Here is a 230,686-nt window from a genome sequence, read left to right as displayed (position 1 = left end):
GAAGGTCTGGTCGCGGCAAAACGCATTACCGAAAGCTTGTTCAACGGCAATCTCAGCGATTTGAGTGAAGCAGATTTCGAACAGCTGGCGCAGGATGGTGTGCCGATGATCGAGATGGACAAAGGTGCCGATTTGATGCAGGCGCTGGTGGACTCCGAGCTGCAACCTTCTCGCGGTCAGGCACGTAAGACTATTGCGTCAAACGCGGTAACCATCAACGGTGAGAAGCAGTCCGATCCGGAATATTTCTTCCAGGATAGTGATATCCTGTTCGGGCGCTATACCTTACTGCGTCGTGGCAAGAAGAACTATTGTCTGATTTGCTGGAAGTAAGATTGAGTTAGCAGGGGCGTGGGAAACTACGCCCCTTTATTTTTTCAGGGTTGTGGTAAGTAAAATGAAGAATATCCTCGCCATCCAGTCCCACGTTGTTTTTGGTCATGCGGGCAACAGTGCAGCAGAATTTCCGATGCGTCGTCTTGGCGCAAATGTCTGGCCGCTGAATACCGTTCAGTTTTCAAACCACACGCAGTATGGCAAATGGACCGGTTGCGTTATGCCGCCGAGCCACCTGACTGAAATTGTTCAGGGCATTGCTGATATTGATAAACTCCAGACCTGTGACGCAGTACTGAGCGGCTATCTTGGTTCAGCAGAACAGGGCGAGCATATTCTGGGTATTGTTCGCAAGGTAAAAGCGGCAAACCCGCAGGCAAAATACTTTTGCGATCCGGTGATGGGACACCCTGAAAAGGGGTGTATTGTCGCACCCGGAGTGGCGGAATTTCATGTACGCCATGCGCTCCCGGCTAGTGACATTATTGCCCCGAATCTGGTTGAACTCGAAATTCTGTGCGAGCATGCGGTGAACAATGTCGACGAGGCCGTTGCAGCAGCGCGTGAACTGATCGCTCAGGGACCTGAAATTGTACTGGTGAAGCATCTGGCACGCGCAGGTATCAGCACCGACCGTTTCGAAATGCTGCTGGTCACCGCTGAACAGGCGTGGCATATCAGTCGTCCGTTAGTCGATTTTGGCGCACGTCAACCGGTTGGTGTGGGTGATGTGACGAGTGGCTTGTTGCTGGTGAAACTGCTGCAGGGCGCATCTTTACAACAGGCGCTTGAGCATGTGACTGCGGCGGTGTACGAAGTGATGATCACTACCAAAGAGATGCACGAGTATGAGCTGCAGGTCGTGGCCGCGCAGGACCGTATCGCCAAGCCTGAACACTACTTTAGCGCAACGCAGCTGTAATCGATGCCCGATGGCGCTCACGCTTATCGGGCATATTTTTAGCTGTAGGCCGGGTATGTGCAAGTGCCACCCGGCAACAACAATTAATTTAACCCTTCTGCTTTCAGCGCAGCGGCAACCGCCGGGCGTTCAGCCATTCGCGCCATATAGGCATCAATATTACTTAATCCTGCCATATTCATCTTAACCGCATAGGCCCAACGCAGTACGGTAAACAGATAGGCATCGGCGATGCTGAAGCGCGGGCCGCAGATCCATTGGTTATCTTTCAGCGAGTCGTTCACATACTGCATTTTTTTCTCCAGCAGCGCACGAACGGTTGGCTTAAAGTCTTCCGGCGTATCGGGACGGAACAGTGGCGTAAAGCCTTTATGCAGTTCAGTCGCAATGTAGTTAAGCCATTCGATGGTTTTGTAACGGGAGAGGCTGCTGGTAGGGGCAAGGAGCTGGCGGTCTGGCACGCTGTCCGCCAGGTATTGCATGATGGCGACACCTTCGGTAAGTAGCGTACCGTCATCCAGCAGCAGTGCAGGAACTTGCCCTTTTGGGTTTACCGCGAAAAAATCATCGCCATTTTCCAGACGTTTCTTCATCAGATCAACACCATCCAGCGTGAAATCTTTACCGCTCTCACGAAGTGTGATGTGGGAAGCGAGAGAACAAGCGCCCGGTTTGTAGAACAGTTTCATCGGTAACTCCTTTTGGCTGAGGTATATCGTATGGTAGTGCTACCTCAGGCAAAAAAAAAGCCGCTAACAACAGTTAGCGGCCTGAAAATGAGTTTCCCTGAGAATTACGCTGTCGCGGCCTTAGAGGCTTTCTCATTGACGTCATCGTCCTGAGTCATACGGTTCAGTTTCGGAGCCGTCAGCAGCATCAGAACAGCGATAACAGCCGTTGCGACACCAATCTGCAGGAACACACGACCGTAGACTTCAAGGGACATCAGCGGGTCAGTCACGTTCTCTGGTACAGCCATCATGTTAGCGACGTAGCCACCGATGATGTTTGCACCGGCAGTGGTCAGGAACCAGCTACCCATGATGAAGCCCATCAGGCGTTGCGGAACCAACTGTGCCACCATTGCCAGACCCAGACCGGAGATCATCAGCTCACCGATACTTTGCAGACCGTAGCAGATAATCAGCCAGTTAACGGAAACGATGCCTGCATCGGTAGCGAATTTCGCGCCCAGCGGCAGGATCAGGAATGCACCGGAACACAGCACCATACCAATCGCAAACTTGGTCGGCATCGGCAGGGTATCGCCCATCTTGTTATAGATAGCAGCGAGGATTGGGCTACCAATGATGATCCAGAACGGGTTCAGTGCCTGGTACTGTTCAGGTTCGAAAGCAATGCCAAGAATAGAGTGCTCAACGTTACGAATCGCAAAGAAGTTCAGTGAGGTCGGCATCTGGCTGTACAGCACGAAGAAGATAATCGCTTCCAGCATCAGGATGAAGGCGACGATCATTTTACGACGCGCAGCACCGTGCATGGTGAAGGCTTCTTTACCGAAGATGAACACGATACCCAGCGCAATGACACCCAGAACCATACGTGCGATCTGCTGGTTGTGCAGCAACCAAGTTGCAATCGCGATCAGTACCACAACGCCAGCAATGGTCAGCAGCAGGTTACGGAAGTTGATCGGTTCAAAGTCAGGTTTAGAACCATACTGTTTAACCCAGCGCTGACAGAATGCGAAGTTAACAACGGTAATCAGCATACCCACGACGCTCAGAGCGAACGCGGTGCTCCAGCCGTAGCGCGCAGCCAACCACGGTGTTGCCAGCATAGAGAAGAATGAACCGATGTTGACGGACATGTAGTACATGGTAAATGCACCATCAAGACGCGGGTCATCTTTGGCATAGCAGGTAGAGAGCAGGGAGGATGGGTTTGCTTTAAACAGGCCGTTACCGACCGCGATGGCCGCCATGCCCATATAAACGATACCCGCATCGTGACCGGACCATGCTACCAACGCATAACCGATGGCCAGCACAACGGCACCCAGCATAATGACACGTTTTGTTCCCAGAACTTTGTCACCTAACCAGCCGCCAATGGCAACCAGACCGTACACCAGGGCGCTAAAGGACGAGAAAAGGGTGATGGAATCCGCTTCTGACATACCCAGCTGTTTAACCAGGTAGACGGCCATAATCCCTTGCAGGCCGTAATAACCAAAACGTTCCCACAGCTCAATAGAGAAAATGAGATAGAACGCTTTTGGTTGTTTGAAGGCGTTTAAACTTACGCTTTCTGTTGGTTTATTGTTTGCAGTAGACACTTTTACCTCTTTTTTTACATCCCATATCAACGGGGGTGTTCAGGTACGTGATGAGTCAAGTTCATCCGTCCGATTGTTATAGTGGGAGGGGAAACGGCAAGTAATGTTCACTATCTTGACCATTCAGACAAGTGGTTTGTAATAATCTGTTACATATATCATGACTGGTGAAATCGTCGGGGCTGTGAAATGTTATCTAGCGTTAAATTTCTTCATTTCTAAAATGGCAGATTTTTACACTGTTTAATCACCGCCATAACCGCAATGTGGCGATATGTTCTGCTATTTAAGGTTGAATCCAGTGATATAGGCCATTATCTGAAAAATAGGCAGTGTAATGTTTTGTTTAGAAACTGTGCAGTTGGGTCATCTAATTGTCACCTTAACTAAAAAATAAAAATTTATTAACATTGTGTTAGCTGGATGATCTGGATCACGTATAGATAGAAATTTCTTTTGCTAAAAAAACGATTAACCTGCTCAGGTGTTAATTAACAAGAATATTGCATTAGATATGAGCAATTGAATGGCATCATTGTCGGGAAAATAAACGCAGGGGAGTGCATAACTAATCGTTATGTATGTAAGGGGCGAGGAGGATGCCCCGGCAGCATTAGATATCGACTTTCTCTTTGAATTCGCAGAGATCTTCAATAATACAGGAACCACAGCGCGGCTTTCTGGCGATGCAGGTGTAGCGACCATGAAGAATTAACCAGTGATGGCAATCGACTTTAAATTCACTGGGTACGACTTTCAGCAGCTTCTCTTCAACCTGCTCGACGTTTTTACCCGGGGCGAATTGCGTGCGATTACAGACGCGAAAAATGTGGGTATCTACAGCGATAGTGGGCCAGCCAAAGGCGGTATTTAACACCACATTAGCCGTCTTTCGCCCAACGCCGGGGAGAGCTTCTAACGCCGCACGGTCTTCTGGCACTTCACCATTATGTTGTTCCAGCAGAATGCGGCAGGTTTTAATTACGTTTTCCGCTTTGCTGTTAAACAAACCGATTGTCTTGATGTAGGACTTAACACCTTCAACACCGAGCTCCAGCATCGCAGCCGGCGTATTGGCGACGGGGTATAGCTTAGCTGTCGCTTTATTGACGCTGACATCGGTCGCTTGTGCGGAGAGCAAGACCGAAATCAACAGTTCAAACGGCGATGTAAAATTGAGCTCGGTTGTCGGATGCGGGTTGTTATCCCGCAGACGCGTCAGTATTTCCAGACGTTTTGCTTTGTTCATTACGCATTCCCTGTTTCACCCGCGGGACTGTCCACGACAGCCGCCTCGGCACGACGTTTCTTCATTTTCTCATCAATCAGATACTTCACTGCCAGCATCAGACCCAGGCCAATAAACGCGCCCGGTGGCAGCATGGCCAGCAGAAACGGCGTATCAGTATGGAAGATCTCAACGCGCAAGACTTTGGCCCAGCTACCCAACAAACCGTCTGCACCATCAAACAGTGTACCGTTACCAATTATTTCACGCAGCGAGCCCAGAACAAACATGGCACCTGTTGCGCCCATGCCGATGGAGAAACCATCAAGTGCGGATAACGCAGGGCCCTTTTTGGCGGCGAAGGCTTCTGCACGGCCAACAACAATGCAGTTGGTTACAATCAGCGGGATGAAGATGCCCAGAGACTGATACAGGCCGAAGGCGTAGGCATTGATCAACATCTGTACCGCACTCACCACGGAGGCGATAATCATGACATAAATCGGAATACGAATTTCTGGCGGTGTCCAGCGGCGAAGGGCTGAAATCGTCAGGTTGGTCAGCGTCAGGACGAGCGTAGTCGCAAGTCCAAGACCCAGCGCGTTAGTTGCGGTAGAAGTGACGGCCAACAGCGGACACATCCCAAGTAGTTGCACAAGCGCGGAGTTATTTTTCCATAACCCCTGGACAATCACGTCTTTAATTTCGCTCATGGTTATTCTCCACAGGCGCTAAGTTGAGGGAGTTGCGCAGGCAGCGTCTGCGCATACAGGCCGGCACGTTTAACCGCGTTAACCACCGCACGTGGTGTAATGGTTGCGCCAGTAAACTGGTCAAAGTCGCCGCCATCTTTTTTCACTGCCCAGTGAGAGGTGTTATCCGCAGAAATTGTTTTACCGCTAAAATGGGTGATCCAGTCGGACAGTCGCAGTTCGATTTTATCGCCCAGCCCAGGTGTTTCATGGTGTTCGGTAACCCGCGTACCCAACACGGTACCCGTGAAATCGACACCCACCAGCAGTTGAATCGCCCCGGAATAACCATCTGGCGCCGTAGCTTCAAGAATCGCAGCAACAGGACGATCGTCCTGGCGGGCAATATATACACGGTGCGTACCTTTGCCTAACGCTGGCGCATTGACCAGATAACAACTTTCAGACAAGTTATTATTGTAGCGATCGCCAGGCAGAACCTGATCGAACAGCGTTTTTTGCTGTATCGCGGCCTGTTCATCAATGGTTGACTTGGTTAATTGATTGATTGCTGCGGTTAACCCCGTTGAGCCCGCAGCAAACAGCGCCAGTGTAATACCGTGTTTACGAATCGTTTTCAGCATATCTAGTCCTTAGCGATGTCCGTACACGCGAGGGCGGGTGTAATAATCAATCAGGGGAACCGTGATATTGGCCAGCAACACGGCAAAAGCCACGCCATCAGGATAACCACCAAAACTGCGTATCAACCACACTAACAGGCCCGCAAGCGCGCCAAAAATCAGACGACCACGGTTGGTTGTTGATGCTGTAACGGGATCGGTAAGAATAAAGAACGCACCTAACATCGTCGCGCCGGAAAGCAAATGCAACTGAGGCGATGCCAGTGAGTCTGGCGAAAAAATCCAACCTAAAGTGGCGCAAACGGCGAGCGACAGCAGGAAGCTAACCGGGATATGCCAGCGAATCGCTTTTTGCCATAACAGCACGATGCCACCAACCAGCCAGGCAAGGTTCACCCACTGCCAGCCAGCGCCTGCCAGCATGCCGCTGTAGATCGGGTATTGCATCACCTGCTCAACGGTACGTCCGGCATGCAGGGATGTCTTAAAGGTATCAAGAGGTGTTGCCTGACTGATACCATCGATACCCATACGCAGCGAATTCATATCCCCTCCGCTGGCGGTATGCCCGTTAAAGATAACGTTCAGGGCGTCAAAGAAACCAGGCACCGTGGCTGCAATTTCATGCGGCGGCAGCCAACTGGTCATCTGTACCGGAAATGAGATGAGCAGCACGACATAACCAATCATGGCAGGGTTAAACGGGTTCTGCCCGAGCCCGCCATACAGTTGTTTCGCAATGATAACCGCAAATACCGTGCCTAATACCACCATCCACCATGGCGCGAGGGGCGGAATACTGACGGCCAAAAGCAACCCAGTGAGTAGCGCAGAGTTGTCTTTTAAAATTGCCACAATGGGTTGTTTACGCAGTTTAAGCACACCCGCTTCGGCAGCAATAGCGCTGATGGCAGCGAGAACGATCTGGAACAACGTGCCCCAGCCGAAGAACCACAGCTGAGCGGCGATCCCCGGCAATGCAGCAAGTAACACCAGCATCATGATACGCGATGTCTGGCGCTGGTTATGGGTATAAGGGGAGCTTGCTATTCTGAATACCATTTATTCCTCGTTTACAACCTGCTGCTGTGCGGCTTTCTTTGCCTGAGCGCGTGCGATGGCGGCCGCGACGGCGGCTTTACGTGGATCAACCGGCTCGGCTGTTTCTGTTACCGCTTCTTGTTCAAGCTTGCGGGCTTTGGCGCGGGCGATTGCCGCTTCCACGGCAGCTTTACGCGGATCAACCGGTTCGGTTGTTTCTGTTACCGCCTGCTGCTCGAGCTTGCGAGCTTTGGCGCGGGCGATTGCCGCTTCCACGGCAGCTTTACGCGGATCAACCGGTTCGACTGTTTCTGTTACCGCTGCTTGTTCAAGTTTGCGGGCTTTGGCGCGAGCGATTGCTGCTTCGACGGCGGCTTTACGTGGGTCAACCGGCTCGGCCGTTTCTGTTACCGCTTCTTGCTCAAGCTTGCGGGCTTTGGCGCGGGCAATTGCCGCTTCCACGGCAGCTTTACGCGGGTCTGTACCCGTGCTGCTGCCTTCACTTTGCGGCGGATTTTCCTTACGGGAAGCACGAGCTTGCGCCTTACGCGCCTCGCGTGCGGCAATCACGGCGCTATTGTCAGGTTTTTCACCTGCCTGAATGACCACCGGTTGCAGTGCCTGAGCCTGCTTTTCTTTTACGCGAGCCAGCGCGGCGGCAATGGCATCATGATCTTTGGCCGCCGGCTGAGCAGCGGCGCTCTTATGGCGTTCAAGACGTGCCGCTTTTTCACGTTCAAGGCGCGCCTGTCGGGCTTCAAACCGAGCTTTTGCTTCTGCGGCGCGCTTTTCTTCCTGACTAATGGCGTAAATCTCGGCTTTTTCCTGACGGAAATACTGTACCAGTGGAATATTGCTTGGGCATACCCAGGCGCAGGCACCGCATTCAATACAGTCGGCGATATTGTGGGCCGTCGCTTTGTCGTGCTGTTGCCCTTTACTGAACCAGTAAAGCTGTTGTGGCAGGAGATCGGCCGGACAGGCATCGGCGCATGCGCTACAGCGAATGCAGCCTTTCTCTTCTGGCGTTTCACCCATTTCACTGGCAGAGGGGGCCAGAAGACAGTTGGTTATCTTCACCACCGGGACATCCAGCCACGGCAGCGTAAAGCCCATCAGCGGCCCGCCCATAATCACCATCTGGTCGGCGGAAGGGCAGAAGCCCGCGTCGTTGAGCAGATGACGAACCGGCGTACCTAAACGCGCCCAGACGTTGCCCGGACGACTGACTGCTTCACCGGTTAGCGTCACGACTCGTTCGGTGATCGGCTCTCCGTCGATTACTGCACGTTTAATTGCATAGGCGGTTCCGACGTTTTGCATCAATACGCCGATATCAGAGGAGCGTCCGCCGTGGGGAACCTGCTTGCCGGTCAGGATTTGTGTTAACTGCTTGGCCCCGCCGGATGGGTACTTGGTGGGGATCACGCGTAGGCTAATGTCGTGTGAATCAGCCAGCACCGCGCGCAGCATAGATATTGCCTGCGGTTTGTTATCTTCGATACCCAGGAGGATCTCGCGTGGCTGAAGAATGTGCGCCAGGATGCGGATACCTTCGACGACCTGAGCGGCACAGTCCTGCATCAGGCGGTCATCTGCCGTAATGTACGGCTCGCATTCGGCGGCGTTAATGATCAGCGTTTCAATTTTATCTCCGCCGCCCTGCAGTTTAACGCCGGTGGGAAAACCTGCGCCACCCAGCCCGGCGACGCCGTACTGATGAATACGCGCAATCAGCTCTTCCCGGCTGTGGGAGCGATAATCGGTCCAGCCGTCTCGCTCAATCCAGCGATCTTCGCCATCGGCGTCTATGATGACGCTCAACTCAGCCAGTGCCGAAGGATGCGCGGTGGAGTGCGGGGCAATCGCAACAACGGTGCCTGATGTTGGCGCATGGACTGGAAGCATTCTGCCACGTCCGCGGGTTAAGGGCTGACCACGCAGCACGGTGTCACCCACGTTTACGCACAGTTCACCCTCCGCACCAATATGTTGTTTCAGCGGAATAACGAAACGCGGCGCCAGCGGAACCTGTCGCAACGGCGTTCCGTTTGACTGGGTTTTCATTTCTGGTGGATGAATGCCGCCATCAAAGTCCCAGATTTTATTTTTTCTGAATGCAGAGAATAACTTAAACATGTTGTTCCACGGGAATGATGCGCACAGGGATGGTGTTTAAATCCCATTTCCAGCTATCGGGTGTCTCGGCTACCGGGCGTAATTCAATACATTGCGTCGGGCATGGGTCAACGCACAGGTTGCACCCGGTGCAGAGATCGCTCATTACCGTGTGCATGGCGCGGGTCGCGCCCACGATGGCATCGACCGGGCAGGCCTGAATACACTTAGTGCACCCAATACAGTTATTTTCATCAATGACCGCCAGCATTCGCACCGGCGTAACGTCTTGTTCATCGCCATCAATAGGCTGCGGATCGACATTCAGTAGGGCGGCAATTTTTAACATCACCGCTTCGCCGCCGGGGGCGCAACGGTTAATTTTTTCACCCTGAGACCCGATCGCCTCAGCGTAAGGATGACAGCCCGGATAGCCGCACTGGCCACACTGGCTTTGCGGGAGAATTTCATCAATTTTCTCCACGACCGGATCATCTTCAACGGCAAAACGTCGTGAGGCGTACCCCAAAATAGCGCCGAACGCCAGACCCAGTAGACTCACTGCGGCAACGGCAATCCAGATAGCATTCATTACAACTTCACCAAACCACTAAAGCCCATAAAGGCCAATGACATTAAACCAGCGGTAATCAGCGCAATCGCATTGCCGCGAAACGGCGCTGGGACGTCCGCCACGGCGAGGCGTTCGCGGATCGCGGCGAACAGTACCATCACCAGCGAGAAGCCGACGGCGGCGGAAAAACCGTATAGCGCCGACTGTAAAAAGTTATGGCCGAGGTTGATGTTCAGTAGCGCCACACCTAACACTGCGCAGTTAGTGGTGATCAGCGGTAGAAAGATCCCCAGCAGGCGGTACAGCGCAGGGCTGGTTTTGCGCACAACCATTTCGGTAAACTGCACGACGACGGCGATAACCAGAATAAAAGCCAGCGTGCGCAGATAGATGAGATTGAGCGGAATTAGGATCCAGGTATCAATCAGCCAAGCGCAGATGGATGCCAGTGTCATGACAAACGTCGTGGCAAGGCCCATACCCATTGCGGTTTCCAGTTTTTTGGAAACGCCCATAAACGGGCAAAGGCCCAGAAACTTCACCAGTACAAAGTTATTGACCAGTACAGTTCCGACAAACAGCAGCAGGTAATCAGTCATTTTTCGGCCTGAAATAAAAAGCCGCCTATTATCTGACAATCTTCAACAGGCGACAACAGGTTAACTGTAGGGTTATTACGGGTTCACAAACGTCGATTTAACGCGCTGCGATCGTTTGAAGTAGGGCACCAACAGTGCTGCAGCCAGTAATGGGAACAGCAGTTGGCGCACGGCAAAAGCGTCTGGGACGGGTGAAAACGCAAACGCTTTAATCGCCAGCAACACGGAGATCAGCAGCCACAGAATGTAATGCTTAGGTACACAGGCTCTGCGTTTGAAAAACGCAATCGTCAGCCACAGTGTGTAATACCACATGGCGATCGCGGTAATAAAGGAAACACCCCATAACAGCAAATTGGCCGTACTTTGCTCACCCAGCGTTTTGAAGGTTTGCGGTGTAGCCAGCGCAGTGACATAAAGTAATAACGCCAGCGAAGCGCTCAACAAAGCGACTAACAGCCAGGCCAGTGGCCCAAGTAGCCAGCCTCCGATACGTTGTGCCGGTGTCGTAGTCATCTCTTCTCCAGGTTTACGCGCGCAATCAATCATGCCATTCATTTTGGGGCAATTATTATAAAGCTTTTAACGTTGAGCGCTACTTTCTTCTTTATTGCACGTAATGCCAGACTGATTTAGGTACCTGACCAACATCAAACAGACGACCTCCGGAGATAAGCTCCGCACGGCGATGGTCTGCGGCACGGTACATATTGATAATGTCGTTATCATCGGTGAGCGTGTAGTTAAGATGGTCGAACAGTTTTTCCAGACTTTCGAGCGAACTGATTTTGCGGAATTTTAATAAGTAATCCTGAACGGTCATAAATGCAGATCCATATTAATAAAATAATACCAACGGAGTAGAAAATATAATAATAAACAACGAGCACAGGTCAAAGCGCATTTACGTGCAAATGTAAGAAGAGTGTTCATACCTGTGAAAAATCAGGCGCTATGCGCGTCTTGAGCAAGGGTAACGCGCTTAGCGATCGCTGGCAATATGCAGCGGAGCGGGACGCGGCATAATTCGCTTTTTTTGACAGAAAGCGATCTTTTACCGGCAGACCCTGCAACTACCAATGTTAATTGCCGGGCAATAAAAGGCTGCGGATGCTTATTTCTTCTGCACTGCCGCAACGGGCTCTGGTGGCTGGTAATTGTCAATATGATTGGCAACACCCAGCAGGATCACGGAGACGGCGAGAACAATCCAACCTGTTAATTCAATAAGACGATTCATTACTGATGACATTTGCTTTGATTTATCCATAAACACAGGCTGCAAATGTTACTAATCTCTCATTAATACAGCAAGATGATTGGGAACGATTTCTACCTCTTTTTCGCTGCAAGTTAAGCATAAGTGGCATATGTTTGACTTAAGTTAAAAAACAACCTTTGTAGCGCAAAGGTTATTAAACTATTGAGACGTTGCAAGGTATGGTGTGAAATAGGTCAGTCCTGAATTGAGAGGCAATAACATGAGTGACAACATCCGCGTTGGGCTAATTGGCTACGGTTATGCCAGCAAAACCTTCCATGCCCCACTGATTGTGGGCACGCCGGGTCTGGAACTGGCTGCAGTGTCCAGTAGTGATGAAGCAAAAGTGAAAGCAGTCTGGCCGACGGTGGCGGTTGTTGCTGAGCCTAAACATCTTTTTAACGATCCAAATATCGACCTGATTGTGATCCCCACGCCAAACGACACGCACTTTCCGTTAGCGAAAGCAGCGTTGGAAGCGGGCAAACATGTGGTTGTTGATAAGCCCTTTACCGTGACACTGTCACAAGCGCGTGAGTTGGATGCGCTGGCACGTAGCCTGGGGCGTGTGTTGTCTGTATTCCATAACCGTCGCTGGGACAGTGATTTTCTGACGCTGAAAGCTCTGCTGGCGGATGGTGTTTTAGGTGAGGTAGCGTATTTCGAATCCCATTTCGATCGTTTCCGCCCACAGGTTCGTGACCGTTGGCGTGAACAGGGCGGTCCGGGAAGCGGTATCTGGTACGATTTAGCACCGCATCTTTTGGATCAGGCGATTAATCTGTTTGGTTTGCCCGTCAGCCTGACGGTAGACCTGGCCCAGCTGCGTCCGGGCGCGCAGGCGACGGATTACTTCCATGCCATCCTGACGTATCCGCAGCGTCGTGTGATCCTGCATAGCACCATGCTTGCTGCCGCAGAATCGGCCCGTTATATTGTGCATGGATCGCGTGGCAGCTATGTGAAGTATGGTCTTGACCCGCAGGAAGAGCGCCTGAAAAATGGCGAGCGCCTGCCTCAGGAAGACTGGGGTTATGATATGCGCGATGGCGTATTGACGCGAGTCGAAGGCGAAGAGCAGGTTGAAGAAACCTGGCTGACCGTACCGGGCAACTATCCGGCGTACTATGCTGGCATTCGGGATGCGCTAAACGGCAACGGTGAAAACCCGGTACCGGCGAGACAGGCTATCCAAATTATGGAGCTGATTGAGCTGGGTATAGAATCTGCGAAACATCGTTCGACGCTGTGCCTTGCCTGATTAGGTAAATGGCGCAAGGCGATACCTTCCTGGCATTGTATCCGGCCTACAATGAAAACCAACGTAGGCCGGATAAGCGTTAGCGCTATGCGGCACTTTACCTGTTACGCTGCGGCGACTTTCTCGCGCAAGGCTCGTTTTTCCTCGTTACTCAGGAATGCCATTTCCAGACCGTTGATTTGGGCCTGACGGATTTGTTCGCGCGTTAGGCCTGCAGCTGGTGCGGCAATGGTGTACTCGTGAATAATATCCACACCCTGAACAGCCGGGTCGTCCGTATTCAAACTGGCGATAACGCCATGTTCAAGGAACGTTTTCAGCGGATGGTTCGCTAGTGAGGCAACGGTGCTGGTCTGAATGTTTGATGTCAGGCAGGATTCGATGCCGATACGGTGCTCGGCGAGGTAATCCATCAACGCACGATCTTCAACGGCTTTAACGCCGTGACCAATACGCTCAGCGCCTAGCTCTTTAATGGCCTGCCAGATGCTTTCTGGTCCCGCGGCTTCGCCCGCATGTACGGTGATATGCCAGCCGGCGTCGCGTGCCTGGTTGAAGTGAGACAGGAACAGGCTGCCCGGGAACCCCAGTTCGTCACCGGCCAGATCCAGTGCCGTAATATGGTCTCGGTGGGCTAACAGCGCATCCAGTTCCTGCAGACAGGCGGCTTCGCCGAAAGTACGGCTCATAATGCCAATTAAGCGAGCTTCGACGCCAAAGGTCTTGCAGCCCTCGCGTACGCCTGCGATGACGGCTTCAACTACACCTGCAACCGGGAGCTGATGCGCCATCGCCATGTAGCCTGGGGAAAAACGCAGTTCAACATAGTGCAGGCCGTTACGTGCTGCGTCCTCAATATTTTCAAATGCCACGCGACGACACGCATCCAGCGAGGCCAGTACCTTCACGCCCCAGTCGAGCTTGGATAAAAAACTCACTAAATCTGGCTCAGTTGATGTGACTTGCACATGAGGGATCAGCGTTTCCAACGTTTGTGCCGGAAGCGTTAAGTTGAACTGACGGCCCAGATCCAGGATCGTTTGTGCACGGATGTTACCATCAAGGTGGCGATGGACGTCGGTCAGGGGGAGGGAAGTATCAATCATGGTCGCACTCGTGTATTTAGGTAAAGTGCAGGCCATTATACAACAGAAAAATGTTCCTCTAAAAACTTTAAAAAAAGCAGTGCAGAGTTCGGGGTTATGGGGAAGCAAGCATCGCCAAATTGTTGACCATGCTGTTAGCGTACCAACAGAGTGGTGTTCCGACTCCCTGATCCTTGAGACCGTATCACGATGCTTTTGCCTTGCGGTGGTAAGACGGGCGTAAAGTAAGCAATAACGCATTTCCTGCAGCATGTGTGTAATAAAATGATTTTATTTTAAGATTATTTACCTCGTTTTTATTTAATTACTGTCTGTCAGTGTTATTTCACTCGGATATTTATTGAATAACATTGCTAATAGCGAAAAATGGACACTTTCCAGTTTATGAATGTGCTGCGAGGTATGTTATAAAAACACAATAACGACTGAGGGTATTAATAAAGTGAAAAGTGTAAAGCTAATTGTCAGTACAATGTTCTGTGGAAGTTTGCTGCTGGCAACTGTGCCTGCGCATGCGGCGTATAAAGCGGATGAAACGCATGTAATCCAGTTTAAGAAAGGCACCAGTGGCGCAGATATCAAGGGGACAATTACGGGTGATAAAACAAAAGATTATACGTTTGTCGCCAAAAAAGGGCAGACCATGCAAGCAGTTCTGAAAAGCGCCTGGCCTCATCCTTTCATGAGTATTATTGCACCGGGCGAACAATTCATTTTTGATGGCATGATGAGTGGTGACACTTATAAAAATACGCTGCCTGCCAGCGGTAAGTATACCATCAGAATATATCAAAAAGGCGCGGCGAAGGATGAGGGGAAAACCAACGCATTCCAGCTGCACATGAAAATTACCAACTGATCATGAGGAAAAGATCGCCCTGGTGGTGATCTTTTCCTTTGCTATTAAACTTCTTCGCCAGAATAGGCCACAACGCAATTACGGCCTCGGTTTTTTGCCATATACAGGGCGCGGTCTGCGCAATCAGCAAGTTGTTCGGGGGCTGAACGGTTATCAACCGAGGTTACGATACCCAGGCTGATGGTGATGATGCGTGGAAAATCACCTTTAGTCGTGGCCTGAGTTTGTTGTTCTACGTGTTTTCTGATTCGCTCTGCGATGTTAAATGCTGCATCTGCGTTAGTTTCAGGTAGCAGAATAGCAAACTCTTCTCCGCCAATGCGTGCCACGATGTCGTTACGCCGACTCAGTCGCTGCATAATTTCTGACAGTTTGATTATCACTCTGTCACCCTGCAAATGTCCCCAGGTGTCATTGACCGACTTAAAGAAATCAATGTCGCAAAAGACAATGCTCAGGGGTTTATGGGGCGCTGTCATTTTAATCTCATTGCTGAGTGCGTTATAAAAATAGCCACGGTTGAAAAGTCGGGTCATCGGGTCGCGGACTGAATTTTCATAGGATAATTCATAGGCCTGACGTGAGGCTTTGTAGCGCTTGAAAATATCAGACATGAGCACGATCATCACGGCCATTGCGCTAAGGCACTCCAGGCCTCTGGCGAGATACCATCCAGCGGAGTCTATATGCGTGTACTTCAGCATAATGATGACACTTAACAGATTGCTCAGGGCAACCAGTGACATACTTACCCAAAACTGTGTTTTTAGCCGGGTTAATTTTGCCCCTAATAAAACGATACAGGTCCACAAGATAATGAGGACATAAATAAAGCTACCACGCCAGGGTCTAAGCCATTCAAACGTTTCTGTGTCAACCAACTGAAACGATATTGGCGTAATACGGATGGAGTAGAGGATAGCCATTACCAGATGCAACATGCACCATAAATAAGTGGCGTAAGCAACTGTTTTACCATGCTTTTCTTTTTTATTTTTAAACGTATATAAATAGTATGTTGCAAAAAACAACCCCGTAATTAACATGTTCCTCATAAAGTATAAAACAGCAATGTCATTGTAGATGACACCAGGAAGACCGTTTTTATAAAAATAAATATAGAGCGCAAGAAATAAGAAAACCCCTGAGAAATAAAACGCGCAGGCCAGGGGTAAAAGATATTTTTTGCGCCGATAACTCATGTAATTCATCGTCATAAAGCACCCAGTCTGAATGTGCAATACACCAGCAAAGGTTGCAATAACCGGGTAAAAAGAGAGGCTATAACGCTGATTACTAAAAGGGATATACCAAAGAAAAATGGATGTTGTTAGGGATAGGAGTAAAAAAAAAGTTAAATTCTTTTTGTGAATGTTTATTTGTGTTGTATTCATGATTTTTATGTATATAAAACAGCGCTATATTTTGGCTATCTTCTCAGCTTTGTATTTTGTCTTTTTGATTTTTATTGCTGTTGATTTTGACTGGCAGGAAAAGTCAGGGAGGAATTAGTATTAAAAAAAACGATAAAAAACAGATTTGTTTTTTTTATATAAGGAGTTGCGCAATGAGTTCTTCATTGCGCAAGACTATTTAACTTATTGTGCGGATGGCGTTAATCAACCCCTGAACGCCTTTTTCAAGCTTGGAACGTGGACATCCGGCATTGAGGCGCACAAAACCGCGTCCTTCTTCTCCGTATGTGTATCCGGGCATGATGGCGACTTTCTGCTGATGGATGAGTGCATCCTGCAGTGCGTGGTCATCAAGGTTGAGTGGACGCAAGTCAATCCATGCCAGATAGGTGGATTGCGGAACCTGCCAGTTCAGTTCGGGGAATGCGTTATTCAGCTCGTGCGCGATGTAATCCAGGTTACTGGCAAGATAATCCCGCAGCGCATCAAGCCAGCTAGCGCCCTGTTGGTAGGCTGCGATATGTGCGCTAAGCGCGAGCACTGCAGGTGAGGAAAGACCATCCCGACCCTTTAACGCACTGAGGTAATCGTTGCGACTCTGCTCATCCTCAATAATCCCGTAAGCCCCGGTTAATGCCGGAATATTGAAGCTCTTTGAACCGGAGGTGAACAGCGCCCAACTGTCGCGCGCGACGTTACTCCACGGGATGTGTGGCTGGTCTGCCCATACCATATCCATATGGATCTCATCAGAGATGACTTTTACACCGTGGCGCTGACACAGCTCCGCCATGGTTTCCAGTTCATCGCGCGTCCACACCTTACCGGTTGGGTTGTGCGGGCTGCAAAGCAGGAGAATTTTGCTTTCAGGCCGGGACAGGGCTTTCTCTAGTGCAACCATGTCGCAAAACCAGCCGTCAGCGCGTTTTTCAAGTCCGACAGCGCATACCTGGCGCTGATTACCTTCAATCGCTTTGTAAAACGCGTCGTAAGCCGGCGTATGAATAACCACCGCATCACCCGCAGAAGACCACTGGCGGATCAGCTCCGATACCATATAGATGACCGAGGGGCCATAAACCAGCGACTGAGGATCGATTTGGGTATTATGACGCGATAGAAACCAGTGGCTAATCGCCGCCAGAAATTCATCATTTTTCCAGCGACTGTAACCCAACACGCCATGTGACAGGCGCTGAGTCAGCGCCTCCAGAATGCAGGGGGCGGTGGCAAAATCCATATCGGAGATGGTGAACGGCAGAAGGTCGGCTGAACCAAAACGGTCGGCAACGTAATCCCACTGAGTACACCAGGTACCATGCCTGTCCACAACCTTTGAAAAATCAAACATATTATTGTCCTTAAGCCTGTACGGTGTTCATCAGAACTGCGATCTCGTCTTTCACTGACTGGACCTGCGGACCAATAACAACCTGAAGATTATGCTGATTGAGTTGCACTACGCCAATGGCGCGATTGTCCTTCAGTGCCTGTACGTTCACAAGCGACATATCCTTCACTGACAAGCGCAGACGGGTAATGCAGTTATCAAGGCTGACAATGTTTTCCGCACCGCCCAGCGCCGCCAGAATGGCAGGGACGTTGTAACCGGATTTACCCGGTGCTCCCGCCATGACTTTATCGATATTGCTGGCAATTTCGACGTCCCGACCCGGGGTCTTGAGATTGAAGCGTGTGATGGCGAAACGGAAGATCACGTAGTACACCGCGAACCAGATCGCAGCCACGACAGGGACCAAATACCACTTGGTAGAGAGTCCGTGCAGAATGCCGAATACCACAAAGTCAATCAGGTTACCGTCCGTGTTACCGATGGTGACGCCTAACACCGCCATCACGGTGAAACCAAGACCGGTCAGCAGGGCGTGGATTACATACAAAACAGGGGCAACGAACAGGAATAAGAACTCGAGTGGTTCGGTTGTACCGCCGATCACGCAGGCAATGAGACCAGAAATTAACAACCCTTTAATTTTATGACGATTTTCAGGGCGAGCACAGTGGTACATAGCGAGCGCTGCCCCCGGCAAACCACCGAGGAACGCCGGCATTTTGCCCTGCGACAGGAAGCGGGTTGCGCTTTCAGAGAAACCTTGTGTTGTCGGGCAGCTCAGTTGAGCCTGGAAAATAGTCAGTGCGCCGCTCACGCTGTGACCGCAGACTTCCTGCGTGCCGCCAGCTTCAGTGAAGCGAATGAGCGCCACCAGAATATGATGCAGACCAAACGGCAGCAGCAGACGTTCACCGGTACCAAACAGCATTGGACCAAATTCGCCCGCGCTGTTGATGATGTGGCCGAGCCCGTTAATGCCCATGGCGAAAACCGGCCAAACCAGGGGAATGACCAGGCCGACCAGTCCCATCACCACCGAAGAGATAATTGGTACAAAGCGGGTACCGCCGAAGAAGGCCAGTGCATCCGGCAGGCGAATGTTGTGGAAACGTTCATGCAGCATCCAGACGATGATCCCGGCAATAACAGCGCCGAGGATCCCGGTGTCGATCGACTGGATCCCCAGGATATTCTGTACGTTGTTAGCCTTCAGGATCGTGGCATCCGTGGTAGGCAAGATACCTTTCGCGGTTAACCAGAAGTTGACGGCAAGGTTCATCACCGCATAACCAACAAAACCGGCAAATGCCGCTACGCCTTTGTTCTCGCGGGCCAGGCCGAGAGGTATGGCAATACAGAACATCACCGGTAAGAAGCTAAACGCAAATGAGCCTACTTTGCTCATCCAGGTAAAAATAGCCTGCAGTACCGGATTACCCAATGCCGGAATCAGCGTTAAGACATCATGACTACTTAACGAGCTGCCGATCCCTAACATGATCCCGCAGAATGAGAGCAGAGCCACGGGCAGCATAAAGGTTTTGCCCAACTGCTGGAAAAATTCCCATAACGTAATTTTTGGTGTGGTTCTCGTCGTCATCAAACGACTCCTCGTAAAAGCTAGCTGACTAATGATGGCGAGAAGATAAAACGTTTTACCTAATTTTAGTGCGGTATAAATCACATTATCGAACGATAATAGGGCGTATAAATATAAGTGATTGATAAAACGTTTTATCCGTCACGTTATCAGGGAGTTTTCCGTTTTTATGGCTATAGCCAAAAAAATAACCATCCATGATGTTGCGCTGGCCGCGGGCGTTTCGGTTAGTACCGTCTCATTGGTGCTCAGTGGAAAAGGCCGTATTTCATCCGCGACCGGCGAACGGGTGAATGCCGCTATTGAGCAACTGGGGTTTGTGCGTAATCGCCAGGCATCAGCACTTCGTGGCGGCCAGAGCGGGGTAATTGGTTTGATCGTGCGCGACCTTTCCACCCCGTTTTACGCCGAGTTGACAGCGGGTCTGACGGAAGCATTAGAAGCGCAGGGGCGCATGGTTTTTTTATTACATGGTGGCAGAGATGGCGAACAGCTGGCGCAGCGTTTCGCTATGCTGCTTAATCAAGGGGTTGATGGTGTGGTGATCGCCGGGGCAGCCGGCAGTAGCGACGACCTTCAACAACTGGCCGCCGATAAGGGGATTCCGGTAGTGTTTGCGTCTCGGGCCAGCTACCTGGATGACGTTGACACCGTCAGGCCTGACAACATGCAGGCAGCGCAATTGCTGGTTGAACATCTGATACGCCATGGGCATCAGCGCATCGCGTGGTTGGGGGGGCAGAGTTCTTCATTGACCCGCGCAGAGCGTGTCGGCGGCTATTGTACGACGTTGCTAAAGTATGGTTTACCGTTTCATAGCGACTGGGTGCTGGAGTGCTCATCCAGCCAAAAGCAGGCCGCAGAGGAGGTGACCGCGCTGTTACGTCGTAACCCAACGATCAGCGCAGTGGTGTGCTACAACGAAACCATAGCCGTTGGCGCCTGGTTTGGCCTGATGAGAGCAGGGCGTCAGAGTGGTGAAATTGGCGTGGATCGCTACTTCGAACAGCAGATCTCGTTAGCTGGATTTGCCGATGTAGCGGAAAATGCACTGGACGATATCCCCATTATTTGGGCCTGTACGCCCGCGCGTGAAATGGGATATACCCTTGCTGAGCGCATGCTACAGCGCATTGGGCACGATGATGGTCATTCGCGTAACTTAACGCTTTCCGCCCGTCTGGTGGTGGCAAAATAAAAAAGGCCCGATAAACACACGGTTATCGGGCCTGTTGTCACGCGTATTTACTGTTGCGGAATAGCCGGGGCATCCGGTTCGCCGAGAGAAGGCATACCGAACATGCCAACAAACTCATCCAGCGGCATTTTTTGTCCGTTTAACGTAACCTGGCCGTTTGCGTATTGCAGGCTGGAGCCGATGACGTTGTCCTGCATCGTTGTAATCCGGAACATCTGACCCATTGCCGCCAGGCCATTCACCTGTTGCTTCGCCAGATCGGCCGCTTGTTCCTGTTGATAGCCTTCAATTTTGGCAATCTGCGTCATGAACTCAGTCGCCATATCAACCGGAATCGTCAGCTTAGCATCCAGTGATTTGACCGAACGATCCACTTCCTGAGCCAGCGTTTGTGGTTCCTCAGTATTTGCTGTCGGATCTTTTAGCAGCAGTGACAGATTAAATGCAGTTTCACCTTTTGCATTTTTCCAGCTCAGCGGGGCAATGGTGATAACCGGCTCGCCTTTCATCAGAATCGGCAGCGCATTGAAGAAGGCTTCAGTGACTTTTTGCTGATAAAGCTCAGGATTTTGTACCACATCAATCTGCGCCATCAGCGCCTTGGTTTGGGCGCTATACTGCTGACTGAACTGGTGTAATGCTTCACCGTCAATCTGGCCAACTTTCAGCGTCAATTTACCGCTACCCATATCCTGACCCTGCAATTTCAGGCTGTTCAGCGTGTAATCCAGCTGGCTGTTGACAGTTTTACCCTCGTTGATCAGATCGGATTTGCCATCAATACCCATGCCTTCCAGTACCGCCAACTCTTTACCTTCGACGGAAATCGACAGTTTATCGAGTGACAATTTTTGGTCGCCGATACGCTCACCAAAGCTGGCAATACTGCTGGAACCCTCAGTTTTCAGGTTATTGAAAGTCATTTGTACTTTCTGGTCATACTCGTTGACCGCATTGACCACACCGCTTTGCGCATTGCCTGTCAGCGAGACAGCATTACCTTCTTTGTCTGCTGTAAACTGGAATTCCCCGCCGCTGAAGGCTACTTTTTCGTCGCCTTTCTCATAGTTCAGTGGTTTGAGGGAGAGATCGGAACGGGTATCGCCGCTGTAGCTGATACGGGAGTTAATGACAAATGGCGACTCACCTTTGGCAATATCAAACAGCGGTTTGGTAACGTCGTTATTGACCAGCGTCGTTTTCACGGAGGCCATAGCCGGGACCAGATTCAATGACTTCAGTTGCGCCAGCGGGAAAGGACCGTGATCGACGGTTTCATTCAGGACGATACTTTGCCCCGGTTTTAGCCAGGAATCTGCCTCCCCGGCGATTGGTTTCACCACCAATTGCAGTTGGCTATTGAACACCCCGCGCTGGTAGTTTTGATAACTCAGTTCAATGCCCGCCTCAGGGGAGAAACGTTTTAACTGATCGTTTGCCTGTGTCACCATCTCGGCGAGATGCGTTTCAAGTTTCTTACCTGTGTACCAGGCGCCGCCCGTCCAGACGATACCCAGCGCAACCACCACACCCGCAGCTACCAGCGATTTTTTCATTTCGATATCCATAAAATAAAACCAGGCGTTTGAAGACGCCTGGAGGAGTGACATGTCTTTAACTCACTACAGCTTAGCAAGAGTTGTCAAAAATATCAGTATCTTGCTATAGCTTGTTATAAACCCGGGCTAAACGACCTGCGCCACTGATGTTAACCGGCGATTCATTCGCGCCAATAAAGGCCGATTCACCCGGTCGCAGAACCAGACGTTGCTCGCCTTTGCTCAGCACGGCTTCACCCTCAATGCAGAACATAATGGCCGCACTTTGCTGGCTGATATCTGCGCCATTGGTAGTAAGGTCATGCAGGGAGAACGCAAAATCGTCAACAGGGATCGGGAAGTCCAGTTCGCCATCAGATTCAACCGGCGTGGTCAGTAACTGGTTTGCTGGCTTGGCGACAAACTTCACGTTGGCGACCAGTTCCGGGATATCAATATATTTTGGCGTCAGTCCGGCACGCAGCACGTTGTCCGAGTTAGCCATCACCTCAAGCGCCACACCTTGCAGGTAAGCGTGCGGGGTTTCGGCAAATAAGAACATAGCCTCGCCTGGATTGAGTTTCACCACATTGAGCAGCAGTGGGGAGAAAAGCCCACTGTCGTTCGGGTAGACGTCAGCGATCAGACGGATGGTTTGCCAGGGTTCACCCTGCTGGCTGTTCAGCGCTGATTTCAGGATCGCCAACGCATGGGATTTCTCCTCATCCTGCATATTCAGCAAGCTGGCGAAAAGATAGCTCAGACGTTCCGCACTCGGTTCTTCCAGGAAATGTGCAATAGCTGGATGTGCGGCGGAAACGGGTTGTAACAATGCAACAATGTCAGAGAACTCGCGGAATGCGTTCATCGCCAGGAAAGGCGTCAAAGCAAATACCAGTTCTGGTTTGTGGTTAGGATCTTTGTAGTTGCGCTCGGCGGCATCCATCGGGATCCCCGCGGCGTTTTCTTTGGCAAATCCAATTTCAGAATTGTGCTTGTTAGGATGAACCTGAACCGAAAGTGGTTGAGCAGCGCAGAGTACTTTAAACAGGAAGGGCAGTTCACCAAAACGTTGCGCTACGGCTTCGCCTAGCAGTGCGGATTTATCGTGCTCGATAACGTCGCGCAGAGCAACCGTCTGACCGTCAGCGCCCAGAACCTGCGAACTGCTTTTCGGATGCGCGCCCATCCACAACTCAGCCATCGGTTGCTGAGTGGGGTTGGCAATGCCATAGAGTTCCGTTAACGCCGTTTTACTTCCCCAGGCGTAGTTCTGCACTGAGTTGATGAGTTTTTGCATTATCAAGCCCTGTTTCAATGTTGAATTTTCTACGGCTATTAAACCAAGAAACCCTGAGGGAAGTAACCTGCACATGTAAAAAGTCGTACTTGTCTCAGTTTTTGTTAAAAAAATGTGTAGGATATGGTGACTCGCTTTTAATACCCTGAGTAATTCCGGTTGCAGAAAGCTCTTCCTTCTACAACCGGATCTGCGGCAGGGAAGCAGGGCAATGGAACATCTGCCCAGAGAATAACCAGACCGAGCAGTAAGTGAGAGCACAATGTCAAACAAACCCTTTCATTATCAGCATCCTTTCCCCCTCAAAAAGGATGATACCGAATACTATCTGCTGACCAGCGACTATGTCTCTGTTGCCGAATTTGAAGGGCAGGAGATTGTTAAAGTTGCACCGCAAGCCTTAACCCTGCTGGCTCGTCAGGCCTTTCATGATGCGTCGTTTATGCTGCGTCCCGCACATCAACAGCAGGTAGCTGATATTCTGCGCGACCCGGAGGCCAGCGAAAACGACAAATATGTGGCCCTGCAATTCCTGCGTAACTCTGACATCGCGGCAAAAGGCATTTTGCCGACCTGTCAGGACACCGGAACTGCGATTATCGTGGGTAAAAAAGGTCAGCGTGTCTGGACCGGTGGGGGTGATGAGGAGGCGCTGGCACGAGGCGTCTATAACACCTACATCGAAGACAACCTGCGCTATTCACAAAACGCAGCGCTGGATATGTATAAAGAGGTGAACACCGGTACCAACCTGCCAGCACAAATCGATTTGTATACCGTCGACGGAGATGAATACAAATTCCTGTGTATTGCCAAAGGTGGTGGTTCGGCGAATAAAACCTATCTGTACCAGGAAACCAAAGCGCTGCTAACACCGGGCAAATTAAAAGATTACCTGGTTGAGAAAATGCGTACGTTGGGCACTGCGGCTTGTCCGCCGTATCACATCGCGTTCGTAATCGGTGGAACATCGGCAGAAGCCACACTGAAAACGGTCAAACTGGCTTCTGCAAAATACTACGACGAACTGCCGACAGAAGGTAACGAACATGGTCAGGCATTCCGCGATGTAGAGCTGGAAAAAGAGCTGCTGATTGAGGCGCAGAATTTGGGGCTTGGCGCGCAGTTTGGTGGGAAGTACTTCGCGCATGATATTCGCGTGATCCGCCTGCCGCGTCACGGCGCGTCGTGTCCGGTTGGTATGGGTGTTTCTTGCTCAGCCGATCGAAATATCAAAGCCAAGATCAACCGCGAAGGTATCTGGATCGAAAAACTGGAGCATAATCCTGGGAAATTTATACCGGAAGAACTGCGCCAGGCGGGAGAGGGGGAAGCGGTGCGCGTTGACCTCAATCGTCCGATGAAAGAGATTCTGGCTCAGCTTTCCCAGTATCCGGTTTCCACGCGTCTGTCGCTCAACGGTACAATTATCGTTGGCCGTGATATTGCGCATGCGAAACTGAAAGAACGTCTGGATAACGGCGAAAGTTTGCCGCAGTATGTTAAAGATCACCCGATCTATTACGCAGGTCCGGCAAAAACGCCGGAAGGCTATGCCTCTGGTTCGCTGGGGCCAACCACTGCCGGACGTATGGACTCGTATGTTGACCAGCTTCAGGCCGCTGGTGGGAGCATGATTATGCTGGCGAAAGGCAATCGCAGCCAGCAGGTGACCGATGCTTGCCATAAACATGGCGGCTTCTATTTGGGCAGTATTGGCGGCCCCGCCGCGGTGCTGGCTCAGGGCAGTATCAAGAGCCTGGAGTGCGTGGAATACCCGGAACTCGGGATGGAAGCCATCTGGAAAATTGAAGTAGAAGATTTCCCGGCATTTATCCTGGTAGATGACAAAGGCAACGATTTCTTCAAGCAAATTCAGACGTCGCAGTGCGCACGCTGCGTTAAGTAACGTCAGCCGCCCTTCGGGGCGGTTTTTTTTACCGCACGAACCACCAAACGACAGCTTTATCCTCGTTAATACTCATAAGACCAATGCAAATGGGCAATGTCGAAACATAACCTAATCAACTGTTAATGTAAGGAGCAGGTAATGGTAACGGTACGCCGCGAGAATGATTCAATGGGGGCGATTGATGTTCCTGCCGATAAGCTTTGGGGCGCGCAAACCCAACGTTCGCTGGAGCATTTTCGTATCTCTACGGAGAAAATGCCGGTCTCGCTGATCCATGCGCTGGCGCTGACGAAACGCGCCGCGGCAAAGGTTAACCAGGATCTGGGGCTGCTGGCGGAGGATAAAGCCAGGGCTATTATGCAGGCTGCAGATGAGGTGTTGGCAGATAAACACCGCGATGAGTTTCCGCTGGCCATCTGGCAAACCGGCTCAGGCACGCAAAGCAATATGAACATGAACGAGGTGCTGGCAAACCGGGCCAGCGAATTGCTGGGCGGCGTGCGGGGGATGGAGCGAAAAGTACACCCCAACGATGATGTCAATAAAAGCCAAAGCTCGAACGATGTCTTCCCGACCGCAATGCACGTTGCCGCACTGCTGGCGCTGCGTAAATCTTTGATCCCACAATTAAATGTGTTGACCAAAACGCTCAGTGATAAGTCCCACGCTTTCGCCGATATCGTTAAAATTGGTCGTACACATCTGCAAGATGCAACTCCACTTACGCTTGGTCAGGAGATTTCCGGCTGGGTAGCAATGCTTGAACATAACCTCAGACACATTGAAAACAGTTTACCGCATGTGGCAGAACTGGCGTTGGGGGGAACCGCGGTAGGTACCGGACTGAACACTCATCCCGAATACGCCCGCCGGGTCGCGGATGAACTGCGGGTCATTACCTGCGCGCCGTTCGTTACCGCTCCGAATAAATTTGAAGCGCTGGCCACCTGCGATGCCCTGGTTCATGCCCACGGAGCGCTAAAAGGGCTGGCAGCGGCGCTGATGAAAATCGCCAACGATGTACGCTGGCTGGCATCTGGCCCGCGCTGTGGTATTGGCGAAATTTCAATTCCGGAAAATGAACCGGGCAGCTCAATCATGCCGGGTAAAGTCAATCCTACCCAGTGTGAAGCGCTGACCATGTTGTGCTGCCAGGTGATGGGTAACGATGTCGCCATCAATATGGGCGGGGCGTCAGGTAACTTTGAGCTCAACGTCTATCGACCGATGGTCATCCACAACTTCCTGCAGTCGGTACGCCTGCTGGCGGACGGTATGGAAAGCTTCAATGAACATTGCGCGACGGGAATCGAGCCCAACCGTGAACGAATAGATCAACTGCTCAATGAGTCGCTGATGCTGGTGACCGCGCTCAACACCCATATCGGTTACGATAAAGCGGCTGAAATTGCCAAAAAAGCGCATAAAGAAGGGCTGACGCTAAAAGCCTCCGCTCTGGCTCTGGGATATCTAACCGAAGCGGAGTTCGACAGCTGGGTACGTCCGGAGCTGATGGTTGGCAGCATGCGGCCAGGCAGTTAATCCGCAACGTACAGGTGCAGCCGGGGAATAATCAATCTCAACGGCTGCGCCTGAGGTTTAAAGCGATGCTGAACGTTATCGGCATCGTAATTCAGTAACTCGCCAATATCCGGTACGGTCATACCGTTGTCGTTATTAAGCAAAGCAATCAGTGGCGTCGGGCAGGCATATTGCACCTGTTTTTGCTCTCCTTTGTACCAGACGCGGGCAATAGGCTGCACTTTTACCGGCCTTTTAATTTTCAGGCGGGCCTGCTGCGGTAAGTCGGCGATATCCTGATATTCGCGTTCAAGCTTCGCCTGCCATTCTTCACGTGTCCAGGGATGTACGCTGCGCGGTGAGGTCAGGCTTTTTTCCAGTTGCTGCAGTACTTCATCGCGTTTCAGGTTTTTAATAATGTGCTTGTTAGCCCAGCCGAATCGCAGGGTGGCAGGATCTCTGACAACGGTGAGTGTGCGATAGGCATTCAGTGTAATCAGCCCCGGCAGGTGGCGATGCACCCATTCGAAACGTGCTGCCGGTGCCAGCCCTGACTCTACTGTAACAATGCGCTCGAAGGTGGTTTTCAGCTGGTTTATACGCTGGATTTGTTCTTCCAGAGCACATTGCCCCGCATTATCAACCTGGTAGCACAATACACCCGGTAGGCGGACGGCCGCTTTGCTGCTGCGGTTTTCGGACTGCTGCTGAATAAACAGGTGACGGTAATGGCGCAGTGCCAGAGCTTCAGCCTCTTTGCCTAAATGCTGCTTAACATCAATGCTCTGCAGAGGGGCATGCTCTGCCTCTTTGACCACTTCCGGTAACGAGAATACGCGGGCAATCAGCAGCGTCTGCTGCAACAGGTTTTCGTTCAGAAGCGCCAGTTCTTGTTCCATCTGGCGAAAGGTGCCGTTCAGGCGGTCAACGAGATCGTAACGGGCCATAGATTTACCGTTTTAGTTACAACATACTTTTTTATAGCACAACATTCACCGCCTGGCCACCGAGCAGAATAGGTCAGGCAGCCGAAATTTCAGGAATGTTATGCCAGACGTGCCAACGGAAAGTAAACCGGGCGCCGCCAAGTTCACTTTCATCACAGACGACCGTCCCTCCCATAGCCAACGCTATTGAGTGGACGATGGCTAACCCAAGCCCACAACCCCCGGTCGCCCGGTCACGGCTGGGGTCAAGGCGTACAAACGGTTCAAAAACCTGTTCGCGAGCGTCTGGTGCAATACCGGGGCCGTCGTCTTCCACTACCAGCGTGGCTTGATTGCCGTTCAGCAGCAGACTGGCTTGCACCGTTGACTGGCAATAGCGCAGGGCATTATTCAGCAAATTATCCAGGACCCGCTCCATCAGGCGCATATCCAACGCGCCGTAGTCGCCAGTTTCGAGATGACGTAATTGCACCGCACGGTCAGGATTTACGCTTTGCACATCCTCCAGATGGGTTGTCAACCAAGCAGGCAGGTCCGGTACGCTGAGTTTCAGTTCATTTTGCGGGCGATCCAGGCGGGCGTAGGTCAGTAACTCTTCTATCAACGCTTCCAGTTGGCCGATATCACGATTCAGCGCCTGAGATTCCTGCTCGGTGAGGTTATCACTCATTTCAAGCCGGTAACGTAAACGTACCAACGGGGTACGAAGCTCATGGGCAATACCATCGATGAGCTGTTTTTTACTGGCGATCAGCGCATTGATATTGTCGGCCATTTGGTTAAACGCTACGCCCAGGCGCTCAAAGCTGGAACCGCTGTCAAAATGAAGGCGTTCACTCAGATGTCCTTCACCAAAACGTTGTGCGGCGGATTCGAGTCTGAGCATTTCCTGCCAGTGCGGGCGCATCCAGATCAGTACCGGGAAGGCCAGTGAGATAGCAATAAACGCCATCAGCGCGATGTCCAGCAAGCGCATTTGATGGAGAAAATAGAGGTAGGGAACCGGACCGACGGCCAGCACATAATGGCTGCGAGGAATGCGTTGAATGAAGGTGTATTGATCGTCAAGTGCCACAATATCGCCTTCGCGCAAACGCTGCATGGTTGGGGCATCCAGTGTGTACTTATTCAGCGGTTCAACGCGCAGGTCAAATGAGAGGTTTAAATCCATCTCCTTTAGCGTCTTACCCCAGTCGCGTGGCGGGATTTCGCGTAGTTCACTGCGCATCAGGTACAACGAGCTTTTCATCAAATCGTCGAGCGACTGTCTGCCTGCGCGTTCTGCGGTGAATTTGTATACCAGACCGACCAACAGGGTCATCACCAAAAAGCAGACAAACAGCAGGAGGTAAAACTGCACAAACAGTTTCTTCATAAAAAATCACCGAACGCTCAATAAGTTAGCGAGTGCACGTGTCCCACAGGGGAAAAGTGAGCACAGCGGTATCCGCCGATGCGTGGGTTCAGAAAGGTTCTCCGATCACCATCCGGCGTGCTTGTCCACGCAGAGTACACTGTATATCTCTTTTCTGCATTCTTATGGCTCCTACGGGCGCGGAATGACCTTTCGCTGGATCACGCATTGCTTTCTACGCTGTAAGTTAATCAAAATCGGGATGGGGTTGTTCTGGCGTATGTCACGACCGCACCTAAAAGGTTACTTCGTTTCTCAACGTAGATGGTGTTGTTATATTCGTAGTTACCTTCGGGATAGCAAATTCTTATGTTAGTCCCGAGATCCGGATCGTCAACATCAGCCCCCGAACAGCTTTTAGAACTTCCTGTAGCATAGACGTATGTTGCGGTATAGGACGAGGGGACACCTGGAATGAACCAGGTTATCGCCATAACCATGATCAATGAAAACAGCACCATGGCAATGCTGATGCCACCAAATAATTTCAGATAGGTTTGGAAGGGACTTTTTTTCATTATCCCATTACCTACCAGAAATAAGGTAATTAACAATGACACTGCCAGAGAAATAAGCATGAGGTATTTGGATGTGAGCGGGTAGAGAAATGTCGCTCTGTAAATCGTTACCTTCCACCAGTAAAAGAGAAATATTGCGCCGAGAGATGAGACGGTAACAAAAAACAAATATGGATATGAGTATTTTCTCATCCTTGTGACTCCAGAACAATTTCTCCATTTGGGTTTAATAAATTACCATTTGTTTTGAATAATGAAAACGGCTCTCTTGTTTGAATTGTTAGGTACGCCGCAGACCAGAGAATTTGCGCTATCTTTGGGGATATAGGCATAATAATAAAAGGGATATTCTCACCCGTGGCAGGGATGACTGACCTTGCGTATAATGCGTGCCGATACTTCCTGAAAAGTGCTGTGACTGAAAATATGAATCTCAATCGCTGTTGTTATTCGCTACTCATTTTCGCAGCGGTCGGCTGCATTTTCACCGCTTATCCTCTTGTTATATGGTTTCTACTCGCCAACGTTCTGACGCTGCTGTTATACGGCGTGGACAAAATGGCGGCACGCAAGGACTGGCGCAGAGTGCCGGAATCCACATTGCTGGTGTTTGGCGTTGTGGGCGGATGGGGCGGCGCGATAGCGGGTCAACAAATCTTTCGCCATAAAACACAAAAGCAGCCTTTCAAAACCTACTTCATTATCAGTGTGATAGTGAGTGTTTCTGTGATGGGCGTGATTTATAAGTTCTATCCATTTTTACCTTCCTGAGCATGGTTGGTGAATAAACTGCGGTTTATTTGAGGCAGGAAATATATTTTTCACCTGAACGGCGCACAATTTCATCGGCATTTTGCGTAATATCTTTTCCTTCAAATGCGCCGTAAAGTTGCTTAAATTTCACTGTTCTCAGGCGTTGGATGATGTCGCTGACGGTGGCGGCTGGCAACGGTAGCATATTGGGGTAGCTCCACATAAAAGAGACTGCATGGGCACCTGCTGTAACTTGAATGATGTCGCCAGAAAGCACCACGCCTTCGTCACGTGCCCAGTGCAGGACGCAGCCGCCAGCAAAGTGCCCGCCGAGACGTATCATCGTGACGTCACGGGTTAACTCAATGGTGTCGCCATCCCAGAATCTAATCCACGGGCTGTCACGCATTACCCACCTTCTGTCGCTGGCATGAAGGTAAATCGGCGCGTTAAATTCCGCAGCCCAGTCCTGCATGGTGGTGTAGTAATGAGGATGCGAAATCGCGATAGCCTTAAGGCCGCCAAGGGACGTTATTAGCGTTTTTGTGGCATCGTCGAGCGTGGCAATGCAGTCCCACAGAATATTTCCTTCTGGGGTACGCACAAGAAACGCGCGCTGATCAATTGCAAAATCAGGAACGGTGCGGATGCTGAGGAGAGTACTGTCGTGTTGCTTCCACTTATTTGTATGCGATGCACACAGGGTGTCAAAATCGATCCATTTCTGCCCGCTTGTGGGGACATATTGACGTTCATCCAGGCAGATATCGCAATGTTCCGGATGGGCGCCAGTTACCTCATAGGATGTTCCACAGGTTTTGCATAACGTGATCATCGTGTCCTCCTCATATACCGAACACAGTCAGCATGGCACACAGATACACAAGGATGTGCCTGTTAGTGCTCTACCCGATAAGTCAGTGATGATGGAAGTGGGGGTTGTGGCTCAACCAAAAGAAAACAGGAATAATGCCGACACGGATCCTTTTGATTACCATCTTCCAGAGAAAAATGAGGATATTGTTTGGAAAATCGTCTGTTCAACACCTGGCTCAACCGTTGGGGGCTCACTCCAGATGGTGAACCGTTTGAAACGCATACATCGCAGCTTTTGCCTGTGGTGGTGGTCAAGGACGGGCAGAAAGCCATACTAAAGATCACCGATGATGACAGTGAACGGATCGGCTGTGAACTCATGGTCTGGTGGAACGGAAATGGCGCAGCGAAAGTACTTGCTCATGCAGCAGGGGCGATTCTGCTGGAACGTGCGACAGAGACATGGTCTTTAGCGGACATGTCCTGGACTGGCAACGATGCGCAGGCCTGTCGCATTATTTGCCATGCTGCCAGTAGACTCCATCTCTCCCGAAATGCGTCTACGCCTGCGTTAACACCTCTGCACCATTGGTTTCGCGATCTGGCTCCTGCCGCGAAAAAGCATGGCGGTATCCTGACGCGTTGTGCTGCGGTGGCAAACGTACTGCTATCTTCACCCCATGATGCAGTCGTATTACATGGCGATCTACACCACGGCAATATTCTTGATTTCGGAACGAGAGGATGGCTGGCTATCGATCCCAAAGGGCTGGTGGGCGAGCGTGGCTTTGATTACGCCAATATCTTTACTAATCCCGATCTTGCCGAACCTACCAGACCTGTCGCCATTGAGCCGGAAAGATTCACGCAACGAGTCAACATTGTGTCTGAAATCGCCAGAATTGAACGGCAGCGTTTACTGATGTGGATTGTTGCCTGGTGTGGGTTGTCGTCCGTCTGGTTTCTGCAAGAGGGTGACAGCGCAACGGTACCTCTGCGTATTGCGGAGCTAGCGATGGCAGAACTTGCTTCAGGTGGTAATCAATTTTGATCTACGACACTGGGTTAGTAATTCTTAAGAGTTATCATTAGCCTGGTAAACGTTGTATTAATCAATTAATGAACGGCGGTGTGGTGTGTTGTTGAGCGAAAATTTGACAGGCCGGAAACAATGAACGCATTGTTTTCATTATTAAAAAAACGCCCGAATATTCTTTTGTTGATGGTCTTACTCATCGGGGCAAACATCGTAGCGTGGCTGTGGGCTTTCACCGCGTTTAGCAACAATACTTCCTTACTGGCACTGAGTCTGATTGCGTGGTGCTATGGTTTGCGCCATGCCGTTGATGCCGATCATATCGCCGCGATAGACAGCGCGACGCGTAAACTCATGCAGCAGAAAAAACGTGCCCTGACAACGGGGGCCTGGTTTTCTCTGGGACACTCTACCATTGTGGTGCTGGCCAGCATTGGCATTGCGTTAACTACCAGCGTGTTTAAGCAACATATGGCATGGTTTCAGAATGTCGGTGGTCTGATAGGAACTACGGTTTCTGCCGTATTTTTGCTGATTCTGGCTACCATCAATCTCATTATTTTCTGCCAGGTCTGGAAGGCATTCCGCCATCTTAAACGCACCGGTACTTACGATGGCACCACGGAAGACATTACAGTTTCAGGCCCTCTGAACTGGCTTTTCCGCTCAGCGTTTCGGCTGGTAGGTAAAGACTGGCATATGTATTTTGTCGGCTTTCTGTTTGGTCTGGGTTTTGATACCGCCACTGAAATTTCTCTGCTGGGAATTTCTGCTTCAAGCGCGTCCAGCGGCATGTCGATTTGGTCAATTCTCGTGTTCCCGGCGCTGTTTACCTGCGGTATGGCGTTAATTGATTGTCTCGACAGTATTCTGATGGTTGAGGCCTATGGATGGGCGTTCAATAAGCCGCAACGTAAGCTCTATTACAATATGACCATTACCGGGACTTCCGTGATTGTTGCGCTATTTATTGGCGGGCTGGAGGCGCTGGGACTTCTCTCTGACGCGTTTTCGCTTCAGGGTGGTTTGTGGGATACCGTCAGCAATTTGAGTGACCATATGGGGAATGTCGGTTTTGCGATTATTGGCGTCTTTATCGGCTGCTGGATTATCTCCGCCGTAAACTACCGTTGGAAAAAATACGACGGACTGACGTCTAGTTAGTTGGCTATCAATAATAGGGTTAAATAATATTAAGTGACAGTGTAACGCCAGATAATTAATAGGGCCGATCAAAGTGACCGGCCCGGTTGGATTACTTCTGCGGCTCGTCGTCCCAGGCGTGCGGTGCGAACAGATAACCTTTGTTGCGTACCGTTTTGATTCGATAGGGTTCAGTCGCGTTATCGAGCAGTTTTTTGCGTAAGCGGGAAATCGCGACATCGACGCTGCGATCCATGCCGTCATAACTTACGCCACGCAGGTTTTTTAGCAACGCATCACGGTCCATAATCTGCCCGGCATGGGTTGCCAACTCCCACAGTAATTCAAAATCAGCGGTGGAAAGAGAGATTTGCTCGCCGCCGAGCAGCACGGAGCGGTTGGTGGGATCGATAGTGAGTGTGCCAAAGCGCAGCGTTGTGTGCGGTGTGATGGTTGCCGCTTGAATGCCTTTAGACTGTGCGGAGTGTTCATTCTGGCGCAGGTGCAGGCGCAGGCGAGCCAGCAGCACAGCTGGTGGCGTTGTCTTCAGGATATAGTCACAGGCGCCCATTTCCAGCGCCAGGATATGGTTCATGTCGCTGTCCAGCGAGGTGAGCAGAACAATCGGGCCTTGCCAGCGTCCGCGTAAATCGCGGCAGATAGTCATCCCGTCTTTGCCCGGCAGCATGATATCTAATAACACCAGATCGGGTTGAACGTGCAGGATTTTCTCCTCGGCCAAATCACCACGAGGTTCAAGGATAACCTCAATATCATGCCGGGCCAGATAGGCTGCAATCAGTGAGCCAACTTCGGGATCATCTTCAACAAATACGATGGTGTTCATATCATTCATTTTGAATATAAAACGCCAACATACACCGCCCCGGTTTTTCCTTCCATTAATCTTTTCTAAACAAGAACGCTTCCGTTATGCTAGAGGCTGATGTTATTGATGTGTTAAGGCAGAGTGATGGGACTCGTTATAAAAGCGGCGCTCGGTGCGCTGGTGGTGGTGTTGATAGGTTTGCAGGCGAAAACAAAGAATTACTATATTGCTGGATTAATTCCACTGTTCCCGACGTTTGCGTTGATTGCCCACTACATCGTGGCCAGTGAGCGTGGGATCGAGGCGTTACGTACAACCATTGTATTCAGTATGTGGTCGATTATTCCCTATTTTGTCTACCTTGTTTCACTGTGGTATTTCACTGGGTTTATGCGCTTACCCATCGCGCTCGGCGGTGCAGTAGTGTGCTGGAGCCTGAGCGCGTGGTTGCTGATCTTTTGTTGGATCAAACTGCACTAACGCAGATGACGCCCGCCATCAAGGGCAAAACTACGCCCGGTGACAAAACAACTAGTTAGTAGGTAGTCAATTAAATCACTGACCTCTTTTTCACCAGGCGCGGTTTTCATCAGTGATTTGTTTAGTGCCTGCTGGCGATACTCTGCATCGTCGCCCTCGTTAAACAGGATAAGTGAGGGGGCAATCGCGTTCACTTTCACTTCCGGTGCCAGTTTGCGCGCGAACGAGCGGGTCATATTATCCAGCGCCGCTTTGCTGGCAGCATAAGCAATGTGTTTGTCGCTGCCACGCTCCACAACATAATCCGTAAAATGAATGATGTCGCTGGCTGCGTGCCCATGACCGCGTAGCAATCCTTCCAGCGCGTGGTTGAGCAGGTAGGGCGTATTGACGTGGATCTGCATCATACGTGACAGTACTTCGCTAAGCGGTGTGCCGGGTTTTTCGGCGACCCAGGCGCTGGCATTATGCACAATGGCGCGCAAGCCATCCGTCTGCGCTTTGACCTCATCAGCAAAGGCCAGTACGCCTTCATCCGTGGAAAAGTCAGCCGGGATACAAATCGCGCCCGCTTCTCGCAGGCCGTCAATGGCAGGATAGTGAGTTCGGTAGCTGACGATAACTGGCTGTTTTTGGTTCAGAAAGTGCCATGCGACGGCGAGGCCGATACGACGACCACCTCCGGTGATAAGAATTGGCAAAGGAGGTTTTTTACCCATTGTTATACTCAGGCTCCGTTAAAAACAGCATCTTACAAGAGAAAGGGTGTAAGTGGTGTAGTGATCAGTACAAACTCATGTGTACACAGTAGCACACAGGAATAAAGTTGTTGGGGTTTGTTACAGCATCCTGATTTAGCGGCGAGCACATTTTAGTCGGGCTATAGTCGAAGGAGTAATAGAGAGAGGGGGATTAACGTAATAGAATGATTAGTCATTAAAAAAGGGAACCAGAAAACAGGCTCCCCATTGTAGCTACGTTTTCCTAAGCTCTCTCAGTTTATCCATTATTTTATTGAATTCTTCTGTGAACTTTCTGTGATCTCTTTCTTCAGCTTCTTGCATAATACGAGCGGCTTCAAGCCTTCTTGCTTCAATCAATCTTTGTTCTCGTTCTTTAATCTGAATCTTCAATCTCTGTTCAAATTCTGATATGTCGATAGAAGCAACAATCACCGGATTCTCTAAGAGTTGGTAGAGTGGGGAAAATAAATCTGAATACTGATCTACGGCGTCTTCTGGCGGTGGTGAACGATAGAAGGTTAAACCTTTTCTCCATCGTGATAGTTGTGCGTAGTTCAGCTTAGGTTTCTTGCCTGTGCCTTCATACGCCTCTTTCACAGCATCTAACACAGCGGCAGGTTTTACGTCCTTGCTTATCTTTAACGCTTCTTTCATTCGGCGTTCTTGTGGCTGTGTGCTGTCTCCGAGTAAGATCAGATTTACGTTCTTCATTGTCTACCCTTAAATGATTAAGGGAGCATGATAATACACACAGCCTCTTGTGTTCAATCTGATGGCTTCCAATTAGGAAAGATAGTTATCATCATCTCTATTGCTTTCTGTTTTGCCCGTGTTGCTGCCTTCTCTGCAAAAGCTTTTAGTTCAGCTTGTGATTCTTCTTCGATACGTTCGACGATACCCGCAAAAATGGCTTTCTGATTGTCCTCAGAAGCGATAGAAGCAATAACCTGATTTTGTTGTTGTGACGCTCTCAGTTCCGCTGTGAGACGGGCAACTTCTTCCTTTAGCTTTTCTTCTGTGCTCTTACTGGGGGACTGCTGAAATCGTGCGGGAATTTCTCCGAGATCATCGGCGAAAAACTTGTTTAACCATCGTTCCTGTAAACGGCAACCCGCAGATGCATTTAACCATTTGAGGAAAAAGCGGAGATTTACATGACCTTCTTTTACAGCAAGGCGTAGCTTTTCTAATTCAATACTACGCTGAACAGAGACACCTGCTTCATTGTTTAGCTTCTTGAATGGTTCAAGATCAATAAGTTTTAGAAAATCTGCTGCTGTTAAAACTGACATAATTATTTCCTCTAAAAAGGCTGGATTGCTCCAGCCTCATTTAGTTTAGATATTCCAATACAAGATGACACTATCACCGAGTTTATCGTTATACACGGTAGTCGCTGGTGTGGCTGGGGTAATCGTTGATGCTGGAACAACGTGAACCACGACAGGAGGATTCACAGGCGTCGCAGGAGTCAGAGGAGTTACGGGTACAACGTGTACGACAACTGGAGTTGGTTGTGGTTGTGGCGGAGTGATATCGGTGATTGTTTTCACTTCACCCGTTTTCAGATTTTCTGCCTTCTCTGCATAGTGACTAGGGCCATATGCCCCAACAGTTGCTATGCCAAGTGAATTGACTGAAGTTTCGATTGCATAACCATCTTCTTTAGCTACGCCCTTAGAGAAACCATACCCAACAGTCTCATTTCCAACATAACCACGAAGGTGAGTGATTGTGAGATCACCTTCTTTCACCATAACATTATGAGTACGCATGGTTGGTGCAATCACTGTTGATGCTACACGAGTCAGGTCAGCGTTTTTGAGCGCGTGGGTAGTTTTCACTGCGTTGGATACATCGTTGTATGCAGTGACTGTACCAATAGCTTCATCACCTTCTTTAGTGCCGTGAATCGACAGGCCGCCAACGCCTTCAACATAGCTATGGTCGGAGAAATGCGTTACATCACCGTTCGTCACGTCAACGGTGTGGGAACGCATTTCAGGCGACACAACAGTTGATGCTGTTTTGGTCACACCATCACGAGTAACTGTTGAGGTACGAACCACACCTGTTTTTTGACTGATTGTGGTTGTCGCAGAATATTGTTCATTAACACCGTTGTAGGCAATGTTTTTAGTAACGACACCATCTTTCACACTGATGGAACGTGTCGTGTTATCTGCAATGGGGTGATCGCTCATATTGATGGAGCCTTTAGAGAATCCTGTGAAGCCACCACCTGCATTCATGCGCTCCGCAAAGTGACCACCAAACGAATGACTACTAAAAGCATGACCAATGTTACCACCATGGCCATGGCCACCAAAATTGTGACCGCCCATACCTCCATGGCCACCGTGACCATGAGCAAAAGCAGACATTGGAAGAACTATTAATACTGCAACCACTGATTTCTTAAACATTTTAATACTCCATTTAGGATTAATAGGGGGTGTCATCATTAATTCTTTATTTCTCATTTTGTTTGTCCCTCAATGACTAAATACTGCCGATTACATAATTAATCGATGCAGTAGCAGCTATTAATAAACCTTTTTTATTTCCGACATAATTGACGAGGGGAGTGTAGCTGGTGGGACCAGCGCACGGGTTGCATTATCATCAAACACAAATACCAACACAACCGCATGATAAACTCAACACAAGATAAAGCACAAATAGTTAATTGTGTGATGATTAATTGTTCTTTTATTTATCCATATATTATGATGTATGTGTGTTCGTTAATTGTTTCTTTTTTTATCTTTTATCAATATGAAAAGTGAACAAAGAATTGAGAAGGTTATGATGTGTTTCTGTATGTTATGTTGTGATTCATAAGAAGATAAAGCAGGTGATCGTGACTGACTGTTACGCCGTAAAGCAGTTTGCAATTGTGAAGTGTAGAAAGAATAACTCGAACTCAATAGGGGGGGCACGCCTTGTGATGAGTCATCATCTGGAGAGCCGTGATAAACGGTTCACACGCAGCAACAAATAGTGTGGGGGGCAAGCATGAAGGGAGAGCGAGAGCGATTATTTTCGATTAATCAGCGTTAACCATGATATCCCGATAATCCTTTATCAGGATATTCATAGTCTGATATTTTCCGAAGCCAGCGATGGGTATAACGTTAGCCTATCAGCATCCAGGTAGCTGGCACAGCAGCAACAAGCAACAGGCCGATCAGCGCCATCTCCTGGCGTTTTAATACGTTTTCATGCGTATGCGTTTTACGGGCATAAAGGAAAACCAACAGCCCTGGCGCATATAACACCACAGACAGCAACAGATGCATCGGACCTGACGCATACAATAACCAGATGCCATAAATACTCGCGCCGATACCGACAGCCTTATGAATCGGACGGGTGGCAATTTTTAACAGAAATGCGCCGACCAGCAAATAGGGCACCAGAATCATCTCTGAAGCGATAGTCAGTAACGTATTGTAGTCGGAGCCTGTGAGCCAGATTAGCACAAGGCAGATTTGTACACAGATGTTGGTTAGCCACAGCGATGCCGATGGCGCACCCTGTGCATTCTGTCGTGCAAAAATACGCGGAAACGCTTTGTGCGTGGAGGCGAGGAACGGCACTTCCGCCGCCATAATCGTCCAGCTTAAATAGGCACCGCACACGGAAACAATCAGACCCGCGGCAATAATAATTTCGCCCCATGGCCCCATCATTTTAACCATCAGACCGGCCATTGATGGATTGCGGATCTCTGCCAGTTCTGGTCGCGCGACAACGCCGAGGGATAGCAGGGTGACTAACAGGTAAACGCCCAGTGCGGCGAGTACAGCTAACAGCGTGGCGCGACCAACATCGCGTTTATTTCTGGCGCGGGCAGATACCACCACCGCGCCTTCCACACCAATGAAAACCCACAGGGTGATGAGCATGGTGTTTTTGACCTGCTCCCAGACAGGCACGCCCAACGCGACGCCGGTAAAATCGAGAGTAAAGGTGTCGAGCTTAAACAGCATGAATGCCAGCACGATAAAGAGGCCTAGCGGCAATAGTTTTGCCAGAGTAGCGACCAGGTTAATGCTGGCCGCGGTTTGTACTCCCCGCAACACCAGAAAATGGACTATCCATAACAGTACCGATGCGCCGACAATCGACTGCCAGGTATTACCGTCGCCGAACAGACGTAATTCCGGTGTGTCGGTAAAGAAACTGAGCGCAGAGAAGACGATGACCAGATACGAAACGTTAGCGATAACAGCGCACAGCCAGTATCCCCACGCAGAGCAGAAGCCAATCAACTCGCCGAAACCTTCACGTGCATAGGTGAAGATACCGCCGTCCAGTTCAGGACGGATACGCGTCAGGATCAGCATGGCAAAGGCGAGCAAAAGAATACCCGCACCGGTAATCGCCCAACCAATTAGTAATGCAGCCGGGCTGGCTACTGCCGCCATATTTTGTGGCAGGCTGAAAACGCCAGCGCCGAGCATTGAGCTTAAAACCAGCGCGGTCAGTGTGCTCAGACCCAATTTCTTTTCCATTTGTATCCAGTTACAAAAACGAGAGTGAGAGAATAATTATTTTGGCAAACCGCATAAAAATGGTGAAAGCCACTAAGGCGCGGGATTTTACGGAGAGAAGAGAACGCATGCAATGGGGATAGAGAGATTTGTGACTAATAGTGTGAAAAGTTGTCTTAATACTGCTGTTTTTGTTTTATCTGGAAACAGAACTGCGCGAAATTATCAGGTCTACAAGGACTGTAGACCTGATAAGGCATTGGGTATTACTTATACAGATCGGCGCTGATCGTCACGTTGTTACCACGTTCTGACCACTGGCGGGTAATGTGATAGTACTTCGCGCCTTTCTTCGCTGCGCGTTTTGCTACCTGATAAGAGACTTCCGTCATGTTGCCGTAGTTACCGGTGAACTTGATGCTGTCGAACGGTACCATCATGGCGGCGGTCGCTTTGTTCAGCTCTTCAACTTTGGTTCCATCCGGCAGCGTGACAGTGTAACGTCCGCCTTTAGTGGATTGCGTTTCGAAGAAGCGGCCAACTTCAGCACTCGGAGAAGCGGTAGTTGCTACGCCCGGGATCTCAACTTTCTTCGCGGCTTCGCCACCTGCTGCTAATGCGGCACGACCAGCATCTGAATCTGCTGGGATCGCATCAGGGCTTTGTACAATGCGTTTTTTCGCATCAGCTTTATAGATGAATGCAGTAATACGCTGGTTGCCGCCCTGGTTAGCATCGACCTGACGCACGATATAGAAGGAGTAAGCACCTTTCTCTTTCGCTGCTTTGGTGATGGCATCGTTTACTTCAGGCTGGCTACGGTAGAAACCTTGCACTGTAACGGTGTCGTAAGGTTCTATCAGAACGGCCTGATCTTTTGGCAATTCCATAACGCCGTTAATGACACGGTTTTTTGACGCTTCCGCTTTTTCAGCGTCGGCTTTATAGACGTCGGCAACAACGCGCCAGTTACCGCCGCTGCCAAAATCTGAGGTATCAACAACATAAAAGGAGGCTGCACCGTCTTTATCTGCACGGCGTGAAACGGCAGCAACCGCATCACCGATAGCATTAAAACGACCGGTGACCACAATGCGGTCATAGGGTTTCAGGGCAGCCGCTTGCTCCGGCGTCAATTCTGTCGCTGCATTTACAGAAAAAGCAGTCGCAGAAATTAGTGCGGACGCCAGGAGAGTGTTCTTAAGCTTCATAAAAATAATCCTTCGCCTTGCGCAAACCAGGTACTGGTATTGTTATTGACTAGAAACGTCGCTGATTATTGCATTTAAATTGTGTCAGTGTCTGCGTCATTTTTCACTCATCATGTCACGTTAGGTAACAACAGCGATAACATTTTGTGATATGCCGAAAATTTCGGCGTTTGGTGACCAAAACTGATAAAGCAGTTGAATTTCATAAGTTAATTTAATGTTAATTAATTGTTTTTGGCAGGTAGGTAATCATGTTTTGCCGCTTCGCTTGAGCGAATTATCAGCCTTTGTGGGCTATTTTTAGGGCATTTTATCTGTCTGAGGTTCGATTCATCTCTATTTCGCGAATTTCATAATAAATACTGTTTTTTGGCGCTAGATCACAGGCGTCATTTTCAGTAGGTTATACAGAGTTTGTTACTGTTTTATTTTATTGAGGTAACACTGACCTCTTTCGAGAGTGCGCGCATGCCTCGTGCGAACATTGATAAACCATCATCATAATTACAGATGGAAGGGAACATTATGCGAATTGGCATACCAAGAGAACGGTTAACCAATGAAACCCGCGTTGCAGCCACGCCGAAGACGGTTGAGCAGCTGCTTAAACTGGGTTTCAGCGTCGCGGTTGAAAGCGGTGCAGGTCAACTGGCGAGTTTTGACGATAAGGCGTTTGTACAAGCAGGCGCAGAAATTGTTGATGGAAATGCAGTCTGGCAGTCAGAGATCATCCTGAAGGTCAATGCGCCGGAGGAGGCGGAAATTCCGTTACTCAATCCGGGCACGACGCTGGTGAGTTTTCTTTGGCCCGCGCAAAACCCTGAGCTGCTGCAAAAACTTGCAGAGCGCAACGTGACGGTCATGGCGATGGACTCCGTGCCGCGTATTTCGCGCGCACAGTCGCTGGATGCCTTAAGCTCGATGGCGAACATCGCCGGGTATCGCGCTATTGTTGAAGCTGCACATGAATTCGGTCGCTTCTTCACCGGCCAGATCACCGCCGCAGGCAAGGTTCCACCTGCCAAGGTCATGGTGATTGGTGCGGGTGTGGCAGGTCTTGCGGCGATCGGTGCGGCAAACAGCCTGGGTGCTATTGTGCGTGCTTTTGATACCCGTCCGGAAGTGAAGGAACAAGTGCAGAGTATGGGCGCAGAGTTCCTTGAACTGGACTTTAAAGAAGAAGCGGGCAGCGGCGATGGCTATGCCAAAGTGATGTCCGAAGCGTTCATCAAAGCTGAAATGGAACTCTTCGCTGCGCAGGCGAAAGACGTCGACATTATCGTTACCACAGCGCTGATTCCGGGCAAACCTGCCCCGAAACTGATCACCCGTGAAATGGTCGATTCGATGAAAGCGGGCAGCGTAATTGTCGATCTTGCCGCGCAAAACGGCGGTAACTGCGAATATACCGTGCCTAATCAGGTGACCACCACCGAGAACGGGGTGAAGGTTATCGGCTATACCGATCTGCCAGGCCGTTTGCCAACGCAATCTTCCCAGCTGTACGGCACGAACCTCGTCAACCTACTCAAACTGTTGTGCAAAGAGAAAGACGGCAATATCACTGTCGATTTTGACGACGTGGTTGTACGTGGTGTCACGGTGGTTCGCGAGGGTGAAATCACCTGGCCTGCGCCGCCGATCCAGGTTTCTGCTCAGCCGCAGGCTGCGCCAAAAGCCGCACCAGCGCCGAAAGAAGAGAAAAAGCCTGTCTCTCCGTGGCGCAAATATGCGCTGATGGCGCTGGTAGTGATTTTGTTTGGCTGGCTCGCCGACGTCGCGCCGAAAGAGTTCCTTGGTCACTTTACGGTGTTCGCGCTTTCCTGCGTGGTGGGTTACTACGTGGTCTGGAATGTGTCACATGCGTTGCATACTCCGCTGATGTCTGTGACTAACGCCATCTCGGGGATTATCGTGGTTGGGGCGTTATTGCAAATTGGCCAGGGTGGCTGGGTGAGTTTCCTGAGCTTTATCGCGGTGCTTATTGCCAGCATTAATATTTTCGGTGGCTTCACCGTGACTCAGCGCATGCTGAAAATGTTCCGGAAAAACTAAGGGGTAACATATGTCTGGAGGATTAGTTACAGCTGCATACATTGTTGCCGCGATCCTGTTTATTTTTAGTCTGGCGGGGCTTTCGAAACACGAAACCTCTCAGCAGGGTAACAACTACGGCATCGCCGGGATGGCGATTGCGCTGATTGCTACGATTTTTGGCCCGGATACCGGCAACGTTGCGTGGATCCTGGTAGCGATGATCATCGGCGGCGCGATTGGTATTCGTCTGGCGAAGAAAGTCGAAATGACCGAGATGCCGGAGCTGGTGGCGATTCTGCACAGCTTCGTTGGTCTGGCTGCGGTACTGGTGGGTTTCAACAGCTACCTGTATCACGATACGGGCCTGGAGCCGATTCTGGTGAACATTCACCTGACGGAAGTGTTCCTGGGTATCTTCATCGGTGCGGTGACCTTTACCGGTTCTGTGGTGGCCTTTGGCAAACTGCGCGGCAAGATCTCCTCTAAACCGCTGATGCTGCCGAATCGTCACAAAATGAACCTGGCGGCGCTGGTTGTTTCTTTCCTGCTGCTGGTGGTGTTTGTTCGTACCGAAAGTGTGGGCCTGCAGGTTCTGGCGCTGCTGGTGATGACCATTATTGCACTGGCTTTTGGCTGGCATCTGGTGGCGTCCATTGGCGGTGCGGATATGCCGGTTGTTGTTTCAATGCTTAACTCCTATTCAGGATGGGCGGCGGCGGCGGCGGGCTTCATGCTGAGCAACGATCTGCTGATCGTTACCGGTGCGCTGGTCGGTTCTTCTGGTGCGATCCTGTCTTACATTATGTGTAAGGCGATGAACCGTTCATTTTTCAGCGTTATTGCGGGTGGCTTTGGTTCTGACGGTTCTTCTACCGGGTCTGATGAAGAAGTAGGTGAACATCGTGAGATTACTGCGGAAGACACAGCAGAAATGCTGAAGAACTCGCACTCCGTGATCATCACCCCGGGCTACGGCATGGCAGTGGCTCAGGCACAGTATCCGGTCGCGGAAATCACTGAGAAACTTCGCGCGCGCGGCATCAAAGTGCGTTTTGGTATTCACCCGGTAGCAGGGCGCTTGCCTGGTCATATGAACGTGCTGCTGGCGGAAGCCAAAGTCCCTTATGACATCGTGCTGGAAATGGATGAGATCAACGATGATTTCGCTGATACCGATACCGTGCTGGTCATTGGTGCCAACGACACGGTAAACCCGGCGGCGCAGGATGACCCGCGCAGCCCGATCGCCGGCATGCCGGTGCTGGAAGTGTGGAAAGCGCAGAACGTAATTGTGTTCAAACGTTCAATGAACACCGGCTATGCAGGTGTGCAGAACCCGCTGTTCTTTAAAGATAACACCCATATGCTGTTTGGCGATGCCAAAGCCAGCGTGGATGCGATCCTGAAAGCGCTGTAATTGCCAGTAAAAGTAAGACGGCCTCTGCGGAGGCCGTTTTTTTATACATCCAGTTTACGCTGGGTGATCCATTCCACACGAGCCGGATCGCGATGCGAGAAGAACGCGCTGGTTCCGCTGTCCATCGCGGCAATTTGCGTCATCTCTTCCGCCGTTAGGGCAAAGTCCAGCACCTGAATATTCTCGGCCATCCGCGTTTTACGCACGGTTTTCGCCAGCGAAATTATCCCACGTTGATAAATCCAACGCAGCACGACTTGACCAACGCTTTTGCCATATTTTTCACCAATAGCCGCTAAGACCGGGTTCTGAAACAGGTCATTGCGTCCTTCAGCGAACGGCGCCCAGGCTTGCGGTTGAATATTCCGGCTCTGCATCCAGGCTACGGCATGCGGTTGCTGATGAAAAGGATTCACCTCAATCTGGTTAACGGCTGGAATAATGCGATTGAAAGCGATTAAATCCGCCAGACGATCCGGATGAAAGTTACTCACGCCAATCGCGCGGATTTTCCCTTCTTCATATAATTCTTCCATCGCGCGCCAGGCACCGTGCACATCGCCATAGGGCTGATGAATCAAATAAAGGTCAATATAACCCAGTTGAAGCCGTTGCAGAGAACGTGCGAATTGCGCCTTTGCGCCTGCATAGTTGGTATCCTGTAACCACAGTTTGGTAGTCACAAAAAGCGCCTCGCGGGGGACTCCGCTTTGCTTAAGTGCATTGCCGACCTGAGTTTCATTCTGGTAGGAGGCTGCGGTATCAATCAGGCGATATCCTGTATCAATGGCATCCCGTACGGCTTGCTCACATTCGCTGGCATCGGTCATTTGATAAACGCCAAATCCGAGCAGGGGCATCTCAACACCGTTATTCAGAACTGTTGTATTCATTGGGTTCTCCTGAGCATCATCGTTGCATTGGCTGCAGATTAGCAAATATGTGTTGATACGATTAGTCTGTGAAATTCGCATGGACCTATGAGTAGAATTCATTTCTGAAAGGTAATTATTGGAAGTAAGTCACAAAATATGACGCCTATGATTTCATCATTCATGATTTCAGTTCATAAACTCATGCGGTTTTAACCGTCTAATCACGGCAATACGTTGTCTATATACTGCGACCTGACTTTTAGAACATGACAGGGCACTATGCGTACACGTGAACATGCCTCACCGGTAACTACCGCAAGCCAGACCGGTCTTACTTTTATTCTGATCCTCAGTGGCCTGATGGCCTTTACATCGCTTTCTACCGATATTTATCTTCCAGCAATGCCGACGATGGCCGAGGATTTACATGGCAATGTTGAGCTGACGATTACTGGTTTCTTAATTGGTTTTACTATCGCACAGTTGATTTGGGGGCCGATTAGCGATCATATGGGGAGGCGCAAGCCGCTGTTTATCGGCATGGTGCTATTTATCATTGGTTCCGCAGGGTGTGCGCTGTCTACAAGTATCACGCAAATTGTTTTCTGGCGGGTATTTCAGGCGCTTGGAGCCTGTACCGGACCTATGCTGGCGCGAGCGATGATCCGCGATCTCTTTGCACGTACTCGTGCGGCGCAAATGCTCTCGACCCTGGTGTTGGTGATGGCGATTGCGCCAATCGCCGGACCGTTGATTGGCGGACAAATTATTCGCCTGAGCACCTGGCACTCAATTTTTTGGCTGCTGGTGGTGATTGGTGCGCTGATGTTTATCTCCCTAAACTGGCTGCCCGAAACATTGCCGGAAGATAAACGGGTGAAAGCCTCTTTGGCTGGCGCATTTCGTAATTACCGCTCGTTGTTAACGAATGGGCGTTTTATGCGCTATACCCTGAGCCTGACGTTTTATTACGTCGGTGCGTACGCGTTTATTACCGGGTCACCGTTTGTTTATATTAGCTATTACCATGTTGATCCACAGCATTACGGCTGGTTGTTTGCGCTAAACATTATCGGTGTTATGGCGATGAGCGTGGTTAACCGTCGTCTGGTTCAACGACACGCTCTGGAACAACTGCTGAAATATGCGACGATGCTGGCGGCGCTGGCCGCAGTGGCGCTTGCACTGCTGGTTAAGCTGGAGTCAGGCGGAATTGTTGCCATTATCGTTTCCATTTTTCTGCTGTTCTCGATGAATGGCATTATTGCCGCGACGTCGACTGCTGCTGCGTTGGACGCGGTACCGAACATTGCGGGTTCAGCTTCGGCGCTGATTGGCGCGTTGCAATATGGCAGCGGTATTATCTCATCGTTGCTGCTGGCCGCCTTCAGTGATGGCACGCCCTGGACCATGGCGTGGATAATAGCGCTATTTACGCTGTTAAGCGCCGTTTTGGCTTTCCGCGTGAAACGATAAAGGAAATGCCCCGTAATGGCGGGGCGAAAACTCATTCTTTGTTCAGATCGCTAAGCAGCACGGCAATGCTTTGACCGCCGTTGGTTTGCTCAAGCGCGATTTTCACGATGATGGTCAGCGGCACAGAAAGCAGCATCCCCACGGGACCGAGCAACCAGCCCCAGAAGATTAACGACAGAAATACCACCAGCGTAGACAGCCCCAGCCCGCGGCCCATGATCCGCGGCTCGAGGATATTCCCGAATACCAGGTTGATGACCAGATAGCCTGCCAGAACCACCAGCGCATCGTAAAGACCACTGAATGCCAGCACCTGAGCAATAGGGGGAATGGCCGCCAATACAGAACCGATATTAGGGATGTAGTTCAGGGCGAAGGCCAGTAATCCCCAGACAAAGGCAAAGCGCACATCCAATGCAGCAAGCATGCCCCAGGCGACCAACCCGGTCACAATGCTGATTGCCGTTTTAAGCACCAGATAGTGGGAGACGCTGTCGATGGCGCGTTGAATCGCCGCCATACCTTCAATGGGGCGACTCATCATTTGTTTGAGTTTGTTGGGCAGTTGCGGTACTTCCAGCAGCATAAAAACTACCGTCAGTAGCAGTAAAAATATCGATGACATAGCATTTGAAAGCTGCGCCAGCAAATTGGTCACCAGCGTCATTGCCGCGTTCGGATCGATATATTTGACGAGCTCGTCCACGGAAACGCCGATCCCTGCGCGTTGTAACCATGGTTCAAGATTTTTCAGTGGGATAACCAGTGAAGAGCGATATTGCGGTAGCGTTCGCGCAAGTTCATTTAAGGATGTACCTAAATACGCCAACAGCAGCACCATTAACATTACAATAATAACGATAAGCAATGACACCGCAATTACGCGCGGTATGCGAAGCTTGACCATCCGCTGCACCACGGGATTGAGCACAACGGCTATAAATAACGCCAGAATAAAGGGGACGATGATATCTGCGGCAAAGCGAATACCGCTCAGGATGATAACCAGCATGCCCAGCATAATGACTATTTTTAGACCGTTAAGCGTGATGATCGGTTTCGCCATGTGTATTCCCGCATTTTTCATTTTTGAATCTGCATAATAATGTGATTTGCGTCGAGCCGTTATAACAAAAATCAAACGGGACAGGTAAAGAAGTGAAAAGACTTTGAGTTCGTCTTGAAGCTATGATACAAATCATCTGTGTTTAACTACCGAGGACAATTATCATCCGCGATGATGAGAAGCAACACTGCGGATAATTGTAATATTATGGACAATATGTTCAGGATGTTTTTGCGTTTACCTACACTTCTTCGTACCTCCTCCACTTTCTTGCTTGCGGGTGAGCAACACTGGCGCAACGCGCTTTAGTCCCTTCTTCTGCCTGAGCTGGCGCTGTGCGCTGAGCTAACTAATTTTATTTTTTGGTTTACTGCATGCAGTAGGCCTAAAGGACTATATTCTCAAGCAGGAGAAGCATCATGTTTTACTGGATATTATTAGGTCTGGCCATCGCGGCTGAAATTACTGGTACGCTGTCAATGAAATGGGCAAGCGTTGGCCATGGTAATTCAGGCTTTATTTTAATGCTGGTAATGATCGCCTTATCATATATTTTTCTTAGTTTCGCTGTTAAAAAAATTGCCCTTGGTGTGGCCTATGCCTTGTGGGAAGGTATCGGTATTTTATTTATTACGCTGTTTAGTGTGTTGTTATTTGACGAAACCTTGTCCACGATGAAAGTGGCTGGACTGGTCTCGCTGGTATTAGGCATTGTGCTGATTAAGTCTGGTACTCGAAAACCTGCCAAAACGAGCAAAGAGGTGACCCATGCAGCAGTTTGAGTGGGTTCATGGTGCCTGGCTTGGCATGGCCATCGTGCTGGAAATAGTCGCTAACGTCTTTTTGAAATTTTCTGATGGATTTCGCCGCAAGGTTTATGGCGTGCTGTCGCTGGCTGCCGTGTTAGCGGCCTTTAGCGCGCTGTCGCAGGCGGTAAAAGGTATTGACCTTTCTGTTGCCTACGCTTTGTGGGGCGGGTTTGGGATTGCCGCGACGTTAGCGGCTGGTTGGGTGTTGTTTGGTCAGCGCCTGAATAATAAAGGCTGGATCGGTGTGGCGCTGCTGCTGGCCGGAATGGTGATGATTAAACTTGCCTGATATCCGTGCTGCCCATTAATGCGGGCAGCATATGTTACTCCTGCGCCAACTCTTCCAGCTTATCGCGAAAACCGGTCACGGATATGGCGCGATTATCGGCTCGCCAGCGATCTTTCGCCGCCGGAGCGGAGCTTTGTACGCCAATCAACTGCCAGCCTGAATCTGTCTTCAGCATCAACGGTGAACCGCTGTCGCCCGGGAGCGTGTCGCACTGGTGCGACAAGACGGTATTCTGCGCCCAGCCGGTCACCACGCAATCCTGATGGGTGTACAAATCGTCCAGATGATCTTCCGGATAGCCCGACTGTGTGACTTTGCGATCGGCGGTTTTCAACGCCGCGGTTAACGCCGCTTTATCACCTTCAAATAATGGTAGGGGCGTGATTCCGGAAGGCGGGTAACGCAGCACCACCAGACCAAAATCCCACGGGGCTGCGGATGGCGGCACAATCCAGCCATCGCCATCTGCTTTCAAACGCTTACCGAGTGAGGGATCAACCCGTCCTTCGATTCCATGGATTTCATAGCGCCAGACACCCTTTTTCGACACAAAGCGTAACGCGACGGCTTTATCCGGTTTGCCTTTCGGTGGAGCGAGCAAGCAGTGTCCGGCAGTCAGGGCCAGATGCGGTGAAATGAGCGTGGCGGTACACAGATTACCACTGGCGGTTTCCAGTTGTCCGATAGCGTCCCACGGTGATTGCGTTGGGTCCGTTACTTTCGTGCGATCGTCATGACCAAAAAACAGCGTTTTTATGCTTTCTGCTTCAGCGGTGGTCGTTGCTGGCTGATCCGCATGCGCAACAACAGGAAAAAAACAAATTGAGCCCAGTAATACAGCAATGGTTTTATGCATATCACACTCTGGTGGGGAATTATGATTATAAACAGCAAACCCTCAGTTAATACTATAGACGGGACGGCGAGAAAGTGGGAGTAAAATCAGATAACTACACTCAGGAAAGATAAAAATGCATGGCAATAAGGGCGCAAATTATCAGAGTAATAAGAATGAACTCAAAGCGGTAATGTGACACCATTTTACCCTCCGAAAGGCGGCGCTACATCAGGTTGATCTAGCGCCGTATGCTATGGCGTGGGGGACGCCATAGTGACTACAAATGCGTTATGCTGCAGGTTGAGCTGCTGGTTTAGCGGTGTCGTGTTTTACGGCTTTTTTGGTGTGTTTTTTAGCGGCCTGAGCTTTCTGCTCTGGTGCTTTTTGTTCTGCTGCTGGCTTGGTTGCTGCTTTTTTGGTGTGTTTTTTAGCAGCCTGAGCTTTCTGCTCTGGCGCTTTTTGTTCTACAGCCGGTTTAGTGGTGGATTTTTTAGCGTGTTTCTTGGCAGCCTGCGCTTTCTGCGGCGCTGCTTTGTGCTGTTTTTTATGATGCGTGGTTTTTGCCGGCGCTGCTTTGGTGGTTGCAGCAGCAGTCGGAGCGGTAGTAGCATTTGTTTCAGCAGCAAAAGCAGCAGAAGACAGACCCATAGCAGCGGCAACAACCAGAGCTAATACTTTTTTCATTCTCATACCCTCGATTTGGTTTTTCATTCAACCCCACTGCGGGGCCGTTGAAATAACTATATCGCTGTAAACACAGGGCTTCCGTGAGTCATTGGTTTCGGCGTGTAACGATATGTACAATGACTCACGGTATGAGATTACAAATAGCGGGCTTCCAGATGAGAACGGAAATAACGGCTGCTGAGCGGCTCTCCGGTCGCCTGGGTAATAAGCTGTTCAGTAGTAAAGCGGCTGCCATGCTGCCAGATATTCTGACGTAACCAGTCAAACAGGGCACCAAACTCACCTTGGGCAATAGACTGATTCAAATCAGGCAATGCGCGGTTAGCGGCACTGAACAACTGCGCTGCATACATGGCACCTAAGGTATAGGAAGGGAAGTAGCCAAAGCCGCCGTCAGTCCAGTGAATATCCTGCATACAACCGTTACGATAGTTTCCGATCGTTGACAGCCCCAGCCAGGCCTGCATTTTCTCGTTCCACAATGCCGGGATATCATCCACTTCAATATCGCCATTAATAAGCGCACGTTCGATTTCATAACGCAGGATCACGTGAGCGGGATAGCTTACCTCGTCGGCATCAACACGGATAAACCCGGGTTTGACCTGCTGGTTCCAGGCGATGAAATTGCTTTCTTCAAACGCTGCCTGATCGCCAAAGTGGCGCGTTACAGCCGGAATCAACCGCATCAGAAAGGCTTTACTGCGTCCCAGTTGCATCTCAAAGAACAGACTCTGGGACTCATGAATGGCGGTTGAGCGTGCCAGAGCAATAGGTTGCCCAGACCAGCTGCGTGGCAGGTTTTGCTCATAGCGCGCATGACCGGTTTCATGGATCACGCCAAACAGCGCGCTGAGTAATTCGTTTTCATCATAGCGGGTGGTAATGCGAACATCTTCTGGTACGCCGCCACAGAAAGGATGTGCACTGATATCCAGCCGACCAGCGGTAAAGTCGAAACCTAGCTGTGCCATTGTTTCAAGACCCAGCTCTCGCTGTACAGCTGTTGGGAAGGGACCTACCGGGGCGATGAGCGATTGCTGAGACTGCTTTGCCACCACCTTGTTTAGCAGATCGGGCAGCCAGCTTTTAACGTCTGCGAAAAGGACATCCAACTGAGCGCTGGTCATTCCTGGTTCAAAGATGTCCAGTAGCGCGTCATACGGCGAACAACCTTTAGCTTCTGCGCGCAGTCGGGCTTCTTCTCGGCTGTACTTCACAACTTCTTTCAGGTTATCGGAAAATCCTTCCCAGTCATTAGCTGGTCGCTGGCTACGCCAGGCATGCTCACAGCGGCTTCCCGCAAGTGATTTTGCTTCTACCAACGATTCGGGCAACAAGGATGCCTGGTGATGCAATCGCGACATTTCGCGCAGGTTCGCCTGTTCTACATCGTTGAGATCTTCCTGTTGCGCTGCGGCGATCCACATTGCCACTTTCGGATCGGTTAACAGTTGGTGCTCAAGCACGCTCAGCTCGGCCAGCGCTTCGCCTCGGGCTTTACTGCCTCCTGGCGGCATCATGGTAAACATGTCCCAACTGGCGATTGCCGAGAGGTGGGAGAAGCGAGAGAGCCGCTGGAACGTGCGGGTGAGCTGATGGTAATTATCATTGTTACTCATTTTTTGTTCTCGTTCTGTTTAGGTGTGGTTAAGAAGTTTACCGTGATTCACTCACTTTTCATAAACACACCTTTGTACCCGGTTTTCCGTAACAGTTTTTTATAGCGAAAAGCCAGCAGAACCACAAAACTGATGGCGTAGATAATAGGGAGCGGTGATAACACTTTTACCGACCACAGATAATGCAGCGGTAGCAAAATGGCGGCCAGGTAGACGTAGTTGTGCAATGTTTGCCAGCGTTTGCCCATTTTACGCTGAGCGGCTTGTGTCGAGGTCAACGTCAACAGGAATAAGATAATCCAACCGGCCATACCCAGCATTAGCCATGGGCGTGAAACCAGTTCACGACCCAACAATTCCAGGTTTTGTATACCCAGTTCCAGCAGAGCATAGCTGGTTATATGCAGTGTGGCCCATGCAAAGCACCATAAACCTAACAACCGCCGGGTACGAAACAACAAAGGCTGCTTTGCATAGCGCGCAAGCGGCGATACCAGCAGGGTAGCCAGCAAAAACTTCAGCGCGGTAATGCCCGTAAAGTGCTGGATATCTTTTCCCGGGTCGGCACCCAACCCGCCATGCTGCGCGGCCCAGAAGAGCCATAGCAGGGGTATAAAACCGGCGAGATGCAGCAGCACTTTCAGACCGGTTATCTGTTTTGCAGTCAACCTCACTTAAAAATACTCCCGAAGATCCATGCCCTGATATAACGATGCCACCTCATCGGCATAACCATTAAAAGGTAACGTGGGCTGTCGCTGTACATCGAGAATGCCACCCGAACCGATAAAACGCTCAGTAGCCTGAGACCAGCGAGGGTGATCCACCTGCGGATTTACGTTGGCGTAAAATCCGTATTCATTCGGTGCTGACAAATTCCAGGTCGTCGGTGGCTGTTCACGCGTCAGCTTGATACTGACTATCGATTTAATGCCCTTGAAGCCGTATTTCCAGGGTACGGTCAGGCGTATCGGCGCCCCGTTTTGCGGCGGCAATGCTTTGCCATATACGCCTACGGTGAGAAGTGTGAGCGGGTGCATAGCCTCATCCAAACGAAGACCTTCGACATAGGGATATTTCAACCCACCGCCAATAAAGCGGTCTTTCTGGCCCGGCATTTCATCAGGGGCGTAGCGTGTTTCAAAAGCGACGTATTTGGCGTGACTAGTTGGCTCAACCAGCGCCAGTAATTTATGCAACGGAAAACCCACCCACGGCACAACCATTGACCAGGCCTCAACGCAACGCATCCGATAAATACGCTCTTCTAATGGAAAGCGTGTGGTCAGCGCATCATGATCTAAGGTTAAAGGTTTGTTGACCTCACCGCTGATGGTTAACGTCCAGGGATCGGTTTTCAGGCTACCGGCATTGGCCGCAGGATCGGCTTTATCCAGACCAAATTCGTAGAAATTGTTGTAGCCCGTCACCTTGTCTTCTGGCGTCAGTGATAGGCTGTTTTGCCAGCGTTCGGGCTTTGTGAACTCAAGCGCTTTGCCTGCGGGTGCGGGTGGACGATCGTTGCCTTTAAACCAATCCAGCAAATTAGCCTGTGTAGGGGAGGACAGCGTGGCCGCAGCAGCACCTATCCCAAGTGCTTTGAGGATCTGTCGTCGTTGCATAAAAAATACTGACTCGGCTGTAACATCTGCTTCCCGAAGTGGACGTTTTTTTAGCATGACTTTTCCTTCTTATTTTCATGTTAAGGAAAACAAGCGACGTTTCCCTGTTGATGTCTGACGTGTCTATAACGACATACTGCTCGCATGCGTATCCCTGGATCCTCACGAAAAGTTAAAAATTTTGTGATAACTTCCGCCCCTTGCCTGAGGTAAGCTTTCAGCACGACGAGAGGGGGATGACACTGATGGCAGGCGCGAAAAAGATATTTTTGGTGGAAGATGACAGCGATATTGCCTCACTTTTGCAGCTTAGCCTGAAGGATGAGGGTTACGAGATTGTTCATGAGGCAGACGGAGCTCGTGCGCTTGAACAACTGGAGAAACACGTCTGGGATGCCGTTATCCTCGATCTGATGCTGCCGGGTGTCGACGGGCTGGAGATTTGTCGTCGCATTCGCCAAATGAGTTTTTATTTGCCCGTCATTATCATCAGCGCCCGCACCAGTGAAACGCACCGTGTATTGGGGCTGGAAATGGGTGCCGATGATTATCTGGCCAAACCTTTCTCGGTGCTGGAGTTGATGGCCCGGGTAAAGGCATTGTTTCGTCGTCAGGAAGCGATGAGTCAGAACCTACGTATGGAGGCGGGGATTATCACCGTTCATGGCGTAGAGATTGACCCATTAGCCCGGGAAGTCCGGCTGCATGGTAAATCCCTCGATTTAACGCCGCGCGAATTCGATCTGCTCTATTTTTTCGCCCGTCATCCAGGCGAGGTCTTTTCCCGTCAGGCGCTGTTAGATCAGGTGTGGGGCTACCAGCATGAAGGGTATGAGCATACGGTGAACAGTCATATTAATCGCCTGCGGACCAAAATTGAAAAGGATGCTGCCGAGCCGGAAATTATTCTCACGGTTTGGGGACGAGGCTATAAGCTTGCTGCGGTTAACGCGGAGCATCAGCCATGATTTATCGCCTGTCGCTGAGCCAGCGTCTGACCCTCGTCTTTACCGCCATTATGCTGATTTGTGCGGTTACCGTCAGTGTTGTCCAGATCCGCAGCAGTAAACAGTATGGCGACGCCATGGTGCAAAGGCTCTCGCTGGAGCTGGCGAGCAAGATTGTCAAAAGTGAGTCGCTTATTGATACCAGCGGGCAGATTAATCGCCAGACCTTAAAAGGATTGTTTAATCACCTGATGACGCTCAACCCCAGCGTGGAGCTGTATCTGGTTTCACCATCAGGTGAAATACTTGCTGATGCCGCACCGCCGGGGCATATCCAGCGGCAGAAAATTAGCGTACAGCCGATACAGGATTTCCTTAAATCAGATGCGTTGCCCGTCTATGGCAACGATCCGCGTAGCAGCCAGCAAAAGGTATTCAGCGCCGCGCCAGTTTTATATAACGGTGAGCTACATGGCTATTTGTACATTATTCTGCAGGGCGAAGATCTGAATATGCTGGCGAATACCGCCTGGCAAAAAACGCTCTGGAATACCGTGGCCTGGACGTTAATACTGGTTTTATTCGCCGGTGGAATTGCAGGTTTTCTGGTGTGGCGATGGGTGACGAATCCAGTAAAAAGGCTAACCGGACAGGTGGTAAAACTGGAGAAGGACAGCATTACCGTCATCAAACAATTGGCACAAAAAAATCCCGAACCGGTCCCGGAGAATGAAATAGCGCTGCTGAACAATGCGTTTATTGAGTTAGCGCAGAAAATTGCCCAGCAGTGGGATTTATTAGCAGACAGCGATCGTCAGCGCAGAGAGTTTATTGCCAATATTTCGCACGACCTACGCACGCCGTTGACTTCGCTGTTGGGGTATCTGGAAATGCTGTCGCTGAAAGCCGATACGATGACGCCGGAGGAAAATCGGCATTATCTTAGCATCGCGCTGCGCCAGGGGCATAAAGTTCGTCATCTGTCACAACAGCTGTTTGAGCTGGCAAGGCTGGAGCATGGCGGTATAAAACCGCAGCGTGAACGTTTTGCTATTGGTGAATTGATCCAGGACGTGGCACAGAAATTTGATCTCCCTGTTGCCACGCGTCATTTGCAGTTGCACCTTGATGTAACGGGGCCGTTACCGCTGGTGAATGCCGATTTATCGATGATAGAAAGAGTCGTGACGAATTTGCTGGATAACGCTATCCGTCATACGCCTGACGGAGGCGAAGTGCGGCTAAAAGTCTGGCGTGATGAAGACCGTTTGTTAGCCGAAGTGCAGGACAGCGGGCCAGGGGTAGAAGACGCTGTGCGAGAAGTATTGTTTCAGCGCCCGACCGCGTTAATTCCCCGTGAGCAGCGGGCCGAGCGCGGCGGCCTGGGCTTACTGATCGTGCGTAGAATGCTCGAACTGCATGGAGGAGATATACATCTGGTTAACTCAACGGCAGGGGCCTGCTTCCGTTTTTCGTTGCCGCTGGCGGATTCTCCCCTGAGTAGTTGACGGTGATGTTTCAGAGTAAATAGGGTTTTGGCATTGTCCCCATGGGCATTGCGTAAAAGTTGGTAGGTTGTCAGTGATAATGAGAATTTTTATCATATATCGATAATTCATCAGCTTATCTTCGATGAGCGCAAGGAGATTGTATGTCACAGGATGCCGACAACCTGTATATCGCCAGGACCAAAGCAGTTGCTGGCTGCTTTTCAATGTTTTTACTGATGTTTGGCCTTACGTTTACCCCGTTGTTTTTCCCCGCGAGTCAGGACCTGCTTGCCAAAGGGTTACTTTTTCCGCTGCTGTTTGCGCTGGAATTTGTTGTGCTGGTTCCGCTGTATTATTTCTTCTTTAGAAAAAGAGAGGGACTGGGCAAAGGCATTTTCAACGCCAGGTGGTTTGCCATTTTGTTCGCGGCGCTGCTGTTTATTCAGCTTATCCTGCCATTGATTTTGGGGCTCAGACAAACCGAAGCGTGGGTGACCAGCCAAATATCCTTAAGTAGTTATGCGTTGTGGTTATCTACGTTGACCCTGATATTTATCGCGCCAGTTTATGAAGAAATTGTTTTCAGAGGCTGTTTATTCAACGCGTTCCAGTACTGGTTCAATAATAAAACCTGGCTGTCGTCAGTTGTGGTATCGGTCATTTTTGCCATCATGCATACGCAGTATGTGGATCTACGCACGTTGCTGATGTTGTTTCTTGTGTCGCAGGTGTTGATCCTGGCCAGACTGAAAAGCAACGGTCTGTTGATGCCAATTTTGCTGCATATAGTGATGAACGGGACAGTTGTTGCTCTGCAGATGGCGGCTCAGACGTTACAGCCAGGGTGATGAAGGTGATGCCCGGAACCCGGGCATCGCGGATTATACGTGCAGACGATGGTGCAAACGCGCACCGACCAGCAACGCCAACACCAGCATCAGGGCGATAAATCCGCCCACGCCGTTCCAGCCATAGCTGTGCCAGAACACACCGCCCAGCGTACCGGCAATACTGGATCCCAGATAATAGCTGAACAGATACAGGGAAGAAGCCTGGCCTTTAGCGCGTTTTGCTCGTGGTCCAATCCAACTGCTTGCTACGGAGTGCGCGGCAAAGAACCCGGCTGAAAAGAGCAGCATCCCGGCGAAGATCAGCCATAGCGATGTGAACAGGGTCATCAAAAGTCCAACCAGCATCACGCCTGTTGAAAAGAGCATTACCGGGCCACGGCCATAACGAGTGGTCATAGAACCCGCCTTTGGCGAACTCCATGTCCCGGTCAGATACGCCACAGATAACAAACCTACAACCGCCTGGCTGAGCTCCCACGGGGAGAGCATCAGGCGGTAGCCGATATAATTAAACAGCGTGACAAACGATCCCATCAGTAAAAAACCTTCCGCAAACAGCAGCGGCAAACCTTTGTCGCGCCAGTGCAAACGGAAGTTGATAAACAACGTTTTCGGGCGCAGCGATGTGGGTCTGAAATGACGGGATTCCGGTAAGATTTTCCAGAACATCAGCGCAGAGGCAAGGGCAAAACAGCCGATCGCCGCCAGCGCGATACGCCAGTTAAAAAAGTCGGTAAACACGCCGCTGATCAAGCGACCACTCATTCCGCCAATTGAGTTACCGCTGATATACAGGCCCATTGAGAAGGCGACGAAACTGGGATGAATTTCTTCACTCAGATAGGTCATCCCTACCGCTGCGACGCCGCTCAGTGAAAGTCCTATCAGAGCACGCATGATTAAAATACCGTGCCAGCTGGTCATCATCGTTGAAAGCAGCGTACAACAAGAGGCGAGCAGCAGCGCGGTAACCATCACCGGCTTGCGGCCAATAGCATCTGAAAGTGGGCCGGTAAACAGTAACCCTATCGCCAGCATCGCCGTCGAGATGGAAAGCGAGATACTGCTGCTTGCGGGAGAAACCCCAAACTCGTGCGAGAGCACTGGCAGTATGGGTTGAACGCAATAGAGGAGGGCAAAAGTCGCCAGTCCGGCAGAAAACAGCGCCAGCGTGACGCGCATAAATGGGGATGTTCCGCGTTTGATAAAACCATCCGGCGGGGTAACTATCTGTTCATCAACATCGCTTGTTGGCGCGGTATCGACAGTTGTTGTACGGCTCACTTGAAATCCTTGCTCATTCAATTACGTCTACAGGACCAGCCTTAAGAGTATGAAAATCACAATATTCTGTCTAATATATTAATAATCTCAAATAATACTTTTAAAATATGAATATCGAACTGCGTCATTTACGTTACTTTGTGGCCGTTGCCGAAGAGTTGCATTTTGGTCGGGCTGCGGCGCGGTTAAACATTTCGCAACCGCCGCTAAGCCAGCAGATCCAGATCCTTGAGCAGCAGGTTGGTGCCCGGTTACTTGCCCGAACTAACCGTAGCGTGGCGCTGACCTCTGCCGGAAAGCAGTTTCTGGCGGACAGTCGGCAGATCCTCGGGCTGGTTAATGAAGCCGCCGCCAGGGCTGAGCGTTTGCATCTGGGAGAAGCAGGGGAATTGCGTATCGGCTTTACGTCGTCCGCGCCGTTTATCAAAGCGGTTTCAGATACGTTATCGCTGTTTCGCCAAAGCTACCCGGCAGTGCATATGCAAACCCGTGAAATGAACACGCGTGAGCAAATTGCCCCGCTCAATGAAGGAACGCTGGATTTGGGACTTCTGCGTAATACGCAGCTTCCGGAAACGCTGGAGCGTGAAATCATTCTGCATGAACCACTGATGGCGATGATCCCACGCGCGCATCCGTTGGCGCAAAAACCCGTGGTCACGTTGGCCGAGCTGGCGAATGAGCCATTTGTCTTTTTTGACCCCCATGTGGGGACAGGGTTGTATGACGATATTCTGGGCCTGATGCGTCGCTATGGACTGAAGCCGACGATTGCGCAGGAGGTTGGCGAGGCGATGACTATCATTGGGCTGGTGGCCGCAGGATTAGGGGTTTCTATACTTCCTGCTTCTTTTAAACGGGTGCAACTGTATGAAATGTGTTGGATCCCGATAGCGGAAGAAGATGCTGTCTCGGAAATGTGGTTAGTGTGGCCAAAGCATCATGAGCAAAGTCACGCCGCGCAACGTTTTCGCGAGCAGCTTCTGGCGGCCGTTCAGAGCGGTTAATTTAGTTTAAAAATGGGCGAAAATGTGCAGTAAATCACAAGGCTAAGTAAAAAGTTGACGGAAGCCATTGAAGTGCTTCACCATAGCCCGCAGATTATTTCGGAGCGCGAAAATAAAGGGAGTAAGTGGTGGTTGCTGATAGTCAGCCTGGGCATATCGATCAAATTAAGCAGACCAATGCGGGTGCGGTTTATCGCCTGATTGATCAGCTGGGTCCGGTATCGCGTATTGATCTCTCCCGCCTGGCACAATTGGCGCCTGCCAGCATTACCAAAATTGTCCGCGAAATGCTCGAAGCGCATCTGGTGCAAGAGCTGGAGATTAAGGAAGCGGGTAGCCGTGGTCGTCCGGCCGTTGGGCTGGTTGTCGAAACGGAGGCCTGGCACTACTTATCCATTCGTATCAGTCGTGGCGAGATTTTTCTGGCGCTACGCGATCTGAGCAGCAAGCTGGTGGTTGAAGATTGCCTGGACATGCCACTGGTCAGTGAAACGCCGTTGCTGGATCGCGTGATAACCCAGGTCGATCAGTTTTTCATCCGCCACCAGCAAAAGCTGGAGCGCTTAACCTCCATCGCCATCACCTTACCCGGCATTATTGATACTGAAAACGGTATCGTTCATCGCATGCCATTTTACGAAGATGTCAAAGAGATGCCGTTGGGCGAAGCGCTTGAGAACCATACCGGCGTGCCGGTGTATATTCAGCACGATATCAGCGCCTGGACGATGGCCGAGGCGCTTTTTGGCGCATCGCGCGGTGCGCGCGACGTCATTCAGGTGGTGATCGATCATAACGTGGGTGCAGGGGTGATCACTGACGGCCATTTGCTGCATGCAGGCAGCAGTAGCCTGGTGGAGATTGGCCATACGCAGGTCGATCCCTACGGTAAACGCTGCTACTGCGGCAACCATGGTTGTCTGGAAACAATCGCCAGCGTCGATAGCGTGCTCGAATTGGCGCAGGTGCGCCTGAAGCAGTCAATGAGTTCTTCTCTACATGGACAACCGTTAACGGTAGACGCGCTGTGTCTGGCGGCCATGCAGGGTGATTTATTGGCGAAAGATATCATTAGCGGCGTTGGGACCCACGTCGGTCGAATTCTTGCCATCATGGTGAATTTGTTCAACCCGCAAAAGATATTGATTGGCTCTCCGCTCAGTAAAGCGGCAGATATATTGTTCCCAACCATCGCTGACAGCATTCGTCAGCAGGCGCTTCCGGCTTACAGTCAGCATATAGTCGTTGAAAGTACCCAGTTTACCAATCAGGGGACGATGGCGGGGGCGGCACTCGTGAAGGACGCGATGTATAACGGTTCTTTGTTGATTCGTCTATTACAGGGTTAACATTTTTTAACTGTTGTACGAAAAATTGCGCTATCTCAAGCTGATCCTGGTCGTCATACCTTAGACTTTCTCCACTGTTTTATTTTCCTGACTTATATTTTCAAAGCATAACGGTGGAGTTAGTGATGCTGAAGCGTTTCTTTATTACAGGTACAGACACTTCTGTTGGGAAGACCGTGGTTTCCCGCGCATTACTACAAGCGTTAGCGTCAGGGGGTAAAAGCGTTGCGGGTTACAAACCTGTAGCCAAAGGCAGCAAAGAGACGCCCGAAGGTCTGCGCAACAAAGATGCACTGGTACTGCAAAGTGTGTCATCTATCGAGCTGCCCTATGAGGCGATTAACCCAATTGCGTTGAGCGAAGATGAAAGTAGCGTGGCGCATAGTGGTCCGGTCAATTACACCCTGTTATCCAACGGTCTCGCAAGCCTCAGCGAAAAAGTCGATCACGTTGTCGTGGAAGGCACCGGAGGCTGGCGGAGCTTGATGAACGATCTGCGTCCGTTATCGGAGTGGGTGGTGCAGGAACAACTGCCGGTGCTGATGGTAGTGGGTATCCAGGAAGGCTGTATTAATCACGCGATCCTCACCGCGCAGGCGATAGCCAGCGACGGGCTGCCGCTGATTGGCTGGGTTGCGAATCGCATTAACCCGGGGCTGGCACATTATGCGGAAATCATTGATGTGCTGGGTAAAAAATTACCTGCACCGCTGATCGGTGAACTGCCTTATCTGCCTCGTGCAGAGCAGCGTGAACTGTCTCAGTACATCCGCCTGTCAATGCTCGGCAGCGTGCTGTCGGTAGATAGAGTCGTGGCGTAACGTACGCGACAGCACCGACGCCAGGACACAGGCGATCAGTAATCCGGGGAGCAGGCGATACTCCCCGGTCATTTCACAAACCATCAGCGTCGACATTATTGGTGCATGCGTGGTAGCCGCCAGCAGCGTGGCCATCCCCGTTAATCCCAGTAAAATAGCAATCTCATCCGAGCCTGGAAGCCATAATCCCCATACCTGACCCAGCAACATGCCCACCGACAAGCCGACAAACAGCGTTGGCGTAAACACGCCACCCGGGGCACCGGATCCACTGCTGGCAAGCACCGCCAGTAATTTGCAGATAAAAATCCCGCTAACCACGGCCAGCAGCGGTGGTGAAAGTAAATATGACTGCACCACGCTGTAGCCATTACCCCAGACCGTAGGCGTGAGCAATGAAAGCAGGCCAACGATCAACCCGCCAAGCGCCAGTTGCCACGGTGGCGAGAGTTTTAAGCGCAAAAATACATTATGGCTGGCGGTCATCAACCACATGAAGAGCGGTCCGCAGATGCCAGCAGCCAGACCGGTGCTGACAATCATAACGTATTCCAGAGCATGTAATTCCCGCGACAGGTGCACGGTATACAGCAGTGCATTGCTGTCGCTAAGCAGATTGGTGGTGAGTAATGCGACTACGGCGGACACCACTACCGGCCCCAGTGAGGCGAGGATCAGCGTGCCAAACAATACTTCGGCAATAAATAAACTGCCCGCCAGCGGGGCATGATAGGCTCCAGCCATACCTGCAGCGGCGCCGCAGGCAATCCATAACTTCCATTCTGTACGCGGGGTAAAGCGTTGAGCAAAGCAGGAGGCCGCCAGCGCCGCCAGTAAAATCATGGCACCTTCACGTCCGATGGCGCTCCCGCTGGCGACGACCAGTAAAGAGGCCAGCGATTTCACCAGGCTTGCACTGACGTCAAATTGTCCGTCGGTTTGCAGGGCTTCCATATAATCAGTGGGAGCCTGCGGACGTAAACGGTTAAATTTTTGCCAACCCCACAGTAGTAATCCAGCCGCCAGGCCGCCGAGTGCAGGTGTCAGCATACGCCTTAAAGGCGAAAGGTTTGTCGCTGCGTTGACCAGACTTCCCGTGTTGTTGCTCAGAAACAACCATTCGAGAAGCAGCATGGCATGACGAAATCCTGCGACGGCCAGCGCAGCAAGGACGCCAATCAACGCGGCGAACAGCAGGCGGCGGAACATGGCACGCAGGTCAGGGTAAGCATGTAAATGATGCATGAGTGGCCAGACTGGAAAATTCAGACGCTCTATTTTGCGGCTATTAGGCAACAGAAGCAAAAGCTCAGCGTGCGCAACAGGATGCACCACAGGCAGGACAATTCCTGCCTGTGACGAAATTAACGGAACAAAGGCTTATCGGCTACCGGGATCAGTAACTGTGATTGCCACTGTGCCAGCGTCAGGCGCGCCAGCTCACCAAGCGCCTGGTAGAACGGGTGATCGGCTTTTTCGATAAACACATTAAGAAAGCGTGATGACCATGGGTACAGATGCCAGGCCAGCAGTTGCTCGCACTCGGTGTGGCGTTCGTTCTCGGCAAGCCAGGCCGTCAGCAACAGCAGGGAACCAAAATGATCTTCTGGCTCATTTTGCTGCATGGCAAACTGGATGCCGTTGTCCCGCATCCACTGACGTAATGCCAGCGTGGAGTCGCCAAACAACACGTTTTCACGATCCAGCCAGACGGATCCCCATGGCGGAGAAGGGAGCGCATAAGGTCCAACAAACAGACGTTGCCAGGCCTGCGGGAGAGACTCATCGGCCTCAGCCTGAAACTGAGCGACTAACGGCGAAAGCGTTGTCTTTTCAAGCGGCCACTGCGCCTGCCAGCCATCGGTTCTTAACGCACTGACCAGTGCCGAAGCTTCCGCACTGTCTGGGGCATAGTAAAATAGCGCGCCGAGCACGCGCGCTGCGGTAGAAAAGTTGTCACGTTGTGAAAAATGGGTCATGCAAACAATCCTGAACAGTGCGGGTTGCCCCGCACCCGAAAGTTAACCTGCGACAGCCATTCCGACTGTCATATGTAAACCGTAAAACAAACCGCGGCCAATGATTTCACCGACAAGCACCAGAATTAACCCGAGCGCCAACCCGCCAACTGACGGTCCTTTGCGACGGATCAACGGACATATCCAGCAACCCAGACCCGCGGCCAGCAGCAGCACACGCCAGACCTGTAAACTGCCGTAGTCGGGAACCAGCGCGCTGGCGGATTGTACCGAACTGTGGATCTCGCCGAGTGACAGTCCCTGCAGCACAATAACGGCCACCGTAACCAGCAGAGCCAATACGCTGATACCGGCGAATCTGGCGGCGTTAAAAGAAACACCTGCAGCACGCAGCAGCAGAGCGGCAAATAGCGGTCCACTGAGCAGCATCGTCATGAAAAACGCCAGTGTAGTATAGCCGTTATACCAGGTTGGGACGGTGTCTATCTGGTAGACGTTGGTCATCGCAAAGACAAATACCAGGCCCAGCAACATGCTCAACAGCATCCAGATTTTACCTAACGCTGCGGGCATTTTACCGAGAAACGCCACCAGCCACCACAGGCCACCGACGGCGAAAAACAGCGAACCGCTGGCGATTTCGTTACTTAGCGCCGATGCGCCAATTCTGTTCAGCGAGTTAAACGCGCGCAGCGGCGAACCTAAATGCATGATCGAGGCGAGAAAGGCGATGCCCATTACCAGCCAGAGAAAAAACATACTGCGAACGATACGTTGTTTTGCCAACTCGTCTTTAGCGGTCAGCCAGCCGTAACCACTGACGATCAGCGCCCCGGCTACGCACTGGCCCAGCACCGTGAACAGTACCAGCGGCCATTCATGCCATCCATTTCCCATTTTACACCTCCTTTGGATTAGCCAGAAAACCCGTGGTATCCCCGGTCGGGCGGCAATTGGCGTTTGGTTTGATCACAATATTTGGTTTGGTGAAGTGCGCACCCGGCAGCGGGGCGACGGCAGCCAGTTCACCATGTTTTTTGCGCAGTTCGTCGATGGGGCCAAAATCCAGCGCACGCAGCGGACAGGACTCGACGCAGATGGGCTTTTTGCCGTCTGCAACACGATCATGGCAGCCATCACACTTGGTCATATGTCCTTTTGCAGCATTGTACTGTGGCGCACCGTACGGGCAGGCCATATGACAATAGCGACAGCCAATGCACACGTCTTCATCGACCACCACAAAACCATCCTCACGCTTATGCATCGCACCACTTGGACAAACCTTGGTGCAGGCCGGATCCTCGCAGTGGTTACAGGAGATGGAGAGATAGTAGGCAAAAACGTTCTGGTGCCAGACACCGTTGTCTTCCTGCCAGTCACCACCTGCGTATTCGTAAATCCGCCGGAAACTGACGTCAGGGGTGAGGTCTTTGTAGTCTTTGCAGGCCAGCTCGCAGGTTTTGCACCCGGTGCAACGACTGGAATCAATAAAAAATCCATACTGAGTTGTCATGGGTTAGTCCTTAAACCTTCTCGATCTCGACCAGATTAGTGTGCTGTGGGTTGCCTTTTGCCAGCGGTGAAGGGCGCTGTGTTGTCAGCGTATTGACGCAGGCGCCATGGTCAATTTTGTCGCCGGCCATATCCGCATCGTGCCATGCACCCTGGCCCATTGCGCTGACGCCAGGCAGGATCCGTGGCGTCACTTTGGCCGGAATACGTACTTCCCCGCGGTCGTTAAAGACCCGCACCATATCGCCATTTGCAATACCACGTTTTTGGGCATCGACGGGATTGATCCACACTTCCTGACGACAGGACGCCTGCAGAACATCGATATTGCCGTAGCTGGAGTGCGTACGGGATTTGTAATGGAAGCCAAACAACTGCAGCGGAAATGCGCTGCGTTTGGGATCGTCCCACCCTTCAAACGTGGAGGCGTAGACGGGAAGTGGGCTAATTACTTCATCCTTCTGCAACTCCCATGTGTTGGCAATTTTCGCCAGCCGGCTGGAGTAAATTTCAATCTTTCCAGACGGTGTTTTGAGCGGATTGGCCTTCGGATCGTCGCGGAATTTTTTATAAGCGACAAAATGCCCGTTAGGATCTTTGCGTTTATAGATCCCCATTTTTTTCAGCTCGTCATAAGAAGGGAGCGCGGGGTCCTTGGCCAGCATTTTTGCATACAGATACTGGAGCCACTGTTCCTGAGTACGGCCTTCGGTAAACCGTTGATAGATATCATTGCCAAGGCGTTTGGCGACTTCGCTCATTATCCAGTAGATCGGTTTGCGTTCGAACTTCGGTGACGTCGCGGGTTGAATAAAAATGAGGTATCCCATGTTGCCCGCATAGTCGTTAGGAATGATGTCTTCCTGTTCGACGGTCATTAGGTCCGGCAGCAGGATATCGGCGTATTTCGCCGAGGATGTCATGAAATTTTCGATGACCACTATCATTTCGCATTTCGTATCATCCTGAAGGATCTCATGCGTTTTATTGATATCTGAGTGCTGATTAGTAATGGTGTTGCCCGCGTAGTTCCAGATAGACTCCACTGTCAGACGGATGGATGGACTTGAAGTAGTTGACTCAACGCTACTTAAGGTCCTGATATGACTGACATTAACCATGATAATACTGTATATGCATCCAGTTCTTTCTCTGGGTCTCCCTATCTGTATCAGCAAGTCTACACCTCAAGTCCTGACACAAGGCTGACACAAATCAAGGACCTTGCAGTCCCGCACTTGCTCGCAAGGCTCGCTACGCCACAGATAGTCCGTAGAGCTAACGGTCGATATACTATCCGCTTCAGACTCAAGGGACAGACCACACCGTTTCTTTCAGTATCGACCCGCAGCACAGACAGGAGAGTAGCCACAATGCGTCAGAGAGAGCTTGCAGCCACCGCTAAGGCCTTCATGTTGGATAGGCCTGAAGTCTCACTACAGGAGCTTACAGAGCATCTCCGGTCTATGGCTGAGCAGTTCCTGACAGACGCTAGTGACGATTACTGGAATGGAATTGAGGTCGCTACTCTGGTCGACGAGAAGTCCAACCTGAAGGAGCTAGCCGCTACGCAAGCATTGAGTCTGGACCAGCAGAAGGGCATAAGGTTAGCGCTTGAAGTCCTGACCGCAGCACAGCAGAGGGTAGACACTGGTGATACCTCTGGTCTGATTAAGCTGATTGATGATAATAACCTTACTGATGACTCAACTATAGGCGACTCTACGTCAATTCTGAGGATCGAGCAGGGGGTCAGCCCACAAGTATTCACGAGAGAGCGCCAACCATCTGTAGTTTTTTCAAGCCTAGTGTCCTCGCTGCTGGCTGAGAAGGTCCAGACCCTGAAGACATCCAGCTACAAGGACCTGTCGTCCTCACTCAATACTGTCTCCCGGTTCCTGCCTGAAGACATGGACCTGATGTCCCGCTCTGGGTGGCTGGCTGTCAGGGACTCTATGCTGGCTGCTGAGGTGAGACCGTCGACGATTAACAAGCTGCTGACCAAGGCGAAGATGTGTCTTGATTATGGTCTTATGAATGGGCATCTGGAGGGCCGTAACCCTATCGAACGGATGAAGCTGACCAAGGATGTTGACTCCAAGCGCAGAGCGTTCACTGACGAGGAGTTGGAGAGACTTCTGGTCCGTGTTGAGTCTGAGTATCAGTTCACACGACATACGGCTCACACGACCTCAGAGGCCCGTAGATGGGCGTCTCTGGTGTCTGTGGTCACTGGCGCTCGGTCTGCTGAGGTCTGCCACCTGACTAAACGTGACATCGTAACCTTGGACAATGGACTGGTCTGTATCGACATCAATGAAGATGGGGACGGCAAGTCAGTGAAGAACAAGCATTCAGTCCGACTTGTGCCGTTGACCGATGGTGTGCATGGATTCGACTTAGCGTCCTTCCTCTCATGGGTAGACACGCAGCCTGACGAGGGTCCTCTCTTCGGGATGACTCCGAGCGCCTACTCAAACTGGTTTAACTCAAGGGTCCTGACTGAAGCTCTGGGAGACGCTACGGATGTCTCTCTCCACAGTCTGAGGCACTGGCTAGCGACCAGAATGAAAGAGCGTGGAGTCAATCTGGTGGATGCTCAAGGCATCTTAGGTCACAGCTCGCAGTCCATCACATACGATTTGTATGGTCGGGGACACGCAGTGAAGAGACTGGCTGATGCGCTTAAAGTGGCGCTTCTTTAAGTAGGAAGACACAAGGTGGAGACCATGATTGTTCCTGATGGTTGAACCTTGTGTTACTGAAGTCAGGACTGAAGTTATGGAGGGTGATAATAATCATAATCCCTCCTGACTATAGGCCCACTGGTCCGCCTTCGGCTGTCCCACTTTAAGTCTGTCTATGTGTCTTTATTTAAACTGGTTCCCTAACTCAGGTCCTCCAAATTTTCATTGCCTTTCAGCGACTTAAATATCCCCTCACCTTAGGGTGTTTAGGGTTCAGACCCTTAACTATCACCTTAGGAGAGACGGCCCGTCCTCCACCCCAATCAAAACCTTAAGAGGAGGACCATACATGGCCATTACAATTCAGTGCTACACCGAGTCTGACAATGCGGCCTTCTTCGGTGACGATTCCGACCACCAGCAACAGCTACCAGCACCGACATATGACGAACCCAAGGCCCGCACAGGTAAGCCTCCTGTGGTCATCGACAATCGGGCTGTCCGTGCGTGGCTGATTGAGACTGGATGTCTCTCTTATTCTCAGCTTGTTGAGGCGTACCCATGGGCTGACGATGTGTTCACAGGACTCTCGCGGGCTACCAGTGGCGCTGTTGGTGCTGGACTCCCGGTATCTAAGGCGTACCTGTTCTCTGCCTTATATAGCACCAACGACATCTTCTCCCGCAACACTGCCAAGTCATACACCGCCATCACGGGTCGTTCACCGTCTCCTCGCTACCTGCGCCACGTTAATAGCGTGCTTCAGGCTACGGCTGTGAGTCTGGCTAAGGTTCTGAAGGACCGAGAGGATTACACGTGGCTGGACTACAACGATCAGTGCCTGTCCTGAGAGCCGCGCCAGCTCTGGGCTGGAATACACCCTCACTATAGGGACACCCCCCTAAACTATCACTATAGGGAGACCAACCTTGCCTCTGAGTCTGATGCGTCAGAACATGCGAGCATCTGGTCAACCGACATTAAGTATCTCTCCTAAGTAGTCAAGGTCTGTGACCGCCTCTGTCAGACCTCCTGTATGACCTCCAGCTCGTTAGCGTTCTTCAGTCATCTCATTGGCTTAAGTTTATCACCGCTCACCATCTGGAGTCCTTACAGCTCGTCTTGACATGCGGTCGCACCTTTATATGGCTGGAAGAGACCTCCTCTGTCAGACGCTATCTAACCAACCCAGAAAACGGGTTTGTTAAAAAGAGTAACATGGGTCTCCACCTTCATGAGGACCACTCCGGTAAAATTGCGGAGTGAACGGGTGGCTCTATCACAGGTCGCGAAAATGGAAACCTGCTTAACGTCCCCAAAACTGAGCAGTGCTCAAAGCTGAGGAATAGGCAGAAAATCCGCCTTATCCGAACGGAAAACTTTTCCGACCGAACCAATCACCGCAATGGTCATCGCAGACCACATCACAATTACCTCAAGTCATTCTGTTTGCGTCCTGTTGCCTGCTGGTCTCCCTTTACGTGGGGGCTTGAGTAGGTCAGTAGGGTGCGACTTCAGGGTGCAAACAAAAGGAGTACACGTAAATGTCTCAACAAGAAATCAGCATCATTAACCTCGACCAGCTTGTGTCCATGACCTCAGTTGAAATTGCGGAGCTGACAGGAAAAGAACATAAACACGTTTTACGAGATATTCGTAATATGGTCGAAGAGCTTAACGGGTCCAAAACTGAGCAGCGAGATTCTGGCAGCTCAACTTTGAGCAGCGAGCTTAACGGGTCCAAATTTGGGCGCGTTGGCGAGGAAGTATACAAGGACGCGAAAGGTGAGAGCCGAACAATGTATCGTCTCGACCGTAAGCATACTTTTATTCTGGTCGCTGGCTATTCCGTTCACCTCCGCGCCAAGTGTTACGACCATATTCAGACGTTAGAGCGTCGAGTCCTTCAACTGGAAGAGCAGAAGACCCGAGCCGCCGCTCAGTCCGCTAACCGTCGAGGCGTGACTTGGGGTGACTACTGCAAAACCTATGGTCTACCCGCTCAGAAGCTAATGACCGCACTTCTTCAGCATCGTGGTCTCTTTCGTAAGAACCCAATCAGCAACGAGTGGTCTGTAAATCCGAAGTATTCCGACTGCTTTCGTATCATTAAGCCGTCAGACCAGAAGTTCTCAGCAGGTGGTTATAACTTCCGGTTCAATGCTAAGGGGCTGGAGGTCTTCGGTAAGCCTGCGACAGTCGATAGGCTGAGAGGCATCCTTATTGCCTTCACTGGCACCGACCAGCAGAAGCAAGAGCACCTCCTGAAGCAGGCCCAATCCGGCAAGCTGGAGGGACTCTAAGATGATTGACCCTCGCACACCTATCGGCAAAGCGACCCTCCGTTACCGTGGTCTTCCTACACGTCATCTGCTGTCTCTGCTGAGACTTGGTGTCGAAGACCCCGAGCGCCCTTACTACAGTCGAGACGAGCTGATATCCATGCTGGTGGACCGTGATTTGAATAATCAGTTACGCCGAGCCTTTGCGAAACTGGAGTCTTGACCGCTCCGGAAATCTCCGGACCGTAAACCTTAATTTAAACCTTTTGAGATGACCGATGCGGGGAGACCCGTAGGCGCTACTGCGTCTGCGATACCGATAGTCTCAACTCTCAAGAGGAGAATTACCTATGATGTTCAACAACAACAACTGGAAGCTGTCAGTCACCGACATCAACCTTTATGAAAACACTGTGAGTCTGGACGGTCAGCCCTATCCGCTGTCATTCGCTATTAAGACCCTGATTCCGGGCTATCTGTCAGGACTGCCGTCCACCAGCCGCGAGGCAATGGAAATGCTGGAAGCGCTGGCTGAAGCTGGCGTGACCATCGGCAACTTCTTCAGTAATGAACTGATGACAGCCTACCAGCGTCGCCAGCTTAACAAACGAGCTGAGGCCGAGCGTATCGCCAAAGAGCAGAGACTTCAGGCAGACCGTATGCGTGAAGAGAACATGACAGACGCAGAGTGGCAGAAAGAGCTACAGCGCCGCGAACAGGTCAAAGCTGAGCGTCGTGCTTATGGAGAGAACCTCCGCAACGCTACCCATTCTGCTGGTCGTTCCCGTGCTGCTGTCATCGCTGATATTGATTCCGGTAGCAACTGGATGGACTCCATCTAAGAACACACACACACCTTCTGTCCCTGACCTGTGGCTGGGGACATCAAGATTTCATTAAGGAGAGAGATTATGAACATGATTAAAGACGCGTATCAGTTTGGTATTGAGCCAGTACGCATCACCGACACTGACAACATTCAGATTAATGAAGGTCTGCCGACTAACGCTGACCCGCAGGTCTATGCCTTTGAGCTGGCTAAGCTGGTTAAGACCATGCTGAATGGTGTTCTTAAGTCCGCTCAGGAGAACATCCCGTTCCCTGTAGAAGTCCTGCCTACCCGCAATAGCCTGCCTACCCCAATCATTGCTCACACTCTGGCTGACCGCTCTGTGGTCGTTCCTGTCCGTGGTGGTAAGCGACCTGAAGTCGTGACCGTTCCGTCTGGTCAGGAGATTGTCGTCGAGCCTATCGAACAAGCTATCCTCATCTCGGAGCAGACTAAACTGTGGGACGCGAAGGCATCCACCGGTTTCACTCAGGGCACACTCCAGCAGGACGCTATGAACATCTGTGAGAATGTGGTCCGTACCATCAACGCTCGCATGGTTGACGTTCTGGAGTCCTCCAAGCTGCTGAAGACCGTAGAGCTGCCAGTCCTGACTGGTAGCCTGACCGCTAAGGCAGACACTATCATGGACGCTCTGTACGAGAGCACCGAGTCATCCTTTGGCGCTGAAGTGTCTGATTACGGCATCATCGCCCATGAGTCCCAACTGAAAGCACTGTCACGTCTGGCTGCTAAACAGGGCTTCTCTGGTGAAGACGCTATCGTTGATATGCTGGGTACCGACATCGCGTATTACAACGGTGAAGACAAAGGCGTGTTCATGCTGGCTAAGCGCTTCACGGCCCTGAGCTTCGGCTGCTTCCGTCACGACGGTGAAAATATTACGGTCGTCCTATCTCGTGATGGTGACACCCAGTCTCACTCTCTGGAAATCCTCGGTAAGGTCTTCGTTGTCGCTGAAGCTGCTACGACAGTTAAGCTGGACACTGGCGCTGCAACCGCAGTCCTGCCTGTAGTCAAACGCCTGAAGTTCACCAAGACCGAAGCGTAACAGCAATGGGTAAGAGCATTAGTAAAGGCCTCCGGTCCATCGCTAAGGGCTTCTCCGCTGGTGGTGGTACATCCGTATCACCTCCGGTCCCTGCGCCTGCTGTGGAGCTTCCTGTAGAGCCTGATGCGGCACCAGTGGTGGAGACACAGAACGACACCCCGGTTAAGACTCCTAGCATGGGTAAGGCTGGACTGAATGTTGGCAGGACTTCAGGTGGTGGATTATCAATGTGATTAATTAACTATGGTCTGGGCCTTCGGTCTGGACTTTATTTTGTACTAGTTATCTAGTGCAGTGGTGCAATAGACACAGGAGGACGCATGGACCTGCATAAAGTCTATCTTGTCGTCTTCCTGCTGAAGCTGGTGCTGGTGGTCGTGCTTACAGTTCGGGTTCGGCTGTGAGCTGGCGAGCAGCTAACGATGAGTTTTGGACCAAAAGTTAGAGACCTCATTCAATACAATTAAGACACCAATGTTCCCCGGTGCCACCCTGAGTCCTGACAAAGAGGCCACCGGGGGTCCTGACCAGCCGTCTAGACATCCCGTCTAATGACACAAGTCTGGCACAAAGAATGACACAAGGTCTTGACTCAATGCAGGACCTCAGGCCTACTAAGGTCTCTCGTGACTCTAACGAGTAACCGCTTCAAGTCCTTGTAGTTCCAGATAAATTTAATCGGTACATCGAGCTTATCTTTCCCGCGCACGCCATCGCGGGTTGCGGTCATTTCCGGACCCCGGGCGATGGCGTCGGTCCAGCTAAAGCAGGATATTTGGGTTTTGATGGGATTATCCGGCAGCGGCATGCGTTCAATCGTGATGGTGTAGGTTGATTCTCGTGCACCGCTATTGCCGCCGTTGATGCCAACGTTGCCGGTCAGGATTGGCAGCATTGCGATCGCGCGCGAAGTCAGTTCGCCGTTAGCCTGACGTTGTGGACCCCAACCCTGACAAATATACGCCGGTTTTGTACTACCGATTTCTCGTGCCAGTTTAATGATGCGCTCGGCCGGGATCCCTGTGACATGCGAGGCCCATTGGGGCGTTTTAGCGACACCGTCATCGCCATTGCCAAGTATATAGGCCTTGTAATGTCCGTTAGCGGGGGCGTCAGCGGGTAGGGTTTTCTCGTCATAACCGACGCAATATGTGTCAAGGAATGCCTGGTCGACGAGATCTTCGTTAATCAGGACCCAGGCGATTCCCGCCACCAGTGCGGCATCGGTTCCCGGACGGATAGGGATCCACTCATCTTCACGACCCGCAGCGGTATCGGTATAACGCGGGTCGATGACGATCATGCGGGCGTTAGAACGCTCCCGGGCCTGCTCAAGGAAGTATGTTATGCCACCGCCGCTCATGCGCGTTTCGGCAGGGTTATTGCCGAACATCACCACCAGCTTCGTGTTTTCAATGTCGGAGGTACTGTTGCCGTCATTTGAGCCGTAGGTGTAAGGCATTGCCGCCGCGATTTGTGCGGTACTGTATGTGCCGTAATGGCTCAGGAATCCGCCATAGCAGTTCATCAATCGAGCGACCAGCGAGGCATAAGGGGAGGAGCGAGTAATATTGCCGCCGACAATGCCAGAGGTGTAGTTGATGTACACGGCCTCATTACCGTATTTCTGTACGGTATTTTTTAAACTGGTGCTGATGGTATCCAGCGCTTCCTGCCAGGTTATGCGTTCGAATTTACCCTCACCGCGTTTGCCCACGCGCTTCATAGGATAATTGAGGCGATCCGGATGATTGATCCGTCGACGGATTGAGCGTCCACGTAAACAGGCACGCACCTGGTGCTGACCATAAATATCGTCTCCGGTCGTATCAGACTCTACCCATACGACCTCGTCATCTTTGACGTGGAGTTGCAGGGCACAACGACTGCCGCAGTTCACGGAACAAGCGCCCCAAACCACTTTCTCTTCAGCCGGTTGTATCGCCTGTTGTACCGCAGCAGCTGCGGTGCGCATCCCAAAAGGTAACGATAACCCGCCAGCGGCAAGCGCCAACGAACCTATAGCCGAGGATTTCACTAACATCCTGCGGCTAATGCCTCCATATTGCTCAGTATCAGACATAACTCACTCCATTATAGTTATCGCTATATATTAGTCTCTACAGCGAAATTAATAGCATGCTAATAATAGAGTGAGTTTACCCATTTATGAGTATGGCATCTTAATGCATATCAAACTGGAGTAACCCTCCGCGTACGGAGGGTATGATTTATTGCGGTTCGGCGACGTGCCCGTCCTGTGCAGGCGAGCTGTTGGCAGGGGCGTTTCCACTGTTAGTCCGGGTGTAGAGAATTTTGTGCGTATCGTTTGCACAATGTCCTACCACCAGTGAATCAGGTTGATCGGCCTGATCGTTGGGGACAATGTTCAGCGTAAAACTGGACTCTGCGACGCCATTATTGATGATGCGCTGCTCGATATCGCTTTTCACGCGTTCACATGACGCAGGTGCGGCCAGAACCTGTGGGGATGCAACTGCCAGTAAGATCGCGGCAATTCCTGTTACGTATTTCATCATCAGCTCCTTTATGATCGACATAGACTAAGATTAGCATTTCTGGTGTAAATAACTGTATTTGCTAATATGATTGAGAATTATCTTCTTATCCCGGTGAAAAATGTGAAGAAACAGACCCTGTTAGGTTTCCTGTGTGTCGTGCTGGTCGGGTGTGATAACGCCAAAGGGCTGGTTTCCTTTACGCCGGAAATGGCCAGTTTTTCCAATGAGTTTGATTTCGATCCGCTGCGCGGGCCGGTGAAAGATTTCAGTCAAACGCTGCTCAACGACAAAGGTGAGGTCACCAAGCGCGTCGCTGGTACCCTGTCACAGGAAGGGTGTTTCGATACACTTGAACTGCACGATATCGAAAACAATACCGGTATGGCGCTGGTCCTGGATGCTAACTACTATCGGGATGCCGAAACGCTGGAAAAACGGATCCGTTTACAGGGCAAATGCCAACTGGCGGAACTGCCTGCTGCAGGTGTGGTGTGGGATACCGACGATAACGGTTTTGTCGTTTCCGCCACGGGGAAAGAGATGAAGGTGCAGTATCGATATGATGCCGAAGGCTACCCGCTGGGCAAAACAACCGTCAGTAAGGACAGCACTTTGCAGGTTGATGCTAAACCGTCGGTTGACCCATTGAAGAAGTTAGATTACACCGCGGTGAGCATGCTCAACAATCATCCGTTAGGCAATGTCAAACAAACGTGCAAATACGATGAATACGCAAATCCGATCAACTGCCGGCTTGTTATCGTTGATGAGAGCGTGAAGCCGGCAGTTGAACATCATTACTCGATTGAAAACACGATCGACTACTACTAGTCGTGTTTACTGAGCGGTAGGCGGCAGCAGATTAGGGCCTGCCGTTTTGTGCTCTGCCAGATACTGCTGCTGGAAGATACACATACGAATCGTGTTGCGGTATTGACCGTTGATAAAGAACTCATGGATCAGCTCGCCTTCCACCATAAAACCGAGTTTACGGTAGATGTGGATAGCCTTTTCGTTCTCTTTATCGACGATCAGATACAGCTTATAGAGGTTGAGCACGGTAAAGCCATAGTCCATTGCCAGCTTTGCTGCCCGTGAGGCCAGACCCTTCCCCTGATATTCCGGCGAAATAATAATCTGGAACTCGGCCCGGCGGTGTACATGGTTAATTTCAACCAATTCCACCAGTCCGGCTTTTTCACCGTCGCACTCCACCACGAAGCGGCGTTCGCTTTGGTCGTGGATGTGTTTGTCATACAGGTCTGACAGCTCAACGAACGCTTCGTAAGGCTCTTCGAACCAGTAGCGCATTACGCTGGCATTATTATCAAGCTGATGGACGAATCGTAAATCTTCACGCTCCAGCGGGCGCAACTTAACACTGAGGGCGCTAGTCATATCGTATCCTTTCAATATCCTTCAAAGTGCAATGATTATGGGGCAACGGTGCGGCCAGTACGGCGGTCGAGGCAGCGCAGGGTGTTAGGTTCCCAGTACGCATTAATATTAGCGCTCTGCTCGCACTTATCACGGCTATCAAAGGCCGTATCGGCTTTGTCCCACTCTTTCTCTGCACGTTTATTGACTTTTTGGCGAAGCTGACGCGTATCGTTCCATTGTTCCTTTTCCATTGCGGCTTGTTGACGACTTTGCGCACTGTCTCCGGATTCAATGACCAGTTTACTGGTTTCAGCAAATGCGGAAGAGGTGTACACAGCCGCAGCCAGCGTCAGCATAGCCGTCAGGCACAGGCGTTTGGTCAGTGTAATTTTCATGGTGAATTCCTTTTATGGGAAAGGGTAAAAACGATAAAACAGGGTTAAATTCTACACTATTCCAGTTTGCGGGCATACCCACCCGGTGGATATGGATACGCTAACGAGATTCTGTCGTATCATGGTTAAACCGAAGGTAACTGAATAACATCAATGCTTAAGACCACATTTCTTTTTTTCATCACCGCGTTATGCGAAATCATTGGCTGCTTTTTACCCTGGCTTTGGCTTAAGCGAGGAGCTACAGCCTGGTTGCTGATACCCGCCGGGGTGTCACTGGCTTTATTCGTCTGGTTGCTGACACTGCATCCGGCAGCCAGCGGGCGTGTATACGCAGCCTATGGCGGTGTTTACGTGGTGACCGCGCTGCTATGGCTACGTATTGTCGATGGTGTAAAACTCAGTTTATATGACTGGTCTGGCGCGCTGGTGGCGTTGTGCGGCATGCTGATCATTGTGGCTGGATGGGGGCGCGCATAGCGCCTTTTTTGTGATCAAACAGCGCTTTTTTGATCTTCATACTTGTATGGTAGTAGCTCAGTTGAGTAAATTTCCTGCATCACAAGAACAGATGTAGGGAATAAGAAATGAAGATTGTTGGGGCTGAAGTGTTTGTCACCTGTCCTGGGCGTAATTTTGTAACGTTGAAAATTACGACAGAAGATGGGATCACCGGGCTGGGAGATGCCACGTTAAATGGACGCGAGCTGTCCGTGGCGTCCTATCTGAAAGATCACGTGTGTCCGCAGCTTATTGGTCGCGATGCGCATCGTATTGAGGACATCTGGCAGTTTTTCTACAAAGGCGCTTACTGGCGTCGTGGTCCGGTCACCATGTCGGCGATTTCTGCGGTGGATATGGCTCTCTGGGATATCAAAGCGAAAGCGGCGAATATGCCGTTGTACCAGTTGCTCGGCGGTGCTTCTCGTGAAGGGGTTATGGTCTACTGCCACACCACAGGCCATACCGTTGATGACGTACTCGAAGATTATGCGCGTCATAAAGAAATGGGCTTTAAAGCGATTCGCGTACAGTGCGGCGTACCGGGTATGAAAACCACTTACGGTATGTCTAAGGGCAAAGGACTGGCCTATGAACCCGCCACCAAAGGGCAATGGCCGGAAGAACAGTTGTGGTCAACGGAGAAATACCTGGATTTCACGCCAAAACTGTTTGCCGCCGTGCGTGACAAGTTTGGTTTCAACGAACATCTTTTACACGATATGCACCACCGTCTGACGCCAATTGAAGCGGCCCGTTTCGGCAAAAGCATTGAACAGTACCGTTTGTTCTGGATGGAAGACCCAACGCCAGCTGAAAACCAGGAGTGCTTCCGCCTGATCCGCCAGCATACCGTCACGCCGATTGCGGTAGGGGAAGTGTTCAACAGCATCTGGGACTGTAAACAGCTTATTGAAGAACAACTGATCGACTATATCCGCACCACCATCACCCATGCGGGTGGTATCACCGGTATGCGCCGGATTGCTGATTTCGCGTCGCTGTATCAGGTTCGTACCGGTTCACATGGACCTTCCGATCTGTCGCCTGTGTGCATGGCCGCCGCGCTGCATTTTGATCTGTGGGTGCCGAACTTCGGCGTACAGGAATATATGGGCTATTCCGAGCAAATGCTGGAAGTGTTCCCACATAACTGGACCTTTGATAACGGCTATATGCACCCAGGAGACAAACCTGGTCTTGGGATCGAGTTTGACGAAAAACTGGCGGCGAAATATCCGTATGACCCTGCATATCTGCCCGTTGCTCGCCTGGAAGATGGCACGCTGTGGAACTGGTAAGGAGTGATTTGCTATGAAAAGTATCGTGATTGAAAAACCGAATACGCTGGTTATCGCCGAACGACCGGTGCCAGAACCCTTAGCAGGTGAGGTGAGGGTAAAAGTGAAACTGGCGGGGATTTGTGGTTCCGACAGTCATATTTATCGCGGTCATAATCCATTTGCACAATACCCGCGCGTGATTGGCCATGAGTTTTATGGCGTGATCGAGGCGGTAGGTGACGGTGTTGACCATTCGAGAATAGGTGAACGGGTGTCCGTTGATCCGGTCATCAGCTGCGGACATTGTTATCCCTGTTCAATTGGTAAACCTAACGTTTGTACATCGCTGGTGGTGCTGGGCGTGCATCGCGATGGTGGTTTCAGTGAGTACGCTGTTGTGCCAGCGAAAAATGCCTGGACGATCCCCGATACAGTGCCTGATGAGCATGCCGTTATGGTGGAACCTTTCACCATCGCCGCAAACGTGACCGGGCAAATTAAACCAACAGAAAACGATATTGCGCTTATTTATGGCGCAGGGCCTATGGGACTGACCACTGTACAGGCGCTTAAGCGTGTCTATAAGGTCAAAACCGTAGTGATTGCTGACAGAATCGATGAGCGCCTGGCCATGGCGAAGCAGTGCGGTGCAGACTGGGCAATCAATAATAGTCAGCACTCGTTGCAAGAATTCCTTGCGGAAAACGGACTAAAACCGACCATTATCGTGGATGCAGCTTGCCATCCATCCATTTTACAGGAGGCAATCACGCTGGCATCGCCGGCCGCGCGAATTGTTCTGATGGGCTTCTCCAGCGATCCTTGTCAGATTATTCAACAAGGCATTACCGGGAAAGAACTGTCCATTTATTCCTCAAGATTAAATGCGAACAAATTCCCGATTGTGATTGATTGGTTGGTCAACGGACTTATCGATCCTAATCAACTTATTACTCACACTTTTGACTATCACCACGTTACAGACGCAATTGAATTGTTTGAGAAAGATCAGCAGCACTGCTGCAAAGTCTTACTTACATTCAGTGAATAATATAAATAACTGCGAGTAAGTGGTACGCATCTTACCTCTTAGAGATAGCCAATATGAATCAAGAAAAACACGAAAGATCCACGAAAGATCTGGTTAGAGCTGCCGTATCCGGATGGTTGGGTACTGCGCTCGAATTTATGGATTTTCAGTTATATTCTTTGGGTGCCGCACTGGTATTCCATGAAATATTTTTCCCGGAACAGTCTGCCGCCATGGCGCTTATTTTAGCGATGGGTACATACGGTGCAGGATATATTGCTCGTATCGTTGGAGCATTTATATTTGGCAAAATGGGAGACAGCATCGGCCGTAAAAAAGTACTGTTTATTACCATTACGATGATGGGAATTTGTACGACCTTAATTGGCGTGCTGCCAACATATGCACAAATTGGTATCTTTGCGCCTGTGCTGCTGGTGACGCTGCGTATCGTGCAAGGGCTTGGTGCGGGGGCTGAAATTTCGGGCGCAGGCACGATGCTTGCCGAGTACGCGCCAAAAGGTAAACGTGGCATTATTTCCTCACTTGTTGCCATGGGGACCAACTGTGGAACCCTTAGCGCAACGGCCATCTGGGCGGTGATGTTCTTTGCGCTCGACCGTGAGGAGTTATTAGCCTGGGGTTGGCGCATTCCGTTCCTGGCGAGTGTCGTGGTGATGATTTTTGCCATCTGGTTGCGTATGAATCTCAAAGAAAGCCCGGTATTTGAGAAAGTGAATGATGAAGAAAACGCTCCGGCATTAAATAATTCGCCAGAAAATACGCTGGGGGCGATGTTTACCAGTAAATCTTTCTGGCTGGCAACCGGCCTACGTTTTGGACAGGCGGGTAATTCAGGATTAATCCAAACCTTCCTTGCCGGTTATTTAGTGCAGACGCTGTTATTTGATAAATCTATACCCACTGATGCCTTAATGATCAGTTCGGTGTTGGGCTTTATTACAATACCGTTGCTTGGCTGGTTGTCTGATAAGTTTGGTCGTCGTTTGCCTTATATTATCCTGAATATCTCGGCAATTATTTTGGCTTACCCGATGCTGTCAATTGTAGTGGATAAAACGTATAGCCCGGGTGTCATCATGACGGCACTGATTGTTATTCATAATTTTGCTGTATTGGGGTTATTTGCTCTCGAAAATATTACCATGGCGGAAATGTTCGGTGCGCGTAACCGGTTTACGCGAATGGCGATTTCAAAAGAAGCGGGCGGGTTGGTTGCTGTTGGTTTTGGTCCGGTTCTGGCGGGTATTTTCTGCAACATGACTAATTCCTGGTGGCCAATTCTGGTGATGGTCATCGCTTACTCACTGATTGGTCTGATTTCCGCGTTGCTGATGCCAGAAGTGAAAGATCGCGACCTGAGCGTACTTGAGGATGCTGCCGAGGTGAATAAAGCCGAGAAGGTTCGTTGCTCGGTGACTCAGACAAGCTGATACCAGACAGTAGCATGGGCGGATGTACTCGTACGCTGCCCATGCTATTACACAGCTTTACATGATGTCATACCAATCCAAAAAAGCTTAATGCAAATCAAAACATACAACCATACAGGCGTTACTCTGGAACAGTCCTGATTTCATTTATAAGTAGGCCATACCATGCAAAACAAGCTCTTAGCGGCTAAGGCTGCACTTCCTGACTACGATCGTACAAAACTGGTTACGCGTATTGTTCATCTGGGATTTGGCGCGTTTCACCGCGCACATCAGGGTGTTTACGCTGACATTCTGGCCGCCGATCACGGCAGTGACTGGGGCTACTGCGAAGTGAACCTGATTGGCGGCGAGCAGCAGATTTTCGATCTGAAACAGCAAGATAATCTGTATACCGTTGCAGAGATGTCTGCTGATGCCTGGACTGCGAGAGTCGTGGGCGTGGTGAAAAATGCATTGCATGCGCAGGTTGATGGTCTGGAAAGCGTACTGGCAGCGATGTGTGAACCGCAGGTCGCGATCGTTTCCCTGACCATTACCGAGAAAGGATACTGCCATTCTCCGGCGACCGGCCAACTGATGTTAGACAACCCGATGATTGCAGCCGATCTGCAAAACCCTAAACAACCAAAAACTGCGCCGGGCGTGGTGGTTGAAGCCCTGGCGCGTCGCAAAGCTGCGGGTTTAGCCGCCTTTACCGTGATGTCCTGCGATAACATGCCAGAAAACGGTCATGTGATGCGCAATGTTGTCACTGCATATGCCCGAGCGGTGGATATGGAACTGGCCGCGTGGATTGAACAACATGTTACATTCCCATCAACAATGGTTGACCGCATTGTCCCGGCGGTTACGCAGGAGACACTAGACAAAATTGAACATATCACAGGTGTACGCGACCCGGCAGGCGTGGCATGCGAACCGTTCCGCCAGTGGGTAATTGAAGATAACTTTGTTGCCGGCCGTCCTGAATGGGAAAAGGCCGGGGCGGAACTGGTGGCTGATGTCATTCCGTTTGAAGAGATGAAACTGCGTATGCTCAACGGCAGCCACTCTTTCCTTGCGTATCTTGGGTATCTGGCGGGATATCAACATATTAACGATTGCATGGGCGATGAAAACTATCGTCTTGCTGCACGTGCGCTGATGTTGCAGGAACAAGCACCTACGCTGAAAGTAAAAGGTGTTGACCTACAGCGTTACGCCGATCTGTTAATTGAACGCTACAGCAATCCGGCGCTGCGTCATCGTACCTGGCAGATCGCCATGGACGGTAGCCAAAAACTGCCGCAGCGTATGCTTGATTCCATTCGTTGGCACATTGTGCACGGTAGTGACTTTGCGCTGCTGGCACTGGGTGTCGCTGGTTGGATGCGTTACGTTGGTGGTGTGGATGAACAGGGCCAGGCGATTGAAATTAGCGATCCACTGTTGCCGGTCATCCAGAATGCGGTGCGTAGCAGCAACGAGGGCGAAGAGCGCGTTCAGGCGCTGCTGGCAATCGATGCTATTTTTGGCCGTGAACTGCCACAGGTTGAACTGTTCAACCGTCAGGTCACACAAGCGTATCTTACTTTACTGGCTGAAGGGGCGAAGGCGACGGTTGCGAAGTATGCAGCAAAACTGAAGTAACGAAGATTATGCTTTATGCCGCCATCTGGCTTGCAACGGCCAGATGGCGCTGTGTTTTCTGGCATTCACACCAATTAGTTCATGCCTAAACGAATCAGCTCGAGGGGGGCGTATTTGCCTTCACATCCTTCGATTTCCACTGTTTTCCCGCGGCGAATCTGCTCAGCGGTCAGGCCATCGGTATCTATTGCTGTAATGCGGCCTGTGAGTCCGGTGTCGCTGATCATGACGCGGCTGCCAGTGGTGATTGCGTTACGGTTACGATCGTATGTTTTCATGGTGTTTTCTCCTTTCCAACTTACCGTCAAAGCCCGTGGGCTTTTAGTCCCACGTAACGGGCGCAATATAAATACGCTTCTCGTTAATGATTTTTTTTGTTTTCGATCAAAATCACAGCTTTTTTTATGCAGTTATGCGGGCGCGGGGAAAACGCAGGAGAAACTCACCCCGGAGTGAGGTGAGCGTAGTATTAATCTTCGCTGAACCAGTCGCTATTTTCCTGGCGAATAAGCTGAACGGACTCACCAATTTCCTGAAGATGGAGCATCATTGCGCGCTCGACCGCATCGCCATCATGCTTCTCAAGGGCGGCAAAGATATCGTGATGCTGGCGTAGCAGCATTTCAGGCGGGGAAATATGATCCAGGCTCATATAACGAACGCGGTCAATTGTAGCCTTTATATTCTCAACGGTATCCCAGGCGAGTTGGCACTCGGCGATTAAAGCCAGTTTCTGATGAAACTCATCATCAAGCTGGAAGAAATCATTAATCTGTTTTCGGTCAATTGCGATGCGCTGCTGATGCAAATTCTGTTCAAGCTGATAGCACTGTTGATCGTTGATCAGCGATGCGGCGCGGCGTACCACGGCACATTCAATTGCCTGGCGAACAAAACAGCCGTTTTGCACTTGCGACAGCGAAATTTTATTCACGTAGCTGCCACGCTGCGGGCGGATCTGAATCAGACCGTTCTCGGCCAGTTTGATGAATGCTTCTCGTACCGGCTGGCGTGACACATTAAAGCGTACAGAAACCTCTTTCTCCGACAGCGGTGTACCGGGTGCAATCAGACAATGCACGATATCACGGCGAAGAATACGGTAAATCTGTTGATTTACTGGTTGTGTAGGGTTGAGCTGCGTTTCTACGGTCATTCATTCTTACTTTTTAGAGAGTTAACCCGGATATTTTATCACTTCTTTCAGGCTATCTATACCCGGCACAAGGCCGGGCAGAGAAATTAGCTCCGGTGGATACTCAGCCCGGCAAAAGACTGTGTGACAGGCATCATTTCAAGGGTGTTGATATTGACATGAGCCGGTAAAGAAGCCACCCACCATACCGCTTCTGTAACATCTTGCGGAGTCAACGCCGTGGTATTTTCGTAGGCTTTTTCAGCTTTGGCGTCATCACCTTTAAAACGGACATTAGAGAACTCCGTACCGCCAACCAGACCCGGCTCGATGTCGGTAACGCGAATTGCAGTGCCGTGTAAATCAGTACGTAAATTCAGGCTAAACTGGCGAACAAACGCTTTAGTCGCACCGTAGACGTTACCGCCAGCGTATGGCCAACTGCCCGCGGTAGAACCGATATTGATAATATGACCGCGGTTGCGTTCAACCATGCCAGGCAGAACGGCACGGGTCATATAAACCAGCCCCTTGTTGTTGGTGTCGATCATATTTTCCCAGTCTTCAATGCTGGCCTTGTGAGCAGGCTCAAGGCCCAGCGCCAGACCCGCGTTGTTGACCAGAACATCAATATTGCGCCATTCAGCAGGCAGGGCATCCATCATCTCTTCAATCGATGCACGATTACGTACGTCCAGTTGCGCGGTATAGAGGCGGTCACCCAATTCCTCTTTCAGTTCCTGCAGGCGCTCCTGGCGGCGTCCGGTGGCAATAACTTTATGCCCATTCTCAATAAAACGACGCGTAATGCACTCACCAAAACCTGCGGTTGCTCCGGTTACTAAAACGATCATCTCACTGTTCCTCAACGCTTTTTATGTCGTACTACCATAGCACGTCATTTCCGTTCAGAGCTATTCCTGCGTAACGCGATTGCGGTTGATTCCTGGGAAGTCTACTCTGGTAAACAAATCGTTTTCAGGAGTGAAATATGTCGTTAACGAATCCTTTTTTACGTCACAGCACGTTGCCGTACCAGGCACCGCAGTTTGATCAGATAGAGGTGCAGCACTATCGCCCAGCGTTCGATGAAGGCGTGCGGCAAAAACGTGCAGAGATCGAGGCGATTGTGCAAAACCCGCAGGCCCCAGATTTTGCCAATACGTTGCTGGCGCTTGAACAAAGCGGCGCTTTGCTGACACGCGTAACCAGCGTTTTCTTCGCGATGACGGCGGCGCACACAAACGATGAACTACAGCGCCTTGACGAAGAGTTTTCCGCAGAACTGGCGAGCCTTGCCAATGATATTTATCTCAATGGCGCGCTTTTTTCGCGCGTTGAAGCGGTCTGGCAACAGCGAGGTTCGCTGGGGCTGGATAGCGAATCATTACGCTTGCTGGAAGTCATCCACCAGCGTTTTGTATTAGCCGGCGCGCGTTTAAATGAGGTCGATAAAGCGAACCTTAAAGCGCTCAATACAGAGTCCGCCACGTTGACCAGCCAGTTTAATCAACGTCTGCTGGCGGCGAACAAGTCCGGTGCTCTGGTGGTGGATGATGCACGTTACCTGGACGGACTCAGCGCAGAGGAAATTGCTGTTGCCGCCGAAGCTGCAAAGGAGAAAGGGCTTGCAGCGCGTTGGGTTATCCCGCTATTGAACACGACTCAGCAACCGGCGCTTGTGGCGTTACGCGATCGCCAGACCCGTGAGAATCTGTTCAACCGCGCATGGACGAGAGCAGAAAACAATGACGCTAACGATACTCGGGCGATTATTCAGCGACTGGTCGAGATCCGGATGCAGCAGGCGAAACTACTCGGTTTTGCCAATTACGCCGCCTGGAAAATTGCCGATCAGATGGCAAAAACACCGGAAGCGGCACTCAATTTCATGCGGGCGATTGTTCCCGCTGCGCGAGCCAGGGCATTGGATGAACAGGCCGAAATCCAGAATGTTATCAATCACGAACAGGGGCAATTTAACGTCGAGGCCTGGGACTGGACATTTTATGCCGAGCAGGTTCGTCGTGAAAAATATGCACTTGATGAGGCGCAGCTCAAACCTTACTTTGCCCTTGATACGGTGCTGAACGAGGGCGTTTTCTGGACAGCTAATCAACTCTTTGGCATAAAATTTATAGAACGGTTCGACATTCCTGTTTATCACCCGGATGTTAGGGTATGGGAAATATTCGATCACGATGGCGTAGGGCTGGCGTTATTTTACGGCGATTTCTTTGCCCGGGAATCGAAAAGCGGTGGTGCCTGGATGGGCAATTTTGTTGAGCAATCGCAACTCAATGAAACCCGGCCGGTTATTTACAACGTGTGTAATTATCAAAAACCGGCAAAAGGTCAGCCTGCATTGTTATTGTGGGATGATGTTATTACGTTATTTCATGAGTTTGGGCACACGTTGCATGGCCTGTTCGCCACTCAGCGTTATGCCACGCTTTCAGGGACCAACACTCCGCGTGACTTTGTTGAGTTTCCTTCGCAGATCAACGAACACTGGGCGAGTCATCCGCAGGTCTTTGCTCGTTTTGCTCGTCATGTTGATACCGGGGAGCAAATGCCGCAGGCGTTGCGGAATAAGATGCAGCGGGCCAGCCTGTTTAACAAAGGTTACGACATGACCGAACTGCTCAGTGCCGCATTGTTGGATATGCGTTGGCACAGTCTGGAAAAGAGCGCGTTATCTCTTTCTGTCGAACAATTTGAACAGCAGGCGCTGGCGGCTGAAGGTTTGGATCTCAAGGCTGTGCCGCCTCGTTATCGCAGCAGCTATTTTGCCCATATCTTCGGCGGCGGTTATGCCGCAGGTTATTACGCCTATTTGTGGACGCAAATGCTGGCCGATGACGGCTATCAGTGGTTTGTAGAGCAGGGCGGATTAACTCGTGAAAACGGGCAAAAGTTCCGCGAAGCGATTTTGTCCCGCGGTAACGGTACTGATTTAACTGAACTTTATCGCCAATGGAGCGGGCGTGATCCAAAAATGGAGCCAATGCTGGAACATCGTGGTTTGAGCGTCTAAGAGATTATTAGCCAGAATATTGAGCCGGGCGTGATGCCCGGTTTTTTATTATTTTTAAAGATGGCAATTTTTAGGGTTTTATATGAAAGTTGACAATAATGGTTATCAACAAATGATGATGAAATATATTCAGGAATGCTAGTTTAATAATGATGATGCCTTTGGATGTTTGATAAGATTAGCGTTCATGTACGGGCAGGTTTCTCAGGTAATTGTTAATGAAAATAGGGGTTCTAATAGCTGTGCTTGTTATGTCCGGATGTGCAGATAGTACAATTGTGCAATCCAGCGTCACTCCGTTTACGCCACATGTTTCACGCTCAAATGCTGAAATCATCGCACGGTATAAGGAAGCGCGTGAATCCGGGTTTTCCCATGGTTCTGCGTATCAATATGCCAGAGGCGACAAAACCTACACATCCGATCAATTAGAGGTGATTGGGCTTAATGAAATGCTGAATGAACCGTTATTGGTTTGACCACTTTATTGACAACGCTATGCCACGATAGATGGTATAGCGTAATATCCTGTTAATTACGATTTATTAATTACTATTAAAAAATTTACATAAATTTTCTTTTTTATCGTTAAGATAATTCCATCAGAAACGCTCGAACAGGGAGGGAGAACGTGATGATGAGAAATACGAAGGAAATAGATGCAATTTTGATTGAGTTGAACAAGTCCATTGATGCCCACTACAAATGGTTAGTGACAATGTTCCGCTGCGTGGTGTCTTCAGATGTTACGCAGCCAGATATTATGGGTGAAAACTCGCATTTTGCTTGTCGATTTGGACAGTGGCTTAATAATCAATCACGGTACAATGAGGATGATTGTAGTTACGTAAGCAAGATAAGCGCCACCCACGAAAAGATGCATTTATCAGGCAAGAAATTGCTAATGGCTATCGTGGAGAATCGTAGCCATTCATGGCATTTCGACAGCTTCCAGGATGCGCTGCTGGCATTTACCTCATCTGTAATGGACTACAAAATATATTTATTGAGTATCCGCAGTAATATCGACGCATTAACAGGTTTACCTGGCAGAAGAATGCTCGATGAGTCTTTTGATCGGCAGTTGCTCGATGCCGAACCGCTTAATCTTTATATATTGTTGTTAGATATCGATCGTTTTAAATACGTTAACGATACCTACGGCCATTTGGTTGGTGACGTGGTATTGCGGGCTCTGGCATCAAATTTATTGTCATGGACGCGATATGATGAGGCGGCGTACCGCTACGGTGGAGAAGAGTTCATTATCATCATCAGAACAAAAACGGACGAGCAGGCATGCCAGGCGGGTTTGCGACTTTGTCGTCTGATTGGTCAGAAAAAAATTCCCTACACTGAGGGAGAGATCGGTATCACGGTGACGGCAGGCATAACCCGGGTTCAACAGGGTGAAACGCTGGATACCGCGCTTGGTCGGGCCGACAGGGCGATGTATCAGGGGAAACAGACCGGCAGGAATCGCTGCATGTTTATAGATGAAAATGAGCAAATTGCGTTGGTGGACACCAATGACGGAACCTCGTATCCCCTCAGTGCGTGAGTTTTCGAAAAACGCTTTGAGGTAGTTGCGTTTCGTTTAACTTTCATTGGGGTTGTCGGTGATAGGTTAGCTGACTATCCGTTATCTTCGCAGGGAATTGCCAGATAGCGTATAAAAGCAAAACACAAATCTATCCATGCAAGCATTTACCGCTGGTTTATCCGGCGGTTTTTTTTATCTGTAAATCAAGAAAAAGGCACAGCGAGTGCGATTCAGGTAAAAAAATGGCCCCTTGTGCAGTTACGCTACAAGGGGCCGGGTCGGTGCAGGACTATCTCCGTTCATCAATCATCCCATCTGTGGCTAAAATACGCGGCCAGGAAACCGGAAAATAAAATAATTCCCAGAACAGCCATAAAAATATTCATATTACCCAGCATAGTAAATGCTCCTTTATCTGTGAGTTTCCTCTCTTACCTTAAGTTCACCTCGCTTATGACTATAGTAGCAATTCAATCTTAAACAAAGGCTGAACTGTGTGATTATTTCGACTGAAAAGTAAATTTTTTACATGATCACGTCGAATAAAATAAATAATAGTGACGAGACACATTTATCTGCGCACAAACAACCCTGTTTTTAAACCCTGAGACGCTGTTATGACGGTGTGCTGCTGATACAGATTGTTGCACGTTTATAATGCAGAGTTGTCTCATGGTGGTTCAATTTTTCGTTTGATTAATCCTTTGGGCGGGGAAATGTAATACTGATTTATGTGTGCGAGATGCTAATTTATTGATTTTATATGAGATTTTAATATCTGGCATCGTTTTTGCCTTATCACTTCTGAACACCCTTAATTTGCACCGTTTTGTCTGCCCGGCTGCACCGGAGCTTTCAGCAAGTCTAATTTCAGGAGTGAAACTATGCAGCGTCGTACATTTTTAAAAGCTTTTGCACTTTCTGCCTCTGTTGTCGCAATGGGCGTGAGTTTTAGCGTTCAGGCAGCCGACACCATTAAGGTTGGCATCATGCATTCGTTATCCGGCACGATGGCCATATCCGAAACGCCGCTAAAAGATGTGGCGTTGATGACCATCGATGAAATAAATGCTCAGGGCGGTGTGTTGGGTAAAAAGCTGGAACCGGTGGTGGTTGACCCGGCCTCGAACTGGCCGTTATTTGCTGAAAAAGCAAGACAACTGCTGAGTCAGGACAAGGTGGCGGCAGTTTTCGGCTGCTGGACATCGGTTTCGCGTAAATCGGTTCTACCGGTATTTGAAGAGTTGAACGGTCTGCTGTTTTACCCGGTGCAATATGAAGGTGAGGAGATGTCGCCTAACGTCTTCTATACCGGCGCAGCCCCCAATCAGCAGGCGATCCCTGCGGTTGAGTATCTGATGAGTGAGGACGGCGGTAGCGCGAAACGCTTCTTCCTGCTGGGCACAGATTATGTTTATCCGCGCACGACCAACAAAATTTTACGCGCCTTTTTGCACTCAAAAGGGGTCGCCGATAAAGACATCGAAGAGGTGTACACCCCATTCGGACACAGCGATTACCAGACCATTGTCGCCAGCATTAAAAAATTCGCCGCAGGGGGAAAAACGGCGGTGGTATCAACCATCAATGGGGATTCTAACGTACCGTTCTATAAAGAGTTAGCGAATCAGGGGCTGAAAGCCACCGATGTACCGGTGGTGGCTTTTTCCGTGGGTGAGGAGGAGCTACGCGGTATTGATACCAAACCGCTGGTGGGCAACCTTGCCGCCTGGAACTACTTTGAGTCCGTCGATAATGTGGCCAACAAGAAGTTTGTCGCGGATTACCGGGCGTATGCCAAAGCGCACAAATTACCGAATGCTGATTCGGTGGTGACGAACGACCCAATGGAAGCCACATATGTTGGCCTGCATATGTGGGCGCAGGCGGTAGAAAAAGCCGGAACTACCGATGTGGATAAAGTTCGTGCAGCTATGGCGGGGCAATCCTTCGCTGCGCCATCAGGTTTTACCCTGACCATGGATGCGACCAACCATCACCTGCATAAACCCGTCATGATTGGCGAGATTGAAGGCAACGGCCAGTTTAACGTGGTGTGGCAAACCGATGAGCCGGTCCGCGCCCAGCCGTGGAGTCCGTACATCGCCGGTAATGATAAAAAATCTGCACAGCCTGTGAAAACCGCCAGCAACTGATCTAACGCCCTCCTGCGGGAGGGTAATGCTTTGGAGAACGCTCATGAAAGCTATGCGCTTTATTCGTGGTGTGTTGTTGCTGATGTGGTTTTTGCCGTGGATAGCCCAGGCCGCAGATGCTGATATCTTTACCGCCTCCAACCGTGCTCAGCAGGCCGCCTTACTTGAACAATGGGCGGTGAATCCCGACGTTCAGCGCATCCCGCTGCTCAGCGCGCTGCGAGATGAGAACCTGCTGACCGATAACACGAAAAATGCCTTCATCATGAACGGCTCGCACGTACAGCCGTTAGGAACAGCGACAGCCCCAAACAGCGAGCTAAAAAAAATTCGCCTGACTAACCGCCTGCGTAATCTGGTAGCCGGAGCGTTGGCTGTCCATCAACTTTTAAGTGACAGTGTCACGGTAAGGGAGGAGGCAGCCCGTACATTACAGCGTGAGGCGCAGCCGGGCATGCTGCCGTTTTTACAACAACGACTGGCTCAGGAGTCAGATGGTGATGTGAAATCCGCACTCGCTATTGTACTGGCAAATCTGCAATTGGGTAGCACCTCGCCGGAAGTCAGGCTTCAGGCAATCGAACTATTAGGGGCGTCAAATGATCCTGAAACTCAGGCGCGCCTGCAGCCATTCACCAGGGCTGAACATGAACCCGATGCCCGAGTGCGTGCTGCCGCTGACGAAAGTCTGAATTCCATCTCGCATCGCATGAAGGTTGGGGATCTTCTTGGGCAGGCTTTCATGGGACTGTCACTGGGTTCTATTTTGCTGCTTGCGGCATTGGGTCTGGCGATAACCTATGGATTACTCGGCGTCATCAATATGGCGCATGGCGAGATGTTGATGCTCGGGGCGTACTGTACCTGGATGGTGCAACAGCTGATGGGGCAGTTTTTCCCGCACGGGTTAGCCTGGTATCCGGTTATTGCACTTCCGGTCGCCTTTTTGCTGACTGCGGCAGTAGGAATGCTGCTCGAGCGTGGGGTGATACGCCATTTATATGGCCGTCCGCTTGAAACGCTACTGGCGACCTGGGGTATCAGCCTGATGCTCATCCAGTTGGTGCGTATGACTTTTGGCGCGCAAAACCTGGAAGTCGCCAATCCGGCATGGCTTTCCGGCGGCATTCAGGTTTATGCCAATCTGATATTGCCGTGGAACCGAATAGTGGTGCTTGGCTTTGCCATGCTGGTGCTGTTCTTCACCTGGCTGCTGTTGAATAAAACACGCCTCGGGCTGCGCGTGCGTGCCGTGACGCAAAATCGCAATATGGCGGCCTGCTGCGGCGTACCTACCGGACGAGTCGATATGCTGGCCTTTGGCCTTGGTTCAGGAATTGCCGGACTGGGAGGTGTGGCGCTCTCGCAACTAGGTAACGTAGGGCCGGAGCTGGGGCAAAGCTACATTATCGATTCGTTTTTGGTGGTGGTACTGGGCGGCGTTGGACAGCTTGCCGGGAGCGTGACTGCGGCATTTGGGCTGGGGATCTTCAATAAAATTCTGGAGCCTCAGGTGGGAGCGGTTCTCGGCAAAATCATGATCCTGGTGTTGATCATTCTGTTTATTCAGAAACGACCTCAGGGACTGTTCGCGCTGAAAGGGAGGGTTATTGACTGATGACGATGCCAATGACAATAACGCTGGAGCGTAAAGCGCCGCGTACAACACGCGTGCTGGGTCTGGGCTTACTGCTGGCGTTGATTATTCTGCCGTTTCTTGCGCTGTTACCTGCGGAGCATCCGCTGGCCATATCGGTGTGGACGTTGACGCTGGCCGGGAAAATTCTCTGCTATGCCATTGTGGCCGTTGCGCTGGATCTGGTGTGGGGTTATGCCGGAATGCTCTCGCTGGGACACGGTATTTTCTTCGCGCTGGGGGGCTATGCGATGGGAATGTACCTGATGCGCCAGGCTTCCGGCGAAGGATTACCGGCCTTTATGTCGTTCCTGTCGTGGAGCGAGCTGCCCTGGTTTTGGTGGGGGACGCAACATTTTCTCTGGGCGATGCTGCTGGTTGTTCTGGTGCCGGGCCTGCTGGCCCTGGTATTTGGTTGGTTTGCCTTCCGTTCAAAAATCAAAGGTGTCTATTTCTCCATCATGACCCAGGCCCTGACTTTCGCCGGAATGCTGCTGTTTTTCCGCAATGAAACCGGCTTTGGTGGAAATAACGGTTTTACCGGTTTTACCACCATTCTGGGGTTTCCGGTGACCGCGACGTCCACCAGGATCGCGCTGTTTCTGGCGACGGTAATGCTACTGGTGCTGGCAATATGGCTGGGACTTGCGCTGGCCCGCAGTAAGTTTGGTCGTATTCTGACCGCCGTGCGCGATGCCGAGAACCGTCTGATGTTCTGTGGTTACGATCCGAAAGGTTTCAAGTTACTGGTGTGGACGCTTTCCGCTGTACTGTGCGGCCTGGCCGGGGCGCTTTATGTCCCGCAGGTAGGGATTATCAACCCCAGCGAAATGTCGCCGACCAACTCGATTGAAGCGGCGATTTGGGTTGCTCTCGGCGGACGTGGAACCCTGATCGGCCCGGTATTTGGCGCTGTACTGGTGAACGGTGCTAAAAGCCTGTTTACCGTCATTATGCCGGAATACTGGCAGTTGTTTCTTGGCCTGATCTTTATTGGCGTTACGCTTTTTTTACCCCGTGGTGTGATTGGCCTGTTTCGCAAAGGAGACAAATAATGCAGCCGGATGAAGGACTTTTTACTCGCCAGATGCCTGGCGATCGGTTTCGCGAACAAACGGACCCAGTGCTCCAACTGGAAAAAATTAACGTTAATTTCGACGGATTCCAGGCGTTAACGGATCTCTCGCTCAATATTGGCGTCGGGGAGCTGCGCTGTATTATTGGCCCTAACGGCGCCGGGAAGACGACGTTAATGGATGTCATAACCGGTAAAACCAGACCGCAAAGTGGTCGTGCGATATACGATCAGTCGACCGATTTAACAACGCTGGATCCCATTGCCATCGCGCGTCAGGGGATTGGACGGAAATTTCAAAAGCCCACGGTATTTGAAGCATTAACGGTGGAAGAGAACCTGGAGCTGGCGCTGAAAAATGATAAATCTGTCTGGGGGTCACTACGGGCACGACTCTCAGGCGAACAACGGGATCGTATTGATGAAGTACTGGCGCTGTTGCGGCTGGGTAATGAGCGGGCCCGCCGCGCCGGCCTGCTTTCGCATGGGCAAAAACAGTTTCTCGAAATTGGCATGCTGCTGGTACAGGAGCCGCATTTACTGCTACTGGATGAGCCCGCAGCGGGGATGACGGATGCGGAAACGGAATACACGGCGGAGCTGTTTCGCCAGCTTGCCGGTAAGCACTCTCTGATGGTTGTTGAGCACGATATGGGATTTGTCGAAACCATTGCCGATCGCGTCACAGTATTACATCAGGGACGTGTCCTCGCTCAGGGGAGTCTTCGCGATGTGCAGGCCAACGAGCAGGTTATTGAAGTTTATCTCGGGCGTTAAGGAGTTTACATGCTGCAGGTGAAAGAACTGAATCAATATTATGGTGGCAGCCATATTCTTCGCGGGGTGAGCTTTGAAGCGCGTATCGGTGAGGTGACATGCCTGCTGGGGCGTAACGGCGTGGGGAAAACAACACTACTAAAGTGTCTGATGGGGCTTATTCCGGCCCGTAGCGGAAGCGTACTCTGGCAGGATAAAAATGTCACTCACTGGAAGCCACACCAGCGGGTCAGAGCCGGTGTGGCGTATGTCCCACAGGGGCGTGATATTTTTCCGCGTTTGACGGTCGAAGAGAATCTGCTGCTCGGTCTTTCCCGTTTTTCAGCACCGGAGGCCCGACATGTGCCTGATGATATTTACGCGCTCTTTCCGGTTTTACAGGAGATGAAGCATCGGCGTGGCGGAGATTTGTCCGGCGGGCAACAGCAGCAACTGGCCATTGGACGAGCGCTGGCAAGTCGCCCACAGTTGTTGATTCTTGATGAGCCAACGGAAGGGATCCAGCCGTCGGTGATTAAAGAGATTGGTCAGGTGATTTCTCAACTGGCGCACCGGGGGGATATGGCTATTTTGCTGGTGGAGCAATTCTACGATTTTGCGCAGCAGCTGGCCGACAAATACCTGCTCATGTCGCGGGGCAGTATTATTCAAAGCGGCGATGGTAAAAATATGGAGGCCGAGGGCGTTCGGGGACTGGTTGCAATCTGAGGTATGCGACAGAGCGGCTTCGGCTCTGTCGCTATACTCATCAGCAGACCACCGTCTGCCCCCAGGGCTTGGCGCGCATGCCTTTTATCATGAGCGCCCAGGCAAGAACGATCGCCACTATCAGCGCGACAAACAGCGACCATGGCGGCAATGTGGTTAAAATGACGCCGCTGACTAATGGGTTAACCGCTGCGCCAAGCCAGCCCAACGACTGGGCGGAAAAATAGCTGGCTTTCATGCCTGCTGGCGCGATGTTGTCGATAAGCATGTATTCACCCGGCGCGTAAATGACTTCGCCGATAGTGAAAAACGCAGCAGAAATTCCCCATAACAACAGACTGTTGCCGGAGAAAGCGAAACCGACCAGGCCAACGACAAAGAAGACTGTACCCACTGTCATCAACGGGCGGATATTCGTGGCGGTGAGCCTGCGGCCAAGCGCGTATTGCAGTGATACTACGATGGCGGCGTTAACGGGCAGGACGACTGCTACCACTTTCTCGGCAAAATCGCCATCCGCTACCACCATAACGTATTGCGAAATACAGGACGCAAAAGCACCGCCAACAAACGATGCCAGAAAGGCCGATAACGTAAACCAAAATAATGCCCGGTCGCGCAGGAGTACCGAAGGGGACCACACCGCGGCGTTTAAACCTTCTGATGGTGCTGTCGAACGTTTTACCCAGGTCTGGATAAACACCAGTGGCAATGCTGAACAGGCGGCAGCCAGCCAGAATGGCAGGTTAATGCTTTGCATCACCAGTAGAGTGCCCAGCGGTGGACCAACGGTCCAGCCAATATTCAGCACGGTATAGTTAAGCGAGAAAATTTTAGTCTTGTTGGTGGCTGACAGATTATCGGCAAACCAGGCCTTCAGCACCGTGGCGAAGACGGAGTAGGCACAGTTGATCAGGGCAAAGAGTAAAACCACTACCACCACGTTATGCACCAGCGGGATTGCAATAAAGCCAGAGGCAAAGCCACAAATTGCCAGCAGCATATAGCGTTTTTTATCGAACTTGTCGGCCAGAATACCAAAGCCAAGGCTGAACACCACGCCAATGGTCAGCGCGACCGTCATCGCATAGCCGATCAGGTCAACGCTCAGATGATACTGCCGACTGAGGTAAATCGTCATAAATGGCAGAGTGGCGCCACGGCCAATTGTTAATAATAATGATGACGCGAGTAACGCGAGAGTGGACCTTCTCAAGGAGATATTCATTTGCCTGCCCGACAATGCTGTTGTTATTTTTTTTTTAGATATAAGAAACAAATAGCATGCCAAAACTGTGATGTACACTCAATAAGTTGTCCGAAAATGCCTTGCGTGGCCTACCTGAAATAATGATCTGTTACGGCACAACGATTTCCGTTACTTTAACTTGTTTACAAAAATTTAATATTTGCAGGGGCGGTGGTATGTCGCGTAAAGACGGGTTGTTAGCGTTACTGGTTGTCGTGGTTTGGGGACTGAACTTTGTCGTTATTAAAGTGGGTCTGCACAATATGCCACCGCTAATGTTGGCGGGATTACGTTTTTTACTGGTGGCGTTTCCGGCAATACTCTTTGTTGCCAGGCCGAAAATCCCACTTTCGTTATTGCTCGGCTATGGCCTGACCATCAGTTTTGGGCAGTTCGCATTTCTCTTTAGCGCTATCAAATTCGGCATGCCTGCAGGGTTAGCTTCTCTGGTATTGCAGGCTCAGGCGTTTTTTACCATTGTTCTGGGCGCATTTGCTTTCGGTGAGCGTCTGCAGGGTAAACAATTGGTTGGGATTGCGCTGGCGGTATTTGGCGTGCTGGTGCTGATTGAGGCCAGTCTGAATGGTCAGCATGTTGGCATGCTCGGTTTTATGCTGACGCTGGCGGCGGCGCTAAGCTGGGCCTGCGGTAATATCTTTAACAAAAAAATCATGCAGCATACATCGCGTCCGGCCGTTATGTCGTTGGTGGTATGGAGCGCGTTAATTCCCATTGTTCCGTTCTTCCTGGCATCATTGCTTCTGGATGGTCCAACGCAAATGACCCACAGTCTGGTGGAGATAGATATGACCACCATTCTTTCACTGGTTTATCTGGCGTTTGTGGCGACCATTGTGGGTTACGGTATCTGGGGTTCGTTACTCGGACGCTATGAAACCTGGCGTGTCGCGCCGTTGTCGCTGCTGGTGCCGGTCGTTGGACTGGCGAGTGCGGTCGTGCTGCTGGATGAAACGCTGACCGGATTGCAAATGCTCGGTGCGCTACTGATCATGGCAGGGTTGTATATCAATGTGTTTGGCTTTCGGTTGCATAAGGTTGCATCGGTGAGGGGCTAAAAAAGCCCCGCAGTGGCGGGGCAATATAATTACAGGTTGCGCATATTGTAATAAGGCACACCTAATTCGTCGGACTTGTCGCTGCCTGCACCCATATGATTAAAATCGAACGGGGACTGATCGTGCGCAGGGGGCATAATCATCGCGTCGCGACTGTTCTGGGTGGCAGGTTGCGCGGTCTGTTCCGCCATGCTCTGGCCCGAAACAACAAACAGCAGGGCCAGCATTGCATAAGACAGAAGTTTCATGATTTCCTCGGTTACGTCGTTAACTGGCGATTAGCAATTACATTGATTGAGTGGAAGCAAATAGCGTGATTCGCCGTGCATATTCGTCATACGGTACTTATGCGGCGGAACATCAAAATAGTTTTTGAATGTCCGGGTCAGCGTCTGCTGAGACTCAAAACCGTAACGCTCTGCCAGATAAAGAATGGGCTCGTTACTCTCTTTTAATTTTTGCGCTATTTCAGTCATTTTACGGCTGCGAATGTATTGACCCAGTGAATGGCCGGTTTCTTTTTTAAACATCCGTTGCAGGTGCCATTTGGAGTAACCTGAACGCTCAGACACTTTTTCCAGCGAGAGCGGCGATTCAAGGTTATTTTCGATCCAGTCCAAAATGCTATGAATAGTGATTGTGTCAGTATTGCGTCTGGACATCGTCATACCTCTTTCTGTTTACGGCAGGATTCTCTTAAGCAAGTGCTCAAGTGTGGCTACTTCATCCGCCGTTAAGTTTTTTGTTAGTTCCTGGTGCAGGTCTTGCCCTACTAATTGATGACACTGCTCGCAAATTGCTGCGCCATGCTCAGTGAGTTTCACCAGCACGCCACGCTTGTCATGTGGATTCGGAAGCCTTTCGATCCAGCCTTTACAGGCCAGTCTGTCCAGCATTCGCGTCAGGGCGCCAAGGTCGACAGACAGCACTTTTTTCAATTCGACAGGGGTGATGCACACCGCGCAACGGATGGAGCAGAGCACCTTGAACTGCGATGCCGTGATATCCAGCGGTGACAGATAGTCGTTTAGCAAACGATCTTTTTTCTGATTAACCATATAGATCAAACGACCCAGTGGGATGATTTCGTTAAACAGATCACTGGTGTTTTTCACAATGGTTGCCCTGGCAAGTAGTTAGTCACGGCTGATATTATTGCTTAGGCAAATATAAGTCAAATGAATGAGTCAGCAAATGCCACGTTTTGTTAAATCATCAGGCTCAACATCCGATGAGTGAAATTTTAACGATCTGATAATTATGGTTTATACGCGTGGATGAAAAATGAATCCTTACATCGCGAAAATGGCTTATCTCGCGGATTTCACCGTATACTTGCCGTTGACGATTAACGCACAGGAAAGATGACATTATGATGGACTTGTTTAAAGCGATAGGACTTGGGCTGGTAGTCCTGTTACCGTTGGCAAACCCGTTAACCACCGTAGCGTTGTTCCTTGGCCTTGCCGGCAATATGAACAGCGCAGAGCGTAACCGTCAGTCACTCATGGCGTCCGTTTACGTGTTTGCCATCATGATGGTGGCGTACTATGCCGGGCAACTTGTGATGAATACCTTCGGGATTTCGATTCCCGGACTACGTATTGCGGGTGGGTTAATCGTTGCGTTTATCGGCTTCCGGATGCTGTTTCCGCAGCAGAAGGCGCATGATTCTCCGGAAGCGAGAAGCAAGTCAGAAGAGCTGGAAGACGAGCCGACTGCCAATATCGCCTTTGTACCGTTGGCTATGCCAAGCACTGCCGGTCCGGGGACGATTGCGATGATCATCAGTTCCGCGTCAACCGTGCGTCATGGTTCCGAATTTCCGGACTGGGTGATCATGGTCGCACCGCCGATTATTTTTGCGGTTGTTGGGATTATCCTGTGGGGCTGTTTGCGCAGTTCCGGGGGGATCATGCGCCTCGTCGGCAAAGGTGGTATCGAAGCGATTTCTCGTTTGATGGGCTTCTTACTGGTGTGTATGGGCGTGCAGTTTATTATTAACGGCGTGCTGGAAATTATTAAAACCTACGCTTAGAACACTGTGCCCGGTAATCGTTAATGTCTACCGGGCACATTTTTCACGAATGCTGAGGCTGTTCTTCCAACGATACCGGCCATTTACGAAAGATAATCACCGACCATATCAACGCGGCAACGGCAGGCACTGCGCCGACGTAACCAATCGTAGACATCGACCAGTGTAAACTCACCTGGTTGCCTACCAGCGCACCAGCGCCAATACCGATATTAAAGATACCTGAGAATAGTGCCATTGCGACGTCAGTCGCATCCGGAGCAAGCGCCAGCACTTTCACCTGCATTCCCAGACCTATCAGCATGATTGCGACGCCCCAGAAAATACTCAGGACAGCAAGGTGCATTTCGCTGTCAGCAGCGGGAAGTAACAGCACCAGACATACCGTCAACAGGGCAATGGCACTGCTAATCAGCACTGACGCATGCAGATTCCCCAGCTTACCGAAAATGACGCTACCGACAATTCCCGCGCCACCCAGAACCAGCAACAGCACGGTAGCAAAGTTTGCGCTCAGACCCGCGACGGTCTGCACAAACGGCTCGATATAGCTGTAGGCCGTGTAATGTGCGGTGACCACAATCACCGTCAGTAGATACAGACTCATCAATGCCGGACGATGGAATAACACCGGCAGGCTTTTTAAAGAGCCGGAGTGCTCACTGGGTAGTTTGGGCAGGAGCTTAATCAGGCAAAGCAGGGTAACTAACGCCCCCATACCGATGGCGAAGAAGGTCGTGCGCCAGCCAAAATACTGACCGACGATACGCCCGATTGGCAGCCCCAACACCATCGCCAGTGCGGTGCCAGTGGCAATCAGGCTGAGAGCCTGTGCACGTTTACCGGCAGGGGCCAGGCGGATCGCCAGCGATGCGGTAATCGACCAGAAAATAGCGTGCGCAAAAGCAATACCAATACGGCTAATTACCAGCACGGTAAAATTCCATGCCAGGAAAGAGAGCACATGGCTGGCGATAAACACAACAAACAGACAGATCAGCAGTTTTCGGCGCTCCACCTGACTGGTAAGTAACATAAAAGGGAGCGACATCAGGGCGACAACCCAGGCGTAGATCGTCAGCATGATCCCGACCTGAGCGGTCTGCATATTGAAGCTTTGTGCGATGTCGGACAGCAAGCCGACAGGGACAAACTCGGTGGTATTGAAAATAAAACCGGCAATGGCAAGCGTAACTACCCGTAGCCACGCGACCTTGCGGGAAACAGTGTCTGTTGTCATATCAAATAAGAGGATTAGCTGCGAAAAGGTAAGGCCACGATCTTAAAACGTTTGCTGGCGAAAATACAATCATTTTGTGATGTGGATCTCATTTCATTGGCAGGGCGCCACAATATGCTGCCGAACATTCCTCGTATTTTTAAGTATTTCAATAATAATGAAATTCCGGGCGTATGACTTCACCCGGATTTACAGGTATTCATGTTTTTTGAGGATCGCCAGTTACTCCGGGTCGTGTGATAACTGAGGGTTCAACACCTCAATAAACGCTTCCAGTTGACGTGTCATTGCACCTCTGCGCCAGACCAGCCATGTATTCAGCCAGCGCCAGTTCTCGCTTAGCGGCCAGGCGTTGACCTGATGATGCCCTGGCATGCTCTCCAGCATCGATCGCGGGATCAGTGCGATACCCGCACCGGCAATGACGCAGGCCAGCATGCCGTGATATGACTCCATTTCATGAATGGTGCCGGGCATGGCGCGATCGGCATGAAACCAGCTTTCAAAATGGCGGCGATAGGAACAGTTGGCGCGAAAGGCGTAAATACTGCAACCGTTGACGTCGCTGGCCCGCTGAATGGGGGGATGGCCGTGCGGCGTCACGATCATCATCTCTTCACGGTAGACCGGCATTCCTTCAAGTCCCGGATGGGTAATTGGGCCATCGACAAAGGCCGCGTTCAATGTTCCGTCGAGTACGCCGTCCAGCATTGTGCCTGAAGGACCTGTCGCCAGCGCGAACTGAATTTTGGGGTAACGCTGATTATATTCAGCCAGCGTAGCGGGGATGCGAACTGCTGCTGTACTTTCAAGCGAGCCGAGAGAGAAGAGTCCTTGTGGCTCATCCCCGGCGACGACCATCCTGGCTTCCTCAACCAGTGCCAGGATCCGCTGGCTGTAGCGCAAAAAGTTGTGCCCGGATGGGGAAAGCCGCAGGCGCTGGTTTTCACGAATAAACAGATCAACGCCCAGGTCGGCTTCAAGCTGACGTATACGGGTGGTGAGATTGGATGGCACGCGATGCACCTTCGCGGCGGCCTGCGTAATACTGCCAGTCTCCGCGACGGCATTGAACATTTCCAGCTGCGTCAGATCCATAATCTTCTCTATTCGTGAATGGTATGGTTAATATTATTCATTTTTCAGAAAGAGTAAATATGCTCATGATATAACCATACCCTGCGATAAAGAGAGGCACTTATGACTATCACAGCAGCAACACATGCGATTTCCATTGACCCTGCCAGCGGTGAAAGGCTGACGGCGACGCCGTGGGCCAGCGCGGAAGAGATTGATCATGCGCTGAACCTTGCCGCGAATGGCTATAGCGAATGGAAACATACTTCCGTTGAGCACCGTGCGCAAACGCTGCGCCAGATCGGGCAAGCTCTGCGCCATCGTGCGGAAGAGATGGCGCAGTGTATCTCACGTGAAATGGGTAAACCCATTAAGCAGGCGCGTGCTGAAGTCGCCAAGTCAGCTGCATTGTGTGACTGGTACGCCGAGCATGGACCGGCGATGCTCAATCCGGAACCTACGCTGGTGGAGAATAATCAGGCGGTGATTGAATATCGCCCGGTAGGAACCATTCTGGCGATCATGCCGTGGAACTTCCCGCTCTGGCAGGTAATGCGAGGTGCCGTCCCGATACTGTTGGCCGGAAATGGCTACTTGTTAAAGCATGCGCCTAACGTAACCGGCTGTGCTGCAATTATTGCGCAGGTTTTCGCTGATGCGGGTGTACCCGCGGGGGTTTACGGTTGGGTTAATGCCGATAACGCTGGGGTCAGTCAGATGATCAAGGACCCGCGTATTACGGCGGTAACGGTGACAGGCAGTGTACGTGCCGGTGCGGCGATTGGCGCCCAGGCGGGTGCCGCGCTGAAAAAATGTGTGCTTGAACTGGGCGGCTCCGATCCGTTTATTGTCCTCAATGATGCTGACCTCGATCTGGCCGTTAAGGCGGCGGTCGCTGGGCGTTATCAGAACACCGGGCAGGTTTGTGCGGCAGCCAAGCGCTTTATTATCGAAGAAGGGATTGCGGCAGAGTTTACTTCACGCTTTGTGGCCGCTGCGAGCGCGCTCAAAATGGGTGATCCGCTGAACGAAGAAAACGATCTGGGGCCGATGGCGCGATTTGATCTGCGTGATGAGCTGCACCAGCAGGTAGAAGCCACCCTTTCCGAAGGGGCACGGTTACTTCTCGGCGGGGAAAAAATTGCGGGTCAGGGCAATTACTATGCCGTGACGGTACTGGGCGATGTCACTCCAGAGATGACGGCGTTCCGCCAGGAGCTGTTTGGTCCGGTTGCGGCAATTACCGTGGCGAAGAATGCTGAACATGCCTTAGCGCTGGCGAATGACAGTGATTTCGGCTTATCCGCCACGGTGTTTACTGCGGATGAAGCGCTGGCGCAGAAGATGGCGTCACGCCTGGAGTGTGGTGGCGTATTTATCAATGGTTACAGCGCCAGCGATGCTCGCGTTGCGTTTGGTGGTGTGAAGAAAAGTGGCTTTGGCCGCGAACTTTCTCACTTTGGCCTGCATGAGTTTTGTAACGTGCAGACCGTCTGGAAAAACCGCCTTTGATGGTGTGGGTGCCTCCGCTGGGGGCACCTGTCTTATTTCTGCAATTTTTCTGTCATTTACTCTCCGTACACTCGCGGCTAACGCTTTGATACAGAAGAGTAATATGAACATAACGCAAATTTTCCATCGTCTAATACCCCGTCAGTTCGGTCTGTTAACCGGCATTTTTTGCATTATTGCGCTGTTCTCTGTTTTGCAGGTCGTGTCCTCCTTGATGCTCTCGGCCTCAGTCAGTGACGCACAGCATAATGAAGGGCGTAATCAACTCGCGCTTTTGCAGCAGGCAAAGGTCGATGAAGCGCGGGTGGCATTATTATCTGCCAGCGATTTACTTAACCGTGCGGGGATTTATTTTATGCAGGATGCCGCCACCGGTTCGGACGGGAGTTGGCGTCCGTTAATGGAAGAGGCGTATCGGGCGCTGGCGCAGTCAAAAAGTGCATGGGATGCCTGGCGGGATATGAAGCCGCAGTCGGATCCGGATCTAACTGAGAGCTATCAGCGTTTTTATAGCGGTATTCAGGAGCAGGCGGATGGGCTGACGCAGTCAGGTTCCATTGATGCGTTTTTTGCCGTACCCGTGCAGGCCTTTCAGACAGACTTTAACGGTAATTACGCGCGCTTTCAGCAGGACAGTGGGCGACATGCGGAAGCTGGGCGTCAGCAGCTGTTGACCAGTCTTAAGCGTTTACAGAATCTATTTTTGTTTATTCCTCTGGTGCTGGTGGTTATCGCCTTTCTGGTCTGGCGTAGTATGTTCCGTTGGGTGATTATGCCGCTGCGACGGCTGATCGATCATATCGATATTTTAGCGGCGGGTGATCTTTCTCGGCCAGCCCCGCAGGTGAGTCAGTTTAATCGGGAAGTGACGCAATTAAGTTCGCGTATTGCTGCAATGCAGCAGGGGCTCTGCGCGCTGGTGCGGCAGGTGAATGATGCCACCACCGCAATGGTAGGAAATATCAACGAACTTGCGCAGAACAATAAACAACTATACCAGCAGTCGGCAAAACAAAGTGAAGAGTTGAGCACTGTGACATCGCATATTTCGGTTCTGGAAACGCATGTTGAGGATAACAGTGGCTTTGCTGAACTGGCGAATCAACGCGCAGTGCAGGCGCGTGATATTGCGGCAGGTGGAGACCGAATGATGGCGACGGTAAATGCGTCAATGCAGGCGATTGTGACTCGCTCGTCTGAAATGCGAGGGATTACAACGCTTATCGACAACATTGCATTTCAGACAAATATCCTGGCTCTTAACGCGGCAATCGAGGCTGCACATGCCGGAGAGCAAGGGCGCGGGTTTGCCGTAGTTGCGAAAGAAGTTGGGCTGCTGGCGCGGAAAAGCGGTCAGTCTACGCAAAACATTCAGACACTGATTAAACACTCGTTACAGGGCATTGAAGAGGGCTTTCACGCGGTTAACGGACTGGATAAGAATTTGCAGCAGGTTATCGCACTGGTGGAAAACCTCGGCGCGTTACTGCACGACATTTCGACTGCAACGTTAAATCAGGGGAACAGTATTCATCAGTTAACCTGTCAGCTCCATGTCCTGAACGGCGAAGCCCAACAAACCAGTGATCTGGTGAATGCTGCATCTGATTCTTCCTTACAGCTTCACCATGAATCTAACCAGCTTATGCAGGCCGTGGCCAGATTCCGCCTTCCGGCCTGACGCTGCGTATTCAGCTCTGTTATACTCGCAGGCCTTTCATACCTGCGAGCAAGGAGCATGTTGTGGCCAGGGCCATGGACAATTCAATTTTAGAGACCATTGTGCAGCAGGTTCGTCCGCTGATTGGTCAGGGTAAAGTCGCTGATTACATTCCGGCATTAGCCTCGGTCGACGGTTCAAAACTGGGTATTGCTATCTGTACCGTTGATGGACAGCACTATCAGGCGGGAGATGCGCAAGAACGTTTTTCTATTCAGTCGATTTCAAAGGTGCTCAGTCTGGTCGTGGCGATGCGTCACTATCAGGAAGAGGAGATCTGGCAGCGCGTCGGCAAAGATCCTTCCGGTCATCCTTTTAACTCCCTGGTGCAGCTGGAAATGGAGCAGGGTATCCCTCGCAATCCCTTTATTAATGCCGGGGCGCTGGTGGTTTGCGATATGCTGCAAGGGCGTCTAAGCGCACCGCGTCAACGGATGCTGGAAGTGGTGCGGGCATTAAGCGGCGTTTCGGATATCGCCTATGATGCGACGGTCGCGCGATCGGAGTTTGAGCACTCGGCGCGTAACGCCGCTATTGCCTGGCTGATGAAATCCTTCGGCAATTTTCACCATGACGTGCCTACCGTTTTGCAGAACTATTTTCACTACTGCGCGCTGAAAATGAGCTGTGTGGAACTGGCGCGGACTTTTGTCTTTTTGGCAAATCAAGGGCATGCCTTTCATCTTGCGGAGCCTGTGGTCACACCGATGCAGGCCCGGCAGATCAATGCGCTGATGGCGACCAGCGGCATGTATCAGAACGCAGGGGAATTTGCCTGGCGGGTCGGGCTTCCGGCGAAATCAGGCGTGGGTGGCGGCATCGTGGCGATCGTGCCACACGAGATGGCGATTGCTGTCTGGAGTCCGGAACTGGATCCGGCGGGAAATTCACTGGCCGGTATCGCCGTGCTGGAGCAATTAACACAACAGCTGGGGCGCTCGGTTTACTGATGAAAACGCTCGATCCTCTTTTTGCCCGGCTGGCGAAATCAACGTTTCGCTCGCGGTTTCGTCTTGGTCAGAAAGAAAGGCAGTATTGTCTTGATAAAGGGGCGCCAGTTATCGAACAACATGCTGCGGATTTTATAGCTAAACGACTGGCACCTGCGTTTCCCGCCAATGATGGAAAACAGACTCCTATGCGTGGTCACCCGGTATTTATTGCTCAACATGCTACGGCGACGTGCTGTCGAGGGTGTCTGGCGAAATGGCATGATATACCTCAGGGTGTAGCGCTAAACGATGAACAGCAACGTTACGTTGTCACGGTTATTTACTACTGGTTAGTGCTCCAAATGAACAAGCCATAGATAACATTATCCTATGATATGCCCCCTTGAGTTGTGTAATTGTTAAAAGCAGTATGAAGGGGTCAATCTAAGGAGAAACCATGGCTTCCGGCAAACCCTGCTTTGTGCTGAGCGCGGCACAGATTCTGTCGAGAATCGACGAGCTCAGCGATGTTCTTGAACAGTGCGTCAATGACGGCGCCTCCATCAGTTTTATGCTGCCCTTTAATCGCGAAAAATCAGAGCCTTTCTGGATGAAGGTCGCGCAAAGTGTTTCTCGCGGAGAACGGATCGTTCTTGGTACGCAGAATGCGCTGGGGGTGCTTGTCGGTACCGTCCAACTCATTATCGATCAACCCGAAAATCAACCTCATCGTGCTGATGTCGCCAAACTGCTGGTTCACCCTTCAGCGCGACGCGGTGGCCTGGCCCGTGAATTGATGAACGAACTGGAAAGTTGCGCGCGTCAACAAGGTAAAACGCTGCTGGTGCTTGATACGGCGACGGGCAGTGGTGCGGAGTTGTTCTACCACAATTGTGGGTGGAAAAAGGTAGGGGTGATACCTGACTATGCCCAAATGCCCAACGGGACGCTGACCGGAACCACACTTTTCTATAAAACGCTCTAATTTGTCGCCGGGGATTGATCAAAACAGGGTTTCAATGTATTAAAGTTTGCTAACCTATTGGACCAATTCAATCAGGTTGTATGACTAATCATAAAGGGAACCCATTGTGCAAACACTAAATCGTCGCGATTTCCCCGGTGCTCAGTATCCTGAACGCATTATTCAGTTTGGTGAAGGAAACTTCCTGCGCGCCTTTGTAGACTGGCAGGTAGATCTGCTGAACGAGCATACCGATCTGAACGCTGGTGTGGTCATTGTTCGTCCTATCGAAAGTTCCTTCCCGCCATCGCTGAGTACGCAGGATGGCCTCTATACCACTATCATTCGTGGTTTGAATGAGAAGGGCGAGGCCGTCAGTGATGCCCGTCTAATTCGTTCAGTTAACCGTGAAATCAGCGTCTATAGCGAATACGATGAGTTCCTGAAGCTGGCGCATAATCCTGATATGCGTTTTGTGTTCTCTAACACCACGGAAGCAGGTATCAGTTACCACGCAGGCGATAAGTTTGACGACGCGCCAGCGGTTAGTTATCCGGCTAAACTGACGCGTCTGCTGTTCGAACGCTTCAGCTATTTTAACGGCGCATTGGATAAAGGCTGGATTATCATCCCTTGCGAACTGATTGATTATAACGGCGATGCGCTGCGTGAACTGGTTCTGCGCTACGCTCAGGAATGGGCGCTGCCGGAAGCGTTTATTCAGTGGCTGGATCAGGCCAATGCATTTTGCTCCACGCTGGTGGACCGTATTGTTACCGGCTATCCGCGTGATGAGGTTGCTAAGCTCGAAGCAGAACTGGGCTATCATGATGCTTTCCTCGATACCGCAGAACACTTCTATCTGTTTGTCATTCAGGGGCCGAAGTCATTAGCCGCAGAACTACGTCTGGATAAGTATCCGCTGAATGTCCTGATCGTGGATGACATCAAACCGTACAAAGAGCGCAAAGTGGCGATTCTCAACGGTGCTCACACCGCGCTGGTCCCTGTTGCCTGGCTGGCAGGGTTGGACACCGTGGGCGAGGCGATGAATGACGCTGAGATTTGTGCTTTCGTGGAGAAAGCGATCTATGAAGAGATCATTCCGGTACTGGATTTACCACGTGATGAGTTAGCTTCTTTTGCCAGCGCGGTAACCGGTCGATTCTGCAATCCGTACATCAAACATCAGCTGCTGTCGATTGCCCTGAATGGCATGACCAAATTCCGCACCCGTATATTGCCGCAACTGCTGGCAGGGCAACAGGCCAGCGGTAAGCTGCCGGCGCGTTTGACGTTTGCGCTTGCCGCGTTAATTGCTTTTTATCGTGGAGAGCGCAACGGAGAGTCTTATCCGGTTCAGGATGATGCGCATTGGATAGAACGTTTTCAACAGCTGTGGTCCCAGCATCGCGATCGCCAGATAAGTACCGAAGCGTTGGTCAAATCTGTACTGGGTGTCAAAGAACACTGGGAACAAGATCTGACGCAGGTTTCTGGACTGGTGGAACAGGTCTCTGCCGATCTCGATACCATTCTGGCAAAAGGTATGCGTGAAGCCGTTAAGCCACTGTGCTAAGACGACTACCGACAACCCGGCTCAGGCCGGGTTTTTTGTGGATATGCATTAGTTACAACATACTGTGTGGTTTATATCATAAACCCGGTCTGTAACTTAGGTGCGGCTTCATTTTAAGCAGGGCCAAAGTTGTTGGGATAATGTTGCGATTAACTTGCAACATTGATCGCTATCGCGTCTAATGTGACTGATTTCACATTTTCCCGAAGATAACCATGATCGTTCGTCCCCAACAACACTGGCTGCGCCTGATATTCGTCTGGCATGGTTCCGTATTATCTAAAATATTTTCACGACTGCTGCTGAACTTCCTGCTCTCCATCGCCGTTATCATCATGTTGCCCTGGTATACGATGTTGGGTATCAAATTTACCCTGGCACCGTTCAGTATTCTGGGCGTGGCGATTGCTATCTTTTTAGGTTTTCGCAATAACGCCTGCTATTCACGTTATGTCGAAGCCCGACACCTGTGGGGACAGTTGATGATTGCTTCCCGATCGCTACTTCGCGAGGTGAAAACCACCTTACCGGATGACGCTGAACTGGGGCAGTTTGTTCGTCTGCAAATCGCATTTGCCCACTGTTTACGCATGACATTACGTCGAAACCCACAGGCAGAGCCGTTGGCGAAATATCTCAGCGAGAAAGATCTGCAGACGGTATTTGCCGCACAATCGCCAGCAAACCGCATTTTGTTGCTGATGGGGGAGTGGTTGGCCATACGCAGACGTGATGGACAGCTGTCCGATATATTATTTCATAGTTTAAACAACAGATTAAATGATATGTCGGCAGTACTGGCAGGTTGTGAGCGAATCGCGAATACACCAGTTCCGTTTGCTTATACTTTGATCCTTCATCGCACTGTTTATCTGTTTTGTATCATGCTGCCATTCGCGTTGGTGGTGGATCTTCACTACATGACGCCGTTTATTTCAGTGCTTATTTCCTATACTTTTATCTCACTCGATGCGCTTGCGGAAGAGCTTGAAGATCCGTTTGGTACTGAGAACAATGATCTGCCGCTGGATGCGATTTGCAATGCAATCGAAATCGATTTACTGCAAATGAACGATGAAACCAATGTGCCAGCAAAACATATGCCGGATAAACATTACCAACTAACTTAGTTTCGTTCTGTTTCCCACCATGCTGGCCGCATATCAGAAAACGAATGAAACTCCGGCGCCAGATCTTCATCATTAGGATCGTCAAAAGCGCCGGCTAAAAGCGCAATGACCGGAGCGTCATCGATGGCGCCCACGGAACTACCGCACTGAGGGCAAAAAGCCCGGCTGGTAGTTTCAGATGAGCGCCAGGTTGTCGGTTTTCCGGCTTTTCCCGTCCATTCTACATTTTCTGCATCAAACTCAATCCAGACGACGGTCGGGGCACCCGTATGTTTCCGGCATATATCACATGAGCAGGTATGGGAATTATTAGGACTGCTGGCAGTGAAGCGGATCGAGCCACACAGACATCCACCAATGTAGACTTTAGACATAACAACCCCCGTCAGAAACATGTGGCAAGACACTAGCAGATGCCTGACATAGCCACTAGATCCTTATGATAAAAAGGCGAGGGCGCGCATACTCGGTAGCCCTGTCCTGTGATCTGTCTGATGATAAACGCTTAACTATTGCGTCTGGCAACAATAAACAACCGCGGAAATGCCAGCAAAATATTGCCGTTTTCCTGCAACGGATATTGATCCTGAAGCAGTTCATGGTAGCGAGCCAGGTAATGACGCTGCTCGCTTTCGCTCAAATCCTGTAACCAGGGGCGTAGTCCCGTTGAGCTTACCCAGTCGATAATCGCCTGATGCGAATCCATAATGTGATAATACGTTGTACGCCAGATATCCACATCACAACCCGCTTCGGTCAAAATATCATAGTAGGCGTGAACGCCAGGAAGCGGAGCACGCCCCCGGTCGGGGTAATCTTGTTCATAAGCCACTTCGCGCATCAGTACATGCGTGGGCTCCAGCCAGTTATCCGGCATTTGCACGGCCAGAACGCCGTTGTGACTCAGTTGTGAGACCAAATGTGGGAATAATTCATAGTGATCGGGCACCCACTGTAACGACGCATTTGCATAAAGCAGATCCACGGGATGCTCGGGCTGAAACTGGCTAATATCCGCTTCGATAAAATGGCAGTCAGGTAATGCGTTGCGCGCTTCATTCAGCATAGCAGGTGAAGAATCGACACCTGTTGTCTTTGCCGTGGGCCAGCGCTGATGCAGCAATGCCGTACTGTTTCCCGGACCACAACCAAGATCAACAACTGAGCGGACATTTTCTAACGCCACACGGCTGAGTAATTCTGCTGCGGGTCTTGAACGTTCAGTTGCATATTGCAGATAAAGCGAAGGGTTCCAGTCGGCCATGTATAAATCTCCAGTATGAGAGGATAAGTCGGAAAAGGACGGTATAAGACCTTGCCGATGAGCCACTTATTTTAGAAGATTATATGAAAATGAATGATAAGGGCAGGAATATGCTGGAAACATCAAGGTTGATATTACGACAGTGGGAGGCTAAAGACCGAGCCCCTTTTGCTGCACTCAATGCCAATTCTGACGTGATGCGTTATTTCCCCGCGCCGCTACAGAAAGCTGAAAGCGATAACCTGGCCGATAGATTTAGTGAAGGTATTGCAGAACGCGGCTGGGGATTTTGGGCCGTAGAGCTAAAAGAAACACACCAGTTTGTGGGCTGTGTGGGGTTGCATCCACAACCTGATAAGTTTCATTTTTCACCCTGTACCGAAATTGGCTGGCGCCTTGCTAAAGCATACTGGCACCAGGGTCTGGCGTTAGAAGCCGCGCAAGCGAGTCTTGCATTTGCTTTTGACGTACTGGCGCTAAATGAAGTCGTTTCGTTTACTTCTGTGCTGAATAAACCGTCAGAGAATCTGATGATACGACTTGGTATGAATAAAATAGAAGAGTTTACGCATCCCGCGTTGCCGCCAGATCATCGATTGGCACAACATGTTCTGTATCGTCTTTGCCGATAATTAATCAGTCTATTTTGCTCCTTTTCTCATATCAGAGAAAATAACTAAGCCAATTCCAGCCAAAATTATGACGCTTGCGAGAAGGATTCTGACGGTGAGCGTTTCGCCCAAAAATAGGATCCCACCGAGAGTGGCCAGACAAGGTACGCTGAGTTGAATAGTACTGGCCGTTGTGGACCTGAGTAAGGGGAGCAATGAATACCAGAGCAGATATGCACCTCCCGATGTAATTGCACCAGAAAGCACGCCCAGAACTAATCCATATATATCGATATGAAGATGAGAATGGAAGAATAGGGGAATAATCAATGCGACCGGGATTGCCAGGATGAAATTCCCCCCGGTTGAGGCAGCAGCATCCGTGATTTTTTTCCCTGTGATACTGTAGAAAGCCCAGGCTAACCCAGCAATAACCATCATTATTGCAGCATACAAGGAAGGGCGTTCTGCACCAGGAAGCAGCAATATGGCTATTCCAGCCAATGCCCCGAGTATTCCTGTTATTTTTAAAATTACGAGCTTTTCTCCCTGAGCTATCCCCCATACTGTCATGACGAGCTGAACGGTACCAAAGAGCAGCAGGGCACCAGCACCGGTGCTGAGAGAAACATAGGCAATGGAGAATGAAAAAACATAGATGCAAAGGAGCAGGGCATTTAACCACTTGAACTCAAATTTTCTGCTGTCAGATGTTATCGCAATAAAAAAGAAAAGGGCAATTGCGCCACTTATCAACCGGAGGCTGCTGAATGAAATAGCATCAGCATGCATCCCCTTTAATGCGAGTCGGCAAAGTACGGAGTTGCCGGCAAATGCGACCATTGCGATGATGATTCTGATGAGCAAGATAACGTCCTTTAGTCGATACGATAATTAGCGCAAGATGCAGGTGTTGTCTTTAAAAACAGGTGTGTTGATTAACATAATTGCCAACATCAACGACTCTATTCGTGTTGGGATCGACATTAAGAACGACAAAACGCATTTGCGGGCAGAACAGCTCAGCACTTTTCTTGCTGCATTCAGTTTGTAGCCATCGATGCTCACCCTGTTCGGTTACAACCGTGTTCACGTTTCCGTATTCGCTGCACACAAAACCTTTTTCAGTTGCTCTTTGCCTTGCTCCCTCCAGGCTCAGACCAATAACATTCAGCTCATCGACCTCTTTGGCATGTGTGCTGTCGGAAACACGGGTTAATGTGCAGCTCGACAGCGTAGAGGTAGAAAGTAGTAACAATATGATACGTAAGAAGATGTTATCGTCTTTCAGGAACATGGACTGATGCCTTAAACTGATCGTTATGGTGATGATTTCACGACGCACTGCGCCGGGTCAAATACGGTCTTCCAGTCCTGTTTCATATCAACCACGGTCCAGCCATGCGATTTCGCCTGCGTTAATCCATCAACAAGTTTTCCGCTTGCGGGTGGGTGACTATCATAGGCGTATTCACGTGCGGCATCGGTATGATGGACCAGCAGTCCGAAGGTTTTCGCGTCCGGATTGGCGGCCGTGTACTGCAGCATGGCGAGATCGCCATCGCTATTGCCAAATGCGCCCACGGGGCGCTGCCCCATAAACAGGTGGATCGCCACGGGCTTGTTCGCCGCGTCATCATTGAAGGCTCCCGACATCGTCTTGGTGATTGTTGTCCCATCTCCGGATAACGCGAACTCGCCGAGCGCGAACGATCCGATCACCTGTTCTGGCGGAATACCATACATTTTTTGCGAGAGCACGCGCATGAAATCTATCCCGCCGCCGGAAACAATCCAGGTTTTAAAGCCATTCTCTCGTAGATAATCCAGCAACTGACGCATAGGTTGATATCCCATCTGGTCATACTGGCAGCCAAAACGTGGGTCTTTATGCGTTGAAACCCAGTTGGCAACCCGCTGAGTAAAGTCCTCCGTTGTCATGCCACTGTGCGTGAGCGATAGCAGGTGCATAAGCCCTTTTTCTCCTGAACCGACGACGCTTTTGAGGTCGTCTTTCAATACGGCCTGCACCAGCGGATCGTTCGACCAATTGGGATTTTCTGGGGCAAGACGTTTAATCTCGTCCAGCGCGAACTGGATCTGAAACGTCATCGGCGCTTCCGGCCACAGTGTCCCGTCATTATCAAATACGACGTAGCGTTTATCAGTGGGAATAAACGTTGGACGATCGGGGTTGGTGGCATTTTGTACCCATTCTTCAATAGCGTGTTTGGCTGCCGTGTCATTCCATGCGGAGAGGGGCTCAGCCGCGGCGGTGCTGCAAAGGCCGCATAAAGCCAGTGTAATTAACGTACGCTTCATTGTGAGTTCCTGTTATCTGGGGTTTGTCCCGGTAACGAAATCGGCTGCCAGAATCGGCACCAGCGGTGAGATAAATAACGCGCGCTACGCAGCAATGTGCGGCGGAAAATAAACATAAGAACTAGTAAAGCGAGGCCGCCCGTCAGCAGCAGCACGGTCGACCAGGTGAAGGTGTCGCGGCTGCCTTTTAACACAGATTCTGCCCCAGCGGTGCGTGAAGCGGCAACGGTATATTTACTGCCGGGCAGTTCAGCGATTTGCCATTGCTGATGGGTTGTATCCCACCAACGTAATTTAATCGGCGGTAGTGTGATTTCTCCTGCAACAACCGGTAAATAGCGGAGTGTTTCCACGCGTTCAGCGCCTGTAATGTCACCGCGCCCCGACGTCAGCATACGGTTTTCAGGTGTCAACCGTTGGGTGTGCGTGCCGTTTATAGCATACAGCAGCTGTGGGATCTGAGCGGGCATGACATCGGTAGCGCTGGCGGTGACGACGCGTTCGATTACGTCACCGGCGCGCAGCGTTTTATCTTCACCACTGCGGTAAATATTGACCTTCTGGCTGAGCGACAAGCTGGACGCGGGCAGAAAACGGTCCGGTTGTTGGACGCCTGTCGGCCAGCTAACCGCCGTTTCCAGTGCAGGCAGATTGACCGTTACGGGGGCTTGCCCGGATGCGGTTAATGTCATTTCGAAAGCCGGTAAATCCAGCTTACCCTGATCCCATGCAGTGATTTGGCGTTCCATGCGCACGCCGCTCCAGCTTGTACCGCCATCGTGACGGGTCAGCAACTGATTCGGTGACGTGCTGGTTAGAATATCGCCATTTTCTACTGGGAAATCGGGCCACTGCGGCGGCGGGTTAAACCAGGAATCTGTCCAGAACGTTACCGCTACCCGCACCGGCTGGCCAGGGACAACGTGTTCTGGGGCGATCAATTCGCGGGAGACCGTCATTGCCGCCTGGCAGGGAAGTACCGCCAGCAGTAATAACCAGATAAGCTTCATTGGTCTTCTCCTGGCTGGGTTCGGTAGAGGCTTTCTAACAGCCCGGAAGGTGAAACCGCCAGATTTTCATACCACTGATTCACCTGTGGATTCCCTCCGGCAATGGGCTGAATATCCTTTTGTTCTACCCCCTGGTGGGGCTTCAGGTCGTGCTTAATTTCATCGGGTTTATAATCTTCTTCTTCTCCCTGAGCCGATTTATTTTCGCGCTCCTTTTGTCGCAGTTGCATGATGATTGCGGCGATTTTTGCGCGGTTACCCTGCGCCAGCTTCCAGTCCGGGCGCAGGCTTAACGCCCGATCGTAGCTGTTCAACGCCTGTTGCCACTGCTTTTGCTGGGCGTAGCTATTGCCTGTCCAGAGCAGTGCTTCCGGGGTTTGTTCCGCCTGTCGGAACGCGGCGGTAGCGGCGGGATAATTTCCCGCCCGATACCATGCGATACCTTGCCGGAGTGGATCGTTAAAATGCTGGGCCGCGCGGGCGTAATCCCCTTTGGAGAACGCACGCTGCCCCTGCACATCGGGGCTTATCCAGGCATCCAGCCAGGCGGCGTGGCCGGAAGGCTGCCAGAGCAGCAGCGGCGCGACCAACACCCAGCAAAAGAGCTGGCGTCGCCAGATTAACAGCAGGGCAAGTATTGGGATCGTTAGCATCCAGCCATCGTTCCGCCAGTGTAAATCGCTGCGGGCATTGTTCTGCGCGGTGACGCTTTGCTGGATGTGGCTCTGTACCACGGGCAGGTCGTCATCATCGGCGGTCACCAGCGTGACCGGAATTCCGTCGTCGCGCACCTGCTCGAAGCGCGAAACGTTCAACCGTGTATCCGTACCACTGGCGGCATATTTCTCGGGCAGCGCGCCCCCTTGCGCGGTTCCGGGCACCCAGATTTGTAGCGGCGTCTTTTGTTCGCCAAGCCATCTGGCGTCTTCTGCGCTTAAGGTATCGGCCACCAGGATAATGCTGCGCGGCGCGGCGGGCATATTACGCATTGCCAGCGAGACCGCATGTTGTAATCCAGAACCTTCGCCAGACGGTAATAGTGCAGGCGTTTGCGCATGCAGGAACAGCGAGTAAAAGGCCGTATCGACGGTAAGTGGAGTGGTAAGCCAGGCCCCGGCGTTATAGACCACCAGGCCAAAGCGTGTTCCCGGCATGCGTTCCATCAGCGACATAATTTTGGTCTGCATCCGCTGATGTCTGCTGGGAGGCAGGTCGCTGGCAAGCATCGCGGTATCCTGCTGCAAAATCACCATCACGTTGCTTTCTGGCGTCAGGGCGGCAGGAAGCTGACGCTGCCAGCTTGGGCCTGCGAGCGCGATAACACCAAGCATCACCAGCCACGGCAGCGCCCGACTAAGTTTACGTTGTCGCCCGACGATCAGCGCGTTTGCCAGCGACTTATCCATAATGCGTGACCAGGCGCTACGCCCGGCAGAGGGTAACCACCACAGCGCGATGGCAGGAATCAACAGCAGCAAACACCAGGGGTATAAAAAGTGAAAATCACTCATGCCATTCTCTCCCTGAGCGCGCGATAAATATTAAAAGCCAGCAATAAAACCAGTGCGGCAGCGAGAGGCCAGGCAAACAACGGTATTCGCCATGACCAGCCAATACTCTTCACCTGCACCGGCGTGATGGCGTCAATTTCTTGCCAGACCGCATCCAGCGACGCACCGCTGTTTTCGGCCGTCCATGCGCGCCCGCCGGTGGTATGGGCGATATCCTGCAAAAGACCTAAATCCACTTTGTCATCGCCGCCGCTGTTCACGTCGCCAAACGCGATGGTGTGGACCTGTACGTGGTGGCTGGCCGCCAGCTGTGCGGCAAGGCGAGGTGTCAACTGCGAAGCGGTGTCGTTACCGTCGGTCAGAAGAATGGCCAATTTGCTGGCGTCATTATCGCCGCTGGAATCTAACAGCTTCACCGTCACGCCCAGCGCGTCGCCAATCGCCGTCTGTTGCCCCGCCATGCCTGGCGCAAGCTGATTGATACGGGTTTCCAGCGCCTGTTTATCCTCACTGACGGGCGCAAATGGCCAGGCGCTGTTAGCAAAGATCACCAGACCGATACGATCTGATTTGCGGGCGGCCACGAATTTTTTAACCGATTCCTGCACCGCCTGTAGGCGCGTGATGCCCCCTGCAACATCGTTTTTCTCCATGGAGCCGGAAACATCCAGAATCAGCATGATGTTGCGCATTGGTTTTTCAATATGCTGTGGCGGAGTCAGTAATTCCGGGCGGGCAAGCGCGCAGACCAGCAGCGCCCAGACCAGCCAGAACAGCCCGGTCGATAACTTTCCGCTGTGGGCAGGCTGGCTATTGAGCTGGAGTTCATTGATCAGCCCGGGCAAAAAAGGGACCCGAACATACTCTTTAAGTGAGCGCTCTTTGGCCATCACAAAGCGGCCTACCAACGGTAGGATAAGTAGCAGCCAGGCCCATGGCCAGGCGAACGCCAGCCGTGAGAAGTATTCAGACATGGGGTAGTCCTTCAAGCCAGGTGCGAAGCTGCACACGCAGCCGCGCGGTATCGGCATCACTCAACTGGTTGTCTGGTTGACAGTATCGTTCGCAAAGACGTTGGCGCAGCGCATTATCCAGTGGGACAGACGGGAGCCATTGGGCAGGGGCCAGCGCACCGCTGACCTGTTCACGCGGCTGATGCACCAGCAAAATACGTTTCATCAGCAGCAGCCAGCTGTCCACCGTTTGCGGTTGAGTGAGGGCCGTCAGGGCCTGACGACGCCACAGATTGCGGCGCCATCTGGCGACGCGAAAGATGAGAAAAACCAGTATCACGAGAAGCACGACGCCGCCCAGAGCGAACCATCCCGGCGGCAGGGGAAACCATGACGGTGAATCGGGGAGAACCGGTTCCGCCAGTTCGGGTACCGTAAATCCTTTCTCCAGCATCTAAACCCCTTTTTGTAGCTGTCTGAGCAGATCCCCGGCGACAACAATCTGCTTCACCTGGACGCCAAGCCGCGTGAGGCGCGACGCCTGCGCCGAAAGCCGCGCTGCAATACTCTGTTTGATGCCGTCCTGTAGTGCAGGCGAGAGTGAAAATGCCGCCTCTTGCCCTTCATAACGGGCCGCCAGTCGCCCGTGAGCAGGCAGGCGCAAATGCAGATCGTCGAGCATCACGAACGCGCTTACTTCTCCCCGACGGCGCAGGGCCGCCAGCAGTGCATCGCATTCACTATCCATATCGTGAAAGTCGCTGATTAACGCGACCCAGCAGCCGGTTGGAATCAACGGCAGGCTGTGGCGCAGGATGGCTGCCAGCGTGAGCGGATGGGGGGCTTCATGCGGATAGTTGTCCGCCACGGCGTGGTTGTACTGCACTAAATCGTCGAGAAATGCAGGGAGTGAAGCGTTTGGCGCACGGCATTTGCGCAGGGAAAAGTCCTGGTCACCAAAGACGATACCGCCTAAACGATCGCCGTCGTGCCAGCTGCGCCAGGCCAGCAGCCCGGCGGTTTTAGCCGCAGCGACGGATTTAGTCTGCACGCGCGTCGAAAAAAACATATCCCGCCGCTGGTCGACCAACAAGAACACGGGACGTTCTTTCTCTTCGTTATACAGGCGAATCCACGGCGTGCGCATGCGCGCGGTGGCCTGCCAGTCAATCAGCCGGACGTCGTCGCCGGGCTGATAGCGGCGTAGGCTGTCAAAGTTCAGCCCGCGACCTTGCTGTCGTGATGTGCGCTCTCCGCCAAGTGCACCTGGTGGGATCTGCCCTGGCGGATTGGCAATGGCTCGCGCATCGCCAGCGAGCTTCAGCAGCGTATCGCGGTCAACGCGAACGGCACTGTTCATCACGCTACCACGGCATCAAGGAGCATCCGTACGGCATCATCCGGCGTGCAGTTGTCGGCGCTGGCCTGGTAGCTGAGCATCAGGCGGTGGCGCAACACGGCCGGGGCTATCTTTTTAATGTCTTCTGGCAGCACCGCATCCCGACCTTCCAGCCAGGCCTGCGCGCGACCGCAACGCTCAAGGGCCAGGGTGCCACGGGGACTAATGCCAAAGGTCAGGTACCCGGCCAGCGTATCGCTCACTGACTGCGGATGGCGGCTTAAGTCCACCAGATTGACGATATAGTTTTCGACAGTAGAGGAAACATGAACGGCGGAAATAGCCTGCCAACATTCGGCAATTTCTTGTTGGCTCAGTATCAGCGCATCGGGTTGTTCAGGTGCGGCCGGTGTGACGTTCGTCAATTGTTGGTACTTTTGCTGCTGTTCTCTGCGCACCAGTTGCATCACTTTCTGTTCGTTTTCTTTAGACGGGTAATGCACCAGCACCTTCATCAAAAAACGGTCCAGTTGGGCTTCCGGCAGCGGCCAGGTTCCTTCCTGATCCACCGGGTTTTGCGTGGCAAGGACCATAAAAACACCGGGCAGAGGCCAACTGTTGCCCGCCACCGTTACGTGACGTTCTTCCATGGCTTCCAGCAGAGCGGACTGCACGCGCGCCGAGGCGCGGTTAATTTCATCGGCGAGAATGATATTGCCGAACACCGGGCCAGGGCGGAAGCGGAACTGATCCTCTTCGCGGGAAGCGTTTTGCTGATAGATTTCGCTGCCGGTGATGTCTGAAGGCAGAAGATCCGGCGTGAACTGAATACGGCGGTAATCCCCCTCAACGTGGCGCGCAAGCTCACGCACAGCGCGAGTTTTCGCCAGACCCGGTAGGCCTTCCAGCAGAACGTGTCCATCACAAAGCAGGGCGATGATCAGCATGCGCACCAGCTCTTCCTGACCGAGAACCTGCTCATTCATGCGTTGTTCAAGCTGTAATAATTTTTCTCGATTTATCATCGGCGTAGCCCTGCAAAATCACGTTTAAGTAAGGTTGTGATGCCCACCAGAATCGGCTCGGCATAGTTAAAAAAGGCTTTAATGCCCGGGCAAAGGTAGTTCAACCCCAGCTCGCCGTCCGGTGCGCGGACAATGCGGTTTTTCGGGCATTCGCCCCAGCACAGCTTCAGATAAGGGCAGGTTTTGCAGTAGTTGGGTAGCGTGTCGCGTTTGCCCATGCCGAAGGCTTTTTGCCGTTCGGAAAAAGCCAGGTGTGAAAGTTGGGCATGTTCAATATTGCCGATCTGGTACTCGGGATAGACGTAGTGATCGCAGGAAAAAATATCGCCGTTTTTCTCGATCGCCAGCCCTTTACCGCAGAATTCTGAATGGGTACAGATTTGAGCAGGCATTCCCATAGTCTGCGCGACCGCCGTTTCGAACAGATTGACCTGTACGCGGCCCAGATCGTTATTAACCCACTCTTCAAACACGGCGATCAGAAATGTGCCCCAGTCCTCCGGGTCAACTGACCAGTCGGTGACGATCGAATCAAGATCGCCAGGGCGCGCGCGGCGGCTACCGGTTAACGGGATGCTTTCGTCCTGCCAGAACTGTGGTGCGGTTTGCTTGAAATCAACCGGTTCGACGCACGGGTTAAACTGTACGTAGGTTGCGCCCAGTTCACGGGTGACGAAGCGGTATACTTCCAACGGAAAGCGGGCATTGGTGCGGTTTACCGTGACCAGGGCGTTAAATGGGACGCCGTGACGCTTGAGGGCCTCAACGCCTGCCATCACTTTGTCGAATGTCGGTTTGCCGCTACGGGTGACACGGTAGCGGTCATGCAGTTCTCGTGGGCCATCAATTGACAGCCCCACCAGAAATTGATGTTCTTTAAGAAATTCAGCCCATTTGTCGTTCAACAACACGCCATTAGTTTGTAAATCGTTCTCGACGCGCTGGCCGGGCTTCTGGTACTGCTTCTGAAATTTGACTACTTTCTGGAAGAATTCCAACCCCATCAATGTGGGTTCGCCACCTTGCCAGGAAAAGACCACCTGGTCGCCGTCCTGGCCATCAATGTATTGACGAATGAAATTCTCTAGCACCTCATCGCTCATGCCAGTATGTCTGTCCTGATGCAGCAGCTCTTCTTTGTGCAGGTAAAAACAGTAGGAACAGTCAAGGTTACAGGTCGAGCCGGTGGGCTTGGCCATCACATGAAAGCGGCGCTTGTATTCTGGCCCTTTGCCGTCATATTTTTCCGCCGACGGAAGCGCTTTAACCGGTAGTGTGGTGCTGTACTTCATATAGCAGACCCCTAACAAGAAAACGTCACTACTCTTCAAAAAACGGGCAGGCTGTCTGAACAGCCTGCCCGGAGGCTTAGGTTATTTATTGATATTAGAGCCTTGTTCCAGCATCGCCGAAGCGTCGGAAATGGTGAACGAACCCGGTTTCTGACGCGGTGGGAACTCTTTGAAGGTTTCCAGCATCTGTTTCGCGTATTTCTGCGCGCCGCCCATCAGGAACAGACGGTCGTAGAACCAGGAGTTGTAGCCCTTACCGTCGCTGCCTTTCTCCAGCGGATCGACTTCAAGGTCAAAGATCAGTGGCGTACGCAGCTTGGTGAACGGGTATTTCCACAGATCAAGACCGGTATGCTCCTGAATCATAAAGTGAACTTTCCAACGTTCGTAGCGCATAGCCAGCAGATCGCCGTCATCGCTCCAGTAGAAGAACTCTTTACGTTGATTCGGGCCCTTGCCCTGGAGGTAGTCGAGCTGGTTGTAGCCATCCAGGTGCACCTTGTAGGTAATGGACGGCGTTTTGTAGCCTTTTAACAGCTCGTTTTTAATGTTCGGATCGCCTGCAGCCGCAACCAGGGTAGGGAACCAGTCGTTACTGCCGAAAATGCCGTCAACGATGGTGCCAGGCTTAACGTGGCCCGGCCAACGAATCATCGCAGGTACGCGGAAACCACCTTCCCAACCGGTGTTCTTCTCGCCGCGGAAAGGCGTTTCGCCTGCATCCGGCCAGGTTGCTGTCATCGGGCCGTTATCGGTGGTATAGACGAGGATCGTATTGTCTTCGATGCCGAGATCTTTAATCTTCTGCAGCACTTCACCAATCATCTTGTCATGTTCCACCATGCCGTCAGCGTAGGTTCCAAGGCCCGTAGCACCAATACTCCCGTCTTTCAGGTGCGTTTTGTTATGCATACGGGTGGTATTGAACCAGGTGAAGAATGGCTTACCGGCTTTAACCTGACGTTCCATGAAGTCGTTGTTGGCCGCGAGCGTTTCTTCGTCCACGGTTTTCATACGCTGGACGGTAAGCGGACCGGTATCTTCAATCTTGCCATCGGCGGTGCTCTTAATGACGCCACGTGGGCCAAACTCTTTGCGGAAGGCCGGATCTTTCGGGTAGTCCGGGTTCTCCGGTTCTTCTTCGGCGTTCAGGTGGTAAAGGTTACCCATGAACTCATCGAATCCGTGCGCGGTTGGCAGGAATTCATCGCGATCACCGAGGTGGTTTTTACCAAACTGGCCAGTAGCGTAGCCCAGTTGCTTCAGGATGTTCGCAATGGTCGGATCTTCTTTTTGCAGACCCTGCGGCGCACCCGGCATCCCCACCTTACTCATCCCGGTACGGAACGGCATTTGTCCGGTAATGAATGAAGAACGGCCAGCGGTCGAGCTTTGCTCAGCGTAGTAGGAGGTGAACTTGGCACCTTCGGCAGCGATGCTGTCGATATTTGGGGTTTTATATCCCATGGTGCCCTGATTGTAGGTACTCAGGTTCCAGTAGCCGATGTCATCACCAAATATAACGACAATATTTGGTTTAGATGAGTCTTGCTTTGGCGTATTTTCCGGTGCGGTAGATGTCGCCGGTGCAGCATGAACAGTGGACACAGCGCCAGCTGCTAACGTTAGCACACTGGCAATCATCGTCCTTCTAAAAGGGACACTTTTATGCATGGTGGGGAACTCCGTTCATTAGGAAAGCCTTTTGAGTATAGACACGAAAAAAATCCTCCAAATTTTTTCTAATGGAGGTTAATTACTTTCACAAGATAACTATTCGAGAATTCCTGCAAAAATATGAATAATGCAGGGCATATCTTTCGCATCGTGATTAATTTAATGCAGCTTAATTAAGGCGGAGGGGTTATTCCATCTGGAAGTTATTTAATAATAAATTATGGAAGAAGTTATCATTATTGGATTTCAACATAATGCTGAATCGATGCAACACACACTGACAGTTAATTTTACGCACCAGGACGCTATGCAAGCCACGCGGATACATAGCTGCCAAATGCTCTATTCAGGTCAAAGAGGTGCTATTTCTTTACGAGTGGATACGCTGACTGACCCCGTAGGGAAACGTTATTTACCTTTTTATCAGAGGAGATAATCGAACGCTTATATTTAGTGATGAGGAAAAGAACCTTTGAAAGGCAATGTCATCTTTCACATGAAATGAAGATCTCTTTATCACTAACATTGCGTAAGTGAAAGGCTGGTCTATGCTAAAAAAAGCAATCAAATTTGCGTTGGCTTTTTGAATAATAACGATAATTCTCGTGTTTTCGGTGGCGAATATGAACAGGATTGTGATCGCTTTTTTAATGTGCTTTCTTTCCTCTTTGGTTGTTAACACATATGCGGCGGAACCTCGTCAGGAGCCCACCGAAAAGGAACGCGCGCGAACGGTTTATATTTTTCATCAACCGATTGTCATGCTCCAGGCGAAATTCGGCCTTACCACGCCAGAAGAACGGGTGCTGCGCATCCGCAATACGCTACGAAATTTCACTGAAGCCGATGTTCGCGAACCGCTACAGGTTGTGTCGGTCACGCGTTATAACCAGCCGGGAAGGCTTATCGTGATGAACGGTAAACCGGTGATGTTGCTGACACAAGGCGATCTCGACGAAGGAGACGATCTTACGCTCGACCAGGCTGCGCAGCGCGTACTGGCGCGCATGGAGGCGCAGCGGTCTGCATTGAGCGATCAGTATAACAGCGGCTGGCTGGCGCTGTCGGCGGTGAAAACGGTGGCTGGTCTGGTGGGACTGGTGCTGTTTTGGTTCGGTGCATACCGTTCCTGGCGTTGGGTCAGACGCGTTTATCGTCGTCGCATTTTTGAGAACAAAAGCTGGATCCCCCAGAGTTGGCGGCGTTTTATCGGCGCTATCGAGACACGCCTGTATGCACTGTTGATGATCCTGCTGGGTATCGTTGCACTTTACGTTTGGCTGAGTTGGGTCTTTAGCCTGTTTCCCTGGACGCGCGTCTGGGGAGAGTCCCTTGGTGACTGGTCTGTACGCGTAGTGCGTGATATTGCATTGTCGATTGTCTCAGCGTTACCTGGCTTGATGATCGTCCTGATCATTTTTCTCATCACGGCGTTCATCCTGAAGTTGCTTAAGGTGGTTCTCAACCAGGTGGAGGCAGGGCGTTTGCAGTTGCCTGGAATTCATCCAGAAACCGTGGGCGCAACCCGTAAGTTAATCTCTGTAGTGGTGTGGCTCTTTGCGCTATCTGCAGCCTATCCCTTTTTGCCCGGTGCCAATTCACTGGCGTTTAAAGGTATCAGCGTTTTCTTTGGCCTGATGCTCACGCTGGGGTCGGCCGGGGTGATGAACCACGCAATGAGCGGACTGGTTTTGATCTATTCGCGCGCGCTGCGCAAAGGCGACATGATTCGGGTAGCGGATAACGAGGGATTGGTAAGCGAAATTGGTATGCTCGCGACCAAAATTATCACTCGTGAAAATTACGTGGTCACAGTGCCAAATGCGGTAGTGGTTAGTGGAAAAATTACTAACCTTAGCGCGCAGAGCACCAACGGCGGCGTCAACCTGACGGTCGGCGTTACCATTGGCTACGACACGCCCTGGCGCCAGGTCCACGCAATGCTGGAGTTGGCAGCCAAGCGGGCCAAAGGAATCGATCTTTCACAGCCGCCGTTGGTGCGTCAGCTGAGTCTGATGGACTGGTATATTTCCTATGAATTGCAGGTGCGCCTGCTGCCGGATGTATCACTGGCAGATGCCCGTAATGAACTGCATAGCAATATTCAGGACGTCTTCAACGAATTTAACGTGCAGATTATGTCTCCGAATTTTGTGCTACAGCCAGAAAACAGCGTGATGGTGGCCAAAGAGAATTGGTATACCGCACCCGCAACACCGCCAGAAGGCGGGAAATAATGCGTTGGCTTTTTCTGCTAATTCCTCTGCTGTGCTGGCGCGCTATGGCGACAGGGCTTATCGATCCTGAAGACGGCATGGTGGACATGAGCCGTTATTTACAAGAAAACCCGTACGGTTTTCTACCGATTCCGCTGGTTATTACCGAACCGGCCGTTGGTTATGGCGGCGGCCTGTTCGGTCTGTTTCTGCATGGCAAGGGACGACAGGTTGATGGGCAGTTTATTCCCCCGGCCATGAGCGCGTTTGGCGGTGGCGGAACGCAAAACGGTACCTGGTTTGTAGGTGGAGGGCATCGCCACACCTGGCAGGATGACCACATTCGCTATCTGGTTGCAGGAGGCTATGCCGATGTCAATCTGGATATATATTCTGGTGACGTATTGGGCTTTGGCAATAACCGGGCCGTGGAAACCGAAACTCGCGGTTATGGCGGTATGCAAAAGCTTCTCTTTCGCGCAGGGGATTCCTCCGTTTTTCTGGGAGCATCACAGTTCTGGGCAAAGATGAATATCTCCGCCCGCAATAATCCGCTCGTCAACCAGGTATGGCGGCAGCTATTGGGTGAAAGCAGCATCACCTCTGCATTGGGGCTGGTAGCGGAATACGACACAACCGATAACTTCTTTTGGCCCGGACGCGGGCTTTCTCTTAGCGGCGAGTATCAATTCTACGGTCACTATCTTGGGGGCGACTATCGCTACGACCTGCTGACGCTCGAAGGCAAGTTTTTCCTGCCACTGAACGCCGACTGGACGCTTTCACTTGCAGGGGACTATCAAACGCTGTCGCAGCAGGATAAACATCTGCCACCGATGGCGCGCCCTTATATCGAACTTCGTGGTATCTCTCGCTATCGCTATCAGGGGGATGACGTGAGTACCGTTCAGACGCAGTTAGCCTGGCAAATGTCGTCGCGTTGGATTGTTTTGGGTTTTGTCGGTGCTGGAAGTGCGGCAGACAGTACATCAGAGCTTTACCGTAGCGCAGAAGTGGCCTGGGGCAGCGGTATTCGATATTTGATTGCGCGCGAATACGGACTGCGTACCGGTGTAGATGTCGCTTTTAGCGATAACGAACAAGCAGTTTATTTTAATGTTGGCTCTGGCCTGTAGGGATGAGCGGAATGAATGAGGACAAATAATGAAATGGTTCCACGCGGTTGTTCCGTTGCTGTGGGTTTCCGGCGTGGCCAGCGCAGCTGAAACTGATGCCAGCACGTTTCCGATTTGGGGCGAGGAGGCCAGGGCGCGGGGATATGCCATTCCGCTACCGTTTGGCATCAACCTGAGCTATATGAACATGCGGCAAAATATTGATGTCAATAGCATCAGTTTTTCCGGACTGGCGCTTGGCAATCACCCGATTCCTGTCGATATGTTCAATATTGATGCCGGCCATACGCGTGAACAGAGCAAAACTGAAAACCTACGTCTGGACATGTGGGTCTTCCCGTTTTTGAACATTTACGGGCTGGTAGGGCACACACGCGGATCGTCGGTCTCGAATGTTTCAGTAGATGCAGACCCTTCGCGCTACACCGGTGTTGACCGCATTATCGCATCATCTGTGCATCAGCTTTATCAGAGCGGTGAGCTACAGGATATTGATTTTGTTCTCGATTTTAAAGGCACAACCTGGGGAACCGGTATTACTTTGGCAGGAGGATACGAAAACTGGTTTGCCCTGGTGGATACCAACTATACCCGTACTGATTTTGACATTCTGGATGGCAAAATTTCAGCCCTTACCGTGTCTCCCCGTGTTGGATATCGCTTTAAATTTCAGGGGCCGGTGGGCGAATCGCATCTGAGCGTCTGGGTGGGGAGTATGTACCAGAACGTGCAGCAGGAGTTCAGGGGTAGCCTCTCCGATCTGCATATGCCCGCTGAGCTTCAGCCACTGATCCAGGCCGTAAACCAGGATGGCAACGGGCGATTTGATGTTAAACAGAATCTGACCTCTCCGTGGAACATGCTGCTGGGGACTCAGTTTGAAATGACGCCACAATTTAACGTCCTGACGGAGTTTGGATTTAACGAACGCAATAGCTTCTTTATTGCCGGTGAATATCGCTTCTGATGAACGGTTATCGCGTCATGTTGACATCGCTATTGGCTCTGACGACCTGGTCTGCGGAGGCGTTAACATTGGATCAACCCTCAATTGACGCTTTCCTCGGGAAGCTGGGTGCGGATAACCAGTACGATCCGGCAAAAGGGGTGAACTGGAGCGTGTTGCCGGGGCCATTTTACACTCCAGAGCTGAAGCTGGGTCTTGGCATGGCGGTGGCGGGGATCTACCGGGTGGATGCGGCAGATAAAACAACTCAGAACTCCTCTGTTTCCTTGACGGGTTATGTCAGTGCCAGCGGGGCGTTGGGAATGGGGATCAGCAGTTATACCTTTTTTACCGACGACCGTTGGCGATTGTTTGTGGACGGCTCAGTGAACAAAGTGCCAACGGGTTTTTGGGGCATTGGCTACGACGCAGCCCAGGGTAATGAACAGGATTACACCAACAACTCCGTGAGTTTGCATCCTGTATTGATGCGAGAAATCGCTGAACGCGTTTATCTCGGCGCGGGTTGGGATTTTTCTTCTATGCAGGCGGACGTTGACGATCCGCATCAGGGGGACGTGTTCAGCCTAAATAATGCGCAGACATCGCCGTTATCGTCTGGACCCAGTGTAAGTCTGAGTTACGACACACGTGACGTTGTCACGCGCCCGCAGCATGGACACTATTTTAAGCTGGAGTACACCTGGTTTGATCCGTCTTTTGGTTCAGATACTCATTTTACGGCAGCACAGGTTCAATACGATCGTTACCTTTTACTTGATGACAGGACTGTGCTGGCGTTCGATTTATGGGGACGTTTCACTCGTGGAGACGTGCCGTGGGATCGTTTATCAATGGCCGGAGATGACCGCCGTCTGCGGGGGTATTACCAGGGGCGTTATCGGGATAAGGATGTGGTAAGTGGGCAGGTGGAATATCGAAAAAAACTCAACTGGCGACATGGTTACGTGTTGTGGTTGGGCGCAGGAGCTTTAGGCAGAAACATTGACGATATGGGACATCATCCGATCTTACCTAATGCGGGTGTCGGTTATCGCTTTGAAGTGAAGCCCGCCATGAATATCCGCCTGGATTTAGGTTTTGGGAGAGAGAGTGCAGGATTCTATTTTCAAATTGCGGAGGCATTCTGAATGGCTAAAGGATTTCTGTTTTTACTGCTGATAGCCGGATTTGCCTGCGCGGAAGTTCCTGGCCTCACTCTTAAACAAGCGCATAAGGCATATCCCGTTGTCGGCCATTTAGCACCGCCGGAGTCACTACGCCCATGCTGCGCGTTTGGCTATGATCTTCATGTCAGGGCGATAGGTGTGCCGATCCCTGTCTACCAGATTGGCAATGTATTAACGTTAGATTCACTGGGGCGTCATCACTATAACGATAGTGCGTTGGGGGCCGTGAAAAATATCGTTGGACTGAGTGAGGAAAAAAACGGACTGCTTTATACCCACCGTGGGGGTTTTATCGACATAGCGCACGTTCGCGATACGGCGGATAACACCTTTTACCTCTTTTCTCGTATTTATCCAAAACTTGGTCAACAGTGGCGTTTTTTTTACAGCGAAGAATTGGGCGTCAGACGGATACAGCTACACGGTTTCACACCTCCTGCAGCAATGGCGCAGCGTTACACATTGGCCGCCTGGTTGGCGGGGAATCTGGCCTTTGAACTGGCTCAATGGCACGAAATTGCACAGTGGTATGGATTCGAGTCTGTTCCCGGTTTTTCTGAGCAGATTTCTGCATTTTCCCCGGAAGATCTCTATTCAAATCTACTGGGTGCTCGTATCGCCATCAACGTGATTTTACAGGGCAGGGTGGAATCCATTGCGGCCTACAACGCGGCGGTGGATCGCGAACTGCAGCGGGTTTTACTGCAACTTGGCGTCGCAACCCGGACTGAAACTGAGCGTAAGTTTCGCGAATTGGACGGTGACTGGTGGAACAGTAAACGTAGGGTTCCAGATAAATTTCTGGTGTTAAAGCGTAACTATAATCTTGAGCATAACCGGTTACCAACCCCAGTTTCGTACGAGAACGCCACGCCACTGCAACTGACTTTTCCTGCCGTGATCGAAGGATATCGGCTTGCGCGCCTGGGCGAGTTACAAATTTACCCGGGCACTTCCATGCAATCGCTTCCGCGACCGAAAACTTATTACGCACCAGATAGTTTTCAGTCCCTGGCTGACACAGCGAGTGAAGCAGACAAAATTCAGCTCGAACGTATGCACAAGTCGCGCTTTTAATCCGGTGCTTTTGCCTGACAATTTAAATGCTGCGAGCTACGCTTTTACAGACGCTAACTACTTCAATAATGAAGAAATTCTGCAGGTGGCATATGAAAAAATTGACCTTGATTTATCTTAGTCTTTTTTGTTCGCCGTTAGCACAAGCTAGCGCACTCTATTTTTATGAAATAGGCACCGAAGATACGGCTTTGGCAGGGGCGGGGCAGGCAGCGCGTGCGCAGGATGCCTCCACCATCGTGACTAACCCCGCAGGAATGACGCGACTTCCGGATCATATGTTCACCGGTGGATTACAGGCAATGGATGGTGATGTGTCCTACACCCTTGAAGACGAGACGGGGCGTAAAAGCCCCGGTGACATCATGCGCTTCTTTCCAAATGCCAGCGCATTCTATGCCCAGAAGGTGAATGACGATCTTTATGCTGGTATTGGGCTATACGGGAATTACGGTCTGGGGATCGATTTTGGCAATTGGTCCGGCGACCGGCTGATTAAGAAAAGCACCATGGTTGCGATGACGCTCAGTCCATCGCTGGCTTATAAGCTTAGTGACAGGGTTTCCGTTGGGGGCTCTGTTAACGTCAATTACGGTTTTCTGTCACTCACTCGAAATGTTGATGGCAACGATGAAAAAGAAAAGGATCATGACTGGGCGATGAGCTATCGTCTGGGATTATTGATGGAACTGACCGATCAAACCCGGGCCGGTATCTCCTGGACCAGCAAAACTGAGTACGATTTTGATATTGACGGCAAAGCGCGTTTCCCGAACTTACCGAACGTGGAATACGATTTGCCTATTTCTGCGCAGGTACATGCTCCACAGCAGATTATGTTAAGTCTGGTTCATGACATTAATAAACAGTGGTCAGTGATGGGCGATCTTGGCTGGCAGGACTGGAGTCAGTTCGGCGCGCCGCAAATAACGGTGGTCGGGCAAGAAGTTGATAAGTCCAGTCGTCTTAAGGATTCGTGGCATACAGCTTTAGGTGTGCAATTTCGACCTACGGAACAATGGCGTTTGAATGCGGGCGTAGCTTTTGATAGTACAGTCTATAATTCGCAAAGCGATGTGGCGCTGACGTTGCCGACCGGTGATGAATGGCGATTTGCTACCGGAGCGCAATATCAAATTACACCACAAAGCAATATCGGTGCTGCTGTGTCGTATCTGCATATGCAGTCGTCCCACGTACAGTCATCATCAATTTATCAGGGGAGTTACGATAATCCGTATCTGTGGTTTGCCAGTGTGAACTACAGTTATCAGTTTTAATGTTCAGTGAAGTGAGAGTCGCGGTGGAATTGTAGAAGACATAAAACAGCTATTTGCATAACCAGCTGTAGTCGAGAGCCATCATCCAGAACTGTTAGCGCTGTTGAGGCAACTGTGCTTGAAAGGGTTTTGAGGCGTCATTATTGAGCAGCACAAGGATGACCATAAAACATCAGATTCAGCCTTTATCTACGTTAGTGCGCATAATGTATATTATGTTAAATAACCTCCATGGGTCTATTACTTCATGGTTCACTCGTGCGGCCACAGAAATCAGCATGTTGTGAATTTTGAATTACTGATCCATTTGGGCTCTTCAATCATCAAAGACTTGTCGCTTTCAATGTTATCTATGCGGCCATTATAGGTACGAATCAGTTTCGCAATACTCTGCCTGATTTTGTCTCCATCATACACAGCTATCTCTTCAATGTTGGTACCGATGAAATTCTCCGCTGACTGGACAGAGATATGATCAAGCATATTCACGTTCTCGGCCATTTGTTTTGCCGCCTGAACTTTTCCTTCAAGGGTAAGTATAACTGGTCGGTATCCTTCACTGCGATTTTTAATACAGCGATTAATCAGCTTCTCCATGGGAGCCGTGGTGACATGGAACGCCGTATTCCCGATCTGGAAATCCCCTTCTCTATCAGTCTGGAGATCTGCGGTGTTCGCCCGATCACAACCAATTTCCTCATCCGGAAAACGGAGTTGTAACTTCGCACCAACCAGATGCTGAAGTACAACGCCGGTTGGTTTGTCGGAACGCTCGGCTGCAGCCTTCACAATCTCGGCCACAATAGATGAAACGGGTTTGGACGGGTCGATGTCTACACTGATTCTCTGCTTATCGAAGTAATCCAGACGTACGCAGGATGTGAAGTAAGCCTCCAGCGCAGAGGCAAGACGTGTTGTATCTTGCCGTGTACTGCCATATCCTGGCGTTAATGCGTTGAGCATATCCCTGAATGAAGCAGCAAGATGCACAGTACCGCGTGAAGTTCGTCCGCCTTCACTAGTAAAGAAGCGCGTTTCACCATGCTGCTCAAGGATCCTTTCAATGGTGGAGCCACTCAGGCCTCTGACCTGGCTTTTTCCTTCGCTATACAAACGATCATCATCGATGGGTAATCCATCGCGGACCATATGTGAGACAATAAGCCCCGCATTCATCACGTTTGTGTTGATTTTTCCCGTTCTGGCTCTTTGCATTTCGTACCAGGTTTTTGCAGCCTCCAGATAAACGGCAACAGCGTCCTTACTATTCATTCACAGTCCTTCCTTTCGCGTCTTCAGCAGCAACCAAATTCGGTAGAATCATGTGCTTCGCAACCCATGCGACAACGGGCACGGCTACAGCATCACCAAACCCATAGTGCACCTGCGAGTCACGCAAATTCTCCAGCGAATACCACCCAGCCCCCATCAGACGGGCGTATTCCAGGCCTGTCATCCACCGGATACTAAGCTTTCCTTTGCCCATAATGACAACGGCTTGCTTTGAGGATCCTCCCCGGGCTGTTCGCAAACAACCTGAAATATCTTCTGCACGCATCTCCCAGACAGGAATACCGTTTCGTGTTCGACGGTAAGCGGTACGGGCACTGATTTCATCTGACGCGATAAACGCATCCAGACGTTCACGCTGCACTGAAGCCATGGAGTCCACGAACAGTTGTACCCGATCGCTGCTCCACCAACGAGAGTCATTTTCAGAAACCGCTTCAATCTCCTGCGTTAGTCCCGAGGAGAGCAAGTCCGGTGCTTTGGGAAGCGGCATCATGAATGTTCTGATCTCTGGGTCTTTATGTAACCAGCCCAGCCAGTCCGGTCTCAAACAGGTGTCGTGCTCCCCGCCTTCCACGGGCGTCAACGCCCCCACAAGGAACAGGCGCGGACGAGATTGCGGGATAAAGCGACGGGCATCCAGGGTGATCACATCCACGCTGTAACCCAGTGCATTAAATTCTTTTGCGGCTGCACGCAAATCTTCACGATCGTGCGAAGAGGCCAGCCCCACAACATTTTCAAGCACGAGTACTCGGGGTTTACGCTCTTTCATCTCAGCAATCAGCCGGGTAAAGCCAAAAAATGCCGAAGATTCACGGCCACCACGCAGACCAGCCCGTTTTCCGGCAAGGCTAAGATCAGTGCAGGGTGAAGAGGACCATGCAACATCTGCGGAAGGTAAGTCATCGCCGCTTAAAGAATGCACATCAGCCAGAACCAATTCGGCGCTTCCCCACTGACCTTCGTACATCGCCTTTTTATTGGCATCATAGTCGTTCGCCCACAGCGTTTTGATCCCTGCCAGTTCTAACCCTGCTCTGGCAAGACCAATCCCGGCAAAGAATTCGAGTGCTGTCCAGTCATGGCTGGGGCGAAGCGGTATTATGTTCACGGTAATCCTCCTGAATCTAAGACAGTATAATCGCATAAACCACACGCAGAGTCACACGAAGAGAAGGTATCAGGGAGTCTTTACGAAACAAGAATGTCGCGGTTGGTATGTGTGCCGCCGGTATCTTTTTCATGGGGCAGTTTACTCTGTTTACCTACATCCGACCGTTTCTGGAGAATGTCACGAAAGTTAATTCTGATGAAGTAACGCTAATATTGTTACTGATTGGGGTAGCTGGACTTGCCGGAACGATAGTGATTGGGTTTGGGTGCGTAGTGTTTCAGCAAAGGACATGGGTGATTTCCTTCTGTCATTTTGTGTCCTGTAACATATATCTTCAAAGAGCTTATTTAAAGTTCTTTGAGGATATGTTAGCGCTGAATTGCCTACCTTCCCCCGGATTTCTCCAACCAGTGGTTGGAGAAATCCGGCTGCGCATTCAGAGTGAGGACGCAGCATGCTAATTCAATGCATCAAGCGTCTGGATAAGCTTACATCGGCATCCTCTCTTGAGGCGTCTTCGTCATAGCCATTCGCCATGTCAAACAGCAGGTTTGTGGCGACAAAGGGATGGGTAACTAGTAGAGCCTGGCCCCATTTACGATATTGCTCTGCCAGCGTTTTTTCTTGAAGGCCACCTTCATCCATTGAACGACCAATAATGCCACGTGAATTATATTTGGCCATGGACATGCCATGTATCATTTTTGCGGACTGGATGTTTTCTAGGACTTCCCTGACGACTTCGCAAGGCCATATGCCATCATTGCCAATTTGGGCTGAAGCTAGTATGTGGCCAATGTATCTGTCAGCTGTCTCAATCCGGCCTAATTCAGTACATGATTGTCGGACGCTGTTAATCCATTGTTCTAGATTGGTAGTCTGTAGCTGCCCATACTCATCATGACCGGGAAGATAATGGATCGCCTCCAGTAAGTTGTGCCCTCTTTCCGCCATACTTTGTATTTGGTCTGCGGGTAGCTGATAAATCTCAGGGTCGGTTTGACCATCCTTTCGTTTGTATGTCCAGACAATAGCTTGAACAAAAAGCTCAGGATGCGCTTCGATATAACGTTCCAGACTGGGTATGCCTGCCTTATCTTCAGTATCACCATAAGGTGCAAGAATGCCAAGATAAGCAAACTCAAGGGTTGCCTTCTGCTCAAGCGTAAATTGCGAGCTGGTATTGATACAATTAAAAGCCTGTTCGATATGATAGTCGTCCAGTAAATACTGCCCGGTTTTATCCTTGCCTCCTCCTGTCGCAATTTCCTGAAGTAAGTCATAGAGTAGCTCAACATCGATTTTTTCTGGATGGTATTTAATGCAAGCAAATGCTGCTCGGGGTCGTTTTGCCTGGATCAGGCGGTGAACAGCTTCTTCACTTTCTTCTTTATGATGCAGCAATAACGGCACAATTTCTGCCCAATAGTTTTCTTGGTTTGCGGGCTTCATGGTTTCAACAATAACCCAGATAGATTTAGTAAATGGTGATAACAATAATAGCTGCAATAATGTCTCTTCCGAATGATTAGCTGCATCGCGGAGTACTTGTTCGCGCTGTTCTTCATCGCTTATGGCATAAATCACGCCAGCAATTATCTTGTGATAGGCATGGGCTTTTTCAGGAGTATTGTCTTTCAGCGCTAGCTCCAGTGATTGTGCCACTAATCCCGATAACAGATCGATAGGGATTATCGAATCAGCAGCAATACGACCTATTTCCCAAGCGGTATTGCCCATGCAAGCCATTGACAAAAGTCCTTCATTGCCCTGTCGTGTATAAATTCCAGCCAATGCTTCCACCCGGCGTTCGGTAATGCGGGCTGTGCGTTGTTCGAAGTCTAGGGTTTCAATGTTTTCGATTTCGTCTGCCGATTCATCAACCCAATTTTCGCGGAACAACCAGGCGTGCCGGTTCAATAAATTCTCCGGTTCCAAGGCAATATAAACCTTTTTTGCCACATCAAGTAATGCAACTGAATCCGGGGGCTTTTGTGCTCGCAATGCGGCTCGTCTTGACAATACCTTTTGACGGATTTTTTCCCGTAATACTGCTTTGTCAGCATCACCGGCATCACAAATAGCCCAATGCTCCATAATTTGCCAGATTCGTCTTTGGTCTGCTTCTTCAAAACCACTGAGGTGTTGGATCAAATCACACAGCATGGCAAGTGTGTGGCCTTGCCATGTCAATAGAATTTCCACGGTCTCACGAATAAAGGCATTGATAGGTACTCTGGTCTTGAATGGTTCACCGAAACCAAACGCATCATTGCGCCATTTCGGTTTATGGTTGTAAAAACCGGCCCGATTAAAATAATCTAACTGAGTGATGCAAATCTTCCAGGCAATATCCGGAAACCGTATTGCCATTCGCTTTAACATTGCAACACGCATTTCGTGTGAGGCCGCTGTCTGCGGCATCCAGGCGCGGAATATCGACAGTAAAGAATTAATGGGCTTGTTGGCCCAGTTATCATTGATTTCAACTCTGGCAAGGCGGGCAAGAATGATGACTACCCGTGAGAATGTTTCTGGTGCCCATGCCAATCCCTCCAGTGCCCATAGTAATCCAGTGCGCTTTGGGCTGCTAAAAGGTCCTGGCCCTGCAGGTTTTAGCAGACCAAGTGTAGCAGGAGCGTTGCTGTCGAGGTCCATTTCTATGATGCTGAGAAAGGTTTGCGGTGATGCTTCAGCATAGACTGGTAGATTTCGGTCGTTTGCCTCAAGTTTGCGTATGCTCAATGGTTTGGGGAGCAATTGACTAACAAGGTTTGATACAGCAGCAGCCATGTTCAAACCGAAGCGACTTTTAAAAAGTGTATCACCGTGTACAGCCAGCAAAACTAATGTTTCAGAGATCCCCTCTCGAAATGCGCCTGAAAATTGGCGTTTTTTTCCATAAACTGATGCCATCCAGCGTTGTTCTTCTTCTAAATCGAGTGCAGGATCATCTTCATCCAATACTTCCTGAACGACCTCAAGATAACAGCGAATATCCTGTTCTGTGATTACTGCGCTTATGGCATAGAGTAAGTCTATTTTAGAGACGACGCCGCGCATTTTACCGATGGACCAGACTGGAGCATCATTTAACTGAAGATAATGTTGGAAGGATTTTTCAAGCGTTTCATATGGCCGGTCGCCCGCTAACTTTTCTATTGCAGACTTGTCCGCATTACAGTTGCTGTCCCATGACCCCGCAAACATAAAAGGTACAAGACCAACAGATAACGACAGATTTGTCGCCCATTCTGGTTGCTGGATTGCAGGCACATCAGCCAGTCTGCGGCGCAGTACGGTCAATGAGCGGCCTGATTCATGCTCAAGACGGGTAAGTCGGTCTCTGGTTAATCCTATGTTAGCGAATGCCAGGTTGAAGGTTTCGTGGCTGACTGGTTCAAGAATGACATGGGGTGTTTTATTTAACTGATTACGCGGATAAATAACAAATGAGTGGATTTTTTTTGCAAAAGGTGCCAGTTCCTTTTCAACATCACGTGTATGGATAACAGGAATAATAGTATTTATACTTTCAGCCAGACTAGGCAGAAGACCTGATTCGTCGAAAACGATAGTTTTCTCCCTGAGTTTCCCCAACACTTCATTATTTTCATTAAGTAACAGTTGCGAGATATAGGCTAGTGCCTCATCAGTTGAGTCTGCTGCGATGAATGTCGGGCCATCAGGTAAACTGGTCAGTCGGGCAAGTATAGTGCGATTGGTTGCCGCAAGTGCAGAATTGAATAATCCAGCTGGTAAAGGCGGCTCAGCGATATTTGCCCAATCATTCCAGCATTGGTCCAGAGAGCGAACACCTGTTGCAGGCATGTGGGTTTCATTCGCAAACCATGTTTGTCCGGCTAATGATTGTGCTAGCCATTGTTCAAGGTCGCTAGAATCGTACGCTCTGACCTCTTTCCAGACTTGTTTTTTTTGCTGTGCAGCTATCCATCGGACTTTGCCTGCCCAACGTCTTGGGGTGACAAATATAAATGTTATTTCGGCGCGTTCTTCTGCTGAGTGCGCCTCAATACTTTTGGCAAAATCGCTGTCTGCTTTCTGTTTTATTCCCACATTTGTGCCAAACTCCCAGCCTGACCGTCCTTCTGGTATCCAGGGGGTTGGACTAGCGGTCTCAATATAGCCATCCCAACCCGGGCGCTGTGCGTCATCATTCCCGGGAAAATCGATTTTTGTGATGTTGTTATTAGTTGAAAGCACAAGCGTTCGCAGCAGTACTGACAAGCGCGTGCGTGCTGAAATGCTCTGACTGGCCCAGTGTTCAATAGAATTAGCATTAATTGCTAAAAAAGGTGGAATTTTGTTTTTTTCATTGTTTGCATTGGAGATCAACGTTTTTTTATTCATTTTATTCGCCTAGAAACCGCTGTAGATGATTAAAAATGTATTATGCATTAGGGATACATTGTCACGTTTATTACAATTTTCAAAGATGAGCGTTTTAGTTCTTGGATTCTGGATACTCATGATGTGGTTGATACGAAATTTTTCCTTATATCAGTTACGTGTAAAACCGTTGCGAAGCTGGCCGAATAACGTTAGTTCATGAACTAGATTATTAGGAAATGGTTGCTGAGATTAAAAATTAGCAACAAAAACAAAATGATAAACGTAACTTGATTTATGAACTGTGCTTTGGGTCAACATAAGTTAAATGCAATTTGATACGTACTCAGTTAAGTCCCCATGTGGCCCACGTTTGGCCATTGACCTCCTCTGCTCATTACAATCATGAAAGCCTGAGAAACAGAGTTCGTTCCTGCAGTTGAGATGCTTTGAATCCGTGGTGAAGATAAAAACGTTTAGCTTCGTCTGTGAGCGCATGCACCATAACGGCACGCACGCCAATATTTTCTGCCACTTTGTAACACCGCAGTACCGCATCGTGAAGCAGATCGGCCCCTAACCCTTTTCCACGAACAGAAAGATCTACGGCCAATCTGGCAAGGATAATTACGGGGATTGGATCTGGCATGTTACGCCGAAGATTGCCTGTTACTTCTGTGTGGTTGACGCTACCAGTGGCCAGTGAATAAAAGCCAGCGACTTGTCGCGTGTCTGTTTTGCAGACAACAAACGTCCTGGCTGCGCCGAGAGCCTGATTTTTTTAGCCCTTTTTGCTTTAACCAATCATCGAGAACAATTTCTCCGCTGCCAAATTCCGCCAATTGATGAATGTGAGTTAGCGGCTCAGGTGCGGTTACAAATCCCACTGTGGTTTCCTTGCCAGTAGCTTCCTGATAGCGGGATCTTCGGCAACCGGAGCATCAAGCATCTCGATAAACTCAGCGTATTGTTCATCATTAAAATTAAACACTCGGCGATCGAGAATGACGTTCTCTGCCGCCTGGCAGGCCATTTCCAGAATAAAGTCTGTACGCGATTTATGTAGAATCCCTGCGGCCGCATCAATAAGCGGGCGTTGGGATTCTTTAGCTCTAAGGTTGAGCTGGACATCTGATTTCATTATTAAGCCTCTTGTATAGCAATTGCTTTACATGCATACCATATGGCTTATGTATAGCAACTGCTATACAGTCTCGTACAACTCAATACTCTGATAAGCAACAATAAAAAACCCGCCAGTGCTGGCGGGTTATGGCATGGTTTGGCTCTAAAGTTAAGGCGTTACCATGTTAAACCAGAAATCAAAGCTATCTAAATACCCGAGGAACTCATCAAGCTTGGCATGATTGCCGGAAATTTGTACATCACCCTTCTCTTCTGCCTGTTTCAGCGATTCTTCCTTGAGAATAATTTTGTTCAACGTTGCACGGTTAAGCGTAATGGAGGCATCAGCGTTGCTGGCCTGTGCATCAGCGCTATGGTTAAGAACACCGTTTTCCAGTTCCAGTTTGTATTTACCGCCGTCAGCACCTAAATCGACGTTGAAGACTGCCTGCGCATTTGCCGCTTTTTCTCCGTTAATATGTACCGCGAGATAATCAAAGAACATCTCAGGTGACATGGCTTTAACGGTATCCGGGCTGGCGGTATTTGGCGTCGCGCCTTTCACCACACCGTTGCGTAATTCTTGTGCACCAGTCAGATAAAAATTACGCCATGGACCGGACTCAGCCTGGTAACCCATTTGCTCAAGGGCATCTGCTTCCAGATTACGGGCTTCTTTATTGCTCGGATCAGCAAAGACGATATTGTTAGTGACTTGCGCCACCCAACGGTAATTGCCCTGGGCGTAATCAGTTTTCGCTTTTTGCATGATTGCATCGGCGCCGCCCATATAATCGACATATTTCTTCGCGGCATCAACGGGCGGTAATTCATTCAGTGTTGCCGGATTACCGTTGAACCAGCCGAGGTAAAAGACATACGTTGCTTTTACATCATGGCTGACAGAACCATAGTATCCACGGCTGGCCCATGATTTTTCCAGGCCAGACGGCAGTTTGAAGTTAGCGGCGATTTCGTCACGGGTCAGCCCCTGGTTAGCCATGCGCAGCGTCTGATCGTTGATGTAACGGTACATATCACGCTGACTTTTCATTAACTTCACCACATTTTCATTACCCCAGGTCGGCCAGTGATGCTGAGCAATAATAATGTTTGCCTTTCCACCCCAGCGGCCAATAACGTCATTGATATATTTTGACCATGCCAGCGGATCGCGGATCTTCGCGCCACGTAATGAATAGGTGTTATGCAGCGTATGGGTGACATCCTCTGCAGCTTCGATCATTCCCTTCTCTTCTACATACCACAGCATTTCAGAAGGAGCTTCCGATCCCGGCGCCATCATGAAATCATAGGTAAGGCCGTCGATAACTTCTTTCTGTCCGGTGTGGGTAATATAGTTAGTGGGTTCAATCAGCGTCACCGTACCCGCGGAGGTTGTCGTTCCCAGACCCGCACCGACCTGACCTTTTGCATCCGGTTTCAACAGATTGCCATACATGTAACTGGCTCGGCGACTCATGGCGTTACCTGCCATAATATTTTCAGATACAGCTTCCTTCATAAAACCAGCCGGTGCATATACCTTCACTTTACCGGATTTTACATCAGCTTCATCAATCACGCCGCGAACGCCACCGTAGTGATCAACATGGCTGTGTGTATAAATGACGGCAACAACGGGTCTTTTACCGCGATTCTTATAATAAAGGTCCATTCCCACTTTCGCAGTTTCTGCCGATACCAGCGGATCAATGACCGTAATACCCTCTTTCCCTTCCATAATTGTCATATTCGAGAGATCAAGATTACGGATTTGATACACGCCATCAGTGACCTGGAACAAACCGCCAATATTGATCAACTGCGACTGACGCCACAGGCTTGGATTAACCGTGTCGGGGGCTTTTTCGCCCTCTTTGATAAAGGCATATTGCTGAGGGTCCCAAACAACATTTCCCTGCTTACCTTTAATCAATTCACTGGGAAGTGGAGCAATAAAACCTTTATGTGCGTTCATAAAATCTGTTTTATCAGTGAATGGCAATTGACCATATAAGGCGTCATTCGCACTTTTGGTCTGAGCAGTCGCATCTTTTGCCCCTTCCTGTGCCAATACAGGTAGTGATATTAATGATGTTGAACACACACCAGCTAAAGCCAGATAACTCACTAGTTTATTAAGTTTCATAAATCCTCGCTAATAATATATTATCAAGAAGAAAGAAACCCTGCTGCTCTGATTGTTGAGAAGCTTCCGTAATACTGTATTTATCAGGTTTCTATGATCTAATGCTCGTAGGCTAACATGGTCTTATGAAACAATGTAATGCAATGACATTTATTTTTAAATTTCCTTTTGTTTTTATTTAAACAAAATCGCTGTAGACACCTGACTGTATAAAAAGATAATGGCTGGCATCCATTGCCTTTAGAACACTATATATGCGCACTCTCTATCTACTTCTCATCACTGGGATACTTTCTGGCTGTAATACTTCTCCCCCAGAGAAAGTTGTTAAAATCAATAAAATGGTGATCCCTGTTGTTCAGGCACAACCCGAGTCAAAATCAAGTAGTGACTCGGCATCCCTGTCCTTATATCAGGATAATAAACAGCAAATTGAAAACGTCGTGAGTTCGTTAAAAAATGAATATCTTCATGAGGTTAAGCCAAGAGAGATGTTTGACGTTCATAGCCAGGCGTACCAGGTTTATGCTTCTTTAACCAAGCTCGAACAAATGCAGCAAATGAACAATTTTTATTATAAGGAGCATAATCAAACAGGACTGTTAAGCATTAACCAGTCCGTGAACTCTCTTATTGAATAACAAAAAATCCTCCTCAGAGAATGATGAGGAGGATTTTTTACGATTGATATCATGCTACTACAATAGAATATTAAAGTTAGATAATCGATTTGTAACTTGTTTGTGGGTTTATTTAAAATCGCTCAGGCAATTTATTGATGGAAGTAAGATACCCTCCGCGTTCAAAATCAATATACCCTCCTTTTTTTAACGCAGATACAACATTTAAAACACTGCTGCGCGATAAGTGGGTCCGATCCTGAATATAATCCAAAATAGAGACTCGCGTGCGCGTCTCTTCCGGCAACAAAATCATCTCTTCGAGGTGGTTACGTATCACTGAATAAGTACGCTGCTGTACGACTAAATCATCACGATAAAAGAGATAGCCCGTATGATATGAAAGCACTGCCGCCGCATCTTCCCACAAGCCTTGTTGATGAAAGAGTTCTCGTGCTTTATCGGCATCGACGCGTAATAAGGTTGATTCTGCTTCAGCGCGCAATAAATGGCCGTGTACCGGTTGGATCATTTCGGCAATACCGAACAGATGGGGTTCATAGACGGTCACGATTAACAGACCATCAGAAGAACGTAAAATGGACAGCTCCCCTTGCAAAAAAAGGTAGAGTTGAGGCTTATTCTTGTATTTCCACATGATACGCCGCCGCGGCACAACTTTCATCTTTTCTGCAATCGGTTCAAGTGCTTGCATTAAACGTTGTATGCTTTGTTCTGGGCGTACCGGAGGTGAAATTTGCATAATCAAACCTGTATTATTTAGATTGAAAACAATATGCTTTTACCTATATTCCATGAAGGTAGTACAGATTCATATTAAAACCATAAATTGCTCAATAATAAAAGTACAAATTTATTTTTATTTAAACGAGCGTGTGTGATAAGACCACCAGCAGATGGTCACCAGACACCGCCGGATAGATAATCCGCTATGGTGACTATTAACAATGCGTGAGATATTTAATCGGGAATAACGGCGCTAGAATTGATAGCTGTAGTTGACACTGGCAAACCATAACCACGGGTTCTTATACTGGCCTGCAAAGATATCAGATTTGACGTTGGACGACTGCATGTGCAAATACTCAACGGCAACGCCAATATTGCTGGCTGGCGTAATCTGGTACTGTGCACCGGTGGCAAGTCGCCATTCATCGCCGGTTGGCATCGAAAGCGCTACATCACTTTGCGATTTGTACGGTGAACTGTCATATGCAATACCGGCATTAATGCGCCACTGCTCATCGGGATGATATTGCACGCCCAGCGCTGTATGCCATGTATCTTTCAGACGATTATCACGATCGCTTTGCTGACCATTCATTGTAATCTGCGGGCTGCCAAACTGGCTCCAGTCCTGCCAGCCTAGATCGCCCATTACTGACCACTGCCTGTTGATATCGTGAACCAGACTAAGCATCACCTGCTGCGGAGCACGGACTTGTGTGGAGATCGGCAGATCATATCCAATATTAGGTATATTGGGAAAACGCGCTGTCCCGTCAATATTGAAATGATAATCAGTCTTGCTGGTCCAGGTTACACCCGCCCGAGTATTGTCAGTTAAGTCCATTAATAACCCAAGGTGGTAATTCATCGCCCAGTCATGATCGCTTTGTTTCTCATCGTGGCCATCGACATCTCTGCTTAGCGACAGAAAACCATAGTTTAGCCCTGCAGCTGCGCCAACCGACACCTTATCACTTAGTTTCCATGCAACGGCGGGACTCAGCGTCATCGCAACCATGGTACTTTGTTTAATTAACCGATCCCCAGCCCAGTTGCCGAAGTCGATACCTAACCCATAGTTGCCGTACAAACCCAAACCGGCAGAAACGGTATCACTCAGCCGTTGCGTATAAAACATGCTGGCATTGGGGAAAAGCGTCATTACATTACCGGGGCTTTGTCTGCCATCTGTCGTATTATTCAGCGTATAGGGAATATCTCCGCCCATCGCCTGTAATCCTCCGGTGACCATATGGTCAGGTAAACGAGTCATCCCCGCAGGGTTCGTTAACAGCGTAGAGGCATCCTGAGCACGAGCGGCCTGCCCTGCACCAGCCAGTGCGGTATCTTCCGTTCCGATTTCATAGAAATAGAGCGCACTGGCGTGACCGACCGACGAAAAGATCATCCCGGAGAGAAAAATTATATTTTTTTTCATTGTATTACCTGTTTGGAGGGGGCGTTCTTTACTAAACGTAGGGTCAGCTATCACACGGTATTGATTTATGCTAATAGCATAATCAGGCATCAGGAATGATGTCGTGTTAAATTTTATCCAATATTAAATTTTATAATTCAACACAACGACATCTTAAATGCCGACTTAATGAGAACTCTTCTTAATAAGTGATTTGACATAAATTCTAATGTAAAGAAATGAAAATTTAATCTTTTCATAAAAAAGTATGAGTGAAGTCGCCAACGGAAAAACCATAGTTATGATCATCACATAACTGTAATATGCGTTTTAAAAAGTAAAACCTTTACAGCCTTGAGGAGACCTTGTCTTCTCAAAACATTGTGTCTCAAATATGTCTGTGATTTCAATGGGACACGATGATCATTAACCTCTAAAACCTAATATATAAGTGAGGCGAATATCTTATTGTGCTAACTAATCCTCAGGAGAATAACGCTAATCTGGTCATGGATACATCATTTTTAAAATATGGACTTTTAATCATGCAATAACAATCAGGTATCTTATACGACTCATTCTTCTGTCAATTTTTGTAAGTGGAAGAAAAGAGTGATGATAGCTAATACAGGTAAAGATAGGGGTAATGACTTATGGCCTCACAATATGACTTTACTGTCACCCTGCACGATCTTGCTTTTATTCTTAAGCAGATCAAAATATCCGAAGCGGCAACTAACCCAGATGGTAGCGTTAATGCTGAATTGCTTAGAGAATTAGTTTCCAGCCCGCTATTACCTTATGGACTTCGCACGGTAGATGGTTCATGGAATAATCTTCTACCGGGTCAGGAGTTATATGGCTCTGCCGACCAGACAATGCCGAGATTAACCGCGTTAAACTGGCAAGATGCGGACCAAATGACCAGTTATATCCAAATTGGTGGCACCGTTATTGATGCCGACCCACGTATTATTAGTAACTTAATTTCCGATCAAACGGCATCTAACCCAGCCGCACTGGAGGTATTTAACGCATTAAAAGATGCTCCCGGCGGGGGGACTATTACAGGAGACGGAGAAACGTTATCCATTCCTAACCAGTCTCCCGATATCGGTCTCTCCCCTGCTTTTAACGGTTGGATGACCTTCTTTGGCCAGTTTTTTGACCACGGTCTGGATTTGATTCCCAAAGGAGGCAACGGTATCGTTTTCATTCCGCTACAGCCGGATGACCCTTTATATGTGGAAGGGTCGTCAACAAACTTTATGCTATTAACCCGGGCAACGGTGGATGAAAATCGAGAGACAGTAAACCTGACGACCCCCTTCATCGACCAAAACCAAACCTACACCTCCCATCCTTCACATCAAATTTTCATCCGCGAATACGTCATTATTGATGGGAAACCTGAGCCTACCGGGAATTTATTAGGCGGTGCGAACGGTGGACTGGCGACCTGGGCCGACGTTAAAAACCAGGCTGAAACCCTGCTTGGCATTAAACTCACCGATCAGGATGTGTTTAATGTTCCCCTGCTGGCTACGGATCGCTATGGTAATTTGATTTTAAGTGAAAATGGAAAGGTACAGATTGTTACCACCGGGGGACTGGTTGAAGCCAACGGCGGTCTGTTGCCTGAGGGAACATTCCGAACCGGCCATGCGTTTCTTGATGATATTGCGCATACTGCCGCGCCAAAAGCGGGTCTGCTGGCAGATGATGACACTGCGATTGGGGGCGAAGGAGCGCAACCGGCAGGAACCTATGATAACGAACTGCTCGATCGTCACTTTATTACCGGTGACGGGCGTGGGAACGAAAATATAGGTTTAACCGCGGTGCACGCCGTTTTTCACAGCGAGCATAACCGTCTGGTTGAGCAATATAAAACAACACTGCTGGAAACCGGTGATATCGACCTCATTAATCAGTGGTTGATGCCCAATCATCAAATCACGGAATTACCTGCCGATACCAGTACGCTGGTATGGAACGGTGAGTACCTATTCCAGGCAGGTCGTTTCTCCACGGAAATGCAATATCAGCACCTCGTATTCGAGGAGTTTGCCCGTACCGTACAACCCGCCGTCGATCCGTTTGTTTTCTCCAACACGGCGGATATAAACCCGATGATCTTTGCCGAGTTTGCGCATGTGGTTTACCGTTTCGGGCATTCAATGCTGACAGAAACCGTGGCGCGCACCGACATTGATATGCAAAGCGGTGATATTGACCTGATTTCAGCATTCCTGAATCCGGTAGCATTTAATCAAATCAACGGGGCCACCGTCACGGACGATCAGGCTATTGGCGCAATTGTGCGTGGTATGACGCGTCAGGTGGGTAACGAAATTGATGAATTTATTACCGATGCTCTGCGTAATAATCTCATCGGCCTGCCCCTCGATTTAGGCGCGCTTAATATAGCCCGTGGCCGTGACACCGCAATGCCGACGCTGAACCAGGCCCGCGAGCAGTTTTTTGCATTAAGCGGTGATAGTCAACTGAAGCCTTATACCAGTTGGGCTGACTTCACTACCTACCTGAAAAATCCCGCTTCAATCATTAACTTTATGGCCGCCTATGGTCAGCATGAGCTGATCCTCAATGCCACCAGCCTTGAAGGTAAGCGTGCAGCGGTAAACTTCCTGTTGTTTGGTGATGCTAACAATGCCCCGCCTGCGGATGCGATGGATTTCTTTAACAGTACCGGAGCGTGGGCAACCAAAGAGTCCGGCCTGAATATGGTCGATTTCTGGATTGGCGGGCTGGCAGAGCGCAAAAATGAATTTGGCGGCATGCTCGGCTCAACCTTCAACTTCGTCTTTGAAACACAAATGGAAATGCTTCAGGACGGCGATCGTTTCTACTATCTGAGCCGCGTTCAGGGATTAAACTTACTCAATGAACTGGAGGCCAACTCGTTTTCCGCACTAGTAATGCGTAACAGCGATCTTGGTGATGAGGGATCCTCCCACCTGCCCGCAAATCTGTTCCAGACACCGGACCATATTTTTGAAGTGAACCGCGTGCTGCAAACGGAAATCGACCCGAAATGGGGAAATCCACTGAAGGATCTGCTCTCGCCGTTGTTGGTGCGTCGCGACCCAGGTGTGGATGTTGACGGCGATAGTTTTGCCGATGGCGGGTATCTGAAATATACCGGCGATGGGCATGTGGTGCTTGGAGGGACGGCAGGCAATGATACGTTAATCGGCGGTAAAGGGATCGACAGTCTGTGGGGTGATGGCGGAGATGACATTATTACCGATACCGGTACGCCCGTTGGTGATGCGGACTTCCTGCACGGTGATGCCGGACATGACGTTATCTTCTCCGGTAACGGAAACGATCTGGTCTTTGGTGGCAGCGGTAGCGACTTCGTGGTGGTCGGCGAAGATGCGCAGGAGGTCTTCTCGGGTCAGGATAACGACTTTGCGCTTGGCGGCTCGGGGGGTGATTTCCTGATGGGCAACGAAGGCGATGACTGGCTGGAAGGCGGTGACGGGTTTGACACTCTGGCGGGTGACAACTCTGAGTTGTTCTTCAACAGTACCATTATCGGTCACGATGTCCTCAACGGTCAGGGTAACGACACCGACTACGATGGCGAAGCCGGTGACGACATCATGGTTCAGGGCGCGGGGATCCAGCGCAATAATGGCATGGCCGGTTTCGACTGGGCAATCCATAAAGGCGACCCAAATGGTGCTAACTCTGACCTTGGGATCCCTATTTTCGTCAACCAGCAGGAGTTTATTCTACGCGACCGTTTTGATCTTGTTGAAGGGCTGTCGGGCTGGAAATACGACGATATCCTGACCGGGACAGAACAGCCGATAGGTACTGCGCCTGTTCAGGGCGTTCCCCTCTCTAACAACCTGACCCAGGAAGGTGCGGATCGGATCACCGGTTTACAGGCTATTCTCGGCGTAGAGCGTTCTACAAATCCGGACGCGGTGCTCCTGAATCCTGATGATGGTAGCGATATTTTACTCGGCGGTGGCGGTAGCGACCGCATTATGGGTAAAGCCGGTAACGATATCATTGATGGTGATGCATGGCTCAACGTGCGTATTGCCGTTACGGGTATGGCAGGACTCACCAGCGCCGAAGGTATGGCTGAACTGAAATCGTACATGCTGGCCGGCACGCTGAAACCGAATCAACTGTCGATTGTGCGAGAAATCCTGCATGAAGGTAACGGCACGGAAACTGACGTCGCGGTGTACCGTGATGTCAGCAGCAACTATGTCTTTACCCGTATGGCAGACGGTAGCCTGCGCGTCGAACACGCCACGCCGGATGCCGCGCTGAACCTGAATGATGGCATCGATCGTCTGTTGAACATCGAAAAACTGGAGTTTGGCGATGGGAAGCAGCTGTGGGTGACGGGGCAACAAGCGACGGGCGATCTTACCATCAGTAACCCTAACCCTTCGGTGGGCGACCTGCTGCACGTCAACGTGGCGAACTTGCTGGATGGTAACGGGCTGGCGGCGGATGTGGCTATCACCATGACCTGGCAGGCATTCGTCAACGGCCAATGGCGAGATCAGGCAACCGGCGTTGAGTTCAGAGTGCCTGGTGCTATTCAGGGCGCACCGCTGCGTGTGGTAGCCAGCTTTAACGACCGCATGGGTGACGCTGAAACCCTGGTGTCGGCACAAACTCAGGCGATCCTACCGCGAAATCAGGCCACGACCGGTGTGCCGGTAATTAACGACCTCACCCCAACTGAAAGCCTGACGCTGACCGCGGTGGTTTCAGGCATTGCTGACGCCGATGGTCTGAGCGGCGGTAATTTCACTTATCAATGGAGAATGAGTTCGCCAACCGGATTCGTCAACATTAACGGTGCGACTTCCGCCACCTATACGCCGGGTCAGGCTATGGTTGGCAGAACATTGCAGGTGGTCGTTACCGTCGTCGACGATGAAGGCAACCCCCCTGTTGTCCTGACGTCGACCACCACCCAGCCCGTGGGCGATCTGATTGTGGGTACCAACGGGGCTAACACCCTCGTCGGTACTGCCTGGAGCGATATCCTACGCGGTGAAGGCGGTAATGACACCTTACTCGGCGGGGCAGGTGACGATCTGCTCATTGGCGGTGCGGGAAACGACAACCTCTCTGGTCAGGCGGGGCAAGATATTCTGCAAGGTGATGCCGGTAATGACACGCTTGATGGCGGGCTTGGTGCCGACAGTATGACCGGCGGCACGGGCGATGATACCTACATCGTTGATGATTTCGGTGATGTAGTTATTGAAGGTGTGAATGGTGGCACGGACGTTGTCCGAACCAACCTCAGCAGCTACGACCTCACCGATAACGTGGAAGAGCTGGTATTTACCGGCAGTGGTAGTTTTATCGGTACCGGTAATGCCATTGCGAACACCATTACGGGAGGGACCGGTAACGACTATCTGTTCGGCATGGGCGGTAACGACCAGTTGTTTGGTGGTATCGGGAATGACTTCCTCGATGGCGGAGATGGCGCTGATAACCTGCAAGGCGGAGTTGGTAACGACGTCATGATTGGCGGTGCGGGCGCGGATACCCTTTCCGGCGGTAGCGGGGACGATATTCTTAATGGTCAGGAAGGTAACGACATTCTGGACGGTGGTGCCGGGAGCGATATCTTCGCCTTTGGCGCCAACTTTGGGCAGGACCGAATTACCGGTTTTGACAGTAACCCCAACGGCGGGCAGGACTTCCTTGATCTCGTCTTGTTAGGTATCAACGCGGGTAATTTTGCCAGCAGCGTGTCTATCACCGGAAACAATGGCAACACCATTGTGACTATCGGTACAGATACCATCACATTGGTGGGCGTCAATTCGACCACCGTGAATATTGGTGACTTTTATCTGGAAATGCCCACTACCCTTGCCAGTAACAACGGCAATAGTTCATTGATCGTATAAGGAGAAGACTATGTCGCGCCAGCATACGCCAACAGAACTGAATGATGCATTAAAGGGAACGAAGCCCACTTTTCTGATGCTGTTGTTTTTTAGTTGTGTGATTAATATGCTTATGCTGGCGCCGGCAATTTATATGCTACAGGTTTACGACCGTGTGCTGGTCAGTAAAAATACCACCACGCTGTTAATGTTGACCTTATTAATTGTCGGCTTGTACATCGTTATTGCCATGATTGAATCTGCCCGCGCGCAGGTTATGGTCAGACTTGGCAACCGGCTTGATATAAAGCTAAGCCAGTTGGTCTTTAACGCAGCCTTTAAAAGAAAGATGGTTACCGGCGATAACAACCCGGCGCAATCTTTAGCCGAACTGGATCAGGTTCGTCAGTTTCTTTCCGGGAATAGTCTGTTCGCCTTACTGGATATTCCCTGGACGCCGATATATCTGTTCATCGCCTTTTTGGTCCATCCCCTGCTGGGATACCTTTCTCTCGGCGGAATAACGTTATTATTCATTCTGACGCTGGTATCTGAAATCTCTACCAAGCGCCCGATTCAGCAAGCGCACGCCTTAACCATTAACAATGCCAGCAAACTGAATAAACAGCTGCAAAACGCCGATGCCATTGAGGCGATGGGTATGCTCTCGCCCCTGAAGTCCAACTGGCAGGAGCAACATAACAAAGTGCTGGCGCTACAAACGCAGATTGCCGACAAAACGGCCGGGTTAAGCAGCCTCAGCCGCTTTGTGCGGGTGTTGCTGCAATCTATTGCGCTGGGTGCCGGGGCTTTACTGGTGATCGGAGGCCATATTACTCCGGGCTTGATGATCGCCGCCTCGATCATTCTTGGCCGCGTCCTCAACCCGGTAGAACAAGTTATTGGCAGCTGGAAGCAGTTCGTGCAGTTTCGTAGCGCGTGGCATCAGCTCTCAACCTTGCTGAAGGAGTATCCGGCACCGAAAGAGGTACTGACCCTGCCGCGTCCGAACGGCAACATCAGCGTCGAAAGCGTCTTCGCCGCAGCCCCCGGCCAGCCTTCCCCGCTACTGCGTAATATCTCATTCCAGCTGGAGCAAGGTGAAGTCCTGGGGATTATCGGCCCCTCAGCCTCAGGGAAAACCTCGCTGGCAAAGGTTCTGGTTGGCGTATGGAAACCGCTATCAGGGAAAGTCAGATTAGACGGCGCAGATATTTGTCAGTGGGATAAAGCGCTGCTGGGCCCATCTATTGGCTATCTGCCGCAGGATGTGGAACTGTTTGACGGTACCATCGCGCAAAACATTGCCCGCTTCGCGCAGAATGACAGTGAGCTTATCGTCGCCGCCGCATTACTGGCAGGCGTTCATGAGATGATCCTGCGCTTGCCGCAAGGTTATGACACGCTGTTGGGCGCAGGCGGATACCAGCTCTCCGGCGGGCAGCGGCAGCGCATCGGACTGGCACGCGCCGTGTATAACAATCCTGCGTTCATCGTGCTTGATGAACCGAATGCTAATCTTGACGACGCGGGCGAATTTGCACTCGTTAAAGCCATCAATACCCTGCGTACACAGGGACAAACTACCGTCATTATCTCACACCGCCCGACGCTGCTCGGCGTGGTCAATAAGGTTTTGCTGCTTAACGATGGCGCCATACAGGAGTTTGGTACCCGCGATCAGGTTTTTGCCCATTTGCGTCAGGCCAACGTACTGAAACCGGTGGCTACGCCTTCTCCATCCACTACTGAACAGCAACGTGAGGCCTGATGATGAAAAAGAATCCCCACAATACGGCATCTGCTGGCGTAGATACCAATATCTGGTCGCCGATTATCCGGGGCGCGATCGTCATTGTGCTTGGTGTCGGTAGTTTTATCCTCTGGGCAGTGCAAGCTCCGTTAGATGCGGGCGTGGTCGCTGATGGTACGGTAACCGTATCGAGTAACCGCAAAACCATTCAGCATCTGAGCGGCGGTCGGGTAACGGATATCTTTATCAAAGAAGGCGACTTCGTGAAGAAAAATCAGGTTCTCGTCCGGTTGGATAAAATGCAGCTCGAAATGCGTTTTAGCGCGTTAAATGCCCAGTATATTTCTGCAAAAAGTATCGAAGATCGTCTGTTGGCAGAACGCGATGGCCTGGAAGCGATCCGCTTTAATACGACGCTGACGCAGCAATTCTCAGGCAATAAACGGCTGACAGAAGTCAGAAATCTGCAGGCCAAGCTTTTCGATACGCGTCGCAAAACGATTCAGGACGAACTGTCGATGATTGAGGAGACGCTCGATGGTCTGGTTGGGCAAACGGATAATCTCAATAAAATAAAAGGCTATCGCGACCACCAGTTTTCTCTGATTAACCGGGAGTTGGGGGCTATTCGCGCGCTGAGCGAAAAGAATTATTACCCCAAAGCGCAATTACTGGTGCTGGAGCGCGAGGCGGCTGAAATATCTGGCAGCGTTTCAGAAGATATTCTTAATATTGCTAAACTGAAATCGCAGCAAAACGAATTAAAAATTAAAGCCTACCAGGTGCGTCATCAATATTTACGTGAAGTTGAGTCTGAACTGACGGAAAACCAAAAAGAAGTGGCAATGCTGGAGGATGAACTGGTGTCCACCCGTCACGAGCTGGATAACACCGAGATCCGCTCACCGATTAACGGTATCGTGCTGGATGTTAAAGTCAGTACCGTGGGCGGCGTCATTCAACCCGGCGAACATCTTATGGATATTGTCGCCGCCGGACAACCCATGCAAATTGATGCCAAAATACCCGTGCATGCCATTGATAAACTGGTCCCCGGCTTAACCGTTGATGTGCTTTTCCCTGCCCTTAACCATGCCCTGTTGCCGTCGGTTCCGGCCCGGGTTCTGACTATCTCGGCGGACCGCTTAATTGATGAAACCACTCAGCAGCCTTACTACCTTGCGGAAGTACAGGTTTCAGCAGAGGGCGCGCGTTTGCTGGGCGATTACAAAATTAAAGCGGGAATGCCTGCCAGCGTGACGATCAAGACCGGTGAACGAACCCTGATGAGTTACCTGTTTAAACCGTTGATTGCCCGTCTGGAACTGGCTTTTAAAGAGTATTGAGCCATCCATTGCCGGTATGGCGTACGGCTTGTCGCGCCATACCGCTTTCTGCCGTTGCTGGCAGCTTTGCTTTCTTGTAACCTTCTTCCCGTCACACTACTGACAAAATCTGGAACCACTGAACTGGACTTCATATGAATGCTCATATTTCTAAAGACCCTTTACATGGCGTAACGCTTGAAATGCAGGTCAATGCCCTGGTTGAACGTTATGGTTGGGCTGAACTGGCGCAACACATTAATATCAACTGCTTTAAAAATGAACCGAGCGTTAAATCCAGTCTGAAGTTTCTGCGCCGTACGCCGTGGGCGCGGGCAGAAGTTGAAGCGCTGTACCTTGATTCGCTGCATGACCTGGCCTCAAACAACACCCCCGAACCGGCCTTCGATCCCTGGGCTAACAGCCGCAATAAAAAGAAATAAGAGCAAAATCAGATGGCAGCATCCGGTTTCTTTTCAGGAAATTATCAGAAAAAACTGGCGAATATTCTCGCCCGTTCTCGTGCCAGACTACCGCTGACCAACATGAAATGGTTTGCTGTACTTGTGGGCAGTATGTTGTTACTTGGCAGCTGTTCTTCACAACCGCCCGGCCCCAAAACCACTCCGCTACCTCCGGTGAGCAAACCACAGCAGAGCAAGGAGCCAGTGCGCGGGATCTGGCTGGCCACGGTTTCTCGTCTTGACTGGCCGCCTATCTCATCCGTGAACATCAGTTCGCCTGCCGTACGCATCAGCCTGCAGCAAAAAGCGCTGACGGATAAGCTGGACAACCTGAAACGGCTTGGTATTAACACCGTTTTTTTCCAGGTTAAGCCCGATGGGACCGCATTGTGGAAGTCAAAGATCCTACCGTGGTCAGATACCCTGACCGGTACGATTGGCCAGGATCCGGGTTACGATCCGCTGCAGTTTATGCTCGATGAAGCGCATAAACGCGGAATGAAAGTTCATGCCTGGCTTAACCCCTACCGCGTGTCCGTAAACACCAAACCTTCGACGGTCACTGAGTTAAACAGCACTCTGTCACAGACACCGTCCAGCGTATACGTCCTGCATCGGGACTGGATCCGCACTGCGGGCGAGCGTTTTGTGTTAGACCCCGGTATTCCCGACGTGCGCGACTGGATCACCAGCATCGTGGCGGAAGTGGTTGAGAATTACCCGGTTGACGGCGTGCAGTTTGATGATTACTTCTATACCGAATCTCCCGGCTCTGCGCTCAACGACAGCCAGACCTTCAGAAGATACGGCCAGGGATTCGCCTCCAAGGCTGACTGGCGTCGCGATAACACGCAACGGCTGATTGCCCAGGTTTCGCGGACCATCAAGAAACTCAAGCCTGAGGTTGAATTCGGCGTCAGTCCTGCGGGCGTGTGGCGCAACCGTTCGCACGATCCAGCGGGCTCCGACACGCGCGGCGCGGCAGCGTATGATGAGTCGTATGCAGACACCCGCCGTTGGGTGCAACTAGGTTTGCTGGATTACATTGCACCGCAACTCTACTGGCCTTTTGCCCGCGACGCAGCGCGTTACGATGTACTGGCAAAATGGTGGGCAGATGTCGTGAAATCAACCAACACCCGCCTCTACATTGGTGTAGCGCTGTATAAAGTTGGTGAACCATCGAGAAAAGAGCCAGACTGGACGGTAAAAGGCGGTGTGCCGGAACTGAAAAAGCAGCTCGATTTAAACGAATCCGAACCGTACATCAACGGCACGATCCTGTTTCGCGAAGATTATCTTAATCAACCGCAAACGCAGGAAGCCGTGACCTATATTCGTAATCGTTGGGGACGTTAATAGTTGTCCTGAGTGGGAAGTCTGAGCCAGACGCTCACGTAGCGGGTAAATTTCCCCACAAAAACGCCGGCGAACATGCCGCCTGTAATGATAGCCAGAGCGCTCATTGCGGGTTGACGTAAAACGTCGGGAGCAGTGGCGTTAAGTACGCCAAGAACGTACTTAACGCCAAATGCCAGCAGCATAAATGGCAATGCGGAATAATCTGCCGGACGATGAATACTCCGCGGTGCGCTACTGCGGCTCAAACGGTCTGGGTTAATTAATATGTAGCCAATTATCGCGCCGCTGATAATACCTATCGTCCACTGGATATAGGTAATGAGGGTCGGGTCGCGATAAGTGATTAAATCGTAGATATCCCAGAACAGAAAAATAGCCGGGATCAGCGCCAGCTTTTCCAGCGTGACGGTGGCGGGTGTTCTGGCTTTAATCCCTCTGTAAAGTAGAAAGGCAAACAGCAGATACACCCAAACTGGCGTGTGTTCCAGCATACCCAAGACAAATTCAGCCATAACATTGCCCCGCTCAGATTTAATTCTTCGCTAAGTGTAGCGGCTGTATCTGCGTTACCGGGACATTAACCGACGGACATTATCATCAATTTGTTTCTGAATCGTCTTCAGCGTGGATTGCGTTATCTGATCGGGGTATTTGTCCCTGGCGATAGCGCTCAATGCCGTGGCAAAGTGACAGACTTTTTCGATTATGCCGTTCACATGGTCAGCAGATAACTCAGCTTCCTGAACGCCAAGCGACTGAAGGTGCTTTCTTTCGATATCCAGCGCCTCTCCCTGCACGTCCATTTGGTGATACCCGCCAGGCCCTTCGCACCAGGTGACATCGTAAGCCGGAGCCAGAGTCCAGTCTCCATCAGCTGACATTAAATAGGCAAAATTCTTCGGATGATCGTCGCGGTTGTTAAATGCCACGTTGAAAACCACGCGTTCGAACGCTTTTGCCTTTTCTCTGACATCATTGGTACAAATCTGCGTGGCGCGCAGAAAATCCCGGTAGTCTAAAGCGCCGGGTATCTGGTAATTTGCCCCGGTAAGTGCCGCCAGGCTCTGCATAGGAATTCGTGTCGACTGGTCACGGTCGAAACGGCGAGTGGCAAATGCCGCCTGTCCGCCGGGCAGATTGAAATACGCCGTATCAGGCGTGGTTATCCCACATTGGCGCAAGCATTCAGCATAAACCGCTTCGATGGCACATACCTCAGCATGCTCATGCCTGGCGGGAAATTTTATCAGCCAGCTTTCGCTCCCGGGTAGCGGCGCCGTGGTGAATTTAGACGTGACAGTGTCACGATAAAGTAACGCCTTAGGCCTTGCTCCCTGTGGCGAACCGCCCATCTGGAGTAGTTTTTGCAAGAATTCCCCGCCTTCGCCGCTCAGGACTTCCTGAACCTCAGCGGCCAGTTGTGCGAGAGGAACATCCTCTTTTGACAGCGTCTCGGCATCTGACTGAACGGGCTGGAATGTCATGGCGCCCATCGCGTTGTTGCCGACCCAGGTTAAGCGCTCCAATGGACCAATGCGTGCTGCGTTGAGCCCGCGGCGTTTAAATAGTCGGTCCATCAACAGCATACCCCAGCCGTCAGGTAGCGAATCATAGACTGGCCCAGGTAATCCCAGCTGATGAGCCGGGAAATCCCTGCGTAAACGGGGACCGTTCAGCGGTAACATCAGTCGGGACAGTTCCAGCCCCTTACGTAAGGCCTCTTCACTGTATTCAAAGGCGATCAACGGACGTCCGGTCAGGGCTGTGGAAGACACCAGTTTGCCCCACAGCCATTTCTCACCCCAGCCTTCATAGAAGACATCAACTTGCTCAGGCATCAGAATTTTTCCTTTTGATCCGCTGACGTGCCGCGCTCTTTTCGTAACGCAAAATATCATCCAGACTATCAATCCTGGGTTTGAATAACCCCTCCAGTGCATCGCCATAGCCTAACACCATCGCGACTTTGACCAGATTCTCAAATCCTACATTTTTCCCCGCTTCCAGATTCGACACGGTATTCACACCGACCCCTGAACGCGCGGCAACATCAGCCTGCGTCATTTGCCGGGCGAGTCGTTCTTTACGCAATCTGTCGCAAAGTAGTTTGACGATATCGGCTGCAGTATTTAGCGTTAAATCCATAATATCGGCTCTTATTGGGATAAAAACGACTTTACACCCAATATTATAGAGTTAAGTGGGGAATGATTCAAAACCTTATAAGACACAATAAAAAGGAGTTAAACCGGAAAATCTTGCTTAAGGGACATTATACTGGAGTTATCCGGGCACAAGGTCTGCACCCGGAAATGATGCCGTTATCAGGCAACGGAAGGCTCAGGTAGTCTGAATGACGAAACCAGCATTGCCAGTTGTTCCGCCTCCTCTTTCAGCGCCTGCGTCCGTGCTGCGGCATCATCAATTAATGAGGCGTTTTGCTGAACGGTGCTGTCCATCTCGGTAACGGCCAGCGTAACTTCGGAAACGCCCTTACGTTGTTCTTCACCCGCAACGCGTATTTCCCCCATCAACTGGCGCACCTGACGCACATTGTTGACCAGTTCTCCCAGACGCTCACCGGCATTGTGAATTTGCTGACTTCCGCTACCAACATGAGAAACGGATTCATCAATCAACGTTTTAATTTCCTGGGCGGCGGTGGCACTGCGCTGAGCCAGCGTGCGCACTTCGGAGGCCACGACGGCAAACCCTCTGCCAGCATCGCCCGCTCTGGCGGCTTCAACCGCGGCATTCAGGGCGAGAATATTGGTCTGGAACGCAATGCTGTCGATGACCGCGACAATTTCCACCATTCTGCCGGATGAGGCGCTGACGTTATCCATTGTTGAGATCACGCCCTGCATCACATCGCCGCAGCGGTTGGCCGTTTGCGCGGTGCTATCGGATAGCTCATCCGCCAGTTGTGTATTACTGGCGTTTTGATGAACGGTCGCATTTAACTGCTCCATGGCCGCCGAACTCTCTTCCAGCGCAGCGGCCTGCTGCGTTACGCGAGATGAAAGCTCCATATTACTGTCAGCCAGGCTAACGGCGTTATTCGCTACCACTGTGCTACTGCTTCTGACGGTGATCAGGATGGCCGAGATTTTATCGACGAACAGGTTAAACGCCTCGGCGATAGCCGAAATCTCGTCTTTGCCACGAACATCCAGACGACGGGTAAGATCGCCTTCTCCCTGCGCGATGTCATCAAGTGCCTGACGGGTATCATCAAGACGTGAAATCAGTCGACGAACCACCAGCCATGATCCCACCAGCAACAGCGTCATGATAGGGATCAATACTTCCAGAACGTCCTGCATCATCACTTTGGCAAGACCGACAATACGAGATTCCGGTGTTGCAAGTCCTACGACCCAGCCGGTATCTGGCATCGGGAACAGCATTACTTGTGACGCGGTATTCAGGACGTTGTCGTTTGTCAGCGTGATAGTCTTCACCCCATCTGTCGGGCGCAAAGATTTCAGACCGTTTTGCACCGGGATTAGCCACTGCGCGCTTTGCGCCAAATCGTTAATGGTTTTATATTTTGCCAGGTCGGCCTGCGGGAAATAGAGAATTTGTCCCTGCTTGTCTACCACAAACGCGTAACCACCGGTGCTGTTTCCCTGCTGCTGCATGAAGGTAGCGACGTTATCCAGACGGATATCAGTGGTAGCGACACCGGCAAACTTGCCCGCCTGTTGATAAGGCACGCTGCATGTCACCATGTTGACGCCTGAACTGGCATCCTGGTAAACGTCAGACCATAAACAGCTGTTTTGTGAATGGCCTTTGGCCAGTTGATACCAGCTTTCATTGTGGTATCCACTCGATCCTTCGACGTTATAATCATTGGAATACACCAGCTTTCCTTCAGCATTACGCGCCCAGAAAAAGCTTCTTTTCTCCACACCTGGGGTGAAGGCGTCTGGTTCTGGCCAGATGCCGCCGCCGGTTATAATCGAGTCTTTACCTTCACCAATAAGATGCGGAACAACGCTTTGGTACAGTGATTCATCGTTAGGCAACACTTCAGCCAATCGCGACAGGCTGACGGTCTCACCTTCAATTCGGGACAATACGGTACTCAACTGACGGGTTAAACCTTGCCCTGTTTCTTCGATCAGAGCTGTGTTGATTTCAACGACGCGCGGCTGACCGCGCCAGAGCATAATCACCACGATAACAAGGGTCGTTACTGCAAGCAGCAGAATGCCGCCGATGGTTAAACGCGTTGAAATACGAGTAGGATACCAGGCCATACAAACTCCTTCTGCAAAAGGCTAACTTTTATCCAGTATCGGCACAGGCGTTTATATCTTTATAAAGTTTTCTTAAGTATCACAAAACAAATTAGTGACAGCGTCACAAATAACAAAACCCAGCACTTTGGCTGGGTTTTAATAACGGTTTAATCTTATTTAGATAATTCTTTTTTGATTTCGTCTTTTATTTTACTTAATTCACTCTGCGGATGTTTCTTACAAAGTTCAACGGTCAGAGGAACTGCAGTCGTAACGGTTTCGTTATAGTCGACGTAGTCACCACCTTTGAAGTCTTCGTCTTCATTGAGCACCCAGAAGGCCACCGGAGCCATAGTTTGTGGGTTCAAATCAATAAACTCCTGGCAGTTCATACCTTTCGGAGTCACTTCAGTTTTAGCGTTATCTGTTGCTGCATTGACGCTGACACTGGTTAACAGCGCTGCGACCAGAATACCTGCTGTAGAAAGGGAGAATTTATTCATTGTAGTACTCCATTTATAATATAAATAATATCTACACTTGCGCTTAACACCGTTAATGTAGCTCGCGAAAAATAATACCCCTACCGTCATAAGAATAAAGATTGCTGTTATTGATATGGCTGAAATTTATATTTCCCATTACTGATTCTTATGTCTGAGGGATAAATGTTGCCCACAATGTGATCGTTCCGACGAAATCAGCAGATTCATACCCCTCTTCCTCTACCGTTGCACCAAAACTGAACTACGCTGCACAAATGTTGATCATTGGTTAATGAATATCGGTTGGCTTTTAACAAAAACAGCCGGCGTGCAGCTGTTACGCACATGGCACGCGTCCTGCATTGTTAATTCGCTAACAGAAATACGGTATCTGACAGGCAACTAACAGCGAGAAGGTAATGACAGCCAAACCAGAGTTATTTACCCGCATAGAGCAAACCTTTAGCCAGCTGACGCCCAGCGAAAAGCGCGTGGCCGGGTGGCTGTTAGCCCATGCTGTGCAGATCCCATTTGAAACCGCAGATGGCATCGCCAAAGCAACCGGAACCAGCGGCATTACCGTCGGACGTTATCTGCGTAAACTGGGTTTTCGTAACCTGGAGGATGCAAAAGCCAGTCTGCGTGAACTGCCCGTTGTTCCGTATCAGCCCTGGGGAATGAATGAACGACTGGACTCCTGGCACCAGCAACAAAGCCTGCCGGATCGGGCACAGCAGTCGCTGTTGCTGGAGATCGACGCTATTACCCACGTCTACCAGCTCGCACAAGGCGAAACGTTTTTACGCATTGCACAGCAGCTGGCGCATGCGGAAGCCGTATACATCCTCGGGATCCAGTCCACCCGCGGGATCGCCAACGCCTTTTTTAGTCACCTGGAATACCTGCGACCTAAAGTCAGCTACTCCGAAGGCCTGTCCGGCAGTTGGGTTGAGTCGCTGAACTCGGGATTCAGCCAGCCTTACGTGGTTATTACCGATATGCGCGCCTACTCCGCTATTTCGCGACAATATTGCCGTGTCGCCACAGAGCGCTGTATTCCGCTGGCGCTCATTACCGATGTGTGGTGCCCATGGGCCAGGGATTATTCCATTGATTTACTTCAGGTAAAAACTGACACCGGGCATTTCTGGGACTCACTGGCACCGGTGAGCTGTCTGTTCAACTTATTACTTTCTGCGGTGGTGGCGCAACTGGGTGACGCCCTCGCAGGACGCCTGCAAACCAATCGCCAGTTACAACAACAATTTGGTCAATTCGAACAATAAACAGGAAACGTGCTATGTCAGAACTCCCAGAACTGGTCGATCTGTCGGTGATATTTCCGTCGCTGCATATCGATCTTAAATACGCTACTGCCGATAACATTACCGGCGCACCTATCTACCGGGAAGCGCGTTGTCTGTTGCACACTGAGGCGGTAACCGCGCTGGCTAAAAGCATCAGCATTGCGCAACTGGCCGGCCTGCAGCTTGTGGTGTACGACGCGTATCGCCCCCAGCAGGCGCAGGCGATACTGTGGAATGCCTGTCCCGACCCGCAGTATGTTGTCGATGTCGCAATTGGTTCCAATCACAGTCGCGGAACGGCCATTGACGTTACGTTGATGGACGATCGCGGCCATCTCCTTGATATGGGGGCCGGTTTTGATGAAATGCACGACCGTTCCCATGCCTGGCACCCGTCTGTACCTCCGGCAGCGCAGCGTAACCGCCTGCTGCTCAATGCCATTATGTTTGGCGGTGGTTTTGTCGGTATTAACAGTGAATGGTGGCATTTTGAATTACCTGATGCCGCCCGTTACCCGCTGCTTGACGATCAAATAGATTGTTACACTGTCACGTCCATAACAACACAACATCCCCTTTAATTCTGGAGCCTGGTTATGAAGACTACACCTGCGTTAAACGCGTTTTTCCGCCCCGCTCTGATAGCCGTTGCGTTAGCATTTGCCCTGCCCGCCGCACAGGCTGCCGTTCCCAAAGATATGTTGGTGATTGGTAAAGCCGCCGATCCGCAGACGCTCGACCCCGCCGTGACCATCGATAACAATGACTGGACGGTTACCTATCCCTCTTACCAGCGGTTGGTTCAATACAAAACCGACGGAGGTAAAGGATCCACGGAAGTTGAAGGTGATTTAGCCAGCGGCTGGAAAGCCTCTGACGATCAGAAAGAGTGGACGTTTACCCTGAAAAACGATGCCAAATTCGCCGACGGAACGCCGGTAACGGCAGATGCGGTAAAGCAATCCTTTGAACGTTTGCTCAAAATTGGTCAGGGGCCTGCGGAGGCTTTCCCAAAAGATCTGAAGGTCGACGTCATTGATAACAACACGGTGAAATTTACTCTCAGCCAGCCGTTTGCCCCGTTTCTGTATACGCTGGCAAATGACGGTGCCTCAATCATTAACCCGGCCATCTTAAAAGAGCATGCCGCAGACGATGCCCGCGGATTCCTGGCGCAGAACACGGCGGGCTCTGGTCCCTTCATGCTGAAGAGCTGGCAAAAGGGACAACAACTGGTGCTGGTGCCGAACCCGCATTATGCCGGGGCGAAACCGACATTTAAGCGTGTCTCAGTCAAAATCATTGGTGAAAGCGCCTCCCGTCGCCTGCAACTGTCACGTGGTGATATCGACATTGCCGATGCGCTTCCTGTTGACCAGCTTGCCGCTTTAAAACAGGAAGGCAAAGTGAACGTGGCGGATTATCCCTCATTGCGCGTGACCTATCTGTATCTCAACAACAGTAAAGCGCCGCTCAATCAGGTGGATTTACGCCGCGCCATCTCGTGGGCCACCGATTATAAAGGCATGGTCAACGGGATCCTGAGCGGCAACGGGAAGCAAATGCGTGGCCCGATCCCTGAAGGCATGTGGGGTTTTGACGACAAGGCCATGCAGTACAGCTTTGATGAAGCCAAAGCCAAAGCAGCGTGGGACAAAGTTGCCACCAAACCTGAAAGCCTGAACTTCCTGTACTCCGATAATGACCCTAACTGGGAACCTATCGCGCTCGCCACCCAGGCAAGCCTTGGCAAACTGGGCATTAAGGTGAAACTGGAAAAACTGGCAAACGCCACCATGCGTGACCGCGTGGGCAAAGGTGATTACGACATTGCCATTGGCAACTGGAGTCCGGATTTTGCCGACCCGTACATGTTTATGAACTACTGGTTTGAGTCAGATAAGAAAGGCTTGCCGGGTAACCGTTCGTTCTATGAAAACGGTGAGGTCGATAAACTGCTGCGCAGCGCGCTGGCCACGACCGATCAGGTGGCCAGAACCAATGACTACCAGCAGGCACAAACCATCGTGATTGATGAAGCGGCCTACGTCTATTTATTCCAGAAAAACTATCAGTTGGCGATGAACAAAGACGTCAAAGGATTTGTATTCAACCCCATGCTGGAACAGGTCTTCAATATCTCCACCATGAGTAAATAAGCCACGTTTATGCGGAGCCGCTCTGGCTCCGCAAGGGGAAGCTAATGACGTTCTGGAGTATTTTACGCCAGCGATGCTGGGGACTTATTCTGGTGGTTATCGGTGTTTGCGTAATCACCTTTATTATTTCACACCTGATACCTGGCGACCCCGCGCGGCTGCTGGCGGGCGATCGCGCCAGTGATGAAATTGTCGAAAATATTCGCCAACAGTTGGGGCTGAATCAACCGCTGTATGTCCAGTTTTTTCGCTATGTCAGCGATATTTTTCACGGCGATTTAGGCACTTCCATTCGCACAGGACGTCCGGTACTGGATGAGCTGCGCATTTTCTTCCCCGCGACCCTTGAATTGGCTTTCTGCTCTTTGTTGCTGGCGCTGGTGATAGGTATCCCGCTGGGTATTTTATCTGCGGTCTGGCGTAACCGCTGGCTTGATCACCTTGTTCGGCTAATGGCAATTACCGGTATCTCCACGCCTGCATTCTGGCTGGGGCTGGGGGTTATCGTGCTGTTTTACGGTCATCTGCAAATTTTACCCGGCGGTGGGCGTTTAGACGACTGGCTGGATCCACCTGCTCACGTCACCGGTTTCTACCTGATTGATGCTCTGCTGGAAGGCAACGGCGAAGTCTTTTTCAATGCGCTTCAGCACCTGATTTTGCCATCGCTGACATTGGCTTTTGTACATCTTGGGATCGTTGCTCGTCAGATTCGTTCCGCCATGCTGGAGCAACTGAGTGAAGATTACATACGTACCGCCCGCGCCAGCGGGCTCCCGGGCTGGTACATCGTGCTGTGCTATGCATTGCCTAACGCACTTATCCCATCAATCACCGTCCTCGGCCTGGCGCTGGGCGATCTGCTCTACGGTGCGGTATTGACCGAAACGGTCTTTGCCTGGCCTGGCATGGGCGCCTGGGTGGTGACCTCAATTCAGGCTCTCGACTTCCCGGCGGTAATGGGCTTTGCAGTGGTGGTCTCGTTCGCCTATGTGCTGGTCAACCTGGTGGTGGATTTACTCTATCTGTGGGTAGACCCTCGAATTGGACGTGGAGGTGCTGAATGATGCTCACACAAGAAACACCGACCACCCCTCAGACAGCACGTCGCCGCACGGACTGGGCCAAACTGTTCTGGATGATGAAAAGTAGCCCGCTGACGCTGGTTGGCGGGGTCATCATCGTATTGATACTGCTGCTGATGGTGCTGTCGCCGTGGATAACACCCCACGATCCGAATGCCATTAATTTGAGTGCGCGCCTGCTGCCCCCGTCAGCCGCTCACTGGTTTGGAACCGATGAAGTCGGTCGCGATCTGTTCAGCCGCGTTCTGGTAGGAAGTCAGCAATCTGTCGTTGCGGGTCTGGTGGTAGTGGGTATCGCCGGGGGATTGGGCTCACTGCTGGGTTGCTTGTCGGGTGTCATGGGCGGGCGTGCCGACGCGATAATTATGCGGATGATGGACATTATGCTGTCCATTCCTTCGCTGGTGTTGACGATGGCGTTAGCCGCCGCGCTGGGCCCCAGCCTGTTTAACGCCATGCTGGCGATTGCAATCGTCCGTATCCCTTTCTATGTACGCCTCGCCCGTGGTCAGACGTTAGTGGTACGCCAGTTTACTTTTGTACAGGCTGCCCGGACCTACGGCGCTTCACGCTGGCATCTGATTAGCTGGCACATTTTACGCAATTCTCTGCCGCCGCTCATTGTGCAGTCATCACTGGATATCGGCAGCGCGATCCTGATGGCCGCCACGCTCGGGTTTATCGGTCTGGGCGCCCAGCAGCCCAGCGCTGAATGGGGTGCGATGGTCGCAATTGGCCGCAATTACGTGCTTGATCAGTGGTGGTATTGTGCTTTTCCCGGCGCCGCCATTCTGATTACCGCCGTGGGCTTTAATCTCTTTGGCGATGGTATTCGCGATCTGCTGGATCCGAAAGCCGGAGGAAAACAGTCATGACACAACCCGTACTGGAAATCGAAGATTTGCATCTGAGTTTCCCCGGCTATAAAGCTGACGTGCATGCGCTGAACCACGTATCACTGCACATCAACCGCGGAGAAATCGTTGGTGTGGTGGGTGAATCCGGTTCCGGTAAGTCCGTGACCGCCATGCTCGCCATGCGTCTGCTACCGGAGGGAAGCTATCGTATTCACCAGGGACGCGTTTCGCTGCTGGGTGAAGATGTGCTCAACGCCAGTGAGAAACAAATGCGCCAATGGCGCGGCGCACGCGTCGCGATGATCTTTCAGGAGCCCATGACGGCACTGAATCCGACCCGCCGTATCGGCCAGCAAATGGTGGAGGTGATCCGCCATCATCAGGCGTTAAGCCGCACGGATGCCCGCCAGAAAGCCGTCGCTCTACTCGAAGAGATGCAAATCCCGGACGCGCCGGAGGTCATGAAACGTTTTCCGTTTGAGCTTTCCGGCGGTATGCGACAACGCGTGATGATTGCGCTGGCCTTTTCGTGCGAGCCGGAGCTTATCATTGCCGATGAACCGACCACTGCACTGGACGTCACGGTGCAACTGCAGGTGCTGCGTTTGCTGAAGTTAAAAGCGCGCGCCAGCGGAACAGCCGTATTATTTATCAGCCATGATATGGCGGTGGTTTCACAGTTATGCGACCGGTTGTACGTCATGTATGCCGGGAGCGTGATTGAGAGTGGCCCGACGCAAACCGTTATTCAACGCCCGACGCACCCCTATTCCATCGGCTTGCTGAAATGTGCACCGGAACACGGCGAACCGCGCGCATTGCTGCCCGCCATTCCCGGCACCGTGCCGAACCTAACCTGCTTACCTGCTGGATGCGCGTTTCGCGACCGCTGCTTTGCCGCTGGTCCTCGTTGTGAAGAAACGCCGGCGTTAAGTAGTCAGGGAGGTGCAGATCAACAATCTGCCTGCTGGTATCCGCAACTGGAGACAACACATGTCTGATTTTTTACTGGCGCTGCAGGATGTTCATGTCAACTTTCCTGCGCGTAAAAACTGGCTTGGCAAGGTTACGGAACGGGTGCATGCGCTCAACGGTCTGGATTTACAGATTCGTCAGGGTGAAACGCTGGGGATTGTTGGCGAATCCGGCTGTGGAAAAAGTACGCTGGCGCAACTGTTGATGGGCATGTTGAAACCCAGCCAGGGAAGCTATTCTCGCCGTGGTGATAAGCAGCATAACGGTATGCAAATGGTCTTTCAGGACCCTCTTTCATCACTGGATCCGCGCTTACCGGTGTGGCGGATAATTACCGAACCGGTGTGGATCCAAAAACGGAGCCCGGAGCGTGAACGACGCATACTTGCCGAGGATTTGGCACGACTGGTGGGGATTCGTCCTGAATATCTCGATCGATTGCCGCACGCGTTTTCCGGTGGACAGCGACAACGTATTGCTATTGCCCGGGCGCTATCGTCAGAGCCGGATGTTATCGTCCTTGATGAACCCACTTCAGCGCTGGATATCTCCGTGCAGGCGCAAATTCTCAACCTTCTGGTGTCACTGCAGGCGCGCAGAAACCTGACCTACGTATTGATATCGCATAACGTGTCGGTGGTCCGCCATATGAGCGACCGTGTGGCGGTGATGTATCTCGGGCAAATTGTTGAGCTGGGCGATGCCCAACAGGTTCTCACTCACCCCGCCCATCCGTACACACGATTATTGCTGGACTCGGTCCCTAAAACGGGCGCACCGCTGGCGGAAGATTTGGTGTTACGTAAAACCGAGCTACCGGGAAACCGAACGTTGCCCCAGGGCTGCTTTTTCCGTGACAGATGTCCATTGGCAACCCAAGGTTGTGAGAAGAAACAGGCATTGCTGAAGAGTGATACCGGATGTGACGTTCGCTGCTGGCGGGCGGTTACATGACCTGAGCCGTTGAGAAAAGTCAGGTGCGATACGCCTTTTTCAGTGAACCCACCAGCACCTCGGAAGCGGTAGATAATTTATGATGCGCCGAACGCAAAACCCCGATCCGACGCTGAATCACCGGCGTATCCAGATCGATACAGGTTGCGCCTAACTCTGTCATTTGCGTGCGGCATAGCGCAGGTACGGCGCTACCGCCCAGACCGTTAGCCACCAGACGGCCAACGGTCACCAGTTGATGGCTCTCCAGCGCTACTTCCAGCGTATGTCCGCTTTGCACCAGTTGTTCTTCCAGCATCAGCCGCACGGCGGACGGGCGTTGCAGGGTGATAAAATCCAGCGTCAGCAGTTCGCGCCACGCAATACGATCCCTGTCTGCCAGCCGACAGGTTGGCGGCACAATCGCGATAAAACGATCCACGCCGAGCGGCGTGAAATGCAGATGTCCCGAATAGTCCGGCTCGAAGGCTATGCCCATCTCGACCCGCCCTTCACTGACCATTTCAATCACGTGTTCATTAATTACATCGTGAACCGTTACGTTGATACCGGAATAAGAATCACGAAATGTTTTCAGTACCGATGGCAGGACGTTAGCGGCAAATGAGGGCATGGCGGCGATCGATATTTTACCGCGCTGCAGCGTAAAGCGCTGGCGCATGGCTTCTTCCGTATTCTCCCAGTCCGCCAGCAGCTGTCGCCCCATATTCAGCAGCGTTTCTCCCTCCTGCGTCAGGGTCACTTTGCGAGTTGTTCTTAACAGTAACGCCCCGCCCAGCGAATCTTCCAGTCCTTTAATCGCCAGGCTTAACGCGGGTTGCGACATATTCAGTCTTTCGCTGGCATGAGCAAAATTCAGAGTGTGAGCTACCGCTAAAAACGCGCGTAACTGTTTGATGCTCATTCCCATTTCGCATTCCTTTAACTTGTTGAATACCTTTAATTAACATTAAATTGATAAAAAAACCCAATGAGTGAGTCACAAATTTAAAATTAACAAATCATTTTTCACCCCCAATGATGTCGGCAAGGACAACTGGGGAGGCAAGTGTATGGCTGGACTGGATAAACGTGTTGCCACTTATCAAGAGGCGCTGGAAGGACTGACCGACAACATGACGCTGCTGGCGGGCGGTTTTGGTTTATGTGGGATCCCTGAAAACCTGATTACCGAAGTACGCCGTCGTGAGGTTCAGGGACTTACCGTTGTATCAAACAACTGTGGCGTGGATGGCTTTGGCCTTGGCGTGCTGCTGGAAACGCGTCAGGTGCGCAAAGTGGTCGCGTCCTATGTGGGGGAAAACGCCCTGTTTGAGAAACAGGTGCTTAGCGGCGAACTGGAAGCCATCCTGACGCCACAGGGTACGCTGGCAGAGCAGTTGCGCGCGGGCGGCGCGGGGATCCCAGCATTTTTTACCGCGACCGGATATGGAACCCCCGTGGCGGAAGGGAAAGAGGTTCGCGAGTTTGCCGGACGCCCTTATATCCTTGAGCAGGCGATAACCGGTGATTTTGCGTTGGTTAAAGGCTGGAAAGCCGACTGGTACGGCAACGTCATCTATCGCCACACCGCACAGAATTTTAATCCGCTGATGGCCGCCGCCGGGCGCATTACCGTCGTGGAAGTCGAAGAGATTGTCCCTCCCGGAGAACTGGACCCTGCTGCGATTCACACTCCCGGAATTTTCGTTAACCGCATTATTCAGGGGCAGTTTGAAAAACGTATTGAACAACGCACCCTGCGCCAGAAAGGAGCCTGACCATGTTAACGCGTGAACAAATGGCGATGCGCGTCGCCCGCGAGCTGCGAGACGGATATTACGTCAACCTTGGAATCGGCATTCCCACGCTGGTGGCAAATTACATCCCTGATGGCATGGACGTGATGCTGCAATCAGAAAACGGTTTGCTGGGTATGGGGCCGTTTCCCACAGAAGACGAAATTGATGCCGACATGATCAACGCCGGGAAACAGACAGTGACGGCGCGCAAAGGCGCGGCGATTTTCGACTCGGCGCAATCCTTCGCCATGATCCGCGGCGGCCACGTTGATCTGACGGTGCTCGGTGCGTTTGAAGTCGATGTTAACGGCAATATCGCCTCATGGATGATCCCCGGAAAAATGGTGAAAGGCATGGGCGGCGCGATGGATCTGGTTGCCGGAGCCGACAATATCATTGTGGTAATGACCCATGCTTCCAAAAGCGGTGAGTCCAAACTGCTTCCCGCCTGCACCCTGCCGCTGACCGGCGTGGCCTGCATCAAACGTGTGCTTACCGACCTGGCTCTGCTGGAAATTACCGACGGTGCGTTCATTCTGCGTGAACGTGCACCGGGCATCAGCGTGGATGAAATTGTCGCCAGAACCGCCGGCAAGCTGATCGTTCCCGAAATTGTCCCCGAAATGCACTTTAGCTGAGGAGCTGACCATGCAGGATGTTGTTATTGTCGCGGCAACGCGCACCCCGATTGGCAGTTTTCATGGCGCGCTGGCACCACTTTCCGCGGTTGAGCTTGGTTCAGTGGTGATCCGTTCGCTGCTGGAAAAAACGGCTGTGGCACCTGAGCAAATCGATGAGGTGATCTTAGGTCAGGTTTTGACTGCGGGCTGCGGCCAGAATCCAGCCAGGCAAACGGCGTTACGGGCAGGACTGCCGGTCACCACGCCCGCGTTAACCATCAACTTGGTGTGTGGTTCGGGTCTGAAGGCGGTGCATCAGGCGGTACAGGCGATTCGCTGTGGCGATGCGCAAATCGTGATTGCCGGGGGCCAGGAGAGCATGAGCAATGCGCCCTATTATCTCGACGGCGCGCGGGCCGGTCTGCGGTTGGGTCATGCCAGTATGAAAGACAGCGTGGTGCATGACGGCCTGTGGGATGCGTTCAACGACTATCACATGGGTATTACTGCCGAAAATCTGGCGGATAAGTTCGTAATCAGTCGTGAGCAGCAGGACGCTTTTGCCCTGCACTCCCAGCAAAAAGCTGCCGCCGCCATTGAAGCGGGTCGTTTTAACGCGGAAATCACGCCGGTCAGCGTCCCACAGGGCAAAAAGCCGCCACGTGTGGTGGACCGTGACGAACAACCTCGCCCGGATACTCAGGCCGACAAGCTGGCGCAACTTAAACCGGCGTTTCGTCCGGGTAACGGCACGGTGACCGCCGGAAATGCATCATCCATCAATGATGGTGCCGCCGCGGTGATGTTGATGAGCGCCGCCAAAGCGGCGGAACTCAATCTGCCAGTGCTTGCCCAGGTGGCGGGCTACGCGGTTTCTGGCGTCGATCCCGCCATTATGGGCATTGGGCCGGTAGAAGCGTCACTCCAGTGCCTGAAGCGTGCTGGCTGGACGCTAAATGACGTGGATCTTATCGAAGCCAACGAAGCCTTTGCTGCGCAAGCGCTGGCGGTTGGCGAATCCCTGAACTGGGACAGCAACCGGGTAAACGTGAACGGCGGTGCGATTGCGCTGGGGCACCCGATTGGCGCATCAGGTTGCCGAATTCTGGTAACGCTGCTGCACGAAATGGCTCGCAGCAATGCAGCTAAAGGGCTGGCTACGCTGTGCGTAGGTGGCGGTCAAGGTGTGGCGCTGGCGGTAGAACGTCCGCAGGGGGTAGCTCATGCAAAGTAAGCCTATCTGCGTTCTGGGCGCGGGGTTAATGGGTGTCGGCATTGCTACCCACTTCGCCCGTTTTGGTTACGATGTCTGGTTATACGATACTGATAGCAGCCGAATTGCAGAAATAAGCGGAGTTGCTGGCGGTATCCTGGATGAGCTGATTGTCACTGATCAATTTGCAATTGGTGAAAAAACGTCGGTCGTGGCTCGCCTGCACGGCACAACCTCGCTACAGGATATTGCCGCATGCCGGTTACTGATTGAAGCGATCCCGGAGCGGCTCGAACTCAAACACGCACTGTATGCGCAACTGGAAGAGCTGATCGCGCCGGAGGCCGTTATTGCCAGTAATACCAGCGGCCTGCCGCCGGATGCGCTGGCAGAAAAACTCGCCCATCCTGAACGGTTGCTGATCGCCCATTTCTGGCACCCGCCACATTTTATTCCGCTGGTCGAAATTGTACCTGGCACCGCAACGAAGCCAGAGTATCTCCATGAATTGCAACAACAACTGATCGCGATGCAACTTGAGGCGGTGGTGCTCGACCGCGCAGCACCAGGGTTTGTTGGCAATCGACTGCAGTTTGCTCTGCTGCGTGAAGCGCTACATATCGTTAAAAGCGGCATCGCCAGCGCAGAAGTGGTTGATCAGGTGATGCGCGCCTCGCTCGGACGTCGCTATGCAATGGTCGGTCCGCTGGAGGCTGCTGATATGACCGGACTTTCTACGGTGCAGGACATTTGTCGGCATCTGCTTCCGGAACTGGCAACCGGCAGCGACATGATGACGCTGGTCGCTGACAAGGTCGCCAACGGTAATACCGGTGTACGCAGTGGTCAGGGTTTTTATCATTGGGATGATTCGCGCAAGGAATACATCCAGCAACGCAGGGAGCATCAGCTGCGATTTGCCCTGAAGCCATAACGTCTCTTTCTGTACCCCAATATAATAATAAGGAGTCATGATGAGTGTATTAATCGCCCTGGCAGCGCTGGGCCTGCTGATGCTGGCAGCCTATCGCGGATACAGCGTCATTCTGTTTGCCCCCATCGCAGCATTAGGTGCTGTATTGCTTACTGAACCCAGCGCCGTCGGCCCTGCCTTCACCGGCCTGTTTATGGAAAAAATGGTCGGTTTTGTGAAGCTGTACTTCCCGGTGTTCTTGCTGGGGGCCGTGTTTGGCAAGTTAATCGAGTTATCTGGATTTTCACGTTCCATTGTTGCCGCCGCTATCAACATCCTCGGTCGTCGTCATGCCATTCCGGTTATTGTGCTGGTATGTGCGCTGTTGACCTACGGCGGCGTATCGCTGTTCGTCGTGGCGTTTGCGGTGTATCCGTTCGCGGCCGAACTGTTCCGTCAGAGCAATATCCCGAAGCGGCTGATCCCGGCAACCGTTGCGCTGGGCGCGTTCTCCTTCACCATGGATGCCCTGCCAGGCACACCGCAGATCCAGAACATTATTCCGACCAGTTTCTTCGGTACCAACGCCTGGGCCGCGCCGTGGCTGGGTCTGATAGGTTCCGTGTTTATCATCGTTGTTGGTCTGGTTTATCTCGAACGTCAGCGTCGTAAAGCGCAGGCAAAGAATGAAGGCTATGGGACTGAACTGTTAAACGAGCCGGAAACGCCGGATAACATTAACCTGCCGAATCCGATCATCGCGATCTCTCCGCTGATCCTGGTTGGGGTATTTAACCTGCTGTTTACCCGCTGGATCCCGCAATGGTATGGCGCCACGCATCAACTGGAGCTTCCGGGTCTCGCCAAGCCGATTACCACCGAAGTCGGTAAAATCACCGCTATCTGGGCAGTGGAAGCGGCGCTGATTTCTGGGATCCTGCTGGTGGTGATCTTCGGCTACCGCAACATTAAAGGTCGCCTGGCGGAAGGCAGCAGAACGGTGGTTGGCGGCGCGATCCTCGCGGCGATGAACACCGCGTCAGAGTACGGTTTTGGCGCAGTGATCGCCGCCCTGCCAGGTTTCCTTGTACTGTCAAAAGCACTGGCGGCTATTCCTGACCCGCTGCTCAATGAAGCTATCAGTATCACTACGCTCGCCGGGATCACCGGTTCGGCGTCTGGCGGGATGAGTATTGCCCTTGCCGCCATGTCTGACACCTTTATCGCGGCCGCTCACGCTGCCAATATCCCACTTGAAGTCTTTCACCGCGTGGCGTCTATGGCCAGCGGCGGTATGGACACCCTGCCGCATAACGGCGCAGTCATTACCTTATTAGCTATCACCGGTCTCAGCCACCGTCAGGCGTATGGCGGAATTTTTGCTATTACCGTCATTAAAAGTCTGGCCGTACTGTTTGTCATCGGCGTCTTCTACACCACCGGAATTGTTTAAGGAGAATCATCATGAACTTAACGGGAAAAACCGCCCTGGTTACCGGCTCGACCAGCGGTATCGGATTAGGTATCGCACAGGTGCTGGCGCAAGCGGGCGCCACCCTGATCCTCAACGGGTTTGGTGATGTGGATGCCGCCAAAGATGCTGTTGCCCAATATGGCAAAACACCAGGCTATCATGGCGCAGATCTGAGCGATGAAGCGCAAATTGCCGACATGATGCGCTATGCCGAGAGCGAATTCGGCGGTGTTGATATTCTGGTCAACAACGCGGGGATCCAGCATGTATCCCCGGTGGAAACCTTCCCGGTTGATAAATGGAACGCGATTATCGCCATTAATCTCTCTTCCGTTTTTCACACCACGCGTCTGGCGCTTCCTGGTATGCGCGCGCGAAACTGGGGGCGCATCATTAATATCGCTTCTGTTCACGGCCTGGTGGCCTCAAAAGAGAAATCTGCCTACGTAGCGGCGAAGCACGGCGTGGTGGGATTCACCAAGACCATCGCACTGGAAACCGCGCAGACGGGTGTCACCTGCAATGCGCTGTGTCCCGGTTGGGTGCTCACGCCGTTGGTTCAGCAGCAGATCGATAAGCGTATTGCCGAAGGCGCAGAGCCTGAGGCTGCGCGTGACGCCCTGCTGGCGGAAAAGCAGCCGTCGCGCGAATTCGTCACGCCGGAACAGTTAGGTGAGCTGGCACTATTTCTGTGTTCAGACGGTGCGGCGCAGGTGCGCGGCGTGGCGTGGAATATGGATGGCGGTTGGGTAGCGCAATAACATCATCAGGTGCCGGATAAGACTGACTTACATCCGGGGCAATCGTAGGCCGGATAAGACGCAGTCGCATCCGGCACGCCACGATTAAGACTTCAGCTGATAATCCAGCGTAATTTCCGCGTTCAGTACCTGCGATACCGGGCATCCGGCTTTTGCTTTCTGGATGATGCCGTCAAACGTGGCGGCGTCTATCCCCGGCACGCTCACCTGGCTATGCAACGCGACTTTAGTGATCGCAAACCCGGCATCTACTTTATCCAGAGAAACATCGGCAGTGGTATCAATGGCATCTGGTGTAAACCCTGCTTCGCCCAGCATCAGCGAAAGTGCCATCGAGAAGCAGGCAGCATGGGCCGCGCCAATCAATTCTTCAGGATTGGTGCCTTTCACACCTTCAAATCGTGTATTAAACCCATACGGTTGCTGATTCAACACGCCACTTTCGGTCGACACAGTGCCTTTGCCGCGCTTAATGTCACCTTCCCAGTGTGCCTGACCTTTCTTATGGATAGTCATTACCGCTCTCCTGTGTTGTCGTCGGAGTTACTAGTATAGGACGGCTGAGAAAAAGCATGTTACATACGGGATAGTTCTCATTTGCCGCTTAAGCATTGACCTTTCAGATAAAATGACCGACCATCCAGAAAGCCGTTATGTTGAACATCGGCTTTATATCAGGTTGTATTTCGTCCGTTCTCATACGGGCTCGCCCTTGAAACCAGTAACAGGATTAAGGAGTTAGAATGAAATCGAACCGTCAGGCCCGTCATATTCTCGGACTGGACCACAAAATCTCAAATCAACGTAAAATCGTGACCGAAGGTGACAAAACCAACGTGGTCAATAATCCTACTGGAAGAAAGCGCCGCACTGACGGCAAGTAGCCTTTCGCACGTCTGACTGAGTAACGAGATAAACACCATTGCAACCGCAGTGGTGTTTTTGCTTATAAAACCCCTTAACCCATTCACAATGCTTTATACTTCGCCCGTTTCCCTGGCGGACAGGCTACATACGATCATAAAGAGCGCCAGGGACGGTTATTCAAAAAAGAGTGAGTGACATGGAAAACGAAACCAAAAAATTGCGTTCCCTTTACATCCCCTACGCTGGCCCGGTACTACTGGAATTCCCTTTACTGAATAAAGGGAGCGCCTTCAGTGTGGAAGAACGCCGTAACTTCAACCTGCTGGGGTTACTGCCGGAAGTGGTCGAGACGATTGAGGAACAGGCTGAACGCGCCTGGATCCAATATCAGGGATTCAAAACCGAAATCGACAAACATATTTACCTGCGCAACATCCAGGACACCAACGAAACCCTGTTTTACCGACTGGTGCATAATCACCTGGATGAGATGATGCCAGTTATCTATACCCCAACGGTCGGCGCGGCCTGTGAGCGTTTCTCTGAGATTTATCGTCGCGCACGCGGCGTGTTTATCTCATATCAGAACCGCCACAATATGGACGATATCCTGCAAAACGTCCCTAACCACAATATCAAGGTCATCGTTGTCACCGATGGCGAACGTATTTTAGGTCTTGGCGATCAGGGGATCGGCGGGATGGGTATTCCAATCGGTAAACTGTCGCTGTATACCGCATGTGGCGGAATTAGCCCGGCCTATACTCTTCCGGTGGTACTGGATGTGGGGACCAACAACCAGCAACTGCTGAACGATCCGCTGTATATGGGCTGGCGCAATCCGCGTATCACTGATGATGAATACTACGAATTCGTTGATGAATTCATCCAGGCCGTGAAGCATCGCTGGCCGGACGTGCTGTTGCAGTTTGAAGATTTCGCCCAGAAAAACGCTATGCCACTGCTGACCCGTTATCGTGATGAAATTTGCTCGTTTAACGACGATATTCAGGGCACCGCGGCGGTTACTGTCGGTACGCTGATTGCGGCTAGCCGCGCGGCCGGTAGCCAGTTGAGTGAACAGAACATCGTCTTCCTCGGCGCAGGTTCCGCCGGTTGCGGGATCGCCGAGCAGATCGTTGCGCAGATCCAGCGTGAAGGTTTAAGCGAAGAAGCGGCGCGTCAACGCGTATTCATGGTCGACCGCTTCGGCCTGTTAACAGACAAAATGCCGAACCTGCTCTCCTTCCAAACCAAACTGGTGCAAAAACGCGAAAATCTCCAGCATTGGGATACCCAAGAAGATGTGCTGTCATTGCTCGATGTGGTCCGCAACGTTAAGCCGGATATCCTGATTGGCGTTTCCGGACAAACCGGCCTGTTTACCGAAGAGATCATCCGCGAAATGCACAAGCATTGTCCGCGTCCGATCGTCATGCCGTTGTCCAACCCCACTTCCCGTGTTGAAGCTACACCACAGGATATTATCGCCTGGACCGAAGGTAACGCGCTGGTTGCGACCGGTAGTCCGTTCGCACCGGTACTGTGGAAAGATAAAACTTACCCAATCGCCCAGTGTAACAACGCCTATATCTTCCCGGGTATCGGCCTGGGTGTGATTGCGTCTGGCGCATCGCGCATCACTGATGAAATGCTGATGTCGGCGAGTGAAACGCTGGCGCAGTATTCACCGCTGGTGCTCAACGGTGAAGGTCTGGTGCTACCGGAACTGAAAGATATTCAGACCGTTTCTCGCGCCATTGCCTTTGCCGTCGGTAAAATGGCTCAGCAGCAAGGTGTGGCAGTGAAAACCTCCGCCGAAGCGCTGCAACAGGCAATTGACGATAATTTCTGGCAGGCAGAATATCGCGACTACCGTCGTACCTCTATTTGACGGTTTGCCCGGCGGCACACTGCTGCCGGGCGTTCAACACTTGCGCTTTTGCGTAACTTACGATTACACTTTCACCACCGATTAACATTCTGAAAAACAAAAGGAGGATACTTATGCTGTACTGTGAACGTTTTATCGTTTCACATGCTTTTGGCGATCGCCAGTGCTCAAGCGTTATCGGTATCGTGCTGCGATAACTTCTGCTTGAGCGAAGCTAACTTCTAAATCCCCTTCTCTCGGGCTTACCGGGTTATCGTCAGCGATGTTTGACGAGGCGTTTTCACGCCTGTAACTCTTGAGTAAGCAACAATGAGCACATTACTAACCGCACAATCCTTACACGTTGATACGGCATTCGGCACGCTATTCGACGATCTTTCCTTTACCCTGAAAAAAGGCGACCGCATCGGGCTTATCGGTTACAACGGCTGCGGCAAAAGCACGCTGTTAAAACTGCTCGATGGCACGATCTCGCCCACCAGTGGGGCAATCGCGCAGGCGAATCACTGCCATCTCGCGCGTGTAGAACAACATCTACCTGACGATATACTGCCGCTTACGCTACAGGAAGCCGTTCTCGCTCAACTTCCCGAGCATGAACGCGCAGCTCAGCAGTGGCGAGTTGAAGCACTGCTTGCCGAAATGGGTTTTACGCCAGAGAATTTATCTCTGACTGCGCAAACGTTGAGCGGTGGCCAGCACACGCGCTTGCTATTAGCGCGGGCGCTGATGCGTAATCCTGACCTGCTGCTGCTGGATGAACCGGGTAACCACCTGGATTTGCCAACATTACTGTGGCTGGAGCAGTTCTTACAGAACTGGTCTGGCAGTTTTGTGGTGGTTTCCCACGACCCGCAGCTGCTGGACGCGGTGACTCACGGAACCTGGATCTTGCGCGATCGCACCCTGCATGCCTTCGATCTACCCTGTAGCGCGGCGCGTCAGGCTCTGGCAGAAAGAGACGCCAGCGATGCCTTGCGCCACAAGGCTGAGCAAAAAGAGATAGACCGGGTGACTGCCAGCGCCAAACGGCTGGCAACCTGGGGGCGGGTCTACGACAACGAAGATCTCTCCCGCAAGGCCAAGCAGATGGAAAAACAGGTACAGCGCCTGAAAGAGGTGCAAACAGAAGTGACGTCAGGAAGTCAGTGGACACTAACATTGCAGGGTGATGCCCTGCGTGCAGATCGTTTGCTGGAGATGACCAATCTGTCTGTAGCCCCTGCTCCCGGTGCAGATACACTGTTTTCCATTGCCGGTATCCGGTTAAAAAGCGGCGATCGCGTGGCGATTGTCGGGCGTAACGGTTGCGGGAAATCATCGCTATTAAGGCTTATCTGGCAACAGTTTCAGTCACAGCTGGCATCGCCTTCACTGGTGTTACACCCGCGCGTTACCCTGGGTTATTACGACCAGACGCTGCATCAGCTTGCCGATAACGATTCATTGTTTGACGCGCTGGAAGCGTTTTCCCCGCAGCCAGAGATTCGCAAGATGGCATTGATTAGCGCGGGATTTCCGTGGGTTCGTCATGCGCAGCGAGTCAGCACGTTAAGCGGCGGTGAGCGCTCCCGGTTACTGTTTGTTGGGTTGACGCTTGCGCGCTACAGTCTGCTGATGCTCGATGAACCGACCAACCATCTGGATATGGAAGGCAAAGAGGCGCTGGCAGAAACGCTACAAAGCTATAACGGCGGCGTGTTGCTGGTCAGTCACGACCGGCAGCTTATCAGCCAAAGCTGCAACCGGTTCTGGTTAATCGACAATGGCGAACTCAGTGAATGGCACGATCTGGAGGCGGTCAATGCGCGTATTCGGGAAACGTCCGCGGAGATAACCGTTCCCAAAACGGTGGCCGAAGAGAAAACTGAAATAAGCGGTGACAGCGATAGATTGCTGGAACAACTTCTCGATCTTGAGCAGCGTCTGGCCGACGATCTCGCCCGCAAGCCGAAACATCAAAAACCGTTGTTACAGGCGCAATGGCGCAAGGAGATTGAACGTCTGAACGCACAACTGGAGTAATCTTTATTGCCGGATGGCGCAAGCTTATCCGGCCTACATCAGCAAAATGCGCGTGTAGGCCAGGCATCCGGCAATTCTTGCGTGACGCTTTCCAGTTATTCCCCTTCTCCCTTTTTCTTTTTGCACATTCGCCGCACAATTTTAAATATCGCAATCTTGGTGTTGCGTTGAACGGAACATTGATGGTAGTGTTCCTCTTGAAGGAACAAGGATGATACGGATGATCATGAACTTCAGGCACAAGGGATTGCGCGATTTGTTTCTTCATGGACGAACATCAGGCGTTATGGCGAAACATGTCCGACGATTACGACACAGACTTGCCGTTATTGATGCGGCAAGCAAGGTTACAGAGATCAATATGCCCGGTTATAAGCTACATCCTCTGGTGGGGGAACGCGACGGCATATGGGCAATTTCTGTTTCAGGTAACTGCCGTATTACGTTTGAATTCGTCAATGGCGACGCGTACATACTGGATTACGAGGACTATCATTGATGAAGATGGCAAATCATCCCCGTCCTGGGGATATCATTCAGGAAGCGCTGGAAGAACTCAATGTCAGCCTGCGCGAGTTTGCCAGAGCTATGGAGATTGCACCTTCAACGGCAAGTCGACTATTAACCGGGAAAGCGGCTCTGACGCCTGAGATGGCGATTAAACTCTCCGTAGTGATTGGCAGTTCACCCGAAATGTGGTTAAACCTGCAAAATACCTGGAGTCTGGCAGAGGCCCAAAAAAGCGTGGATATTTCACGTCTGCGTAAGCTGGCGGTACAGTGATATAAATGCCGGATAAACTTTTGTCATCCGGCATACCATTTATTGCTGAGGTTTTTTCTCTTTCCAGGCATCCCAGGCCTGTTTGATCTCTTGCTTTGCCGTAGCGGCGTCATTGAAACCGTTTAATTCGACCTTCTTGCGCCCTTCCGGCAGATCTTTGTACACGCGGAAGAAAGATTCCAGACGTTGAACTTCAATCTTGGGCAGATCGCTTAACTCTTTGATGTCGTCATAAGTGGGGTCAATTTTACTGGCCGGAACGGCGACAATTTTGTCGTCCTTTTCACCGCCGTCGATCATCTTCAGTACGCCAATAGCGCGCAGCTTAATCAACGTTCCCGGAGCAAGCGGCGCACGGGTATAAAAAATGACGTCCAGCGGGTCACCGTCACCGGCTAAAGACTGGGTGAGTGAACCGTAGTTGGCGGGATAGGCAACCGGCATTGACTGGAAGCGATCGGCAACGATAAAACCGGTTTTGGCGTCGGTTTCATATTTAATCATTCCACCTGCCGGAATTTCGGTTACGGCATAAAACTCTTCCGGGTTGTTCTCCGGCTGAGGAAATTCGAGGATGTTCTGCGCCTGAGCTGAAGCACAAAGAAACACGCTGACTGCGAGTAATTTTTTCACCAGATGCATTGTCTTTTAACTCTTCTATTATCGGAAAGACAACACCTTACGTTCAGCAGATGACAGAAACATGACGTTTTTTTGGCAAAAAAATGGCGCTACCGATGTAGCGCCATTGCGTAGAGGGAACATCAGAGATTAGTTAACCCCTTCCTCGCTCTCTTTTTTCGCTTCTTGTCTTTCAACTTCGCGATACCAACGTGGGTGATGTTTCTTCGCCCAGCGACGGCTCACTTTCCCTTCAACCATGCCTTTAATCGATCCTTTCACCCAGAATGCCATATACATATGGATGAGGATGGCGTGCATCAGAATAATCCCCGCCGCCGCATGGATCAGCAGGCTATAGCGCACGACCTGCATCGGGAAGAACTGCGCAAAGTACGGACGCCAGATAATGATACCGGTAATCAGCAGCACGAAAATCATGCTCATAATCGACCAGAACATCATTTTCTGCCCGGCGTTGTATTTGCCCACATCTGCCACTTTGTGTTCATTGCCTTTCAGTACTTCCACAATGTTTTTCAGCCACGGAATATCTTTCTTATCCGGGATGTTGTGGTGCACAAAGCGTACAAACATGAACATCAGCGCCACGAAGATCAGTATGCCGAAGAACGGGTGCAAAATGCGTCCCATCTGCGGCGTACCGAAGGTTTGCGTCAGCCATTGCAGAGTCGGGAAGAAAAATGAAATCCCCGACAGCGCTACCAGGAAGAAGCAGATCACCACCGTCCAGTGACAGGCGCGGTCGATAAACTTCGTGCGCACAATCATTTTCGACTTACTCATGATGATCCTCCTCGTCGTCGTCCACTTCCTTATTCGGACCAATACCAATGTAGTGGTAAATCAGTCCGGCGAAGGTGGCGATAAATCCGGCAGCGGCCAGCGGCTTCAGCGCCCCTTTCCACAGATTGATAGAGGTATCTATCTGCGGGTCTTTTGGCAGACCGTGATACAGTTCAGGCTGGTTGGCATGATGCAGAACGTACATGACGTGCGTGCCGCCCACACCTTCCGGGTTGTAGAGACCGGCATGTTCAAAACCGCGAGCTTTCAGTTTTGCCACACGCTGTTCGCCCATTTCCAGCATTTCCTGCTTGGTGCCGAAATGTATTGCCCCGGTCGGACACGTTTTCACGCAGGCAGGTTCCTGCCCGACGCTGACGCGGTCCACACACAGCGTACATTTATACACCCGGTTATCCTCTTTATTGAGGCGCGGAATATTAAATGGACACCCGGCAATACAGTAGCCGCAGCCAATGCAGTGCTCTGACTGGAAATCGACAATCCCGTTGGCGTACTGGATGATGGCCCCGGCAGACGGGCACGCCTTCAGGCAGCCCGGATCTTCACAGTGCATACAGCCGTCTTTACGAATCAACCACTCCAGCTTGCCGTTCTGTTCGGTTTCGGTAAATCGCATCACCGTCCAGGACTTGGCGCTGAGATCGGCGGGGTTGTCATAAACCCCGACGCAGTGGCCAACTTCATCGCGGATATCGTTCCACTCTGAGCATGCCACCTGACAGGCCTTACAGCCTATACAGGTGGAAACGTCGATCAGCTTCGCGACTTCTGCTTTGTAATCACGGGCCTGAGGCGGCGGCGTGATGGAGTTTGTTGCGGACCGTTTGATGATGTCCTGCGTTTCCATAGACATATGTTCGCCTCCCTTACGCCTTCTCGATGTTAACTAAAAACGCTTTGTATTCCGGCGTTTGCGAGTTTGCATCACCGACATTCGGCGTCAGGGTGTTGGCGATAAAGCCTTTACGCGCGACTCCTTCAAAGCCCCAGTGGATTGGGATCCCAACCGTTTCTACCTGCTGACCGTTGACGTTCAGGGTACGCAGACGACGAGTGACCACGGCAACTGCGCGAATAAATCCACGTTTGCTGCTGACTTTCACGTGATCGCCGTTGTTGATCCCCTTCGCTGCCGCCAGCGTTTCGCTGATTTCAACAAACTGCTCTGGCTGGGCATTCGCATTCAACAATGCGTGCTTGGTCCAGGTATGGAAATGTTCGGTCAGACGATAGGTCGTCCCGACGTACGGGAAGTCCTGTTTCGTGCCCATACGGAGTTTATCCGCTTCGTACAGACGCGCTGCCGGGTTGGAGATCACATTCGGGTGCAGCGGGTTAGTGCCCAGCGGCGTTTCCATCGGCTCGTAGTGTTCCGGGAACGGACCTTCCGCCATCTTATCGATAGCAAACAGACGCCCCAGCCCTTCCGGCTGCATGATAAACGGATTGGTGCCACTGCCCGGTGCCGCGGTATTGAAGTCCGGGATATCGTTCCCCGTCCACTTCGTACCGTTCCACTGGATAAGCATGCGTTTTGGATCCCACGGTTTACCCTGCGGATCCGCCGAAGCGCGGTTATACAGCACGCGACGGTTTAGCGGCCATGCCCAGGCCCAGCCCAGCGTATTCCCGAGACCTGACGGGTCGGCGTTATCGCGATTGGCCATCTGGTTGCCCTGCTCGGTCCAGCTACCGGTATAAATCCAGCAGGATGATGACGTAGAACCATCATCGCGCAGCAGCGCAAAGCTGTTGAGCAACTGACCTTTCTTCGCAACCAGCACGCCGTTGGCATCATAGAGATCTTCCAGCGCATAGCCGTTGTTCTCTTTCGCCACTTCTTCGGAGTGCGGTTCGTCCGGCTGCTTATAGTTCCAGCTCATTTTCAGAACGGGTTCTACAGCTTTACCGCCTTCAGTGCGATACATGTCGCGCAGACGGTGGTAAATACCGGCAAGGATTTCGCCGTCGTTGCGTGCTTCTCCAGGGGCATCCTGACCTTTCCAGTGCCACTGCAGCCAGCGGCCGGAGTTGGCGATGGAACCGTCTTCTTCTGCAAAGCAGGTAGAAGGCAAACGGAAGACTTCGGTCTGAATCGACGCCGGATCAACGTCGTTTGATTCACCGTGGTTCTGCCAGAACGTTGAGGTTTCGGTCACCAGCGGATCGATAACTACCAGATACTTCAGTTTGCTGAGGCTCTGCACCACTTTGTTTTTGTCCGGGAAGGACGCAACCGGGTTAAAGCCCTGACAGATGTAGCCGGTGACTTTCCCGCTATCCATCATGTTGAAGTATTTGATGACGTCGTAGGACTGATCCCACTTCGGCAGCCACTCAAAGCCCCAATCGTTTTCTTTCTGCGCTGCATTGCCATAGAAAGATTTCATCAGGCTGACGAAGAACTTCGGATAGTTGCCCCAGTAGTTAACCTGATCGGCCAATGTCGCTTTTGGCGTGTTTGCGGCCAGATAGGTTTGCAGGTCTGTCTGTTTCTCTGACGGCAGCGTCAGGTAGCCCGGCAGGCTGGTAGAGAGCAGACCTAAGTCGGTTAACCCTTGAATGTTGGAGTGGCCGCGCAAGGCGTTGACACCGCCACCTGCCATCCCCATGTTGCCGAGCAGCAACTGGATCATCGCCATGGTGCGGATGTTCTGTGCCCCGACGGTATGCTGAGTCCAACCCAGCGCGTACAGGAACGTGGTGGTGCGATCGGCTGCACTGGTGGAAGCCAGCACTTCGCAGACTTTCAGGAAGTCTTCTTTCGGCGTACCACAAATGTTTTCCACCACATCCGGCGTGTAGCGGGAAACGTGCTGTTTTAGCAGGTTCCAGACACAGCGAGGATGGCTTAACGTTTCATCGCGTTTCGCGTAGCCGTTTTCATCGAACTGGTAGTTCCAGGACGATTTATCGTATTGGCGTTTTTTCGCGTCATACCCGCTGAACAGACCGTCTTCAAAAGCATAGTCATCCCGCACCAGCAGGCTGGCATTGGTGTAATGCTTAACGTATTCAGCGTTAATTTTGTTGTTTTCAATCAGGTACAGCAAGACGCCGGACAGGAACGTAATGTCCGTGCCGGAACGAATTGGCGCATAGATATCCGCCACCGAAGCTGTACGTGTAAAACGAGGGTCAACAACAATCAGCGTGGCATCATTGTTGTTTTTGGCTTCCATCGCCCAGCGGAATCCCACCGGATGTGCTTCAGCGGCGTTACCGCCCATCACCATCACGACGTTAGCGTTTTTAATATCAACCCAGTGGTTGGTCATCGCACCGCGACCAAATGTTGGAGCAAGACTTGCTACCGTTGGTCCGTGTCAGACGCGCGCCTGGTTGTCTACTGCCAGCATGCCGAGTGAGCGCACAAATTTTTGCGTCAGCATACCGGTTTCATTACTTGCCGCAGATGCACACAGCATCCCGGTTGAAAGCCAGCGGTTTACCGTTACGCCCTGCTCATTCTTCTCAATAAAGTTGGCGTCACGGTCAGTTTTCATCAGCTTCGCGATACGGGTGAATGCTTCATCCCAGCTGATACGCTGCCATTTGTCGGAACCTGGTGCACGGTATTCCGGGTAACGCAGACGGTTTTCACTGTGCACGTAATCCAGTAATCCTGCGCCCTTAGGGCATAATGCCCCACGGCTCACCGGATGATCCGGATCCCCTTCAATATGGTAAATCGACTCTTTGGCGTTTTTTGCTCCATCTCCCAGGCTATACATTAATAGCCCGCAACCTACGGAACAGTATGTGCAGGTGTTTCGGATCTCTTTGGCGCGTAACAGCTTATAGTTTCGCGCCTGAGCCAGTGCCATTTTGGGTGCAAAACCCAGAGCAGCTACTGTTGTTCCCGCCATACCGCCCGCGCAGATTTTAAAAAATTGTCTGCGGCTGACGTCCATTGCTTTCCTCTTTTTTGCAGGGATTCGTACAGGACATCTCTCAAATCGCGCCAGCGCGGCATAATTGAAAGATGACATGTACAACTTCGCGACGAAACTATCAGCTATATCCATATTTTTTTTGCGTCAAATCAATAACGAAACGGTTCCGCTACTAAATAGTGCACTTTGTTTAACCTTTGTACCCATAAGGGGGTAGGTGAAAGGTAATTAGTTAGCGCGCTACGGTGTAAAAGTGCTATAAATTTCAGCTTGAATTTTTGCCAGCACCATGGACAGACAATCAGAATGACAAAACAAAAAGCGACGTTAATTGGGCTCATTGCCATCGTGCTCTGGAGCACGATGGTCGGGCTAATGCGTGGGGTAAGTGAAGGACTGGGTCCTGCGGGTGGCGCAGCAATGATTTTTTCGTTAAGTGGCCTGTTGCTGATTTTTACCGTTGGCTTTCCGAATATCAGAAAAATTCCTGTGCGTTATTTAATCGCGGGTAGCGTGCTTTTTGTTACCTATGAAATATGTTTAGCGCTGGCTCTCGGTTATGCGGCTACTCGTCACCAGGCTATTGAAGTCGGTATGGTCAATTATCTCTGGCCGAGTCTGACGATATTGTTTGCTATTTTATTTAATGGTCAAAAAACAACCTGGCTGGTAATCCCTGGATTAATTATCGCATTGACCGGGGTTTGTTGGGTATTAGGTGGCGAAAATGGCCTTAATCCTGGTGAAATTATAAACAATGTTGCCAGCAGCCCGCTGAGCTATTTCCTCGCCTTTCTTGGCGCATTTATCTGGGCAACGTATTGCACGGTGACCAATAAATACGCAAAAGGCTTTAACGGTATTACCGTATTCGTTTTACTAACGGCTGCAAGTTTGTGGGTTTACTATTTTATGACTCCGCAACCAGAAATGAATTTCAGCACTTCGGTGACTATTAAAATGTTCTCAGCGGCATTAACGTTAGGATTTGCCTATGCGGCGTGGAATATTGGCATTTTGCATGGCAACGTGACCATCATGGCCGTAGGTTCCTATTTTACCCCAGTGCTATCCTCCGCTCTGGCTGCTGTGTTACTCAGCGCCCCGTTGTCGCTATCTTTCTGGCAGGGTGCATTGATGGTTTGTGCGGGTTCGCTACTTTGCTGGTTGGCAACACGCCGCGCCTGAAAAAAAATCCGGGTTTTATCGCGCAAATCTAAAACCCGGCTACACTGTAATCAAATTAATGAATAATAAATGTTCATTCCATTTGTTGTTTATGTTTATTTTTGTTTAATTTAATGTTAAATAATTGGTGATTAATTAACTCCCGAAAATATTGCATGCTTATCTATATTCCTCAGTATGTATATATTATACCTGCGTGACTAACGCCATTTAAACCATAGACGGCACAATAGTCCCCTACGTAAATATACCCATTCAGATTTGTCACATATAAAGATTAATACAATCAGCTATATTATGTAGATCTGGATCACACAAATTCAAATATTTCGCAATATTATGAAACTTATTATTGAACTTATACCACTGCGTCATTTAAAAATAGTTTGCCATTGACGAACCCCTTCGTTTAGCAATGGTTTAGGAAACACACCAAGAAAAAATTATAAGGATTATTTAGAATGAAACTTAAATTAGTTGCAGTGGCAGTGACTAGCCTGTTGGCGGCAGGTGCGGTAAACGCAGCTGAGGTATATAACAAAGACGCAAACAAACTGGATATCTACGGTAAAGTTCACGCTCAGCATTACTTCTCTGACGACAACGGCAGCGATGGCGACAAAACCTACGCGCGTCTGGGCTTCAAAGGCGAAACTCAGATCAATGACCAGCTGGTTGGTTTTGGTCAGTGGGAATATGAATTCAAAGGTAACCGTACTGAATCCACCGGTGGTTCCAACAGCGACAAAACTCGTCTGGCATTCGCTGGTCTGAAATTCGCTGAATACGGTTCTTTCGACTACGGTCGTAACTACGGCGTAGCATACGACATCGGCGCATGGACCGACGTCCTGCCTGAGTTCGGTGGTGATACCTGGACCCAGACTGACGTATTCATGACTGGCCGTACTACTGGCGTTGCAACCTACCGTAACACCGACTTCTTCGGTCTGGTTGAAGGTCTGAACTTTGCTGCTCAGTACCAGGGCAAAAATGACCGTGACAACCTGAAAGAAGCTAACGGTGACGGCTTCGGTCTGTCTACTACTTATGAGTACGAAGGCTTCGGCGTAGGTGCTACCTATGCGAAATCTGACCGTACCGACAAACAGTCTGTAGGTAACGGCGGTTTCATGGCTTCCGGTAAAAACGCTGAAGTATGGGCTGCTGGTCTGAAATATGATGCGAACAACATCTACCTGGCAACCACCTACTCCGAAACCCGCAACATGACCACCTATGGTGGCTCCGGTGTTACTGGTATTGCAGATAAAGCACAGAACTTTGAAGCTGTTGCTCAGTACCAGTTCGACTTCGGTCTGCGTCCGTCCATCGCTTACCTGAAATCCAAAGGTAAAGACATCAACGGTTACGGCGACCAGGATCTGGTTGAATACGTAGACCTGGGTGCTACCTACTACTTCAACAAAAACATGTCCACCTTCGTTGATTACAAAATCAACCTGCTGGATGACAACAACTTCACCAATGCAGCGAAAGTGTCAACTGACAACATCGTGGCTGTTGGTCTGAACTACCAGTTCTAATTTTGTTGTAGTCTGAATACAAAGCCAGTCCTCCAAGGGCTGGCTTTTTCTCTTAATGTAGACTCGGTCATAAGGAGTATGCCGTGCAGACATTCACTGGTCGTTGTCTTTGCGGACAGAGTCATTTTACCGTTGACGTCGAAATGCTGGATGTCTATGCCTGCCACTGTACGCTGTGTCAGAAATGGTCAGGCGGCATCGCCATGTATCTGGAAGCCAGCGCTCACCCGCGGATGTCGCCAGAATCGGCAGAACCTTCGCACTTTCCTTCTTCAAACCGTGGTGAACGGTTCTTCTGTTCCGGCTGCGGATGCCCACTGTGGTTTACGTTGACGGACAGCGATCGCTACTTTATTCCGTGGACACTTCTGGAACTTAATGAGGTAGATCGCCGCCGCCTGATATTAGCGGCAGAGATCTATACGGAAACGCAACCTGCGTTCTGGAGACTGACGGGGCAATACGCTCGACTGAGTGGGAAAGAAGTCGAAGAGATGGATTACCCCTGTCATTTAGCTCACTAGTTATTAACGTTGTACCTTTGCCAGACTGAACCACATTCCTATCGCTAATATGATAAGCATGCTGCCGGCGCTGCTTAAGGCCACGCTATGTGACCAGGTGAACGCTTCTCTGGCAGCCGTCAGCAATGCCTCACTCAGTGACGACGGGAGCGAGTGCGCCAGTTGTACCGCCTCCCCCATTGACGATGTGGCTCGTTCTACTTCCTGCGGATTCAGTCCGGCTGGCGGCAGAATCGATGCAGAAAAGCTACGGCTCAGCAGTAAGCCAAAGATAGCGATCCCAAGTCCTGCCCCCAGTTCATAAGCCATTGTCTCGATGGCGCCAGCGGCCGCGGCTTTTTCCGCCGGCGCTGCTGCCATGATAGCCGCCGTTGAAGCCAGGAGCGCACTGGCGGCGCTGAAACCGAGCAAAGCCATCAAAATCCAGGCTTGTACCTGTTGGCTACTGAAATCCGTCATCGCCAGGCCGTAAAAACTGACGGCGCTCAGTGCCATGCCCGCCGTTGCCACACAACGTAATCCAAGGCGTGAAACCAACATACCGGCAATCGGTCCGCTGAAACCACTTGCCAGCATCACAGGCAGCATAAACAATCCAGCCTGATATGGTGTTAAACCGTGAACAAACTGTAGTTCCTGAGCCATCAGCAACTCAAAACCCACCAGCGTTATCATCGCGGTCATCGCCATCACTACACCGCTCAAGATAATGCGATGCGTGAACAGACGCATATCAATCATCGGGCGAGCTGCCGCAAGCTGGATACGGACAAACTGCCACAACAGTAAAGCGCCGGTTAACAGCGTCAGGGCGATGGCAACGGTCGCCGTATGCCCTTTCAGCGCGGTTTTAGCGCTGTAAACCAACAGCAGAATGGCAACAATCAGCATTATCGCATGACCAAAATTTAACGATTGATCGCGACGTCCGGCCTGGCGTGGCACTAAGCGTGCGGTTAAGGCCATTACCACCAGGACAATCGGCACATTAATTAAGAATACGGACCCCCAGTAGAAGTGCTCCAGCAGCATCCCGCCAACCAGTGGGCCAAACGCCGCACCGCCGGAACCGACCGCCGCCCAGACGCCGAGCGCCATATTTCGATGCCGTTGCTCAGAGAACGTGGCGCGAATACCCGCCAGCGTTGCCGGAACAATCATCGCCGCGCCAATCGCCAATACCGCACGGGTGGCAATCAGCCAGCTTGCGCTATGAGCAAAAGCGGCCGCCAGCGATGCGAGACCAAATAATCCACCGCCTAACAGCAGCAGACGTTTAAAGCCGATGCGATCCCCCAGCGCCCCCATTGGCAATACCATTCCGGCCATTACCAGGGAATAAATATCAATGATCCACAGCAGCTCGTTACCACTGGCACCCAGCGTCATACTCAGCGTGGGCGCGGCAACGTGCAGCACCGTTGCATCAATCGCAACAGGGATGTAGACCAGCACAATAATGACTAACGTTAACCACTGACGAAACATAAAACTCCCTAACGAAACCAAAACTGGACACATGTCCAGCTTTAGCGATCCTACGGAAAATTGAACATATGTCCAACTTTTTGTTAGACTGCGATCTATACGGGTACAGGAGGAATGATGAGCTATCTAAATCGGGATGAACGTCGGGAAGTAATTCTGCAGGCGGCAATGCGTGTCGCACTTGAAGAAGGATTTTCCGCCATGACGGTTCGACGCATTGCTGCAGAAGCTCACGTCGCGACGGGCCAGGTACATCACCATTTCGCCTCTGCCGGCGAACTCAAATCCCAGGCATTTGTGCGCCTGATCCGCACCCTACTTGATGCCGAACTGGTCAGCGAAGACGCCAGTTTCCGTGAGCGACTGCATGCGATGCTAGGCAGTGAAGATGGTGGTCTGGAACCCTATATTAAGCTATGGCGTGAAGCACAGGTTGTTGCGGGTAAAGATCCGGAAATTAAAAGCGCCTACCTGTTGACCATGCGAATGTGGCACGAAGAAACCGCCAACATCATTATACAAGGACAGAAAGCCGGTGAGTTCTCATCCGCGCCTGATGCCGCCGACGTCGCATGGCGCTTAATCGCATTAGTCTGCGGCCTGGATGGTATGTACATATTAGGTATTGAGGAAATGGCCGATCCTGCATTCGATCGTCACCTTGATCGTATGATAACGCAGGAGTTATTTATTTGATGTAATAGATGGATTAACAATACATCTTTTATGTTTACAATTAGTAACACTTAAGCAACGTGTAATTCTCCCATCACGCCGCGTTATTGCGCTTTTTTATCTATTCTTTCAGTCAATATTCCTAAAACTTTTCAATAGTTTCTAAAAAGAAGCCGCGCGGCGCTGCATGCGTTTATTTCTTTTTCATGAACGGCATGTGCATGGAGAATAATATGTCATCATCAAATGAGAAAAATAATCGTTATCTTTTAACTGACTGGAAACCAGAGAACCCCGGCTTTTGGGAAAATAAAGGCAAGCACATTGCGCGCAGAAACCTCTGGATATCAGTGAGTTGCCTGCTTCTTGCGTTTTGCGTTTGGATGCTGTTCAGTGCCGTAGCCGTCAATCTGAATAAAATTGGTTTTAATTTCACCACCGACCAACTGTTTTTATTAACGGCATTGCCATCTCTTTCTGGTGCAATATTGCGCGTACCCTACTCCTTTATGGTACCTATATTTGGTGGTCGTCGCTGGACCATTTTTAGCACGATTATTCTGGTTATTCCCTGCGTCTGGCTCGGATTTGCCGTGCAAAATACCGCTACTCCGTTTGGAGTATTTATAATCATTGCGCTGATGTGTGGTTTTGCTGGCGCTAACTTTGCCTCCAGCATGGGCAATATCAGCTTTTTCTTCCCCAAAGCGAAGCAAGGTAGCGCATTAGGCGTTAACGGTGGTCTCGGCAACCTCGGCGTCAGCGTGATGCAGTTGATCGCGCCACTGGTGATCTTTCTGCCCATATTTACCTTTTTGGGCGTACAGGGCGTACCGCAAGCTGACGGCTCGTTATTGTCGCTGGCCAATGCAGCATGGATATGGGTGCCGTTACTGCTGATAGCCACCGTGGCAGCGGGCATGGGAATGAACGACATTGCCAGCTCGAAGGCCTCAATTGCCTCCCAGTTACCGGTACTCAAGCGTTTTCATCTGTGGTTATTAAGTCTGCTGTATCTCGCCACCTTCGGTTCATTTATCGGTTTTTCGGCAGGCTTTGCCATGCTGGCGAAAACCCAGTTCCCCGACGTGAATATCCTGCAACTGGCGTTCTTCGGCCCCTTCATCGGCGCGCTTGCACGATCGGCGGGCGGTGTTATCTCTGACAAGTTTGGTGGTGTGCGTGTCACCTTAATTAACTTCATCTTTATGGCACTGTTCAGCGCCCTGCTGTTTCTCACTTTGCCCGGCTCGGGCGAAGGTAGCTTTATCGCGTTTTACCTGGTGTTTATGGGCTTGTTCCTGACCGCGGGCCTGGGCAGCGGTTCAACCTTCCAGATGATTGCGGTGATCTTTCGCAAAATCACAATTTATCGGGTGAAGCTGCATGGTGGCACTGAAGAGCAAGCTCAGCGGGAAGCGGTAACCGATACCGCCGCCGCCCTGGGGTTTATCTCCGCCATTGGCGCTGTGGGGGGCTTCTTCATTCCTAAAGCGTTTGGCTCATCGCTGGCATTGACCGGCTCTCCGGTGGGTGCCATGAAAATATTCCTCGTGTTTTACATCGTCTGCGTGCTGGTGACCTGGTTGGTCTATGGCCGTAAATCACAAAAAAAATAACAAAATGGATACCGCAGGATCGGACATTTAGGTAGGTCGGATCAGGCCTGGAGTTCGATTCACCGTCGGCAATATTATCGAAGCAGGAGTTATGTCATGAGTAAACTGTTAGACCGCTTTCGCTACTTTAAACAAAAGGGCGATACGTTTGCCGAGGGGCACGGGCAAGTGATGCACACCAACCGGGACTGGGAAGACAGCTATCGTCAGCGCTGGCAGTTCGACAAAATTGTGCGTTCTACCCACGGCGTTAACTGTACCGGCTCATGCAGCTGGAAGATCTACGTTAAAAACGGGCTGGTGACCTGGGAAACGCAGCAAACCGACTACCCGCGTACTCGTCCTGACCTGCCAAATCATGAGCCCCGTGGCTGTCCACGCGGCGCCAGCTACTCGTGGTATCTCTATAGCGCTAACCGCCTGAAATATCCCCTGGTGCGTAAACGCTTAATCGAATTGTGGCGCGACGCCCTCTCCCGCCAGCCCGATCCGGTGCTGGCCTGGGAATCCATTATGAACGACCCGCAAAAATGCCAGAGCTACAAGCAGGTACGCGGGCGCGGTGGATTTATCCGTTCGAACTGGAAAGAGCTTAATCAGCTGATTGCTGCCGCCAACGTCTGGACGGTGAAAACCTACGGCCCGGATCGCGTGGTCGGCTTCTCCCCGATCCCGGCGATGTCGATGGTTTCCTATGCCGCCGGCACTCGCTATCTCTCGCTAATCGGCGGAACATGTCTGAGTTTCTATGACTGGTACTGCGACTTACCGCCCGCGTCACCGATGACCTGGGGCGAGCAGACCGACGTTCCTGAATCCGCCGACTGGTATAACTCCAGCTATATCATCGCCTGGGGTTCTAACGTGCCGCAGACTCGTACCCCGGATGCGCACTTTTTCACAGAAGTACGCTACAAAGGCACCAAGACGATTGCCATTACGCCGGATTACTCGGAAGTCGCCAAACTGTGCGATCAGTGGCTGGCACCCAAACAAGGAACAGACAGCGCGCTGGCAATGGCGATGGGCCACGTCATCCTGAAAGAGTTCCACCTCGACAATCCCAGCGATTATTTCCTCAATTACTGTCGTCGCTATACCGACATGCCGATGCTGGTTTTACTGGATGCCCGCGAAGATGGCAGCTACGTGCCTGGACGCATGATGCGTGCTTCAGACCTTGTCGATGGTCTGGGCGAAAGCAACAATCCAGAGTGGAAAACGGTAGCCTTTAACAGCGCTGGCGAACTGGTTGTCCCGAACGGATCTATCGGTTTTCGCTGGGGGGAAAAAGGCAAATGGAACCTGGAACCACTGGCGGCTGGCGCTGAAACTGAACTTTCTCTTTCGCTGCTTGGTCAGCATGATGAAGTGACCGGCGTGGCATTCCCCTATTTTGGCGGCAACGAAAACCCACATTTTCGCAGTGTAAAACAAGAACCGGTGCTGATCCGTCAACTACCGGTAAAACATCTTACCCTCGCTGACGGTAGCCGTTGCCCGGTGGTGAGCGTCTATGATCTGGTGCTGGCGAATTATGGCCTCGATCGTGGTCTGGATGACGTTCATAGCGCGCAAGATTACAGCGAAGTGAAAGCCTACACCCCGGCCTGGGGCGAGCAAATTACCGGTGTGCCACGACGTCATATCGAACAGATCGCCCGTGAGTTTGCCGATACGGCGCACAAAACGCATGGCCGTTCGATGATCATTCTCGGGGCTGGCGTCAACCACTGGTATCACATGGATATGAACTACCGTGGCATGATTAATATCCTGGTGTTCTGTGGCTGTGTGGGACAAAGCGGCGGCGGCTGGGCGCACTATGTGGGTCAGGAGAAACTGCGACCGCAAACCGGTTGGTTGCCGCTGGCCTTTGCGCTGGACTGGAACCGACCACCGCGTCAGATGAACAGCACTTCGTTTTTCTACAACCATTCCAGCCAGTGGCGTTATGAAAAACTTACCGCGCAGGAACTCCTCTCTCCACTGGCCGATGCGTCGAAGTTTAGCGGACATTTGATTGACTTTAACGTGCGGGCTGAAAGGATGGGCTGGCTGCCGTCTGCGCCGCAGCTTAACCTCAACCCTTTGACCGTTAAAGCAAAAGCCGAACAAGCAGGGCTATCTCCTGCGCAATACACCGCACAGGCGCTGAAGTCAGGTGATATTCGTTTTGCCTGCGAACAGCCAGATAACGGCAAAAACCATCCGCGCAACCTCTTCGTCTGGCGCTCTAACCTGCTCGGCTCCTCCGGTAAAGGGCATGAATACATGCTCAAATATTTGCTGGGTACCGAAAGCGGGATCCAGGGGGAAGCGCTCGGTTCAAGCGAGGGTATTAAACCTGAAGAGGTTGAATGGCAGTCGGCGGCGATAGAGGGCAAGCTCGATCTGCTGGTCACGCTCGATTTCCGTATGTCCAGTACCTGTTTGTTCTCCGATATCGTTCTGCCAACCGCGACCTGGTATGAAAAAGACGATATGAATACCTCGGATATGCATCCGTTTATTCACCCGTTGTCTGCGGCGGTCGACCCGGCATGGGAATCGAAGAGCGACTGGGAAATTTATAAAGGCATCGCCAAAGTATTTTCTGAGGTTTGCGTCGGACACCTTGGACAAGAAACGGATGTGGTATTGCAACCGCTGCAACACGACTCTCCGGCAGAGCTGGCGCAGCCGTTTGACATTCAGGACTGGCGCAAAGGCGAATGCGATCTCCTCCCGGGCAAAACGGCACCGAATATCGCCGTTGTGGAGCGTGACTACCCCGCCACCTACGAACGCTTTACTTCACTTGGCCCGCTCATGGACAAACTCGGTAACGGCGGGAAAGGCATTGCGTGGAATACCCAGGCGGAAGTCGATTTCCTCGGCAAGCTGAACTACACCAAGCGCGAAGGCCCGGCAAAAGGACGCCCGCTGATTGACACCGCGCTGGATGCCTCTGAGGTGATCCTCGCCCTGGCACCGGAAACAAACGGTCAGGTGGCGGTGAAAGCCTGGGAAGCGCTGGGGGCGATGACCGGACGCGACCATACGCACCTGGCGTTGAACAAAGAAGACGAAAAGATCCGTTTTCGCGATATCCAGGCGCAGCCGCGCAAAATCATCTCCAGCCCCACCTGGTCCGGGTTGGAAAGTGAACATGTTTCCTATAACGCAGGCTATACCAACGTCCACGAGCTGATCCCATGGCGTACTCTGTCCGGTCGCCAGCAGCTGTATCAGGATCACGCGTGGATGCGAGCGTTCGGTGAAAGTCTGGTGGCGTATCGTCCACCTATCGATACCCGCAGCGTCAGTGAAATGCGCGAGGTTCCGCCTAACGGCTTCCCGGAAAAAGCGCTCAACTTCCTGACGCCGCACCAGAAATGGGGGATCCACTCCACCTATAGCGAAAACCTGCTGATGCTGACGCTGTCGCGCGGCGGACCTATTGTCTGGATCAGCGAGACCGATGCCAAAGAGCTGGGCATTGAGGATAACGACTGGATTGAAGCCTTCAACGCCAACGGTGCGCTCACCGCGCGTGCAGTGGTGAGTCAACGCGTGCCACCGGGAATGACCATGATGTATCACGCTCAGGAGCGAATCATGAATATCCCTGGCTCAGAAGTGACCGGGATGCGCGGCGGGATCCATAACTCGGTGACCCGCGTCTGCCCGAAACCCACGCACATGATAGGTGGCTATGCGCAGCTGGCATACAGCTTCAACTATTACGGTACGGTCGGCTCTAACCGCGATGAGTTCATCATGATTAGAAAAATGAAAAATATTAACTGGCTGGATGATGAAGGTCGCGATCAGGTACAGGAGGCGAAAAAATGAAAATACGCTCACAGGTAGGCATGGTTCTTAATCTGGATAAGTGCATCGGCTGCCACACCTGCTCCGTCACCTGTAAAAACGTCTGGACCGGGCGTGAAGGGATGGAATATGCGTGGTTTAACAACGTCGAGACTAAACCGGGGATTGGCTATCCAAAAAACTGGGAAGATCAGGAAGAGTGGCAAGGCGGCTGGGTTCGCGATGTTAACGGCAAGATAAGACCGCGTCTGGGCGGTAAGATGGGCGTCATCACCAAAATTTTCGCCAACCCGGTAATCCCGCAAATCGATGATTACTATGAGCCGTTTACTTACGATTATCAGCATCTGCATAGCGCGCCGGAAAGCAAGAATCAGCCCACCGCGCGTCCGCGTTCGCTGATCGATGGTAAGCGGATGGACAAGATTATCTGGGGTCCAAACTGGGAAGAACTGCTTGGCGGCGAATTTTCAAAACGTGCCCGCGACCGTAACTTCGAGAAGATGCAAAAAGAGATGTACGGCCAGTTCGAAAACACCTTCATGATGTATTTACCGCGCCTGTGCGAGCACTGCCTGAATCCAAGCTGTGTCGCCACCTGCCCAAGCGGTGCTATCTATAAGCGTGAAGAAGACGGCATTGTGCTGATCGACCAGGACAAATGTCGCGGCTGGCGCTTGTGCATCAGCGGCTGTCCGTACAAAAAAATCTACTTTAACTGGAAGAGCGGTAAGTCAGAGAAGTGCATTTTCTGCTACCCACGTATTGAGTCCGGCCAGCCGACGGTATGTTCGGAAACCTGCGTTGGACGTATTCGTTATCTCGGCGTATTGCTGTACGACGCCGACCGCATCGAAGAAGCGGCCAGCACCGAGCATGAGACCGATCTCTATGAGCGTCAGTGCGATGTATTCCTCAATCCGCACGATCCGGCGGTCATTGAAGAGGCGTTAAAACAAGGTATTCCGCACAACGTCATCGAAGCGGCCCAACGTTCGCCAGTCTACAAAATGGCGATGGACTGGAAGCTAGCGCTGCCGCTGCACCCGGAATATCGCACCCTGCCGATGGTCTGGTATGTACCGCCATTGTCACCGATTCAGTCGGTCGCCGACGCGGGCGGACTGCCGCACAATGGCAACATTTTGCCGGCGGTTGAGTCGCTGCGAATTCCGGTTCAGTACCTCGCCAACATGCTCAGTGCGGGTGATACCGGTCCGGTGCTGCGCGCGCTGAAACGTATGATGGCCATGCGCCACTATATGCGTGCGCAAACAGTGGAAGGCGTGACGGACACCCGCGCGATTGAGGAAGTAGGTTTGACCGTTGAGCAGGTTGAAGAGATGTATCGCTATCTGGCCATCGCCAACTATGAGGACCGCTTTGTGATCCCGACCAGCCACCGTGAAATGGCGCGCGATGCCTTCCCGGAGAAAAACGGCTGCGGATTTACCTTCGGTGACGGCTGCCATGGCTCAGATACCAAATTCAACCTGTTTAACAGTAGCCGTATCGATGCAATCGACATCACCGAAGTGCGCGATAAAGCGGAGGGTGAATAATGCAAATCCTGAAGGTTATCGGCCTGCTGATGGAATATCCCGACGAGCTGCTGTGGGAGTATAAAGACGACGCGCTGGCACTTGTGGCCAGCGATGCCCCCATGCTTACCGAATTTAGCCAGGAATTGCTCAATGCGCCACTGCTGGATAAACAAGCGGAATGGTGCGAAATCTTTGACCGGGGCCGGGCCACCTCTCTGCTGCTGTTTGAGCACGTGCACGCCGAGTCCCGTGACCGGGGTCAGGCGATGGTTGATCTGCTGGCGCAGTATGAAAAGGTCGGGCTACAGCTCGACTGCCGCGAACTACCGGATCACCTGCCGTTGTATCTGGAGTATTTGAGCGTGTTGCCGGAGGACCAGGCCAAAGAAGGACTGCAGAACGTTGCACCGATTCTGGCTCTGTTGGGCGGGCGCTTAAAACAGCGCGATACGCCGTGGTATCAACTGTTTGACGCCCTGCTGCTGCTTGCCGGAAGCCCTCTTTCAAGTGACAGTGTCACTAAGCAGGTTGGTGCTGAAACCCGCGATGATACTCGTCAGGCGCTGGATGCGGTGTGGGAAGAGGAACAGGTGAAGTTTATCGAGGATAACGCCACCGCCTGCGACAGTTCACCGTTACAAAACTATCAACGACGCTTTAGCCAGGACGTTGCGCCGCAGTATGTCGACGTCAGCGCGGGAGGCCCGAAATGATACAGTACCTGAACGTCTTTTTTTACGATATCTACCCGTACCTGTGCGGTACGGTATTTATCCTCGGCAGTTGGCTACGCTATGACTACGGGCAATACACCTGGCGCGCCTCTTCCAGCCAGATGCTGGACAAACGCGGCATGGTGCTGTGGTCAAACCTGTTCCACATCGGCATTCTGGGGATCTTTTTCGGTCACCTGTTCGGCATGCTAACGCCGCACTGGATGTATGCCTGGTTCCTGCCGATTGCGGTGAAACAACAGATGGCGATGATTGCCGGTGGGCTTTGTGGCGTACTGACGCTGGTTGGTGGCGCAGGTTTGCTGGTGCGGCGTCTGACCAACCCGCGCATTCGTGCAACGTCTTCCACCGCTGATATTCTGATCCTTTGCGTTCTGCTGATTCAGTGTATCCTCGGCTTAACCACCATCCCGTTCTCCGCACAGCATCCTGACGGCAGTGAAATGCTGAAACTGGTTGGTTGGGCGCAGTCAGTGGTGACCTTCCAGGGCGGCGCATCTGCACATCTGGATGGCGTGGCGTTGATTTTCCGTGTGCACCTGGTTCTGGGGATGACTATCTTCCTGCTATTCCCGTTCACCCGTCTGGTCCACGTATGGAGTGCGCCGTTTGAGTACTTCACTCGCCGCTATCAGATAGTGCGTTCCCGCCGATAATTGAACTCTGATGCCCGGTAGCGCTTGCGCTTACCGGGCCTGCATCGCTATCCCGCTTTTTGTACGTTATGATGCTTCTCCATTTCAGGGAGAACACTAATGAAACCACAGGTTTACCACGTCGATGCCTTTACCCCGGTCCCTTTTCGCGGCAACTCAGCAGGTGTGGTTTTACATGCTGATGGACTGAGTGACGCGCAGATGCAGCTCATCGCTCGCGAGCTGCGTCATTCAGAAACCGCATTTCTGCTGACCAGTGACGACAGCGATGTTCGCATCCGCTATTTCACCCCGACGGTCGAAGTTCCTATCTGTGGGCATGCTACCGTCGCCGCGCATTACGTGCGGGCCAGGGCGCTGGGTCTGGGTAACTGCACGGTCTGGCAAACCTCGCTGGCCGGATGTCATCGCGTGGATATTGACGCTACCGGGAACGACTATCGCATTAGCCTTGAGCAAGGTGAACCGGGTTTTGAACCTCCGCTGGAGGGCGCTGTTCGTGCCGCGATTATTGATGCGCTGCACCTGAGCGAAGACGATATGCTGGCAGGATTGCCAATTCAGGTTGCCACCACTGGGCATTCGAAAGTGATGATTCCACTGAAGCCCGAGGTGGATCTCGACGCCCTTTCCCCTGATTTACCGGCTTTGACCGCTATCAGCCAGCAAATTGGCTGTAACGGTTTCTTCCCTTTTCAAATCCGCGAGGGCGAAAACGCCACTGATGGCCGCATGTTTTCACCTGCTATTGGTATTGTGGAAGACCCGGTTACCGGCAATGCCAACGGTCCAATGGGCGCGTGGCTGGTCCACCATGGGCTGATGGCGCATGATGGGAAAACGTTACGTGTTCAGGGACATCAGGGCCGTGCGCTCGGGCGCGACGGGATTGTTGATGTGACGGTGACTATCCGTGAAAACCAGCCGGAAAAAGTCATCATTACCGGTTCGGCGGTGATCCTGTTTCACGCAGAATGGGCGATAGATTTTTAATTGTTCCCGAAAGCCGGATAAGGCGATGACGCCGCATCCGGCATTAATTCCGATGCCCCTATTTCCCCGCCTCCGGATGCGTATCAAACGCCGCCATGACCGTCGCCAGCTCATCTTCGGTAAACCCATGCTTCACGTCATCCACACCCAGTCCAAATCGTTCTTGCAACAACGCATACAAACTGGCGACATCAGGCAAATTAATCTGCTCTACCGCATGTCCATCCTGATAATGGGTAAAGTGAAAATTGGTTAACGTTAATTTCCCGCCGTCGGGCAGATGACGGCACATCAGCAGATGATGGCGAAAATGTGATTGCGGCCAGTGTGCGGACCAGAAGTTGCCCATCAGATAATCGCTCTGATGCTGCACGACCAGATCGAAACGATACATTGACTGCCAGTGTTCGTGATGACGGAACTGGAGGATCCAATCTTCACCTTCCTGAATCAGCCGATATTCGCCGTGTGGCGTCTTCTGCTCAGTGTTAGCCTGCAGACGAATCGGCGCCGTCAGCGTTTGTCCGCCGAAACCAACGTCGGCGATCCACTGCTCTCCCTGCAATTCAACCAGCAACAGACGATGCGTGCGCGGCGGCAGGCTTGACGGATTTGCCAGTACCACGCGACCGAGAAGGCTACGTACGTTAAAACCGATTTCGCGTAGCGCGCGTTCAAACACGCCGTTCTGTTCAAAGCAATAACCGCCACGACGCGCCGTTACCAGCTTCTCTTCCAGCGACAAATCGTCAAGCTGCATCTCTCTTGGCAGTAATACATCCAGGTTTTCAAATGGAATTGCGCTGTTGTGCAGTAGATGTAGCGCTTGCAAGGTTTCAAGGTTGACGTTGGCCGAACCTGACCAGCCAATACGGGCAAAATAAGCGGTTAAAAAAGGCGTCATAAGGAGTTCCTGTTCGATTAATGCAGTACTTATAACGTATTTTTCGTTTTACGCTGTCGATTTTGTGCGTTGTTAATTCCTGTGAGGCGACAAAATCGCTAATACCGTTAATATCTATGTTTATTGTGGTGTGTTATCTCTCAGCCAAGGAGCATCCATGAGCCATTTTCGTCCGATCGAATTAAAACATGCCAGCCGGCTACTCAATCATGGCCCAACGATATTGATAACCAGCCGGGATGAGCATACCGAGCGGCGAAATGTGATGGCTGCGGCATGGTCAATGCCCGTGGAATTCGAGCCGCCGCGGGTAGCAATTGTTGTTGATAAGACCGCCTGGTCGCGGGATCTCATTGAACGTAGCGGTAAATTCGGCATCGTTATTCCGGGTATCGCCGCCGTCAACTGGACCTGGGCCGTAGGCAGCGTTTCCGGTCGCGTGGAAGATAAATTCAACTGTTACGGCATTCCCGTGGTGCAAGGACCCGTGCTAGGTTTACCGCTGATAGAATCGAAATGCCTGGCCTGGATGGAGTGTCGCCTGTTGCCAGCCACGGCGGCACAGGAAAAGTATGACACCCTGTTTGGGGAAGTGGTCTCTGCCGCCGCTGATGAGCGAGCCTTCGTGGAAGGACGCTGGCAGTTTGATGATGGCAAGCTCAATACTCTGCATCACCTTGGGGCCGGAACATTTGTCTCCAGCGGGAAAATTATTACTGCTGGTGAATGATAGTATGCTAACGGATGGCGGCTCTGCTCTGTCATCCGCAACTTTTTTCTTAAAACTTCTGGAAAACCAGTTAGATAAGTTACTCGCCCTTCCTTGCTGAATTATTTATGTGAATTATAGTTAATCTTGCACTAACGCAAATACCTAATCAAAACGCTATCCGTCAAAGCAGCATCCCCCAACTGTACTTTTGAAGTGTCAGAGAGGTTTTACGATGCAACTTAATAGAATCGCACAAAGTTTTATACTTGCTGGGTTACTCACATCGTTTTCTGTTCCCCTTATGGCGGCTGAAGCCCCCAAAGACGCTACAGCCGCCACGCAACAAGCCAACAACGCGCTTTACAATCAACTGCCCTTCTCCGATAACACTGACTTTACCGACGCCCACAAAGGCTTTATCGCTCCACTCCCGCAGGAAGTGATCAAAGGCGAACAGGGAAATGTTATCTGGAATCCGCAGCAGTACGCGTTTATCAAAGAAGGCGATAAAGCCCCGGATACGGTAAACCCGAGCCTGTGGCGTCAGTCTCAGTTGATCAACATCAGCGGGCTGTTTGAAGTAACGGATGGCGTTTACCAGATTCGTAACCTCGATCTGTCAAACATGACCATTATTGAAGGTAAAGAAGGCATCACCGTTGTTGACCCGCTGGTCTCGGCAGAAACGGCCAAAGTCGGGATGGATCTTTACTTTAAAAACCGCGGTCAAAAACCGGTTGTCGCGGTAATTTATACCCACAGCCACGTTGACCATTACGGCGGCGTACGCGGTGTTGTCGATGAAGCCGACGTGAAAGCAGGCAAAGTGAAAGTTTATGCGCCAGCCGGCTTTATGGAAGCCGCGGTCGCTGAGAATATCATGGCCGGTAACGTCATGAGCCGCCGCGCGAGCTACATGTACGGCAACCTACTCAAACCTGATGCCAAAGGCCAGGTCGGCGCGGGACTGGGAACCACGACCTCCGCGGGAACCGTTACCCTGATTGCGCCAACAAATATCATTGAGAAAGATGGACAAAAAGAGGTCATCGATGGCCTGACCTATGACTTCATGCTGGCTCCGGGTTCCGAAGCACCATCGGAAATGCTGTGGTACATCGAAGAGAAGAAACTGATTGAATCCGCAGAAGATGTTACCCACACCCTGCACAACACCTACTCCCTGCGCGGAGCCAAAATTCGTGAGCCGCTGCCGTGGTCCAAATACATCAACGAAGCGATTGTGCGCTGGGGTGATAAAGCCGAAGTGCTGATGGCGCAGCACCACTGGCCAACCTGGGGTAATGACAAGGTGGTCAGCCTGCTGAAAAGTCAGCGCGATCTGTATCGTTATATCAACGACCAGACGCTACGCATGGCTAACGAAGGTCTGACCCGCGATGAAATCGCTGCCAACTTTAAACTGCCGGACTCACTGGCACATACCTGGGCTAACCGCGGTTACTATGGCTCCGTGAGCCATGACGTTAAAGCGACCTATGTGCTCTATCTCGGCTGGTTTGACGGCAACCCGGCAACGCTGGATGAGCTGCCGCCGGAAGAGTCTGCGAAGAAATTTGTCGACTACATGGGTGGTGCGGACGCCATTTTGCAGAAAGCAAAAGCCGACTATGACCAGGGCAACTACCGCTGGGTGGCACAGGTGGTAAGCAAAGTCGTGTTTGCCGATCCAAATAACCAGGCCGCACGTAATCTGGAAGCAGATGCGCTTGAGCAACTGGGTTATCAGGCTGAATCCGGCCCGTGGCGTAACTTCTACCTGACCGGCGCGCAAGAGCTGCGTAACGGCGTGGTCAAAGGCCCAACCCCGAATACCGCCAGCCCGGATACCGTTCGTGCTATGACGCCGGAAATGTTCTTCGATTATCTGGCAGTGCATATTAACGGACAAAAAGCGGGTGATGCGAAGTCGGTGTTTAACATCGATCTTGGCAGTGATGGCGGTAAATATAAGCTTGAGCTAGAGAATGGCGTCCTGAACCATACCGCCAATGCCGAAGCGAAAGATGCCGATGCTACGATCACGCTTAATCGCGATACGCTGAACAAAATCATCCTCAAGGAAGTGACGCTGAAACAGGCACAAGACAGCGGTGACGTGAAGATAACCGGTGACGGCGCCAAGCTTGATGCCATGCTCGGCTATATGGATAAATTCGAATTCTGGTTCAACATCGTTACGCCATAAGCACAACGAAAACGGGCGGAAATCCGCCCGTTTTTTCTTACATACTGTAGCCAGGTTTTTTAATTAATCTCGCCATCTGCGGCACAATTTCCTTATCCCACACGGCCTGCCACGCCTCTGGCTCAACTTCATTGAGCGCCACGCTGACTGAACTGTCTTTGCTTTGCAAATGACGAATAATAACCTCGGTAATATCCGCCGCCAGGGCGGTTTTCTGTTCGTCGGTAAGAGAGCGAGGAAAACATTTAATATCAACGTGCGGCATAGCAGATTCCTTATTGTTTTGGGTTGCAGGTAACTTATGCGGACTCTCGTTCTACCAGATGAAAACCGACATCAATAATATCGTCTTCACGCGGAATTTGTTCGATACGATCGGCAAGCAGTGAGGCAGCACGTTGCCCGATGGCCCGTCTGTCGACGCTGACGGTGGTGATGGCGGGCCGATTGCTGGCAGCAAAATCCAGATCGCCAAAACCGATTACCGCCAACTCTTGCGGCACGCGTATACCGCGACTTTCGGCCTCCATGATCGCCCCCTGGGCTAGCGTATCTGAGCTACAGACAATGACATCAAACTCGCGCTCCGCCAATAGCTGCGTTAATCCAGTGCGTCCCAATGCCAGAGAGGCCGGTAGCGGGACGTCCACCTGTGCGTCAGCCGCAATACCATGACGACTCAACGCATCGCACAGTCCTTGTTTACGCTGGCCTGCCCGGCGATCGGCAGTCCATAACAACCCCGGACGTCGATAGCCTTTATTCAGCAGATAGTCTGCCACCGCTTGCCCGACCTTTTCATGCGAAAAACCGACCAGCATATCGATGGGTGTTGGGGTTAAATCCCAGATTTCCACGACCGGGATGGCCGCATTAAGAATCACTTTTTTCAGCTCAGCGGTATGATGAATACCGGTGAGTACTACACCATCCGGGCGACGAGAAAGCAGCGTCGCCACCAGCTCCGCCTCTGTTTGCGGCGTATAACCCGACACGCAGAGCAAAATGTGGTATCCGCGTTCTGCCAGTTCATCACTTAATGACTGGATGGTATCGACAAACATATTGTTGTTAATTTGCGGAATAACCACGGCGATAAGCTTGCTGCGACGCGACGCCAGTCCCCCAGCCAGTGCGTTGGGAATATAGCCGGTGGCGCGCACCGCCTGCATCACTTTTTCAACCGTTTTCGGGCGCACCAGCTGCGGGGTATTCAACGCCCTGCTCACCGTCATGGGTGACAATCCCGCGGTACGGGCAACATCTTCCAGCGTGGGAGCGCGCGGTGGTTTGGGATTTTTCACTGTCGATGCCCTTGTCAAAAATCGCTGATTTATCCTGGCATTATTCATCATGATTTTGGCTATTGCCAGCGTTGCTCAGTGATAACGCAGGGAAAACAGCAGCTTAGTTAATTATCGCTACTCAAAATGATAGCGCAATCACAATGATTTGTGCATTTCTCCATAAAGTACTGGAATGTGACGTCGTTTATAATTTACCACCCTTCTCTCTCTGAATTTGTGAGCAATTGTTCAAATCGCAGTCAATTCGCTGGCACAGTGATTGCGCTAACATTAAAAATGATAGCGCAATCATTTGTTATCACCAGGAGAGAACAATATGTCTTTAAGTGCCAATTCCGATGCCGTGACCTATGCCAAATCGGCTAACGCTAAAACCGCAGCAGAAACCGGTGACCGTATTGAATGGGTAAAACTGTCTCTGGCTTTCCTTCCTCTGGCAACACCCGTGAGCGATGCCAAAGTGCTCACCGGTCGCCAGAAACCGCTAACTGAAGTCGCCATAATCATCGCCGAGATCCGCAGCCGCGACGGGTTTGAAGGCGTGGGATTTAGTTACTCCAAGCGGGCTGGCGGCCAGGGAATCTATGCGCATGCCAAAGAAATTGCCGATAACCTGTTAGGCGAAGATCCAAACGATATTGACAAGATCTACACCAAGCTGCTGTGGGCTGGCGCTTCCGTGGGGCGCAGCGGCATGGCGGTACAAGCCATCTCCCCTATCGATATCGCATTATGGGATATGAAAGCCAAGCGTGCAGGATTGCCGCTGGCAAAACTGCTTGGCGCGCATCGGGACTCCGTGCAGTGCTACAACACCTCCGGCGGATTCCTGCATACGCCGCTGGATCAGGTGCTAAAAAACGTGGTTATTTCCCGTGAAAACGGCATTGGTGGTATCAAACTCAAGGTTGGTCAGCCAAACTGCGCCGAGGATATTCGCCGCTTAACCGCGGTGCGTGAAGCGCTGGGGGATGACTTCCCGCTAATGGTCGATGCCAATCAGCAGTGGGATCGGGAAACCGCCATCCGTATGGGACGTAAAATGGAGCAGTTTAATCTAATCTGGATTGAAGAGCCGCTGGACGCCTACGATGTTGAAGGCCACGCCCAACTGGCCGCCGCGCTTGATACCCCGATTGCCACCGGTGAAATGCTGACCAGCTTCCGCGAACATGAACAGCTGATCCTCGGCAATGCCAGCGATTTTGTGCAGCCCGATGCACCGCGTGTGGGAGGGATTTCACCGTTCCTGAAAATTATGGACCTGGCGGCTAAACATGGTCGCAAGTTGGCTCCACACTTCGCTATGGAAGTTCACCTGCATCTGTCCGCCGCTTATCCGCTTGAGCCATGGCTGGAGCATTTTGAATGGCTGAACCCGTTATTTAACGAACAACTTGAGCTGCGCGATGGCCGGATGTGGGTTTCCGATCGTCACGGTCTGGGCTTCAGCATCAGCGAGCAGGCGCGCCGCTGGACGCAATTAACCTGCGAGTTTGGCAAACGTCCTTAATTAATTTGGCGGGTAAGCAATACCCGCCATCCTCCCCTACAAAAACGCTCTCAACCTTATGAAAGGAGTGGGTGATGAACACAATAATAAAGCGTACAAAAGTGCGTTACGGCATTCTGATATTTCTGTTTCTTGCGACCGTATTTAATTACGCTGATCGCGCGACGTTATCCGTCGTGGCGCCGATTATGAGCAAAGAATTAGGTTTTGATCCTGAAGCAATGGGGCTGGCCTTTTCTGCCTTCGGTATTTCTTATGTCATTATGCAACTACCCGGCGGCTGGCTGCTGGATCGCTATGGCTCGCGTCTGGTATACGGCTGCGCACTGATTGGTTGGTCGCTGGTGACTATGTTTCAGGGCACCATTTATCTGTACGCCAGCCCGCTTGTCGTATTGATTATCTTACGATTACTGATGGGTGCGATTGAAGCTCCGGCCTTTCCGGCCAATAGCCGATTAAGCGTGCAGTGGTTTCCTAATAACGAACGGGGCTTTGTTACCTCTGTCTATCAGGCCGCGCAATATATCTCGTTAGGGATTATTACGCCGCTAATGACGATTATTTTGCATAATCTCAGTTGGCACTTTGTGTTTTATTACATTGGGGCAATAGGCGTTATTCTTGGCATCTTCTGGTTGGTCAAAGTCAGAGACCCTATGCATCATCCAAAGGTGAACCAGCAGGAAATTGACTATATTCGGGAAGGCGGTGGTGAACCGTCGCTGGGTAATAAAAAAGAACCACAGAAGATTACCTTTGCGCAAATTAAAAGCGTCTGCGTCAACCGCATGATGATTGGCGTATATATCGGACAGTTCTGCGTGACGTCAATCACCTGGTTTTTCCTGACCTGGTTTCCTACCTATCTGTATCAGGCTAAAGGCATGTCGATCCTTAAAGTAGGATTTGTCGCCAGTATCCCTGCCATTGCCGGTTTTATCGGTGGATTGTTGGGCGGCGTTTTCTCCGACTGGCTTTTAAAACGCGGCTACAGCCTGACAATTGCCCGTAAGCTGCCGGTTATCTGTGGGATGTTGCTTTCCTGCGTCATCGTTATCGCGAATTACACATCGTCAGAATTTGTGGTTATCGCCGCGATGAGTCTGGCGTTCTTCGCCAAAGGCTTTGGCAATCTGGGATGGTGCGTTCTCAGCGATACCTCACCAAAAGAAGTGCTTGGCATTGCAGGAGGCGTATTCAATATGTGCGGCAATATGGCCAGTATCATCACACCACTGGTGATCGGCGTCATTCTGGCGAATACCCAGTCCTTTGATTACGCCATCCTGTATGTCGGCTCGATGGGGCTGATCGGCCTGGTTTCCTATCTGTTTATCGTGGGTCCGTTGGATCGTATTACGCTCACCCCTTCTATTGCGTAATTTAAAACTTATGGCGATAGTTCGTCCGCTGTTCCGGGATTTGCACTCCTGCGGAACAGCGTTTTTTACTCAAATAATCTTATTGCTTTTCAGTACGGTACGCAGCCTCGGATGCTGACAAACCGCATCGGCGATGGCGCTAATATTCGGTGTGTTGTCCTGAAACCAGTCATGCCCTGGTCCCCAGGTGCGCATAACGGCAATGTAAATGTCCAGCAGTGTTAGCTGATCCCCGAATGCGTACGGCTCGGCGCTTAGCTGGTTGTTCAGCCACATATAGAGGGATTTACGGTACTCAATACAGTTCTTTTTCAACTGCGCCGGGGCGTCCGGTACCCATCGGTCAGGATAATCGGCATAGGTAAACGTGGGATAGACATTTGCCACCAACCATATCAGCAGACGCTGAAACTGCTGGCGTTCGGCATGTCCAACGGGGGGTGAAAGTTCAGGGCGACGATCGAGGATCATCAGCGCGATCGCCGCCGTTTCCGTCATCACGCTGCCATTTTCCAGTACCATCGTGGGCACCTGGCATAGCGGATTCATTGTTTTAAGCAACTCCCGCGAAGGACCATCGCTGTCAAAACCGTCCACATCAATAAAGCTGTAAGGGATCTCCGCCAGTGTGAGCATCACTTCACTGATGGCCGATCCCCAGCCCGGTACCCCATAGACCTTAATCATGCTGCAACCCCCAACGTTAAAACACTAAGTGTAGAGCAGCATTCGGCAACCTATGCAGACATGATTATTACTTTCATAATAACAATGGTCGAATACCGGGGGAGAATAAGCAATGCGTTCCAGTATGTTTGAATACATGAACATTTTTGTACAGGTTGTTGAGCAAGGTGGATTTGCCAGAGCCGCAGATGTGTTACACCTGCACCGCCCTGCGGTCACCAAAGCTATCCAACATCTTGAAGACGATCTGGGGGCAAAGTTGCTTAACCGCACGACTCGTAAAGTGAGTCTGACAGAAGAAGGTGATGCTTTTTACCAACGCACAAAAATACTGCTCAGTGACGTTGATGACATCATGGCTTCTTTCTCGCCAACTCGCCCGCCACGCGGAAAACTCAGGGTTAATGCACCTCTGTCGCTGGCGCACTCCGTGTTAGTTCCTGCGCTGAAAGATTTCCAGTCGCGGTATCCTGACATCGAGATGGTGCTCACCTCCACCGACCGTAGAATCGATATGCTTGCCGAAGGTATCGACTGCATGATCCGTATCGGCGAGTTACAAGACTCTTCCCTGATATCCAGGCGACTCGGTGAAGTAAAGATGGTGACCTGTGCGTCACCGGATTATTTGCAACAACATGGCGTACCGCAGACGCCAGAGGATTTATCCCGACACCAGGCACTTAACTTTTTCAGCGAGCGTCACCGCGAAGCGCTGGAGTGGACCTTCGTCAATAAAGGTAAAACCGAATCGTTCACCCCCGCAGGGCGGATAAGCGTTGATAACTCCGATATTCTGTTGACCGGCTGCTTATCTGGACTCGGCATTATACGTGGCGTTCATGCTGTCCTTGCCCCCTATCTTCAGTCAGGCCAGCTTGTTGAGGTGCTGGCCGATTATACCGGAGAATCAAAACCAGTTTCGGTGCTTTACCCGGACAGACGTCATCTCGCCCCTCGGGTTCGGGTATTCATTGACTGGTTATGCGAACTTTTTAGCCAACAAAAACCACGGATTCAGGGATTATTACAAAATAAGTAATAGTGAAGTTCCGCAACAGTGGTTTTTCACTCTCATCTGAGTCGTTAAATTGTGCAGACCCAATACAGAACAATTTACTGAGGTCTGCTATGTCTAAGGTCGTAGTTTTTAATCAAATTGGTGGCGCTGAAGTCCTGAAGATTCAGGAGATGCAGGTTTGCGCGCCTGATGCAAATGAGGTTCAGATCCGCGTGCGGGCTATTGGTATCAACCGTGCGGAAGTTATGTACCGCACCGGACAGTATATTTACCAACCTAATTTCCCGGCGCGACTGGGTTATGAAGCTGCCGGAATCATTGAATCAGTGGGAGACAACGTACGTGAGTTTGCACCTGGCGATTACGTTAGCGTCATCCCGGCATTCAGCTTTCATCAATATGGAATGTATGGTGAAGTCGTTAATGCCCCCGCTCACGCGATCGTAAAGCATCCACAAAACCTGAGCTTTACCGAGGCTGCTGCCAGCTGGATGATGTATGTGACCGCTTTCGGTGCGCTGGTTGAATATGCGGATATTAAGCCCGGTGATAACGTGCTGATCAATGCTGCTTCCAGCAGCGTCGGACTGGCGGCAATTCAGATTGCTAACATGCGGGGAGCAAAACCGATTGCGATGACACGGACCAGTGAGAAACGTGATCAGTTGCTGCAACTGGGCGCGGCAGAGGTTATTGCAAGCCAGGAGCAGGATCTGGTGACCGAGATTCAGCGGATTACTGAGGGTAAAGGAACCCGCGTGGTGTTCGATCCGGTCGGTGGCCCAGCGGTGGCAAGAATTGCCCAAGTGATGCCAGCCGGTGGGCTCTTTTTCCAGTATGGTTCGCTTGATTCACGTGACCTTTCTATCCCGGTCATTGAGATACTCGGTCGCCATCTGACCTTCCGCGGCTATGAGATTTTCGAAATCACCTCGGACGCAGAAAAACTTGCGCGGGCGAAACGGTTTATCTTTGAAGGATTGCAGTCTGGCCAGCTCAAGCCGCTGATTGATAAAACCTTTGCCTTTGATGATATCGTCGAAGCACATCAATACATGGAAGCCAACGGCCAGGTAGGCAAAATCGTCGTCACTCTGTAACCTCTGTGCGGCACAGCCTTGTGCCGCAATGTGTCTCAAAGCACTTTCGACAAAAACTGCTGAGTGCGCGTGTGGCGTGGATGATTCAGCACTTGCTCGCTGCTGCCCTGCTCGATGATTTTGCCATCGACCATAAACACCACCTGATCCGCCACTTCCCGGGCGAAGCCAATCTCATGCGTTACCACAACCAGCGTGGTTCCCGACTTCGCCAGCGCTTTAATGACATCCAGTACTTCACCGACCAGTTCAGGATCCAGTGCAGATGTAGGCTCATCAAACAGCATGACACGCGGATTTAACGCCAGCGCACGGGCAATAGCGATACGCTGCTGCTGACCTCCGGATAAGTGACGCGACCAGGCATCGGCTTTATTCCGTAACCCTACCGCATCAAGCAGAGTTAATGCCCGCTCGGTGGCGGTTTTACGCGTTGCCAGTCCGTGCGCAATGGGCGCTTCAATCAGATTCTCCAGAACCGTTAAGTGCGGGAACAGATTAAAGTTCTGGAACACATAGCCGACGTTAACACGCTGGCGCAAAATTTCCGCCTCTTTCAGCTCATACAGCTTGTCTCCCTGCCGACGATAGCCAATGTAATCGCCATCGATTTGAATAAACCCCTCATCGACGCGTTCCAGATGGTTGATGGTCCGCAAGAGTGTGGATTTCCCTGAACCGGACGGGCCAAGAATAACCGTTACCGTACCGGGAGGGATCTCCAGCGACACATTATCCAGCGCTTTGTGGCGACCAAAGTATTTGCTAACGCCGGTAATAGAAATATGGCCTTCAGGCGAGTGGGACATGGACGGCCTCCTGCTGTGGATGTTGACGACTGCGTTTTTCTGCACGCGTCACCCGGGTTGTGTTGATCGCTGAACGTCGTTCGCTGCGTGCCAACGCACGTTCAACCAGGTGCTGAATTAACGACAGGACGCTGGTGATCACCAGATACCACACCGCACCCACCATCAGCAGCGGGATCACTTCCTGCGTGCGGTTATATATCATCTGGATGGTGTAGAACAGCTCCGGCATTGCCAGCACATATACCATCGCCGTCCCTTTCGCCAGGCTGATGATTTCATTGAATCCAGCAGGCAAAATGGTGCGCAGCGCCTGCGGCAGAATAATCCGCAGCGTACGTCGCCCTGCCGGTAAACCCAGTGCTGCCGCTGCCTCGTACTGACCGTGATCGACCCCTAAAAATCCACCCCGAATAATTTCAGCGGTATAGGCGCTTTGCACCAGCGTCAGGCCAACCACCGCAGTGGAAAACTGACCGAGTACATTGATGGTCTCAAAACTTCCCCACTGAATGGGAGTAAACGGAATACCAATCGTCAACGTGTCGTACAGATAGGAGAAGTTGTACAAAACGATCAGCACCACAATCAGCGGTAACGAACGAAACAGCCAGATGTATCCCCATGCCAGACCGTTCAACAGCCAGGAAGATGAAAGCCGCGCCAACGCCAGCAGACCGCCGATGACAATACTCAACAGCGTCCCGATCAGCGTCAGTAACAGCGTTTGCCCGAGGCCGGACAAGATAACCGGATCAAAGAACCAGCGGGCAAACACGCTCCATTCCCAGCGCGGATTAAACGCCACGGACTGGAGAATTACCGCAAGGGCAAATAAGGCAATGACCGCGCCTACGGTACGCATGGGATAACGTGCCGGTACGACTCTAATGCTATCTGTCGTTTTCATTTTCTCTCCTCAGGCGATTCTGGCCTGACCGGCAATAGTCAGCAGTTTGGTAAAGCGCAGCCGTCCATCAAACGGCGGCAGACTGTACTCTTCGGGATCGCGCGTCGTATCAAATTGCGGATCGTAGCCCTGGCTTAAATAAAGTCTGACGGCCTCCGGCTGGCGAAATCCCGTGGTCAGATAAATCCGGCTGTAGCCTGCGAGCAGCGCTCTACGTTCCAGTTCCTGCACCACGCGCGCCGCCAGCCCCTGCTGACGCAGGCTGCTTTTTGTCCAGATGCGCTTAATCTCGGCGGTATCTTTATCGTAAGGTTTGTAAGCCCCGGTGGCGATAATTTCGCCGCGGCGCTCCAGTACCACAAAAAGTCCCTGCGGCGCCAGATACCATTCGGTCAGTTCCACTTCAGCGTCGCGAGAAAAGTAATCGCCATAGCGGGCGGCATATTCACCGAACAGACCGTTCAAAATGGGCTGCAGCTCGCTGGCTTCCGGTGAGAGCACGCGAAATTGATCGCTCACGATGACCTCCTTAGTCGCCTAAACCGGCCGGGTTGATTTCAGATTGTGGAATGCGTTCCCCCCCTTCTCCCCAGCGATTCAGCACCTTGTCATAGTCGCCGTTGCCAATCACGCCGTTGAGGGCGGTTTGTACCGGCAGAACCAGGCCGCTGTCTTTTTTCAGCGTCACAGCGATATGTGCCGCTTTTGGCCAACCGCCATCAACGCTACCCACTAATTGCGTTTTACCGTTGAGTGCAGCTTTCCACGCGCCGATTACATTAGGACCGAAGTAGGCATCGGCGCGGCCCGACTGTAGGGCCAGGGTTTGCGCGGCATCATCTTTGGTATACACCGGCGTAAACGGCTGTAACCCTTTCTTCACGTTCTCATCGTTCCAGGCCAACAGAATGGCTTCCTGGTTAGTCCCCGAACCGACAATAATGCGTAGTCCTGCGATATCTTCCGCCTGCTCGATTTTCTTCAGCTTGCTACCGGTTTTGACATAAAAGCCAAGAGAGTCCTTCCGATACGTCGCGAAATCGAATTTTTCTTTGCGTGCTTTGGTGACGGTAATATTGCTGATCGCGGCATCGTATTTGCCGGAAGTGACGCCCAGCGGCCAGTCTTCCCATGACGTAGGTACAACGTTAAGTTCCAGCCCCAAACTGTCAGCCACCAGACGCGCAATATCCGCCTCGCTGCCGATCAGCGTTTTATTGTCATCGGCAAAGACGGTCAGCGGCGGCTGGCTGAGCCCGGCAATCGCCACGGTGAATTTACCCGGTACGGCCAGGTGCAGGTTTGCGGGCAACTGCGCAATCGCCTGCGGATTCTTTGCTGTATTGATCGGCGCTTTATTGGCTTCCAGGCTTACGCCGGTGCCGTTAATCGTCACCTCATTTGCCCAAACGGTCGCGCTTAAAGCCAGTGACAGCGCGAGAAATACTGATTTTTTCTGCATAGCGTTTTTCTCTTATTGTGTGAATTGATTTGCAGGTGTCGCTAATCCCAGGCTTGCGCGCAGGGTCGTACCGGGATATTCATGGCGGAACAGGCCGCGCGCCTGAAGCACGGGGACAACCTGTTCGACAAAACGCGGGAAGGTATCCGGCGTTCCGCCCTGGATGATAAAACCGTCTGCGGCTTTTTCGTCGAACCACTGCTGCAAGCCGTCGGCAACCTGTTGTGGCGTGCCGCTGAAACGCGGACGTGGACTGGCCGCTTCCAGAGCAACCTGACGAAGTGTTAAACCACGCTCGCGTGCGTTGCGTTTGATCTCATCAGTCGTACTGCGAAAGCTGTTTTGTCCGAGAGAGCCCAGATCCGGGAACGGTGCGTCCAGCGGATATTGGGCAAAATCATGATGTTCAAAGTAGCGGCCAAGATAGTTCAGCGCGTCAGTAACGGAGACCAGCGCAGCGGTAGTCTGATACTGCTGCTCAACGTCTTCTGCGCTGTCGCCAACAATAACGCTGACGCCCTGGAATATATGCAGTTGTTCAGGATGTCGTCCGGCGACTTCCAGCTGGCTTTTTACATCCTGATAGAAAGCTATAGCCTCTGCCAGCGACTCCTGATGGGTAAAAATGGCATCAGCATGCTGCGCCGCTAATTTCTTGCCATCTGCTGAAGCTCCCGCCTGAAATATAATCGGACGGCCTTGTGGTGTACGCCCAATATTTAATGGCCCAGCGACCTGGAAATAATCTCCATGATGGTTAAGCGTATGCAGCTTTTGCGGATTAAAAAATTCTCCACTTGTTTTATTACGGGTGAAAGCATCTTCTTCCCAGGAATCCCACAGCCCTTTCACTACCTGTAAATATTCATCGGCAATACGATAACGCTGGGCATGCTCTGGATGCTGAGCGCGAGAATAGTTTTTTGCCGATCCTTCCAGAGGCGACGTCACCACGTTCCAACCCGCGCGCCCCTTGCTGAGATGGTCCAGGCTAGCGAACTGCCGTGCGGTCGTAAACGGCTCGCTGTATGATGTGGACACCGTGCCAACCAGCCCCAGATTCTTGGTGATACTGGCCAAAGCGGATAATACTGTCAGCGGCTCAAAACGATTTAAAAAGTGTGGGATTGATTTTTCATTAATATACAGACCATCGGCGACAAAAATAAAATCCAGCTTCCCTTTTTCCGCAATAAGCGCTGTCTCTTTGACAAAATCAAAATTAATACTGGCATCAGCCTGAGCCGCCGGATGGCGCCACGCGGACATATTTCCCGATGCGCCATGTAGAATAGTGCCGAGCCGTAGTTGCCGATTTTCAGCCATAATAACCCCTACCCAACAGGTAAACTTAAAGGTGTGCGAATGCCGTTTTTGCTAACTGCGCAAAGTAGTGCGCGGCAGGTTCAATTAAACGCTCGTCCGGATTAAATCCCGGGTGATGTAATCCGTATTCACTGGCGCTGCCAATACTGACAAATGCGCCAGGTGTATTTTGCAGGTAGACGGCAAAATCCTCTCCGCCCATATGCAGGTCGGCATGGTGGGTGGTATAGCCTGACTGTTTCGCCACCGCGGTGGCAATATCGGCCCAACGATCATCATTTACCAATGCGGTTGGTCCCGCATGCCAGATTACGTCGATTTGTGCGCCAAAGGCGTGGGCAAATCCGGCGGCGATGTCATTAACGCGGGCCTTAACCTGCTGCTGCACCTGGGTTCGGTGCGTTCTGAGTGTCCCTTCCAGCTCAACGGACTCCGGCAGTACGTTCCAGGTGTTTCCCCCCTGAATACGGGTCACGCTGAGCACCACCGAATCCAGCGTGTTTATGTCGCGGCTGGCAACGCTTTGCAGCACCGTTACCAACTGGCTGGCGAGCAGGATGGCATCTTTACCTTCATGCGGACGCGCCGCATGTGCGCCCTTGCCATTAATGCGCAGTACGAAGCGGTCGACATTGGCATAAAATGCGCCGCCGCGTGTGGCAAATTCGCCCACCGGCAAACCGGGCTCATTGTGCATACCGAAAATAGCCGCTACGTTTTGCAGCGCACCGGCGCGGATCAACGTTTTTGCGCCGCCGAAACTCTCTTCAGCTGGCTGAAACAAAATACGTACTCGCCCCGGTAAGGTTATTTCCTGCTGTTTTAGCAGCAGTGCTGCACCAAGCATGACGCTGGTATGGACGTCATGCCCGCAGGCATGCATCACGCCCGGCGTGAGTGAACGAAACGGAACATCGGCGCTTTCTTCTATCGGTAGCGCGTCGATATCCGCCCGCAGCGCGATGACATCTTCTCCCTGACCAATTTCCACGACCAGACCGGTTTTCAGCTCGAACGGCAGAATGTCGACGTCCGCAGCGTGCAACCAGGCGTGAATGCGCGCCGTGGTTGCTTCCTCCTGCAGGGAAAGCTCCGGATGCTGATGTAGTTCACGACGCCAGTCGATAAGCGTTGAGCCGAGAGTCATCAGAGCACCTCCACGGCGTTATGGGCTTGCGCTAACAAACGCAGCGATGTCAGACGCGCATGCCCTTGCGCCACTGGCGTGTCGATAATGAACTCGTCAATGCCAAATTGCGTATGCAGAGCATTCAGCTTTGCCATCACCTCCTGAGCGGTGCCGTGTAGCAACGCCTGCTCACGACGCGCGATTTTGCGTGGTGGGCTGCCAGACTGAGCGGCAAACGCCAGCGCCTGTTCTTCGCTGGCTACCGTGACACGTTGACCATCTTCCAGCTCCACGCCCCAGATTTGTACGTTTTCCGCCAGTTGCGCAGCGGTGTCGTAACTGTCAGCCACAATCACCTGGACGGCGACTATCGTCGGGCGTGCACTGTGGGTCTGCCAGAAGGACAAAACGTCATGCAATAACGCTTTGTCACCATTGAGGTGCGCTGCGAAGATGAAATTCCAGTCGGATTGCGCTGCTAACTGCGCGCTTTGCACACTGGCTCCCAGTACAAACTTTTCCGGTGGTATCGGTGGAATTGGCGTCGGGAATACCGTTTCCCCGCTTTCCGTTCCGCTCAGCGCCAGCCAATCGTTAAGCAAAGAAAGCTGGTCGGCAAAACTGCCTTTTTCTTCCTGATGCAGCCCATGCTGTAACGCCTGGGTCGACAGCGGTAAGCCGCCAGGGGCTTTCCCTACGCCGAGATCAACACGTCCAGGAGCCAGCGATGCCAGAAGATTGAAGTTTTCCGCCACTTTGTACGGGCTGTAATGTTGCAGCATTACGCCGCCGGAACCTACGCGGATATGCTGGGTTTGCCCGAGGATCCAGGCGATCACCAGCTCCGGCGATGGGCTGGCCAGCTGTGCCGTATTATGGTGTTCCGCGATCCAGAAACGATGGTACCCCCACTCTTCTGCCAGTTGCGCCAGGCGCAACGTACGGGAAAGCGCGGTCGCGGCAGTTTCACCTTCCCCGATGGGGCTTTTATCCAGAATACTCAGGCGATATGACATGTTACGAGCCTATGTTTGTTAACATGTCTTTATTATTAATTTATCAAATAGCCATACTGAAACATTTAATTCACATTTGCTCAGCTAAAAAGTAGATAACAACCCCTGTCGCTGCCAGGGTTAAAATTTGGATCGCCCAGTACTGGTTGTAACGCTAAACAGAAAAACACCCGCAATTAATAGCCTACAAAATATAATAGGGTCGTTGGAATCACGGTAATAACATCAAAATCATTTCATGCCAGTTTTCTTTTTACGAAAAGGTTTTTTAACGCGATTTACGTTAAGTCAGTTTAAACGACTTGTCACGTTATGCGCTTGTATTAATTGTTTCACTTTTATGACACAGGATGAATGATTTACATAGGAATTTTTATTTTAACTACTTCCACAGAATTGATGATTAGTAGAGAATGCAACGTTCTTATTAAAACGGTTTAAAACAGATTTTAATATCCCCCGATTTTATTGCGGGGATTTTTGTATGGATTATACATAGCACCATGGGACCTCTATGAAAAGTAACATGCCCGTTACACAAATTGAGCACGCACTTAACGATAAAGCGACGCTGCTTTCTACGACGGATAAAGAAAGTCATATTACCTACGCCAACTCCGCGTTTATTGATGCCAGCGGATTTAACGAACACCAGTTAATGGGCGAACCACATAATATTATTCGCCATCCCGATATGCCTCCCGCGGCGTTCGCCGATATGTGGTACACGCTACAGCAGGGAGACAGCTGGACGGGGATGGTGAAAAACCGTCGGCAGAATGGCGACCATTACTGGGTTCGCGCCAACGTTACGCCAGTCTGGCACAATGAAAAACTCACCGGCTACATCTCGGTGCGTACCGTTCCTTCGCGCGATGAAATAACTCAAAGCGAAAGCTTATATCAAAAAATTAATAATCAGCAGCTTAAAGGGTTTCGTCTTTTTAAAGGCATTATCATTCGTCGCGGAATATTGTCATGGGCATCAATGTTTAAATGGCTGAGCATTAGCCAGCGCGTCAATTATTCTTTAGGGGTAATCGCCCTGCTCGCTGTGCTATTTCTCTTCGCTCCTGTTAATCCATTTATTCAGGCGGGAGGGTTATTGTTCTTATTTCTGATGCTTGCTATTTACCTTAAGTATCAAATTTGTCAGCCAGTTAATACGCTACTGACGCAAATGAAGAAAGTGGTATCCGGGAGAAAACCTGATAACTGTCATTTAAATCGGGTGGATGAGATCGGAATGCTGATGCGTCTGGTTAATCAGTCCGGGCTTAATCTGAATTCCCTGGTCGACGATGTCAGTACGCAAATATCCGGTATTCGCGCCATCAGTCAGCGGGTATCAAAAGAAGGTACGGCGCTGCACAAGCGTTCAGAAGAAACCTCCGCCGACCTGCAACAAACCGCTGCCGCCATTGAAGAAATTGGTAGCGCGGTACAGCAAACTGCTGAGACTGCGGCTCATACTATGACCATGGCCGATAAAACCAGCGCCAATGCGGCAGAAGGCGGCGATATTATGAAACAAACTATCGCCATGATGCAGGCGATATCGCGTGACAACGGGCAAATAGTCGACATCATTGGCGTTATCGACAGCATTGCTTTCCAGACTAATATTCTGGCGCTCAATGCCGCGGTTGAGGCCGCGCGAGCCGGGGAGTCCGGGCGTGGTTTTGCCGTTGTGGCGGCAGAGGTCCGTAATCTGGCGCAGCACTCGGCGTCGGCAGCAAAAGAGATCAAACAGCTGATTGAGAAGAATGTCGCTAACGTTAACAGCGGCGTCAAAATGGTGGAGCAAACGGAAACGCATCTCACTGGGATGATTGGCGATGTCCTGCAGATGTCGATGATGATCAAAGATATTAGTCTGGCGACGCGTGAGCAAACCCAGGCGCTGGATCTGATTAACGATTCGATTTCACGCGTTGGCACCATGACACACAATAACGCCGAGATGGTGGAGCGTGTCACCGATGCTACCGCCGATCTGACTCAACGTTCATCGCGCTTACAGCAGGCCGTTCAGGTCTTTGGCGTATCAGCATAACCTTACGGCGCTTATCGGGTGAATGTCTCGATAAGCGCACACCTCTCCACGTATTTACGCCCTTCTCTTTTATTGGCTGAATCGAGGCCACACCGCGCCAGTGCTGGCTGTACAAAAATGCTGAATTCTTGTTATCGGGGCTTTGCGGAACCGAACAATTGAATGTAGGATGCTCGGCCGGCAGTTTTCCCCCATAACACAATGAAGGTTAAGGCTGTTTTTCGCCGCAGCAGGTGCGGCAAAAAGGATTTTGTATTTTTGTCAGGTCAACAGGAAAAGTAATGAACACAAACAACACGCAAGCCGCGGAACAACATGCGGCGAAACGACGCTGGTTGAATGCCCACGAAGAGGGGTATCACAAAGCGATGGGTAATCGACAGGTACAAATGATCGCCATTGGCGGCGCAATCGGTACCGGGTTGTTTTTAGGGGCTGGCGCACGCTTGCAAATGGCGGGTCCTGCTTTGGCGCTGGTTTATCTGGTGTGCGGTATTTTTTCGTTCTTTATACTGCGTGCGCTTGGTGAACTGGTTTTACATCGCCCTTCCAGCGGCAGCTTTGTCTCCTATGCTCGCGAATTTTTAGGTGAGAAAGCCGCCTATGTGGCTGGCTGGATGTACTTCATCAACTGGGCGATGACCGGCATTGTCGATATCACCGCGGTGGCGTTGTATATGCATTACTGGGGCGCATTTGGTGATGTACCGCAGTGGGTGTTCGCTCTCGGCGCGCTGGCCATTGTCGGCACCATGAACATGATCGGCGTGAAGTGGTTCGCGGAGATGGAGTTTTGGTTTGCGCTGGTCAAAGTGCTGGCGATTGTGATTTTCCTGGTGGTGGGTACCGTCTTTTTAGGCACTGGAAAGCCGCTGGATGGTAACGCCACCGGTTTTCACCTGATCACCGACAACGGTGGGTTCTTCCCACATGGTCTGCTGCCGGCGCTGGTACTGGTTCAGGGGGTAGTTTTTGCGTTTGCCTCCATTGAACTGGTGGGCACCGCTGCTGGAGAATGCAAAGATCCGCAAACCATGGTGCCAAAAGCGATCAATAGCGTTATCTGGCGTATTGGTCTGTTCTATGTGGGTTCTGTCGTGCTGCTGGTTCTGTTACTGCCGTGGAATGCCTATCAGGCGGGGCAAAGCCCGTTTGTTACCTTCTTCTCCAAACTGGGCGTGCCGTATATCGGCAGTATCATGAATATTGTGGTGCTCACCGCGGCGCTTTCCAGCCTTAACTCTGGGCTGTACTGCACCGGGCGTATTTTACGTTCCATGTCGATGGGCGGATCGGCGCCTAAATTCATGGCTAAAATGAGCCGTCAACAAGTACCCTGGGCTGGGATCCTCGCCACGTTGGTCGTCTATGTCGTCGGGGTATTTCTGAACTATCTGGTACCGTCGCAGGTGTTTGAGATCGTGTTGAACTTCGCGTCGTTGGGCATTATTGCGTCGTGGGGCTTTATCATGGTCTGTCAGATGCGTCTGCGCCGGGCCATAAAAGAAGGTAAAACGGCAGACGTCAGTTTTAAACTACCGGGCGCTCCGTTTACCTCGTGGCTAACCCTACTGTTCCTGCTGAGCGTACTGGTGCTGATGGCGTTTGACTATCCAAACGGCACCTACACCATCGCGTCATTACCATTGATTGCCATCCTGCTGGTTGCAGGCTGGTACGGCGTACGTAAACGCGTCGCGGAAATCCACCGCACCGCGCCGTAATGGCTGAAGGCCTGACTGGTTAACCCTTCAGGCCTTCATTTTTAGTTCGCTTCAATCAACTGCGCTACATCGTTGCTGTTAATTTCCCGCGCATTTCCATCCTGATCGGTATAGCTGGTCATTCCCGTATCTTTATCCAGTTTTGGCTTACCCTGGGTGGTGATGGTTTGTCCGCTTTTGGTCGTCATGACGTAATCGGTGGTACATCCTGCAAGGGTAAACAGCATTACGCCTGCACAAAGACAGATAAATGGCTTTTTCATGGTATTCCCGTGTTATTCAGTTAGCCGTTGAGGGCGTAGTGTAAGTCCCTGAAGTGGCTCGGGCTACTGGCGGGGTGTAACGAGGCGTATCGTGGGGTTTAGAGAAATGACAGGAGGGGTTTCCCCCTCCGGATGTTTTATAGCGCAATACGAATAACATCGTCCGGCTGAGTGGCTTCCTGCTCGCGGGTAGATTTCTGTTTCACGCTGACGTACAGGGTTTTACCATCGGCGGAGAGCGCCAGGCTATTCGGGAACGTTGGGGTCTCGAATGTTTTGACGACTTTATAGCTTTTCGCGTCGATCACACTCACTTTACCGGCCTGGCGATGAGTCACGTAGGCTTCATTACGCGTTGGGTTGAACAACACGGCCAGGGATTCCGGCGCGGCGACTTTTGCCAGTACATTGCCATTACGGGTGTCGATTACCAACACTTCCGCCGCTTTAGAGTCGGTGACAAATGCGCGGTTGCCCGCTGTGTCCAGGCTCAGGTTGATAAAGAAATGCTCTTTCCCATCATCCAGCAGTTTTTTGCGGCTGAGAATTTTGTTAGTGGCGGTGTCAATGGTAATGAATTCACCGTCGGCATTGGCGGTGTACAGGCGTTTAGCCTTGCTGTCGACAGCCAGAGCGGTGCTCATTTTGCCGGTATTCTGGATGGTGTCCTTCAGCTTGATCGTCTCACCGTCCACCACCCAAATCACGCTCTCTTTACCAATACCGCTAATGTATACCGTGTTGGTGGCATCATCGGCGACCAGCTCACGCGGCTGCAGCGGGCGAACGTCTTCAGAACGTTTACGCGCATCCAGCACCAGGCGTCCTTTCACCGCACCGGTTTTGGCATCCATCGCCGTAACCGCGCTGTTTACCGTGTTGCCGAACCACAGCGTTTGCGTGGCATTGTTGATGGTGGCACCAAATGGTTTGAGATCGTTATGAATCACCTGGGTCACTTCGAGGGTGACCGGGTCAAGACGATAAACCACCCCGCCGGTATCCAGTTTGCGGCTCTGTGAGGTCGCCAGCCACAGCGCGTTCTCTTGCTGGCTGTACGCCATTTCATAGGCGCCTTTGCCGACGGCTTTGCGCAGCAGTTCTTCTGCAGCCTGCGTAGTAAAAGATGATGCAACGAGCAGTGAACCTAACAGTAAAGAACCACGCAGACGCGGCGAAAACAGATGACGTAAAGACATGACGACTCCCTTTGATAAATTCGTTTGTTACTGCTTCACATAGCTTCAATGAGCAAAATCATGGTTTTGCCTTTTTAAGAATGAGAATAGTAATCATTATTTATCTCAATGTGGAGTGTTTATTCGCTTTCGGGTAGTAACCTTCTTATTTTCTCCATGAATACCAGATAACGACATTGGCATTTTACCAGGCCTACATTTTGTACGAAGCAGGCCTGGTTACAGACATTCACCGTCTTCCACCCTTACGCATCAACCCTCAGCAAGACGAATCACTACCTTGCCGAAGTTTTTGCCGGTCAGCAGACCGATAAAGGTTTGTGGCGCATTTTCCAGACCGTCGGTCACCTGCTCGCGGTAGTGGATTTTGCCCTCTTTAACCCAGCGCCCCATCTCCCGCTGAAACTCATGAATACGGTGTCCATAATCCTGACCAATGATAAAACCCTGCATGCGGATACGCTTTTTCAGCAGCGTTGCCATTAACAGCGGTAATCTGTCAGGTCCGGCCGGAAGCGACGTTGCGTTATAACCGCTGACCAGGCCACAAAGCGGGATGCGCGCTGAGGTATTGAGCAATGGCAGGACAGCATCAAATACTTTTCCACCGACGTTTTCGTAATAAATATCAATACCCTGCGGGCAGGCTTTTGCCAGTTGTTGCGCAAAATCTTGTGCGTGGTGATCGAGACAGACATCAAAACCCAATACCTCGGTAGCATGTCGACATTTCTCTGCCCCACCCGCCACACCGATCACCCGACAACCCTTAAGCTTACCGATCTGCCCGACCGTTGCGCCAACCGGCCCGGTTGCGGCAGCTACCACCAGCGTTTCCCCCGCTTTTGGCTGACCGATATCCAGCAGGCCCATATAAGCGGTAAACCCCGGCATACCCATAACACCCAGCGCCCAGGAGGGATGCTCGGGATGATCGCCAAGCTTCACCAGCCCGTTACCGTCGGAGATGTCATAGTCCTGCCAACCGCTGTAGCTCAATACCCATTCGCCTGGCTGGTAGTCCGGATGGTGGGATGACACCACGCGACTTACGGTCCCCCCCACCATAACACCACCAACCTCTACTGGTGGTGAGTAAGATGGCTCATCGCTCATGCGGCCACGCATGTAGGGATCAAGGGAAAGATAAACGGTGCGCAACAACATCTGGCCTTCGCCCAGTGTTGCGACTTCATCTTCTTCAAGACGGAAGTTCTCTGGGACTGGCGCGCCATGTGGACGGGAAGCCAGTACCCAACGACGGTTACGATTAGTCTGTTGACCCATGATGTGCTCCTCTGCTTTTGGCATGAATCCATCAATAGTAGCAGCCCGTTCCTGCTATTTAGCTGACGACGTGGTTTAACCGCACAACCAGGTAAACGCAGGGTTGCGCGGTTTCATTGATAAACCGACAGTCATTCGGCGGGCCAAGTTCCAGGCAATCACCTGCCTGCATTTCATGGCGTACGTCCCCTTCGACAAAGACTAATTCCCCCTGCTGTAACCAGATAAGTTGTCTGGCCAGCACATAGGAAGAGGCTGGCATCGGGATATCACTTCCGGCGGGTAATTCGATCTGCACCAGATCGATAGGCAGATCGCTGCGCGGTGAAACATGGCGGCGCAGATAGTGACTTTGTGGATCGTGCCAAACAGGCTGATCGACGAAGCGCAGTAGCTTGCCCTCCTGCATTTCAGCCCGCGCAATCAGGGTAGACATGCTGATGCCAAACGCGCCGGAAAGCCTGCCCAGCAGCATAGCCGTTGGACTACTCTCGCCGCGCTCTATTTTATGGATCATGGCCCGCGACACACCCGCGCGCTCGGCAAGTTCCGTGAGTGACCAACCGCGAGATTCCCGCTCAATGCGAATTCTTGCACTGATCCGTTGATTTATGCTGTCTTCAATAGTATTCATATTGTAATACTATAGTGAACAACCCCTGAGGTTCAACATGTCAATTCGATTTGCCAGCAAAGAAGACTGCGCCGCCATTGCAGAAATCTACAACCATGCGGTACTGCATACGGCGGCTATCTGGAACGATCAAACGGTCGATGCCGAAAACCGTATTTCCTGGTATGAAGCCCGCCAATTGATGGGGTATCCGGTACTGGTGAGTGAAGAGAATGGCGTGGTTACAGGATACGCCTCCTTTGGCGACTGGCGTAACTTTGATGGCTTCCGTCATACCGTTGAACATTCGGTGTATGTTCATCCTGAACATCAGGGAAAAGGGCTAGGACGGGCACTACTCAGCAGACTGATAGACGAAGCCCGCGCATGCGGCAAGCATGTGATGGTGGCAGGTATTGAGTCTCAGAATCAGGCATCACTGCATCTGCACAGCTTGCTGGGTTTTAAAACCACCGCGCAAATGCCGCAGGTTGGAACCAAATTTGGCCGTTGGCTGGATCTGACCTTCATGCAGTTACAGCTAGACGATCGCCGCGATCCGGATGCCCGTAGATGAACCAGACGCTGACCCTCTCCTTTCTGATTGCCGCAGGTATTGGTCTGGTGGTGCAAAATACCTTGATGGTACGCATCACCCAGACGTCTTCGACGATCCTCATCGCCATGTTACTTAACTCGCTTGTCGGGATCGTGCTGTTTGTCAGCATACTGTGGTTTAAGCAAGGAGCTGTGGGATTTGGAGAACTGGTATCCAGCGTGCGCTGGTGGACACTCATCCCCGGATTGCTGGGATCGTTCTTTGTTTTCGCCAGCATCAGTGGGTACCAAAATGTGGGTGCCGCTACCACTATCGCGGTGCTGGTGGCTAGCCAGTTAATCGGCGGGCTGGTGCTGGATATTCTACGTAGTCACGGCGTGCCGCTGCGGGCGCTGGTAGGTCCGGTCTGTGGCGCGGTGCTGTTGGTCATCGGGGCGTGGCTGGTGGCGAGACGTTCATTTTAATTGCCTGACGGCGCTTCGCTTATCAGACCTACAGAACGTGCCTGTAGGTCGGATAAGTGAAATATCAGAGGATTGTGCCGCCTTTGGTCAACTGTTCGCGACGGGCTTCCATATCTTCTTTATGCTGACGGCCATGATGTGCGATAGCCGTACGCAAACGCTGTTGCTGGGTATAGCGGTCTTCCCGGCTCAACGCGATATCATCGCTGAGCTCAATCAGCAATTCATTCATATGCGTAATGACGCTCTCTTCAATGGCGGCATCAACACGTGCGCTGACCTCATCCAGATGCGACATAACCTCTCCTTAACTCATTAATTTAATTTTGCTTTTGAAAAATCACTGCCCATCAGGCTGACGCTGTATCCGCTGACGTTGCTGCGCGTAGCGTAGAACGTTTTACCGTTTGCCAGGGCTATCCACGGAGCCTGCTGGTAGAAAATCTCTTGCGATTGCTGGTAAAGCACGGCGCGCTCTTCCGGTTTACTCACCAGCTTCGCCTTTTGAACCAGCGAATTATACTCTTTATCGCACCAGCGCGCGGCGTTAGATCCGGTTTTTATGCTGTCGCAGCCCAGCAGCACATCGGCGAAATTATCCGGATCGCCGTTGTCTGACATCCAGCCAAACAACGCGGTGTCATGCTCACCTTTACGCATTCCGGAGAGATATTCCCCCCACTCGTACGACACAATTTTCGCCTTCACGCCCACCTTTGCCCAGTCGCTCTGGATCATCTCAGCAATCCGTCGGGAGTTCGGGTTGTAAGGGCGCTGAACCGGCATTGACCACAGCGTCGCTTCAAAGCCGTTTTCCAGCCCCGCCTGCTTCAGCAGATCTTTCGCCTTTTGCGGGTCGTAAGTGTAATCCTGCAGATCTTTATTGAAGCCCATCATATTCGGCGGAATCGGTGATTTTGCCACCGTACCGGAACCTAAAAAGACGGCGTTAATAATGGCCTTTTTATCGGTCGCGTAGTTTAGCGCCTGACGCACCAGTACGTTATCAAACGGTTTTTTCTCGGTATTAAACGCCAGATACCCGACGTTTAGCGCTTCAACCGCATGCAGCGTCAAATCTTTATTCTTTTTAATCTCGTCAAACTGTACGGGGGCTGGCGCCGGGATTATCTGGCATTCATTGGTTTGCAGTTTTGCCAGGCGCGTCTGGACGTTTGGCGTGATGGAGAAGATCAGGTGCTTTGTTGGAACGGTGCCATCCCAGTAGTTAGGGTTAGCGAGATAGCGGATTTGCGAGTCCTGCTTGTACTGTTGCAACACGTAAGGCCCGGTGCCAATCGGCCAGTTATCGACGTTTTCCGGGGTGCCTTTTTTCAGCATCGCGTCGGCATATTCCGCAGAAAGGATGGAGGCAAAATCCATACCCCAGTCGGCAAGAAACGCGGCATTAGGTTCATTGAGGACAAACTGAACGTGATAATCATCGACCTTCTTCACTTCTTTAATCAGTTTATCCAGACCAACATCGTTAAAGTATTCGTAGCTTCCCTGAGAAACCTTGTGATACGGATGATCGGCATCTTTCTGCCGTAATACCGAGAAAATCACGTCATCTGCGTTGAAGTCGCGGGTCGGTTTAAAGAATTTATTACTGTTGAATTTCACGCCCTGACGCAGGGTAAACGTGTAAGTCTTACCATCCGGGGAAATCGTCCAGTCCGTTGCCAGAGACGGTATCGGGGTATTCTTTACTGGATCAAAGTTGATGAGTCGGTTGTAGAGCACCTGTGAACTGGCCACAAATGAAGGACCTGAACTGGCGATTTGCGGGTTAAATGACTCCGGAGATGCTTCAGAGCAATAGATGATGGTGTCAGTATTGGCCGCGAACGCAGCGCCTGACGGTAAGACGGCGCTGAGAGCCAGCGCGAGTAACGTTTTCCTTGCAATCATGGTTATAAGCCTTCTTATTTTATTATTAACAGGGATATCAGAGCATAGCTGACAAAAACTGACCAATAACAAATCACTATCAGGTTATTCTAATCCGGTGTATTTCGCTGAATAATTCATCACTCCAAGCGAATTAATTTCCCTTAAGTCTTTTTCAAAACGTCAAGATTTTTCCCGGCACTCTATGCCATGAAAATTAGCCCCTTTTTGCCTCTCTTTCGCCGTTTGCTCGTTTTTATAAAACGTAAAGTAGATACGTGAAGAAGTCTAAGGGGTAACAACGTGGCAAAAACTCTCTTGCGCAGCGGCAATTTGGATGACTATCAGGCCGTGGGCGGCGGTGGTCAGGCCGTGTTTGATTCAGCATTGCAAATTCGTGAAACGCTTCGTCTGCGTAAACAGCAGGCGATGGTGGATTGTCTGGCGATCCCACAAATTAACGACAACGGCGATCGGGTTGACTGGTATTCCCCGATAGAAGGGAAAGCCGTGGCGTGGAAAGCCGCTGATGAAGAAGCACGTTTTCGTGCGCTGCGCTATCTGGGGAGCACGCTGGAAAATGCGGCGACCCTGAGCCGTAAAAGCCTGCAATCGGGGAAAACTTCCCTACAGCTGTTTGGCTCACTGCTCGAAAAAGCCATCCAATTTCCCGGTGAAAATCACGTGTTTCTGGTTGATGGCAAACCCGTTATTACGTTCTGGGGCTTCGTCAATCTGAATGAAAATCCCCGCGACGATGTGCTCGACTGCCTGCGCATTGCCGATGTTCCTCCTGTGGTTACCGTAGCAGAGCCAGAACAGGAAGATGAAATCGCACCGGAAATTACCTTTGCCGAGGCCGATGTCCCCTTACTGACGCCAGTCGTTGATCTGCCAAAACCGGTTGAACCTGAACCTCACCCTCCGGTTATTGTTAGCGAACCTGAAGTCACTGCGCCGCCGGTACAGGAGAAGCCCATACGCCGCCTGCCGCTGTGGAGCCTGCCCGTTGCCGCAGTGATTATTGCAGCCATTGTTGGACCGCTGCTGTGGAAGCAACAGACCATCCAGCCCGTACCCGCAGCCGCCGCTATTGAAGTCGCTAAGGTTGATATGGCACCGCTGCCAGCACTGACATCTGCACTGCCCCTGCATCGTGCTGAAGTGACTCCCACTGCGAAGAAAGAGAAACCTGTCGAAGGACCGGTGGTGATCGCCGCGATTCCAAAAGATGCGCTGGTGATGGATGCCAACCAGATGAAGGCAGGAACGACGCGTTTTCTCAACGGTAACTGGCGCGTCATGGTCGATGTTAAAGATCCGGTGAGCGGCAAAGCGCCGTCGCTGCGCTATCAGATCCAGGCCAATAAAGGCACTGCACGCGTGGTTCATGGTGACAACATTGTTTGTCGTGCCGAGATTTTCTCTGGTTTGCACCAGTCGGGTGAATTAATGATTAAGAGTCGCGGCAATGCCCGTTGTACCGACGGTTCACGTTATCCGATGCCTGAAATTACCTGCAAAGCGGGAACCAATGACGTCGCCGCCTGTACCGCGCGTTATGACGATCACGCGGAAATCCCTCTGACGATCAAAAAGATAGGTGCCTGATTTTATGTTGGTGAATCTGTGTGATTACAAACAGAGCGTGACGCTCATCGCCAATAGCGGTGTGCAATTTCTGGATTTCGGCCTCACGCCGCAGGAATCTGCGCACCATGGACGCTTTGTGCGCAAAACGGCAAACGGTCCGCTACTGAGACTAGACTTCGATCTGACGTCAGGACGCTATACCCTACCGGGCAGCACCGGCGCGCAACCCGAAGTGGTGAAGCCGGAAAGTACTCAGACGCTGCACTATTCGCTGGACGTGCTCGACGGCGTCTGGCTGCCGCTGCCGTTTTTGCGCTTTAACCCGCCGCGTACGTTTGTTGAAGGCCCGGATAACTGGGCACGCGTGCAGGTGCGAAAGCTGCCGCAGCCGGACAGCGCGGGCAACACCCACCGTGTTACCGTAGCGCTGGACAGCCAGCTTACTGAAAATGCCCCTGCGGCGTTAACCCCCAACGAAAATGATCTGCTTAACGGTACACGGTTTGCGCTGGCCTGGCATGACAACGAAATTGCTGATTTCCTTGACCAGACCTGGATTGACGGCTGGTTGCGCGAATCTTTTATGCACCATGTCACCCAACATGAGAACCGCTCAGAACAAGAGATCCAGCAGGCGCTGCGTAACTTTGAATACCAGGCGCACTGGCTGAATATGCTGACCCTGTTAGGTGAGCAGCTTTCCGTCCCGGAAGTGAAACTGGTTACGCACACCCTTAGCACACCCGCCATTCCCGTCGATCTTATTTTGGATATCGGTAATACCCATACCTGTGGTGTCCTGATTGAAGATCACGGGGATGCCAATGACGGGCTGCGTCAGACCGCTGAATTGCAGGTCCGTTCGTTAAGCGAGCCGCAGTTCCTCAACGATCCGCTATTCACCAGTCGGCTGGAGTTTTCCGAAGCGCGCTTTGGTAAGCAGCACTTTTCCGTTGAGAGCGGACGTGATGACGCCTTTATCTGGCCGTCGATTGTGCGTGTGGGTGATGAAGCCCGTAAGCTGGCGATGCAGCGTATGGGCACCGAGGGCAACAGTGGGATCTCAAGCCCGCGCCGCTATCTGTGGGATGAAACGCCGGTGCTGCATGACTGGCGCTTTAGCCAGATGAATGGCAAAACCCAGCGCGAACCGCTGGCTACCGCCTTCCCGCTGATGAACCTGATGAACGATGACGGGCAACCGCTGTTCAGCCTGCCGCAGGACGATCGTCTGCCTGTGTTCTCACCACAATACAGCCGCAGCACGTTGATGACGCATATGCTGTGCGAAATACTGGCCCAGGCGCTGGGGCAAATTAACAGCGTAGCGACGCGTTTGCGCCTCGGATTCCCGGCGTCTCCTCGTCAGTTACGGACGCTGATCCTGACCCTACCGTCGGCGATGCCCAAACAGGAGCGCGAGATTTTCCGCCTGCGCATGTTTGAAGCTATTGCCCTGGTCTGGAAAGCGATGGGCTGGCACCCGCAGGATGAAGACTTCACCACCCGTAAGCAGCAGGAAAAAAGTGTGGTTCCCGTACCTGAAATTCAGATGGAATGGGATGAAGCCAGTTGCGGACAACTGGTGTGGCTGTATAACGAGGCTATCTCTCACTACGATGGCCACACCGAATCGTTCTTTAACGCCCTTGCCCGCCCGGACCGTTTGCCAGAGCCTGGTGAGACGAAAGGCCGTGCACTGCGCGTGGCATCGATCGACATTGGCGGCGGGACAACGGACATGGCCGTCGTTCATTACCAGCTTGATGACGGCGTTGGCGCGAACGTCAAAATTACCCCGCATCTGCTGTTCCGTGAAGGTTTTAAAGTTGCGGGCGATGACATGCTGCTGGACGTGATTCAGCGCTGCGTGTTGCCTGCACTGCAAACCCGCTTACAACAGGCTGGCGTGACCGACGCCGCCGCATTGCTGGCCACGCTATTTGGCGATTCCGGGCGCATCGATACTCAAGCAATTCTGCGTCAACAAACGGCATTGCAGCTCTTTATGCCGCTTGGTCATGCGGTCCTCTCTGCCTGGGAACAAAGCGATATTAACGATCCGGTCGCCGGACTACATGCCACCTTTGGGGAACTCCTGAGTCAACAACCCACGCGCAACGTGATGAACTACATCCAACAGGCTATCGATCATGCGTTGCCAGCAGGGTCGCCAGCGTTTGATGTTCTGAGCGTGCCGTTACAGGTACAGTTCAGGCAGTTACAAGAAGCACTATTGACGGGGCAATTTACCCTGACTTCCCCACTGCACGCGGTTTGTGAGGCCATTTCACATTATCGCTGCGATATCTTATTAGTGACCGGCAGGCCCGCTTGTTTACCGGGTGTACAGGCGTTGATCCGCCATCTGCAACCTGTTCCGGTTAACCGTATGATCTGGATGGATAACTACCGCGTGCATGAGTGGTATCCGTTCAGCCAACAGGGGCGGATTGGTAACCCTAAATCCACCGCTGCTGTAGGCGCTATGCTGTGCAGCCTGGCGCTGGATTTGCGTTTGCCACGTTTTAACTTTAAAGCTGCCGATATCGGCGCTTACTCGACCGTACGCTTTCTCGGTGTGCTGGATAATACGGTCAATACCCTGCGCGATGAGAACATCTGGTATCACGATATTGATCTGGATAAACCTGGGGCGAAGCTGGATGCCCGGTTGCATTTCCCGTTACGTGGCAACGTGACGTTAGGATTTCGGCAACTGGCAAACAGCCGCTGGCCTGCCACGCCGCTGTATACGCTCAGCATAAACTCTGCCGAACTGGCAAAAACTATCGCCGGAGATGGCGTGTTGAATGTTCGGCTGCAGCTACGCGGCGGCAGCAAAGAAAGTGGCCCGGAATTCTTCATCCTGAGTGATGCCTGGTTACAGGATGGCACCCCCGTTGCCGCCAATGCCTTAACGTTAAAACTGAATACGCTGGCAGACCGTCGCCATAGCGGAAGCCATTACTGGATTGATAGCGGGAGCGTGTACCTGAAATGAGTAAGATGTTAAATACCGCGCAGGCCGCCATAGAGTGGGTCGCTGATACCCGTCAACGTGCGGTGCGTCTTGATGATGAAGCGGATGCTCTGCTGGCACAGCTTACGCTAGCCGCAGTGAGTGAATCTGCGCTGAAGACGACCTTTTCATCGCAAGGATGTATAGGGTTATACGGACACTCACAATCGGCAAAAGCACATCTGCTGGCGGCATTGTGCTGCAATGCCACTGGCAAAGTGAATATTGTTACCCCGGATCGCAGCTTTGATTATTTCTCGCATATTAATCCGGGCCATGCACCAACCAATATGGCGATCCGTTTTACGCGCGATAAAAATCCGCATGATAGCGAATGGCCGTTGCGTCTGCGGTTACTCAGTGAAGCCGAACTGGTACAGCTATTTATCGCCCAGTTCAGCGCGCTCCCGGACAACCGACAGGTCGAGAAATCGATTATTGAGGCGCGCCTGGAAAAATGGCAAACGCTGCGTCAGCGTCACCCGGTGCCGGGCATTACCGCACATGATGTTGCGGCAATTGGTCGTTTCTGGCGCTCCTGCGTACCGGCAAACCAGCAGCAAATTGACGATGCACTATGGTATCAGTTTGCCACGTTGCTGCCCGCACTGGATCTGACTACCCGGGCAAACGCCTGGGCGTTACTGTGGGGAGAACAACCAGAGCTGACGCAGCAGTGGCTGGCGCTGGCGCACACGTTGCA

General features: G+C 51.3%; 206 protein-coding genes and 5 pseudogenes (2 of these 211 running past the window's edge). 106 read left to right on the top strand and 105 right to left on the bottom strand.

Translation table 11 applies throughout. The annotated features are described in order from the left end of the window. On the top strand, positions 1-333 hold the 3' end of the coding sequence (gene tyrS, locus SK38_RS06625; protein WP_020996426.1) for a tyrosine--tRNA ligase. The gene continues 942 nt to the left of window position 1, outside the view; the window shows 333 of its 1,275 coding nt (coding positions 943-1,275); its start codon lies off the left edge, out of view; it ends in the stop codon at positions 331-333. Between the two features lie 64 nt (positions 334-397). Then, complete coding sequence (pdxY, locus tag SK38_RS06620; RefSeq protein ID WP_008784675.1) at positions 398-1,258, top strand: pyridoxal kinase PdxY; 861 nt, start codon at positions 398-400, stop codon at positions 1,256-1,258. A gap of 83 nt (positions 1,259-1,341) precedes the next feature. Here the strand turns inward: pdxY and gstA are convergent, their stop codons facing one another. The 12 genes from gstA to blr all read right to left on the bottom strand — a co-directional run bounded on the left by gstA (position 1,342) and on the right by blr (position 11,693). Beyond that, positions 1,342-1,947 carry a glutathione transferase GstA gene (gene gstA, locus SK38_RS06615; RefSeq protein ID WP_048235437.1) on the bottom strand — a complete coding sequence of 202 codons (606 nt, stop codon included), beginning with the start codon at positions 1,945-1,947 and terminating at the stop codon, positions 1,342-1,344. A gap of 104 nt (positions 1,948-2,051) precedes the next feature. Further along, entirely contained in the window at positions 2,052-3,557 is a 1,506-nt protein-coding gene (gene dtpA / locus SK38_RS06610; protein WP_020996425.1) for a dipeptide/tripeptide permease DtpA, read from the bottom strand. 613 nt (positions 3,558-4,170) lie between these two features. Continuing rightward, positions 4,171-4,806, bottom strand: a complete 636-nt coding sequence (gene nth, locus SK38_RS06605) for an endonuclease III (RefSeq protein ID WP_003029161.1) — start codon at positions 4,804-4,806, stop codon at positions 4,171-4,173. Next, positions 4,806-5,498 carry an electron transport complex subunit E gene (locus tag SK38_RS06600; protein WP_008784678.1) on the bottom strand — a complete coding sequence of 231 codons (693 nt, stop codon included), beginning with the start codon at positions 5,496-5,498 and terminating at the stop codon, positions 4,806-4,808. Before SK38_RS06600 ends, nth begins: the two co-directional genes overlap by 1 nt. 2 nt (positions 5,499-5,500) lie before the next feature. Further along, a complete protein-coding gene (gene rsxG, locus SK38_RS06595) occupies positions 5,501-6,121 on the bottom strand; it encodes an electron transport complex subunit RsxG (RefSeq protein ID WP_032943336.1) in 621 nt (206 codons plus the stop codon). Between the two features lie 9 nt (positions 6,122-6,130). Then, positions 6,131-7,183 (bottom strand): electron transport complex subunit RsxD, encoded by a 1,053-nt coding sequence (gene rsxD / locus SK38_RS06590; protein WP_008784680.1) that lies wholly within the window; start codon positions 7,181-7,183, stop codon positions 6,131-6,133. Further along, positions 7,184-9,301 (bottom strand): electron transport complex subunit RsxC, encoded by a 2,118-nt coding sequence (rsxC, locus tag SK38_RS06585; protein ID WP_048235436.1) that lies wholly within the window; start codon positions 9,299-9,301, stop codon positions 7,184-7,186. Continuing rightward, positions 9,294-9,872: an electron transport complex subunit RsxB gene (rsxB, locus tag SK38_RS06580; protein WP_032943340.1), complete on the bottom strand. Its 579-nt coding sequence runs from the start codon at positions 9,870-9,872 to the stop codon at positions 9,294-9,296. Before rsxB ends, rsxC begins: the two co-directional genes overlap by 8 nt. Beyond that, the gene (gene rsxA / locus SK38_RS06575; RefSeq protein WP_003029144.1) at positions 9,872-10,453 is read right to left on the bottom strand and encodes an electron transport complex subunit RsxA; all 582 of its coding nucleotides are present in this window, start codon (positions 10,451-10,453) and stop codon (positions 9,872-9,874) included. The genes rsxB and rsxA overlap by 1 nt, the downstream gene beginning before the upstream one ends. 75 nt (positions 10,454-10,528) lie before the next feature. Further along, positions 10,529-10,969: a DUF2569 domain-containing protein gene (locus SK38_RS06570; protein WP_020996422.1), complete on the bottom strand. Its 441-nt coding sequence runs from the start codon at positions 10,967-10,969 to the stop codon at positions 10,529-10,531. Between the two features lie 91 nt (positions 10,970-11,060). Next, entirely contained in the window at positions 11,061-11,276 is a 216-nt protein-coding gene (gene ydgT / locus SK38_RS06565) for a transcription modulator YdgT (RefSeq protein ID WP_008784684.1), read from the bottom strand. Positions 11,277-11,567: 291 nt separating this feature from the next. Further along, positions 11,568-11,693 (bottom strand): division septum protein Blr, encoded by a 126-nt coding sequence (gene blr, locus SK38_RS06560; RefSeq protein WP_003029134.1) that lies wholly within the window; start codon positions 11,691-11,693, stop codon positions 11,568-11,570. A gap of 241 nt (positions 11,694-11,934) precedes the next feature. On the opposite strand from blr, the gene SK38_RS06555 reads away from it, so the two are divergent. Beyond that, complete coding sequence (locus tag SK38_RS06555; RefSeq protein ID WP_048235435.1) at positions 11,935-12,975, top strand: oxidoreductase; 1,041 nt, start codon at positions 11,935-11,937, stop codon at positions 12,973-12,975. A 104-nt stretch (positions 12,976-13,079) separates the two neighbouring features. Here the strand turns inward: SK38_RS06555 and add are convergent, their stop codons facing one another. Next, positions 13,080-14,081: an adenosine deaminase gene (gene add / locus SK38_RS06550; RefSeq protein WP_003029130.1), complete on the bottom strand. Its 1,002-nt coding sequence runs from the start codon at positions 14,079-14,081 to the stop codon at positions 13,080-13,082. Positions 14,082-14,523: 442 nt separating this feature from the next. Here add and SK38_RS06545 point away from each other — a divergent pair, with 442 nt between their 5' ends. Then, positions 14,524-14,940 (top strand): hypothetical protein, encoded by a 417-nt coding sequence (locus tag SK38_RS06545; protein WP_048235434.1) that lies wholly within the window; start codon positions 14,524-14,526, stop codon positions 14,938-14,940. A 44-nt stretch (positions 14,941-14,984) separates the two neighbouring features. Here the strand turns inward: SK38_RS06545 and SK38_RS06540 are convergent, their stop codons facing one another. From SK38_RS06540 to malX, 3 genes are all read right to left on the bottom strand, one after another. Next, complete coding sequence (locus SK38_RS06540) at positions 14,985-16,334, bottom strand: sensor domain-containing diguanylate cyclase (RefSeq protein WP_048235433.1); 1,350 nt, start codon at positions 16,332-16,334, stop codon at positions 14,985-14,987. 199 nt (positions 16,335-16,533) lie between these two features. Further along, positions 16,534-17,706, bottom strand: coding sequence for a MalY/PatB family protein (locus SK38_RS06535; protein ID WP_048235432.1), 1,173 nt, complete (start codon positions 17,704-17,706; stop codon positions 16,534-16,536). Between the two features lie 10 nt (positions 17,707-17,716). Beyond that, positions 17,717-19,309 carry a maltose/glucose-specific PTS transporter subunit IIBC gene (gene malX, locus SK38_RS06530; protein WP_032943348.1) on the bottom strand — a complete coding sequence of 531 codons (1,593 nt, stop codon included), beginning with the start codon at positions 19,307-19,309 and terminating at the stop codon, positions 17,717-17,719. 169 nt (positions 19,310-19,478) lie between these two features. Between malX and SK38_RS06525 the strand changes: the two genes are divergently transcribed. Then, positions 19,479-20,507 (top strand): Mal regulon transcriptional regulator MalI, encoded by a 1,029-nt coding sequence (locus tag SK38_RS06525; protein WP_048226587.1) that lies wholly within the window; start codon positions 19,479-19,481, stop codon positions 20,505-20,507. A 47-nt stretch (positions 20,508-20,554) separates the two neighbouring features. Here SK38_RS06525 and SK38_RS06520 read toward each other — a convergent pair whose 3' ends face one another. Continuing rightward, positions 20,555-22,063, bottom strand: a complete 1,509-nt coding sequence (locus tag SK38_RS06520; RefSeq protein WP_048236438.1) for a YdgA family protein — start codon at positions 22,061-22,063, stop codon at positions 20,555-20,557. Between the two features lie 106 nt (positions 22,064-22,169). Then, positions 22,170-23,345 (bottom strand): mannose-6-phosphate isomerase, encoded by a 1,176-nt coding sequence (manA, locus tag SK38_RS06515; protein WP_048235431.1) that lies wholly within the window; start codon positions 23,343-23,345, stop codon positions 22,170-22,172. A gap of 262 nt (positions 23,346-23,607) precedes the next feature. On the opposite strand from manA, the gene fumB reads away from it, so the two are divergent. Beyond that, on the top strand, positions 23,608-25,254 hold the full coding sequence (gene fumB, locus SK38_RS06510; RefSeq protein WP_008784695.1) for a class I fumarate hydratase: 1,647 nt from the start codon (positions 23,608-23,610) through the stop codon (positions 25,252-25,254). A gap of 141 nt (positions 25,255-25,395) precedes the next feature. Beyond that, positions 25,396-26,799: a class II fumarate hydratase gene (gene fumC, locus SK38_RS06505; protein ID WP_048235430.1), complete on the top strand. Its 1,404-nt coding sequence runs from the start codon at positions 25,396-25,398 to the stop codon at positions 26,797-26,799. On the opposite strand, the gene tus is transcribed toward fumC, so the two are convergent. The 3 genes from tus to SK38_RS06490 all read right to left on the bottom strand — a co-directional run bounded on the left by tus (position 26,796) and on the right by SK38_RS06490 (position 29,849). Then, positions 26,796-27,725 carry a DNA replication terminus site-binding protein gene (gene tus, locus SK38_RS06500; RefSeq protein WP_048235429.1) on the bottom strand — a complete coding sequence of 310 codons (930 nt, stop codon included), beginning with the start codon at positions 27,723-27,725 and terminating at the stop codon, positions 26,796-26,798. The genes fumC and tus overlap by 4 nt on opposite strands. A 73-nt stretch (positions 27,726-27,798) precedes the next feature. Next, positions 27,799-29,100, bottom strand: a complete 1,302-nt coding sequence (gene rstB, locus SK38_RS06495) for a two-component system sensor histidine kinase RstB (RefSeq protein ID WP_008784698.1) — start codon at positions 29,098-29,100, stop codon at positions 27,799-27,801. Positions 29,101-29,330: 230 nt separating this feature from the next. Further along, the gene (locus SK38_RS06490) at positions 29,331-29,849 is read right to left on the bottom strand and encodes a hypothetical protein (RefSeq protein WP_048235428.1); all 519 of its coding nucleotides are present in this window, start codon (positions 29,847-29,849) and stop codon (positions 29,331-29,333) included. Positions 29,850-30,083: 234 nt separating this feature from the next. Between SK38_RS06490 and SK38_RS06485 the strand changes: the two genes are divergently transcribed. Beyond that, positions 30,084-30,428 (top strand): DUF1294 domain-containing protein, encoded by a 345-nt coding sequence (locus tag SK38_RS06485; protein WP_032944411.1) that lies wholly within the window; start codon positions 30,084-30,086, stop codon positions 30,426-30,428. Positions 30,429-30,453: 25 nt separating this feature from the next. Here the strand turns inward: SK38_RS06485 and SK38_RS06480 are convergent, their stop codons facing one another. Next, positions 30,454-31,245, bottom strand: coding sequence for an MBL fold hydrolase (locus SK38_RS06480; RefSeq protein ID WP_048235427.1), 792 nt, complete (start codon positions 31,243-31,245; stop codon positions 30,454-30,456). Between the two features lie 189 nt (positions 31,246-31,434). On the opposite strand from SK38_RS06480, the gene SK38_RS06475 reads away from it, so the two are divergent. After that, on the top strand, positions 31,435-32,277 hold the full coding sequence (locus tag SK38_RS06475) for an aminoglycoside phosphotransferase family protein (RefSeq protein ID WP_048235426.1): 843 nt from the start codon (positions 31,435-31,437) through the stop codon (positions 32,275-32,277). Between the two features lie 120 nt (positions 32,278-32,397). Then, positions 32,398-33,426, top strand: coding sequence for a HoxN/HupN/NixA family nickel/cobalt transporter (locus SK38_RS06470; RefSeq protein WP_048235425.1), 1,029 nt, complete (start codon positions 32,398-32,400; stop codon positions 33,424-33,426). 91 nt (positions 33,427-33,517) lie between these two features. On the opposite strand, the gene rstA is transcribed toward SK38_RS06470, so the two are convergent. Then, positions 33,518-34,261 (bottom strand): two-component system response regulator RstA, encoded by a 744-nt coding sequence (gene rstA, locus SK38_RS06465; protein ID WP_003832842.1) that lies wholly within the window; start codon positions 34,259-34,261, stop codon positions 33,518-33,520. Between the two features lie 117 nt (positions 34,262-34,378). Between rstA and SK38_RS06460 the strand changes: the two genes are divergently transcribed. Next, the gene (locus SK38_RS06460) at positions 34,379-34,714 is read left to right on the top strand and encodes a GlpM family protein (RefSeq protein ID WP_048235424.1); all 336 of its coding nucleotides are present in this window, start codon (positions 34,379-34,381) and stop codon (positions 34,712-34,714) included. Here the strand turns inward: SK38_RS06460 and folM are convergent. From folM to ydgH, 6 genes are all read right to left on the bottom strand, one after another. Then, on the bottom strand, positions 34,711-35,433 hold the full coding sequence (gene folM, locus SK38_RS06455) for a dihydromonapterin reductase (RefSeq protein WP_048235423.1): 723 nt from the start codon (positions 35,431-35,433) through the stop codon (positions 34,711-34,713). The genes SK38_RS06460 and folM overlap by 4 nt on opposite strands. A gap of 255 nt (positions 35,434-35,688) precedes the next feature. Next, a complete protein-coding gene (locus SK38_RS06450; RefSeq protein WP_048235422.1) occupies positions 35,689-36,168 on the bottom strand; it encodes a hypothetical protein in 480 nt (159 codons plus the stop codon). A 53-nt stretch (positions 36,169-36,221) separates the two neighbouring features. Then, positions 36,222-36,749, bottom strand: a complete 528-nt coding sequence (locus tag SK38_RS06445) for a hypothetical protein (RefSeq protein ID WP_048235421.1) — start codon at positions 36,747-36,749, stop codon at positions 36,222-36,224. 45 nt (positions 36,750-36,794) lie between these two features. Next, the gene (locus SK38_RS06440) at positions 36,795-37,940 is read right to left on the bottom strand and encodes a hypothetical protein (RefSeq protein WP_156183245.1); all 1,146 of its coding nucleotides are present in this window, start codon (positions 37,938-37,940) and stop codon (positions 36,795-36,797) included. A gap of 654 nt (positions 37,941-38,594) precedes the next feature. Further along, the gene (locus SK38_RS06435) at positions 38,595-39,977 is read right to left on the bottom strand and encodes an amino acid permease (protein ID WP_048235419.1); all 1,383 of its coding nucleotides are present in this window, start codon (positions 39,975-39,977) and stop codon (positions 38,595-38,597) included. A 245-nt stretch (positions 39,978-40,222) separates the two neighbouring features. Then, the gene (gene ydgH, locus SK38_RS06430; protein ID WP_003832856.1) at positions 40,223-41,167 is read right to left on the bottom strand and encodes a DUF1471 family protein YdgH; all 945 of its coding nucleotides are present in this window, start codon (positions 41,165-41,167) and stop codon (positions 40,223-40,225) included. Between the two features lie 525 nt (positions 41,168-41,692). Between ydgH and pntA the strand changes: the two genes are divergently transcribed. Further along, a complete protein-coding gene (gene pntA / locus SK38_RS06425; protein ID WP_003028945.1) occupies positions 41,693-43,222 on the top strand; it encodes a Re/Si-specific NAD(P)(+) transhydrogenase subunit alpha in 1,530 nt (509 codons plus the stop codon). Between the two features lie 10 nt (positions 43,223-43,232). After that, entirely contained in the window at positions 43,233-44,621 is a 1,389-nt protein-coding gene (gene pntB, locus SK38_RS06420) for a Re/Si-specific NAD(P)(+) transhydrogenase subunit beta (RefSeq protein ID WP_003832859.1), read from the top strand. Between the two features lie 41 nt (positions 44,622-44,662). Here pntB and SK38_RS06415 read toward each other — a convergent pair whose 3' ends face one another. Next, positions 44,663-45,514 carry an aldo/keto reductase gene (locus tag SK38_RS06415; protein WP_048235418.1) on the bottom strand — a complete coding sequence of 284 codons (852 nt, stop codon included), beginning with the start codon at positions 45,512-45,514 and terminating at the stop codon, positions 44,663-44,665. A 261-nt stretch (positions 45,515-45,775) separates the two neighbouring features. On the opposite strand from SK38_RS06415, the gene SK38_RS06410 reads away from it, so the two are divergent. Continuing rightward, positions 45,776-46,972 carry a multidrug effflux MFS transporter gene (locus SK38_RS06410; protein WP_048235417.1) on the top strand — a complete coding sequence of 399 codons (1,197 nt, stop codon included), beginning with the start codon at positions 45,776-45,778 and terminating at the stop codon, positions 46,970-46,972. Between the two features lie 31 nt (positions 46,973-47,003). On the opposite strand, the gene SK38_RS06405 is transcribed toward SK38_RS06410, so the two are convergent. Further along, entirely contained in the window at positions 47,004-48,038 is a 1,035-nt protein-coding gene (locus SK38_RS06405) for an AI-2E family transporter (protein ID WP_003832866.1), read from the bottom strand. A 138-nt stretch (positions 48,039-48,176) separates the two neighbouring features. Here SK38_RS06405 and SK38_RS25400 point away from each other — a divergent pair, with 138 nt between their 5' ends. The 3 genes from SK38_RS25400 (at position 48,177) to mdtI (ending at position 49,136) form a co-directional block, all read left to right on the top strand. Further along, positions 48,177-48,347, top strand: a complete 171-nt coding sequence (locus SK38_RS25400) for a protein YdgV (protein ID WP_087050578.1) — start codon at positions 48,177-48,179, stop codon at positions 48,345-48,347. 107 nt (positions 48,348-48,454) lie between these two features. Further along, on the top strand, positions 48,455-48,820 hold the full coding sequence (gene mdtJ, locus SK38_RS06400) for a multidrug/spermidine efflux SMR transporter subunit MdtJ (RefSeq protein WP_162623449.1): 366 nt from the start codon (positions 48,455-48,457) through the stop codon (positions 48,818-48,820). After that, entirely contained in the window at positions 48,807-49,136 is a 330-nt protein-coding gene (mdtI, locus tag SK38_RS06395; RefSeq protein ID WP_008784713.1) for a multidrug/spermidine efflux SMR transporter subunit MdtI, read from the top strand. Before mdtJ ends, mdtI begins: the two co-directional genes overlap by 14 nt. A gap of 34 nt (positions 49,137-49,170) precedes the next feature. Here mdtI and SK38_RS06390 read toward each other — a convergent pair whose 3' ends face one another. From SK38_RS06390 to msrP, 5 genes are all read right to left on the bottom strand, one after another. Further along, positions 49,171-49,992 (bottom strand): trypsin-like serine peptidase, encoded by an 822-nt coding sequence (locus tag SK38_RS06390; protein ID WP_008784714.1) that lies wholly within the window; start codon positions 49,990-49,992, stop codon positions 49,171-49,173. Between the two features lie 270 nt (positions 49,993-50,262). Beyond that, on the bottom strand, positions 50,263-50,658 hold the full coding sequence (asr, locus tag SK38_RS06385; protein WP_048235416.1) for an acid resistance repetitive basic protein Asr: 396 nt from the start codon (positions 50,656-50,658) through the stop codon (positions 50,263-50,265). 137 nt (positions 50,659-50,795) lie between these two features. Next, positions 50,796-52,283 carry a carboxypeptidase M32 gene (locus SK38_RS06380; protein ID WP_008784716.1) on the bottom strand — a complete coding sequence of 496 codons (1,488 nt, stop codon included), beginning with the start codon at positions 52,281-52,283 and terminating at the stop codon, positions 50,796-50,798. Positions 52,284-52,330: 47 nt separating this feature from the next. Then, positions 52,331-52,957, bottom strand: a complete 627-nt coding sequence (gene msrQ / locus SK38_RS06375) for a protein-methionine-sulfoxide reductase heme-binding subunit MsrQ (RefSeq protein ID WP_048235415.1) — start codon at positions 52,955-52,957, stop codon at positions 52,331-52,333. Then, positions 52,958-53,962: a protein-methionine-sulfoxide reductase catalytic subunit MsrP gene (gene msrP, locus SK38_RS06370; RefSeq protein ID WP_048235414.1), complete on the bottom strand. Its 1,005-nt coding sequence runs from the start codon at positions 53,960-53,962 to the stop codon at positions 52,958-52,960. Positions 53,963-54,150: 188 nt separating this feature from the next. Here msrP and SK38_RS06365 point away from each other — a divergent pair, with 188 nt between their 5' ends. The 3 genes from SK38_RS06365 to SK38_RS06355 all read left to right on the top strand — a co-directional run bounded on the left by SK38_RS06365 (position 54,151) and on the right by SK38_RS06355 (position 57,190). Beyond that, the gene (locus SK38_RS06365) at positions 54,151-54,873 is read left to right on the top strand and encodes a response regulator transcription factor (RefSeq protein ID WP_008784719.1); all 723 of its coding nucleotides are present in this window, start codon (positions 54,151-54,153) and stop codon (positions 54,871-54,873) included. Further along, positions 54,870-56,360 (top strand): sensor histidine kinase, encoded by a 1,491-nt coding sequence (locus tag SK38_RS06360; RefSeq protein ID WP_048235413.1) that lies wholly within the window; start codon positions 54,870-54,872, stop codon positions 56,358-56,360. The genes SK38_RS06365 and SK38_RS06360 overlap by 4 nt, the downstream gene beginning before the upstream one ends. A gap of 143 nt (positions 56,361-56,503) precedes the next feature. Further along, the gene (locus SK38_RS06355) at positions 56,504-57,190 is read left to right on the top strand and encodes a CPBP family intramembrane glutamic endopeptidase (RefSeq protein ID WP_003832885.1); all 687 of its coding nucleotides are present in this window, start codon (positions 56,504-56,506) and stop codon (positions 57,188-57,190) included. 33 nt (positions 57,191-57,223) lie between these two features. On the opposite strand, the gene SK38_RS06350 is transcribed toward SK38_RS06355, so the two are convergent. Beyond that, positions 57,224-58,477 carry an MFS transporter gene (locus SK38_RS06350; protein WP_003832886.1) on the bottom strand — a complete coding sequence of 418 codons (1,254 nt, stop codon included), beginning with the start codon at positions 58,475-58,477 and terminating at the stop codon, positions 57,224-57,226. A 107-nt stretch (positions 58,478-58,584) separates the two neighbouring features. Here SK38_RS06350 and SK38_RS06345 point away from each other — a divergent pair, with 107 nt between their 5' ends. The 3 genes from SK38_RS06345 (at position 58,585) to bioD (ending at position 61,654) form a co-directional block, all read left to right on the top strand. Next, a complete protein-coding gene (locus SK38_RS06345; RefSeq protein ID WP_032943386.1) occupies positions 58,585-59,484 on the top strand; it encodes a LysR family transcriptional regulator in 900 nt (299 codons plus the stop codon). Positions 59,485-59,612: 128 nt separating this feature from the next. Further along, positions 59,613-60,833, top strand: coding sequence for a sugar metabolism global transcriptional regulator Mlc (gene mlc, locus SK38_RS06340; protein WP_048214222.1), 1,221 nt, complete (start codon positions 59,613-59,615; stop codon positions 60,831-60,833). 125 nt (positions 60,834-60,958) lie between these two features. Further along, the gene (bioD, locus tag SK38_RS06335; protein WP_020996409.1) at positions 60,959-61,654 is read left to right on the top strand and encodes a dethiobiotin synthase; all 696 of its coding nucleotides are present in this window, start codon (positions 60,959-60,961) and stop codon (positions 61,652-61,654) included. Here bioD and clcB read toward each other — a convergent pair. From clcB to SK38_RS06310, 5 genes and pseudogenes are all read right to left on the bottom strand, one after another. After that, positions 61,610-62,899 (bottom strand): voltage-gated ClC-type chloride channel ClcB, encoded by a 1,290-nt coding sequence (gene clcB, locus SK38_RS06330; RefSeq protein WP_048236436.1) that lies wholly within the window; start codon positions 62,897-62,899, stop codon positions 61,610-61,612. The two genes, bioD and clcB, sit on opposite strands and share 45 nt — an antisense overlap. A gap of 119 nt (positions 62,900-63,018) precedes the next feature. Next, complete coding sequence (dmsD, locus tag SK38_RS06325; RefSeq protein WP_048235412.1) at positions 63,019-63,633, bottom strand: Tat proofreading chaperone DmsD; 615 nt, start codon at positions 63,631-63,633, stop codon at positions 63,019-63,021. 42 nt (positions 63,634-63,675) lie between these two features. Next, positions 63,676-64,530, bottom strand: coding sequence for a dimethyl sulfoxide reductase anchor subunit family protein (locus tag SK38_RS06320; RefSeq protein ID WP_048235411.1), 855 nt, complete (start codon positions 64,528-64,530; stop codon positions 63,676-63,678). Between the two features lies 1 nt (position 64,531). Beyond that, entirely contained in the window at positions 64,532-65,149 is a 618-nt protein-coding gene (gene dmsB, locus SK38_RS06315) for a dimethylsulfoxide reductase iron-sulfur subunit DmsB (RefSeq protein WP_008784727.1), read from the bottom strand. Between the two features lie 10 nt (positions 65,150-65,159). Further along, positions 65,160-66,194: pseudogene (locus tag SK38_RS06310) on the bottom strand (molybdopterin dinucleotide binding domain-containing protein); the annotation flags it as partial. A 327-nt stretch (positions 66,195-66,521) separates the two neighbouring features. Here SK38_RS06310 and SK38_RS06305 point away from each other — a divergent pair. The 5 genes from SK38_RS06305 (at position 66,522) to SK38_RS06280 (ending at position 72,018) form a co-directional block, all read left to right on the top strand. After that, positions 66,522-67,853 carry a site-specific integrase gene (locus tag SK38_RS06305; protein ID WP_008324001.1) on the top strand — a complete coding sequence of 444 codons (1,332 nt, stop codon included), beginning with the start codon at positions 66,522-66,524 and terminating at the stop codon, positions 67,851-67,853. A gap of 331 nt (positions 67,854-68,184) precedes the next feature. After that, positions 68,185-68,685: a hypothetical protein gene (locus tag SK38_RS06300; RefSeq protein ID WP_008324002.1), complete on the top strand. Its 501-nt coding sequence runs from the start codon at positions 68,185-68,187 to the stop codon at positions 68,683-68,685. 694 nt (positions 68,686-69,379) lie between these two features. Next, positions 69,380-70,138, top strand: a complete 759-nt coding sequence (locus SK38_RS06295; RefSeq protein WP_045295918.1) for a Rha family transcriptional regulator — start codon at positions 69,380-69,382, stop codon at positions 70,136-70,138. Positions 70,139-70,467: 329 nt separating this feature from the next. Continuing rightward, the gene (locus SK38_RS06285; protein ID WP_016239248.1) at positions 70,468-70,959 is read left to right on the top strand and encodes a hypothetical protein; all 492 of its coding nucleotides are present in this window, start codon (positions 70,468-70,470) and stop codon (positions 70,957-70,959) included. Positions 70,960-71,028: 69 nt separating this feature from the next. Further along, on the top strand, positions 71,029-72,018 hold the full coding sequence (locus SK38_RS06280; protein WP_016239247.1) for a hypothetical protein: 990 nt from the start codon (positions 71,029-71,031) through the stop codon (positions 72,016-72,018). Positions 72,019-72,676: 658 nt separating this feature from the next. Here the strand turns inward: SK38_RS06280 and SK38_RS06275 are convergent. Both SK38_RS06275 and SK38_RS06270 read right to left on the bottom strand, forming a co-directional pair. Then, a pseudogene (locus tag SK38_RS06275) lies at positions 72,677-74,101 on the bottom strand (molybdopterin-dependent oxidoreductase); the annotation flags it as partial. Between the two features lie 148 nt (positions 74,102-74,249). Further along, a complete protein-coding gene (locus tag SK38_RS06270) occupies positions 74,250-74,558 on the bottom strand; it encodes a DUF1161 domain-containing protein (RefSeq protein WP_008784729.1) in 309 nt (102 codons plus the stop codon). Between the two features lie 102 nt (positions 74,559-74,660). Here SK38_RS06270 and SK38_RS06265 point away from each other — a divergent pair, with 102 nt between their 5' ends. Continuing rightward, a complete protein-coding gene (locus SK38_RS06265) occupies positions 74,661-75,371 on the top strand; it encodes a YnfC family lipoprotein (protein WP_082196958.1) in 711 nt (236 codons plus the stop codon). A 6-nt stretch (positions 75,372-75,377) separates the two neighbouring features. On the opposite strand, the gene speG is transcribed toward SK38_RS06265, so the two are convergent. Next, positions 75,378-75,938 carry a spermidine N1-acetyltransferase gene (gene speG / locus SK38_RS06260; protein ID WP_008784731.1) on the bottom strand — a complete coding sequence of 187 codons (561 nt, stop codon included), beginning with the start codon at positions 75,936-75,938 and terminating at the stop codon, positions 75,378-75,380. A gap of 35 nt (positions 75,939-75,973) precedes the next feature. Next, positions 75,974-76,315, bottom strand: a complete 342-nt coding sequence (locus SK38_RS06255; RefSeq protein ID WP_003032382.1) for a DUF1283 family protein — start codon at positions 76,313-76,315, stop codon at positions 75,974-75,976. Between the two features lie 153 nt (positions 76,316-76,468). On the opposite strand from SK38_RS06255, the gene SK38_RS06250 reads away from it, so the two are divergent. The 5 genes from SK38_RS06250 (at position 76,469) to SK38_RS06230 (ending at position 82,215) form a co-directional block, all read left to right on the top strand. Further along, a complete protein-coding gene (locus tag SK38_RS06250; protein ID WP_008784733.1) occupies positions 76,469-76,795 on the top strand; it encodes a YnfA family protein in 327 nt (108 codons plus the stop codon). A 107-nt stretch (positions 76,796-76,902) separates the two neighbouring features. Next, positions 76,903-78,117, top strand: a complete 1,215-nt coding sequence (gene rspA / locus SK38_RS06245) for a starvation-sensing protein RspA (protein WP_003832907.1) — start codon at positions 76,903-76,905, stop codon at positions 78,115-78,117. 13 nt (positions 78,118-78,130) lie between these two features. Next, complete coding sequence (locus SK38_RS06240) at positions 78,131-79,150, top strand: Zn-dependent oxidoreductase (protein WP_048214216.1); 1,020 nt, start codon at positions 78,131-78,133, stop codon at positions 79,148-79,150. 53 nt (positions 79,151-79,203) lie between these two features. Next, on the top strand, positions 79,204-80,583 hold the full coding sequence (locus tag SK38_RS06235) for an MFS transporter (RefSeq protein ID WP_048235409.1): 1,380 nt from the start codon (positions 79,204-79,206) through the stop codon (positions 80,581-80,583). A 165-nt stretch (positions 80,584-80,748) separates the two neighbouring features. Continuing rightward, positions 80,749-82,215, top strand: coding sequence for a mannitol dehydrogenase family protein (locus tag SK38_RS06230; RefSeq protein ID WP_048235408.1), 1,467 nt, complete (start codon positions 80,749-80,751; stop codon positions 82,213-82,215). 74 nt (positions 82,216-82,289) lie between these two features. Here SK38_RS06230 and ydfZ read toward each other — a convergent pair whose 3' ends face one another. The 3 genes from ydfZ to ydfG form a co-directional block, all read right to left on the bottom strand. Beyond that, complete coding sequence (gene ydfZ, locus SK38_RS06225) at positions 82,290-82,493, bottom strand: putative selenium delivery protein YdfZ (RefSeq protein ID WP_003032393.1); 204 nt, start codon at positions 82,491-82,493, stop codon at positions 82,290-82,292. A 191-nt stretch (positions 82,494-82,684) separates the two neighbouring features. Beyond that, positions 82,685-83,371, bottom strand: a complete 687-nt coding sequence (locus SK38_RS06220) for a GntR family transcriptional regulator (protein WP_003032396.1) — start codon at positions 83,369-83,371, stop codon at positions 82,685-82,687. Between the two features lie 86 nt (positions 83,372-83,457). Beyond that, a complete protein-coding gene (ydfG, locus tag SK38_RS06215) occupies positions 83,458-84,204 on the bottom strand; it encodes a bifunctional NADP-dependent 3-hydroxy acid dehydrogenase/3-hydroxypropionate dehydrogenase YdfG (RefSeq protein WP_020996406.1) in 747 nt (248 codons plus the stop codon). 137 nt (positions 84,205-84,341) lie between these two features. On the opposite strand from ydfG, the gene dcp reads away from it, so the two are divergent. From dcp to SK38_RS06200, 3 genes are all read left to right on the top strand, one after another. Next, positions 84,342-86,387, top strand: a complete 2,046-nt coding sequence (gene dcp / locus SK38_RS06210; protein WP_048235407.1) for a peptidyl-dipeptidase Dcp — start codon at positions 84,342-84,344, stop codon at positions 86,385-86,387. Between the two features lie 218 nt (positions 86,388-86,605). Further along, on the top strand, positions 86,606-86,866 hold the full coding sequence (locus SK38_RS06205) for a hypothetical protein (protein ID WP_020996405.1): 261 nt from the start codon (positions 86,606-86,608) through the stop codon (positions 86,864-86,866). 155 nt (positions 86,867-87,021) lie between these two features. Further along, complete coding sequence (locus tag SK38_RS06200; RefSeq protein ID WP_048235406.1) at positions 87,022-87,948, top strand: diguanylate cyclase; 927 nt, start codon at positions 87,022-87,024, stop codon at positions 87,946-87,948. Between the two features lie 284 nt (positions 87,949-88,232). On the opposite strand, the gene mgtS is transcribed toward SK38_RS06200, so the two are convergent. Further along, the gene (gene mgtS, locus SK38_RS24900) at positions 88,233-88,328 is read right to left on the bottom strand and encodes a protein MgtS (RefSeq protein ID WP_003032406.1); all 96 of its coding nucleotides are present in this window, start codon (positions 88,326-88,328) and stop codon (positions 88,233-88,235) included. 486 nt (positions 88,329-88,814) lie between these two features. On the opposite strand from mgtS, the gene urtA reads away from it, so the two are divergent. Genes urtA through urtE form a run of 5 tightly spaced genes read left to right on the top strand, consistent with a single transcriptional unit; the run spans position 88,815 to position 94,282 of the window. Beyond that, entirely contained in the window at positions 88,815-90,086 is a 1,272-nt protein-coding gene (urtA, locus tag SK38_RS06190; protein ID WP_048235405.1) for an urea ABC transporter substrate-binding protein, read from the top strand. Between the two features lie 43 nt (positions 90,087-90,129). Next, complete coding sequence (urtB, locus tag SK38_RS06185) at positions 90,130-91,704, top strand: urea ABC transporter permease subunit UrtB (RefSeq protein ID WP_048235404.1); 1,575 nt, start codon at positions 90,130-90,132, stop codon at positions 91,702-91,704. Then, entirely contained in the window at positions 91,704-92,777 is a 1,074-nt protein-coding gene (gene urtC / locus SK38_RS06180; protein WP_048235403.1) for an urea ABC transporter permease subunit UrtC, read from the top strand. Before urtB ends, urtC begins: the two co-directional genes overlap by 1 nt. Then, positions 92,777-93,574: an urea ABC transporter ATP-binding protein UrtD gene (gene urtD / locus SK38_RS06175; protein ID WP_048235402.1), complete on the top strand. Its 798-nt coding sequence runs from the start codon at positions 92,777-92,779 to the stop codon at positions 93,572-93,574. The genes urtC and urtD overlap by 1 nt, the downstream gene beginning before the upstream one ends. 9 nt (positions 93,575-93,583) lie before the next feature. Beyond that, positions 93,584-94,282, top strand: a complete 699-nt coding sequence (gene urtE, locus SK38_RS06170; protein WP_048214207.1) for an urea ABC transporter ATP-binding subunit UrtE — start codon at positions 93,584-93,586, stop codon at positions 94,280-94,282. A gap of 40 nt (positions 94,283-94,322) precedes the next feature. Here the strand turns inward: urtE and ydeE are convergent, their stop codons facing one another. Next, positions 94,323-95,510: an efflux MFS transporter YdeE gene (gene ydeE / locus SK38_RS06165; RefSeq protein WP_032943415.1), complete on the bottom strand. Its 1,188-nt coding sequence runs from the start codon at positions 95,508-95,510 to the stop codon at positions 94,323-94,325. A 197-nt stretch (positions 95,511-95,707) separates the two neighbouring features. Between ydeE and eamA the strand changes: the two genes are divergently transcribed. Next, entirely contained in the window at positions 95,708-96,607 is a 900-nt protein-coding gene (gene eamA / locus SK38_RS06160) for an O-acetylserine/cysteine exporter (RefSeq protein ID WP_048235401.1), read from the top strand. Positions 96,608-96,636: 29 nt separating this feature from the next. Here eamA and marB read toward each other — a convergent pair whose 3' ends face one another. From marB to marR, 3 genes are read right to left on the bottom strand one after another with little or no spacing between them, the layout of a single operon-like run. Continuing rightward, positions 96,637-96,855, bottom strand: a complete 219-nt coding sequence (marB, locus tag SK38_RS06155) for a multiple antibiotic resistance protein MarB (protein ID WP_003832934.1) — start codon at positions 96,853-96,855, stop codon at positions 96,637-96,639. A 30-nt stretch (positions 96,856-96,885) separates the two neighbouring features. Further along, positions 96,886-97,269 carry an MDR efflux pump AcrAB transcriptional activator MarA gene (gene marA / locus SK38_RS06150; protein WP_003032424.1) on the bottom strand — a complete coding sequence of 128 codons (384 nt, stop codon included), beginning with the start codon at positions 97,267-97,269 and terminating at the stop codon, positions 96,886-96,888. Positions 97,270-97,287: 18 nt separating this feature from the next. Further along, the gene (gene marR, locus SK38_RS06145; RefSeq protein WP_003832935.1) at positions 97,288-97,722 is read right to left on the bottom strand and encodes a multiple antibiotic resistance transcriptional regulator MarR; all 435 of its coding nucleotides are present in this window, start codon (positions 97,720-97,722) and stop codon (positions 97,288-97,290) included. Positions 97,723-97,979: 257 nt separating this feature from the next. Here marR and SK38_RS06140 point away from each other — a divergent pair, with 257 nt between their 5' ends. After that, positions 97,980-98,645, top strand: a complete 666-nt coding sequence (locus tag SK38_RS06140) for a MarC family NAAT transporter (protein ID WP_003832936.1) — start codon at positions 97,980-97,982, stop codon at positions 98,643-98,645. A gap of 43 nt (positions 98,646-98,688) precedes the next feature. On the opposite strand, the gene SK38_RS06135 is transcribed toward SK38_RS06140, so the two are convergent. Both SK38_RS06135 and ptrR read right to left on the bottom strand, forming a co-directional pair. Beyond that, a complete protein-coding gene (locus SK38_RS06135; protein WP_032943422.1) occupies positions 98,689-99,885 on the bottom strand; it encodes a sugar transporter in 1,197 nt (398 codons plus the stop codon). A 222-nt stretch (positions 99,886-100,107) separates the two neighbouring features. Beyond that, positions 100,108-100,983, bottom strand: a complete 876-nt coding sequence (ptrR, locus tag SK38_RS06130; protein WP_008784750.1) for a putrescine utilization regulator PtrR — start codon at positions 100,981-100,983, stop codon at positions 100,108-100,110. Between the two features lie 102 nt (positions 100,984-101,085). Here ptrR and sad point away from each other — a divergent pair, with 102 nt between their 5' ends. From sad to SK38_RS06095, 7 genes are all read left to right on the top strand, one after another. After that, a complete protein-coding gene (gene sad / locus SK38_RS06125) occupies positions 101,086-102,474 on the top strand; it encodes a succinate-semialdehyde dehydrogenase (protein ID WP_048235400.1) in 1,389 nt (462 codons plus the stop codon). A gap of 103 nt (positions 102,475-102,577) precedes the next feature. Next, the gene (locus SK38_RS06120) at positions 102,578-104,155 is read left to right on the top strand and encodes a methyl-accepting chemotaxis protein (RefSeq protein ID WP_048235399.1); all 1,578 of its coding nucleotides are present in this window, start codon (positions 102,578-102,580) and stop codon (positions 104,153-104,155) included. A gap of 62 nt (positions 104,156-104,217) precedes the next feature. Next, on the top strand, positions 104,218-105,144 hold the full coding sequence (gene glsB, locus SK38_RS06115) for a glutaminase B (RefSeq protein ID WP_003832944.1): 927 nt from the start codon (positions 104,218-104,220) through the stop codon (positions 105,142-105,144). Continuing rightward, a complete protein-coding gene (locus SK38_RS06110) occupies positions 105,144-105,503 on the top strand; it encodes a DUF4186 domain-containing protein (RefSeq protein WP_048235398.1) in 360 nt (119 codons plus the stop codon). The genes glsB and SK38_RS06110 overlap by 1 nt, the downstream gene beginning before the upstream one ends. Before the next feature lie 80 nt (positions 105,504-105,583). Then, positions 105,584-106,111, top strand: coding sequence for a GNAT family N-acetyltransferase (locus SK38_RS06105; RefSeq protein ID WP_048235397.1), 528 nt, complete (start codon positions 105,584-105,586; stop codon positions 106,109-106,111). Positions 106,112-106,217: 106 nt separating this feature from the next. Next, positions 106,218-107,669, top strand: coding sequence for a tagaturonate reductase (locus tag SK38_RS06100; RefSeq protein ID WP_048235396.1), 1,452 nt, complete (start codon positions 106,218-106,220; stop codon positions 107,667-107,669). Positions 107,670-107,884: 215 nt separating this feature from the next. Then, positions 107,885-108,799, top strand: a complete 915-nt coding sequence (locus SK38_RS06095; protein WP_048235395.1) for a bestrophin family protein — start codon at positions 107,885-107,887, stop codon at positions 108,797-108,799. Here SK38_RS06095 and SK38_RS06090 read toward each other — a convergent pair. Further along, positions 108,796-109,173, bottom strand: a complete 378-nt coding sequence (locus SK38_RS06090; protein WP_003832953.1) for a GFA family protein — start codon at positions 109,171-109,173, stop codon at positions 108,796-108,798. The two genes, SK38_RS06095 and SK38_RS06090, sit on opposite strands and share 4 nt — an antisense overlap. A gap of 131 nt (positions 109,174-109,304) precedes the next feature. Beyond that, a complete protein-coding gene (tam, locus tag SK38_RS06085) occupies positions 109,305-110,063 on the bottom strand; it encodes a trans-aconitate 2-methyltransferase (RefSeq protein WP_032943429.1) in 759 nt (252 codons plus the stop codon). Between the two features lie 110 nt (positions 110,064-110,173). Here tam and SK38_RS06080 point away from each other — a divergent pair, with 110 nt between their 5' ends. Continuing rightward, complete coding sequence (locus SK38_RS06080) at positions 110,174-110,695, top strand: GNAT family N-acetyltransferase (RefSeq protein ID WP_048235394.1); 522 nt, start codon at positions 110,174-110,176, stop codon at positions 110,693-110,695. Between the two features lie 9 nt (positions 110,696-110,704). Here the strand turns inward: SK38_RS06080 and SK38_RS06075 are convergent, their stop codons facing one another. The 11 genes from SK38_RS06075 to SK38_RS06025 all read right to left on the bottom strand — a co-directional run bounded on the left by SK38_RS06075 (position 110,705) and on the right by SK38_RS06025 (position 121,800). After that, entirely contained in the window at positions 110,705-111,541 is an 837-nt protein-coding gene (locus SK38_RS06075) for a DMT family transporter (RefSeq protein ID WP_082196945.1), read from the bottom strand. Positions 111,542-111,593: 52 nt separating this feature from the next. Further along, entirely contained in the window at positions 111,594-111,971 is a 378-nt protein-coding gene (locus SK38_RS06070; RefSeq protein ID WP_048235393.1) for a hypothetical protein, read from the bottom strand. A gap of 23 nt (positions 111,972-111,994) precedes the next feature. Next, entirely contained in the window at positions 111,995-112,996 is a 1,002-nt protein-coding gene (locus SK38_RS06065) for an HAD family hydrolase (RefSeq protein ID WP_048235392.1), read from the bottom strand. Beyond that, positions 112,993-114,006, bottom strand: coding sequence for a BatD family protein (locus SK38_RS06060; protein WP_048235391.1), 1,014 nt, complete (start codon positions 114,004-114,006; stop codon positions 112,993-112,995). Before SK38_RS06060 ends, SK38_RS06065 begins: the two co-directional genes overlap by 4 nt. Continuing rightward, complete coding sequence (locus SK38_RS06055; protein WP_048235390.1) at positions 114,003-115,517, bottom strand: tetratricopeptide repeat protein; 1,515 nt, start codon at positions 115,515-115,517, stop codon at positions 114,003-114,005. Before SK38_RS06055 ends, SK38_RS06060 begins: the two co-directional genes overlap by 4 nt. Continuing rightward, positions 115,514-116,491, bottom strand: a complete 978-nt coding sequence (locus tag SK38_RS06050; protein ID WP_048235389.1) for a VWA domain-containing protein — start codon at positions 116,489-116,491, stop codon at positions 115,514-115,516. Before SK38_RS06050 ends, SK38_RS06055 begins: the two co-directional genes overlap by 4 nt. Next, on the bottom strand, positions 116,484-116,924 hold the full coding sequence (locus SK38_RS06045; protein ID WP_048235388.1) for a DUF4381 domain-containing protein: 441 nt from the start codon (positions 116,922-116,924) through the stop codon (positions 116,484-116,486). Before SK38_RS06045 ends, SK38_RS06050 begins: the two co-directional genes overlap by 8 nt. Continuing rightward, positions 116,925-117,830 carry a DUF58 domain-containing protein gene (locus tag SK38_RS06040; RefSeq protein ID WP_048235387.1) on the bottom strand — a complete coding sequence of 302 codons (906 nt, stop codon included), beginning with the start codon at positions 117,828-117,830 and terminating at the stop codon, positions 116,925-116,927. Continuing rightward, positions 117,830-118,834, bottom strand: a complete 1,005-nt coding sequence (locus tag SK38_RS06035; protein ID WP_048235386.1) for an AAA family ATPase — start codon at positions 118,832-118,834, stop codon at positions 117,830-117,832. The genes SK38_RS06040 and SK38_RS06035 overlap by 1 nt, the downstream gene beginning before the upstream one ends. Then, the gene (locus tag SK38_RS06030) at positions 118,831-120,126 is read right to left on the bottom strand and encodes an anaerobic sulfatase maturase (protein ID WP_048235385.1); all 1,296 of its coding nucleotides are present in this window, start codon (positions 120,124-120,126) and stop codon (positions 118,831-118,833) included. Before SK38_RS06030 ends, SK38_RS06035 begins: the two co-directional genes overlap by 4 nt. Positions 120,127-120,207: 81 nt before the next feature. Next, a complete protein-coding gene (locus tag SK38_RS06025) occupies positions 120,208-121,800 on the bottom strand; it encodes an arylsulfatase (RefSeq protein ID WP_048235384.1) in 1,593 nt (530 codons plus the stop codon). Between the two features lie 626 nt (positions 121,801-122,426). Between SK38_RS06025 and SK38_RS06020 the strand changes: the two genes are divergently transcribed. From SK38_RS06020 to SK38_RS05995, 6 genes are all read left to right on the top strand, one after another. Next, the gene (locus SK38_RS06020; protein ID WP_032943434.1) at positions 122,427-124,040 is read left to right on the top strand and encodes a mechanosensitive ion channel family protein; all 1,614 of its coding nucleotides are present in this window, start codon (positions 122,427-122,429) and stop codon (positions 124,038-124,040) included. Beyond that, on the top strand, positions 124,040-125,155 hold the full coding sequence (locus SK38_RS06015; protein ID WP_048235383.1) for a BamA/TamA family outer membrane protein: 1,116 nt from the start codon (positions 124,040-124,042) through the stop codon (positions 125,153-125,155). The genes SK38_RS06020 and SK38_RS06015 overlap by 1 nt, the downstream gene beginning before the upstream one ends. A 28-nt stretch (positions 125,156-125,183) precedes the next feature. Further along, complete coding sequence (locus SK38_RS06010) at positions 125,184-126,122, top strand: hypothetical protein (protein WP_048235382.1); 939 nt, start codon at positions 125,184-125,186, stop codon at positions 126,120-126,122. After that, positions 126,122-127,252, top strand: a complete 1,131-nt coding sequence (locus SK38_RS06005; protein WP_048235381.1) for a BamA/TamA family outer membrane protein — start codon at positions 126,122-126,124, stop codon at positions 127,250-127,252. The genes SK38_RS06010 and SK38_RS06005 overlap by 1 nt, the downstream gene beginning before the upstream one ends. Next, positions 127,253-128,368 carry a DUF4056 domain-containing protein gene (locus tag SK38_RS06000; protein ID WP_048235380.1) on the top strand — a complete coding sequence of 372 codons (1,116 nt, stop codon included), beginning with the start codon at positions 127,253-127,255 and terminating at the stop codon, positions 128,366-128,368. A 92-nt stretch (positions 128,369-128,460) separates the two neighbouring features. Continuing rightward, positions 128,461-129,648, top strand: a complete 1,188-nt coding sequence (locus SK38_RS05995; protein WP_048235379.1) for an OmpP1/FadL family transporter — start codon at positions 128,461-128,463, stop codon at positions 129,646-129,648. Positions 129,649-129,921: 273 nt separating this feature from the next. On the opposite strand, the gene SK38_RS23705 is transcribed toward SK38_RS05995, so the two are convergent. Together SK38_RS23705 and SK38_RS05985 are read right to left on the bottom strand one after the other, a co-directional pair. Next, complete coding sequence (locus SK38_RS23705) at positions 129,922-130,920, bottom strand: DUF4928 family protein (protein WP_075553032.1); 999 nt, start codon at positions 130,918-130,920, stop codon at positions 129,922-129,924. Further along, a complete protein-coding gene (locus tag SK38_RS05985) occupies positions 130,913-132,052 on the bottom strand; it encodes a DNA cytosine methyltransferase (protein ID WP_048235378.1) in 1,140 nt (379 codons plus the stop codon). The genes SK38_RS23705 and SK38_RS05985 overlap by 8 nt, the downstream gene beginning before the upstream one ends. A 104-nt stretch (positions 132,053-132,156) precedes the next feature. On the opposite strand from SK38_RS05985, the pseudogene SK38_RS25175 reads away from it, so the two are divergent. Then, a pseudogene (locus SK38_RS25175) lies at positions 132,157-132,312 on the top strand (MFS transporter); the annotation flags it as partial. A gap of 205 nt (positions 132,313-132,517) precedes the next feature. Here the strand turns inward: SK38_RS25175 and SK38_RS05975 are convergent. The 4 genes and pseudogenes from SK38_RS05975 to SK38_RS05960 form a co-directional block, all read right to left on the bottom strand. Further along, entirely contained in the window at positions 132,518-136,426 is a 3,909-nt protein-coding gene (locus SK38_RS05975) for a hypothetical protein (RefSeq protein ID WP_048235376.1), read from the bottom strand. A 382-nt stretch (positions 136,427-136,808) separates the two neighbouring features. Further along, positions 136,809-137,292: pseudogene (locus tag SK38_RS05970) on the bottom strand (GNAT family N-acetyltransferase). Beyond that, positions 137,280-137,546, bottom strand: a complete 267-nt coding sequence (locus SK38_RS05965) for a type II toxin-antitoxin system TacA family antitoxin (RefSeq protein ID WP_048235375.1) — start codon at positions 137,544-137,546, stop codon at positions 137,280-137,282. Before SK38_RS05965 ends, SK38_RS05970 begins: the two are co-directional and overlap by 13 nt. A 153-nt stretch (positions 137,547-137,699) precedes the next feature. Continuing rightward, positions 137,700-139,682 carry an alkyl/aryl-sulfatase gene (locus SK38_RS05960; protein ID WP_008784770.1) on the bottom strand — a complete coding sequence of 661 codons (1,983 nt, stop codon included), beginning with the start codon at positions 139,680-139,682 and terminating at the stop codon, positions 137,700-137,702. A 254-nt stretch (positions 139,683-139,936) separates the two neighbouring features. On the opposite strand from SK38_RS05960, the gene SK38_RS05955 reads away from it, so the two are divergent. After that, positions 139,937-140,323, top strand: a complete 387-nt coding sequence (locus SK38_RS05955) for a hypothetical protein (RefSeq protein ID WP_008784771.1) — start codon at positions 139,937-139,939, stop codon at positions 140,321-140,323. Between the two features lie 112 nt (positions 140,324-140,435). On the opposite strand, the gene SK38_RS05950 is transcribed toward SK38_RS05955, so the two are convergent. Together SK38_RS05950 and SK38_RS05945 are read right to left on the bottom strand one after the other, a co-directional pair. Continuing rightward, the gene (locus tag SK38_RS05950; RefSeq protein WP_003832974.1) at positions 140,436-141,065 is read right to left on the bottom strand and encodes a winged helix-turn-helix transcriptional regulator; all 630 of its coding nucleotides are present in this window, start codon (positions 141,063-141,065) and stop codon (positions 140,436-140,438) included. Between the two features lie 237 nt (positions 141,066-141,302). Further along, positions 141,303-142,490 carry an OmpP1/FadL family transporter gene (locus SK38_RS05945; protein ID WP_048235374.1) on the bottom strand — a complete coding sequence of 396 codons (1,188 nt, stop codon included), beginning with the start codon at positions 142,488-142,490 and terminating at the stop codon, positions 141,303-141,305. Positions 142,491-143,122: 632 nt separating this feature from the next. On the opposite strand from SK38_RS05945, the gene SK38_RS05940 reads away from it, so the two are divergent. The 5 genes from SK38_RS05940 (at position 143,123) to SK38_RS05920 (ending at position 153,282) form a co-directional block, all read left to right on the top strand. Further along, positions 143,123-148,402, top strand: a complete 5,280-nt coding sequence (locus SK38_RS05940) for a peroxidase family protein (protein ID WP_048235373.1) — start codon at positions 143,123-143,125, stop codon at positions 148,400-148,402. Between the two features lie 10 nt (positions 148,403-148,412). After that, the gene (locus tag SK38_RS05935) at positions 148,413-150,152 is read left to right on the top strand and encodes a type I secretion system permease/ATPase (protein ID WP_048235372.1); all 1,740 of its coding nucleotides are present in this window, start codon (positions 148,413-148,415) and stop codon (positions 150,150-150,152) included. Beyond that, positions 150,152-151,480, top strand: a complete 1,329-nt coding sequence (locus SK38_RS05930) for an HlyD family type I secretion periplasmic adaptor subunit (RefSeq protein ID WP_197089503.1) — start codon at positions 150,152-150,154, stop codon at positions 151,478-151,480. Before SK38_RS05935 ends, SK38_RS05930 begins: the two co-directional genes overlap by 1 nt. 134 nt (positions 151,481-151,614) lie before the next feature. Further along, positions 151,615-151,902: a VF530 family protein gene (locus SK38_RS05925; RefSeq protein ID WP_048235370.1), complete on the top strand. Its 288-nt coding sequence runs from the start codon at positions 151,615-151,617 to the stop codon at positions 151,900-151,902. 12 nt (positions 151,903-151,914) lie between these two features. After that, positions 151,915-153,282, top strand: coding sequence for a glycoside hydrolase family 10-like protein (locus SK38_RS05920; protein ID WP_048235369.1), 1,368 nt, complete (start codon positions 151,915-151,917; stop codon positions 153,280-153,282). Here SK38_RS05920 and SK38_RS05915 read toward each other — a convergent pair. The 5 genes from SK38_RS05915 to hdeB form a co-directional block, all read right to left on the bottom strand. Then, the gene (locus SK38_RS05915) at positions 153,279-153,797 is read right to left on the bottom strand and encodes a hypothetical protein (protein WP_008784779.1); all 519 of its coding nucleotides are present in this window, start codon (positions 153,795-153,797) and stop codon (positions 153,279-153,281) included. The genes SK38_RS05920 and SK38_RS05915 overlap by 4 nt on opposite strands. A 54-nt stretch (positions 153,798-153,851) precedes the next feature. Next, positions 153,852-155,123: a type II toxin-antitoxin system HipA family toxin gene (locus SK38_RS05910; protein WP_048235368.1), complete on the bottom strand. Its 1,272-nt coding sequence runs from the start codon at positions 155,121-155,123 to the stop codon at positions 153,852-153,854. Beyond that, the gene (locus SK38_RS05905; RefSeq protein ID WP_032943458.1) at positions 155,116-155,430 is read right to left on the bottom strand and encodes a helix-turn-helix domain-containing protein; all 315 of its coding nucleotides are present in this window, start codon (positions 155,428-155,430) and stop codon (positions 155,116-155,118) included. Before SK38_RS05905 ends, SK38_RS05910 begins: the two co-directional genes overlap by 8 nt. Before the next feature lie 179 nt (positions 155,431-155,609). Beyond that, on the bottom strand, positions 155,610-157,553 hold the full coding sequence (locus tag SK38_RS05900; protein ID WP_048235367.1) for a methyl-accepting chemotaxis protein: 1,944 nt from the start codon (positions 157,551-157,553) through the stop codon (positions 155,610-155,612). 155 nt (positions 157,554-157,708) lie between these two features. Further along, positions 157,709-158,038, bottom strand: a complete 330-nt coding sequence (gene hdeB / locus SK38_RS05895) for an acid-activated periplasmic chaperone HdeB (protein ID WP_003019999.1) — start codon at positions 158,036-158,038, stop codon at positions 157,709-157,711. 401 nt (positions 158,039-158,439) lie between these two features. Between hdeB and SK38_RS05890 the strand changes: the two genes are divergently transcribed. From SK38_RS05890 to SK38_RS05860, 7 genes are read left to right on the top strand one after another with little or no spacing between them, the layout of a single operon-like run. Next, a complete protein-coding gene (locus tag SK38_RS05890; RefSeq protein ID WP_048214192.1) occupies positions 158,440-159,306 on the top strand; it encodes a MurR/RpiR family transcriptional regulator in 867 nt (288 codons plus the stop codon). 14 nt (positions 159,307-159,320) lie between these two features. Beyond that, positions 159,321-159,908, top strand: coding sequence for a D-alanyl-D-alanine dipeptidase (gene ddpX, locus SK38_RS05885; RefSeq protein WP_008784783.1), 588 nt, complete (start codon positions 159,321-159,323; stop codon positions 159,906-159,908). A gap of 15 nt (positions 159,909-159,923) precedes the next feature. Further along, positions 159,924-161,486: an ABC transporter substrate-binding protein gene (locus SK38_RS05880; RefSeq protein WP_048235366.1), complete on the top strand. Its 1,563-nt coding sequence runs from the start codon at positions 159,924-159,926 to the stop codon at positions 161,484-161,486. 44 nt (positions 161,487-161,530) lie between these two features. After that, positions 161,531-162,553, top strand: coding sequence for an ABC transporter permease (locus SK38_RS05875; RefSeq protein WP_003020008.1), 1,023 nt, complete (start codon positions 161,531-161,533; stop codon positions 162,551-162,553). Continuing rightward, positions 162,550-163,446: a D,D-dipeptide ABC transporter permease gene (gene ddpC / locus SK38_RS05870; RefSeq protein WP_048235365.1), complete on the top strand. Its 897-nt coding sequence runs from the start codon at positions 162,550-162,552 to the stop codon at positions 163,444-163,446. The genes SK38_RS05875 and ddpC overlap by 4 nt, the downstream gene beginning before the upstream one ends. Further along, positions 163,443-164,429, top strand: a complete 987-nt coding sequence (locus SK38_RS05865) for an ABC transporter ATP-binding protein (RefSeq protein ID WP_048235364.1) — start codon at positions 163,443-163,445, stop codon at positions 164,427-164,429. Before ddpC ends, SK38_RS05865 begins: the two co-directional genes overlap by 4 nt. Further along, positions 164,422-165,357 carry an ABC transporter ATP-binding protein gene (locus SK38_RS05860; RefSeq protein WP_048235363.1) on the top strand — a complete coding sequence of 312 codons (936 nt, stop codon included), beginning with the start codon at positions 164,422-164,424 and terminating at the stop codon, positions 165,355-165,357. The genes SK38_RS05865 and SK38_RS05860 overlap by 8 nt, the downstream gene beginning before the upstream one ends. Before the next feature lie 19 nt (positions 165,358-165,376). Here SK38_RS05860 and SK38_RS05855 read toward each other — a convergent pair whose 3' ends face one another. Beyond that, a complete protein-coding gene (locus tag SK38_RS05855; protein WP_048235362.1) occupies positions 165,377-166,267 on the bottom strand; it encodes a LysR family transcriptional regulator in 891 nt (296 codons plus the stop codon). 142 nt (positions 166,268-166,409) lie between these two features. Between SK38_RS05855 and SK38_RS05850 the strand changes: the two genes are divergently transcribed. Genes SK38_RS05850 through SK38_RS05825 form a run of 6 tightly spaced genes read left to right on the top strand, consistent with a single transcriptional unit; the run spans position 166,410 to position 172,119 of the window. Beyond that, a complete protein-coding gene (locus SK38_RS05850) occupies positions 166,410-167,117 on the top strand; it encodes a CoA transferase subunit A (protein WP_003020020.1) in 708 nt (235 codons plus the stop codon). Between the two features lie 2 nt (positions 167,118-167,119). Beyond that, positions 167,120-167,776 carry a CoA transferase subunit B gene (locus SK38_RS05845; RefSeq protein WP_048235361.1) on the top strand — a complete coding sequence of 219 codons (657 nt, stop codon included), beginning with the start codon at positions 167,120-167,122 and terminating at the stop codon, positions 167,774-167,776. Between the two features lie 10 nt (positions 167,777-167,786). Beyond that, positions 167,787-168,992, top strand: coding sequence for an acetyl-CoA C-acetyltransferase (locus SK38_RS05840; RefSeq protein ID WP_008784790.1), 1,206 nt, complete (start codon positions 167,787-167,789; stop codon positions 168,990-168,992). Continuing rightward, complete coding sequence (locus tag SK38_RS05835) at positions 168,982-169,905, top strand: 3-hydroxyacyl-CoA dehydrogenase family protein (protein ID WP_048235360.1); 924 nt, start codon at positions 168,982-168,984, stop codon at positions 169,903-169,905. The genes SK38_RS05840 and SK38_RS05835 overlap by 11 nt, the downstream gene beginning before the upstream one ends. A 37-nt stretch (positions 169,906-169,942) precedes the next feature. After that, a complete protein-coding gene (locus SK38_RS05830; protein ID WP_197089502.1) occupies positions 169,943-171,337 on the top strand; it encodes a GntP family permease in 1,395 nt (464 codons plus the stop codon). An 11-nt stretch (positions 171,338-171,348) separates the two neighbouring features. Then, entirely contained in the window at positions 171,349-172,119 is a 771-nt protein-coding gene (locus tag SK38_RS05825; protein ID WP_048235358.1) for a 3-hydroxybutyrate dehydrogenase, read from the top strand. An 84-nt stretch (positions 172,120-172,203) separates the two neighbouring features. Here SK38_RS05825 and SK38_RS05820 read toward each other — a convergent pair whose 3' ends face one another. Next, complete coding sequence (locus SK38_RS05820) at positions 172,204-172,635, bottom strand: OsmC family protein (protein WP_005126807.1); 432 nt, start codon at positions 172,633-172,635, stop codon at positions 172,204-172,206. Between the two features lie 227 nt (positions 172,636-172,862). Here SK38_RS05820 and sra point away from each other — a divergent pair, with 227 nt between their 5' ends. The 5 genes from sra to SK38_RS05795 all read left to right on the top strand — a co-directional run bounded on the left by sra (position 172,863) and on the right by SK38_RS05795 (position 177,688). Further along, positions 172,863-173,003 carry a stationary-phase-induced ribosome-associated protein gene (gene sra, locus SK38_RS05815; protein ID WP_003833009.1) on the top strand — a complete coding sequence of 47 codons (141 nt, stop codon included), beginning with the start codon at positions 172,863-172,865 and terminating at the stop codon, positions 173,001-173,003. A 179-nt stretch (positions 173,004-173,182) separates the two neighbouring features. Further along, the gene (gene maeA, locus SK38_RS05810) at positions 173,183-174,880 is read left to right on the top strand and encodes a malate dehydrogenase (RefSeq protein WP_048235357.1); all 1,698 of its coding nucleotides are present in this window, start codon (positions 173,183-173,185) and stop codon (positions 174,878-174,880) included. A 309-nt stretch (positions 174,881-175,189) separates the two neighbouring features. After that, entirely contained in the window at positions 175,190-176,905 is a 1,716-nt protein-coding gene (locus SK38_RS05805) for an ABC-F family ATP-binding cassette domain-containing protein (protein ID WP_048235356.1), read from the top strand. Positions 176,906-177,125: 220 nt separating this feature from the next. Beyond that, on the top strand, positions 177,126-177,404 hold the full coding sequence (locus SK38_RS05800; RefSeq protein WP_048236430.1) for a type II toxin-antitoxin system RelE/ParE family toxin: 279 nt from the start codon (positions 177,126-177,128) through the stop codon (positions 177,402-177,404). Continuing rightward, positions 177,404-177,688 (top strand): HigA family addiction module antitoxin, encoded by a 285-nt coding sequence (locus SK38_RS05795; RefSeq protein ID WP_003833018.1) that lies wholly within the window; start codon positions 177,404-177,406, stop codon positions 177,686-177,688. Before SK38_RS05800 ends, SK38_RS05795 begins: the two co-directional genes overlap by 1 nt. 39 nt (positions 177,689-177,727) lie before the next feature. Here the strand turns inward: SK38_RS05795 and SK38_RS05790 are convergent, their stop codons facing one another. The 4 genes from SK38_RS05790 to fdnG all read right to left on the bottom strand — a co-directional run bounded on the left by SK38_RS05790 (position 177,728) and on the right by fdnG (position 183,054). Next, complete coding sequence (locus tag SK38_RS05790; protein ID WP_003833020.1) at positions 177,728-178,330, bottom strand: inorganic diphosphatase; 603 nt, start codon at positions 178,328-178,330, stop codon at positions 177,728-177,730. A gap of 129 nt (positions 178,331-178,459) precedes the next feature. Next, positions 178,460-179,116, bottom strand: a complete 657-nt coding sequence (gene fdnI / locus SK38_RS05785; RefSeq protein WP_003020054.1) for a formate dehydrogenase-N subunit gamma — start codon at positions 179,114-179,116, stop codon at positions 178,460-178,462. Further along, complete coding sequence (gene fdnH / locus SK38_RS05780) at positions 179,109-179,993, bottom strand: formate dehydrogenase N subunit beta (protein ID WP_003833024.1); 885 nt, start codon at positions 179,991-179,993, stop codon at positions 179,109-179,111. The genes fdnI and fdnH overlap by 8 nt, the downstream gene beginning before the upstream one ends. A 13-nt stretch (positions 179,994-180,006) precedes the next feature. Further along, on the bottom strand, positions 180,007-183,054 hold the full coding sequence (gene fdnG, locus SK38_RS05775; RefSeq protein WP_156183242.1) for a formate dehydrogenase-N subunit alpha: 3,048 nt from the start codon (positions 183,052-183,054) through the stop codon (positions 180,007-180,009). A gap of 288 nt (positions 183,055-183,342) precedes the next feature. On the opposite strand from fdnG, the gene yddG reads away from it, so the two are divergent. From yddG to SK38_RS05755, 3 genes are all read left to right on the top strand, one after another. Further along, complete coding sequence (gene yddG, locus SK38_RS05765; protein WP_048214181.1) at positions 183,343-184,224, top strand: aromatic amino acid efflux DMT transporter YddG; 882 nt, start codon at positions 183,343-183,345, stop codon at positions 184,222-184,224. Between the two features lie 461 nt (positions 184,225-184,685). Continuing rightward, positions 184,686-185,771 (top strand): porin OmpD, encoded by a 1,086-nt coding sequence (ompD, locus tag SK38_RS05760; protein WP_048214180.1) that lies wholly within the window; start codon positions 184,686-184,688, stop codon positions 185,769-185,771. 83 nt (positions 185,772-185,854) lie between these two features. Then, entirely contained in the window at positions 185,855-186,295 is a 441-nt protein-coding gene (locus SK38_RS05755; protein ID WP_048235354.1) for a GFA family protein, read from the top strand. A gap of 3 nt (positions 186,296-186,298) precedes the next feature. On the opposite strand, the gene SK38_RS05750 is transcribed toward SK38_RS05755, so the two are convergent. After that, a complete protein-coding gene (locus SK38_RS05750) occupies positions 186,299-187,783 on the bottom strand; it encodes an MFS transporter (protein ID WP_008784803.1) in 1,485 nt (494 codons plus the stop codon). A 117-nt stretch (positions 187,784-187,900) separates the two neighbouring features. On the opposite strand from SK38_RS05750, the gene SK38_RS05745 reads away from it, so the two are divergent. The 7 genes from SK38_RS05745 to SK38_RS05715 all read left to right on the top strand — a co-directional run bounded on the left by SK38_RS05745 (position 187,901) and on the right by SK38_RS05715 (position 197,820). Continuing rightward, a complete protein-coding gene (locus SK38_RS05745) occupies positions 187,901-188,479 on the top strand; it encodes a TetR family transcriptional regulator (protein ID WP_048235353.1) in 579 nt (192 codons plus the stop codon). A 212-nt stretch (positions 188,480-188,691) separates the two neighbouring features. Continuing rightward, positions 188,692-190,077, top strand: a complete 1,386-nt coding sequence (locus SK38_RS05740; RefSeq protein ID WP_008784805.1) for a NarK family nitrate/nitrite MFS transporter — start codon at positions 188,692-188,694, stop codon at positions 190,075-190,077. Positions 190,078-190,173: 96 nt separating this feature from the next. After that, a complete protein-coding gene (locus tag SK38_RS05735) occupies positions 190,174-193,914 on the top strand; it encodes a nitrate reductase subunit alpha (protein WP_008784806.1) in 3,741 nt (1,246 codons plus the stop codon). Next, positions 193,911-195,455 carry a nitrate reductase subunit beta gene (gene narH / locus SK38_RS05730; protein ID WP_008784807.1) on the top strand — a complete coding sequence of 515 codons (1,545 nt, stop codon included), beginning with the start codon at positions 193,911-193,913 and terminating at the stop codon, positions 195,453-195,455. Before SK38_RS05735 ends, narH begins: the two co-directional genes overlap by 4 nt. Beyond that, entirely contained in the window at positions 195,455-196,150 is a 696-nt protein-coding gene (gene narW / locus SK38_RS05725; protein WP_048235352.1) for a nitrate reductase molybdenum cofactor assembly chaperone, read from the top strand. The genes narH and narW overlap by 1 nt, the downstream gene beginning before the upstream one ends. After that, complete coding sequence (gene narI, locus SK38_RS05720) at positions 196,147-196,827, top strand: respiratory nitrate reductase subunit gamma (protein WP_003833047.1); 681 nt, start codon at positions 196,147-196,149, stop codon at positions 196,825-196,827. Before narW ends, narI begins: the two co-directional genes overlap by 4 nt. A gap of 99 nt (positions 196,828-196,926) precedes the next feature. Then, complete coding sequence (locus tag SK38_RS05715; protein WP_048235351.1) at positions 196,927-197,820, top strand: PhzF family isomerase; 894 nt, start codon at positions 196,927-196,929, stop codon at positions 197,818-197,820. A 58-nt stretch (positions 197,821-197,878) separates the two neighbouring features. Here SK38_RS05715 and nhoA read toward each other — a convergent pair whose 3' ends face one another. After that, positions 197,879-198,724 (bottom strand): N-hydroxyarylamine O-acetyltransferase, encoded by an 846-nt coding sequence (gene nhoA / locus SK38_RS05710; protein WP_048235350.1) that lies wholly within the window; start codon positions 198,722-198,724, stop codon positions 197,879-197,881. Positions 198,725-198,881: 157 nt separating this feature from the next. Between nhoA and SK38_RS05705 the strand changes: the two genes are divergently transcribed. Continuing rightward, the gene (locus SK38_RS05705; protein ID WP_048235349.1) at positions 198,882-199,454 is read left to right on the top strand and encodes a flavin reductase family protein; all 573 of its coding nucleotides are present in this window, start codon (positions 198,882-198,884) and stop codon (positions 199,452-199,454) included. Between the two features lie 214 nt (positions 199,455-199,668). After that, on the top strand, positions 199,669-201,645 hold the full coding sequence (locus tag SK38_RS05700; RefSeq protein WP_048214172.1) for an alkyl/aryl-sulfatase: 1,977 nt from the start codon (positions 199,669-199,671) through the stop codon (positions 201,643-201,645). 37 nt (positions 201,646-201,682) lie between these two features. Here SK38_RS05700 and pptA read toward each other — a convergent pair whose 3' ends face one another. Further along, the gene (pptA, locus tag SK38_RS05695; RefSeq protein ID WP_032943490.1) at positions 201,683-201,910 is read right to left on the bottom strand and encodes a tautomerase PptA; all 228 of its coding nucleotides are present in this window, start codon (positions 201,908-201,910) and stop codon (positions 201,683-201,685) included. Positions 201,911-201,944: 34 nt separating this feature from the next. After that, positions 201,945-202,949 (bottom strand): LacI family DNA-binding transcriptional regulator, encoded by a 1,005-nt coding sequence (locus SK38_RS05690; protein ID WP_162623432.1) that lies wholly within the window; start codon positions 202,947-202,949, stop codon positions 201,945-201,947. 319 nt (positions 202,950-203,268) lie between these two features. Here SK38_RS05690 and SK38_RS05685 point away from each other — a divergent pair, with 319 nt between their 5' ends. Beyond that, on the top strand, positions 203,269-204,465 hold the full coding sequence (locus tag SK38_RS05685; RefSeq protein WP_032943493.1) for an L-talarate/galactarate dehydratase: 1,197 nt from the start codon (positions 203,269-203,271) through the stop codon (positions 204,463-204,465). A 74-nt stretch (positions 204,466-204,539) separates the two neighbouring features. After that, positions 204,540-205,850 carry an MFS transporter gene (locus SK38_RS05680; protein ID WP_048235347.1) on the top strand — a complete coding sequence of 437 codons (1,311 nt, stop codon included), beginning with the start codon at positions 204,540-204,542 and terminating at the stop codon, positions 205,848-205,850. A gap of 69 nt (positions 205,851-205,919) precedes the next feature. Here SK38_RS05680 and SK38_RS05675 read toward each other — a convergent pair whose 3' ends face one another. Further along, on the bottom strand, positions 205,920-206,537 hold the full coding sequence (locus SK38_RS05675) for a glutathione S-transferase family protein (protein ID WP_048235346.1): 618 nt from the start codon (positions 206,535-206,537) through the stop codon (positions 205,920-205,922). Between the two features lie 112 nt (positions 206,538-206,649). On the opposite strand from SK38_RS05675, the gene SK38_RS05670 reads away from it, so the two are divergent. Next, entirely contained in the window at positions 206,650-207,579 is a 930-nt protein-coding gene (locus SK38_RS05670; protein WP_048235345.1) for a LysR family transcriptional regulator, read from the top strand. Between the two features lie 89 nt (positions 207,580-207,668). Further along, on the top strand, positions 207,669-208,658 hold the full coding sequence (locus SK38_RS05665; RefSeq protein WP_048235344.1) for a zinc-dependent alcohol dehydrogenase family protein: 990 nt from the start codon (positions 207,669-207,671) through the stop codon (positions 208,656-208,658). A gap of 35 nt (positions 208,659-208,693) precedes the next feature. Here SK38_RS05665 and SK38_RS05660 read toward each other — a convergent pair whose 3' ends face one another. The 6 genes and pseudogenes from SK38_RS05660 to SK38_RS05630 all read right to left on the bottom strand — a co-directional run bounded on the left by SK38_RS05660 (position 208,694) and on the right by SK38_RS05630 (position 215,310). Further along, positions 208,694-209,467, bottom strand: coding sequence for an amino acid ABC transporter ATP-binding protein (locus tag SK38_RS05660; RefSeq protein WP_048235343.1), 774 nt, complete (start codon positions 209,465-209,467; stop codon positions 208,694-208,696). Continuing rightward, complete coding sequence (locus tag SK38_RS05655; RefSeq protein ID WP_048235342.1) at positions 209,451-210,377, bottom strand: amino acid ABC transporter permease; 927 nt, start codon at positions 210,375-210,377, stop codon at positions 209,451-209,453. The genes SK38_RS05660 and SK38_RS05655 overlap by 17 nt, the downstream gene beginning before the upstream one ends. A gap of 9 nt (positions 210,378-210,386) precedes the next feature. Further along, positions 210,387-210,896 carry a GNAT family N-acetyltransferase gene (locus SK38_RS05650; RefSeq protein WP_003833076.1) on the bottom strand — a complete coding sequence of 170 codons (510 nt, stop codon included), beginning with the start codon at positions 210,894-210,896 and terminating at the stop codon, positions 210,387-210,389. A gap of 10 nt (positions 210,897-210,906) precedes the next feature. After that, positions 210,907-213,165, bottom strand: a pseudogene (locus SK38_RS25170) (NtaA/DmoA family FMN-dependent monooxygenase). A 25-nt stretch (positions 213,166-213,190) separates the two neighbouring features. Beyond that, complete coding sequence (locus tag SK38_RS05635) at positions 213,191-214,312, bottom strand: amidohydrolase (protein WP_032943504.1); 1,122 nt, start codon at positions 214,310-214,312, stop codon at positions 213,191-213,193. Then, a complete protein-coding gene (locus SK38_RS05630; protein WP_032943505.1) occupies positions 214,312-215,310 on the bottom strand; it encodes an MsnO8 family LLM class oxidoreductase in 999 nt (332 codons plus the stop codon). The genes SK38_RS05635 and SK38_RS05630 overlap by 1 nt, the downstream gene beginning before the upstream one ends. A gap of 514 nt (positions 215,311-215,824) precedes the next feature. Here SK38_RS05630 and SK38_RS05625 point away from each other — a divergent pair. Continuing rightward, entirely contained in the window at positions 215,825-217,366 is a 1,542-nt protein-coding gene (locus SK38_RS05625; RefSeq protein ID WP_048235339.1) for a methyl-accepting chemotaxis protein, read from the top strand. A 281-nt stretch (positions 217,367-217,647) separates the two neighbouring features. Further along, entirely contained in the window at positions 217,648-219,090 is a 1,443-nt protein-coding gene (gene ansP, locus SK38_RS05620) for an L-asparagine permease (RefSeq protein WP_048235338.1), read from the top strand. Positions 219,091-219,131: 41 nt separating this feature from the next. Here the strand turns inward: ansP and SK38_RS05615 are convergent, their stop codons facing one another. The 4 genes from SK38_RS05615 to SK38_RS05600 form a co-directional block, all read right to left on the bottom strand. Then, positions 219,132-219,353: a YgdI/YgdR family lipoprotein gene (locus tag SK38_RS05615; protein ID WP_003020157.1), complete on the bottom strand. Its 222-nt coding sequence runs from the start codon at positions 219,351-219,353 to the stop codon at positions 219,132-219,134. 137 nt (positions 219,354-219,490) lie between these two features. Further along, a complete protein-coding gene (gene yncE / locus SK38_RS05610) occupies positions 219,491-220,552 on the bottom strand; it encodes a 7-bladed beta-propeller protein YncE (RefSeq protein ID WP_003833093.1) in 1,062 nt (353 codons plus the stop codon). Positions 220,553-220,804: 252 nt separating this feature from the next. Next, entirely contained in the window at positions 220,805-221,839 is a 1,035-nt protein-coding gene (locus SK38_RS05605) for an NADP-dependent oxidoreductase (RefSeq protein WP_048235337.1), read from the bottom strand. Positions 221,840-221,897: 58 nt separating this feature from the next. Then, complete coding sequence (locus SK38_RS05600) at positions 221,898-222,473, bottom strand: helix-turn-helix domain-containing protein (RefSeq protein WP_048235336.1); 576 nt, start codon at positions 222,471-222,473, stop codon at positions 221,898-221,900. Positions 222,474-222,510: 37 nt separating this feature from the next. Here SK38_RS05600 and SK38_RS05595 point away from each other — a divergent pair, with 37 nt between their 5' ends. Further along, positions 222,511-223,029 (top strand): GNAT family N-acetyltransferase, encoded by a 519-nt coding sequence (locus SK38_RS05595; protein WP_048235335.1) that lies wholly within the window; start codon positions 222,511-222,513, stop codon positions 223,027-223,029. Continuing rightward, positions 223,026-223,475, top strand: coding sequence for a DMT family transporter (locus SK38_RS05590; RefSeq protein WP_048235334.1), 450 nt, complete (start codon positions 223,026-223,028; stop codon positions 223,473-223,475). The genes SK38_RS05595 and SK38_RS05590 overlap by 4 nt, the downstream gene beginning before the upstream one ends. Positions 223,476-223,539: 64 nt before the next feature. Here the strand turns inward: SK38_RS05590 and SK38_RS05585 are convergent, their stop codons facing one another. Together SK38_RS05585 and SK38_RS05580 are read right to left on the bottom strand one after the other, a co-directional pair. Then, a complete protein-coding gene (locus SK38_RS05585) occupies positions 223,540-223,773 on the bottom strand; it encodes a YdcY family protein (RefSeq protein WP_048235333.1) in 234 nt (77 codons plus the stop codon). 17 nt (positions 223,774-223,790) lie between these two features. Then, positions 223,791-225,389, bottom strand: coding sequence for an ABC transporter substrate-binding protein (locus tag SK38_RS05580; protein WP_048235332.1), 1,599 nt, complete (start codon positions 225,387-225,389; stop codon positions 223,791-223,793). 282 nt (positions 225,390-225,671) lie between these two features. Here SK38_RS05580 and SK38_RS05575 point away from each other — a divergent pair, with 282 nt between their 5' ends. The 3 genes in view from SK38_RS05575 to SK38_RS05565 are tightly spaced (at most 4 nt apart) and all read left to right on the top strand, a layout consistent with a single transcriptional unit that may run on beyond the window. Next, a complete protein-coding gene (locus tag SK38_RS05575) occupies positions 225,672-226,979 on the top strand; it encodes an SrfA family protein (RefSeq protein WP_048235331.1) in 1,308 nt (435 codons plus the stop codon). Between the two features lie 4 nt (positions 226,980-226,983). Beyond that, positions 226,984-229,965, top strand: coding sequence for a virulence factor SrfB (locus SK38_RS05570; RefSeq protein WP_048236428.1), 2,982 nt, complete (start codon positions 226,984-226,986; stop codon positions 229,963-229,965). After that, on the top strand, positions 229,962-230,686 hold the beginning of the coding sequence (locus SK38_RS05565) for a virulence factor SrfC family protein (RefSeq protein WP_048235330.1). Its footprint extends 1,438 nt past the window's final position; the window shows 725 of its 2,163 coding nt (coding positions 1-725); it begins with the start codon at positions 229,962-229,964; the stop codon falls past the right edge of the window. Before SK38_RS05570 ends, SK38_RS05565 begins: the two co-directional genes overlap by 4 nt.

Source organism: Citrobacter sp. MGH110 (genome assembly GCF_001037515.1).
Lineage (GTDB): Bacteria > Pseudomonadota > Gammaproteobacteria > Enterobacterales > Enterobacteriaceae > Citrobacter > Citrobacter portucalensis.
This window is presented reverse-complemented; position numbering and strand designations above follow the sequence as displayed.

Excerpts from the sequence above, each read along its gene's own strand:
- marA (WP_003032424.1), bottom strand. The coding sequence starts at position 97,269 with ATGTCCAGACGCAATACTGACACAATCACTATTCATAGCATTTTGGAC.
- SK38_RS05950 (WP_003832974.1), bottom strand. The coding sequence starts at position 141,065 with ATGCAAATTTCACCTCCGGTACGCCCAGAACAAAGCATACAACGTTTA.
- SK38_RS05905 (WP_032943458.1), bottom strand. The coding sequence starts at position 155,430 with ATGGATTTAACGCTAAATACTGCAGCCGATATCGTCAAACTACTTTGC.
- SK38_RS05590 (WP_048235334.1), top strand. The coding sequence starts at position 223,026 with ATGAACCAGACGCTGACCCTCTCCTTTCTGATTGCCGCAGGTATTGGT.
- SK38_RS06295 (WP_045295918.1), top strand. The coding sequence starts at position 69,380 with ATGTCTCAACAAGAAATCAGCATCATTAACCTCGACCAGCTTGTGTCC.
- SK38_RS05805 (WP_048235356.1), top strand. The coding sequence starts at position 175,190 with ATGAGCACATTACTAACCGCACAATCCTTACACGTTGATACGGCATTC.
- urtD (WP_048235402.1), top strand. The coding sequence starts at position 92,777 with ATGCAGCCGGATGAAGGACTTTTTACTCGCCAGATGCCTGGCGATCGG.
- ompD (WP_048214180.1), top strand. The coding sequence starts at position 184,686 with ATGAAACTTAAATTAGTTGCAGTGGCAGTGACTAGCCTGTTGGCGGCA.
- SK38_RS06355 (WP_003832885.1), top strand. The coding sequence starts at position 56,504 with ATGTCACAGGATGCCGACAACCTGTATATCGCCAGGACCAAAGCAGTT.
- bioD (WP_020996409.1), top strand. The coding sequence starts at position 60,959 with ATGCTGAAGCGTTTCTTTATTACAGGTACAGACACTTCTGTTGGGAAG.
- SK38_RS23705 (WP_075553032.1), bottom strand. The coding sequence starts at position 130,920 with ATGAATAGTAAGGACGCTGTTGCCGTTTATCTGGAGGCTGCAAAAACC.
- msrP (WP_048235414.1), bottom strand. The coding sequence starts at position 53,962 with ATGCTAAAAAAACGTCCACTTCGGGAAGCAGATGTTACAGCCGAGTCA.
- SK38_RS06450 (WP_048235422.1), bottom strand. The coding sequence starts at position 36,168 with ATGAAGAACGTAAATCTGATCTTACTCGGAGACAGCACACAGCCACAA.
- SK38_RS06220 (WP_003032396.1), bottom strand. The coding sequence starts at position 83,371 with ATGACCGTAGAAACGCAGCTCAACCCTACACAACCAGTAAATCAACAG.
- dcp (WP_048235407.1), top strand. The coding sequence starts at position 84,342 with ATGTCGTTAACGAATCCTTTTTTACGTCACAGCACGTTGCCGTACCAG.
- SK38_RS06200 (WP_048235406.1), top strand. The coding sequence starts at position 87,022 with ATGATGAGAAATACGAAGGAAATAGATGCAATTTTGATTGAGTTGAAC.
- SK38_RS06110 (WP_048235398.1), top strand. The coding sequence starts at position 105,144 with ATGAAAACGCTCGATCCTCTTTTTGCCCGGCTGGCGAAATCAACGTTT.
- SK38_RS06435 (WP_048235419.1), bottom strand. The coding sequence starts at position 39,977 with ATGGAAAAGAAATTGGGTCTGAGCACACTGACCGCGCTGGTTTTAAGC.
- SK38_RS05995 (WP_048235379.1), top strand. The coding sequence starts at position 128,461 with ATGAAAAAATTGACCTTGATTTATCTTAGTCTTTTTTGTTCGCCGTTA.
- rsxA (WP_003029144.1), bottom strand. The coding sequence starts at position 10,453 with ATGACTGATTACCTGCTGCTGTTTGTCGGAACTGTACTGGTCAATAAC.
- fdnI (WP_003020054.1), bottom strand. The coding sequence starts at position 179,116 with ATGAGTAAGTCGAAAATGATTGTGCGCACGAAGTTTATCGACCGCGCC.
- SK38_RS06040 (WP_048235387.1), bottom strand. The coding sequence starts at position 117,830 with ATGAACAGTGCCGTTCGCGTTGACCGCGATACGCTGCTGAAGCTCGCT.
- SK38_RS05585 (WP_048235333.1), bottom strand. The coding sequence starts at position 223,773 with ATGTCGCATCTGGATGAGGTCAGCGCACGTGTTGATGCCGCCATTGAA.
- SK38_RS06250 (WP_008784733.1), top strand. The coding sequence starts at position 76,469 with ATGCTTAAGACCACATTTCTTTTTTTCATCACCGCGTTATGCGAAATC.
- tam (WP_032943429.1), bottom strand. The coding sequence starts at position 110,063 with ATGGCCGACTGGAACCCTTCGCTTTATCTGCAATATGCAACTGAACGT.
- SK38_RS05965 (WP_048235375.1), bottom strand. The coding sequence starts at position 137,546 with ATGAAATCAGATGTCCAGCTCAACCTTAGAGCTAAAGAATCCCAACGC.
- fdnH (WP_003833024.1), bottom strand. The coding sequence starts at position 179,993 with ATGTCTATGGAAACGCAGGACATCATCAAACGGTCCGCAACAAACTCC.
- SK38_RS06005 (WP_048235381.1), top strand. The coding sequence starts at position 126,122 with ATGAACGGTTATCGCGTCATGTTGACATCGCTATTGGCTCTGACGACC.
- fumC (WP_048235430.1), top strand. The coding sequence starts at position 25,396 with ATGGTAACGGTACGCCGCGAGAATGATTCAATGGGGGCGATTGATGTT.
- SK38_RS06470 (WP_048235425.1), top strand. The coding sequence starts at position 32,398 with ATGAACGCATTGTTTTCATTATTAAAAAAACGCCCGAATATTCTTTTG.
- SK38_RS05840 (WP_008784790.1), top strand. The coding sequence starts at position 167,787 with ATGCAGGATGTTGTTATTGTCGCGGCAACGCGCACCCCGATTGGCAGT.
- malX (WP_032943348.1), bottom strand. The coding sequence starts at position 19,309 with ATGACGACGAGAACCACACCAAAAATTACGTTATGGGAATTTTTCCAG.
- add (WP_003029130.1), bottom strand. The coding sequence starts at position 14,081 with ATGATTGATACTTCCCTCCCCCTGACCGACGTCCATCGCCACCTTGAT.
- SK38_RS05580 (WP_048235332.1), bottom strand. The coding sequence starts at position 225,389 with ATGATTGCAAGGAAAACGTTACTCGCGCTGGCTCTCAGCGCCGTCTTA.
- SK38_RS05685 (WP_032943493.1), top strand. The coding sequence starts at position 203,269 with ATGTCTTTAAGTGCCAATTCCGATGCCGTGACCTATGCCAAATCGGCT.
- SK38_RS05910 (WP_048235368.1), bottom strand. The coding sequence starts at position 155,123 with ATGCCTGAGCAAGTTGATGTCTTCTATGAAGGCTGGGGTGAGAAATGG.
- blr (WP_003029134.1), bottom strand. The coding sequence starts at position 11,693 with ATGAATCGTCTTATTGAATTAACAGGTTGGATTGTTCTCGCCGTCTCC.
- SK38_RS06230 (WP_048235408.1), top strand. The coding sequence starts at position 80,749 with ATGCAAAACAAGCTCTTAGCGGCTAAGGCTGCACTTCCTGACTACGAT.
- SK38_RS06380 (WP_008784716.1), bottom strand. The coding sequence starts at position 52,283 with ATGAGTAACAATGATAATTACCATCAGCTCACCCGCACGTTCCAGCGG.
- SK38_RS06050 (WP_048235389.1), bottom strand. The coding sequence starts at position 116,491 with ATGTCTGAATACTTCTCACGGCTGGCGTTCGCCTGGCCATGGGCCTGG.
- gstA (WP_048235437.1), bottom strand. The coding sequence starts at position 1,947 with ATGAAACTGTTCTACAAACCGGGCGCTTGTTCTCTCGCTTCCCACATC.
- SK38_RS05800 (WP_048236430.1), top strand. The coding sequence starts at position 177,126 with ATGATCATGAACTTCAGGCACAAGGGATTGCGCGATTTGTTTCTTCAT.
- tus (WP_048235429.1), bottom strand. The coding sequence starts at position 27,725 with ATGGCCCGTTACGATCTCGTTGACCGCCTGAACGGCACCTTTCGCCAG.
- SK38_RS06305 (WP_008324001.1), top strand. The coding sequence starts at position 66,522 with ATGCGTCAGAGAGAGCTTGCAGCCACCGCTAAGGCCTTCATGTTGGAT.
- rspA (WP_003832907.1), top strand. The coding sequence starts at position 76,903 with ATGAAGATTGTTGGGGCTGAAGTGTTTGTCACCTGTCCTGGGCGTAAT.
- SK38_RS06540 (WP_048235433.1), bottom strand. The coding sequence starts at position 16,334 with ATGAATACAACACAAATAAACATTCACAAAAAGAATTTAACTTTTTTT.
- SK38_RS05605 (WP_048235337.1), bottom strand. The coding sequence starts at position 221,839 with ATGGGTCAACAGACTAATCGTAACCGTCGTTGGGTACTGGCTTCCCGT.
- SK38_RS06235 (WP_048235409.1), top strand. The coding sequence starts at position 79,204 with ATGAATCAAGAAAAACACGAAAGATCCACGAAAGATCTGGTTAGAGCT.
- SK38_RS06285 (WP_016239248.1), top strand. The coding sequence starts at position 70,468 with ATGATGTTCAACAACAACAACTGGAAGCTGTCAGTCACCGACATCAAC.
- narI (WP_003833047.1), top strand. The coding sequence starts at position 196,147 with ATGATACAGTACCTGAACGTCTTTTTTTACGATATCTACCCGTACCTG.
- rsxG (WP_032943336.1), bottom strand. The coding sequence starts at position 6,121 with ATGCTGAAAACGATTCGTAAACACGGTATTACACTGGCGCTGTTTGCT.
- SK38_RS05715 (WP_048235351.1), top strand. The coding sequence starts at position 196,927 with ATGAAACCACAGGTTTACCACGTCGATGCCTTTACCCCGGTCCCTTTT.
- SK38_RS05955 (WP_008784771.1), top strand. The coding sequence starts at position 139,937 with ATGCGCACTCTCTATCTACTTCTCATCACTGGGATACTTTCTGGCTGT.
- SK38_RS06140 (WP_003832936.1), top strand. The coding sequence starts at position 97,980 with ATGATGGACTTGTTTAAAGCGATAGGACTTGGGCTGGTAGTCCTGTTA.
- SK38_RS06445 (WP_048235421.1), bottom strand. The coding sequence starts at position 36,749 with ATGTCAGTTTTAACAGCAGCAGATTTTCTAAAACTTATTGATCTTGAA.
- SK38_RS06360 (WP_048235413.1), top strand. The coding sequence starts at position 54,870 with ATGATTTATCGCCTGTCGCTGAGCCAGCGTCTGACCCTCGTCTTTACC.
- SK38_RS06060 (WP_048235391.1), bottom strand. The coding sequence starts at position 114,006 with ATGAAGCTTATCTGGTTATTACTGCTGGCGGTACTTCCCTGCCAGGCG.
- rstA (WP_003832842.1), bottom strand. The coding sequence starts at position 34,261 with ATGAATGATATGAACACCATCGTATTTGTTGAAGATGATCCCGAAGTT.
- SK38_RS06345 (WP_032943386.1), top strand. The coding sequence starts at position 58,585 with ATGAATATCGAACTGCGTCATTTACGTTACTTTGTGGCCGTTGCCGAA.
- SK38_RS05925 (WP_048235370.1), top strand. The coding sequence starts at position 151,615 with ATGAATGCTCATATTTCTAAAGACCCTTTACATGGCGTAACGCTTGAA.
- SK38_RS05745 (WP_048235353.1), top strand. The coding sequence starts at position 187,901 with ATGAGCTATCTAAATCGGGATGAACGTCGGGAAGTAATTCTGCAGGCG.
- SK38_RS05835 (WP_048235360.1), top strand. The coding sequence starts at position 168,982 with ATGCAAAGTAAGCCTATCTGCGTTCTGGGCGCGGGGTTAATGGGTGTC.
- SK38_RS05635 (WP_032943504.1), bottom strand. The coding sequence starts at position 214,312 with ATGACTCTCGGCTCAACGCTTATCGACTGGCGTCGTGAACTACATCAG.
- SK38_RS05660 (WP_048235343.1), bottom strand. The coding sequence starts at position 209,467 with ATGTCCCACTCGCCTGAAGGCCATATTTCTATTACCGGCGTTAGCAAA.
- SK38_RS05700 (WP_048214172.1), top strand. The coding sequence starts at position 199,669 with ATGCAACTTAATAGAATCGCACAAAGTTTTATACTTGCTGGGTTACTC.
- SK38_RS05630 (WP_032943505.1), bottom strand. The coding sequence starts at position 215,310 with ATGTCATATCGCCTGAGTATTCTGGATAAAAGCCCCATCGGGGAAGGT.
- ydfZ (WP_003032393.1), bottom strand. The coding sequence starts at position 82,493 with ATGAAAACATACGATCGTAACCGTAACGCAATCACCACTGGCAGCCGC.
- SK38_RS05615 (WP_003020157.1), bottom strand. The coding sequence starts at position 219,353 with ATGAAAAAGCCATTTATCTGTCTTTGTGCAGGCGTAATGCTGTTTACC.
- SK38_RS06410 (WP_048235417.1), top strand. The coding sequence starts at position 45,776 with ATGCGTACACGTGAACATGCCTCACCGGTAACTACCGCAAGCCAGACC.
- rsxB (WP_032943340.1), bottom strand. The coding sequence starts at position 9,872 with ATGAATGCTATCTGGATTGCCGTTGCCGCAGTGAGTCTACTGGGTCTG.
- sad (WP_048235400.1), top strand. The coding sequence starts at position 101,086 with ATGACTATCACAGCAGCAACACATGCGATTTCCATTGACCCTGCCAGC.
- SK38_RS05860 (WP_048235363.1), top strand. The coding sequence starts at position 164,422 with ATGTCTGATTTTTTACTGGCGCTGCAGGATGTTCATGTCAACTTTCCT.
- manA (WP_048235431.1), bottom strand. The coding sequence starts at position 23,345 with ATGCAAAAACTCATCAACTCAGTGCAGAACTACGCCTGGGGAAGTAAA.
- SK38_RS06485 (WP_032944411.1), top strand. The coding sequence starts at position 30,084 with ATGAATCTCAATCGCTGTTGTTATTCGCTACTCATTTTCGCAGCGGTC.
- pdxY (WP_008784675.1), top strand. The coding sequence starts at position 398 with ATGAAGAATATCCTCGCCATCCAGTCCCACGTTGTTTTTGGTCATGCG.
- sra (WP_003833009.1), top strand. The coding sequence starts at position 172,863 with ATGAAATCGAACCGTCAGGCCCGTCATATTCTCGGACTGGACCACAAA.
- maeA (WP_048235357.1), top strand. The coding sequence starts at position 173,183 with ATGGAAAACGAAACCAAAAAATTGCGTTCCCTTTACATCCCCTACGCT.
- ydfG (WP_020996406.1), bottom strand. The coding sequence starts at position 84,204 with ATGATCGTTTTAGTAACCGGAGCAACCGCAGGTTTTGGTGAGTGCATT.
- yddG (WP_048214181.1), top strand. The coding sequence starts at position 183,343 with ATGACAAAACAAAAAGCGACGTTAATTGGGCTCATTGCCATCGTGCTC.
- SK38_RS05600 (WP_048235336.1), bottom strand. The coding sequence starts at position 222,473 with ATGAATACTATTGAAGACAGCATAAATCAACGGATCAGTGCAAGAATT.
- SK38_RS05625 (WP_048235339.1), top strand. The coding sequence starts at position 215,825 with ATGAAAAGTAACATGCCCGTTACACAAATTGAGCACGCACTTAACGAT.
- nhoA (WP_048235350.1), bottom strand. The coding sequence starts at position 198,724 with ATGACGCCTTTTTTAACCGCTTATTTTGCCCGTATTGGCTGGTCAGGT.
- SK38_RS06440 (WP_156183245.1), bottom strand. The coding sequence starts at position 37,940 with ATGAGAAATAAAGAATTAATGATGACACCCCCTATTAATCCTAAATGG.
- SK38_RS05670 (WP_048235345.1), top strand. The coding sequence starts at position 206,650 with ATGCGTTCCAGTATGTTTGAATACATGAACATTTTTGTACAGGTTGTT.
- dmsB (WP_008784727.1), bottom strand. The coding sequence starts at position 65,149 with ATGACAACTCAGTATGGATTTTTTATTGATTCCAGTCGTTGCACCGGG.
- SK38_RS05975 (WP_048235376.1), bottom strand. The coding sequence starts at position 136,426 with ATGAATAAAAAAACGTTGATCTCCAATGCAAACAATGAAAAAAACAAA.
- hdeB (WP_003019999.1), bottom strand. The coding sequence starts at position 158,038 with ATGAATAAATTCTCCCTTTCTACAGCAGGTATTCTGGTCGCAGCGCTG.
- SK38_RS06030 (WP_048235385.1), bottom strand. The coding sequence starts at position 120,126 with ATGAAGTACAGCACCACACTACCGGTTAAAGCGCTTCCGTCGGCGGAA.
- urtA (WP_048235405.1), top strand. The coding sequence starts at position 88,815 with ATGCAGCGTCGTACATTTTTAAAAGCTTTTGCACTTTCTGCCTCTGTT.
- SK38_RS05795 (WP_003833018.1), top strand. The coding sequence starts at position 177,404 with ATGAAGATGGCAAATCATCCCCGTCCTGGGGATATCATTCAGGAAGCG.
- SK38_RS05935 (WP_048235372.1), top strand. The coding sequence starts at position 148,413 with ATGTCGCGCCAGCATACGCCAACAGAACTGAATGATGCATTAAAGGGA.
- ydgH (WP_003832856.1), bottom strand. The coding sequence starts at position 41,167 with ATGAAGCTTAAGAACACTCTCCTGGCGTCCGCACTAATTTCTGCGACT.
- SK38_RS06480 (WP_048235427.1), bottom strand. The coding sequence starts at position 31,245 with ATGATCACGTTATGCAAAACCTGTGGAACATCCTATGAGGTAACTGGC.
- urtC (WP_048235403.1), top strand. The coding sequence starts at position 91,704 with ATGACGATGCCAATGACAATAACGCTGGAGCGTAAAGCGCCGCGTACA.
- SK38_RS05705 (WP_048235349.1), top strand. The coding sequence starts at position 198,882 with ATGAGCCATTTTCGTCCGATCGAATTAAAACATGCCAGCCGGCTACTC.
- yncE (WP_003833093.1), bottom strand. The coding sequence starts at position 220,552 with ATGTCTTTACGTCATCTGTTTTCGCCGCGTCTGCGTGGTTCTTTACTG.
- nth (WP_003029161.1), bottom strand. The coding sequence starts at position 4,806 with ATGAACAAAGCAAAACGTCTGGAAATACTGACGCGTCTGCGGGATAAC.
- SK38_RS06020 (WP_032943434.1), top strand. The coding sequence starts at position 122,427 with ATGAACAGGATTGTGATCGCTTTTTTAATGTGCTTTCTTTCCTCTTTG.
- rstB (WP_008784698.1), bottom strand. The coding sequence starts at position 29,100 with ATGAAGAAACTGTTTGTGCAGTTTTACCTCCTGCTGTTTGTCTGCTTT.
- SK38_RS06045 (WP_048235388.1), bottom strand. The coding sequence starts at position 116,924 with ATGCTGGAGAAAGGATTTACGGTACCCGAACTGGCGGAACCGGTTCTC.
- SK38_RS06300 (WP_008324002.1), top strand. The coding sequence starts at position 68,185 with ATGGCCATTACAATTCAGTGCTACACCGAGTCTGACAATGCGGCCTTC.
- SK38_RS05915 (WP_008784779.1), bottom strand. The coding sequence starts at position 153,797 with ATGGCTGAATTTGTCTTGGGTATGCTGGAACACACGCCAGTTTGGGTG.
- eamA (WP_048235401.1), top strand. The coding sequence starts at position 95,708 with ATGTCGCGTAAAGACGGGTTGTTAGCGTTACTGGTTGTCGTGGTTTGG.
- SK38_RS06570 (WP_020996422.1), bottom strand. The coding sequence starts at position 10,969 with ATGACTACGACACCGGCACAACGTATCGGAGGCTGGCTACTTGGGCCA.
- ydeE (WP_032943415.1), bottom strand. The coding sequence starts at position 95,510 with ATGAATATCTCCTTGAGAAGGTCCACTCTCGCGTTACTCGCGTCATCA.
- folM (WP_048235423.1), bottom strand. The coding sequence starts at position 35,433 with ATGGGTAAAAAACCTCCTTTGCCAATTCTTATCACCGGAGGTGGTCGT.
- SK38_RS05790 (WP_003833020.1), bottom strand. The coding sequence starts at position 178,330 with ATGCATCTGGTGAAAAAATTACTCGCAGTCAGCGTGTTTCTTTGTGCT.
- SK38_RS05880 (WP_048235366.1), top strand. The coding sequence starts at position 159,924 with ATGAAGACTACACCTGCGTTAAACGCGTTTTTCCGCCCCGCTCTGATA.
- marB (WP_003832934.1), bottom strand. The coding sequence starts at position 96,855 with ATGAAACTTCTGTCTTATGCAATGCTGGCCCTGCTGTTTGTTGTTTCG.
- SK38_RS06135 (WP_032943422.1), bottom strand. The coding sequence starts at position 99,885 with ATGACAACAGACACTGTTTCCCGCAAGGTCGCGTGGCTACGGGTAGTT.
- SK38_RS05820 (WP_005126807.1), bottom strand. The coding sequence starts at position 172,635 with ATGACTATCCATAAGAAAGGTCAGGCACACTGGGAAGGTGACATTAAG.
- SK38_RS06600 (WP_008784678.1), bottom strand. The coding sequence starts at position 5,498 with ATGAGCGAAATTAAAGACGTGATTGTCCAGGGGTTATGGAAAAATAAC.
- SK38_RS06105 (WP_048235397.1), top strand. The coding sequence starts at position 105,584 with ATGGCTTCCGGCAAACCCTGCTTTGTGCTGAGCGCGGCACAGATTCTG.
- SK38_RS05900 (WP_048235367.1), bottom strand. The coding sequence starts at position 157,553 with ATGGCCTGGTATCCTACTCGTATTTCAACGCGTTTAACCATCGGCGGC.
- ydgT (WP_008784684.1), bottom strand. The coding sequence starts at position 11,276 with ATGACCGTTCAGGATTACTTATTAAAATTCCGCAAAATCAGTTCGCTC.
- SK38_RS05945 (WP_048235374.1), bottom strand. The coding sequence starts at position 142,490 with ATGAAAAAAAATATAATTTTTCTCTCCGGGATGATCTTTTCGTCGGTC.
- SK38_RS06520 (WP_048236438.1), bottom strand. The coding sequence starts at position 22,063 with ATGAAAAAATCGCTGGTAGCTGCGGGTGTGGTGGTTGCGCTGGGTATC.
- SK38_RS05875 (WP_003020008.1), top strand. The coding sequence starts at position 161,531 with ATGACGTTCTGGAGTATTTTACGCCAGCGATGCTGGGGACTTATTCTG.
- SK38_RS05855 (WP_048235362.1), bottom strand. The coding sequence starts at position 166,267 with ATGGGAATGAGCATCAAACAGTTACGCGCGTTTTTAGCGGTAGCTCAC.
- SK38_RS06320 (WP_048235411.1), bottom strand. The coding sequence starts at position 64,530 with ATGGGAAATGGATGGCATGAATGGCCGCTGGTACTGTTCACGGTGCTG.
- SK38_RS06065 (WP_048235392.1), bottom strand. The coding sequence starts at position 112,996 with ATGAAGCGTACGTTAATTACACTGGCTTTATGCGGCCTTTGCAGCACC.
- SK38_RS06070 (WP_048235393.1), bottom strand. The coding sequence starts at position 111,971 with ATGTTCCTGAAAGACGATAACATCTTCTTACGTATCATATTGTTACTA.
- SK38_RS05850 (WP_003020020.1), top strand. The coding sequence starts at position 166,410 with ATGGCTGGACTGGATAAACGTGTTGCCACTTATCAAGAGGCGCTGGAA.
- SK38_RS06535 (WP_048235432.1), bottom strand. The coding sequence starts at position 17,706 with ATGTTTGATTTTTCAAAGGTTGTGGACAGGCATGGTACCTGGTGTACT.
- pntB (WP_003832859.1), top strand. The coding sequence starts at position 43,233 with ATGTCTGGAGGATTAGTTACAGCTGCATACATTGTTGCCGCGATCCTG.
- ddpX (WP_008784783.1), top strand. The coding sequence starts at position 159,321 with ATGTCAGAACTCCCAGAACTGGTCGATCTGTCGGTGATATTTCCGTCG.
- SK38_RS06460 (WP_048235424.1), top strand. The coding sequence starts at position 34,379 with ATGGGACTCGTTATAAAAGCGGCGCTCGGTGCGCTGGTGGTGGTGTTG.
- SK38_RS05890 (WP_048214192.1), top strand. The coding sequence starts at position 158,440 with ATGACAGCCAAACCAGAGTTATTTACCCGCATAGAGCAAACCTTTAGC.
- SK38_RS05960 (WP_008784770.1), bottom strand. The coding sequence starts at position 139,682 with ATGAAACTTAATAAACTAGTGAGTTATCTGGCTTTAGCTGGTGTGTGT.
- SK38_RS05595 (WP_048235335.1), top strand. The coding sequence starts at position 222,511 with ATGTCAATTCGATTTGCCAGCAAAGAAGACTGCGCCGCCATTGCAGAA.
- SK38_RS06205 (WP_020996405.1), top strand. The coding sequence starts at position 86,606 with ATGAAAATAGGGGTTCTAATAGCTGTGCTTGTTATGTCCGGATGTGCA.
- SK38_RS05830 (WP_197089502.1), top strand. The coding sequence starts at position 169,943 with ATGATGAGTGTATTAATCGCCCTGGCAGCGCTGGGCCTGCTGATGCTG.
- SK38_RS05570 (WP_048236428.1), top strand. The coding sequence starts at position 226,984 with ATGTTGGTGAATCTGTGTGATTACAAACAGAGCGTGACGCTCATCGCC.
- SK38_RS05865 (WP_048235364.1), top strand. The coding sequence starts at position 163,443 with ATGACACAACCCGTACTGGAAATCGAAGATTTGCATCTGAGTTTCCCC.
- SK38_RS06090 (WP_003832953.1), bottom strand. The coding sequence starts at position 109,173 with ATGTCTAAAGTCTACATTGGTGGATGTCTGTGTGGCTCGATCCGCTTC.
- SK38_RS06015 (WP_048235383.1), top strand. The coding sequence starts at position 124,040 with ATGCGTTGGCTTTTTCTGCTAATTCCTCTGCTGTGCTGGCGCGCTATG.
- pptA (WP_032943490.1), bottom strand. The coding sequence starts at position 201,910 with ATGCCGCACGTTGATATTAAATGTTTTCCTCGCTCTCTTACCGACGAA.
- SK38_RS06255 (WP_003032382.1), bottom strand. The coding sequence starts at position 76,315 with ATGAAAATTACACTGACCAAACGCCTGTGCCTGACGGCTATGCTGACG.
- rsxC (WP_048235436.1), bottom strand. The coding sequence starts at position 9,301 with ATGTTTAAGTTATTCTCTGCATTCAGAAAAAATAAAATCTGGGACTTT.
- SK38_RS05940 (WP_048235373.1), top strand. The coding sequence starts at position 143,123 with ATGGCCTCACAATATGACTTTACTGTCACCCTGCACGATCTTGCTTTT.
- urtB (WP_048235404.1), top strand. The coding sequence starts at position 90,130 with ATGAAAGCTATGCGCTTTATTCGTGGTGTGTTGTTGCTGATGTGGTTT.
- ansP (WP_048235338.1), top strand. The coding sequence starts at position 217,648 with ATGAACACAAACAACACGCAAGCCGCGGAACAACATGCGGCGAAACGA.
- narW (WP_048235352.1), top strand. The coding sequence starts at position 195,455 with ATGCAAATCCTGAAGGTTATCGGCCTGCTGATGGAATATCCCGACGAG.
- SK38_RS06120 (WP_048235399.1), top strand. The coding sequence starts at position 102,578 with ATGAACATAACGCAAATTTTCCATCGTCTAATACCCCGTCAGTTCGGT.
- SK38_RS05655 (WP_048235342.1), bottom strand. The coding sequence starts at position 210,377 with ATGAAAACGACAGATAGCATTAGAGTCGTACCGGCACGTTATCCCATG.
- SK38_RS06240 (WP_048214216.1), top strand. The coding sequence starts at position 78,131 with ATGAAAAGTATCGTGATTGAAAAACCGAATACGCTGGTTATCGCCGAA.
- SK38_RS05675 (WP_048235346.1), bottom strand. The coding sequence starts at position 206,537 with ATGATTAAGGTCTATGGGGTACCGGGCTGGGGATCGGCCATCAGTGAA.
- urtE (WP_048214207.1), top strand. The coding sequence starts at position 93,584 with ATGCTGCAGGTGAAAGAACTGAATCAATATTATGGTGGCAGCCATATT.
- SK38_RS05825 (WP_048235358.1), top strand. The coding sequence starts at position 171,349 with ATGAACTTAACGGGAAAAACCGCCCTGGTTACCGGCTCGACCAGCGGT.
- pntA (WP_003028945.1), top strand. The coding sequence starts at position 41,693 with ATGCGAATTGGCATACCAAGAGAACGGTTAACCAATGAAACCCGCGTT.
- SK38_RS06490 (WP_048235428.1), bottom strand. The coding sequence starts at position 29,849 with ATGAGAAAATACTCATATCCATATTTGTTTTTTGTTACCGTCTCATCT.
- narH (WP_008784807.1), top strand. The coding sequence starts at position 193,911 with ATGAAAATACGCTCACAGGTAGGCATGGTTCTTAATCTGGATAAGTGC.
- SK38_RS06365 (WP_008784719.1), top strand. The coding sequence starts at position 54,151 with ATGGCAGGCGCGAAAAAGATATTTTTGGTGGAAGATGACAGCGATATT.
- SK38_RS06080 (WP_048235394.1), top strand. The coding sequence starts at position 110,174 with ATGCTGGAAACATCAAGGTTGATATTACGACAGTGGGAGGCTAAAGAC.
- SK38_RS06000 (WP_048235380.1), top strand. The coding sequence starts at position 127,253 with ATGGCTAAAGGATTTCTGTTTTTACTGCTGATAGCCGGATTTGCCTGC.
- SK38_RS06035 (WP_048235386.1), bottom strand. The coding sequence starts at position 118,834 with ATGATAAATCGAGAAAAATTATTACAGCTTGAACAACGCATGAATGAG.
- SK38_RS05845 (WP_048235361.1), top strand. The coding sequence starts at position 167,120 with ATGTTAACGCGTGAACAAATGGCGATGCGCGTCGCCCGCGAGCTGCGA.
- speG (WP_008784731.1), bottom strand. The coding sequence starts at position 75,938 with ATGACTAGCGCCCTCAGTGTTAAGTTGCGCCCGCTGGAGCGTGAAGAT.
- SK38_RS06055 (WP_048235390.1), bottom strand. The coding sequence starts at position 115,517 with ATGAGTGATTTTCACTTTTTATACCCCTGGTGTTTGCTGCTGTTGATT.
- SK38_RS06525 (WP_048226587.1), top strand. The coding sequence starts at position 19,479 with ATGGCTATAGCCAAAAAAATAACCATCCATGATGTTGCGCTGGCCGCG.
- SK38_RS05750 (WP_008784803.1), bottom strand. The coding sequence starts at position 187,783 with ATGTTTCGTCAGTGGTTAACGTTAGTCATTATTGTGCTGGTCTACATC.
- clcB (WP_048236436.1), bottom strand. The coding sequence starts at position 62,899 with ATGCATCATTTACATGCTTACCCTGACCTGCGTGCCATGTTCCGCCGC.
- SK38_RS05920 (WP_048235369.1), top strand. The coding sequence starts at position 151,915 with ATGGCAGCATCCGGTTTCTTTTCAGGAAATTATCAGAAAAAACTGGCG.
- SK38_RS06555 (WP_048235435.1), top strand. The coding sequence starts at position 11,935 with ATGAGTGACAACATCCGCGTTGGGCTAATTGGCTACGGTTATGCCAGC.
- SK38_RS05735 (WP_008784806.1), top strand. The coding sequence starts at position 190,174 with ATGAGTAAACTGTTAGACCGCTTTCGCTACTTTAAACAAAAGGGCGAT.
- mdtI (WP_008784713.1), top strand. The coding sequence starts at position 48,807 with ATGCAGCAGTTTGAGTGGGTTCATGGTGCCTGGCTTGGCATGGCCATC.
- SK38_RS05665 (WP_048235344.1), top strand. The coding sequence starts at position 207,669 with ATGTCTAAGGTCGTAGTTTTTAATCAAATTGGTGGCGCTGAAGTCCTG.
- SK38_RS05680 (WP_048235347.1), top strand. The coding sequence starts at position 204,540 with ATGAACACAATAATAAAGCGTACAAAAGTGCGTTACGGCATTCTGATA.
- SK38_RS06390 (WP_008784714.1), bottom strand. The coding sequence starts at position 49,992 with ATGCATAAAACCATTGCTGTATTACTGGGCTCAATTTGTTTTTTTCCT.
- mgtS (WP_003032406.1), bottom strand. The coding sequence starts at position 88,328 with ATGCTGGGTAATATGAATATTTTTATGGCTGTTCTGGGAATTATTTTA.
- SK38_RS06280 (WP_016239247.1), top strand. The coding sequence starts at position 71,029 with ATGAACATGATTAAAGACGCGTATCAGTTTGGTATTGAGCCAGTACGC.
- SK38_RS06405 (WP_003832866.1), bottom strand. The coding sequence starts at position 48,038 with ATGGCGAAACCGATCATCACGCTTAACGGTCTAAAAATAGTCATTATG.
- SK38_RS06010 (WP_048235382.1), top strand. The coding sequence starts at position 125,184 with ATGAAATGGTTCCACGCGGTTGTTCCGTTGCTGTGGGTTTCCGGCGTG.
- SK38_RS06270 (WP_008784729.1), bottom strand. The coding sequence starts at position 74,558 with ATGATGAAATACGTAACAGGAATTGCCGCGATCTTACTGGCAGTTGCA.
- SK38_RS06095 (WP_048235395.1), top strand. The coding sequence starts at position 107,885 with ATGATCGTTCGTCCCCAACAACACTGGCTGCGCCTGATATTCGTCTGG.
- dmsD (WP_048235412.1), bottom strand. The coding sequence starts at position 63,633 with ATGACCCATTTTTCACAACGTGACAACTTTTCTACCGCAGCGCGCGTG.
- rsxD (WP_008784680.1), bottom strand. The coding sequence starts at position 7,183 with ATGGTATTCAGAATAGCAAGCTCCCCTTATACCCATAACCAGCGCCAG.
- SK38_RS05740 (WP_008784805.1), top strand. The coding sequence starts at position 188,692 with ATGTCATCATCAAATGAGAAAAATAATCGTTATCTTTTAACTGACTGG.
- SK38_RS06415 (WP_048235418.1), bottom strand. The coding sequence starts at position 45,514 with ATGAATACAACAGTTCTGAATAACGGTGTTGAGATGCCCCTGCTCGGA.
- asr (WP_048235416.1), bottom strand. The coding sequence starts at position 50,658 with ATGAAAAAAGTATTAGCTCTGGTTGTTGCCGCTGCTATGGGTCTGTCT.
- SK38_RS05930 (WP_197089503.1), top strand. The coding sequence starts at position 150,152 with ATGATGAAAAAGAATCCCCACAATACGGCATCTGCTGGCGTAGATACC.
- fumB (WP_008784695.1), top strand. The coding sequence starts at position 23,608 with ATGTCAAACAAACCCTTTCATTATCAGCATCCTTTCCCCCTCAAAAAG.
- ptrR (WP_008784750.1), bottom strand. The coding sequence starts at position 100,983 with ATGGATCTGACGCAGCTGGAAATGTTCAATGCCGTCGCGGAGACTGGC.
- ddpC (WP_048235365.1), top strand. The coding sequence starts at position 162,550 with ATGATGCTCACACAAGAAACACCGACCACCCCTCAGACAGCACGTCGC.
- SK38_RS06025 (WP_048235384.1), bottom strand. The coding sequence starts at position 121,800 with ATGCATAAAAGTGTCCCTTTTAGAAGGACGATGATTGCCAGTGTGCTA.